This window comes from Methylobacterium sp. J-088, from assembly GCF_022829295.1.
In the GTDB taxonomy this organism is placed as follows: Bacteria; Pseudomonadota; Alphaproteobacteria; order Rhizobiales; family Beijerinckiaceae; genus Methylobacterium.
On sequence record NZ_JAKSYH010000057.1, the window covers coordinates 1 to 200491 of the forward strand.

A 200491-nucleotide genomic window follows, 5' to 3' on the forward strand; every position below is an offset into this window, starting at 1 on the left:
ATTAGCCGCCACCTGTCCACGGCGCTTCCGGGGTGACCCAGCGGCGTCCTTTACGGGGCCCGCCCGGTGGCTGACCGGGCGGGTCCGTGGACGGGGCGGCGCCCGCGTCGGTGGCTCTCAGCCGCCATCGCCCCGGGCGACGGACCGGTGCGGGGCGTGCCTCGGCTGCGGGCGTGAGACCGGGCGGCAGGTTGCCCGGCGGGGGGAGGATAGGACCCCCGCGCCGACCCGATGTTTGTCCGACCCTGAGCGACCTGCGGACCCGCCGACAACGAGGGAGGGGACGGCTGGAAGGCCCCGGCGCCGATGCGGGTTCCGGGGGTGCGTGCACCCTGCCCGGGACCGCTAACGGGGAGTCGCAGGACCGGGACGTCGACAAGACGCCGCGACGAGAAAGACGGCACCGGCCGGGGACCACGCCCGATCGATGCCGCGGGCGCCGCGGGGACCGGATCCCGCGCGTACTTGGCCGACACCTGGGTTCCCGCGGCGTCCCGCGTCCCGCGTGTTGTCTTTCTTGGGCCATGCCCCCGGCGCGACGAGCGCGCGGGGACGATGACGCGCGACCTGCCGGACTCACGTATGCCGCGTTCGGAGACAGTCGTCATGGCCAGACGCGACACCCCCTTCGAGCGGAGGCTGCGCGTATTTCCGCCGCGCCTCTCAGTCCGAGGCGCGCGAAGCGGACCTCGCCGGAGAGCACCGGAACGCGCCGCGCTGTCCGAGGATCGCCGCCGTTCAACGACACTGCCGCCTGAGGGGCCGGCTGAGGGGCTGGTTGGAGAACGGAGCGGACGGCAACGCCGGCGACGACAAACGAAAAACGGGACGGCTCTCGCCGTCCCGTCAGGGGCCTACTTATCGGCCGAGGAAGATCGAAGCCAGTCGCTGGAGCAGGCCCCGCGGTGCGGGCGGAGGCTCACTCTGCCCAGGACCGTCTCCGATCTAAGCGTTGGCGGCGAAGGGGTGCTGCGCGGAGTTGCGCTGCTCGGTGACCGTCGAAGCCTTCGGCTCGCCGTTGACGGCGCGCTGGATCGACAGCTTGGTCGCCTCGTAATTGTACTTCTGGATCTTGGCGTCGTCGGCCGCCTCCCAGTGGATGAACACGCCGACCAGGATGAACAGGTCGTCGGCCTCGTCCGCCGGGATGATGCCCTCGGCCACCGCGTCCTGCACGGCCTTGGCAACGCCGTGCTGGGCCGGGCCGAACATCTGGACGGCCTGACGGGCGTCGTTGATGGTGACCTTGTTGAACATCAGGGTGTTCGGCTTGCAGGGCAGGTTCGGCGCGATGACCGCGAGCAGGCTGGTGAAGCCGTGCTTGTTGTTCACGAGGCCGTTGCAGAAAGCCGTCTCGGCCGGCGAACCGCGCGGTCCGATGATGAGATCGATGTGGGCGACCTCGTTGCCGTCGCCGACGAGCGCTTCGCCGACCTGAACCTTGGTGATCTTCGCCATTCGGTGTCTCTCCCTGGATTCCGAAATAGAGCCGCGCGCCGGGGGCGGTGCCGCGGCCGGGAAGCCATCCTTGTTATCGGCGCCCGACCACCGGCCGAGCCGGAAGGGTCGAGCCGGTTGGGCCGGACAGCGCGGCGGACCCTACAGCGGGCACCTGCGGCTCACAACCCGCGCAAGGCTCTGCCGCGAAGGAATTTTTTTAGCCTTCGCCCTTGGAAACACGGGAACTTGCACGGTTCAGGCCAGCGTGGCGCCCGCGCTCGCCAGCGCGTCCCAGAACACGGTCGCGACCGTGAAATCCGCGCTCGTGCCCGGGTTGAGGCCGCGTGCCTTCAGCGACGCGTCGAGGGCCAGCAGCGGCTCGACCGGCTGCGCGGCGAGGTCAAGGCCGACCACGATTTTCTCGACCTCCCGGCGAAGGTCCTCGGCGGCGGCGCGGCCGCGCTTTCGGGCGATGTGGCTATCCGGGACCGACCGGAGATAGGCGAGATGCACGGCGGTGGTGCACCAGGACGGATCGAGCCCCCGCGTCCTTGCCTCCATGAGGGCCGGGAGGCCGATCGCCGTCACGTCGGCGAACCCGGTCCCGTAGGCACGGGCGATGCGGTCCCGGTCGGCGGCCTCCGCCATCGCGTCGTGGAGGGAGGCGGGCGCGTCCGCGGCGACATCGTGCCGTTCCGCCCGGCCGAGGCCGCCGGGATTGGCGAGGCGGATCGCCGCGAAGACCGCCTCCGCGTCCGAACGGTCGAGGGTGTCGAGCAGGGCCGCGATGCCCGTCCCGCGCTCGGCTGCGGCAGCGAGCGGCGCGCAGAGGAGCAGGATACCGAGATTGGTGTTCTGACCCACCGCCGCCATCGTGGCGGCGACCCCGCCGTGGACCCGTTCGCCGATCCCGGCGCCTTGCCGCGCCAGGGGCGGCGCCGAAACCTCGGCGCTGGTGACGAAATCGGCCACCACCATGCGATGACCGGCGGCGAAGGCATGGACGTTGCCGGGCTTGAGGGCATCGAGCTCCGCGAGGCAGGCCGCCTTGTACAGCGTGCCGATCAGCGCCGGGTCGAGCATGCCGCTCATGCCACCACGAGCCGCGGCCGGCTCGCGCCGCGGACGGCGGCGAGGAAGCCGCGGACAACCGCCCCGGCGATATCGGTCTCGCACACCGTCTGGAGGCCCGACCAGGCCGGCATCGAATTGACCTCCAGGATGGAGAAGCCGCCCTCCCCGTCCTCGACCAGATCGACGCCGGAATAGTCGACGCCGACCGCGGCGGCGGCGGCCTCGGCGAGGTCCGCGGCGGCGCGCGGCATGGCCCAAGGCAGCGGACGGCCGCCCCTGTGGACGTTGGTGATCCAGCCGTCGCCCTCGCGGATCATGCCGGCGATCGCCCGCCCGTCGCAGACGAACACCCGATAGTCGCGCCAGAGCCCATCGCGCCGCGGGACGTAGCGCTGCAGGTAGTAGACCCGGGCCACGGCCTCCTCGTCGGGCAGGTCCTCCGGCCGCTCGATCAGGACGAGCCCCTCCCCCTGGGAGCCGAACAGCGGCTTGAGCACCAGCGGTGCCCCGGGCCGGGCCTCGACCGCCACGAGGGCGGCGGCGGCCTCGCGCTTGGAGAAAACCCAGGTTGCCGGCGTCGGCAGGCCGGCCCGGGCGATGAGCAGCGAGGTGGCGGCCTTGTCGACCGACCGTTCGGTGGCGGTCGGGCTGTTCCACACGGTGACGCCCGCCGCCACCAGGGCGTGCAACACCCCGAGGCGCATCGTGGTGGCCTCGAACGTGCCGCCCGCGATGGTGCGCATCAGGACCCCATCCGGCAGGGTGTCCGGGAAGCCCGGGACACGCAGGGGCTCGCCGCCGCCGGTGACCACGGCCACGTCGGCCAGGGAGAACAGCACCGGCTCGACGCCCTGCGCCCGGAGGGCTGTCAGCAGGCGGTTCCTGTGCCAATTGCCGTTATCGGCGGCGAGCCCGATATGCATGGAAGTCCTGTTTCGTCACGGTCAAGAGCTGATCCGCGGGTTTCGCCTTGGGGTGACGGTGCTGGCCCTTTCACCATCGGAACGCAACGCTTGGGACGGAACGCGACCGGCTCCCTCTCCCGAGCGGGAGAGGGCTGGGGTGAGGGAGGAGAAGCTTCAGGATCGAGCACGCCATCCCCGCGCAGTCCGGTCGCGGCTCGTCCGGACAGGTCTCGCCCTGTCCCTCTCCCGCTCGGGAGAGGGGACCCGCGCACGATCCTGCACCGGTATCATCGGGCCGGATCCCGCAAAGATCAGAGGGCGAGCGCGTTGGTGGCCTCAGGCGAAGGACGCCTCCACCAGCGTCGGCTCCAGGCGGCCGCCGCGGTAGGTGGCGCCCGAACGCACCGACGTGACGATCGCCTCCGCCGGGGAGAACAGCGCCCCGTCGATCTTGTAGAAGTCGCCGTTCACCCGGGAAAAAATCTCGGCGAAGGGCGCGCCGTGATCGCTCGAGGTGGTGGAGGGCAGCTGCTCGGCGAGGCTCTTGGCGTCCGCATCGTCGGCGTCCACGAAGAGCTGGACCCGGCCACCATAGATGATCGCGTCGTTGGTCCGGCCCATCGCCTTGATGAAGTCGGGATGGGGCGGCGAGAGCGGGGCCGAGCCGATCCCGTCCACGATGGCGTGCAGGTCGAAACCCACCGTGTGGGCCTTGTGAAGGGCGACCTCCAGCACGCGGGCCACCACCTGGGTCGAGCCGGCGAGGCTCTGGGTCGGCGCGAAGATGAAGGTCAGATCTTCCGGCCGCAGACCGGTGGCCTCGGCCACCTTGGCCACGACGCTGTCGGGCGGTCCGCCGGCGGCTTCGAGCACCAGGGCGGTGCTGGTCGCCGAGTCGCGGTAGCCCAGTTCCTGGTACAGATCTTCGACGACCGCGACAGCGCGGCCCGGACCCGAACCGAGGGCGAAGAAGCCGGAATCACCGGTCTCATCCGCGAGGCTCCAGCCCGCATACTGGCTGCCCAGGCAGGCGAGCACCGGATCGGCGGCGTGAACCGTCACCGAGTAGGGCCAGGATGCGATCGGACCGCTCGGCGCGATGGAGACGGTGCCGAGGCCGCCCAGGCAGATCTCCGCGATGCGCCGCCCGGCCTCGATCGAGCCCCGCGCCTGCGCCCCGGCATCGATCATCCGGGCGCCGCCCGCCGCCTGCGACACGGAGAGCCGCAGGGTCGCGGCCTCGGCCACGAGCCGCTCGACCAGCGGGCCTGAGAGCGCGTTGACGCTGGGATAGGATGGGCTGGCACTCATCACGGGGCTTCCTCGAACTTATGTTTTCTGCGCTGCGAGGGCCGCCCGCAGGCGGGCCGTTCGCGATTCCAACAGGTCGAGCGCCTCTGCCCGGTCCGCGCCTTCGGCCAGCACCGTGCAGAGCGGCGCGTCGCGGCGGACCACCGAGCCGGGGCGCGGGCGGTCACGCACGCAGTCCGGCCAATCATGGTCCGGCACAGGCGCAAGCTCCCGGTCGGCGTAACAGATCTGCGCGGCCGCCGCACCCACCGGAGGCGCACCGAGTTCCGGCATCGCGCCCAGGCAGGCGGCGATGTGGGCTTCGAGCAGCGGTACCGCGCGCCGGTCGAGGATATCCAGCGTCGCGCCGGGGCGCGGATTGATCTCCATCATCCACCAGTCGGACCCGTCGACCAGGATGTCGGCGCTGGCGAGGCCCCGCAGCCCGGTCGCGGCAACGATCCGTGCGGTGGCGTCCGCGATCGCGACGACGAGTGCCCCGCACAGAGCCGGCGGCTCGGCGCCGCCGCGGACCAGCGCTCCGGCATAGCGATAGGGCCATATCGGAGTCGGAGCGCACCATTGCTCGGTCACCGCCAGGATCCGGATCGTGCGGCCATCGGCCAGGACGTTGAGGGCGTGCGCCTGCCCGGGGACGTGCGCCTGGAGATAATGGCCCGGCGGCGGCGTCGACTGAGTCGCCGCGCGGATATGGGAGCCGCCGCTGCCGCCAACCCGCTTGAGCAGCCACCGGGACGGATCGTCCGGCGCACGCATCGAGACCGCAGGGTGCGGCACGTCGAGGCTCGCACACAGGGCGGCGAAGGCGGCCGGATCCTTGAGGCGCGCGATGGTTTCGGCGGAGGCGCCGAGCAGCCGGTGCCGGCGCGCGAATTCGGCCACCAGACCGGGGGCGTCCTCGAAGCCGCTGCCGAGGATCAGACCCATCGAGCCTCCGGCCGCCGCCGCAAGGTCGTCGAGTGCCACCAACGTCTCGGCCGCAGAGGGCGCCATGCCGAAGCGGCCCGGCAGCGGGCGGTAGGCCTCGGCGGCGGCCAGGGTATCGGAATCGCCGAACAGGTCGGCCACGTAGGGCCGCAAGCCAGCACGCCGCGCTGCCTCTGCGAGGGCTCGCCCGGCCTGCGCGGCGATCAGGATCGCGCCCGCCATCCCGATCGGGCTCGTCAGATCGGGCCCGAATGATTTCAGCCGGCGATCTCGACCGCGAGGGTGTAGGCGTCGCGGAAGTCGAGGCAGAGTGGGGTATCGGACGCCAGCATCCGGTCGAACAGGCGGCGCTGCGTCTGGTACTTCACGTTTCCGACCGCCAGCGCGCCGATGCCGACGCCCTTGCCGGTGGGCAGGGGCACGTCCACGGCATTCACGTCGATCCCCGCGATGCCGGCGGGCGGCACGGCGTTGACGTCCGAGGCCACGAGGAGCTTCGGTGCCGATTCGAGATCCTGCGCCGTCAGGATCGGGATGCCGGCGGGCCCGGCCGACAGGATCACGTCGGCGTCCCGGATGGCGACGCGGCGATCCTCCGGCGTTGTCCCGTCGACGGCGCCAACGTCGATGCCGAAGCGCCATTTCATGGTGAAGGCGATCTTCGAGACGCGCTCCTCGCCGTCATGGCCGACCAGCACTGTGGTGGCGCCCTGGAGCGCGCCGATCACCGCCGCCACGTAGGCCACCACGCCGGCACCGCCGAAGATCACGATGCGCTTGCCCTGAAGATCCGTGTTGAACGTCTGCCGGAGCGCCCGGGAGACCTGCGCCACCATCGCGGCCCCTGTCGTGAACGAGCCCGCCGGATCGGCGAAGACGTGGTTCACGAAGGGCGGCACGAAGGCCTTCTTGGCCCGGTCGACCATGTCGAGGGCGTCCTCGGCGTTCTTGCCGCCGATGAAGATGCCCGTCCGCGTCCCGTCGGCCGGAGACCGCGAGAAAATCGAATCCTGGGTCAGCGAGACCACGTCGGCGAGGCTGACCTCGGTATAGGTCACCACCGTCTCGTAGCCGGCATCCACGGCCATGTTCACGTCGAACGGGCTCATGTGCCGGAGTGGCGTCAGCATATGGAGGATCGAGCGGGCCATGGATTCCCCGTGCGGTGTGCGACCGATGCGTTTTGCCATCGTCCAAACCCGGAGCGGCGTTCCGGGTCAAGCCCGTGAGCGTTCGCTCAAGCCGGACCGGTTACCGAAGCGCCACTGTTTCGGCCGCGGGCGATCACGAACCGGAGGGAGCCTCCGCGGTCGAGATCGGCCACGAGGGCGCGGGCGGCGGCGTCCGAGGGCATGAGCACGAATCCGGTCGGTCCCCAAGAGGACTGGCCGTAGCCCGGTATGCCCTGCGCGGCGACGTTCGCCAGCACCTGTGCCACCGCTGCGCTGGCGTATCGGCCACCCTGGTGGGGCGCGAAATGATCGCCGATCAGGTCCTGAATCCGGGTGATCCCGGCGCCGAAGCCCTGCGGCTCGGCAAGGGCGACGGCGGGCAGAACCTGCATCAGCGTAATTCGGCAGATCTCCGCGGCCTGCGCTTCCGGGAAGCGCGGCAGATCGCGAAACGCTTCGACTTCGCGCACGCCGTGAACGCCGGCCATCTCGGGATCGATGATCAGCACGATCCGCCAGGCATTGGGATAGGGCAGGCGCGCAATGACCGGCGGCGGTCCCCCGTCCGATCCGCGTCCGCCATCGACGATCAGGCCGCCCTCCGTGAACGCGCAGAGGCCGACACCGGATCGGTTGCCGCGGTCGAGCGTGGCGGCGAACGAATCTGCGGCGAAGGGCGCCCCGATCAGGCGCGCCATTGCGGAGGCCACCGCCAAACCGAGCTGCGTGCCGGAACCGAAGCCAGCATGGGCCGGGATCGCGCGTTCCACCGCGATGGCGACATCCTCGCCGCCACCGAGATGCGCCGCGGCGGCCCGGACGTAGCCGCGCACGCGTTCAGCTTCCGGTCCCGTGATGGAGGGGTGCAGCGAGCGCCGTGCGGTCAGTGCCAGGGAGGGCTCGTCGATGGCGAGGCCGATGCTTCCGAATCGCCGGCCGAGCCCGCCATGCAGGTCGAGGAAGCCGAAATGCAGCCGCGCCGGTGCTTCAACCCGCACGGCGCCATCTGCGGTGTCTTCGTTCCGCTCGGGGGCGTCGCCCACTGCCAGTTCCTCGCATGCCGCCGGTGCGGCGCGCTTTTCACACGCGGCCTGGGGTAGGGCAACGGTGCCGACCGATCAGAGTTCGGATCGTCGCTTACGGTTTGCCGCGAGACCCTGGAAGGCGGCTGCTGGTGGGGGAGATCCGGGATCAAAGGGCGCAGGATCGGCCGAACGATTCGTTTCGCCGTGCAGGCGCCGTCGCGGAATGCACCTGGAAACCTGTCCCCGGCCGTGACGCGGAAGGGCGATAACCGACCATTTCAGCCCAGATCGCCGTCCGTATCCCAGCCATACCCCCTTGCCGCGGTGGGCGGATGAATGCAAACCTAGGCCTCGCGACGGCGTGCCGAGTTTGCCGTCTGCCCGGAACTTGCCGGGCGGGCGCGCCATTCCGACTCTGTGGGCCCCCTGTTTTGGGGTGTGCCCGCTTCGTCCGGTCTTACGGCCGTCGCCCGCTCCGAAGCCAAGCAAGAACGTTGCGAGAGGGAGCATGGCAGCCTGGGTGAAGGGTGGCGCGACGGACGCGGGCACCGCCATCGAGGCGGCCGCGTCCCTCCTCGCCAAGGCGCGCGCGCCGGTGATCGCCGGCCTCAGCGCCGACGTCGCCGCGATCCGTGCGGCCTATGATCTTGCGGGGCGCATCGGTGCCTCTGTCGACACCGCCGGGTCGATCGGGACCTATGCCGAACTCGGCGCGCTGAGCCGGGTCGGGGCCCTGACCTCGACGCCCGCCGAAGCCGTCGGGCGCGCCGATGTGGTGCTGGTGGTGGGTGCTGCGCCCTGGCAGACCCCGCTGATGAAGCGCCTGATCGATACGAAGCCGACCCGCGGTCGCGCTGCGGGATCGGATCGCGCGCTCTTGGCCGTGGGAGCGAACGCCACCGCGTCGCTGGCTTGGCCCGCCGCGGGCGGCCTGACCGAGGCCGTCGGCGTGCTGCGTGCCTTTGCCCGCGGCCACCTCGCCGGCGATGCCCTCCCGGGGCAGATCGCTGCCCGGCTCGCATCCGCTCAGTATGGCGTCCTCCTCTACGATCCCGCCGAACTCGGCGAGGCCGGCATCGAGATGCTTCAGGGGCTCGCCATGGAGCTGAGCGAGACGACACGCTGCTTCACCCTCGCCACCGGCGGCATCGGGCAGGACCGGGCCGTGGTGCCGGTCTCGGCCTGGCTGACCGGACAGGCACCGCGCAGCGGCTTCGGCCGCCACGTGCCCGAGCACGACCCCTGGCGCTTCGACGCCGCTCGGCAGGTCGCCGCCGGCGAGGCCGACGCGGTGCTCTGGCTCGCCTCCATGCCGGTGGCGTGCCCCGATTGGCTGTCCGCGGTCCCCTCCGTGGCCGTCGTCGCAGATGGCGCGGCGAAGGCTGCCGAAATCGTCATCGCGGTCGGCCAGCCCGGCCGCGATCATGGCGGCGTCCTCTGGAACGAGCCGCGCGCCGCGCTGACCTACTGGCCGGCTTCGGCGCCCACGGATCTGCCGTCGGCCGCGTCGATCCTCGGCGCCCTCACGGAGCGCCTGATCACCGGCCAGCCCGCGTCGAGGAGTGAACCCGCATGCTGAGCGTGATTCGGGGCGGGCGCGTCGTCGATCCGACCGCGTCCCGCGATTCGGTCGGGGATGTCTGGATCGAGGACGGTCAGGTCATCGATCCGCCGGGCCGCGAGGCCGACCACGTCATCGACGCGGCGGGATGTGTGGTGATGGCCGGCGGCGTCGAGGTGCATTCGCACATCGCCGGCGGCAACGTGATCACCTCGCGGCTGCTCCTACCCGACCTCTATGTGAGCGAGGCTGCGCCTGAGGGTCATCCCTTCGCGCATGCCGGCGGGGCAGCGGCCTGGATCGGCTCGACCTATGCGCGGATGGGCTACACCACCGCGGTCGAGCCTGCGATGCCGCCGACCCACGCGCTGGCTACACAGCTCGAACTCGCCGATATCCCGCTGCTCGACCGCGGGGCCCTGACCGTGATGGGCAACGACGACCAGCTCTTGCAGTTGCTGCGGGAACGCCAGGGCGGCAACGCGGTGCGCGACCTCGTCAGTCTGTCAGTGGCGCAGTCGCGCGGCCTCGGCGTGAAATGCATCAATGCGGGCGGCGCCTCGGCGTTCAAGGACGGTGCCCTGCGCCTGTCGCTCGACGACGAGATCCCCTGCTACGGGCTCTCGACCCGGCAGATCATGGGCTCGCTTCTCGACGCGGTCGAGGAGATCGGCGTCCCGCATCCCCTGCACGTCCATTGCAACAACCTCGGCCTGCCGGGCGCCGACGACAGCTTCATGGCGACGCTCGACGCAGCTGAGGGGCGGCGTATCCACTTCGCCCACGCCCAGTTCTACGCCTACGGCGCGGTCGATCCGGCCAATCCCGGGACCGGCGGTTTCCGCTCGGCCGCCGAACGGATCGCACAGGCGATCACCGACAATCCGAATGCCACCCTCGACATCGGGCAGGTGGTGTTCGGCCAGACCGTAACGGTCTCCCTCGACATCCTGCGCCAGTTCGCGGGGCGGAAGGGCGCCAATCCCAAGAAGTGGGTGCTGAACGCGGGTGATGCCGAGGGCGGCGGCGTGGTGCCGTTCCTGTACCGGCCGCGCGGCCCGACCAGCTCCCTGCAATGGGCTATCGGCTTGGAAATAATGCTGCTCTCAACCGATCCCGAGCGGACGATCCTGACCACGGATCACCCGAACGGCGGTCCGTTCACCCAGTACCCACGCATCATCCACCTGCTGATGGACAAGTCCGAGCGCGACCGCGAGATCGCGACGCTGCCCAAGATCGTGGGCGAGCGCTCGGGGCTGCCGGGGCTGGAGCGCGAATACACGCTCTTGGAGATCGCGCAGCTCACGCGGTCCGGGCCGGCCAAGCTACTCGGCCTCGCGGATCGCGGTCACCTGCGGGCCGGCGCTCGGGCGGACGTTGCAATTTACCGGGACGAGTCGAACCGCACCGCCATGTTCACCGCCGCCAAGCTCGTCCTCAAGGATGGCGTGCCGATCGTCGAGGATGGCGAGGTGGTGGAGTGGCGCGTCGGGCGCACGCTGTCCCTCACCCTCGAGTCCGACAAGGCCATGGCGAAGCGCGCCGATACCTACCTGACGGAGCGGTTCGGCGAGGGCCTCGACAGCTTCGCGGTGCCCGATGCCGCGTTCGGTGAGGACACGGAGAATTTCGAGGCGGTGCCATGTCGGGCGTGATCAGCGGGGCGAGCCGCGGGAACTACGATGTCTGACCTTTCCCTCAACGGTATCCCGGTCATCGACACCTTCGCGGAGGCGTTCGACGTGGCCGGGACCGCCATCGTCGTCACGAACGACACCGCCAAGTGGGCGATGATCGCCGCGACCACGATGACGGGCTTCGCCACCTCGGTGATCGGCTGCGGCGCCGAGGCCGGGATCGACGCCGAGCTGTCGCCGGAGGAGACTCCGGACGGGCGGCCGGGCGTCCGCATCCTGCTGTTCGGCTTCGAACCGAACGGACTCAAGGAGCAGCTGATCAAGCGGGTCGGCCAGTGCATCCTCACCTGTCCGGGCACGGCCTGCTACGCGGGTGTCGATGGGCCGACCAAGATCAAGCTCGGCGGCGCGATCCGCTATTTCGGCGACGGCTTCGCAATCGCCAAGCGCCTGCCCGACGCCTCCGGCAAGGCGCGGCGCTACTGGCGTATCCCGGTGATGGACGGCGAGTTCCTGTGCGAGGATACGGTCCGGGCGGTCGACGGTGCGGTTGGCGGCGGCAATTTGCTCTTCCTCGGGCGGACCCATGCGGAGACGCTGAAGGTCGCCGAGGTAGCCGTGGAGGCCGCCAAGGCGGTTCCGGGCGCGATCCTGCCGTTCCCAGGCGGGATCGTCCGCTCCGGTTCAAAGGTCGGCGGACGGACCAAGGGCATGATGGCCTCCACCAACGACGCCTACTGCCCGACGCTCAAGGGCCGGGCTGGCTCGGCGCTCCCGGCGGATTGCGGTGTGGTGCTGGAGATCGTGATCGACGCCCTCACTTCGCAGGGCGTGTCCGACTCGATGCGCGCCGGCTTGCACGCGGCGACCGAGATCGGCGGAAAACACGGGCTTATCGCAGTGACGGCCGGCAATTACGGCGGCAATCTGGGACGCCACCACTACCATCTGCGCGACCTGATCGCGCGCGACGACGCCAAGTCGGAGGGCTGAGCCGTGAGCACCCTCACCCTGCGCGCGGCCCCGCCCGAGCGGCTGGACTTTCTGGACATTAACCCCCGGGCGCTCTCGGGTCTGTCCCAAGGCGAGGCCGAGCGCCTGGAGATCGGTACGACCCGGACAGGCGTACGCCTCGGCGACTGCTTCTCCGTTTCCCTCGACGGGTCCGACAGCCTGACCATCGAGGGCGGTCACGAGCGCCTGGATCGGGTCGGGGCGTCCCTGTCCGCGGGCACGATCCGGGTGACCGGCGATGTCGGCCAGCGCCTCGGTGCCGGCATGGCGGGCGGTAGCCTGACGGTCACCGGAAACGCAGGTCCCTACGCGGCTTCCGGTGCGACCGGCGGCACGATCACCATTGAGGGCGATGCCGGCGACTACGCGGGCGGCGCGGTCTATGCCGCCAAGACGGGGCTCGACGGGGCGACGCTGATCATCCGCGGAACCGCGGGCGCGCATCTCGGCGACCGGATGCGGCGGGGGATGATCGTCGCCGGGCGCGCGGGTGCCTTCGCGGGCTCGCGCATGATCGCCGGCACTCTGGCGGCCCTCGCGGCCGGCGACCAGCCGGGGCTCGGCATGCGCCGTGGAACCCTCGTCCTCGGCGCGCACGGGCGTATGGCCGAGACCTTCGTGGAGACCGGCGCGCACGATCTGGTGTTCCTGCGCCTGCTGGCGACGGCCCTGCGCGGCCTCAGCCCGGAGCATGCAGCCCTGCTGGACAAGCCGCTCCGACGCTATTCGGGCGACCTCGCCACCATCGCGAAGGGCGAGATCTGGGTCGCGGCCTGACGCCGCCTGGGCAAGGGGCGTGAAGGCGTCCTATCCTCCCGTTCAAGCCGGCCCGCACGAGGCCGGCAGCCCGGGAACGCGCCCATGCTGCTTCTGCTGTCGATCTGCCTCGTCGCCCAGCCCTCGACCTGCCGCGAGGACCGGATCGAGATGTCGTTCGAGACATCGAGTCCGTTCGTCTGCCTACGCAATTCGCAGAGCGCGTTGGCAACCTGGCAGGCCTCCCACCCGGAATGGCACGTCGAGCGCTGGCGTTGCGCCGCCAAGGGAAGCACGCCGAAGGACCTGTGACGGCGCCTTGGCGCGCCGGCCGGGCAGTGTCATGCTGAGCCCTGCTTCGAGGGCGGCCCCATGCGCTCGTTGAAGACCCGCTTCGCGCTGCTCCTGGGCAGCACCGCCATCGTGGTGATCCTGGCTGCTGCGGCGGCGCTGGCGGCGATCGGCGCCGCGGAGCGGACCGTAGACCGAACGCTCGAAGCGCAGCGGCGCCTGGAATTGTTGGCCGAGCTGTCCGGCCGCCTCACGCAGTTCGGTCTCGCCGCCGTCGAGACCGTCGGCAATCCCGACGGACAGCCCGAGGCGATGGCGATCGCCCGCGACAATGCCGATCGCGCCCTGCGGACCGTCGACGAGGCCTTGGCCAAGAGCTTCCCGCCGAGCGACGACCCCACCGACCGGATGCAATATGCCGCGCGAACCCGCCCGATGGCCGCTTTGCGTGCCGCCCGCGCGGTCCTCGACCGGCAGGTGGCTCAGATCAATCGCCAGACCGAGCCTGAGCGGCGGCAGGACGCGATCAAGGGCGCGCTCAACGGCTTCGGCGCCATGACGGGCCAGCCGCTCTCATTCCTCATCGAAGTGGAACGGCGGAGCATGGCACTCGGCTCCGAGCAGGCCCGGGCGCTTTCGGAGCGCCTACGTCTCGCCGCGGCTGCGGCGGTGACGGCGGCCCTCGTGCTGCTGGCGATCCTGTACCGTGGCGTCACCCGGCCGACGCTGGCGCGGATCGAGGAGGTCCGCCGGGCCGCGAGCGCCATCGGACACGGTGCCCTGGACACCCGCCTGTCCGTCGCAACCCGCGACGAGCTCGGCCTCCTGATGACCAACGTCAACCGCATGGCGGCGCGCCTCGCCCGGCGGGAATTGCGGGTCGTGGCCGACCGGGCGGCGCTGGAGGACACGGTCGCGGCCCGGACGGCGGATCTGCGCGCCGCCAATGTCCGTCTCGAATCCATCGATCAGTCCCGGCGGCGCTTCTTCGCCGATGTCAGCCACGAGCTGCGCACGCCGCTCACCGTGATCCTGGGCGAGTGCGATCTCGCGTTGCGGGGGGCCACCCGCGGCGCCGATCCCGGGCCGGTCTTCGCCACGATCAAGAAGCGCGCGCAGCGGCTGAAGCTGCGGGTCGAGGATCTGCTGCGCGTCGCCCGGTCGGAAACCGGCGAGATCGCGTTCGACAAGCGGCCCCTCGGGCTCGCCCTGGTTTTGTCGGAGGCGGTGGACAACATGACCTCCGAGGCCGCCCGGCGTCGCGTCGCGCTGTCCCTTGATCCGGGGACCCGGGATGTCGAGAGCCTCGCGGATCGCGAGTGGATCCGGCAGACGGTGGAGAGCCTCGTTGATAACGCCCTGCGCCACGCCGCCGGGCTCACCCGGGTCGAGGTCGCGCTGTCTGCCGGCCCGGGCCCGGTCGGGCGGATCACCGTGACGGATGACGGGCCGGGATTTGGCACCTCCGAAGCCGACCTGTTCGAGCGCTTCAAGCGCGGCGCCGGCGCGGGGCCCGATGAGACGGGCTTCGGCATCGGCCTCGCCCTCGCGCGCTGGATCGTCGAGCAGCATGGCGGGACCATCCGGCTGGGCGCGGGACCGGACGGGTGCGGCGCCCGCGTCAGCCTGGACATCCCGGCGCTCGATCCGGCATGGGAGTCGGGCACGGCCGGGGACGCGGCCGGCGCCGCACAGGTGAGGGAGCCGACCGCATGACGCGGATCCTGATCGTCGAGGACGATATCGATATCCGCGGCCTCCTGGCCCGGGGTCTGGAGGCGGAGGGGTTCGAGGTCGGCACGGCGGCCTGCGTCGACGAGGCGCTCAAGGCGGCGCACGATCCGGCACCCGGGGCGGTGCTGCTCGACATCGGTCTGCCGGACGGGTCGGGCCACGATGTCTGCCGCTCCCTGCGGGAAGGCGGGTTCTCCGGCGCCATCCTGTTCCTGTCCGCCCGCGACGAGATCCGCGACCGGGCCGAGGGTCTGGCGCTCGGAGCCGACGACTACATCGTCAAGCCGTTCGAGTTCGACGAGCTGGTTGCGCGCCTGCGCACGCACCTGATGCGGCGCGAGCAGGCCGAGGCGCCCCGCTCAAGGATCACGGCAGGCCGACTGAGTCTTGACCTCGACACCCGTCAGGCGAGCTGCGGCGAGGCCAGTGCCCGACTCACTCCCCGCGAAGCCGATTTGCTCGCCATGCTGATGGAGAGCATCGGCAAGCCCGTCTCGCGCGCGGACATCTTCGACCGGCTCTGGGCCAGCCAGGGCGGTCTGTCGCTCAACGTGGTCGACGTCTACATCGGCTATCTGCGTTCGAAGATGGCCGATTTCGTACGTTATGGCGGCCCGGCTTTGACCACCGTGCGCGGCAAGGGCTTCATGCTGGAGCTGCGCGGCCCGGACTTTCGACAATGACCAACTGTACTTAAGTCCTACCGACCGACGTTTCCCGTAGGTTTCCGGAACTTTAGGAAGTGTCACACGAAAATTTTGGGAGGATCAGGCAACTTAGTGCTTGAAGCCTGCCCTTGAATCGTCGATACCGGTGCCGCGCCTAAAAACGAGAGCGCCATCAGTGTCTTAGGGTCTTCTTAAGATCCATGCGACGCTCGGTGAGGATACCGCCAAGGAGAAACACCATGAAGTGGGCTGCCCCGATCGTGTCCGAGATCTGCGTCGGCATGGAAGTGACGAGCTACGAGTCGGCCGAGATCGACACCTTCAACTGAGTTTTTACGGGCCGGGGATCTCGGGAGCCGCACCATGCGCGTCGTGATCCTCGGTTCCGCGGCCGGCGGCGGCCTTCCCCAGTGGAATTGCCGCTGCCCCATCTGCACGCTGGCGCGGTCCGACCCGGACCGGGTGCGACCCCGGACCCAGTCGAGCATCGCAGTGTCCGCGAACGGGTCGGATTGGCTGCTGATCAACGCCTCTCCGGATATCCGCCAACAACTCTTCGACAATCGAGCGATGCATCCGCGTGAGGGCCTGCGCCATTCGCCGATCCGCGCCGTGCTGTTGACCAACGGCGACGTCGATCATGTCGCGGGCTTGCTGACGCTGCGCGAAGGTCAGCCGTATACGCTCTACGCCACGGGCGGGATTCTCGACTCGGTGAACGCCAATCGCGTCTTCGACGTAATGGCTGCCGGCGTCGTAGCCCGCGAGGCCGTCGGCATGGATGCGCGATTCGAGCCCTTGACCGGCTTGTCGGTTACACTCTTCCCCGTCCCCGGCAAGGTGCCGCTCTGGCTGGAGGACGAGACCATGGAGATCGGCGCCGAGACCGAGACGACGGTCGGCGCCTTGATCGAAGCCGGCGGCCGGCGCCTCGCCTATATTCCTGGATGCGCGCGGGTGACGGACGGGTTGCGGGCGCGCATCGCCGGTGTGGATGCACTGCTGTTCGACGGCACGGTTCTGCACGACGACGACATGATCCGGGCCGGCGTCGGGACGAAGACCGGCTGGCGCATGGGGCACGTGCCGATGCGCGGCGCGAACGGTTCGATCGACGCCCTTGCGGCGACCGAGATCGGGCAGCGCATCTTCGTGCACATCAACAACACCAATCCCGTGTTGGTCGAGGGATCCCCGGAGCGCGGGGATGTCGAGGCGGCCGGGTGGACGGTGGCGCATGACGGTCTGAGCCTGTCGCTGTAGCCAGACGCGTCGAATCCACACCCTTCTCCTGACGTGCGGCGAAGCCGCATCGAAGGATGACCCCAGGGATCGCGCGGTGGGCCGGTGGCCTCCTTCGAGACCTGCGCTTCGCTCCGGCAGCTCAGGATGCCTGTGTGGATCGGGAACGCTAGCCGAGGGTCGAACGACGCGACAGAATATCTCGGCCGACGTGGACTGTTGGGCCGACCGGTTGTCGGCACTATATCGTCTCCGAGTTCAGGAACACGCCCCGTGCGCCGAGGGCTGGACGACACAGGAAACGCGACCCGAGAACGGACGCCGGACACGCCATGAACGCAGTTTTCCCGACCCCCGATACCGCCGAGAGCCAGCGTCTCCTCAGCCCCGAGGAATTGGAGGCCGCGCTACGCGATATCGGTGCGCGCCGCTACCACATCCTGCACCCGTTCCATCGTCTGCTCCATGATGGAAAGCTGTCGAAAGATCAGGTCCGGGCTTGGGCGCTCAATCGCTACTACTACCAAGCCATGATTCCGGTGAAGGACGCTGCCGTCCTGGCCCGGATGACCGACGCGTCGCTCCGGCGGATCTGGCGCCAGCGTATCGTCGATCACGATGGCGATCACGAGGGTGACGGCGGGATCGAGCGCTGGCTCAAGCTCGCGGAGGGCGTCGGATTCGAACGGGACTACGTGCTCTCGACCCGCGGGATCCTCTCGGCGACGAAGTTCTCGGTGGAGGCCTACGTCCATTTCGTCTCGGAAAAGAGCTTGCTGGAGGCGATCGCCTCGTCGCTGACCGAGATGTTCTCGCCGACTATCATCTCCGAGCGTGTCGCCGGGATGCTGAAGAACTACGACTTCATCACCAAGGACACGTTGGCCTATTTCGATAAGCGGCTCACCCAGGCGCCGCGAGATGCCGATTTCGCCCTCGACTACGTGAAACGGCACGCGACCACGCCGGAGTTGCAGCGTCAGGCGATGGCCGCGCTGACCTTCAAATGCAACGTCCTCTGGACCCAGCTCGACGCCCTGTACTTCGCCTACGTCGCCCCCGGCATGATCCCGCCAGATGCGTGGCGCCCGGGCGAAGGCCTCGTCGCCGAGCAGCTGCAGGTTCAGGCCGCCGGTGCCGGCCGCAAGATGCTGGCCGAAGATCGTCCGCGACTGCCCCGGGGTGTTCGGCTGCGGAATGACGAGACCCGGGGCAAGTGGGTCCTCCTCGCCCCCGAGCGCACCTTCGACCTGGACGACAATGCCGTGGCGGTTCTGAAGCTCGTCGATGGCAATCGGAGCGTGGCGGCGATCGCCGACGAGCTGGGCCAGACCTATGCGGCCGACCCGCGCGCCATCGAAACCGATATCCTGGTGATGCTCGACGGGCTGGCCGAGAAACGGGTCCTGGAGCGATGAACGCTGTCACACGGAATCGCCCCGAGGCGCCGGCCCCGGTGGGTCTGCTCGCCGAGCTGACCCACCGCTGCCCGCTGCGTTGCCCCTACTGCTCCAACCCGCTCGAGCTCGACCGCCGCTCCGGAGAGCTCGACACGGCGACGTGGCAGCGTGTTCTCACGGAGGCAGCGGGCCTCGGCGTGCTGCACGTCCATCTCTCAGGCGGCGAGCCGACGGCGCGCAACGACATCGTCGAGATCACCAAGACCTGCGCGGATCTCGGCCTCTACTCGAACCTGATCACGTCGGGCGTCGGTGGGGCGTTGGGCAAGCTCCAGGCACTCTACGATGTCGGGCTCGACCACGTGCAGCTCTCGGTGCAGGGCGTTGACGCACAGAATGCCGAGCGGATCGGCGGCCTGAAGAACGCGCAGCCCCAGAAGTTCGAATTCGCCGCCAAGGTGGTGGAACTCGGCCTACCGTTGACGCTGAATTCGGTGATCCACCGCGGCAACATTCACGAGGTGCCGGGCTTCATCGACCTCGCTGTCAAGATGGGCGCCAAACGGCTCGAAGTGGCCCACACGCAGTATTACGGCTGGGCCTACGTCAACCGCGCCGCGCTGATGCCCAATAAGGCGCAGGTGGACGAGTCGATCCGGATCGTCGAGGCCGCCCGGGAGCGGCTGAAGGGCCAGCTCGTCATCGATCTCGTGGTGCCGGATTATTACGCCAAATATCCGAAGGCCTGTGCGGGTGGCTGGGGCCGCAAGCTCATGAACGTCACGCCACAGGGCAAGGTCCTCCCTTGCCACGCTGCCGAGACGATTCCCGGCTTGGAGTTCTGGCACGTTGGCGATCATTCGCTGGGTGAGATCTGGCGCGACTCGCCGGCCTTCACGGCCTATCGCGGCACCGACTGGATGAAGGAGCCCTGCCGCTCTTGCGACCGGCGCGAGAAGGATTGGGGCGGTTGCCGCTGCCAGGCCCTGGCTTTGGCCGGGGACGCTGCCGCCACCGACCCGGCCTGCTCGCTCTCCCCGCTTCACGACAAGGTGCGGGCGCTCGCCGTCGAGGAAGCGGCCGAGAACCCGCCCGATTATGTCTATCGGACGATCGGCAGCAACGTCCGGTCGCCGTTCAAGGAGGAAGTTCACTCGTGAGAGTTGTTGCCACGACTGCTTTCGTGCTGGTGCTGGCCGCGCTGTCTGCCGCGGCCGAAGACGCACCGAAGCCTGCCGCCGTAACCCAGGCCAACGCCGCGGCTCCGCCCTCAGCGTCCGATCTGCTGTTCGATCAGCCCCAGATGAAGAACGCGGCGCCGGGCTCCACGATCACCTACGATTACTTGCGCCGATCCGGCATTGCGGGTGGACCGTTCGGCGCGCCGCTGCAGGATACGCTGGTCCTTAAGGTCGAGCCCGGAAAGAGCTCGGACGCCCGGGACATCAGCGTCACGATGTTCTCTGGCTTGAACCGCGTGCCGGCCGGCCCGTTCGAGGATATGGCGGGCAACCCGGTCGTGTCGCTCTTCCTGGAGAACCATTTGAAGGGGTTGGCCAAGGTGCTTGAGGCCAACCCGCGCTACCTGAAGCTCGCGATCCGCAAGGGTCTGCGCGAGAAGGCCGTCGTGACGCCCACGAAAGTGAATTTCGGCGGTAAGGACATCGACGCCTGGCAGGTCGTGACCAAGCCGTTCGCAGGCGACGCGTTGGCGCAGCGCATGCGCGGCATGGACGACATGACCTATACCTTCGTCACGGCCCCGTCGGTCCCCGGCGAGATCGTCTCGATCGAGGCGTCCTCGAAGAACCAGGACGGTGGCGAGTTGCTGGAGGAGAAGCTGAACTATGATCAGAAGGCTGGCTGAACGCGGCGCGCTGGCCGTCCTCGCCCTGACGCTGTCGGGGCTGGCCGGCTGGGCGGCGGAAGAAAATGATTACCCGACCGATGCGCGGGTCGATTATGTGTTCGGCTGCATGGCGGCCAACGGCCAGACCCGGGACAGCTTGCAGAAATGCTCCTGCTCGCTCGACCAGCTCGCTGCGATCCTGCCCTACGACAAGTACGTGCAGGCCAGCACGGTCCTGTCGATGCGGCAGGGCATCGGCAACCGCGCCAACGAGTTCAAGTCGACCAAGATCTTCGACGACAAGGTCGCCGAACTTCGGCGTGCTCAGGCCGAGGCCGAGATCCGCTGCTACCACGGGTAGGCAAGTGAGGCCGGCGTTGCGCCGGCCTCGCGATTGACGCACACCGGGCCCCCAAAGCGCGCACGTGAACGGGACCCGCACCGTGACCCCCTCTCCCGGCTTGTCCGACCTGCTCCCCAATCTCGGCGGACGCACGCTGGTGATGGGCATCCTCAACGTCACACCCGATTCCTTCTCCGACGGGGGCCTGTTCACCGGAACAGACGCGGCGATCGCCCAAGCCGAGCGGCTGGTGGCGGAGGGGGCCGCGATCCTCGATATCGGGGGTGAATCGACCCGCCCCGGCCATGTCCCGGTGCCGGCCCAGGAAGAGCAGGCCCGCGTCCTGCCGGTGATCCGTGCCGTGGCGCCGCGATTGGCCGTGCCAATCTCAATCGACACCTACAAGGCGTCGACAGCCCGCGTCGCCCTGGAGGCCGGCGCGCGGATCGTCAACGACGTCTGGGGCCTGCAGCGCGAACCCGATATCGCCACGGTCGCGGCCGCGCACGGAGCGCCGGTCATCATCATGCACAACCGCGCGACGATCGAGCCGGATATCGATATCGTCGCCGACATGTTGGCCTTCTTCGAGCGCTCGCTCGATATCGCGCATCGCGCCGGCATCGACGACGCCAACATCATGCTCGACCCCGGGGTCGGGTTCGGCAAGACCTGGGCGCAGCATCTCGACGCGCTGCGCCGTCTGCCCGAGATCCGGGCACTGGGCTTCCCGGTCCTGGTTGGGGTCTCACGCAAATCCCTGCTCGGCCGGTTGCACGACCGAGAGAGCCGTCCGGCCGACCGCCTGACCGGGTCGCTTGCCGCCCATGCCGTCGCGGCGACGCTCGGTGCCGACATCGTGCGGGTGCATGATGTGGCGGCCCATGTCGACGCCATGCGAGTGGTCGATGCCGTGATGCGGCCGGAGATACAGTGACGATGGCGGGCGACCTTATCCGGGTGACGCGGATCGCCGTGTTCGGCCGGCACGGGCTGTTGCCCGAGGAGGCGGTTCTCGGCCAGCGCTTCTATATCTCGCTCGAAGCGCAACTGGATCTCGGCGAGGCGGGACGAACCGACGACGTTGCCGGCACGGTGAGTTACGCGGACCTCACGCAGATCGCCGTGGAGATCGCCACGGAGCGCCGCTTCAATCTAATCGAGGCGCTTGCCGAGACGATCGCAGCAACGATCCTGGACAAGTTCGCGCGGGTGGCGGCGATCGCGGTGCGGGTCGACAAGCCGAGCGCACCAGTCCCAGCGATTCTGGACGGCGTCAGCATCGAGATTCTGCGGCGCCGTGGAGTCCGCGCATGAAGGCGTACCTCGGCATCGGCAGCAACATCGGCGACATGGCCGCGATGCTCGACAGGGCCGTGGCGGGTCTCGCGGCGACGCCAGGCATCCGTGTCGTTGCGCGCTCAGCTGATTACCGCACGCCGCCCTGGGGCAATACCGATCAGCCCTGGTTTCTCAACGGCGCGCTTGCGGTGGACACCGATCTCGATCCGCATCGCCTGCTGGATGCCTGTCTGTCGATCGAGCACGATCTGGGACGCGTGCGCGAGGAGCGCTGGGGACCGCGGGTCATCGACATCGACGTCCTGGCCTACGAAGGCGCCGCCGTGGACGATGCCCGTCTCGTCCTGCCGCATCGTTATGTGCGCGAACGGGCCTTCGTTCTGGTCCCGCTGGCCGAGATCGCGCCGAGCCTCGTCATCGGCGGCGAGCGGGTTGAGGATGCGCTGGCAAAGCTCGATCGGAGCGGCATCGAGCGGGCCTGAACCGGTTCAGCGCTCGCCTGGCTGGGCCAGCTTATTCTCTTCCTCGTCGAGAAGCGGAACGTTGTAGTCGCGAAGCACGGCGTCGATATCGGCCTTGCGCTTGCGCAGCACGCCGTTCAGCGTCCGCTTCCAATCGTTCTCGCCGATCCGTACGCCCATGGCGATCCGATAGGCCATAGGCGGCCGCTCCGGCTCCTTCAGCAAGGGCACGACGTTCATCGCCGTCCCGGATTGCTTGGCGAGCCAACCCGCTGCGGGTCCCCACAACACCGCGGCATCGATCTCCTTCGCAGCCAGCGCCGCAATGATCTCGGCCGCCACAGTCTGGTGCTTGCGCGCCGGGTCCAGCTGATAGGGTGCGTAGGCCTTCATATTCGAGACCAGCCCGAGATCGCCCATCCGATTGACCGGCGGCGTGCCGGCGATCACGCCGATGCTTTTTCCCTTCAGGCGCGCATCGTCGAGGCCTGTAATGCCGTCGAACTCGCCGGCCCGTGTCACCAACGTGTAGGCGGAGCGGTAATAGGGATTGGACGTCTGGACGAGGTCGCCGCCGAAGGCTGTACCCATGATGACATCACAAAGGCCGGTCCCGAGCGTGTTGCGCACGAAACCGGGCCCTTGCGTCAGCCAGTAATAGCGGATCTTGACCTTGAGCTCGTCGGCAATAATCGCCGCGATCTTGTTCTCGAAGCCGTCATCCTTGCGTTCGGAGAACGGCATGTTGCCCGGGTCCCCACAGACGCGCAGCACGTCCGTCGTCACCGTATCCGGCAGATGCTGGGCGAGCGCCCCCTGCGCCGTCGTCACAAACAGGGCGCAGAGGGCGAGGATCCGGGCAAAAAGCGCCATCAGAAGCCCATACACTCCTTCTCGGCCTTCTTCGCCGCGTCGGGCTTATCTTCGTGCTCGGAGGGACGGATACGTCCGATCGCCCCGGCGGCGCGCGCCTTCAGATAAACGTACAAGTCGTCAGAGTAACACATGACGTTCTTGTTGTCGCCGAAGGCCGGCATGACCTTCTGCTCGGAAGCATTCACGTCTTGCTTGCCGCCAACTAGGATGCCGATGAACTCCTCGTAGGAGAGGTGCTTCAGCGAGTCTTTCAGGGCCGGGGCGTAGGTCGAGCCCATGCCGTCGGGACCGTGGCAGACGTGGCATTCGGCGTGATAGCGGCGGTAACCCGAGTAGGTATACCAATCGAGCATCTTGCCGTCCTGGGTCACGTGGAACGTGGGGTGACCTTCGGCGTCCATGTACTTGCCGTCTTCGATCTTCACGGCGGCATCCCGCTTGAGCAACGCGGGATCCTGCTCTGCCGTCTTGTCGTTCGCGTTCAAGGAGTCGGCGAGCTTGGGGTCGGCAGCGGGCTTGGCATCCTCAGCATGTACGGCAACCGCGGAAACGGTCGCTAGGGCGAGGGCGGCGATAACCGGCCGCGTTACGATCTTGCTGAGGTTGAGCAACGCATCTGTCTCCCAGTTCCGAGGCTTTGCGTCTTTGTACGAACGACAGCCTCTTACGAGTAAGTCTAATCAAAAGAGTGCCGGCGCGGAAGCCCGCGCCGGCACCGATTTCACCTTGTACCCTGCGGCCGATTAGTTCGGCAGGGCGAAGACGGTCAGCTGGCCGCCCAGGTTGGTATACTGCGACAGGGCCGCATAGCCACCCACCGCGCCGAGGCCGGCGTTCGGGTCGGTCAGGCCGGCCGCGAGGCCGATGCCGGCCCAGCCACCGACGCCCGACAGGACGCCGACGTACTGCTTGCCCTTGTGCTGGTAGGTCATCACGTTGCCGATGATGCCCGACGGGGTCTTGAACTTGAACAGCTCCTTGCCGGTCTTATCGTCGACCGCCTTCAGGTAACCCTCAAGCGTTCCGTAGAACACCACGTCGCCAGCGGTGGCCAGAGCACCGGACCACACCGAGAACTGCTCGGCGTCGGACCACTTGATCTTGCCGTTGACGCCATCCCAAGCGATGAAGTTGCCCATGCCGCCGTGCGAGTTCGGGGCCGGGTACATCGAGAGGGTCGCACCGACGTAGGGCTGGCCCGGGGTGTAGGTCACCCGGAACGGCTCGTAGTCCATGCAGACGTGGTTGGTGGGCACGTAGAACAGCTGGGTCTTCGGCGAGTAGGCCGCAGGCTGCTGATCCTTGGTACCAAGCGCCGCCGGGCAGATGCCCTTGGAGTTGGTGTCTTCACCGTTCTGCTCGGTCGAGTACTTCGACACGACCAGCGGACGGCCGTAGGTCTTCGACCCCTTGTCCATGTCGACTTTGGTCGCCCAGTTGACGGCCGGATCGAACTTCTCGGCGACCAGCAAGCTGCCGTCCGCGCGGTTCAGCGTGTAGCCGAAGCCGTTACGGTCGAAGTGGGTCAGGAGCGGCTGCTCCTTGCCGTCGATCTTCTGATCCGTGAGGATCATCTCGTTGATGCCGTCGTAATCCCACTCGTCGTGGGGAGTCATCTGGTAGACCCACTTGGCGACGCCGGTATCCGGGTTACGCGCCCAGATGGTCATCGACCACTTGTTGTCGCCCGGACGCTGCTTGGGGTTCCAGGTCGAGGGGTTGCCCGAGCCGTAGTACATCAGGTCGAGCTTGGGATCGTAGGAGAACCAGCCCCAGGTGCAACCGCCGCCGGTCTTCCACTGATCGCCTTCCCAGGTCTTCAGCGAAGAATCCTTGCCGACAGGCTTGCCGAGGTAGGTCGTCTTCTCCGGGTCGATCAGCATCTGATCGTCCGGGCCCTCGGAGTAGCCGCGCCACACCTTCTTGCCGGTCTTCAGGTCGTAGGCGGTGACGTGGCACTGCACGCCGAACTCGCCGCCCGAGATGCCGACGATGACCTTGTCCTTGACCGGCAGAACCGTCGCGGTGTTGGTCTCGCCCTTCTTCGGGTCGCCGTTCACGACAGACCAGTTGACCTTGCCGGTCTTGGCGTCGAGCGACACGACCGTGGTGTCGGCCTGGTGCAGGATGATGGTGCCGTCGGCGTAGGCCAGACCACGGTTGACCGTGTCACAGCACATGACCGGGATCACGGACGGATCCTGCTTGGGCTCGTACTTCCAAACGATCTTCGCCTCGTGGTCGAGATCGAGGGCGTACACGATGTTCGGGAACGGCGTGTGCACGTACATCATGTTGCCGACGACGAGCGGCGAGCCCTCGTGGCCACGCAGAACGCCGGTTGAGAAGGTCCAGGCGACCTGGAGGTTCTTCACGTTCGACGCGTTGATCTGGTCGAGCTTCGAATAGCGGGTGTTGGCGTAATCGACCGTCTGAAGTGCCTGCTCCGCCGGGTTGGCGATGCTCTTCAGAACGCTTTCGTTGGCCAGCGCCGGCGCGGCAACCGCCGCAACGCCCGCGCCGAGCGCAAGGAGATGCACTGCTCTCATGGGTTCCTCCGACAAGTCTTTGAGAATACTCGCGACACACCAAGAGTGCGGTGTCGCGCGGACTCCGACCTGACTATTTGCGACAGGGATGGACGCCTCGGTAGCGGGCTTCATCGACTTTAAGAGATCTTCAGATCCCTTAGCCAGGAACCACCATCCCTGAGGCGGTCCCCTCGAAACCGAGGCTTGCCCGGACCTTAAGAGATTTTTGAGCGCCGTCAACTCGCTGTTCCACCGATGTCGACACAGGATGAAGGCTTATTCCGAGGTTACAGAAGGCCATTGATCGTCATCATTCCGCGTTAGGAATGGTGCGCTGCACAATCGATTTATTGTTTGGTGTCGGCGTTCTCACGGCGATGTGACAGCGTCCTATGCAGGACTTGCATCTGGGAAAGCGTTGCTGTGCAGGCTCATGCGCTGGCTGCGCTGATAGTGGTTAGATAGCCTACGGCCTCCACGACGCCGCGTCAGTCGTCAACGGCGATGCGGTATCGGATTGCTCTGTCAAAGGGGGCTATTGAGGCTGTGAAGACCTGTGCGCCCAGTCGCCGCATCCTCAGAGGAGCTGGTCTCTTTCCCCATTAGAAGTGTAGGGCGCGACAAATTGCCGAATCTTCCCGGCCAGCTGGGCTTTGATCGCGCCCGGTTTTCGGTCCCGGGGATCGTGGCGAGCCGAAGCGGCGTCATCGGTCAGAGCGTTCCGACCGGGCCGGTGCTCTCGAACTCGGCGGTGTCACCGACGAGGTCGGTCATCGAGATGTCGAGCCGTCGCCCGTTCGCAAGCCGAAGCTGCGCGTCCGGCTCGAGCCAAATCGGCTTCAGGTTGGTGTGGCTGCCGTGAAGCGTGCCGTGGGCGACGACACCGACCTCCCGCCGTTCGACGATCACGCGGTAGCGGACCCGCACCGAACCGCATCCCTCCGCCGTAACGAGACCGCGGCCGGTCAGTGTCTTCAGGACTTCGTTCGGCTCGAACATACGCGGGACGCACGGGCGGGAAGGAACGGCAACCAGGTTGCCATTTAATCCCGCCCACCGGCCAAGTCACGCCTTCACGGCTCGGTTATTGAGAGCCCGGCATCGGCCGGTCAGTCCACAGCGGGCGAAGCCGGTTCGAGATCCCGCACCACGATCCGGCCGGCCTCGACGGACAGCGCCAGCCGGCCCTGCTTCAATGCGAGCGCCTTCTCACCGAACAGCATGCGCCGCCAGCCTTCGAGGGCGGGGACGTTGGCGCGATCATCGTCGGCGATCGCTTCGAGATCATCGACGGTGCCGATGATCTTCGGCGCCACGCCTTCGGCTTCGCAGACCGCCTTAAGCAGCACCTTCAGGAGTTCGACGATGGCGCCGTTGCCACCGCCCCGGCGTAGCCGCTCCGGCATGCGAATGTCGGCCGTATCCCGCGACAGCCCGCGCTCCACCGCCGCAAGGATGTCGGTGCCCGTGCGGGATCGCTCGAAGCCGGCCGGAATCGTTCGCAGGCGGCCCAGGGCTTCGACGCTCCGGGGCGCCGCGGAAGCGATGTCGATCACCGCTTCATCCTTGAGCACCCGCCCACGTGGGACGTTGCGGGTCTGCGCTTCGCTCTCTCGCCACGCGGCGACTTCCATCAGCACAGCGATTTCGCGCGGCTTGCGCATGCGGCCGGAAAGCCGCCGCCACGCCTGGGACGGATCGGCCCGGTAGGTCTCGGGCGAAGTCAGGACCGCCATCTCCTCGTCGAGCCACGCGCCACGGTCGGTGCGCAGCAGTTCGGCGACAAGGACCTCGTAGACTGTGACGAGGTGGGTGACGTCCGACAGGGCGTAGGTTAGCTGCGCCTCGGATAGGGGCCGCCGGGACCAGTCGGTGAACCGGGACGACTTGTCGATCTTGGCCTTGGCGACGTCGTTGACGAGCTGCTCGTACGAAACGGAATCGCCGTAGCCGCACACCATGGCGGCGACCTGCGTGTCGAAGAACGGGTGCGGCAGGATTCCGCCCATCATCCAGACGATCTCGAGGTCCTGGCGAGCGGAATGGAAGACCTTCACGGTCCGCGTATCCGCCATTAAGTCAATGAACGGCTGCAGATCGATCCCCGGCGCCAGGGGATCGACCAGGACGGCAGTGCCGTCCGGGGCCGCCATCTGGATCAGGCAAAGCTTGGGGTAGTAGGTCGTCTCGCGCATGAACTCCGTGTCGACGGTCACGAAGGGTTGCGCGGCCAGACGCGTACAGATGTCCCGCAGGGTGTCGGTCGAAGAAATCAGATCCATGAAACGGCTATACGCAACCGACGCGGCGGTGGGGAGCGAAACCCGCGCCGCGTCCCTGTTTTTCCCGCATTCCCCATCATGAACCCCGTGTTGAGGAAACCGTCAGGGGTCGCGAGGCGGCCCTCCGGCGCGCTTGTCCCTGTCGCTTGATCCGAAGGGTATCGGCCCGGCGCTGCGCCTCGGCGCGCCCGAGCAACCGATCGAGAATACCGGTCTCGATGCGTTCGCCGGTGGCGCCATCCATGAGGCGGCGGATCCGGTCGACCCGGAAACCGCGATAGCCGCCCCGCCGGGCGTCAATGCCGCCGAGAAGGGTCCGGCCCTGTCCGAGCCTGAGTTCGCGCGCGTCGAGGGAACGGTTGCTCCAGGCACCGGACGCGTCCTCGTAGACGAAGTCGAAATGCCCACCGAGCGGCAGCGTCCGCCACGCGCCCGGACGCGCGTCGACGGGGGTAGCTCGGCCGACCCCGGATGGGAGAAAAGCGTTGTTGATCATGGACATGATATGGGGATTGCCGGGCCCGTCCGGTAGTGTGACGGGCGTCGCCGAAGCCGTTTCCCGAGGCGTCGGGTGCGGACCGCGCTTGACTTGGGGGGGCTCGCGTGAATGGTGCCGGCCTTCCCACAGAAGAAGCCCGTCATGCATCGTTACCGTTCCCACACCTGCGGGGCGCTCCGCCCGTCCGATGTCGGGCAGGCCGTCCGCCTTTCAGGCTGGTGCCACCGCATCCGCGACCACGGCGGTGTGCTCTTCATCGATCTGCGCGATCATTACGGGCTGACGCAGTGCGTGATCGATTCCGATTCCCCGGCATTCAAAGCGGCTGATGCCGTGCGCTCGGAATGGGTTGTGCGGATCGATGGCCGCGTGCGGACCCGCCCGGCCGGCACCGAGAACCCCGAGCTGCCGACCGGCGTCGTAGAAGTCTATATCGATGACCTGGAGGTGCTGGGCCCGGCGGGCGAGCTGCCGCTGCCGGTCTTCGGCGATCTGGAATACCCGGAAGAGACGCGGCTGCGCTACCGCTTCCTCGACCTGCGCCGGGAGAAACTCCACGCGAACATCATGAAGCGCGGCGCGATCATCGATTCGCTCCGCCGCCGGATGCGCGACGGTGGCTTCTTCGAGTTTCAGACACCCATTCTCACGGCGTCGAGCCCGGAGGGCGCCCGCGACTATCTGGTGCCGTCGCGGGTCCATCCCGGCAAGTTTTACGCGCTGCCGCAGGCGCCGCAGCAGTTCAAACAGCTGACGATGATCGCGGGCTTCGACCGCTACTTCCAGATCGCGCCGTGCTTCCGCGACGAGGATGCCCGGGCCGACCGCTCGCCGGGTGAGTTCTACCAGCTCGATATCGAGATGAGCTTCGTCACCCAGGAGGATGTGTTCCAGGCGGTGGAGCCGGTTCTGCGCGGGGTGTTCGACGAATTCGCTGAAGGCAGGCGCGTCACGCAGGAATTTCCGCGGATCACCTATGCGGATTCGATGCTGAAATTCGGTGTCGATAAGCCGGATCTGCGCAATCCGCTGATCATCGCCGACGTGACGGACTTGTTTGCCCGCGGAGACGTGGCCTTCAAGGCGTTCAAGGGTGTGATCGCCGGCGGCGGCGTGGTCCGGGCGATCCCGGCGACCGGGGCGGCGGCACAGTCGCGCTCGTTCTTCGACAGGCTGAACGACTGGGCGCGCTCCGAGGGTGCCCCTGGGCTCGGCTACGTCGTGTTCGAGGAGGAGAACGGGCAGCTCACCGGCAAGGGGCCGATCGCCAAGTTCATCCCGGCCGAGGTCCAGGCTCTGATCGCCGAGCGGGCCGGGGCCAAGGCGGGCGATGCGGTGTTCTTCTCCGCCGGCGTCGAGGGCAAGGCGGCCGGGCTCGCCGGCAAGGCGCGCATCCGCATCGGCGACGAGCTGGGCCTCTGCGACAAGGACCAGTACGCCTTCTGCTGGATCACCGACTTCCCGATGTACGAGTGGAGCGAGGAGGAGAAGCGGATCGATTTTTCGCACAATCCGTTCTCCATGCCGAACATCGATCGCGAAGAGTTCCTCGCGCTCGATCTCGAAGCACTGGCCTCAGAGGACGAGACCGGCGCCAACACCAAGAAAATCCTCGGCATCAAGGCGTTCCAGTACGACATCGTCTGCAACGGGATCGAGCTGTCGTCCGGTGCGATCCGGAACCACCGTCCCGACGTGATGGAGAAGGCGTTCGCCATCGCGGGCTACGGCCGCGAGGTGCTTGAGGAGAAGTTCGGCGGCATGCTGAATGCGCTCCGCATGGGCGCCCCGCCGCACGGTGGCATCGCGCCGGGTGTCGACCGCATCGTCATGCTCCTGTGCGACGAGCCGAACATCCGCGAGGTGGTGCTGTTCCCGATGAACCAGCGCGCCGAGGATCTGATGATGGGCGCGCCCGCCGAGGCGACGCCCAAGCAGCTCCGTGAGCTGCATATCCGGCTCAACCTGCCCGAGAAGAAGGCCTAGTCCGGCCGCGGTGCCGCGCCTCGTCGCCATCGTGGTTGCGCACGACAGCGCCGAGGTGCTGCCCGCCTGCCTTGCCGCGCTCGCCGGGCAGCATGTGCCGGCGATCGTGGTCGACAATGCCAGCCGGGATGCCTCCGCTGCCGTCGCGGAGGAAGCCGGCGCGCAGGTGATCCGCAACGCCCGCAACGAGGGCTACGGCCGCGCCAACAACCGGGGCGTCCGGGCCGCGGTGACGGCGGAGCATGTCCTGATCGTCAACCCGGACGTGATCCTGCGTCCGGGGGCCGTCGATGCCCTGCTGGCGGCGGCCCGGGCCTGGCCGGATGCCGGCCTGCTGGCGCCGCGGCTGGTCGAGCCCGACGGGCGTTTCTTCTTCCAGGCGCGCTCGCTGCTCGCGCCCTATCTCACCAATCCGGGCGGTCGCCGCGCGCTGCCGCAGGGCGATGCCTGCGCGCCATTCCTGTCCGGGGCCTGCCTGCTGATGCCGCGCCGCCTGTTCCTCGACCTCGGCGGCTTCGACGAGCGCATCTTCCTGTTCTACGAGGATGACGACCTGTGCCGGCGCGTCGCCGAGGCCGGTCATGCCCTCATCCACGTCCACGCCGCCGAGGCGCTGCACGGCCGCGGCCGTTCTTCGGCGCCCGAGCGGGGCCGCGTGTTCCGCACACGCTGGCATCAGGCATGGTCGCGGGCCTATGTCAGCCGGAAATACGGCCTGCCCGATCCGAGCCTCGGGACCCTGCTGGCCAACCTGCCGAAGGCGCTGCTCTCGGCCCTGGTCCTGCGCCGGAGCGGGCTGGAACGCTATGGCGGCTCGGCGGCCGGCGCCTTCGCCGTCCTGCGCGGCCGCACCGCCCTGGCCCGCGAGGGCCTGCCCGAATGAGCGCGCGGACCATCGCCGAGGTGCTCGGTGCCGGGCGCAACGGCTTCACCGGCCTGCGGCTGGCCCTGGCGGTCGCCGTGGTCGTATCCCACGCCTACAGCGTCGCGACCGGAGCCGCTGGGGACGAGCCCCTGGCCCGGTTCACCGGCTACACGTTGGGCGAGCACGCGGTGAACGGCTTCTTCGCCGTGTCGGGCTTCCTCGTGACGATGAGCTGCGACCGGCGCGGGATCCGGGACTATGCGCTGGCCCGGAGCTTACGGATCCTGCCCGGGCTGGTGGCCGCGACCCTGGTCGTCTCCTTGGGCCTCGGCGCGGCGCTGACCCGCCTGCCCGTCTCCGAGTATTGGCGCGATCCGGGCCTGTGGGCGTTCGTCCGCGGGACGTTGACGACCTTCAAGAGCAACGCCGCCCTCCCCGGCGTGTTCGAGGCCAGCCCGTACCGGGCGCCGTTGGGCACGGTCTGGACGCTGAAATACGAGGTGCTGTGCTATCTCGGCGTTCTCGTTGCCGCCCTGGGCGGTCTGCTCCGACGGCGCTGGTCGGCCCTGGTGGTCGTCGCGGCGCTCGCGCTGGCGCTGACCATCGTGGGCGGCCTGCGGGGTTCCGACCTGCCCAAGGGCACCGAGACCGCCCTGCGCCTGCCCCTGATCTTCGCGGCTGGCGCGTGCCTCTATCTCTGGCGCGAGCGCCTGCGGATCCCCGGGGCCGCCCTCGGCTGCCTCGCCTTCGGGGCCTGCATCCTCGTTCGAACGCCGGCCTATCCGGCCCTGCTGTTCCTGGCGGAAGCCTACGGCGTGGTCTGGCTCGCCCTCGGTCCCCTGGCGCGGGGCGTGTTCGATCCACCGGCGGACCTGTCCTACGGGGTCTATCTCTACGGCTGGCCGATCCAGCAGACCCTGCACGCGCTCTGGCCGGAGATTTCGGGACCCGCGCTGCTGGCCCCTGCCCTCGCGGCGACGCTGCCGGTGGCGGCCCTGTCCTGGTACGGGATCGAGCGGCCCGCCCTGGCGCTCAAGGCGCGGGCGCTGGGGCGACGACGCCTCGGCACGATCGAACCGGCGGGGCCGTGACGGATCCCGACAGGCTGCTCCCGCCCGCCGAAGCCTTGACGTTGGCGGCAACGCTGCTGGAGGCCCAGGGCTTCACGATCGTCGCCCGGAACGAGCGCGGCGACAGCTTTTACCTCGCGCGTCCGGACCAGGACGCGACCCTTCGCCTGTCCAATCATGCGCGTCGGCCGCGGCAGCGGCGGAACCATCCCGAGGTCGTGACGAGTCTTGTGGTGGCGACTCCGAAGCGGCCGAGCCAGCTCAGAGTGATGATCACCGCGGCGCTGCGAGATTTCGCGGCTTGCACATTCAGAGCTGCGGCCAGGAAGCTGCCAGCGCAAAAATAGGAAAATCTTGACAAAACATGCCGCCGCGGATAGGTTTTTTTGTCCAAGCGGAGGTGGGGCGGATGTCACGACTGACCAATGATCGTCACGCTCAGGACGTCGCGGCCCTCCGCACCGAGCTCGCTGGCCTCGCCGTCGGCGTCAAGCTGATCCGGCTTGAGTGCGTTTTGAGCCGCAAATACCGAGCTGATCAGCCGCGCGCGCCAGCTGGCCAGTCCGATGGCGGCCGTTGGCTTCCGGAGGGCACCGGGGGTGGATCCCAGGCCCAGTCGCAAACGGAAGACGCTGTCCTCGAAGATGGATCGCGGGTTCTTTCGATCCGGATTCGGGCCCAACCGCATACGGACTGGGACGAGCAACACACGGTCACCGGACCGGATGGGACGCGAACGGTCTTCGAGACCTCAGGTCTTACGCAGACGATCCGTGATGGTGATAGCAACGAGATCCTGGCTCGAAATCTCCTCACACAGGATGGAGCGGAACCGGAAGCCTTCGTCCAACTGGCCCGGGGTCGGCCACGCCCGTCAGACGAACTGGCGCGGCGATTCCCGAAGACACTCGAGGCAGCGGAATCACTCTTCTCGGTTCTGTCTGGGCGGAATACCAGCGATCGAAAGGCTATCTTCGCTGCTCCCGCGAGCGAGTATATCCCGGGGGATGCTTACAACGATCCAGCCATGTGGGTTGGGGCAGTAGGGCAGACTGAGTTGGACCAGTTGTGCCCTCGTAACAGGGAGGTGCAGGCTATAGCGGACGCGGTCGCTGCAGGTGTCAAAGCCTCTGGTAATTACTTCGGTGGGCAGGATTTCGGCAACAAAGTGCATGCTGGCATTGCGGGCGTCATAAATGCCCGGAAAGACCCGAATCTCGTTGCCGAGACATCTTTCGATGCCACGACCGGCACGGATGCGAAATATGGCGCGCGGGGATCGATTCGGCTTGACGTGCTTGAGCGCTCGCAGCCATCAACTGTCTGTGTCTATGATCACAAGGCCGGGAATGCGTATCTTAGAGGGCCACGGTCAGTCGATATTGCTACTGTTGTGCAAAGACGTTATCCGGGCGCCCTACGTTATATTCTTATTCAGATCGAGCCGATGGTATGACCAGCGCTCGTCAAGTTCGACCGATCTTCGACGCTTTGAAAACCAAGCACCCGTATCTCGTGCAGATCGGGAATCGTTTCGCAATTAAAAATCCAGTTCATCATATTGCGCTTGGCATATTCATCGAGCGGACTTCTGATCCAAATTGTTGCTCGCCGAGATTGTTTATGACTGCGCTATATTTTGCGGGCTTGCCCGGGGCTATTGCTATTGGTACATACTTCGAATATTTAAGTAGATCCCCAACATCAGCGGAGAAGTTCTGGCTCTGGTCCGACCCCACGATGATACCGGAGGCCATCGCGGTCTTGGACTCCGTGGCACTTCCGAAGCTGGCGCTCTATGGGACGCCAGAAAGCTACGCGACTCTGCCGTCGCGGCCACATTGGGTCTACGACGAGCCGTACGAGGACCGTATGATCGTCCATATCGCGGCCGGCAAGCTCGACGCCGCGCGAGCGATCAGGCACGAACGACAGCCGTGGCATGCCGGCAAGTCGTTCCCGCCGGGATCGCGCGCGCATCGCTGGCAGACGCAGCTTGCCGCCGTGGAAGAACCCCTCATGGCCGGCGACCGCCCGGCGCTGGCCAAGATCCTGCACGATTGGGAGGCGGCCAACGTTCGCGGGACGGAGCTGGAGCCCTACTGGGAACCCACCCCATTCCCGCTGGAGCGATGAGCCCGGTAGAATCTCATTCTGCGTCCGCTGCATCACGCAGATAGGGCTCCACCGGGCCCTTCAGCTTCACCGTCATCGGGTTGCCGGCGCGGTCGAGGGTCTTGCCGGCCGAGAGGCGCACCCAGCCCTCGCTCACGCAGTACTCCTCGACATTGGTCTTCTCGACGCCCTTGAACCGGATGCCGATGCCGCGCTCCAGCAGGGCCGCGTCGTAATACGGACTGTCCGGGTTGACCGAGAGACGGTCAGGCAGCGCGGGATCGGACATGGGCGAGCTCCAGGTTGGGCGTCAGCGGCGAAGAGGACCGCGGATTACGAAATCCCCCGCCCCGCCGCAACGCTGCCCGCGTCCGCCCCGAGGGTTGCCAGGAGGGCGGCCACGTCGCCGCTCTGCAGCAGCGGCACGAGCCGCGTCACCGCCGCGTGCGGCAGGTCCCACCACGCCGCCGCCAGCAGGGCCTCGACGGTCGCCGCGTCGAACCGATGCCGCACGACCCGCGCCGGGTTGCCCGCCACCACCGCGTAGGCGGGCACATCGCGGGTCACCACGGCGCGGGCGGCCACCACGGCGCCGGGCCCGAGGGTGACGCCCGACAGGATCATGCAGCCCGAGCCCAGCCAGACATCGTGGCCGATCACCACGTCGCCCCGGGAGGCGTGGAAATCCTCCGGCGCCCGCGCGTCCGGAAACAGCCCGCGCATCGCGGCGAACGGATAGGTGGACGCCCAGTCGAGCCGATGGTCGCCGCCGAGCAGGATCTCGACCTTGTCGGCAATGGAACAATAGCGGCCGATCGTCAGCCGCCGGCCGCTTTCCGGAAAGCGGACCTTTGGACGCCCATACGAGTAGGCGCCTATGGAGAAGCCGTAGGCCCTCGCCAGCTTGGCGAGGTGGATCCGCGTCTCGTTGTGCGGGTTGCGCCCCCTGCGCAGCCGGTGCAACAGACCGGTCAAGACGCGAGCCTGCGCGATGCGCGACCGCGTCGTCCTCGGTGAAAAAGGTGAGCGGGAGCGTGGGCGATGGCCGATAACATGTCCGAGGACCTCAAGGCCGGGGCGCTCGTCTACCACCGCCTGCCCAAGCCCGGGAAGCTCGAGATCCAGGCGACGAAGCCGCTGGGCAACCAGCGCGACCTCGCGCTGGCCTATTCGCCCGGCGTCGCGGCCGCCTGCATGGCGATCCACGACGACCCGCAGCAGGCCGCCGACCTCACGATCCGCCAGAACCTCGTGGCGGTGCTCACCAACGGCACGGCCGTGCTGGGTCTCGGCGACATCGGACCGCTGGCCTCCAAGCCCGTGATGGAGGGCAAGGCGGTCCTGTTCAAGAAGTTCGCCGGCATCGACGTGTTCGACATCGAGGTCGACCAGAAGGACGTGTCCAAGCTCGTCGACGTGGTCTGCGCCCTGGAGCCGACCTTCGGTGGCATCAACCTGGAGGACATCAAGGCGCCGGAATGCTTCGAGGTCGAGGAGCAGTGCCGCGCCCGGATGAACATCCCGGTCTTCCACGACGACCAGCACGGCACCGCGATCATCGTGGCGGCGGCGGTCCTCAACGGGCTGGAACTCGCCGGCAAGAAGCTGTCCGACGTCCGGATCGTCACGTCGGGCGCGGGCGCTGCGGCGCTCGCCTGCCTCAACCTGCTCGTGTCGCTCGGCGCGACCCGTGAGAACATCACGATCACCGACATCAAGGGCGTGGTCTACAAGGGCCGCCCCGAGCTGATGGATCGCTGGAAGGACGTCTTCGCCCAGGAGACCGAGAAGCGGACCCTGGCCGAGGTGATCCCGGGGGCTGACGTGTTCATCGGCCTCTCGGCCGGCGGCGTCCTGAAGCCGGAATATCTCCGGGAGATGGCCGAGAAGCCGCTCATCATGGCGCTGGCCAACCCCTATCCCGAGATCATGCCGGAGCTCGCCGAGCAGGAGCGGCCGGACGCGATGATCTGCACCGGCCGGTCGGATTTCCCGAACCAGGTCAACAACGTCCTGTGCTTCCCCTACATCTTCCGCGGCGCGCTGGATGTCGGCGCCCACAAGATCAACGAGGAGATGAAGAAGGCGGCCGTGAAGGCGATCGCCGGCCTCGCCCACGAGACCACCTCGGACGTGGTCGCCCGGGCCTATGGCGGCGAGGCGCGGCCGTTCGGGCCGAAATCGCTGATCCCGAGCCCGTTCGACCCGCGGCTGATCCTGCGCATTGCCCCCGCGGTCGCCAAGGCGGCGATGGATTCGGGCGTGGCCGGCCGGCCGCTCGCGGATCTCGACGCCTATACCGACAGCCTCGACCGGTTCGTCCACCGGTCCGGCCTGATCATGAAGCCGCTGTTCTCCAAGGCGAAGGCCGAGCGCAAGCGGGTGATCTACGCCGAAGGCGAAGACGAGCGCGTGCTCCGCGCCGTCCAGGCGATCGTCGAGGACAAGGTCGCGTTCCCGATCCTGGTCGGCCGGCCGCGGGTGGTGGAGACCCGTCTGAAGCGGTTCGGACTGTCGATCGAGCACGGCCGCGACTTCGAGCTGATCGACCCCGAAGACGATCCCCGCTACCGCGCCTACGTGCAGACTTACCTCGATGTCGCGGGCCGGCGCGGCATCACGCCGGATGCGGCGCGCACGCTGGTGCGCACCAACAACACGGTGATCGGTGCCATCGCGGTCCGCCGCGGCGAGGCGGATGCGCTGATCTGCGGCCTGGAGGGCCGGTTCGAGACGCGGTTGCGCATCATCCGCGACGTGATCGGACTCGCGCCCGGCGTGAAGCAATGCGCAGCCATGAGCTTGGTGGTCACCCATACGGGCGCCTACTTCCTGGCCGACACCCATGTCCGCCCGAACCCGACCGCCGAGGAGATCGCCGACGTGGCGCAGGCCTGTGCGAACCACGTGAGCCGGTTCGGGCTGACGCCGAAGATCGCGCTGCTCAGCCACTCGGATTTCGGCCAGTCGGATTCGGACTCCGCCATCAAGATGCGTGACGCCCTGGCGCTCCTGCAGACGCGCGATCCGGACCTGATCGTCGATGGTGAGATGCAGGCGGATTCGGCGCTCTCCGAGATGGTCCGGGACCGGGTGCTGCCGGGCTCGCGCCTGAAGGGTGCGGCGAATGTCCTGATCTTCCCGAACCTCGATGCGGCCAACATCGCGTTCCAGTTCGCTAAGGTGATGGCGGACGCCCTGCCGGTCGGCCCCCTGCTGATCGGACCGGCCAAGCCCGCCCACATCCTCACCCCCTCGGTGACCGCCCGCGGCATCGTCAACGTCACGGCCGCCGCGGTGGTCGAGGCACAGTCGGACGAGGCTCCGCCCAAGCCCGAGGAGGCCGGGGTCGGGATGATCTCCGCGTAAGGATCTCCGGCGGCGGCCACCAGCGTGGCCGTCGAATTGCTTGACCGCTTCCGGGAATCGACACCACCGGAAGCGGACATCATGTGCCTGGGCGACGACCCGAATTGCCACGCCTTCGAAGCGCATCGCCGCCAGTTCCGGCGTGACCTCGAGCCGGAGCGGCGCGCCTTCCTGAAGAGCGGCTTCGCGGCGACGGGCGCTGCAGCGGCGGCCTTCGCGGCCGGCGGCCCCTCGCTGGTGAGCCCGGCTTTGGCGCAGGCCTCGGGCGCCAAGTTCGCCGCGACCGGCCATTACCATCTGCCCGCCAACGCCGAGACGGTGCATTGGGGCTTCTTCAGCCGCAGCCTCAAGCCGCAGGTCGAGATCGGCTCTGGCGATTTCGTGACGATCGAGACGCTGACCCATCAGGCCAGCGACGATGCCGAGCGGATGATCCAGGGCGATCCGGGCGCCGAGAGCGTCTACCTCTGGACCAAGGACAAGATGGGCGTCTCGCCCCGCGGTGCGGGCGCAATGGACGCCAAGATCGGCCCCGGCGGCGGTCTCGGCGTGCATATCTGCACCGGCCCGGTGGCGATCCGCGGCGCAGGGCCCGGCGACGTGCTGGAGGTCCGCATCCTCGACGTGGCGCCCCGCCCCAGCGCCAACCCGAAATACAAGGGGCTCGCCTTCGGCAGCAACGCGGCCGCGTGGTGGGGCTTCCACTACAAGGACCTGATCACCGGCGACAAACCCCGGGAGGTGGTGACCATCTACGAGGTCGACGCCACAGGCGCGCGCGACTGGGCGCGGGCGGTCTACAGCTTCCGCTGGCCCGGCGTCACCGACCCGTTCGGGGTCGCGCATCCGACCATCGACTATCCCGGCCTGCCGGTCGACCATGCCAAGACGCAGAAGACCTTCGATGTGCTGAAGGGGATCCGCGTGCCGATCCGCCCGCATTTCGGCACGCTGGGCGTCGCGCCCGCCGAGGCCGACCGGGTCAACACCATCCCGCCGAGCTATACCGGCGGCAACATCGACAATTGGCGGATCGGCAAGGGCGCGACGCTCTACTTCCCCGTCGCGGTGCCGGGGGCGCTGTTCTCGGTGGGCGATCCCCATGCCAGCCAGGGCGATTCCGAATTGTGCGGGACCGCGATCGAGTGCTCGCTCACCGGCACCTTCCAGTTCGTCCTGCACAAGAAGGCCGACCTGCTCGGCTCGCCGCTGGAAGCCCTCGACTTCCCGATGATCGAGACGAAGGACGATTGGGTCCTGTCCGGGTTCAGCTACCCGAACTACCTGCGCGACCTCGGTCCGGATGCCCAGGCGGCGATTTTCGAGAAGTCGTCGATCGACCTCGCCATGCGCGACGCGTTCCGCAAGATGCGCCAGTTCCTGATGCACGCGAAGGGACTGACCGAGGACGAGGCGATCTCGCTGATGTCGGTGGCGGTCGATTTCGGGATCACGCAGGTCGTGGACGGCAATTGGGGCGTCCACGCGGTGGTCAAAAAGGCAATATTTCCCGATCGGGTCGCCTAGCCGATCTCGACCCGACCTTCGAGGCCAGTGACGCGCCCGAGGCCGCGGACCCGGTTCAGCAGGCGGTCACCGTTCAGGGCTGCCCAGTCCCGCGGCAGCCGCAGGACGACCCGCCCGTCCTCGACGGTCAGCGGCGCTTGGCCGAGGGCGCCACCCATCCCGGCCGAGATCGGGAACGCGACCCGCAACAGCGCCCCGAGCAGGCGCGCCCGCTCGAACAGGCGCGGCCCGGCGACAGTGCGCAGGATCGGATTGGCCTTCTCCGGCGCGAGCCCGGTATGCCGGAGCGAGACTGCCAGCGCCAGATAGGCCCGACCCGGGTGGTCGACGCCCACGAAGGCGGCGTTCTGGATCGCCGCGATGCTCTGCTGGTCTCGGTAATCGGGGTGGGCGCGCCAGCCGACATCCGAGAGCAGGCAGGCCGCGTGCCTCAGGCGGCGCTCGTCCGCGGTCTCGTGGCCGTCGAGGGTCGTCACGAACCGGTCGGTCCAGGCGATCAGTTCCTCGCCGTGCTGGGGCGCGCGGGAGCGCAGGGTGTTGAACTCCGCCGCCGAGGCCAGGAGCGGATCGATCAGCCGGGCGTCGCGGTCGAGCTGCTCGAACAGCAGGCCCTCGCGGACACCGGAAGCCGAGATCGCGACCTCCCGTGGGCGGCCGACCCGGATGATCTCCTCCAGCACCACCGCACCGTAGGCGAGGAGCGGGCGCCGCGCCTCGGAGATCGCATCGACATCCTGGAGCAGGGCGACGTCGGTCTGCTCGACGAGCTGCAGGAAGGTCAATTCGTCGCTCGGCTCCACGGTGTAGCCGTGCATCACGTGGACCGGGTAGCCGCGGGCGGCCATGTGCAGTCGCGCCAGCGCGCGCCACGTGCCGCCGACCGCGTAGAAGGTCCGCCCGCGCAGGGTTTCGAGCTGCGGCACCGCCTTGCGCATGTGTTCGCGCGCGATCTTGGCGGCCTTCTTCACTGAGCCGCCGGAGAGATCCTGAAGGGCGAGGCCGCCGAGCGGCATGGTCACGCCCTGCCCGACCACGGTGCCGCGGACATCCACGAGTTCGAGCGAGCCGCCGCCCATGTCGCCCACAACCCCGTCGGGGGCGTGAAAGCCGGAGATGACGCCCATCGCCGAGAGTTCCGCCTCGCGCCGGCCGGACAGGAGCTGGATGTCCTGGCCGCAGGCCACCTCCGCGGCGCGCAGGAAGTCGGGGCCGTTCTCCGCATCGCGGGCCGCCGCGGTCGCCAGCACGAAGACCCGAGACACCCGCATGGTCTCGCACAGCACCCGGAACCGGGCCAGCGCGGCGAGCGCCCGCGCGACCGCCTCGTCATTCAGCCGGCCCGTGGTCAGGACGTTGCGCCCGAGGCCGCACAGGACCTTCTCGTTGTAGAGCGGGGTCGGCGCCCGGGTTAGGCCGTCATAGGCGACGAGCCGGACCGAGTTCGATCCGATGTCGATGATGGCCACCGGAGCGTGCGCGGCGACCACGGACCGCTCCGTCGGATGCGCGAGGATGAGATTGGCGCGAGAGCTGCCCAAACGTCCATGTCCTTGAGTGAGCGCGGCGGGCTCGCTGGACGCACCGCCGGTGCGATCCGGGGCCGTGGCCGGTCGCGCTGCGACCGATGTCGGCTCCGGACCCATGATGTCACGGCCCGGCGGCCGGTCGGGAAACCATGTCGGCGGCGGGGAAACCACATGGCCTTGCGTCGACGGGCGGGTACGTCCTTTGCGCAAATCTTGGATCGTCCGCAAGTTCCTCGCGCAGAAGCGCAGGGCGTCCGCGCGAAACCTGTCGAGCTTCCGGCGCATGCGGGGGACGTCTAGGCGCGCTGCGCCCGCCGGCTCAACGCACGGGGGCTCGACTTCTTCGACGCCTTGCCGCGTCCGGAGAGACTGGGATTCGTCATGAAGTACTTGTGCGCGTTGAAGGGTTCCTCGCCATCCGCCGGCTGGATCCGCTCACACCCGCCGGAGGCGAGCAGCCGCCAGCTCTGACGGTTGTCCAGGAGGTTCGCCAGCATGATCTGGTCGAGCACCTGCTGATGCACCGTGGGATTCGTGATCGGCAGCAGCGCCTCGACACGCCGGTCGAGGTTCCGACTCATCAGGTCGGCCGACGAGATGTAGACCGTCGCCTTTGGATGAGGCAGCCCGACGCCGTTTCCGAAGGCGTAGATGCGCCCGTGCTCCAGGAAGCGCCCGACGATCGATTTGACCCGGATCGTCTCCGACAGGCCCGGGATGCCAGGCCGCAGGCAGCAGATGCCGCGCACCACGCAGTCGATCTGCACTCCGGCCTCCGAGGCGTCGTAGAGCGCGTCGATGATCTGGGCATCCACCAGGGAGTTGCACTTGATCCAGATCGCCGCCGGGCGGCCCGCCTTCGCGTGGGCGACCTCGGCCTCGATGTGCTCCAGTAGCTTGTTCTTCGCCGTCAGCGGCGAGACCGCCATGCGCTCCAGCTCGGCGGGCTCCGCGTAGCCGGTGATGAAGTTGAAGATCCGCGACACGTCCCGGGCGATCGCCGGATCCGCCGTGAAGAACGACAGGTCCGTGTAGATGCGCGCCGTGATCGGGTGGTAATTGCCGGTGCCGACATGGCAGTAGGTGACGAGCTTGTCGCCCTCGCGCCGGACCACCAGCGACAGCTTGGCGTGGGTCTTCAGCTCCACGAAGCCGAACACCACCTGCGCGCCTGCCTTCTCCAGGTTGCGCGCCCAGCGGATATTTGCCTCCTCGTCGAAGCGGGCCTTCAGCTCGACGAGCGCGGTCACCGACTTGCCGAGCTCGGCCGCCTCGGCCAGCGCCGCCACGATCGGCGAGTTCGACGAGGTGCGGTACAGCGTCTGCTTGATCGCCACCACGTTCGGGTCGCGGGCCGCCTGGGCCAGGAACTGCACCACCGAGTCGAAGGACTCGTAGGGGTGGTGGACAATGAAGTCCTTCTGCCGGATCGCCGCGAACACGTCGCCGCCGCTTTCGCGGATGCGCTCCGGGAAGCGTGGGTTGTAGGGCTTGAACTTCAGATCCGGCCGGTCGATCCCGACCACTTGGCTCAGTTCGTTGAGGGCCAGCATGCCCTCGACCAGGAACACCGCATCGGGGGCGATCTCGAGTTCGTCGACCACGAAGCCGCGCAGATCCTCCGCCATCCCGGCTTCGACTTCGAGGCGGATCACCACGCCACGGCGGCGCTGCTTCAACGCGGTCTCGAAGTGGAGAACGAGATCCTCCGCCTCCTCCTCGATCTCGAGGTCGGAGTCGCGCACCACCCGGAAGGCGCCGCTGCTCCTCACGAGGTAGCCGGGGAACAGGCGGCCGGTGAACATCCCGATCACCTGCTCGATCGGGATCAGGCGTGCCGCGGTCTCGCTGTCGCTCACCGGCAGGCGCACGAAACGGTCGATGACGCCCGGCAGGCGGATCAGGGCGCGCAGGGTCCGCCCGTCCTTGGGCCGCACCAGCGTCAGCGCGATCGTGGTGCCGAGATTCGGAATGAACGGGAACGGGTGGGCCGGGTCGATCGCCAGCGGCGTCAGCACCGGGAAGACATGGGTCAGGAAGTAGTCTTCGAGCCACGTGGTCTGCTCGGCGGTGAGCGCGGCAGGCTCGACGATGTCGATGTCCGAGGCGTGCAGCTCCTCGCGCAGCTCGCGCCAGCGCGCCTGCTGGTCCGCCCCCAGCCGCGCGGTTTCCGTGCCGATCCGTACCAGCTGCTCGGAGGGCGACAGGCCGTCCTGGGACGGAACCGTGAGGCCGGCGCGCACCTGATCGATCAGGCCCGCCACACGGACCATGAAGAACTCGTCGAGGTTGTTCGCCGAGATCGACAGGAAGCGCAGGCGCTCCAGCAGCGGATGATTGGGGTTCGAGGCCTCTTCCAGCACGCGCCTGTTGAATTGCAGCCAGGACAATTCACGGTTCACGAACCGCTCCGGCGAGTGCCGCAGCCCGCGCCCGGCTTCGAGCACCGACTCGCGCGCCGCGTCCGCCTGGGGCTCCTCGGGCTGGGCGACGACGGCCGGCCATTCATCGGTCGTGTCCGAGATCGCGGCGGCCGTGGCTGCCGGAGCACTGGCCGTCGGCGCAGTGTTCTGTGGCCCGGTTGCCGCCCGCGGCGCGGCCGTTGCGGTCTGGGCTGCCGTCGCTGTCCGGGGCCGTGTCGCGGCCGGCTTCGGTTGCGCGGCGGGTTTCGGCTGCGCGATGGGCTTGGGCTGCGCGGTCGGTTCGGGCTGCGCGGCAGGCGCAGAGGCTAGACTCGTCGCGGCGGTGGCACCCGCCGGCATTCGCCGGACGGCCGGAGCGCGCCGGGTGGTCGGATGGGACGCGGGATGCCGACGGGGTTCCGCGGCCTCGTCGGCGGCTTCGCGTTCCGTGGGCTTCTGCGTCGAATCCATTCCTGTTCCCTGTCCCTCATCACGGCTTTGCGCGAAGGCGCGCGTTCTACAACGTCCACCCCGAGCCATCACGACAGTTTCGTGACGAACCCGGGATTCCAGGATCAGCCGTCCGGATCGGACTCGTCGTCGAAGCCCATCCGCCGCAGCACGGCGAGGGCGAGCGGGCGGCTGATCCGCCGTTGGCGGCCCAGGGCATCCCGGTCGAGTTCGGCGACGACATCACGGGCGCGCCCGAGGGACCGGTCGATCCGCAGGGCCAGCGAATCGATAACGCTCAGATCGACCACGAGTTGGCGGTCCACGAACAGTTTCACCAGCACGGCCCGCAGCAGGGCGTCGTCGGGCTCTCGAATCGCGATTCCCGGCGCGAGGCGCAGGCGCGAGCGCAGGTCGGGCGTGGCGAGATTGAGCGCATCGATCCCGGTGCCGCTGGTCAGCAGCAACGGGCATCCGCGTTCACGGGCGCGGTTCAGGAGGTGGAACAGCGCCGCCTCGTCCCGGTCCTGCGCCCGGTCGATATCCTCGATCACGAGCGCCCCGTTGGACACGAGGTGCTGGACCGCATCCGCATTGATGTCGCCGGCCTGAACGGTCCAGGCATGGGCGCGCTCGGCCCAGATCGCCGCCAGGTGACTCTTGCCGCTGCCGGATGGGCCGGTCAGCACCAGCACGCTGTCGGGCCAGTTGGGCCAGGCCTCGATCAGTGCGTAGGCGGCCTCGTTGGCCGGACCCACGAGGAAATCCTCACGGCCGTAGCGCGGATCGAGCGGCAGGTCGAAGGCGAGCTGCCGCGGTGGTACGTTCTCAGGCATGCCCACTCAGGATCACCCCGCACTGGCGCAGGTCAAGGGCCGTTCTTCCAAGCGGATCGATGGTCGGGCGGCCCGGCGCCGACTCGCGCAACGCGCGGTTAGCCGCTAGAGCGGGCCGATCAATCACCGAGGTGGCGCGGGCATGACGGCCAGGGACGGCAAAGAGCCGACGACGAGGCTGACCTATGCGGCGGCGGGCGTCGATATCGACGCCGGCAACGCCATGGTCGAGACGATCAAGCCGCTGGTGCGCTCGACCCGGCGCCCCGGGGCCGATGCCGAGATCGGCGGCTTCGGCGGCCTGTTCGACCTGAAGGCCGCGGGTTTCCGCGATCCGATCCTGGTGGCGGCCAACGACGGCGTCGGCACCAAGGTCAAGATCGCGATCGAGACCGGGCGTCACGCTACGATCGGCATCGACCTCGTGGCGATGTGCGTCAACGACATCATCGTGCAGGGCGCTGAGCCGCTGTTCTTCCTCGACTATTATGCCACCGGCAAGCTGGTGCCGGGGGTCGGCGCCGACATCGTGCGCGGTATCGCCGAGGGGTGCCGTCAGGCCGGGTGCGCGCTGATCGGCGGCGAGACCGCCGAAATGCCGGGCCTCTATGACGGTTCGGATTACGACCTCGCGGGGTTCTCGGTCGGCGCCGCCGAGCGGGGCAGCCTGCTGCCGCGTCCGGGCATCCGCCCCGGCGACGTGGTGCTCGGCCTGCCCTCCTCCGGGGTGCATTCCAATGGCTTTTCGCTGGTCCGCCGGATCGTCGCCAAGACCGGTCTCGGCTGGGACGCGTCCGCGCCCTTCGCGCCGGAGATGAGCCTCGGCGAGGCGCTGCTGACGCCGACCCGGATCTACGTGAAGCCCCTGCTCGCGGCGCTCGGCGCCACCGACGGCATCCGCGCGCTCGCGCACATCACCGGCGGCGGCTTCCCCGACAACCTGCCCCGGGTCCTGCCGGACGATGTCGGCATCAGCGTCGACCTCGACGCCGTGACCCCGCCGCCGGTGTTCGGCTGGCTCGCCCGGGAGGGCGACGTCGCCGAAGCCGAGATGCTGCGCACGTTCAATTGCGGGATCGGCATGGTGGTGATCGCCGCTGCCGACGCGGTGGACGATGTCGACGAGGCCCTGACCCGGGCCGGCGAGACCCCGGTGCGCCTCGGCCGCATCACGCCGCGGGGACCCGAGGCGGTGACCTTCAGCGGGCGCCTCGCTCTCTGATGGCGACCACGGGGAAGATGCGGGTCGCGGTCCTGATCTCGGGGCGCGGCTCGAACATGGTGGCGCTGCTCGAAGCGGCGCGGGACCCGGCCTATCCGGCCGAGATCGTCCTGGTCCTGTCGAACCGGCCCGATGCGGCGGGCCTCGCCCGGGCCGCCGAGGCCGGCATCCCGACGGGGATCATCGACCACACGGCCTTTCCGGATCGCGCCCGCTTCGATGCCGCGCTCGATGCCGAACTCCGGGCCGCGTCCGTCGAGCTGGTCTGCCTCGCGGGCTTCATGCGGATCCTGACGCCGGGCTTCGTCGCCGGCTGGGCGGGGCGGATGATCAACATTCATCCGTCGCTGCTGCCCCTGTTCAAGGGCACGCACACGCACCGTCAGGCGCTCGACGCGGGCGTGCGCCTGCACGGCTGCACCGTCCATTTCGTGGTGCCGGAACTCGATGCCGGTCCGATCCTGGCCCAGGCCGCGATCCCGGTCCGTCAGGACGACGATCCCGACAGTCTCGCCGACCGCGTGATCGTGCAGGAGCGGCGGCTTTATCCGGCGGTGCTCGCCCTGGTGGCGGGCGGGCGGGCCCGCCTGGAGGGGGATCGCGTGATCGTCGCCGAGGAGGCCCCGGAGGGCGTCCTGTTCAGCGTATAAGGGGATTCCGAAGGGACGAGTCCCTTCGGCAGGGTCCGGGGCGGCGCCCCGGTGATCCTCAGACCGGCCGCTGCAGCTTGCAGCTGTCCAGTGCCGAGAGCGCCTTGGCGCGTGCGGTATCGTTGAAATAGCCGGTCGCCCGATAGGCTTCGATCTCGGAGGCGTCGAGGCTGCGCAGGGTCTGCCGGGCGTAGCAGCTGCAGGGACGCTCCAGGGATGCCTCGGGGGCGCTGGTCAGGCGGGCCTGGACGATCGTGCAGGCGTGGCGCACGCGCCCTTCGAGGTTCGCCTTGGTGGCGGTCTTGAGCGCGGGGTCCGGCTCGTATTGCTGGAACGGGGCCGAGGATCCGCCCGCGAGGGCGGCGGTCGCGCCGAGGGCGATGAGACCGGTCGCGATCAGCAGGGGCAGGCGGCGCATCGTCATGGGGGTCCTAGTCCAGGGCTGAAATTGATCAAGCTCGGCCGTTGGACGCCTCCAGGCTCCCGTCCGTCAATGGCGGGCCGGACACACAGGGCGGCATTCACTGCACCCCGAAGCGCGCGGGGGAACGATGGCGGCCCGGTGTGCCCGGCCCGCCACCGCCTTGAGGATCAGCCGACGATGTCGGAATCCTGGAAGAACTGCGCGATCTCGAGCTTGGCGTTCTCGGCGCTGTCCGAACCGTGGACGGTGTTCTCACCGACCGATTCCGCGAACTTCTTGCGGATCGTGCCATCGGCGGCCTGGGCGGGGTTCGTCGCGCCCATGACCTCACGGTACTTCGCCACGGCGTTCTCGCCTTCCAGAACCTGGACCACCACCGGGCCGGAGGTCATGAAGCTGGTGAGCTCACCGAAGAACGGGCGCTCCTTGTGCACCTCGTAGAATGTCTCGGCCTGGGCCTGGCTCATGCGAATGCGGCGCTGGCCGACGATGCGCAGGCCGGCCTCCTCGATCACCGCGTTGACGGCGCCCGTGAGGTTCCGCCGCGTGGCGTCGGGCTTGAGGATCGAGAAGGTGCGCTCGGTGGCCATGATGCGTCCGGTCCGTCTGTGGAAAAGGCGTACGGCGCGTCGGGATGCCGGCCGCGCCGCATGAGCGAAAATTTCGCTTCGGCGCCGGGCTTATAGCGGTGGGTCCGCAGGGTCTCAAGCGGCGCCGGGTGAACCCGACCCGCAAGCGTGGCCGTGGCTCCGCCGCAACACCGCCGAAAATTCGCCTGATTGCGACGGCTCACTCCCGCTCCATCGACTTCGTCCATCCCCCGGGCGTCTGCGACGCCCCCTTCACGGAGACGAACCATGCGCATCGCTCTCAGCGCCGCCCTGCTCCTCACCGGCCTCTCGGCCGCCACCGCAGACACCGGCAAGGATCCCTCCGGCACGTGGCTGACCGGCGATGGCCGCGCCAAGATCCGGATCGACCGGTGCGGCCCAGGCCAGAAGCTGGTCTGCGGCAAGGTCGTGTGGCTCAAGCTGCCGACCACCGAGTCCGGCGCGCCGCGCACCGACCTCAAGAACCCCGATCCGAAGAAGCGCAGCCGCCCGGTCATGGGCCTACAGCTGATCGACGGGTTGAAGCCCGACGAGGAAAAATTCTCCGGCGAGATCTACAATATTGAGGAGGGCAAGATCTACACTGTCAGCCTCGAGCGGGAGAGCGAGGCCGAGCTCAGCGTCTCCGGCTGCATGCTCAAGATCCTGTGCGGCTCCCAGACCTGGACGCGGGTGCCGGACGTCAATCAGCAGGCCGCCAACAAGAACTGACGGCTGAAACGGTTCGTCAGATCGCCGCGAGGCCGCGCTGGACCGCCGGCCTCGCCAGCATGCTCTCCAGCCAGCGCCCCACGTTCGGCAGGGTTTCGATGGCGACACCCTGCTTGAAGTTGAGCTTGGCCCAGGTGAACGTCGCGATGTCGGCGATCGAGTAATCGTCGGCCAGATAGGCCCGACCCTCGAGGCGGCGCTCCAGCACGCCGTACAGGCGCTTCGCCTCGGCGGTGAAGCGTTCGATCGCGTACGGCACTTTCTCGGGCGCGTAAATCTTGAAATGGTGGGTCTGCCCGAGCATCGGCCCGAAGCCCGCGACCTGCCAGAACAGCCATTCGTCCACGAGAACGCGGGCGCGCTCGTCGGTAGGATAGAGCTGACCGGTCTTGCGCCCGAGATACTGCAGGATGGCGCCCGATTCGAACACAGAGATCGGCTCGCCGCCCGGTCCGTCGGGATCGACGATCGCCGGAATCTTATTGTTGGGCGAGAGCGCCAGGAAATCCGGCGCGAACTGCTCGTTCTTGCCGATGTCGACCGGGACGATCCTGTACGGGAGCCCGCACTCCTCCAGCATGATCGGAATCTTCCAGCCGTTCGGCGTGCTCCAGGTATGGACGTCGATCGGCCGCCCGGAAACCGCTGCCATGCTCTGCCTGCTCCTCGACCGTATCGCCGCGGCGCGGCGCCCCCACTGCCGGGTTCGGACAATCCCGGCAATGAAGACGATTTCCCCGTCGCGCTCAAGGGCTCAACGGCAGGAGCGGCTGGCGGTTCAAGATCCGCGCTGTGATGCACTGCCTGTTGGCAGCGTCCGGTCGACCCTTGCCGACCCCACGCGGGCGCGGCGAGATAGGCGACCGGGGCGTCGCCATGGCGCCGTGGGGGACCGAGACGATGATCAGCCGATTCGTGACGATCGTGGGGCTTGCCGTGCCGCTGCTCGCCGCCCAGACGCTGCTGGCGAAGGATGCGCCCGCAAAACCTCCGGCCGCCGCCGAGGCGCCGGCCACCGCACCGGGCACCCCGGCTACCAAGGAGCTGACGCCCGGCCAGACCGCCGCGCGCACCCGCCAGAAGACGTGTGGCTCCGAGTGGCGCGCGCTCACCGACGCGCAGAAGGCCGCGCAGGGTCCGAAGTGGCCCCAATACTGGAGCAAGTGCAATAAGCGCCTGAAGGGCGGCGATAAGGCCTAAGGCGCGCGAACTGCGACGCGTCTCATTCGTTCCTAACGCCGGAGCTGCGGACCACCGGGGTACGAATTGTGACGCACGAAGGCCTGCCCCGGTGGATGCCGCGCGCCGTTTCCGTCGAAGCGGAGGCTGGATCGGCGCGCGCCGTTCTGTCGAACCGAAGCCGCGGGGCTGTGCCGGGCCGGCCCCGGCATGGCTGAGTCGTCGGCCACCGGCGTGGGTCCGGTCTCGCCGATCGATCGGGTGATCGGGTTTCTCGACGCCTGGGTGCCCAAGCCCGCGGCCTGGGCCTTCGCCCTGCGCGTCTGGATCGCCATGATGCTGGCGCTGGCGGCGGCCTTCTGGCTGCAGCTCGACAGCGCCTCCTCGGCCGCCACCTGCGTGGCGATCCTGGCCCAGCCGAAGCGCGGGCAGGCCATCTCCAAGGCCGTTTATCGCCTGCTCGGCACGCTGATCGGTGCGGTGGTGTCGATCGTCGTCGTCGCGCTGTTCGGGCAGGACCGGGTCCTGCTGTTCACCAGCGTCACGGTCTGGCTCGGCCTGTGCGTGTTCGTGGCGCAGTATCTCCAGGATACCCGCGCCTATGGGGCGATGCTGTCGGGCTACACGGTTGCGATCATTGCGCTGGGACAGATCGACGATCCTCAGGGGGCCTTCGATGCCGCCGTCTCGCGCGTCGCCGTGATCGTCCTCGGTATCGTGGCGATCACCTTCATCAACGATGCCCTCGCCTCCCCGAGCACGTGGCGGACCCTGCTGCCGCAGCTCCGCAAGGCCTGGGACGGGACGCGCGCCTACGCCCGTGAATCCCTGGCGCAAGGCGATCTCGGTGCCGCGCGCACCGCCGCGCTGATCCGGACGATCGCGCCGATGCGGGCCGATGCCAGCGCCATCGCGGGGGAACTCGACGACGGCCCCTTCCGGGCTGCCGGCGCGCGCAGCTGCATCGCCGCGCTGTACGTGATGGCGGCCTCGATCCGGACTGTGGCGGCGGCCAGCGCGAATCTGCGGAACCCGAGCCCAGCGGTCGCCGAGGCGCTGGCGATCTGCCGCCGAGTCGCCGATGCGCCCGATCCCGATAGCCTCGACCGCGACGATGAGCGCCTGCGCGATCTCGTAGATGAGGCCGTCCGGGACGGTCAAAGACCCCTCGACGAGGTGGTAATGCTTCAGCGCGCCCTGGATTTCGTCTGCGCGGCGACCTTCGCGCAGGACGGCATCGGGGCCGTGGCGGATGGCCACCAGCCTCTGCGCGATGCCAGCCTGCCGACCCACCGGGATTTTCCCGTCGCCCTGCGCGGCGCGCTCCGGGTCGCCTTGGGCTTCGCCGCCACCGCCGCAACCTTCGTGGCGCTCGGCCTGCCGCAGGCTTCCTTCGCGCTCGTCCAAGTGGCGGCGACCGCTTCCCTGTCCTCGGTGACGCCGGACCCGAAAAAGTTCGCCACCGGTGTCGTGATCGGGATGATTCTCGCGGCGACCTTCGCGGGCATCGCGCGCTTCGTCTTCCTCACCGGCGTCCAGGGCTTTCCGATGCTCGCCATGGTGATGGCGCCGGTGATCTTCTTCGGCTGCTTCCTGTCACTGAACCCGAAGACCTTCGGCATCGGCTTCATCGTGATCGTGTTCTTCCCGGTCCTGCTTGGACCCGCGAACCCCCAGACCTATGACGCGGAGACCTTTCTGCTGAACGCGTTCCTGGTCGTGGTCGCTGCAACCATCCTGTCGATCGTCGTCCGCCTTATCATCCCGGTGACGTCGGCGCAGAAGCGGGTCTTCGCGCTCGAATCCGCCCGCCGCGCGCTGGCGAACGCCCTCCTCGGCGAGGGCGGCGATGCCACGACGCGGACCAGCCTGAATGCCGACCGCCTGTTCCAGTTCGCCGCCTACAGCTCGGGGAGCGGCGCCGTGCGGCAGGCGAGCCTCTCGCACGCCTTCGCCGTGGCCCGGCTGGAGGCGGCGGCCGCCCGCGGCCATGCCGAGTTGCGACGGCTCTGGTCGACGACGGCCCTGCGCGACGCGATCCTGCGCGCCCGGGCCGGGCTGGCCACCGCGGACGATCGCGCTTTGGAAGCCTCCGCTGGCGATCTGATCCGCGCGGCCTCGCGGCAGGACCGGCGCGTGCGCCTCACGACGGCGCGGGCCGCCAGCGATCTCCTCACCGCGGCGCGTACCATCGCCCGACACCGCAGGTTCCTTCGGCGCATCGGCGTCGGAGCCGTGTCGCCCCTCAAGCGGACAGGTTGATCGCGCGCGAACATGATTGAAGACATTCACATCGGTGGGGTGCTGATCTCCTCATTCGTCGCCTACGCCCTGGCGGCCTTCGTCATCCTCCTGATTCTGCGCTGGGTCTTCGCCCGCATCCGCTTCAGCCGCTATGTTGCCAATGCCCCGCTCGCCGAGGCCGGCATCTACGTCTGTGTCCTCGCCCTGCTCATCGCGTTGATCTGATGCCCGAAACGACCGCCGACGAGGACGATCCCAAGCCCGCCGCCCGCGCGGGTACGACGGATCACAACGATCTTTTGCCGATTGTTCCGCGCCGGGGCCGGGCCGCCAAGGTCTTCCGCTTGGCCGCCACGGGCGTGATCCTGCTCGTCGCCTTCGTGGCGGCCGCCTATGTCTGGGAATTCTACGTCGCTGCACCCTGGACGCGCGACGGGACGGTGCGGGTGCAGGTCGCCAACATCGCCCCGCAGGTTGCCGGGCAAATCGTGGATGTGCGCGTCCATGACAACCAGAACGTACACAAGGGCGACGTGCTCTACGTGATCGACCCGGTCGATTTCGAGGTCAACGTGACCTCGGCCGATGCCGAGGTGAAGAACCGCGAGGCCGATCTACAGGTCAAGAACGCCCAGTCGGCCCGGCGGCAGGCCCTCACCACGGTTTCGACCTCGGTCGAGGAGAAGCAGCAATTTGCCGGTCAGGCCAAGATCGCCGAGGCCGCCCTGGAGAGCGCGCAGGCGCAGCTCCGGCAGGCCAAGATCAACCTCGAACGCACGCAGGTGAAATCCACCGTCAACGGCCGCGTCACCAACCTGCTGATGCGCGTGGGCGATTATGCCCGGACCGGAACGTCGAACATCAATGTGGTCGACACCGATTCCTACTGGATCGACGGCTACTTCGAAGAGACGAAGATGCCCAACATTCATGTCGGCGACCGGGCCGACGTCAAACTGATGGGCTTCGACCCGCGCCTCACCGGCACGGTGTCCAGCATCACCCTCGGCATCTCGACGGCGAACGCCGCTTCCAGCACGCAGGGCCTGCCGGACGTGAACCCGGTCTACACCTGGGTGCGGCTGGCGCAGCGCGTGCCGGTCCGGATCCGCATCGAGCACGTTCCGCCGGAGATCCCGCTGATCGCCGGCATGACGGCGACCGTCGTGGTCAATGGCGGCCGCGCGCCGGCGCCGACGTGGTTCATGGATCTGCGCGAGCGCGTTTCCGCCCTGACGCAGACGCCCACCGTCGAGGCCGACCGGCGCTGACGATACGTCGGATGTGACTTGATTTCAGTTCGCTGTGTCGTCTCAGCGGAAGTAAGAATGCGGGGCGTGTCCCTGACCGTTTGAGTGGAGTCGCTGACTGGCAAGCCGCCGGAAGGCCTATAGCGTCGACCCACACGCGATACGAACGCATCCTCCGATCGGGGCACCGGCTTGCCGGTCAGTCCAATTTAAAAGTCGCCGATTAGTTGGGGCACCATTGAAGTTTCTGCGCTGCCGTAAGATCGATCTAAGTGGTTGCGCCGCTTCGCGATGCATTGCGGCATGGCGCTGGCGGTCGGGAAAAAGCATTCCATCGGCATATTTGCAGTTGACCGACTGCAATGACGGGCGCAGTCTCACTGTGTGCTTCGCGATTGCAGGCACGGATCGGCCGGAAACCTTGAGGAGATCGGGTTTCGAAACGGTTGCGATTGGCTGAAACTGGAGGAGACAGGGATGACTCCACCGCAGCGGAACGCCGCATAGACGGTTTCGGGACAGGTTCGGCCCGGGCCTAGCGGCACCAGACGAACAGCCGGACGGAAGCGGCTCCAGGGGCGCAGAAGCGGCCGATACGGCACGCCTTCGAATGCGCGAAAAGCCCCAACTCGAGCCGTACCGCCGCGGTTTCTCTAGAGGATCGGAACACCCTCACCTGCCCGGCAGCGCCGCGGCGGGAATTTGTCGTGGCGGAGGACGAGACGGGCTCCCGCCCGGACCATGGCCTGCCGCTCGATTTACGGAGGCCGACGCGCTCCATCGGCGCGACCTGCCCCCTCTCCCGTGCGGGAGAGGGCTGGGGTGAGGGTCGAGAACTCTCAGGATAGGGCGCGTCATCGATGCGCCGACAGGATGTCCCTCTTTCGGGCAGTTCTCATCCCTCACCCTGTCCCTCTCCCGTGCGGGAGAGGGGACCCGCGCCGCGTTCATCAAAGGCGGTCTTACGCGCGTGCGGCGTTGCCGGCGGTTACGCCGGCCGATCCGCGTGCTCCACGATCCCACCTGCCCCCTTCTCTTGAGCCGCGCGTGCAGTAGCCGGGGATGAGGTCATGGGTGAGATGGTCGCTCGCTGCGAACCGTTCACGCGATCCCGAGCTTGGCCTTCAGGAGCGCGTTCACCGCGGCCGGATTGGCCTTGCCGCCCGTGGCCTTCATGGTCTGGCCGACGAACCAGCCGAGCAGCGTCGGCTTCTCCTTGGCCTGGGCGACCTTGTCGGGATTGGCCGCGATGATCTGGTCGATCGCCGCCTCGATGGCGCCGGTGTCGGTCACCTGCTTCATCCCGCGGCTCTCAACCAAAGCGCGCGGGTCGCCGCCCTCGGTCCAGACGATCTCGAACAGATCCTTGGCGATCTTGCCCGAGATCACGTCCTCGCCGATCAGGTCGACGATCGCACCGAGCTGGGCGGCCGAGACCGGGCTCGCCTCGATCGACAGGCCCTCCTTGTTGAGGCGGCCGAACAGCTCGTTGATCACCCAGTTGGCCGCGGCCTTGCCGTCCCGGCCTTTGGCGACCGCCTCGTAATAATCGGCCGAGGCCCGCTCGGCGACCAGCACGCCGGCATCGTAGGGCGAGAGGCCGTAATCCGCGACGAACCGCGCCTTCTTCGCGTCCGGCAGCTCGGGCAACCCCTCCGCCAGGCCGTCGACGAAGGCTTGGTCGAATTCGAGCGGCAGCAGGTCCGGATCGGGGAAGTAGCGGTAATCGTGCGCCTCCTCCTTGGAGCGCATGGAGCGCGTCTCGCCCTTGCCGGGATCGAACAGGCGGGTCTCCTGATCGATCGTGCCGCCATCCTCCAGGATCGCGATCTGGCGGCGCGCCTCGGTCTCGATCGCCTGCCCGATGAAGCGGATCGAGTTGACGTTCTTGATCTCGCAGCGGGTGCCCAAAGGCGCACCGGGAAGGCGCACCGAGACGTTCACGTCGGCGCGGAGCGAGCCCTTCTCCATGTCGCCGTCGCAGGTGCCGAGATAGCGCAGGATCGTGCGCAGCTTGGTGACGTAGGCCTTCGCCTCTTCGGACGAGCGCAGGTCCGGCCGGGAGACGATCTCCATCAGCGCCACGCCCGAGCGGTTGAGATCGACGAAGCTGCGGGTCGGGTCCTGATCGTGCAGCGACTTGCCGGCATCCTGCTCCAGGTGCAGGCGCTCGATGCCGACGGTGATCGAGGAGCCGTCGGCCATGTCGACCAGCACTTCGCCCTCGCCGACGATCGGGTCCTTGTACTGCGAGATCTGGTAGCCCTGCGGCAGATCCGGGTAGAAGTAGTTCTTCCGGTCGAACACCGAGCGCAGATTGATCTGGGCCTTGAGGCCGAGACCGGTGCGCACCGCCTGGGCGATGCATTCGGCGTTGATCACCGGCAGCATGCCGGGCATCGCGGCATCGACCAGCGAGACGTGGTCGTTCGGTTCGGCCCCGAACTCGGTGGAGGCGCCGGAGAACAGCTTCGCCCGGCTGGAGACCTGGGCATGAACCTCCATGCCGACGATCACCTCCCAATCGTGGAGGCCGCCCTTGATCAGCTTCTTGGGGTCGACGGGTGCGTTCATGGTCGTCCGGGCCGAGAGAGGTGCGTGGTGGGGGCCTCCCACCCGCGACCTCATCCCGAGGTGGTGCGCAGCAGCCTCGAAGGAGGGCTCCACGGATCGCGCGGCTGGCTGAAGGGCTCCTTCGAGGCCTCCGCTGCGCTCCGGCACCTCAGGATGAGGTCGCGAACGGGGTCAATGTCGTGCGGTTACTTACGGGCGGCGGCGCGAAAAGATCAAGCGCGGCGTCCGAACGCCCGGCGTGCGCCGTAGCCCACCACTGCCCAGAGCAAAGCCGCTACGGCCCGGACCGGGAAGAAGGTCGGCCCGTCATGGGTGACGGGCGCCGGCCATGGGATCCCGGCCGCGCTCACCGCGTAGGAGAACAGCACCGAGAATCCGAGCGCCGCGATCGCCGCGATGAACACCTTGCCGAACTGGCTGGCGGTCCAGCCGAGATAGACCGCCACCACGATCAGCGCCGGATCGAACCCGGCCCAGATCCAGACCGTCCAGGGGTAATACGGGACGGTCATACCCACCACGGCTCAGGCAATTGGGTCCGCCCGGCCGAATCCTCGATGACCTGAGCCACCGCGAACAGCGTCTCTTCATCGAAGGGCCGCCCGATGAGCTGGAGACCCAGCGGCAGCCCCTGTCCGTCGAGACCCGCCGGCACGGCGATGCCCGGAAGCCCGGCCATGTTTACCGTCACGGTGAACACGTCGTTGAGGTACATCTCCACCGGGTCCGCCGAGGCCTTCTCGCCGATGCCGAAGGCGGCGGACGGTGTCGCGGGGGTGAGGATCGCATCGACGCCGTCGGCGTAAGCCTGCTCGAAGTCGCGCTTGATCAGCGTGCGGATCTTCTGCGCGCGGACGTAATAGGCGTCGTAGTAGCCGGCCGAGAGCACGTAGGTGCCGATCATGATCCGGCGCTTCACCTCGCGGCCGAAGCCGGCGGCGCGGGTGTTCTCGTACATCCCGGCGATGTCCTTGCCGGGGACCCGCAGGCCGTAGCGGACGCCGTCGTAGCGGGCGAGGTTCGAGGAAGCCTCGGCCGGCGCGACGATGTAATAGGCCGGTAGCGCGTAGGAGGTGTGCGGCAGCGAGATCTCTTTGATCGTTGCGCCGGCGGCCTTCAGCCACGCCGCGCCCTCGTCCCAGAGCTTCTGGATCTCGGCCGGCATGCCGTCGACCCGGTACTCCTTGGGGATGCCGATGGTCAGGCCCTTCACGCCGCGGGTGACCGCCGCCTCGAAGTCGGGCACCGCGATGTCGGCACAGGTCGTGTCCCGGGCATCCGCGCCGGACATCGAGCCGAGCAGGATCGCGCAGTCGCGCACCGTTCGGGCGATCGGGCCGGCCTGATCCAGCGACGAGGCGAACGCCACCGTGCCCCAGCGCGAGCAACGGCCGTAAGTCGGCTTGATCCCGACCGTGCCGGTGAAGGCCGCGGGCTGGCGGATCGAACCGCCTGTGTCGGTGGCGGTGGCGCCGAGGCAGAGTCGCGCCGCGACCGCGGCGGCCGAGCCGCCCGAGGAGCCGCCGGGCACGATCTGCGCGTCCGAGCCCGTGCGCCGCCAGGGCGAGACGACGTTGCCGTAGGCGCTGGTCTCGTTCGACGAGCCCATGGCGAATTCGTCGAGGTTCAGCTTGCCGAGCATCACGGCGCCGTCGCGCCAGAGATTGGCCGAGACCGCCGATTCGTAATGCGGATCGAAGGTCTGCAGGATCTTGGAGCCCGCCGTCGTGGTCACGCCGTCGGTGCAGAACAGGTCCTTGATGCCGAGCGGGATGCCCTCCAGCGGCCGGCCCTCGCCCGCGGCGAGCTTCTGGTCCGACGCATCGGCCATCGCCAGGGCGCGGTCCGGCGTCTCGAGGAGATAGGCGTTCAGCGCGCGGGCCTTGCCCATGGCGTCGAGATGCGCCTGCGTCAGCTCGCGGGCCGAGAGCCGCTTCGCCTTGAGGGCGTCGCGCGCCTCGGCCAGGGTGAGTTCGTTCGGATTCACGCTGTTCCCGTCCCCGCGCGCCGCGGCGCGCCCATCAGAAATCCGGTCCGCTCGGTTGGCGCCGAGACCAGCCTACTCGACCACCTTCGGGACCAGGAAGTAATTGTCCTCGGTCTCGGGCGCGTTGGCGACCACGTCGGCGGCGCGGCCACCCTCGGTGACCACGTCCTCGCGCTTCTTCATCGCCATCGGCGTCACGGAGGTCATGGGCTCGACGCCGGACACGTCGACGGTCCCGAGTTGCTCCACGAAAGCGAGGATCGCGTTCAGCTCACCCTGCAGCGGCCCGACCTCTTCGTCGGTGACCGCGATGCGCGCCAGATGCGCGATCCGCCGAACCGTCCTCTCGTCGACCGACATGCCGTCCCGTTCGTCCCTGTCCGGGAGCAGCCTCCCGCGATCGGCCGGGCTATAGCATCGGCGTTCGACGCGCCGCAACGCGCGGTGTGGAAAGTCGGGCGTCTGACCGCCTTCAGGATCGGGTCGGCATGCCTGGGGTCAGGTCACCACGTGGTGCGGCGTAACCGACATCTCGATGGTGATTCCGGTCTGCCGAACCGGCTGGACCATGGCTTGGGCAAAGCCCAAGACCAGGATCTCGAAGGCCAGCAGCAGCATCAGGCGATGCCGCCGCGGCATCGCCAGCGGCGAGCCGAGAGGCTCAAAACGGGTGGGCTGGCCAAGTGTCGACACGGCAGGAACACGCATGATGGTTTAACGAAGTGTTTACCTACCTAATCGTGAACCGCTCCGTGTGCATCCGGGGCGATCTACGGAGAGCGGCAAGCCTGTGGATGAGAGACCGGGATCGATGTGGGAGCGGATCTTCACCAGCCTGTCCCCGGGCTTCACGCCGGGTGAGACGGAGCTCGACCGTGCCGCGGCGGAACTCGGCTTCGCCTTACCGGCCTCCTACCGCAGCTTCTGCCGGACGTGCGGCGTCGGCCTCGGAGGTGACCAGTTCAGGATCGCGGTTCCGGGCCCCTACGAAGCCGTTGATCTGATCACGCAGGCCGGCATCATCGCCCACAGCGTCGGGGCCACCATCGGGATGCTGGAGGACGGGGCCGAATCGCACCGGTTCGACGTCGAGGGCGGCGATCCGGCCATCGTCGAACGGGCCTGTTTCTTCGGCCGGGGCGAGGATGGCGGGCTTCTGTTTTGGGACGTGTCCGGAAGCGGCCCGGAATACGATATCTGGCTGCTCGCCCCCGATCTCGAGACGATCCGGTTCGGCGGGGAGAGCCTGGACGACTTCTTCACGCAAGTCACCGCGCCCTCAGCCGCCCTGGTGCTCGGGCCGGGCTTCGAGCCGCTGCCCGCGCGATTCGAGGGCGTTGCTGAGGCCACGCTGGCACGCAGCACACAGGCGGACCCATGAATCACGACGCGATCCGCGCCTTCGCGAGCGCTTCACGCGGCGGGGCGCGGCTGATCGGCATCGATCTCGGCACCAAGACGATTGGTCTCGCGCTGTCCGATCTCGGCCGCCAGATCGCGACGCCGCTGGAGACGATCCGCCGGGTGAAGTTCACGCCGGACGCGCAGCGCCTCGCGGCCCTGTGCCGCCAGCACGCGGTCGGCGGCCTCGTGGTCGGCCTGCCGCTCAACATGGACGGCAGCGAAGGCCCGCGGGTGCAATCGACCCGAGCGTTCGTGCGCAACCTCGCGCCGATCCTGCCCCTGCCCCACGTGTTTTTCGACGAGCGCCTGTCGACCGCGGTGGTGACCCGGGCGCTGATCGAGGCGGACGCCTCCCGGGCCCGGCGCGGCGAACTCGTGGACAAGCTTGCCGCTGCCTACATCCTCCAGGGCTGCCTCGATGTGATGCGCCACCTCGCCGACGTCGACGCCGACGCGGAGGCCGACGCGGACCCGTTCAGCGGCTGAGCAGCGAGACCGCGCCGCTGCCGTGGCGCTCGATCCGCCCGTCGAGTTCCAGCTCCAGCAGGACGGTCTGGACGACCCGGATCCCGATGCCGGCGCTGCGCGCCAGCTCGTCGGTGCCGATGGGGCTCGGTCCGAGCAACGCGACGATGCGGGCTCGGTCGTCGTCCGGCCCGGGCTCCTCGTCCATTTCGTCCGAAACGGCTCTCTCCGGCGGGTTGCCTATGTCCGCAGCGCCAAAATCCTGCGGGATCGACCCGTCGAGGTCGATCTCATCCCAGAAGTCCGGCTGCTCGCGGAGATCCGGCCGGTCCCGCGCCGGGGCGGCGTCCGCATCCGGGCCGCGCTCGATGATCGGTCCGAGCACCTCAAGGACATGCGACGCCTCGGAGACGAGCGCCGCTCCCTGGCGGATCAGATCGTTGGTGCCCTCCGCCCGCGGATCCAGCGGCGAGCCGGGGACCGCAAAGACCTCGCGGTTCTGCTCAAGCGCGTAGCGCGCGGTGATCAGCGAGCCGGAGCGGCGCGCCGCCTCGACCACCACGGTGCCGTACGACAGGCCCGAGATGATGCGGTTGCGCCGCGGAAAGTCGCGCCCGCGCGGAACCCAGCCCATCGGCATCTCGGCGAGCACCGCGCCGCCCTCCCCCAGGATCGCGTCGACCAGGGCGCCGTGATTGGCGGGATAGATCCGGTCCTGACCGCCGGCCATCACCGCGACGGTGCCGGTCGAGAGGCTCGCCTTGTGGGCCCGTGCGTCGATGCCCCGGGCCAGCCCCGAGACCACGGTCAGGCCGGCCTCGCCGAGGCCCCGGGCCAGTCGCTCCGTGAAGGCGAGCCCGGCCGTCGAGGCATTGCGCGAGCCGACCAGCGCTACCGCCGGACGGTTCAGGATCGCGGCGCCCCGGAGCGCGAGGAGCGGCGGCGCCGCGTCGGTTTGCTGGAGGAGACGCGGAAAATCCGCCTCGCCGGTGGCGATCAGCCTGCCGTTAAGGCGGGCCAGCGCCGCGATCTCGTCCTCGGCCTGCGCCCGGGTCGGCGGCTCCAGCCTCTTGCCCTGCCGCCGGCCGAGATCAGAGATCGCCTCAAGGGCGGCGGCCGCCCCGCCGAAGCGGTTGATCAGGGTGCGAAAGGTGCGCGGCCCGACGCCCTCGGTGCGGATCAGGCGCAGCCAATCGAGACGCTGGGCATCGGTGAGCTGCATGCGATCCCCCGAGGACCGCGCATCCCGTCCGTGCGCTCAGCCCTTCTGGCCGATGCGCCCCTCGGTGCCGGAGGCCAGCCGGCGGATGTTGGGCGCGTGCTTCCACCATAGCAGCACGCCCAGCAGCAGGAACAGCACAGCTTGCGCCGGCGCGCCGAGGGCCCACAACGCCAGGGGCGTCGCGGCCGAGGCGACGAGCGCCGCAAGCGACGAATACTTCAGCGCGAAGGCGAGACCGAGCCAGATCAACGCGAAGATTCCGAGGGCCGGCAGGGAGAAAGCGAGGAGCACGCCGATGAAGACGGCGACGCCCTTGCCGCCCTTGAAGCCGAGCCAGACGGGGAAACAATGGCCGAGGAACGCCCCAAGACCTGCGGCGAGCGCGGGCCCCTCCCCCAACTGCCCGGCGATCAGGACCGCCGCGGTCCCCTTCAGGGCGTCACCCACCAGGGTCGCGGCCGCCAGCCCCTTTCGGCCGGTGCGCAGGACGTTGGTGGCGCCGATATTGCCCGATCCGATCGACCGCACGTCGCCGAGTCCGGCGAAGCGCGTCAGGATCAGGCCGAACGGGATCGAGCCCAGCGCGTATCCGATGACGAGCCCGCCCAGCGCGGCCCAGGTCGTAAGATCCGGGGGCATCAGGCCGCCGCTGCCAAATCGTCGGCCGCGTGGACGATCGCTCCGCCGACCAGCGTGAGCACCGCAGCACCCTGGAGGCGCGCCTCGTCGAACGGCGAGTTCTTCGAACGCGACTTCAACCGCCGTTTGTCGAGAACATAGGGCAGATCGGGGTCGATCAGCACAAGATCGGCCGGCGCACCAACTGCGAGCCGGCCGGCTTCGCGCCCGAGGATCCGGGCCGGGTTCACCGTCAGCGCGGCGACGAGCTTGGCCAGATCGAGGTCGCCGGTGTGAACGAGGCGCAGGGCCGCACCCAGCAGGGTCTCGATCCCGAGGGCGCCGTCCGCGGCTTCCGCGAAGGGCAGGCGCTTGGTCTCCACGTCCTGCGGGTTGTGATCGGACACGACCACGTCGATCACGCCCTCGCCCAAAGCCTGGACGATCGCGTGCCGGTCGGCCTCGTCGCGCAGCGGCGGCGAGAGTCGGCAAAAGGTGCGGTAATGGCCGATGTCGTTCTCGTTCAGCACGAGGTTATTCACCGACACCCCGCAGGTCACCGGCAAGCCATCCTGCTTGGCCCGGCGGACGATCTCCACCGAATCGGCACAGGAGATCATGGCGGCGTGGTAGCGGGCGCCGGTCAGCCGCACGAGGCGGATGTCGCGCTCCAGCATAACGGTCTCGGCCTCGCGGGGGATGCCCATCAGCCCGAGGCGGGAGGCCAGTTCGCCCTCGTTCATCACGCCTTCGGCGACGAGATCCGCATCCTCGACATGCTGCATCACCAGGGCGTCGAAGTCCCGGGCGTAGGTCAAGGCGCGCCGCATCACCTGGGCGTTGGCGACCGCATGCAGGCCGTCCGTGAACGCCACGGCGCCGGCCTCCTTGAGGAGGCCGAACTCGGTCATCTCGCGGCCGGCGAGCCCCTTGGTGATCGCGGCGGCCGGCAGGACGTTGACGCTCGCCGTGTCGCGGGCCCTGCGCAGCACGAAATCGACGATGGCCGGCCCGTCGATCACCGGGTTGGTGTCCGGCATGCAGACCAGGGTGGTCACGCCCCCCGCGGCAGCGGCGGCGCTCGCCGAGGCCAGGGTCTCGCGATGCTCGGCCCCGGGTTCGCCCACGAAGGCGCGCATGTCGATAAGGCCGGGTGTCAGGACTCGGCCGGCGCAGTCGATGCGCTTTGCGCAGTCCGGCGTGCCCGGAGCTGCGCCGCCGACGATGTCGGCGATCCGGCCGTCCCGCACCAGGACCGCACCGGGGGTCTTCCGTCCCGTCGCCGGGTCGAGGAGGTTGGCGTTCGCCAGAAGGTAGCTGCTCACAGGGGCGTCCTCGCGGATGAGGCCGGACCATCGAGACGCATGGCAAGGCCGGCCGCCGCCATATGGGCCTTGGCCTCGGCGACGCTCGCCTGTCCGAAATGGAAGATGGAGGCCGCCAGCACCGCGCTCGCCCCGCCCTCGGCCACGCCGGCCACGAGATCGTCGAGGCCGCCGACGCCGCCGGAGGCGATGACCGGCACAGAGACCGCGTCGCTGATCGCCCGTGTGAGGGCGAGATCGTAGCCGGAGCGTGTCCCGTCCTTGTCCATGGAGGTGACCAGCAATTCACCCGCGCCCTTCCCGGCGACCAATCGGGCGAAGGCGACGGCATCGATCCCCGTCGGATCGCGGCCGCCATGGGTAAAGATTTCCCAGGACGCGGGCGCCCCGGGCGGCGAGACGCGCTTGGCGTCGATCGCCACCACGATGCACTGGGCGCCGAACTTCTCCGCCGCGCGGGCGACGAGGTCCGGATCCTTCACGGCCGCGGTGTTGATCGCGACCTTGTCGGCCCCGGCGAGCAGGAGCGCACGAACATCCTCGACGGTGCGCACCCCGCCACCCACGGTCAGCGGCATGAAGCAGGCCTCTGCGGTTCGGCTGACGATGCCGAGCAGCGTGCCGCGGGCTTCGCGGCTCGCGGTGATGTCGAGGAAGCACAGCTCGTCGGCGCCGGCCGCGTCGTAGACCTTGGCGGCCTCGACCGGGTCGCCGGCATCGCGCAGGCCCTCAAAGCGCACGCCCTTCACGACGCGCCCGTCCTTCACATCGAGGCAGGGGATGATGCGGGTCTTGAGCAAAAGGGGCTCGTCCGTTCGCTTCAGGATTCGGGATCGATCGCAAAGGGGCGATCCGTGATGTCCTGATAGGTGTAAGGGCAGGTCTCTGGGAAGCTCCCGACCGCGAGCCCCATCTCCTGCGCCGCCGCGAGGCGCGCGAGGCGATAAGCCTTGCCGATTGCTTCGACGAGGCGGCTCTTCAACCCAGGGCTATCGTCTAACTCGTCCGCGATATGGATGCGATGCGTCGCAACCGAGATCAACCAGCTTCGTGTCCGTTTGGAAGGCTGATGATCGACCTTCAGCATATGCAGCAGCACCACGCGCAAGGCGCTCACCAAGCTGGCGAACTGGCTCCTGCCCAAGCTCTCGATCTCCTCGGCAAGATTTTCGCGGTCGAACTCTGAGACATCCCCGGCCCGCAAACGCGCGCCCTGCTCCTGGGTCCAGGTGTAGAAATCGTCCGCGTAGGCCGTTCCGGCCGGCGCGGGCCAGGTCTTCAATGCAGTCATCGAAGCCTCCGGTATCGGCGCCCTCGCTGTGCTTCCTCTATCACGAAGCCGGACCGCGTGCCGCAGCGATCGCCGCCAGCGCCGCTTGCGGATCGATCCGCCCGTCATAGAGCGCCCGCCCCGTGATGGCGCCGGCGATCAGCGCGCAATCCGGCTGGAGAAGGCGATGCACGTCGTCGATCGACGCGAGGCCGCCGGAGGCGATCACCGGGATGCGCACGGCCTGCGCCAGCGCCAGGGTCATCTCGACGTTGAGGCCCTTCAGGATCCCGTCCCGGGCGATGTCCGTGTAGATGAGCGCCGCGACGCCCGCGTCTTCGAAGCGGCGGCCGAGTTCTTCGGCGGTCATGCTGGAGGTCTGCGCCCAGCCCTCGACGGCGACGCGCCCGTCCTTGGCATCAATGCCGACCGCGATCTTCCCCGGATGTTGGCGGGCGGCCTCACGGACGAATTCAGGATCGCGCACCGCCGCGGTGCCGATGATCACCCGCGACACGCCCTTGGCGAGCCAGCCCTCCAGAGTCTTCATCTCGCGGATGCCGCCGCCGAGCTGCACCGGGATGGTGACGCGTTCCAGAATCGCGTCCACCGCCGCCGCGTTGCGCGGAGCGCCCGCGAATGCCCCGTCGAGATCGACCACGTGGAGCCAGGGAAAGCCCTGCCCTTCGAAGATCGCGGCCTGCGCAGCTGGATCGTCGCCGAACACCTTGGCCTGGGCCATGTCGCCCTGGATGAGGCGGACGCAGCGTCCCTCTTTGAGGTCGATCGCCGGGTAGAGGATCACGGGTACATCTATCCTTGTTGCCGGGGCGGAGCCGCCGTCAGGGCCGCCAGTTCAAGAAATTCGCGATGAGCGCGAGGCCCAGCCGCTGGCTCTTCTCGGGGTGGAATTGCGTGCCGGCGACGTTGTTGCGGGCGACGAAGGCGGTGATCGGTCCGCCATAATCCGCGCGGGCAACCACGTCGTCGGGACTTTCGGGTGACAGCGCATAGCTGTGCACGAAATAGGCGTGCAGGCCGTCCTCGCCGGTGGGAATGCCGGCAAGCAGCGCGTGCTCGCGGGCCGGCTGCAGGGTGTTCCAGCCCATGTGGGGGACCTTCAACGCCGGATCCGACGGCCTGATCGGGCCAACATCGCCGGGGATCCAGCCGAGACCCGGCGTCGTGGTGTATTCCAGCCCGCGGGTCGCCAGGAGCTGCATCCCGACGCAGATGCCGAGGAACGGCCGCGCGTCCCGGTGAGCCACCTGAGTCATCGCTTCGACCATGCCGGGCACGGCGTCGAGCCCGCGGCGGCAATCGGCGTAAGCGCCCACGCCGGGCAGGACGACGCGATCGGCTGTGGCTACCACCTCCGGGTCCGCCGTCAGGCGGATCCGTGCATCGCGCCCGGACTCACGGGCGGCACGCTCGAACGCCTTGGCGGCGGAGTGGAGGTTGCCCGATCCGTAATCGATGATCGCGACGGTCTCGGTACTCATGCGCGTGTCGTCCGCCGTATCACCGGGCGCCCTCTTGAGCAGGGAACAGGCCGATCACGGGCTCGCCCCGGCGGCTCGGGCCGCTTGGGAAGGGGGCGCGCGCCACCGCCGGGCTTGCGCCCAGCCACCGATTGAGCGCGCGCGCTTCGGCGTCTTCGGACGTGGCGGCGATCAGGGCATCGCGCGCCGGCCAGCCCCGCCGGGCGAGGGTCCAGCGGCGCAGGCTCGACGCTTCGAGCCCGACCAGCCATCCGGCGAGCAGCGTGACGATCAGGCCGCCGCCGGTCGGCAGCCCGAGCAGGATCCCCCCGCCGGCGAGCGCGATCAGGCCGATCAGCACGATCAGCGCCGCGATCCACAGCCGGTGGTAGAGGAACCACAGCACCGTGAACGCAAAGGCGGACCACGAGAAGCCGTCCGGCACCAGAACGGCCCGATCGAGGCCAATCGATTCGCCCGGGCGCGCATCGGGGGGCAGGTGGAGCGTGTAGCTGCACATCCGCATCGCGGGACTCCGACAACGGCGCTCTCGAACCGCCATCGAGGCGGCCGGGAAGCGCGACGACAAGATGCTCTACAGGGAGCCCTTCGTGGAGGGAACGCGCCCCTCCTCCCGCGGATCGATCGCCACCGCCTTCCGCAAGGCTCGAGCCAGCCCCTTGAAGCAACTCTCCGCGATGTGGTGGGCGTTGTCGCCGTACAGCGTCTCAACGTGAAGGGTCAGGCCGGCATTCATCGCGAAGGCCTGGAACCATTCGCGCACCAGTTCGGTGTCGAACTGCCCAATCTTCTCGACCTTGAAGGCGGTGCGGAACACCAGGAACGGGCGACCCGAAATGTCGACGCAAACGCGGGTCAGCGCCTCGTCCATGGGCAGGTGGATGTCGGCATAGCGCGTCACCCCACGCTTGTCCCCGAGCGCCTTCGAGAAGGCCTGACCGAGCGCGATGCCGCAATCCTCGGCGGAATGGTGCTGATCGATGTGCAGGTCGCCGTCCACCTTCACGTCGAGGTCGAACAGGGCGTGCCGCGCCAGCAGATCGAGCATGTGGTCGAGGAAGCCGATCCCGGTGGCGATCGTCGATCGGCCGGTCCCATCGAGGGCGACGGTGACCGCGATGTCGGTCTCCGCGGTCTTCCGGGTGATGGTGGCGCTACGCATTTGTCTTCGTATTTCGCGTCCAGGGCGGCCGTTGCCGCCCGCGCCTTCTAGAGGGAGTCCCGCTGAAATGGAAAGGGCCGCTGCCTATCCATTCAGCACCCGCCCTGCGACGGCGTCGAGTTTGGCGAGCAGCGCGGGGTCGCGGACGGCCGGCGCCGTCATGATCGCCCCGTCCAGTGCCCGGTGCGAGCCCGCCGGACAGGGCTCGCGTTCGGCCGGGAAATCGCGCGCCAGCCGGGCGACGAGCCGCGCTGCCTTATCGGCGTTGGCGCGCGCCACCGCCACCACGGCGGCCACGTCCACGGCGTCGTGGCCGGGGTGCCAGCAATCGAAATCGGTCACCATGGCGATCGTCGCGTAGGTGATCTCGGCCTCGCGGGCGAGCTTGGCTTCGGGCATGTTGGTCATGCCGATCACGTCGAAGCCCTGCGCCTTGTAGGCCCGGGATTCGGCGAGCGAGGAGAATTGCGGCCCGTCCATGCAGACGTAGGTACCGCCGCGATGGACGGCGATCTCCTCTGTTTTGGCGGCTGACGCAATGCGTGACTGGAGGCTGGGCCCGACCGGATGGGCCAGCGAGACGTGGGCGACGCAGCCGTCGCCGAAGAACGAGCTGGCACGGCCATGGGTGCGGTCGACGAACTGATCGACCAGCACGAACAGGCCCGGCGGCAGCTCCTCGCGGAACGAGCCGCAGGCGGAAAGCGAGACGAGATCGGTGACCCCGGCGCGCTTCATCGCGTCGATGTTGGCGCGGTAGTTGATCCCGGCGGGCGAGAAGCGATGGCCGCGGCCGTGGCGGGCCAGGAACACGATCTTGGTGTCGCCGATCCGCCCAATGCGCAGCGCGTCCGAAGGCTCGCCCCAGGGGGAGGCCACACGTTCCTCGCGGACATCTTCGAGCCCAGGCAGGTCGTAGACGCCGGAGCCGCCCATAACCCCGAGTACCGCTGCCGTCATGCCTAAATCCCTGTCATGGCGCGGCGCATCGACGAACCGCTCGTCTCAACCACCACCTCATTCTGAGGCGCCGGAGCGGACAGGCGTCGTCGAAGGGCCGGTCATCGCGGTGGCCGAGCGGTAGCATGGAGCCCCGGCCCAAAAAAGATGGGCCCCCACAAGGGAGGCCCACCGGTATCATCGATCAGGTGCGTCGGCTCAATACGCCTTGTGCAGCTCCGGCTGGAGGCCGTGGACCTCGCCGCCGACATCAGCCCAGATCTTTTTCTTCACGTAGTAGAGCAGCCCCGACAGGATGATCAGGAACAGGATCACCCGGAAGCCCAGGGCCTTGCGGTCCATCATGTGGGGCTCGGCCGACCACATCAGGAAGGCCGCGACGTCCTTGCCGTACTGATCGACGGTCTCGGGCGCCACCGGCTGGCCCTTGTCGTCCTTCGGGTAGGTGACCTGCCCGTCGGTAATGGGCGGCGGCATCGCGATGATGTGGCCGGGATAGTACTTGTTGTAGTGGCCGCCGTCCGGAACCGTGAAATCCTTCGGCGCTTCTTCGTAGCCGTTGAGCAGCGCGTGGATGTAGTCGGGGCCCTGCTCCGAGTAGCCGATCAGCGGCAGCCAGTCGGTGAGGAAGTAGAGCGAGCCGCGGGAGAAGGTCCGCGCCTTGGCGATCACCGAAAAGTCCGGGGGCGCTTTGCCACCGTTTGCCGCCGCCGCGGCCTGATCGTTCGGGAAGGGCGGCGGGAACGTGTCGGCCGGGCGACCGGGGCGGTCGAACATGTCGCCGGCATCGTTCGGCCCGTCCTTGACCTGATAGGTCGCGGCGAGCGCCTGGACCTGGCCGGCGGTGAAGTCGGGTCCGCCCTCCTGCGCAAGGTTCCTGAAGGAAACCAGCTTCATCGAATGGCAGGCCGAGCAGACTTCCTTGTAGACTTGGAAGCCGCGCTGCAGCTGCGCGGCGTCGAAGCGGCCGAACGTGCCGGCGAAGCTCCATTTCACGCGGGCCGGGATCGGGCCGCCATGGCCTTCCTCGGCGGAGGACGGCACGGCGCCGATCAGGAAGGCCGCAAGGGCGGCCGCGGCGGTCATCGGGAGGACGCGGGTCATGTTCATGGTCCTGTCGTCAGCCCGTCAGCCCTTGGTGGTCGGAGCGGCTGCGGCGCCTGCTGGCATGCCGGATCCGCTGACCTGCTTGCCCGGTCCGGTCACGCTCTCGAGGATCGAGCCCGGCAGTTTCTTCGGTGTCTCGAACAGGCCGCAGAGCGGCATGACGATCAGAAAATGGGCGAAGTAGTAGGCCGTGCAGACCTGCGACGCGATCACGTAGCCGCCCTCCGGAGGCTGCGAGCCGAGCCAGCCGAGCAGGAGGGTCGTTCCGATGAACACCCAGAAGAACTGGCGGTAGATCGGCCGATAGTTGCACGAGCGGATGCGCGACGTGTCGAGCCAGGGCGCGAAAGCCAGGATGAGCACCGCCGAGAACATCAGGATGACGCCGCCGAGCTTGCTCGGGACTGCGCGCAGGATCGCGTAGAACGGCAGGAAGTACCATTCCGGCACGATGTGCGCGGGCGTCACGGCGGGGTTCGCCGGGATGTAGTTGTCGGCGTGGCCGAGGAAGTTCGGCTGGAAGAACAGGAACCACGCGAACAGGATCATGAACACGCAGGTCGCGAACACATCCTTGACCGTCGCGTAGGGGGTGAACGGCACCGTGTCCTTGCCCGATTTGATCGGGATCCCGGCCGGGTTGTTCTGACCAGTGACGTGCAGCGCCCAGACGTGGAGCACGACGACGCCGGCGATCATCCAGGGCAGGAGATAATGCAGCGAGAAGAAGCGGTTCACCGTCGGGTTGCCGACCGAGTAGCCGCCCCAGAGCAGGGTCTGGATCGTGTCGCCGACCACCGGGATCGCCGCCAGGATGTTGGTGATGACGGTGGCACCCCAGAAGCTCATCTGGCCCCAGGGCAGCGTGTAGCCCAGGAAGGCCGTGGCCATCATCAGCAGGTAGATGACGACGCCGAGGATGTAGAGCACCTCGCGGGGGGCCTTGTAGGACCCGTAATACAGCGCCCGGAACATGTGGACGTAGACCGCGACGAAGAACATCGACGCGCCGTTGGCGTGCGCGTAGCGCAGCAGCCACCCGTAGTTCACGTCGCGCATGATCTTCTCGACGGAGTTGAAGGCGCCCGTCGCGGAAGGCTCATAGTGCATCGCCAGCCAGACGCCGGTGATGATCTGGATCCCTAGGAAGGCGGCGAGAATCGCGCCGAAGGTCCAGAAGTAGTTGAGGTTCCGCGGAACCGGGTAGGCGATGAAGGACGAGTGCACCAGCCCGGCGATGGGCAGACGCGCCTCGAACCATTTGGCTACGCGGCTCTTCGGGACGTAGGTGCTGGCCGTACCGCTCATGCTTCCGTCCTCCTCAGGCCGCTTCCTTGCCGCCTTCGCCGATCCGGATCTTGGCATCCGTCTGGAAGGCGTAGGGCGGGATGGGCAGGTTGATCGGCGCCGGTCCATGGCGCACGCGACCCACCGCGTCGAACTGCGAACCGTGGCAGGGGCAAGCCCAGCCCTCGAAATTACCCTGGTGGCCGATCGGCACGCAGCCGAGATGCGTGCAATTGCCGTACACGACCAACCATTGGTCGTGCCCGTTCTTGACACGGGTCGTGAAGGCGGCCGGGTCGATCATCGCCGAGAGCGGGACCGCCTTCATATCGGTCAATTCCTTCGCGGTCAGCTTGCGCACGAAGATCAGCTTGCCGCGCCAGAAGACGTTGACGATCTGCCCGTCCTGAATCGGCGTCAGGTCGACCTCGATCGGTGCGCCGGCCGCGATGGTGTCGGCGTCGGGCGCCATCGACGAGATCAGCGGCCAGACGACGGAGCCGGCCCCGACGGCGAGCGCGGCGCCCGTTGCCAGGAACAGGAAGTCGCGCCGGCTACCCTCCGGCCCGTGCGTGCCCTGCCCGTGTGTATCCTGCCCGTGGGCCACGGGCGCGGCGGCTGATGTGTTCGCCAAGTTCATGAACTCCGTGCGTCGGCGTGAGGGCCGCAGGCGCCCTGCCCTGGTCTCCCGGCTGTAGCCAGGATCAAAGCATTATCGTTCTAATCGGGGCAATGAGACCGTCTGCCGCCCCTGAGTCAAGCGACGGTTTGCGGCGCAGCGATACGGATCGGACGTGTCTGTCCAGATATCGTGCCGATTGCCGGGAAGCGCCCGCCTCGGAGCCTGTCCGCGCTTGTCGGCCGTCCTGTGCGGTCGACCCAGGCGACGGGGCGCTGTTCACATCCGGCGTCCGAACGCCGCCGGATCGGGTTCTCACGCGCGTACGCTCGGTGTGGCGTTCCCTCCGCCATCCCGGCTGCCACGAATGTCCCAAGCCGGGCGATACCTGATGGTGATGCGGACCCCCGGTTTGCATCGCATCGCGACCGACGGGGATATGAGCGGTGTCTCAAGACGACGCTTGGATCGATTCCCGAATCAGGAGGCGACGGTGAGGCATCGCCACCGCAGAACCAGCAAGCTCGCCACCGCAAAGAGGCCGGCGCAGAAGCCAAGCCAGATGCCGTAGCCTTGAAGCCCCGCGCCCCAGGCCAAGGCGGCGCCCAACGGCACGCCGAGTCCCCAATAACCGCCGATTGCGATCCACATCGGAACGGTGGCGTCCTGCAGGCCGCGCAGCATCCCGAGCGCCACCGACTGGATGCCGTCCGCAACCGCGAAGAGGGCCGCGAAACCGATGAAGGCGACGGCGATCGGTAGAACCGCTGCGTTGGCCGGATCGCCGAGGTCGAGGAACAGGCCGGTCAGTCGGTCCGGGGCGGCGAGCTGCGTGAGCGCGCAGAGGGCCATGAAGGCGGATGCGAGCCCGAGGGCAACCGCGCCGGACCGGCGCACACCGCTTCCATCCCGTCTTCCGAAGGCCAGGCCGACGCGGACGGTCGTGGCCTGCGCGACGCCGTTCGGCACCATGAAGCAGACGGCCGCGATCTGGATCGCCACGGCGTGGGCTGCGAGCTGGCTGGCCCCAAACAGGCCCATGCCGAGGGCGGCCGCCTCGAACAATCCGGCCTCGGCGAGGCCGGTGGCCGTCATCGGCAGGCCGAGGCGGAACACGGCGGCGAGCCGCGCGCCGTCGAAGCGCCAGAACCCCTGGAGCAACCGGTGGCGCCGGAGACGCGGATCGCACAACACCACAACGACCAGAAGGGTTAGGCTGAACACGGCCGAGCAGAGCGTGGCGGCGCCGATGCCCGTCATGCCGAGGGCAAGACCCGCCGGAAAGGCGAGCCAGAGTCCCAGGGCGACGTTCACCGGGAGCGCCGCCAGGCTCGCAGCCATCGCCCAGCCCGGCCGTTGCAGGGCGGCAAGCGCTCCCCGCAGGGCCATGAATAGCAGGGCCGGCCACATCGCCCATTGCAGGACACGCATGTAGGCGCCGGCGGCCTCGGCCAGGGGCAGCGGTTCGCCGATCGCGGCGAGGAGCGCGCTGGTTTGCCAGAGGATCGCCATCAGGGGCGCAGCGACCAGCGTAGCAGCCCAGAAGCCCGCCCGCAGGGTCCGGCGCGCGGCGTCGGTCGCGCCTGGGTCGTGCCCGAGCGCCGCCGCGATCAGCGGCGCTACCGTCCCGGTCAAACCCAGGCCACCGATGAACAGGATGAAGTAGAGTCCATGCGCCAGGGTCGCTGCCGCCAGGGCTTCGGAGCCGAGACGGCCGAGCATGACGACATCGGCCATGATGAGGCCGTGCTGGGCGAGGTTGATGAGCACGAGCGGCCCGGCTAGCGCGAGTGTCGCGTGCAGTTCGCGGAGCCAGGGGCGGTGTGACGGGGCCCCTTCCCGCGCGGGAAGACCCGCGAGGTCGAGTGCCGGCATGAAAAACTCTCGGTCTGTTCGGGATCAGGACGGATCGGCTGCCGTTGCGTGTCGGCGCTCGTCCTTCAGGGTTGGGTTCTATCCGCGTAATGCGTCTGAAACCTGTCGCGCGCGCCGGTCCGGCGTAGGCTCGGCCTCGGGCGCCCCCAGCTTCGATTGGTCGGCCAGGAAGCCGCCCGATTGCCGCGACCACAGGCCGGCATAGACGCCGCCGCGGGCGACGAGTTCCGCATGCGTCCCTTCCTCCACGATGCGCCCGCGCTCAATCACGACGAGCCGGTCGAGGGCCGCGATGGTCGAGAGCCGATGAGCGATTGCCAGCACGGTCTTGCCGGCCATCAGCGTGTCGAGGGATTCCTGAATCGCCGCCTCGACCTGGCTGTCGAGAGCCGAGGTCGCCTCGTCCAAGATCAGGATCGGCGCATCCTTGAGAATCACCCGCGCGATAGCGATCCGCTGACGCTGGCCGCCCGAGAGTTTGACGCCACGCTCGCCGACCTGAGCGTCGTATCCACGCCGCCCCTTGTGGTCGACGAGATCGGCGATGAAGCCGTCCGCATGGGCCAGTTGCGCGGCCCGCGCGATCGCCTCATCGGAGGCCTCCGGCCGACCGTAGGCGATGTTGTCGCGGATCGAGCGGTGCAGGAGCGACGTGTCCTGGCTGACCATCGCGATCGCCTCGCGCAGGGATTGCTGCGTCACCGTGGCGATATCTTGCCCATCGACGCGGATGCAGCCGCTCTCGACGTCGTAGAGGCGCAGCAGCAGGCTCGCGAGCGTCGACTTTCCTGCGCCGCTGACACCGACGAGGCCGACCTTTTCGCCGGGGCGAATCGTCAGGGAGAAGTCCTCGATCACCGTCGCGTCGCCGCGACCGTAGTGGAAGCCGACCGTCTCGAACCGGACCTCGCCGCCGGTGACCGCGAGTTCCCGCGCGTCCGGTGCATCGAGGAGCCCGTGAGGACGCGCCATCGTCTGCATGCTCTCTTGGACCACGCCGACATTCTCGAACACGCCGCGCACCGTCTGCATCACCCAGCCCGACATCGCGATGAGCCGGAGCACCAAGGCGAGCCCCGCCGATGCTTCGCCGGTCGTCATGCCGCCCCCGCGCCACAGGACAATGCAGGCCGCGCCCGTGGCGATCAGCAAGGCGCTGTTGAGGACACCCAGCAGGCTGGTGGTGAGCGTCACCAGCCGGAACTGGTGCAGGTACGCCTCGGTATGAACGTCGACGGCGTCGCGCACGGCGGCCCGCTCCTCCCGATCCCGGGCAAAGAGCTTCACGGTCAGGATGTTGGTGTAGCTGTCGACGATGCGGCCGATCAGCGTCGAACGCGTATCGGCGGTCTTGTGCGAGCGAGCCCGGGCGCGGGGCACGAACCATGCGGTCAGCCACGCGTAGGCGCCGATCCAGATCAGGACCGGCAGGGCGAGCCATGGGGAGATCGAGCCGAACAGGCCGACCGCCGTCACCGCATAGATCGCCACGTAGAGCAGCGTGTCGATGAACACAACCGCGAGTTCGCGCACCGCCGGCCCGACCTGCACGACGCGGTTCGCCAGTCGTCCCGAGAAGTCGCCTTGGAAATACGAGAGCGCGTGACCGAGGGTGTAGAGATGCGCCCGCCAACGGATCTGGCTCGTCGATTGCGGCACGATGAGCTGGTTGGACAGCACCTCGTGGGCCCAGATCGACACCGGCCTGACCCCCGCGATCAGCAGCACCGCCAAGCCGAGGCCGGTGGCGTGATCCGACAGCACGGTGGCGCGATCGGCTGTGCCGAGCAGGTCGATGAACCACCGCATGACCAAATAGAGCGAGGCCTCGACCGTTCCGGCGAGCACCGCGATGACGAACAGGGCCGCCAGCGCAGCGCGGATCGGGCGCAGGTAGAACCACGCGAAGCCGAGCACCGTGCGCGGCGGCATCTGGGATTCGTCAAAGGGCGCGAACGGATCGACGCGGCGCTCGAGCCAATCGAGGAACATGCTGCCTGGGGCGTGACGCTACGGGAGCCCCTCATGTAAGCGCGGGGCGCGCCGCGCCAACCGCGCGCGGAGGTCGCGCCAACCGCCTCAGCGGTTCAGCGCGAGGGCGGCCCCCGACTTGGTCAGCGCGCCTTCCAGGCCGCCTCCGCCCCCGCCCTGGCGCAGGCGGGCCGCCACGGTGCCGCCGGGCTGGTAGAGGTAGACCTCCCCGTCTCGGAAATCCCAGGCCGAGACCTTGGCCAGATCCTTGTTCGGGCAGGCCGAGGCCGAGGCCTTGTAGAGGTCGAGAGCGGGGGCGCTGGAGAGCGTGACCTTGCAGTTCGCCCCGGTCGCGTCCCGGGCATCCCAGCTTCCGACCACAGCGGCGCGCCCGGTGGCGACCACCGGTGGCGGCGGTGCCGGCGGGGTGACCGGCTCGGCGATCACCGTCGGCGTGGCGGGCGACAGGGCCGCTTGCGGGCCGGGAGGGGGCAGCGAAGCGTCGGGGCTCGCCGCCACGCCCGGCGGCGGGGCGAGCGGCGCCGCCGTCACCGTTCCCGACGGAACGGCCGGGACGGCCTCGAGACCGGCCTGCGGCGCCCGGGTGCGCGGTGCGTCGAGCCGGCTGGATGCGCAGGCCCCGAGGCTGGCGGCCAAGCAGAGAACGGCGAACGTCGACAAACTCGGGCGCAGCATCGATCCACTTGGGTCAGGCTTGAACGGGCACGCTTTCGCGCGTCGCTCCTGACTCGGCGGCAAATGCGCTGACTGCAAGGCGGCCCCGGCGATGCCCGGTGAGTCCGTCGCGGAAGGCGCGCCTTTTCGAAGAAGTGTGGCGTTCAGGCCGCAAACTCAGAGCTGGTCCCGATCGCGACCGACTCTGAGTTTCTGCGGTGACGCGTTTTTCGGCGCCGAACCGGAATCCATTTCGGAAGAGATCGCGCCGTTTAATCAGAGCGCGCGCTCGACCATCATCTTCTTGATCTCGGCGATTGCCTTTGCGGGATTCAGGTTCTTCGGGCAGGTATTGGCGCAGTTCATGATGGTATGGCAGCGATAGAGCCGAAACGGATCGTGCAGGTTGTCGAGCCGATCGCCGGTATTCTCGTCACGGGAGTCGATGAGCCAGCGATAGGCCTGGAGCAGGGCCGCCGGGCCCAGGAACTTGTCGCCGTTCCACCAGTAGCTTGGGCAGGAGGTGCTGCAGCACGCGCACAGGATGCACTCGTAAAGGCCGTCGAGCCGCGAACGATCCTCGGGGGTCTGGCGCCACTCCTTCTCGGGGGCCGGCGTCTCGGTCTGCAGCCACGGCTCGATCGCCGCGTGCTGGGCGTAGAAGTTGGTGAGGTCCGGCACGAGGTCCTTCAGCACCGGCATGTGCGGCAGCGGATAGATGCGGATCGCCCCATCCTTGTCCTTGCGGGTCATGACCGGCAGGGCGTTGTCGGGGCTCTTGCACTCGTCGATGCCCATCGTGCAGGCGAGCGCGTTCTGGCCCTCGATGTTCATCGCGCAGGAGCCGCAGATGCCCTCGCGGCAGGACCGGCGGAAGACCAGAGTGGAATCGACCGTGTTCTTGATCCACAGCAAAGCGTCGAGGACCATCGGGCCGCAATCCTCGCGATCGACCTGATAGGTGTCGATGCGCGGATTGGCCCCGTCATCCGGGTTCCAGCGATAGATCTTGAAAGTCTGCAGGCTCTTGGCGCCCGGAGGGGCCGGCCATGACTTGCCCTGCGTGATCTGGGAGTTTTTTGGAAGGTTGAACTGAGCCATGAGTCCTATCCGTCGATGGCGATCGTGCCCAAACCGGGCCGGAGGCGGGTTTGACCAGGTTCGATCGTGAGGATGGCGCCGCCGACCACGGCTTCACCGGCCGCGGCGATGGATTGGACAACCGAAGTGCCGACCACCAATGGGTCGAGGTTGTCGAGCAGGAGCTGGACCACACTTGGCGCCTTCAGCCCGCGGGCCGCGACGCCGAAGTCCAGATCGGGCGTGAGGACGATCCGATCATCCTCGGCCGCCCAGATGAGGATGTCGTCGTCGAGGGCGTCGACGGCTCCGACAGCCCGCCAATGTATGGTGACGTGACCCTGCTCGGCCAGGGGGTGTACCCATTCTGGCGACAGGTTCATGTCGACGACGAAGCTCACGCCGCCGCCTCCGCGGTCACCGCCGAGGTCGTGATCGCGCGTTCCGAGGCGAGCCAAGCTGCGTAACGGATTGCCTCGAGCACGTCCTCGCGCTCGATATACGGGTACATCTCGAGGAGCCGTTCCATCGTGACGCCGGCACCGAGGTTGCCGAGGATCATGGAAGCGGTGACGCGCATCCCACGGATGCAGGCTTTCCCACCCATCACTCGTGGATCGACGGTGATGCGGGAGAAGCCGTTGATGCGCCGCGCTGTGTCGCTCATGACGATGGCTCCTCGTTCGGGCGTCAGTACACCCGCGCCTTCGGCTCGATGTACTGAATCTCGTTCGACATCGTGTAGGTGTGGACCGGGCGATAATCGATGTTCACCTGATGCCGGCTCTCGTCGAGCCAGGACAGGGTGTGCTTCATCCAGTCCTTGTCGTCGCGGTCCGGGAAGTCCTCACGGGCATGGGCGCCGCGGGATTCCTTGCGGTTGGCCGCTGATTCCATCGTCACCACCGCCTGGCCGATCAGGTTGTCAAACTCCAGGGTCTCCAGGAGGTCGGTGTTCCAGATCAGCGACCGGTCGGTGATCTTCACGTCGGCGGCGGCGTTCCAGACCTTGTGGATCAGGCCCTTGCCCTCCTCCAGAACCTCGCCGGTGCGGAACACCGCGCAGTTGTTCTGCATGGTCTTCTGCATCTCGGCGCGCAGCTCCGCGGTCGGCGTCGCGCCGTTGGCGTGGCGGAAGCGGTCGAGGCGATCGAGCGCCTTATCGGTGGCGCCCTTGGGCAACTCCATCGCCCGACCGTTCGGCTCGACGATCTCGGCGCAGCGCTTCCCGGCGGCGCGGCCGAACACCACGAGGTCGATCAGCGAGTTCGAGCCGAGGCGGTTGGCGCCGTGGACGGACACGCAGGCCGCCTCGCCGATCGCCATCAGGCCGGGCACCACCGTGTCGGGGTTGCCATCGCGCAGCGTCAGCACCTCGCCGTGGTAGTTCGTGGGGATGCCGCCCATGTTGTAGTGGACGGTCGGGAGGACCGGGATCGGCTCCTTGGTCACGTCGACGCCTGCGAAGATCTTCGCCGATTCCGAGATGCCCGGCAGGCGCTCGTGCAGGATCTTCGGATCCAGATGATCGAGGTGCAGGTAGATGTGATCCTTGTTCTTGCCGACGCCGCGGCCGTCGCGGATCTCCATGGTCATGGAGCGCGAGACCACGTCGCGCGAGGCGAGATCCTTGGCCGACGGCGCGTAGCGCTCCATGAAGCGCTCGCCCTCGGAATTGGTCAGGTAACCGCCCTCGCCGCGCGAACCCTCGGTGATCAGGCAGCCCGCGCCGTAGATGCCGGTCGGGTGGAACTGCACGAACTCCATGTCCTGCAGCGGCAGGCCGGCGCGCAGCACCATGGCGTTGCCGTCGCCCGTGCAGGTGTGAGCCGAGGTCGCTGAGAAATACGCGCGGCCGTAGCCGCCGGTCGCCAGGATGGTGGTCTGGGCACGGAAGCGGTGGATCTCTCCCGTGGCTTGATCGAGGGCGATGACGCCGCGGCAGCGACCCTCCTCGTCCATGATCAGGTCGAGGGCGAAGTACTCGATGAAGAAGTCGGTCTGGTTCTTCACCGCCTGCCCGTAGAGGGTGTGCAGCATGGCGTGGCCGGTGCGGTCGGCCGCCGCACAGGTGCGCTGGGCGGTGCCCTTGCCGTAATCGGTGGTCATGCCGCCGAACGGGCGCTGGTAGATCTTGCCTTCCTCCGTGCGGGAGAACGGCACGCCCCAGTGCTCCAGCTCGTAGACGGCGGCCGGCGCATTGCGCACGAGGTACTCAATCGCATCCTGATCGCCGAGCCAGTCCGACCCCTTCACGGTGTCGTACATGTGCCAGCGCCAGTCATCCGGGCCCATGTTGCCGAGCGAGGCCGAGATGCCACCCTGCGCGGCCACGGTGTGCGAGCGGGTCGGGAACACCTTGGTGATGCAGGCGGTGCGCAGGCCGGCCTCCGAGCAGCCGACCGTGGCCCGCAGGCCCGCGCCGCCTGCGCCGACGATCACCACGTCGAAGGCGTGATCGTGGATGGTGTAGGCAGGCCCGCTGCCGTTGGTGCCGTTGGCGGCCATGTTCGGCTCCTCGAATGTCGTGATGGCGGGGTTCAGGCCGGCTGTCCGAAGCCGATGCGCAGGACCGCGTAGAGGCAGGCGACAGCCACGAGGACCGCGTAGACGTTGTTGGCAAGCACCGCGGCGATCTTGGTCGCCTGCGCGTGGACGTAATCCTCAATGATCACCTGCATGCCGATGCGCATGTGGAGCGTCACCGACAGAAGTGCCAGGATGAGGATGATCGCGACGAAGGGGTTTGCGACGATATGGACTGCACCCGCGTAATCGCGGCCGGCCATGTTCGCGATGATGACCACGAACGCCAGCATCAGCACCGTGTTGGTCAGCGCGGTGACGCGCTGCAACCACCAATGGCTGACGCCGTGATGGGCGACGCCCAGGCCCCGGACGCGGGCCCGCGGGGTGCGGATCGAGACGCTCGTGTCCTGGCGGATCTTTTCCTTGGCCATGACGACCTCCTCAGCGGACCAGAAGGGCGACCGCCCAGATGACGAGCGTGAGCGCCACCGACCCGATCAGGGTCAGACGGGACATCGCCAGCCGCTTCTCCCGATCGAAGCCGATCCCAAAGTCCCAGGCGAAATGGCGCAGGCCGCCGAGCATGTGGTGCATCAGGATCCACGTGTAGACGAACAGGATCAGGCGCCCGATCACGGAGCCGAAAAATCCGGCGACGTAAGAATAGGCCACCGGCCCGGAAGCCAGCGCCAGCAGCCAGATCGCGACGAGTGCAGTCCCTCCGTAAAGCGCCGTGCCGGTGATGCGGTGAAACACCGACATCGCCATGGTCCAGGTCCAGCGATAGATCTGGAGATGCGGCGAAAGCGGCTGTGCCACTGTCGGGCGTGCGGTGGGTGCCATCGGGATGAAGCCTCGCAGCTGCGAACTGGACCGTCTCTAATCTGGTAGCGCTAGTGCCTGCGCGGGCAAGCCGCAATCCGTCATGGTGCGACGCAATGTGCCCACGCGGGCAACACAAATCGAATTCTGTCACTTCAGGAGGCCGAGCAGCCGCCACCAAGCATAATCGAGGGGGGCCGCCACGATGAGGCTGACCAATCCGAAGCTCAGGGTGAGTCGCGTCGCATCCCTGAGGCGGACGCCGCCGAGTTCGCTGGCGAACACGATCGGAGGCGCTTGGTACGGGAAGAAGACCGTCGAGTAGCCGATGACCTGCAGCGAGACGACCGCGTAGGGTGACATTCCGCTGGCCGCCGTCATCTCGCCCGCCAGAGCCGTGTAAAGCGCCGGTGCGCCGTTGGCGGTGAGAAGCAGCGTCAGCCCCGTCCCGAGACCCGTCAGCACGGTGAAGTTCTGCACCGGGGCGCCAGGCTCGAGCGGCGCCACCGACAACACGAGGTGCCCGAGGCGTTCGCCGAGCCCGGTTTCGTTGACGAGGGCAACGAGCCCCAGCAGGGCCGCGATGTAGAAGCAGATCCGCAGATTGATCTGCTGGAAGCTCTCGGATGGAAGCACGCCGATCCGTGGCAGCAGGCAGACGACGGCGGCGGCGAGGCCGACCCAGGCCGGGGCGAGCCCATGAAGGCTGTCGGTCATCCAAAGCGCGAGCGTGCAGGCCAGGATCGCGGCGAGGCGCCGCTCGCCGGCGGAGATCGGCGGCAGTGCCGGCAAGGCCGGAGCACCGTGCGCCAGCCGATCCGGGAACAGCCGCACGACCAACAGCACCAGGATGACGCCCTTGACCCCGGCCAGGACGGGCGCATGCAGCAGGAAATACGACAGGTAGGAGAAGTGGACACCGAGCAGATGTTCGGCCGAGCCGGCCATCACGAGGTTCGGCACATTGGCGGGCAGGATCGCCGCCGAGAGGATCGGCGTAGCCAAGCCCACGGCCAGAACCGCCCCGGTCCGCCCCGGGCGGCCCTGGACGAGCCCGAATGCGTCGCAGAGCGCCAGCGTCACCGGAATCATCAGGGCGATCCGCCCGAGATTCGACGGCATGACGAAGGCGATCAGGAAGCTGAGACCGACCAAGCCAGCGATCAGCTGCGGGTAGGAGCCGGAGAGGCGAAGCGCCAGCGCGCGGGCCACACGGCTGCCCAGCCCCGTACGAGTCATGGCCTGTCCAACCACCATGCCGGACAGGACGAGCCAAAAGGCCGAAGCCGAGAAGCCGGAAAAGACCGTGGTGGCGCTTCCCAGGCGGAAGAGCATCGCCAGTCCGAAGAAGGCAAGCGCCGTCACAACCTCTGGCAACAGCGCAGTCGCCCACAGGCTCATGCACAGCACGAGCAGAGCGGCGGTCGCCGGCACAGCTGCAACCCCGCTCACGCGATCCTCCCCTCTTCACACCCCCGACAATGCGAACATCCTGGCCGGTTTGGAAAGGTTCGCAATTCGGCAGTGATGGACCGAGCCTTCTTCAACGGCGAAGGCCCGCACGCCGGGACCGACGGAGTGCAAAAGGCAATCCGAAACGCGCTGAGGGATCTCGACACGCGGAGGACCGGCCGTACACCGGCCGGGCCTCCCGAATTCGAGTCCGGATGCGTGATTCCGAGGGGGTCAGTAGCCGGAGCCGTACGTGCCGCAAGAAGCCGAATCGTAGGCGCCATAGCCATGCTCGGTGTTGAAGCTGTCATCGCCGAAGCCACCGAGTCCGTATTCGACGCCGAGGCCGAGCCCCACACCCGCGAGGCCATACCCGAGACCGTGCCCGTAGCCGCGGCCAGCGTGACGGCCCCCGAAGCCCCGCCCAGCCGGCCCGGAGCTTCCGATAACACCCCGATTTCCGATGACTCCACGGGTCTCGACCCCGCCGACGCGGCCGGAATTACCGAATCCCGCGGTCCGAAGGCCGCCGGTGCCGGTCACGCCGGTTCCGCCCAACCCTGCGCCGCCCAAGCCAGCGGGTGGAAGCCGCCGAGTCCGCCCGCGCGGGCACCGCCGAAGCCTGCGCCCCCGTGAAACCCGCCGCTGCCAGAGCCACGCGCATCCGCGCCGAGCGGGTTGAAAGCCACGGCCGCAAGCAATGCAGTCGACACCAATGCCGGATACTTCGTCGAACAACCCAACGTATCGTGTGATCGTTGCTTGTCCAACAGTGCTGAACCCGCGTGTATCCGAGCATCATTCGACGCGTGCGTGTCGTTCCGTCGCTGCACCGGGCCGACAGCATGGTCGCTCGAGAGCTCGGCTAAGCGAATCGGACCGGTCGTTTACCGGAAGGGCGGTTCGTCGAAGCTCCGCAGCTTGCGCGAGTGCAGCCCGTGCCGGTCGGCGCGTAGGGCGTCGAGCGCGGCGAGCCCGACCTTGAGATGCTCGGAGACCGCCCGATCGTAGAACGCGTTGGCGGCGCCCGGCAGCTTGATCTCGCCGTGCAGGGGCTTGTCCGACACGCAGAGCAACGCTCCGTAAGGCACGCGCAGGCGGAAGCCCTGGGCGGCAACGGTGCCGCTTTCCATGTCGACCGCCACGGCTCGCGACTGGTTGATCCGCCGCCGCTCTTGGCTGAACCGCAACTCCCAATTGCGGTCGTCGTAGGTGACGACCGTGCCGGTGCGCAGGCGACGCTTGAGGGCTTCGGCCTGCTCGCCCGTCACGGCGGCCGCGGCGTTCTGGAGCGCGACCTGCACCTCGGCGAGCGCCGGGACCGGTACGTCCGGGGGCACAAGCTCGTCGAGGATCCGGTCGCGACGGAGATAGGCGTGCGCCAGCACGTAATCGCCGATGGTCTGCGATTGCCGCAGGCCGCCGCAATGGCCGACCATCAGCCAGCAATCCGGGCGCAGCACCGCGAGGTGATCGGTGATCGTCTTCGCGTTCGAGGGACCGACACCGATATTCACCAAGGTCGTGCCCTGATGCGTCCCGTCTTCGCCCCGGGCAACGAGGTGATAGGCTGGCATCTGGTGGCGGTGCCAGGGCGAGGCGGCGATCACCGCCGCCGGGTCGGCTTGCGCGGCCTCGGCCCGCGAGACCGAGATCCCGCCCGGCAGGACCAGACGTTCGAACCCTTCCGTACCCGAGGCCAGCCGATCCAGCCCGTGGCGGACGAACTGATCGACGTAACGGTGATAGTTGGTCAGCAGGATCCAGGGCTGGACCTCGCGCCAGTCGCAGCCCGTATAGTGGACGAGCCGTCGCAGCGAGTAGTCGACCCGGACAGCATCGAACAAGGCGAGCGGTAGCGGCTCACCCTCGGCGCGGTCGAAGATGCCATCGGCAATCTCGTCGCCCACCAGCGACAGCAGCGGCACCGGGAAATAGGTGGCGAGGTCCGCGCCGTCGACGGCGCGTCCGCGCGCGTCGAGTCCTGCCTCGAGTACGTAGGGATAGGGAATTTCCTGCGCGCTCAGACCGACTTCGAGGGTGATCCCATAATCGGCGATCAGCGGCTCCAGCTGGCGGGTCAGGTAGTGGCGGAAGAAGGCGGGATGCGTGACCGTGGTCGCGTAGGTGCCGGCTGCTTGGAGCTTCGCGGTAGCGCGCCGCACCCGCGGCAGCGGACCGTCCGGACGGTAGCTGATCCGCAATTCGGGGTAGCGGAAGGCAAGGCGCTCGGTGGCGTCCGGGGGCGGCCCCCCGGCGAGGTAGCGCTCCAGGGCCTGTCGCAATGCGCCGACGGCCCCGTCGTAGAGCTCGATCAAGCGATCGATCGCAGTCCCGGCATCCGCCACGGCCTGCATCGGCCGCAATTCTCGCTCGATCATGTCGCCTCCGATCCGGGGGCCGGCTCTACACCGCCGGACGCGGGCGCGCGAGATCCCGGGCTTGCGGGCGGCGGGGGCTTGGCCGAGAAGCCCCGGAGACAGAGCGAGGTCGCATGAGCGCGGACGAGTTCGGGATCCGTCCCGGGGAGGAGATGGCGAACCTGCCCGCGACCTTCGATGCGGGCCTCCATTTCATCGGCCGGCTTCGCACGCCCTGGCGGACGCGCTCCGAGTGCCCGAAGAATGGGCTTCAGACCGATGCCGTCTGCACCGTCGAGGTCGATGCCGCTTATGCGCCCGGCCTGCGCAACATCACGGGCTGCACGCACCTGATCCTCCTCTACTGGATGGATCGGGCGACCCGTGGCCTGCTGATCCAGCACCCGCGTCATGCTAATGGCCCGCGCGGTACCTTCGCGCTGCGCTCGCCCGCGCGCCCCAACCCGATCGCCCTGTCGGTCGTGGCGTTGCTAGGCCGACACGGCGACACTCTTCGCGTGCGTGGCCTGGATTGCCTCGACGGCACGCCGCTCGTCGACATCAAACCCTATTACGCCACTACGGATTCCCGCCCCGACGCCGCCGTCGATCGTGCCGGAGCCGAGCCGTGAGGCGCGTCGCGCTGTTCATCGTCGGTGGACTCGGACTCATGGGGCTCGGAGGTCTCGCCGGCTGGCGCTTCCACCGACCCGCTGCCGATGCCCGGGCCTACGCGGAGATGCGCCGGATCGCCGTCCAGGTCAGCCTCGACGAGGCGCCGCCCGATTACATGTTCTATGCCGGTGATTCCCAGGTGGAACTGCAACCCGGCGGCCAACGGCCGTGCGGCCATGACTTCGTCAACGGCGGGATCAGCGGCGCCACTGCGGCCAGCTACGCGGAATACCTCGCGCGCACGACCTTCACGGTTCTGCCAAGCGTCGCCGCCCTCACGATCGGCACCAACGACATCCTGACGAAGAACAATCCCCAATCGCCGCAGCAGGGCCAGCACTTCGAGGCCGCCGCGGAGGCGATCATCACGCGGCTCAAGGCCGTGAGCCCGCGCGTCGTCGTGACCGCCCTCCCCCCGGTCGGTCGCGAGATCAGCAAGCTCGTCGATGCCGCCGCCGTGGCGGTGTATTCACAGCGGCTCCAAACTCTGTGCGGACGTCTCGGCTGCGTCTACGCAGACCCGTTCGCAGCCCTGCGCGACGGTGACAGCGGCTACGCGAAACCCGGTTCCCTGCGCGACGGGCTTCATCTGGCGGCGTTTCGGCCGGCCCTGCAAGCGCTCGAGCCTGTCCTCTGCCGCCCCTGAGGTGACGCGGTTTTGTCCATCGCGCGGTATCCGCGCATGAGCCCGAGGCGAAATGTTGCAGGTCGGTCGACGATCGGCTCCGCAGCCATGGTCCGGCACCCTTGAACGGCGCAACCGCCGGTATGCCGCGCATATCCAACAGATTCGGTGTGGACAGGATCGCCGGCCCCTGATCCAGTGAAGCTCGCCAGGCTTCAAGCTTTTTAGAGATGCCGTATTGCATTCGCTCGTATCGCTGCTATCAGCGCATCAGCGTGTTTCGTCCTGCGTCTACGGGAGATCAATCTAATTCTTATATGAATATCGATATAGGAACACGTATGGGGTGATTTTAAACACGATAGATAGTTTTAATTGATTTCATAAGTCGGTGAATAGTACGTCAATAAGAGTCGAGTGGGCGATGCGGGTGCTATATTCGACCGATCCGGTTGCGGAAAAAGAGCGCTTCCGGCGTTGGCGTGAGACCATCATCGAGCGCGTCATGCCGCTCGAGATCTCCGAGGTCGGTCCCGGACCGTTCTCCGGTCGCATCGAGGCGGCCCAGGTCGGCGCACTGACCGTCAACCGGATTACGACGTCCGGCATCCGTACGGAGCTGACCAGCGCTGCGATCCGCCGGTCGGAGATCGGCAGCACCATCACCGTCGCGCTGCAGATATCCGGGGCCATGACCTTCAGTCAGGCCGATCGCGAGGCCACGACGGCGCGGGGCGATCTGGTCGTGCTCGATCGCCAGCCATCTTCGATTTTGACGCCAGAGGGTGGGCAGGGCCTCTTCATCGAGATCCCGCAGGAGCGGCTGGAGCGCGTCATCGGGCCGGCCAAGCTCTATTCCCGGACGCGCATCCCCGCCGAGCAGGCCACGACGCAGCTGGCCGTGCGATACTTCCATCAATTGTTGGAGGTGCATCGAAGGATGGAGGCCCGGCAGGCTGAGAGGATGGGCTCGATCGGCGTCGACATGCTCATCGCCAGCATCGCCGAGCGCTTGACGCAGGACGTCCCACGCGCCCTTCACGGCACCGTCGTCGTCCAGCGGGCGAAGGCGCAGATCGAGGACACGCTCCACGACCCCGCCTTGAGTCCGTCCGACCTCGCGGCAGCCGTGGGCGTCTCCCTGCGCCGCCTGCAGGAACTTTTCCACGAACGCGGGCAGAACATCTCGGATTACATCTGGGAGCGCCGCCTCACGGTCGCGGCGCAGCGTCTTCGGGAGCCGCACGCGGCCCAGATGCCGATCGGGCTCCTCGCCTACGCCTGCGGCTTTACCAGCCAGGCGCATTTCTCCCGACGCTTCAAGGACCGCTACGGCGCGAGCCCGCGGGAATTCCGGATGGACGCGTTCCAGCGCACGCTACGCTCCGCAACCGGCTAGCGCGCTCTCCCACGACAGGGACACCGGTTCGGCGCAAGGGAGTGCATCACAACAACGACCGAAGGAACCACGCGACGGCTCATTCCCACTCGATCGTCCCGGGCGGCTTCGAGGTGATGTCGTAGGTCACCCGATTGATGCCCTTCACCTCGTTGATGATACGGGTCGCGACCCGGCCGAGGAAGGCCATGTCGAAGGGGTAGAAGTCGGCCGTCATGCCGTCCACCGACGTGACGGCGCGCAGCGCGCAGACATGATCGTAAGTGCGCCCATCGCCCATCACACCCACGGTCTTCACCGGCAGGATCACCGCGAAGGCTTGCCAGATCGTGTCGTAGAGCCCGGCCTGCCGGATCTCGTCGAGGTAGATCGCGTCGGCCTTGCGCAGGGCCTCCAGCTTCTCGCCAGTGATCGTGCCGGGGCAGCGGATCGCCAGACCCGGGCCGGGGAATGGATGGCGGCCGACGAAGGCCTCGGGCAGGCCGAGTTCCTTGCCGAGCACCCGGACCTCGTCCTTGAACAGCTCGCGCAGCGGCTCCACGAGCTTCATGTCCATGCGCTCGGGCAGGCCGCCGACATTGTGGTGGCTCTTGATCGTCACCGACGGGCCGCCGGTGAACGACACGCTCTCGATCACGTCCGGGTAGAGCGTGCCCTGCGCCAGGAACTTCGCACCGCCGATCTTCTTCGATTCGGCCTCGAACACGTCGATGAACAGGCGGCCAATGGTCTTCCGCTTCACCTCCGGATCGGAAACACCTTCGAGCGCGGAGAGGAACATCCCCGACGCCTCAACGTGGACCAGCGGGATGTTGTAGTGGTCGCGGAACAAAGCCACGACCTGCTCGGCCTCGCCCAGGCGCAGCAAACCGTGATCGACGAACACGCAGGTCAGCTGATCGCCGATCGCCTCGTGAATCAGCACCGCCGCGACGGCGGAATCGACGCCGCCCGAAAGGCCGCAGATCACCTTCTCGGTGCCGACCTGTTCGCGGATCTTGGCGATCGCCTCCTCGCGGTAGGCACCCATGGTCCAGTCGCCCGAGCAGCCCGCAATGTCCCGCACGAAGTTGCGGATGAGCAGAGCGCCGTGGGGCGTGTGGGCCACCTCCGGGTGGAACTGGACCGCGTAATAGTTGCGCGCCGCGTCAGCCACCGCTGCAAACGGGGCGTTCTTCGAGATCGCCACCGTGGTGAAGCCGTCCGGCAGCTTGGTGACCCGGTCGCCGTGACTCATCCAGACCGGATAGGTCTCGCCCTTATGCCAAACGCCCTCGAACAGGGGGCAATCAGCCAGGATCTCGACCTCGGCCCGCCCGAACTCGGCGTGATGCCCACCTTCGACCGCACCGCCGAGCTGGGCCGCCATCGTCTGCTGACCGTAGCAGATGCCGAAGACTGGGACGCCCGAATCGAACACCGACTGCGGTGCGCGGGGCGAGGCCTCGACGGTCACTGATTCGGGGCCGCCGGAGAGGATCACGCCCTTCGGCTTCTGCTCGCGGAACGCCGCTTCGGCCTTCGTGAAGGGCACGATCTCGCAGTACACACCCTCCTCCCGCACCCGGCGGGCGATGAGCTGCGTCACCTGGGAGCCGAAATCGACGATCAGGATCTTGTCGTGGTCGGTGTTCATCGCGGGCGATTATCCGAAGCCCGGGGCGCGCGCAACGCGCACCCCCCATGCGGGCTGGGGATCGCGGCGCAAGGCGCGCGCCAGGATAGTCGCGCCTTCAGTCGAAGTTGCGGACCTTGGCCGAGCCGCCCAGGCTGATGGCAGGCTTCGCCGGCGCGCCCGCGAGGCTGACCTTCTTCTGGCCCGGCATGGTCTTGGCGCGCAGCTCGGGTGCAGCGACCGGTGCCGGCTTGGACGGCTTCAGATGCGCCTGGCCGTGAATGACCGAGCCGATCTCGCCGGCAACGCGAATCAGGTCGTCCCGGTCGCAGGAGCGGGCGACCTTCAAGCCGAGCTTGTGCATGTGGCTCTTGCCGTAAAGGTAGGTGGCGAGCTGAGCGCGCTTGAGGGGCTCGATCTGCTCGAGGATCAGCGGCAGGTCGAAATCGTCGGCACGGTACACGGAGCCCAGGACTTCGAGGCTCACGGGACAATCGACTTCGGGCTCGGCGCCGCTCGTCGGGTGCGATTGTGTCATGGTTGCCTCTCGGGGATCGGTGGATCGGGGTCGTCGGATGCAACGGGGCCGGGGTCGGTTTCAACCCCTATTCGGACCGTGAGGTTCGCCACTGCCCCCACGGGTGGCGCGGCCGGCGCGATGGGGACCGGCTCGCCCGTGGGCTTCCAAGCGGTGAGGCATCCGGTGCAGACAGATCCGATCACCGCTCGGGCATGAGCCTGCCGGCGTAGCCACAAAGCTTCCCGGGCTGCGCGTGCGGCCTCGGCGTCCGCGATGGGACGGATGCGGAGGAAGAGCGGCTCCTGCGCCATCGTGGGGGCCGGAACCAGCATGAGCAGTCCGAGCACGGCCAGGATGAGGCGACCCAGCCTGTACGACCGTGTCGATGCCGGCGCAGCAAGACTGGCCATGCGTCCCTCTCGGCCGAACCAAGCGCGAAACGTCGCCCCGTAAGGTAAACCAGTGCTTAACGAAGCCGCGGCTCAGGCGCGGCCGCAACGGGTATGTCGCGGCCGGAACTTCGGCCGCCGGCGTCGGTAGAACCAGGGGCGGACCGAACGAAGGACTGCCCCATGCCTCAGATGTTCGATTGGATCTTCGTCGCCATGATGATCCCCGTCCCGGCCTATCTGGTCTGGGATTGGATGCAGCACCGGTAGGTTGCGGATCCCCGTCATGACCCTTGGCTGCTCGCTGGTTTTGATCGCAAAACCGGCGGCCGTTGTTTCGAACCTGCTCAGGCTGACGGAGCCGCGCGCGCTAACGGCGCCGAAGATTCGACCGTCTCGCCGCTCTCCGTCTCACGGGCGGTCCGGCGCCGATCCTGCGCGTGGCCGAGCCAGAGGCTGTTCAGGAGCCACGCAGCGGAGAGCGGGATCGCCGCCCCGGCGATGCCGGTGCTGCCCAAGCCCAGCCCCTGAATCCCCGTGAAGGACCACGCCCCGATCTGGTCGCCCAGGCGATAGACCACCGTGTCGATGAAGCTCTTCGCCTTGTAGCGGTCCTCCCGCGGAACGACCGTGAACAGCACCTCCCGGATCGGCCGGGCGATGGCGTAGTTTCCCGCCCGCCGAAGCACCTGAAACGCGACGATGACGCCGATCGTCGGCCAGATCGCGAGCGCCGCGAAGCCGAGGATGCTGAAGGCCGGCAGGATGGCAAGCGTCAGGGCCACGCCGAGCCGGTTCACGATCCGGCCGGTGAGAAACAGCTGCACGCCGAGCGTCAGGACGTTCACCGCGAGATCGACGCTCGCGAAGAAGGCCGTCTGCGCGCCGCGATCCGGGAAGCTGCGCTTCGCGATGCCGGCCTGCTCGAAATACAGGAAGGTCGAGGTCACTGAGAACAGCAGCAGAAACAGCGAGATGTTGAGGAGATAGGGGGACGCGAAGGTTCGGGTCACACCCGCCAGCACGCTGCCGCCGATCGTCCAATCCTGATCGCCCTTCTGGGTCGTGCTGCTGCCTGGCACCTCGTGGAGCTGGCTCGATAGAGCCGCCAAGCCGCGCATGCAGAACACGGCGACTTCGAGGAGCGCCACGGCGCAGAGCATCAGGCCCCAGGTCGGGACATTCTTGGCGAGGACCGCCGTGGTGGCCGAACCCGCGATGGCGCCGAGCGTCGCCCCCGCCGCGATGAAGCCGAACAGGCGCCGACCCTGCTCGTTCGAGAAGACGTCGACGATGGTTGCCCAGAAGATCGAGACGACGAAGAGATTGAAGATCGACAGCCAGACGAAGAAGACGCGGCCGATCCAGATATTCCATTCCGGCGGGGCGAGGTACAGGACCAGCGCGAAGGCCAGGATGTTGGCTGCGAAGAACCGGTAGGTGATCGGCACGAACCGCGCCCGCGGCATCTGCTTCACCAGATAGGCAAAGGGCAGGTTCAGGCAGAGCATGCCCAACAGGGTCGCGGTGAACAGCCAGGGCAGGTTCTCGATGCCGCCCGCCACGCCCATCTGGTCGCGGATCGGGCGCAGCACGTAGTAGGCGGCCAGGATCGAGAAGATATAGGCCCAGGCCCAGCCGAGCGCCCGGCCTTCGCCGGGCTTCACGTCGATCAGGCGCGCGAGCGGACCGCGGTGTAGATCCGGATCAGGCATGAACGCGCCCCGCCTGGACGATGGCTTTGTACCCGCATCGGTTCACTGAGTGAGCCCGAGCTTCTCACGCAGTTCCGGTGCGGTGACGTCGTGGCCGAAGCCGGGCGACCCCATTGCGAACTTGTCGGCATCCTTGAGCGGACCGACCACGACCGGATCGAAGCCGGCATCGCGAACTAGACTCGCAGCGACCTTCAGGGCGTCCGGATCGTCCCCTGCGATCGGGATCGCCATGCGGCCGCCGGCGCGGCCCTTGCCGCCATCGGCGCCCTCCTTGGCGAAGACCTTATAGTTGGCCGCGTTGAACGCGCGCACCAGCTTCGCGCCGGGAAAATACTTGGCCGAGGTCGCCCCGATGCCGCCGGCCTGGACTTCGTCGTACAGCGCCCCGTCCCGCTTCTGGGTGGCATTGCCGGCGTCGAGCACGAACTTGCCGTTGAGCGCCGGACCGATCTCCTTCGCGAGATCCGGATAGGCCTTGTACGGAACGGCGATGAACACGGCGTCGCCGAACTTGATTGCCTCCTCCGGGGTGCCGGCCTTCGCCTTCGGACCCAGCTCCGACACCAGGGGGGCGAGCGTTTCCGGATGGCGGGAGGCGAACATCACCTCATGGCCATCCTTGACCCAGAGGCTCCCGATCGTGCCGCCGATATTGCCGGCCCCGATCACGCCGATCCGGATTTTCTTGGTCCCGTCCTGCGCGAGGGCCGGAACCGCAGCCGATAAGGATAGTCCGGCCGCGAGGGCGAGCGCCGTCCGGCGCGTGAAACGATCAGACCGCATCGATGAAAGCCTCCATCTGCTTGCGCTGGGCCGCATCGGGGAGTTTCCCGCGGGCGGCGGCGAGGTTGTCCTCGACATAGGCGGCCTTCGCCATGCCGGGGATCGGACAGGTCACGGCCGGGTTGCCGAGCACGTATTTGAGGAAAACCTGCGGCCAGCTCGTGCAGCCGAGATCCTTCGCGACGGGCGGCAGCTCCTTGCCCTGGACCGCCTTGAACAGGCGGTCGCGGCCGAAGGGCACGTTGGTCATCACCGCCATGCCCCGCTCGGCAGCCAACGGGATCACCCGCTCGGCGGCGGCGCGGTTGTCGATGGCGTAATTCACCTGGATAAAATCGAGGGACTCGCGTTTCATCACGGCTTCGAGGGCGTCGAGCTGGTTGTCGCGCCAGATCGTGACGCCGACGTAGCGGATCCGCTTGGCGGCCTTCAGGTCGCGCAGCACAGCTAGATTATCGGTCACGTCGATCAGATTATGGACCGCGACGAGGTCCAGCGTCTCGACCTTCAGCCGCTTCAGCGACCGCTCGAACTCCTTAAGGGTTTCGTCTCGGCCGGTCGAGTCGACCTTGCTGGCGAGGAAGATCTTCTGGCGCAGGCCGGTCTCCGCCAAGATCGCGCCGAGCACGTCCTCGGCCGTGCCGTAGCTCGGCGCGGTGTCGATCACCGTCCCGCCAAAAGACACGAAAGTCTGCACCGCCTCTTTCAGGGGAGCGATCCTGTCGGGGGTCGGCTCCACCTCATACCGGCGGGAGGTGCCGATCCCGATCGCCGGCAGCATCTCGCCGCTCGACGGGATGGGCCGGCGGATCAGTGGCTCAGCCGCGAAGGCCGCGCGGCGGGCGAGCGGCGCAAGCGCCGCGGCGGCGATGACGGCGCGGCGGGAAACGGGCATGGCCGAGTTCCGGAGAGTTCTGGACGCTGATCCGAGATAGGGCGCTGCGTCCGATTTTGTATTCCTTATTCTCACGCTTGCGCGATCGGATGTCCGGGGTCAGCCAGCGCAGGGTATGCGCCCGGCTAATCTTCCTCGGGCGGGTCCTCGAATTCGGCGCCCTCGGTATCGGGCGCGATGCGGAACCGATACTCGTCGATGGCCAGAAAGGCGCGGTGGGCGACCTGCGGATCGATACCGTCGCGTACGACGAGCGTCTGGAAATCGATGAACAGCCGGGCGATGCGCGCCTCTTCCGAGAGCCCGGCCAGCGCGGACGAACTGGCGCCCGCGCGCATGACGTAGCGCTTCGCCACCCCGGCCTCGTCGGGCGCGGGCAGGACGACAACCTGCCCGGCCGTCTCAGGCTTGAGCTCGGACCAACGGGCGGGCGTCCAAGCGATGATGGCTTCGGTCTGCTTCATGGCACCTCCGGCAGGGAGATATCGGCCTACCGGCACTGCCGCCGCGCGTCGAGATGGCGATTCCAGGCCATCAGTGTGTCCGTGTCATCAGCGTGCGCGCAGAACCTGTCCGCGGATCTCACCCTTCGGATTCGCCGCCGTGTGAATGTTGAAATAGACGCGGCCGGCTTCGAGATCCGCAGCCTTGGCATCATCCAGGGTCGCCTCGCCGGTGAACGGGCTGGCCGTGACGGTCGCCGGCACGAGGACCCCGGCATTTTCCCCTGGCTTGGCTGGCCCGTGGAAATGGGCTGCCGTCACAGGGCCGGTGAGGTTGCTGTAGCTCCCGTTCCAGCTGAGGCGTTTGGTGACCGGATCGAACGTCGCGGTGAGTTCGCCAGTCCCCTTCGACTGGGTGGACGGCACCTCGCCGGCTGCGTCCAGGGTCGCCCGGTAGGTGGCTCCCTCCCCGGCCGCCTGGGCGGCGGGCGCCGCCGCCAAGGCCAGCACAACAGCGAGATATCTGCAGGCGTGACGCGTCATCGAACGCTCCAGGTGTTGAGTCGGGTCTCAGCGAGCCCGACTTACATCCTAGCGCGACGCGTCGGCCGGCACAGTGCCCGACCGCTTGCGGGGCGGGACGGTGGTATCGTTTGGTCTCACGTCCGCACCGCGCGCTCGCGCGATTTGCCCGCGTGAGACCGTTGACACCAGACGCCGGCCCTCCCTATACCGCCCACGTCGACCGTGCGCAGCGCGGTTTCGGCGCGTGGCGGGGTAGCTCAGTTGGTTAGAGCAGAGGAATCATAATCCTTGTGTCGGCGGTTCAAATCCGTCCCTCGCTACCATCAAGTTCAATAGCTTCGACCGAATACGTGATGCGACCGGTGAGCTGAACAGCCGTTGTGTCGCTGGATCAGGATCGGTCGATCGTTCTCTCCAATCATATTGGTTCGGCGCAGGTGGGCTCGCAGCCTCTGACGCGTGTGTCGCGGTCAGTACATCGCGGGTTTGCGCGCGTCGGCAGCGCGAGGGCGCATCGCCCGCAACTGCCCTCGACCTGCTGCAACGCAACTGTACCGCTCTCGAGGTTCGGGACTTCGTTCAACGAACCCGGCCCCACGATCAGGCGGGGATGGGTGCTCGACCCAGAGCATCGCCCACCCAGCGACGCAGACCTTCGACGATACGCCCCATCACGCGGGCGAGTGGCGAGCGCCACAGACCATGTCCGTCATCGCACAGCGGATCGTTCACCACGGGGTTGCCGTCGAGGCACATCAGGACATTGCCGATGTTCGGATCGAGTCCCTGCGGTGACACACTCCGAAGGGCCGCGACATAGGCCTCGTATCCCGGCCAAGTGGCCCTGAACCGCTCTCGGATGCCGTCGTAGCTGGCATGATCGATCCTGGGTTCGTGCGCGGGCCATTCGACCTTGAACCGGTCGCGAACCCCGTCATCCATCGCGCTGCCCGGGTGGTCCGCGATGACGGCATGAGCGTAGGCCAGCCACCAGACATCCCGCGCGGGCTCGCTCAGGCGCGAGCCCACCGTCATCAACGCACCGCAGCGGCTGATATGCATGTCATGGACGCGCGGTGCATGCGGTCCGTTCGAGCCTGCGAACCCCCTTGCGAAGCAGCGCGGCGTAATCACCGAACCCGTCGGCCTTGCGTGCGAAGCGCACGACAACGTCCGGATGATCCGGATGTGCATGAACCGAGCCGTGATACCCAAAACCGATCTCGGACCACCCCATGGCGATCAGCGTGGCATGGGCCTGCGCAGCGGAACGTTCGATGATGCCCAGCGCCGACAGCGAGGGACTGGACGTCGTTTCCTGAGTCTTGAACCCGAACATCGCAGCCACTCCTTCCTGCCACTCAACGATCCGACGCGACGCGTCCCCGGCTGCCGCACAGAGGCGGCGTCGAGGAGGAGCCGGACGGGCGGGTCCGGCGCGGGTCCAGGTGACCCTGTCGATGTCGGGAGTAGCGTGACGCGCGTGTCACTCCACTGTCATGGAATGACCGGTGTGCTCGGAAAGTTCAATCCCTACCGGATCGTAAATCCGCAGCCGAAGAGCCGGCACCAGTGTTATCGGTCCCGCGCTGCGCCTCGACCATCGCGGTCAGCAGCCTACGGGCCAGGATTGCGTGCGTTTCGCACAGGCCGATCTCGGCCTCCGGGCGAACGTGCCATTCCGCATGCGCCGCTCCAACCTCGACGTCGTCGAGGACGAGGTAGTGCATTATCCGATTTCGGGTCGCGTGCTCGGCGATCTCGTCGCCGCGCCCGGCTTGCTCGGCTGGCCGCATGCCCCCCGTCTCCGGGTCCCGGCTCGTCGGCAGGATGGCGGTCCGCCAGTCGGGGTGAAAGCAGCGCTCGGGCAAGCCGGCTTCGACCAGGGTAGGACGGCAATCATCGACACGCCAGGTCGACGAGACGACCACCTTGGCGTCGAAATCCCGCACAAGGGCGGCGACGCGGGCCACCTGTGCCGGATCGAGCCTGTCCTTGCCGGCTTGCCGCTGATAGCCGACCGTCGTCACGACACCGTCGATGTCGAGATAGATCGTCAGTGGTCCAACCCCGCTTTGCTCACTCAAGGGGCTGTTCCCGTTCCGCGCAGCCAATCGGCTGCCGTCGTGAGCGCCTACAACGCGCTCCCCGGATCGTCCAGCTTCGGGGGCGCATCCCGATTCTGTCGATCGGCACCTAGATCACGAGCCGCGCTTCGATCAGATCGATCTCACGGACGAGGCGACGCAGGAGCACGTCATCGATGACCTGCGAGCGTCGCAGGCGGTAGAGCGCCTGGCGCTCGGCCTCGATGCCGGCGAGGCGCAAACGCTTCTCGGTGTTCGCTAGCTGCCGGGCGCGGCTGAGATCCTTCCGCCGCTCCGAGGTCGGCGCCTCGACACCCTCGTACCGGTCCATGGCTCTGGCGCCGGCCTCGACGGCGATCGATGCATCCTCCTGCTCTTCCACGAGGCGATGCTGCAGCGCCTCGATGGCCTTCACCGCATCGTCGCGCGCAGCGGCGCGGGCCGCATCCTCCTCGGCATCGTGGCTGGGCTCGGGCGGGAGACGAAGCCCGCGGAGCAGCGGCGGCAGAACCGTGCTCGCCAGGACGAGGGAGGTCAGGATCACGCCCATCGCCAGCAGGATCGCGAGGTCCCGGGCGGGGAACGGGGTGCCATCCTTGAGGGTCAGCGGCAGCGTGAGGATGCCCGCCAGGGTGATGGCCCCCTTGACGCCGGCCAAGGTGGTGGCGGCCACGAGGCGCCAGGTCGGTCCTTCGCGCTTGTCGCCACGCCGGCGCGCCTTCGCGAGCATGAACTGGAGGGAGATCCAGACCCAGACGAACCGGATCGTCATAAGGCCCGCGGTGATTATCAGGATCCAGGCGACGAGCCGGCCCGCCCCCTGCACGTTGGCCTGCTTCACGGCATGGCCGAACACCTCCGGCAACTGCTCGCCGAGCAGGACAAAGATCGCGCCGTTGGCCGCGAGCGCGACGGTGTCCCATACGGCGGTCCGGCGGACGCGGGTGGTGCCGAGGCTGCGTCCCTGGATCTCGACATACGTCATGGCGATGCCCGCGGCGACGGCGGCCAGGATGCCGGAGGCATGCACGTGCTCGGCCGCGAGATAGGCACCGAACGGCGTGAGCAGGCTGAACAGGATCTGCAGGCCCGGATCCTCGCCCGTGCGCCGCCGCAGGAGGTCCTGGGCCCCCATCAGCACGAAGGTCGTCAGGGCACCGACGCTGACGCCTCCGAGGGCCAGCCAGACGAAGGTTGTCGCGGCTTCGGGGAGTGAGAAGGTGCCGGTGAGCGCGGCGGCGATGGCGAAGCGCAGGCAGACGAGGCCGGTGGCGTCGTTCAGGAGTGCCTCGCCCTCGAGGATGTGCATCAGCCGCCGCGGTACGGGTGCCTGCGCCGCGACCGATGAGACGGCGATCGGATCGGTCGGAGACAGGACTGCTGCCAGCGCGAACGCAACGGCCAGCGGGATACCGGGGATCATGCCGTGGATGAGAGTCCCGATGCCGAGCACCGTCAGGACGACGAGACCAAGTGCCAGCGCCAGCACGGCCTTGCCGTCCCGGAACAGGTCGCGTTTCGGGATGCGCCATCCGTCGAGGAACAGGAGCGGTGGCAGGAAGACGAGGAAGAAGATTTCCGGATCCAGCGACGTGCTGGGCAGCGGCCCGAGGGCAAGCGCCACGCCGATGACGATCTGAATCAAGGGGAGCGGCAGAGGCAGCAGGCGACCGAGGGCACCACTCACCAGAACGGACAGCAGCAAGGCCAGAACGACGGTTACGCTTTCCATCTCTCTCTTTCGCTTGGGCCGTATCAAAAAAGCGGGGCCCAACGGCACCGCGCCGCACGCCTCGATGCGCCAGCGGGGCGACCTATGCCAGCCGCCGAGGCTCGACGCGGGGTGTCCATCGCCGGGGCGCTGCTCGCAAGCCACCACAGATGCTGCGACGCCTGGCAAGCTGTATCGGTTCTCAGGAGCGGTGGCGCATTCCATCGGTTCTTACCCGAGACGATGGCGCCACCCGCGAGGCCGCTGAGCCGAAGAGGCTCAAGCAGGACGCGGCTGATCAAACATCGGCTGCGGCGTCGCACCGGCGGTATCCAGCACGGCGATCATCCGGGCCAAGACGACCTGCCGGCCGCCCGGGCTGGCCGCACGTCGATGGGCGCCGTCCGAGACGCGCACCATCCAGGCCGAGGCGCGCGTCTCGGCTCCGGTATCCCATCCGCGACGCTTGGCTTCGATGATGCATTGCGGCGTCACCGGACCGCTGTCGGCTTGGACCTCCATGACCTACGATCAACTGCATCGCATCGTTGTTCGGCCAAGCCCTGTTCATCGTCCTGCCCCGGCGGCTGACCCGCGAAAGGGGCGAGCGTGAGCGACGCGATCGATTGGGCGGAACGCCGTCGGATCACCGAGCAGGCGCGTGGCGAGCGGCCCTGGTCGCTCTGGGGGCCGTATCTCAGCGAGCGGCAATGGGGCACCGTGCGCGAGGATTACAGCCGTGACGGCAATGCTTGGCGCTCGCTGACCCACGAGGATGCCCGCTCGCGCGCCTACCGATGGGGCGAGGATGGGCTTGCCGGGATCTGCGACGAGCGCGGCCTGCTCTGTCTCGCCCTCGGCCTTTGGAACGGTCGCGACCGCATCCTGAAAGAGCGCCTGTTCGGCCTGACCAACGAGCAGGGCAACCACGGCGAGGACGTCAAGGAGCACTACCACTACCTCGACGCGGTTCCGAGCCACGCCTACCTCAAGTTCCTCTACCGCTATCCGCAGGCCGCCTACCCGTACGAAGATCTCGTGCGCGAGGGCCTGCAACGCAGTCGCGAGGTCCCGGAATACGAGATCGATGACACGGGGATCTTCGAAGGCAATCGCTTCTTCGACGTAACTGTCGAATACGCGAAGGCGGATGTCGACGACATCCACGTCGTCGTTTCCGCGACGAACCGCGGCTTGGAGGCCGCCGATCTCCACCTCGTCCCGCAGCTCTGGTTCCGCAACACATGGTCGTGGCGGGAGAATGGCCCGCGCCCGCGTCTGGAGCGCCATCCCGAGGGCGGCATCGCCTGCGAGCATCCCCGCCTCGGCCGCTATCGGCTGGCTTTCGAGGGGCAACCGGAGGTGCTGTTCTGCGAGAACGACACGAACTTGCAGCGCCACGCCGGACGGCCCGACGCCGAAGGACCGTTCAAGGACGGTCTCCACACGGCGATCGTGGACGGTGATGCCTCCGCGATCCGGCACGATACCGGCACCAAGCTCGGCCTCCACTACGCGAACCGCTTGGAACCGGGGGAAACGACGCGAATCCGCCTGCGGCTCTCGGCGGGCACGCGGACGCGCCCGCTCGATCTCGACGGCGGCGTGCGCGACCTGCGCGTCGCCGAGGCCGATGCCTTCTACACCGACCTTCAGGATGGGATCGCTGATCCCGATGCTCGCACGATCTTCCGGCAGGCCGCCGCGGGGCTAATCTGGTCGAAACAGCTCTACGCCTACGACGTGCAGGTCTGGCTCAAGGGCGATCCGCTGCAGCCGGTGCCGCCCCGGGAGCGCGACGGGGGCCGCAATGCCCATTGGCGGCACTTCGCGGCCTCCGACGTGCTCTCGATGCCGGACAAGTGGGAATATCCGTGGTTCGCGGCGTGGGATCTCGCCTTCCACTGCCTGCCGCTGGCATTGCTCGATCCGGACTTCGCCAAGAAGCAGCTCCTGCTCCTGACGCGCGAATGGTACATGCACCCCAACGGCCAGCTCCCGGCCTACGAATGGGAGTTTTCCGACACCAACCCGCCGGTCCATGCCTGGGCGACCTACCGGGTGTTCGAGATCGACCGCAGCCGCCGCGGCGGGCGCGGTGATCTCGCCTTCCTTGAAGGCGTCTTTCACAAGCTGCTGATTAACTTCACATGGTGGGTGAACCGCAAGGATGCGGGGGGCCGCAACGTCTTCCAGGGCGGCTTCCTCGGCCTCGACAATGTCGGCGTGTTCGACCGGTCCCGGCCGCCGCCGGGCTTCGGCATGGTGCATCAGGCCGACGGCACCGCCTGGATGGCGCTGTATGCCCTCAACATGATGCGGATCGCCCTCGAACTCGCGCTCCACAACGACGTGTACGAGAGCACCGCCTCGAAATTCTTCGAGCACTTCCTCCTGATCGCAGAAGCCATGACCGACATGGGCGGCGAGGGTTTCGGGCTCTGGGACGAGGACGACGAATTCTACTACGACGAGGTCGATATTCCCGGCGCCGGGCTGCTGCCGTTGCGGGTCCGCTCCATGGTCGGTCTGGTGCCGCTCTTCGCCGTCGAGGTGATCGAGCCCTCCGTGCTTCAGCGCCTGCCGGATTTCGCCCGACGTCTGAACTGGCTGCTGGAGAACCGCCCGCACCTCGCCCGCCTCGTGTCGCGCTGGGACGAAGGCGGGGTCAAAGACCGCAAGCTGCTGTCGCTGCTGCGCGGTCATCGAATGAAGGCGCTGCTCCGGCGGATGCTCGACGAGGCGGAGTTCCTCTCGCCGTTCGGCATTCGCTCACTGTCGAAGGCACATCGCGACCAGCCCTATGCCCTGAACGAGTTCGGCGCCTCCTTCTCGGTCCGCTACGATCCGGCGGACTCCACATCGAACATGTTCGGCGGCAACTCCAACTGGCGTGGGCCGGTGTGGATGCCGATGAACTACCTGATCATCGAGGCCTTGCGGCGCTTCTACACCTATTACGGCGACGACTTCCTGGTGGAATTTCCAACCGGCTCGGGGGAGATGCGTACGCTCGCCGCGATCGCGGACGCGCTCCAAGATCGGCTGATCGCCCTCTTCACCAAGGACGAGGCTGGCGGCCGGCCGTACCTCGGCAAAAGGGTCTCGATCCCGCCCACCCCAGAGGCTGAGGAGGCTCTCCTGTTCCACGAATTCTTCGACGGCGACACCGGTCGGGGACTCGGCGCCTCTCATCAGACAGGTTGGACGGCTTTGATCCTCAACCTTCTGCACAATCGGGCGAAGGTGCATCCATAGGCACGGTGTCGATCTGGAGATCGCCAAGATCAACCGGGCATCCCATCGTCTGAGTCTGTTGGCGATGGGGCCTGCCACCTTGCAAACGAGCTGGGCGCCGCGTTTGGGCCAACGCCCGTCCAAACGGTTCACCCCCGGTGTTTATGCCGGCCGCTGTACCTCCGGGTATCGAAGCACGCACGGCTGCTTATTGCTGCAAGCGTTGTACGATTGACCGCCAAGCGCGCCGTTGCCCCTTCTGGCATGCCACCTGCACAATGGACGCCACCCAAGCGGTTGGAGACGCTCGATGAGGCGACGCGATGTACTTGCTGGCGTCACCGCCTCCCTTATCGCCGCGCCGAGCCTCGCGCGTGCGCAGATCGCCACGACCCTCAAGTTCGTCCCCTACGCCGACCTCGCCCTGCTCGATCCGCTGGTTAGCGCCTTCGTCACCCGCAACCACGTGATGATGGTGTTCGACACCCTTTATGCCCTCGATGCCGCCGGTGTGCCCCGGCCGCAGATGGTCGGGGGCGAGAGCGTCGAAGACGGTGGCCGGCGCGTGCGCCTGACCCTACGCGACGGGTTGAGGTTCCACGATGGCAACCCGGTTCTGGGACGGGACGTCGTCGCCAGCCTCAAGCGATGGGCGAGCACGGATCCCTTCGGCCAGGCGCTGATGGCGGCCGCCGACGAACTCTCGGCGCCCTCTGACACGGTGGTCGAGTTCCGCCTCAAGCGTGCATTCCCGCTCCTGCCGAACGCCCTGGCCAAGCCAACGAACCTCATGGCGGCCATCATGCCGGAGCGGCTGGCCGCGACACCGCCCACCACCCGGCTGACCGAGATGGTCGGCTCGGGCCCGTTTCGCTTCGTCGCCGACGAGCGCGTGTCGGGCGCGCGCAATGTGTACCGCCGCTTCGAGGGCTATGTACCCCGGACCGACGGACCGCCGAGTTTTTGCGCCGGCCCCCGCATCGCCCATTTCGACCGCGTCGAGTGGCTGACCAACCCGGACCCGGGCACGCAGGTCGCCGCCCTCCAAGCCGGCGAGGTCGATTGGGTCGAGCAACCGCTCATGGATCTCGTGCCGAGCCTGCGCACGAACAGGGCGATCAAGTTGCAGGTCGTGGAGGATAAGGGCCTGATCGGCGTCCTGCGCTTTAACTTCCTCTATCCACCCTTCGACAACCCGGCGATCCGCCGCGCCGTACTCCGCGCCGTCAATCAGGCCGAGTTCATGCAGGCTGTCGCGGGTGACAACGCCGCCGTGGATACCCGGGTTGGGGTGTTCGGACCCGCTGGCCTGCCCATGGCCAACGACGCCGGCATGGAGGACCTGAACGGGACGCACGATCTCGCTCAACTCAAGCGCGACATCGCCGCGGCTGGCTACAAGGGCGAACGGGTCGTGTTCCTGTCGGCGACGGACGTCCCGCGCATCAACGCGATCTGCAGCGTCGGCGTCGCGATGATGCGACAGCTCGGCCTGAACGTCGACGAGGTCGCCACCGATTGGGGGACCGTGGTGCAGCGCGCCACGCGCCAGCAGCCGATCGACGCGGGCGGCTGGAATGTGTTCGGCTCGTTCTGGGGCGGCTATGACATGCTGAACCCGGCGGGCCACCTGCTGCTGCGCGGTACCGGGCTGAAGGGCTGGAACGGCTGGCCGACCGATGTGCAGCTGGAGCAGCAGCGTCAAGCCTGGATCGACACGGCAGACCAAGCCCAGCGGCTCGACATCGCGCGGCAGATGCAGATCCAGGCTTTCGAGGACGTCCCGTTCCTGCCTTTGGGGTCCTATCTTCAGCCCACGGCCTACCGGGCCGACCTCGACGGGATGCAGGTTGGCCTGCCGCTGTTCACCAATATCCGGCGGATTTAATTCGCATATCACCGCGGTGGAACAAGCATCTTCGTTGAGCCAGCCTGAGCCGGCACGTCACCGGCCGGATTTGTTGTCCGAAGCTTAATGTGGAGACCGGCGCGAAAATTGCCCTCAGTTACGCACCCGCTGCCGTGCCGAATGGGCGCGGACGCGATGTCCGCTCCCGAACCGCCCGGAAGCGCGGCTCCCTGTGTGGCTGGAGGACCGTCGTGTCGCACAAGTCCTGGCTGATCCTGTCGACGATCCTCTTCCTCGGTTCTCACCCCGCCAAGGCCGAAGAACTTACCGGTACGCTGAAGAAGGTGAAGGACAATGGCGAGATCGCCATCGGCTATCGGGATGCGTCGATACCGTTTTCTTATCTCGACGGCGATCAGAAGCCGATCGGGTTCGCGATGGACATCTGTTACGCGATTACGGACGCGGTCAAAACCGAACTCAAGATTCCGAAGCTGGCGGTCAAGCTGGTTCCCGTGACTGCCTCCACGCGGATCCCGCTGATGGCCAACGGTACGATCGACCTCGAGTGCGGCTCGACCACGAATAACGCGGATCGACAGAAGCAAGTCTGGTTCACGAACACCCACTTCCTCACCGCAACGCGGTTCGCCTCGAAGAAATCGGCGCATATCGACAAGATCGACGATCTCAAAGGCAAGACCGTCGTGTCGATCCCAGGTTCGACCAACATCGTACAGACCCTCGAAATCAACACCGCGAGAAACCTCGGGATGACGGTTCTGCAGGCCAAGGATCATGGCGAGGCGTGGTTGATGGTGGAGAACGGCCGCGCCGCGGCCTACGTCATGGACGACGTCCTGCTCGCCTCGTTGATCGCGTCCTCGAAGGAGCCGGTTGCCTATCGGATCTCGTCGGACGCCCTCTCCCGTCCGGAGCCCTATGGGATCATGGTGCGCAAGGACGATCCGGCGTTCAAGAAGGTTGCGGACGCCGCCACCGCCAAGCTGTACGCCAGCCCGGACGGCAAGGTGCTCTACGACAAGTGGTTCACCAAGCCGATCCCGCCGCGCGGGATCAATCTCAACTTCCCGATGAACGCGTCCATGAGCAAGACCATGATGCATCCGAGCGATAGTCCGGACCCAGCGATGTACTGAAGAGCCGGACAAGACGAAGCGCTGCCGTGCGCGCGAGCCGCTGGTGCCACCGTCAGGGGGCCATCCAACCGATCACCTGGGGTCATCGGTGCCGACCATCGGTGCGGGACAATGCGGGGTAGGTCGCGTTGTCCCCGCCCTTGCCGGTCCGATGGCGGCAGCCTGGCCGTTTCGGGAGCGTCCCGCCGGACCAAGCGTACGTGGAACGGCATAGCTCGGGAATCAGGACTGGCATGGGCCGTGCAATCACCCGGGGCGATCAATTGACCGAGACCTGCTGTGAGCCCTGAACCCCCTGCCTCCGCTACCGAGCCGCTCGGTCTCGGGCTTTTCCTATTGGGCCTGCTCGCCGCTGCGTTCTTCGGCTTCATCGGGCTCTGCGCCTTCGCGCCGGCCTGGAGCGCCGCGCCTCTCGTCCCGGGTGGCAGCGTCAACGCGGCTTTCGTCCTGGGGCTTGGCGTGATCGGCCTCGGGGTCGTCCTCACCGGCCTATACGTCGTGGTCGCGAACCGTGCCGAGGCGCGGGTCTTCCGCGCCCGCTCCTGACCCGGGACGCACGGCATGAACCTCGTGGCGATCGGCCTGTTCCTCGTCTTCGTGGCGCTCACCCTCTGGATAACGTGGTGGGCCGCGCGGCGCACCCACTCGGCGCAGGATTTCTACGCCGCCGGCGGACGCATCACTGGTTTCCAGAACGGCCTTGCCATCGCGGGCGACTTCATGTCGGCCGGCGCTTTCCTGGGTCTGACAGGCCTCGTCGTCGCCAACGGCTTCGACGGCCTGATCTACGCGGTGGGCTACACCACCGGCATGCCGATCGTGGTGTTCCTGCTGGCTGAGAAGCTGCGGCGGCTTGGACGCTTCACTTTCACCGACGTGGTCTGCACCCGCCTCGCCGAGCGTCCGATTCGTGTGTTCGCGGCCTGCGCCTCCCTCGTCGTGGTGGCGTTCTATCTCATCGCCCAGATGGTCGGCGCCGGTCAGCTGATCCAGCTGCTGTTCGGCCTCGACTATCTCTACGCCGAGTTCGTCGTCGGCGTGCTGATGGTCTGCTACGTCATGTTCGGCGGCATGGTGGCGACGACCTGGGTTCAGATCGTCAAGGCAGTGCTTCTTCTGATTGCCGGCTTCACCATCGCCGGCCTGCTGCTCGCCCGGTTCGGCTTCGACCTCAATGCCCTTTTGGCGCGGGCGGCGACCGTTCATCCGAAAGGCGCGGCGATCCTCGCGCCGCAGTTTCCGGCCAAGGATCCGCTCTCGGCCTTCTCCCTGGGTCTCGCGCTGATGCTGGGCACGGCGGGTCTGCCGCACATCCTGATGCGGTTCTTCACCGTGCCGGATGCCCGCGCCGCGCGCCTTTCGGTGTTCTGGGCGGCGACCTTTATGAACGCCTTCTTCGCCCTGATCTTCCTGCTCGGCTTCGGTGCCGTGGCGCTGACGGCCGGCAATCCCGCCTATGTCGACGCGGCCGGGATGCTGCGGGGCGGCGGCAACATGGCGGCGATTCATCTCAGCCACGCCGTGGGAGGGGACGCCATGATGGGCTTCGTCTCGGCTGTGGCCTTTGCCACCATCCTGGCCGTCGTGGCCGGGCTGACGCTCGCCGGAGCCAGCGCGGTCAGCCACGATCTGTACGCCAGCGTGTTCCGGCGTGGGCGCGTCGACGAGCGCCGGGAGGTCCAGGTCTCGCGCATCGCAACCTTGGTCCTGGGCCTCGTGGCGATCGGCCTGGGTATCGCCTTCAAGGGCCAGAACGTCGCCTACATGGTCAGCCTCGCCTTCGCGGTCGCCTGCTCGTCGACCTTCCCGGTTCTGATCCTGGCGCTGTACTGGCGCGGCCTGACCACGCTCGGCGCCGTCGCCGGCGGCACAGCCGGCTTGGTGAGCGCGCTGGTCCTCACGGTGCTTGGACCGGCGGTCTGGGTGAAGGTCCTGGGGCACGCTGCCCCGCTCTTTCCGCTCGATCCGCCGGCCCTTGTGACCTTGCCGCTCGCCTTCGTGACCTGCTGGCTGGTCTCGCGCCTCGACCGCAGCCATCAGGGCGCCACCGATCGCGCGCGTTTCGAAACCGTGCCGGCCGAATAGGTTTCAGGGACTCGACGATGTTCAAGCTGATCAGCGCGACCCCGAGCCCCTACGCCCGAAAGGTACGAATCGCCCTCGCCGAGAAGGGACTGCCGTTCGAATTGCTGACCGAGGTGCCGTGGGATTCCACGACCAGCCTGCCGCTCCACAATCCGCTGGAGAAGCTACCTGTGCTGCTGCTGCCCAATGGCGGCAGCGTCTACGAATCGAGCTACATCCTGCAATACCTCGACCTCATGCACCCCGAGACGCCGATGCTGCCTGACGATGTTGCTGGCTCGCTCGCGGCGCGCAAGCTCGAGGTTTTGTGCGACGGTATCTGCGACGCCTTGGTGCTCACCTTCTTCGAGCGCCAGCGCGGCGAGCACGCGAGTGCCCCCTGGTTGGCGCGCCAACGCCGCAAGATCGAGGGCGGCCTGGCCGAGATCGCGCGCCTTGTCGGCGACCGCGAATGGGCGGTGGGTGACCGCTTCGGCCTCGGCGACATCGCGGCCGGCACAGTGGTCGGCTATCTGTCGGTTCGCTTTGCCGAATTGCCCTGGCGGGATCTCTACCCGAACCTTGTTGCGCTCAGCGATCGCCTAGAGCAGCGGCCCTCGTTCCGGAACTCGGTGCCCTATGCTCAGACCATCACCGACCGTGTGATGTAGGCCGGCCCGTTGCTCGCGCCCCCTATCGCGAGCGGGCCAAAAGGCGCTTCCCCCTCCCGAGGAGGCGGCGATCTGGCTGGCGCCAAGCTGGCGACCGATTGCCTTTGCGATGTCCCGATAGGGCACGCTTTCCTCGGCCGCAGCATGGCCGGCCTCTCCGCGCGCCCCGCGTTCCAGGGCGGAGCGGTAGATGTGCGCTGCAATCGATACCGTGGAGCGAGGGCTACAGGGTCGCGCAGTCACCCACCGAACCGGAAAAGCCGTTCGCGCATGATACAGCGGCTCAGGGTCGGATTTCGATTTGATAACATAAGATAGTATCCATTCGATCGTCACCGCGCCGCGTGTCAAAGCCGATGTATGTTCCGGAAAGAATGGGCAGCGTGGCGGTCGGGGAGGCGGTCGCCCTCGCCGAACAGCTTCCGCCGGAGTGATCCGGGCGCGTAGGCACTCTTGTAGAGGTCGCGATCCTGAAGCTCGGGGATCACGAGGTCGATGAAGTCGGAAAAGCTCTCCGGCACGACGATCCGGCTGAGGTTGAACCCGTCCACTTCGCCTTCTTCAACCCAAGATTGCAACTCATCGGCGACGGACACGGCGTCGCCGGTCAGTACAGCGTAGCGCCCGCCAAGGCCGAGTTCCCCCAGGAGATCGCGCTTGGTCAGACCGCGTTTGGCAGCCGCCGCCGTCGCCGACTGGATCGCGTTGCCGGGTGCATAGGGGATCGGCTCGTCGAGGCCGTAGCGGGCGAAGTCGATGCCGGTGGAGTCCGAGAAATGCGCGAGCCCGGCCTCGGCGCTGGCGTGGCGCATGTACTCGGCGCGCTTATCCTCGGCCTCCGCCCGGGTGCGGCCGGGGATGACGGCGATGCCAATGAACACCTTCACGTCCTGCGGATCGCGCCCGGCCGCGGCGGCCTCCGTGCGGATTGCACGCACGTCGTCGCGGGCGGATGGCTTGTCCCGGGCCGAAATGAACACGCATTCGGCGTGTCGACCCGCGAAGGTGCGGCCGAGGCCGGAGGCGCCCGCCTGGTAGAGAACCGGCGTCCGTTGGGGCGAAGGCTCGCAGAGATGGGTGCCCTCGACCGCCAGGAATTCGCCGCGATGGGAGACCGGCCGGATCTTCGTCGGATCGCTGAAGACGCGCGCCGCGCGGTCCCGGCGCGCCGCGTCATCGTCCCAGCTTCCTTCCCAGAGCGCGTAGAGCACCTCCAGATACTCGTCGGCGTAATCGTAGCGGCGATCATGGACCGGCAGCGCTTCGCCCCGGCCGCGATGGGCGCTTTCGAGATAGCCCGTGACGATGTTCCAGCCGACCCGGCCGCCGGTGAGGTGGTCGAGCGTCGAGAACCGCCGGGCGAAGGTGTAGGGCGCCTCCGCGAAGACGTTGACGGTGACGCCGAAGCCCAGATGCTCCGTCACCGCCGCCATGGCCGGGACGATCAGCGTCGGGTCGTTCACCGGCAATTGCACGGCCTCCCGCGCGGTCACGTCGATGCCGCCGCCGTAGATGTCGTGCACGCCAAGGATATCGGCGATGAACATCCCGTCGAACAGGCCGCGCTCAAGAAGCTTTGCTTGATCGGTCCAGTAGCGCAGCGTGTTGTAGGCGCTGGATTGGTCGCGCGGGTGGGTCCACAGGCCGTAATTGATGTGGCCGACGCAGTTCATGTTGAACGCGTGGAGACGGAGCTCCTTGCGGAGGGGGCGTCATCGCGTCCGGAGCCTGCGCACCACGCTGTCGCCACCGACCTGCACAAGACACACGAGGACGATCAGCATCGCGATCACCACGGACATCACTGTCGTGTCGAAGCGCTGGTAGCCGTAGCGGATGGCGACGTCGCCGAGTCCGCCCGCACCGACCGCGCCGGCCACCGCCGAGGCGCCGATCATCGACACGACCGTAATGGTGAAGCCGCCGACGATCCCCGGCAGGGCCTCGGGCAGAAGCACGTGGAGCAGGATGTGGCGACGACGGCAGCCGATGGATTGCGCCGCCTCGATCAGCCCGGGATCAACCTCCCGCAGCGAGACTTCGGCGATCCGCGCGAAGAACGGCGTCGCGCTCACGGCGAGCGGGACGATCGCGGCCCAGACCCCGATGGTGGTGCCGACAACGAACCGGGTGAATGGGATCAGCGCCACGAGCAGCACGATGAAGGGCACGGCGCGGAAACCGTTCACCACCATGCCGACAAGGCGGTTCGCCCGCGGCACCGAAAAGATCCCGCCGGGCTCGGAGGTGACGAGGAACAGCGCGAGGGGAATGCCGGCGAGCACGGCGATCCCGGCGGAGACTCCGACCATGAACAGCGTGTCGAACGCCGCCTGCCAAAGGCGGTCAATCATCTGCGGCGACATAGCCGATCCCTGCGACGGTTTCCCCGATGGCCCGGAGGCGGGCCTCTGCCTCCGGGCCGGCGGCGATCAGCAGATGGCCGATCGCATGCCCCTGGATCCGCTCGATGCCGGCCTGCAGCAATTGCACCGGTCCGCCCGCGGCCGCGACGAGGGCCGACAGGTCGGGCGGCGTCCGCCCGGAATAGGTGATCCGCAACACGGCCTTCCTGCCGGGTGTCGGGTAGGGCGTGAGCCGCCCCGCCAGATCCTCCGGCAGGTCGCGGGTCAGGGGGGCGAGCAGCGCCCGCGTCGCCGGGTGCTCCGGCATGCCGAAGACCCGCCAGACCGGCCCGGACTCGGCGATCCGGCCCGCCTCCAGCACCACGACGTCGGTGCAGATCTCGCGTATCACGCTCATCTCGTGGGTGATGAGGATGATGGTTAGACCGAGCCGCCAGTTGATATCGCGCAGCAGGCTCAGGATCGACAAGGTGGTTTCGGGGTCCAGGGCCGAGGTCGCCTCGTCGCAGAGCAGGATCTCGGGGTCGCTCACCAGGGCGCGGGCGATGCCGATGCGCTGCTTCTGCCCACCCGACAGGCGGGACGGATAGGTCTCCGCCTTGCCCGCCAGGCTGACGAGGCGCAGCACCTCCTCCACCCGGCGGGCGATTTCCGCCTTGCCGACCCCCGCCACCGTGAGCGGCAGGGCCACGTTCTGGCGGACGGTCTTGGCCGACAGCAGGTTGAAGTGCTGGAAGATCATACCGATGCGGCGCCGCAGGTCCACGAGCCCGTCGATGCCCAAAGCGGCAATCGGTTCGCCATCGACCAGCACACGGCCCGACGTCGGCTGCTCCAGCCGGTTGACCGTGCGCAGCAGGGTCGATTTCCCGGCGCCGGAGCGGCCGATGATGCCGAAGATCGCGCCGGACGAAACGTCGAGGCTGACGTCGTCGAGCGCGAAGACCTCGCCGGACGCGGAGCGGAACGTCTTCGAAACATTCTCGAATCGCACGGTGCCGCGCGCACCCGCATCCACCCGGGTGAGCGGGATCGCATCGGGAGCCGCCACCCGCGGTGTGGCCGCGCGTGCCGTCCCGAGACTGTCCAGGGCCAGAACCGCCATGGTCAGTTCTGCCACGCGAGCAGATACAGCTTGTCGCTGCCGGCGAAGGAGGTGTGGATCTGATTTTTCACGGCTTTGGAGTTCTCGAAAAGCGCCACGAATTTCTTGATGGTCGGATCGTCCTTGCGCGATGCCTTGGTGACGAAGCTCACCGCAAACAGCTTGTCCTCGATGCCGGAATAGATCAGCCCGCTCGTCGGATCGAAGGTGCCGGCGGCGACGATGAAATGCGGATAGCCCTGCGCGAGATCGACATCACCGGTGATCCGCACCAGCTGCGGTCCTTCGACCTCGGTGAATCTCAACTTCTTCGGGTTCTCGGTGATGTCATCGACGGTGCAGAGGAAGCCGACGCCGTCCTTCAGCTTGATCAGGTTGGCTTTCTGGGAGAGCAAAAGGGCGCGGCCCTGGTTCACCGGATCGTTGGCGATGGCGACCTTCCCGCCTGCTGGAATCCGATCCAGGCTCTTATGCTTGAGGGAAAACAGCCCGATATTCTGTAGAATGCCGAGCCCGACGATGTCGAACCGGTAGCCCTTCTGCTTCGCGGCGTTCTCCATGAAGGGCCGATGCTGGAAGAAGTTCAGGTCGATATCGCCGGCATCGAGGGCGACGTTCGGCGTCGTCCAGTCGCTGAACTCGATCACCTTCAGCTCGATGCCCTGCGCCTTGGCTTCCGGGGCGGCCGCGTTGAGCGCATCGCTGTAGGCGCCCGGCACGGTTCCGATCCTCAGGGTCTCGGCCTGTGCCGCTATTGTGCCCAGGCAGAACAAGGCGAGGGCGACAGTCTTCAGAAAGCGCATCGGTCGTGGACTCCGGTCTGCCGGCTCAGGTGAGACCCGGCAAGTTGTCGAGGTTTCGAGCTCTGTGCGGGAGCTGCGCTGGTCAGGACGGGCGGACAGGCAGGACCGAGCCGCGGTAGCGGGTGCGGATGAACGCTGCGACCTCGGCCGAGGTCAGCAGCGTGCCGAGGCGCAGCACGCGGGCATCCTTCACCAGGCCCTCGGTCGTGACGAGGACGTTCGCATACGGGTTGCCCTCGGCGCGTTCGAGCGCGAGCGCATCCCGCGCGGGCTCCAGCCCCGCTTCCAACGCGTAATTGCCGTTGATCACCGCGAGGGCGACGTCATCGAGGGAGCGCGGTAATTGCGGCGGCGCGATCTCGACGAAGCGAAGGTTTTTCGGATTCGCGATGATGTCATCCAGGGTTGCGAGCGCACCCGCGTCCTTCGCGCGCAGCCGGATCAACCCGTTGGCCTGCAACAGCAACAGCCCGCGATTGGTGTTCGAGACGGTGTTCGACAGGGAGACGACACCGCCTGCCGGCAAGGCATCGAGCGCTTTGACGCGACGGCTGTACAACCCGAGCGGTTCGATATGCACCGCCGCGACGACGGCGAAGCGTACCCCCATGGCGGCCTGCTCCGTGCGGAGGAAGGGCACGTGCTGGAAGTAGTTGGCGTCGGCGTCGCCATCCCGCAGCAGGGCGTTCGGGCGAAGATCGCCCGAGATCTCAATGATCTTCAGAGGGAGGTCGGCGGCGAGCTTGCCCGCGACAAAGTCGAGGATTTCTACGTGTGGAACGGCCGACGCTACGACCCGCAGCGGCCCCGCTGCTGCACGGGTCGGTCCGAGGGTCATGGCCAGGGCGCCGGACAGGAAAACACGACGGGTCGCTGCAGGCGCGGTACGCACTTTTCACAGTCATCTTGTAGATGAACGTTCTTCTTCATGTCCCAAAACACAACAAATCGTGCAAGAGTAGCGACTATCGAATTTTGACCCGTTTGAGAAGCATTGTTTCGGAGTTCTGCGGTCCGAGACTATCGATGTTCTCCCCGCTCGCCGTCGTCATGGATTTCGGCCATTCGACATGAGTCGGTTCCGGGCTGCGGGCAGGTCGGAGCCGTCTGTCGCCGTCCGCTTCGACGCCTGCCAAGCTGGCGACGGGAAGATCGGTTTTCCGCCAGCTCGGGCGCGGCTGCCGACGACACCCGACCGTTGAAGGGTGACGGCCTTGGCGGGGATTTGCGGCCTGATCGGTGGGACGCCGTTCGTAGCCTCCCCGAGAAAGCCGCGCCCCCCCCATCGGGGTCCGGATGATCCAACGAAAAGGTCTTCCATATATTTTGGTTCATGCAGAAGGACGATGCAAATTGAGCCTTTGCGGGAGCAAAATATTTTTTCGCAATCAATCTTCGGGCTCATTTGTCGACGGATCGCTCGGCGACAGTTGGGAGGGCGGCAACAAGAAAATTCTTCATCCCGAGATGAAGACGCGTTTGAAATTGCCGAGATGGCGTTGAATTGGCGCAATTATCATTTTGATTTAAATCGTTTTCCAGAAAATACTTTGGGTCTCTTGCGCGTGGCCGATCGACCGGGGGTGATGGGAAAAGCATCTCCGGCGATTGCGATCCGGGCGGCCCGCCACGCCGCAATTTCCTATCCGCGTCGCGACAACACTTGGATCGCGCGGTTGAGGCGCGCGATCTTTAGGACTGGCCCCTGCTTGACTTGACCGCGCGATTCTTTCCTGAGCTCTCCACGATCCGCCATTTCCGCAGGGCGACGCTTCTCAAGGTATCGTTGATGTCCGCAACCCGCAGACTCGTCCTGGCCGCCGGCCTCGCCCTGGCGATCCTGCCGGGATCGTTCGGGCAGATGGCCCACGCCGAGGATCCGACGGAGATCCGCCTCGATTGGGCGACCTACAATCCGGTCGGCCTTCTGCTGAAGGAGAAGGGCTTTCTGGAGGAAGCGCTGGCGCCGAAGGGTATCAAGGTCCGCTGGGTCCAATCGCTCGGATCGAACAAGGCGCTTGAGTACCTGAGTGCCGGCGCGATCGATGTCGGCTCGGCGGCGGGCGCCGCCGCCCTCGTGGCGCGGATCAACGGCAATCCAATCCGCGCGGTCTACGCCTTCTCGCGCCCGGAATGGACGGCCCTTGTCACCCGCAAGGACGCCGGCATCGCCAAGCCCGCCGACCTGAAGGGGAAACGCGTCGCGGTAACCCGGGGTACCGATCCGCACATCTTCCTGATCCGCGCGCTCCAGGGTGCAGGCCTGACCGAGAAGGACGCCAAGCTCGTCCTACTCCAGCATGCGGATGGGCGTACCGCCCTCGACCGCGGGGACGTCGACGCCTGGGCGGGGCTCGACCCGATGATGGCCGCGGCCGAGATCGAGAACGGCGACGTGCTGTTTTACCGCGACGCAGCGGCCAACACCTGGGGCCTGCTCGATGTCCGCGAGGCGTTCGCGCAGGCCCATCCCGATCTCGTTCAGGCGGTCATAGCGGCCTACGAGCGCGCCCGGGCCTACGCGCTGGCCAACCCGCAGGCGCTCAGCGCGTCCCTGGTCGCCGCCACCAAGCTGCCCGAACCGGTGATCGCCCGCCAACTGGAGCGCACCGACCTGTCGCAGCCGACGATCGGACCTGCGCAAGCGGAAGCGATCAAAGCGGCTGGCATTGCCCTTCAGCAGGCCGGGGTGATCCCGGCCGGCACGGATGTCGCCGCCGCGGTCGATGCTCTGCTCGATACGCGCTTCAATAATCCTGTCGCCGGCCGTTGAGGCGGGGATGCCAGTGTTGCGACAGGGTGGCCGCGTCGGCCTCGGGGTCGGTCTCGCGCTCGCGCTTCCGATGGCCCTTGCGGTCGGATGGGAGATCGCGGTCGATACCGGTGCGGCATCCGGGCGCCTCTTGCCGCCGCCGAGCCGGATCGGCGCCACGCTTTTCGAACTCGCCGCGTCGGGCGATCTCCTGTCCCACGTCGAAGCGACGCTGATCCGCGTCGGCCTCGGTTTCCTCGGGGGCGCCGCCGCCGGGATTCTGATGGGTACCGCGGTCGCGATGTTGCCGCTGGTGCGCCGGATCTGCGATCCGAGCCTGCAGGCGCTGCGCGCGGTTCCGTCGCTCGCCTGGGTCCCACTCTTTATCCTCTGGTTCGGTATCTTGGAGACGCCGAAGATCCTGCTGATCGCCGTCGGGGTCTTCTTTCCCGTCTATGTCGGCGTGTCCGGAGCGATCGCATCGGTCGATCGCAAGCTCGTCGAGGTCGGACGGATCTATCGGTTGTCGCGCCTCGCCATGGCCCGGCGCATCCTGCTGCCCGCAGTGCTGCCGGCGACCCTGGTCGGGCTGCGCACCGGCCTCGGTCTCGGCTTCCTTTTCGTGGTCGCGGCCGAACTCATGGGGGCCTCCGAGGGCCTCGGCTACCTGCTCGTCGATGGCCAGCAACTCGGCAAGCCCGATCAGATCCTCGCCGCGATCATCGCCTTCGCGCTGGCCGGGAAGCTGGCCGATACGCTCTTCGTCGTGCTGACCCGCCCCTTGACGCGCTGGCAGGATACGGCGCGGGAAAGCCTGTAATGGCCGAACGCCAAGGTGGTGGGGTTCTGGTCTCGTCTCGCACTCTGTAATGTTTCGCTCGTTCCAGGATTGCCTGTGCTGATCGTCGATGCCCTCTCAAAGACTTATGCGGACGGCACGCAGGCGCTTTCCGACATCGGCCTGTCGGCCGCGCCCGGCGAGATCGTTGCGCTCATCGGCGGATCCGGCTGCGGCAAGACGACGTTGCTTCGGCTGATCGCGGGACTCGATCGCGCCAGCGCGGGGGCCGTGGAGGTCGCTGGCGAGACGATCCTTGAGCCGCATCCCCGTGTCGGCGTCGTTTTCCAGGAACCGCGGCTGCTGCCCTGGTTGACCGTCGCCGATAATGTCGGCTTCGGTCTTGGCGGTCTCGGGCGATCGGAGAACCGGGCACGTGTCGCCGAAGCCCTGGAGCGGGTCGGTCTGGCCGAGCATGGCCGCCGCTGGCCACGGGAGCTGTCCGGCGGTCAGCAGCAACGCGTGGCCATCGCCCGGGCGTTCGTCCCGCGGCCGCGGGTGCTGCTGCTCGATGAACCCTTCTCCGCGCTCGATGCCTTCACGCGCCGCGGCCTGCATGAGCAGCTGCTCGATCTCTGGGCCGCGTCGAAACCCACGATCCTGATCGTCACGCATGACGTGGGTGAGGCCGTGACGCTGGCCGACCGGGTCGTGGTGATGCGGCCGAAGCCGGGCCGGCTCGAAGAGACCGTCGCGATCGATCTGCCGCGCCCGCGCGATCCGGTCTCGGCGCGCTACGAGGAGGCGGTGCGCCGGGTCATGGCCGCCCTCGATCGCTCATTGCATCCTCCGACCACCCGCCGTGACCCGGCACCCGAGATGCGCGCCGGCTGGTGGTAGAACCGTTCGCTGCCATGCCGAGGGTCGGACGGCGATCGCAGGTCGAGCAATCGGGACGGGATCGCGGCGATCGGCCATCCGATCCGTCCCGTCACGCGGTTCTGATCGTCTCCTCGGCGCGCAGGCGTAGGGCCGTGCGGTCGATCTTGTTGGTCGAGGCCAGCGGCAGCGCGTCGACGAACCAGACCCGGCGAGGATGCTGATAGGCCGGCGCGTGGGCAAGCGCGTGTGCCTTGAGGGCGGCCTCGTCGACAAGGGCCCCGGGCCGGCGGACGACGAAGGCGACGGGCTTGGTGCCCTTGATGGCGTCGTCCACGGGCACCACGCAGGCCTGGAGCACCGCGGGGTGGCGCTCCAACACGATCTCGACCTCGCCGGGAAAAATGTTCTCGCCGCCGGAGACGAACATGTCGTCGGTCCGGCCGACGAAATAGTAGAATCCGTCCGCGTCGCGGCGAAAAACGTCGCCGGTGTCGTAGAAGCCGTCCGCCGTGATCGGCACCGGCACGTCCGGCCGGTTGTGGTAACCGAGCATGATCGCGGGGCTGCGCACCTGCAGGATGCCGATCTCCGGTCCATTGGGCCCGACAAGGCGCAATACGACCTGGGGATGCGGCGCGCCGACTGACGCGACTGGCGTCGGCAGGCCGTCCGGATGGTTGCCGAACACGACCGGGCCGCCCTCGGTGGTGCCGTAGGCATTGAGGATGCGGGCGTTCGGCAGAAGGGTGCGGATCTGCCGGGCCAGGGCGTCGTTGACCGGCGCCGATCCCATTCGCACCGTGTGCACGCCGGTGAGGTCGGCCTCCGCGAGGAGATCAGGCTCCCGCAGCATCATGGCGATCATCGGCGGCACGGCGGTGAGCCACGTGCAGCTGTGTCGGTCGATCGCCGCGATGTAGGCCCGGGCCTCGAATTGCGGCAGCAGCACCATCGTGGCGCCGGCCGCACAGACGAGGAGCGCCAGGGCCAGAGCGTTCATGTGGTAGAGCGGTGCCGCCACGAGCAACCGGTCGTCGCGCAGGTCCGTCTCCGCGGCGCGCGTCCGGGCCACCCAGAGATGGCTGGCATGGCTCAGCCGCACGCCCTTCGGTCGCCCCGTGGAGCCGGACGTATAGAGGAACAGGGCTGCTTCGTCGGGCTCGGGCACGATCGGCACGAAGGGGCCGGGATCGAGCCAGGCCGCAAAGCCGTCCCGCCCCCCATCGTCGAACACGGCGACCCGAACGTCGAGATCGAGCTCCGCCAGCATCGCCCGACGCGGGCCGTCGCAGAGCACGAGCTGTGCGCCGCAATCGTCAAGCACGGCGGCGATCGTGGCCGGCGGAAACTTGTGATTGACCGGGATCGGAACCACGCCGGCCCGCATCGCGCCGAGAAGCGCCGCGATGGTGTCGGGCCGGTTGGCCGCGAGGATCGCGATCCGCGTCCCGCGGGCGATCCCGCCACGCGCGAGGCCTCGCGCGAAGGCGTCGGCTCGGGCGTCGAGGTCGGCGCGAGTCATCACCTCGGGCTCGCCATCGGGGGCGACGCCGATGATCAGCGGCTTGTCCGGCGGTCCGGACCGATCGACGAGGTCGCCGAGATTGGTCACATCGGTGGCCGGGCGCATCATGGGGCTGCCCTGCACGGGAGACGGAGGCCGAAGGCCGGCAGCGTCAGCTCGGCCGTGTCCGGCCCGTGCCGGACCCACGTCGCCGCCGGAAGGGCAGCCGCGCGGGCCTCAAGGGCGTCGAGGCCGCGGAAGCGCAACGCCAGGGCGGCGAAGCGGGCCGCCAGTCCCGGCACAATCGCGATCCGCGTCTCTCCGAGCCGGAGGGTCCAGACGCCACCCGCCGCCTCGGCCGGCGCGCCGCTCGCGGCCGCGTAGAGAGGGGCGTCGGCCTCGGGTGCGGGGCTCTCGATCGTCAGCGTGTCGATCCCCGAAAAGCCGTTCGGATGGTCGAGCCATTCTGTGCGCCAGACGAGATCCGGGGTCAGGTGCTCGCAATGGTAGAGACGACCCGCCAGAAATAAGTGTGCCGGGACCCGCACCGTACGGAACCGGGCCGCTTCCTCGCGTCCATCGACAATCACCGGACGCGTAAAAGCGACGGGCTGGCCGGCCGCGAGTCCTACAGCGGCGAGGCGGGCTTGGGTCGCGTCGGCGTCCCGGCTTGCCACCACGAGGCCGTTCAGGCCGAAGGGGCTGTCCAGAACGTCCTGTCGCTGCGCGCCGTTCTCGGGCACGCCGACGAGTTCCAGGTAGGGGCCCGGCGTCATCATAAGGTGGTTGATCGAGCCAAGCGAGTGGTGGCCGCGGGGCGTTAGCCGGAATCCGAGGGCGGCGAACAGGTCCGCCGCCTCGTCCATCCGCCGCAACACGTTGATCACCACGTGGTCGAGGGCCCCGTCCGCCGGGGCGGCGGGGTGGCCCCCGGTCATTTGGCCGGCGCCGTCATGTAGACGCCGCGGCCGCTCGCGAGCAGGCGGCCTGAATCGTCGAGAATCTGCGCCTCGGCCACCGAGAGCTGGTTGCCGAACTTCACCACCGTGCCGCGGCAGGTGAGATCGCCCTGCATCGCCGCGCGATGGTAGTCGACGCGCAGGTCGACAGTGGGAACGCCCCGCCCGGTCTTGGAGACCAGCGCCCAGTCGGCGGTGAGATCGACGAGCGTTGCCAGGATGCCGCCGTGGACGTAGCCGCGCTCGGCGTTGACGACCCATTCCGGCCGCCACGTTGCTTTCAGCTCGATCGTGCCCTCGCCGACGGCGACCACCGAGAGGCCGAGCCACTGGTGGAATGGGCCGCGCAGCAGCAGCGCCTCGACCTGCTCCTTGCTGAGGGGGGTGTCGGACATGGCTTCGGGATCTCCTCGGGCAGGACTCTCCTCCCCCTTGTGGGGAGGAGTTGGAGGTGGGGGTGGCTCAGGATGGGGCGCTGCGGTGCCTTCTGCGCCACCCCCACCCCTGACCCCTCCCCGCAAGGGGCAGGGGGAAAGCCCCTCGGTGCAAGGCGGCGGTAACGCAGCCGAAGGCGCGACCTCGGGCTGGCGTCAGGGGGTGACGACGATCTTGCCCATGACCTCGCGGTCGCGGATCATCCGCAGGCCCTCGGCTGCCTCTTCGAGGGGCAGGAGCTTGTCGATGGTCGGCTTCAGCGTGCCGGCTTGGATCATCTCCATCAGAGCCGACAGGTCGTCGTCGTAGAAGCTGTTGGAGCCGATCACCTTGAGCTCGAAGCTCCAGATATAGCGGAGATCCTCCTTCGGATCGTGCCCTGCGGTCGCTCCGCAGACGAGCAGCGTGCCACCGCGCTTCAGACACTTGAGCGAGGGCACCCAGGTGTCGCCGCCGGTGAAGTTGATCACCACGTCGACGCCGCCCTCGTAGGTCCGGCGCTGGGGCTTGCCGTACTGCTGGATCGCCCACTTGGAGAAGTCGGTTTCGCGGTAATTGACGACGTGGTCGGCGCCTAGTGCCTTAAGCGCCGCCATCTTCTCTTCGCTGCCTGCGCACGCGATCACCTCGGCGCCGAGCTGCTTGGCCAGCATCACGCAGCCCGTCCCGACGCCGCCGCTCGCGCCGAGGATCAGGACCGTGTCGCCGGCCTTCACCGTGTTGTGGGTGATCAGCATGCGGTGGGCCGTGCCGTAGGCCACCGGCAGCGAGGCGGCATCTGCGTAGCTCACGTCCGGTGGCATCGCGATCAGCTGGCTCGTCGAGACCCGGCAATATTCGGCCATGCCGCCGTCGAGCATCTCGCCCATCAGGCCCTTGGCCTTGTTGAGCGGGTTGACCAGCACTCGGTCGCCGACGCGCCACTCCGCGACGCCGTCGCCGAGCTCGACGATCTGTCCGGCCATGTCGAGGCCGATCACCACCGGCATCGGCACCTTGATGCCAGGCATGCCCTTCACGGTGAACACGTCATGGTAGTTGAACGAGGACGCGCCGACCCGGATCACGACTTCGCCCGCGCCGGGGGACGGCTTCGGATAGTCGTTCACCACCTTCAGCGTGTCGATATCACCGTGCGCCTCCAGCACGAGCGCCTTCATGGTTTCAGCCATCGTGAAAACCCTCTTCTGTAGGTCGGGAAGGCTACGGGATCGTCTTCGACCGCTCGTAGGGTCCGGGAGCCAGGGCCGCGTCGGGCAGGCTGCCCTGGACGACGCCGACCGCCTTGAACACGTCGAACTCCCGCTTCAGCGAGGCGATGTCGGCGGGCTCCAGGCTGACCGTGTAGATGCCGTCCCAGAGGCCCGCGTAGGCCGCGGCGTCGACATCGCTCAGGTTCGCGGCAGCCTTCAGGATCCCAGCCACGGCCGCCTTGTCGGCCTTGCCGAAGGCGTAGGCCTTGCGCATCGCTGCCACCACCTTAGCGGGCGCGTCCGGGTTCTGCGCCATCCAGGCGTTGCGCATCAAGCCGACACCGAGGACCGGCGGCGCGTCCTGCCGGGTGAGCTGCTTCCACTCCGCGCGAAAGCTGCCGAGCCGGCGCAGCTTCATGTCCGGCAGGAGCGCCAGCGTCACGGTGCGCAGGGCCGCCGCGTCGATGTCCTTCTGGACGAGAAATTGCGCCAGCCGGGAATCGTTGCCGGGTACGGCCTGATAATCCGTGAGCTTGAGGCCGTGATTGGTCTCCAGAATCGCCGCCGCGATGGCGGCGGTGCCGCTGCCCGCCGGCGACGTGCCGATCTTCTTGCCCTTGAGGTCGGCCATCGTCCGAATCGGCGAGTCCGCCGGGACGACGAAGTCGAGATCGGCCACCTGCGTCGCCAGAACGATGCTCATCGGCAGCCCGTCGGCGGTGACGCTCAGCGCCGTTCCAGCGCTCGCCGCGATCGCGAAATCGATTGCCCCGGCCGCCATGGCTTTGGTCGGCGCGTTTACGTCCGGGAACTTGATGTACTCGGCCGTCAGGCCTTCCTTCTCCATGAACTTGCCGGCCTCCAGCACGGCGCCGAAGCCGAGGCTGATGCCGGAGCTCCAGTAGCCGATGCGCACCGTCTCGGCGCGCGCGAGGCCGGGCAGGCCGAGTGCGCACAGTGCGGCGGCGGCGGCGAGGACGCGGATCCGTTTCAAGGTGTTCTCCAGAACCTGCGATGGTGGCCCATGCGACGGGCGTGTCCCTGCGGGGCGCCGGCCGTCATGGCTGCGCCACCTTCTTCCAGGCGAACAGGCGCTGTTCCGCCGGCTTCAGGACAAGCGTCTCGAGCCCGATCATCAGGGCGACGAGGGTGAGGGTCCAGGCGAAGACCTGATCGGTCTGGACGAGGTCCGCCGCCTGTCGCAGGCGATAGCCAATGCCGCTGCTCGCTCCCAGCGACTCCGCCACGAGCACGACCCGCGCCCCGAAGCCGATGGCGAGGCGCGCGCCCGAGAAGAAGGCCGGCAGGATCGTCGGCAGGTAGATCTTGGTCAGCACCTTGTGGCGCGGCATGCGGAAGGTGCGGGCGAGCTCAAGATGCTCGGTGCTGACCGTGCGCGTGCCCTGCCAGACGTTGGTCAGGATCAGCGGCATCGCGGTCATGAACACCACGAAGATCGTGGTCCAGTTCGAGAGACCGAACCAGATCAGTGCGAAGATCGCCCAGATCGCGGACGAGACCGTGTTGGTCACCGTCAGCACCGGCTCGAAGAAACGGCCGAGGCGGGGGCTCGCGCCGAGCAAAAGGCCGAGCGGCAGCCCGACCAGGGCCGCGAAGGCGAGACCGGCGCCGATCCGGCCCAGCGTGATGCCGAGATCGGCGGCGAACCCGGGCGTGGCCACCAGCCCGAGCCAAGTGTGCCAGACCCGCGCCGGGCTCGGCAGAACGAAGCTCGGCGCGTGCAGCGACCCGAGCTGCCACGCGACCAGCGCAAGGGCGAGCAGGGCCAGCCGCTGCAGGAGCACGCCCGCCCTTCGGCCGGCCCCGGAGGTCCGTGCCTGCCGGATCAGGCGTGGCGGGGTCTTTACGAGCATCGCGCGCTCGCGGCGGAGAGGCTGATGCGCAAGCGGCGGACCTCTTCGGCGACCTCCGCGGAAAGGGGGTCGCGGGGATAGGGCAGATCGATCGTCCGAATGGTGCCGATCCGGCCCGGCCGCGGGTGCAGGACGACCACTTGGCTGGCCAGCACGACCGCTTCCTCGACGTCGTGCGTGACGAAGACCAGGGTCATCGCCCGCAGACCGGCGATGCGCAGCAGTTCCGCGTGCATCTGCGCGCGAATCTCGGGATCGAGCTTCGAGAACGGCTCGTCGAGGAGCAGGATCCTGGGCTCGGTTACGAGGCTGCGCGCCAGAGCCACCCGGCTGCGCATGCCGCCGGACAATTCATGCGGGTAGGCGTCGCGGAAGGTATCGAGCTCGACGAGGCGGAGAGTCTCGTCGACCCGCCGCGCCCGCTCTGCCCGGCCCATGCGCCCGGCCTCGAGCCCGAAGGCGACGTTCTGCGCGGCCGTGCGCCACGGGAGCAGCCGATCCTCTTGGAACATGTAAGTCATGGCCCGCCAGTCGCGGAAGGCGTGCGACGGGATGCCGTCGAGGAGGACGGCGCCCTCATCCGGTTCGACCAGCCCGGCGATCATGTTCAGGAGGGTGCTCTTGCCGCAGCCCGATGCGCCAAGGATCGCGACGATTGCGTGCTGCGGGATCGCGATGTCGATCGTGTCGAGGACGTGGAGCGGGCCGCCCTCGCGCCGGTCGAACCACTTGCTGACATGGTTGAGTTCGACGGCGTTCACGGCTCGCCTCCCGCGGCCAGGGGCCGGCTGGATGAGGGGACCACGGCGGTGTCTCGCAGGCTTGCGATGACCTTCTCCATCGTCATGGCCCGGAAGGTCTCGACGTGGCGGCGCGCGACGAGCGCGGCACTGTCGGCGTCCCCGGCCACGAGATGCTCGATCAGCGCGGTGTGGTCGTTCTCGATGTTCGGCCGCACCCCCTGGACGCCGAAGCCGAGGGCGACGAGGCGGGTCATCTCGTCCAGCAGGCCCGACAGGGTTCGATACAGGCGGCCGTTCCCCGCCGCTGCCGCAATCGCGAGGTGGAAGCCCCGGTTGGCTTCGAGGAAGAAATCGATCTGGTTGCCCATCTCCACCGTGATCCGGCGGCGGCAGGCCTGCTCCAGGCGTTCCAGATGTGCCCGGTTCACCCGGCCGGCGGCGGCCCGGGCCGCCAGCGGTTCGAGCTCCATCCGCAGCGCGAACACCTCGTCGACATCCTTCACGGTGACCGGGCTGACCCGATAGCCGTGGCGGGGTATCGAGCTGACGAAACCCTCCTGGGCCAGACGCTGGAGGGCGATCCGGCAGCTCGCCTTTCCGATCGCGAAGCGCTCCATCACCTCTGCCTCGGTGAAGCGGATCCCCGGAAGCAACCGGCAGGCGACGATCTCGCGCCGCAACAGGTCGTACGCTTGATTGCCCTTGCGCGTCGCGTCGGGGACGGCGAGCACTCCGACCGCCGGGCGCGTCGACCGGGATGCAGAAGCGCTCGTCATCCTGTCACCTCGTCAGCGTACTATTGGGTCTCTCACAGCAAGCTGTGAGCTGCCCACACCTCGCACGACATGTGCCAACCAGGCCCGTGCCAGCCCTGCCCGCGCCAGCCCACTGGGTGGACTGGCCGTCATTCGCCGCGATCCAAGCCGGCCGAGGGGCATGCGACCGGCTCTGTGATCAGCTCAGCATGCCTTGTGAGCATCCCATGCCGTATTTATGCGCATTCGCTGCCGGTTGTGTAAATGAAATGCGCATCCAATTGCTGCGACGTCTCTAGGAGATCGCATCTCTCGGTTTGCCGCATTAGAAAATAATCAGTTTCTTATTCGCGTGATCGAGGCACATATCCCGCGGTCTCTCGGAGAGTCGTCCGATTCGAGCTGGTGGTCGGTCCCCGGTTCACTCGGTCTGGATTGCAGAGGGCCGGCAGATTTGCGTTGGCGAGCCCACGGTCCACGACAGCGCGCGACGGCGAGGCGATCGGGTGGTTGGGATGCCCGGTCCTCGGCTACGGTCTCTGCGCGCCCGGCGGTACAATTTTTCTGACGTTGGGTCGAAGAGTTTTTAAAAGGCGACGTGGCTCTATAATAGATTATCATGTTGGCGGAGACGACGGTCCTGCCGCAACGCCGCATGTATTGATGCGATGCAATAGAATGCGAATGAAAAACTCAGCTGGTCTGATGCCTGGATCCGTCCCGGCCGTACGCAGTCGGCAGGTGATGATGTCAGGAACGGTCCGTCCTGCGAGCGGCGCCGCGATCGGAAGTCTGGAAGGATCACGGGCCCCATGAAGAAGAACAAGGTGATCTCGGCGCAGGAGGCGATCGCGCTGATTCGCGAGAACGACGTTCTCACCACCACGGGATTCGTTCAGAGCTGCATTCCGGAGGCGCTGCACGCCGCCCTCGAGACACGGTTCGTCGAGACCGGCTCGCCCAGGGGCCTCACGCTGATCATGACGGCGGGTGCGGGTGACAGTAAAGGTCTCGGCACCGGTCGGCTGCACCATGACGGGTTGCTCACGCGGGTCATCGCGGCGAATTTCGGGCGCATGCCGAAGGTCGCGAAGGCCGCGCAGGACAACCTGATCCGCGGCTACAATCTGCCTCAAGGCGTGATCTCGCAGCTCTACCGGGCCTGCGCGGCCGGTCAGCCGGGCCTGTTCTCCAAGGTGGGCCTCAAAACCTACGTCGATCCGCGCCATGGCGGCGCCAAGGTCAACGAGCTGACGACTGAGGACATCGTCAAGCTCGTGGAGGTCGATGGCGAGGAGTGGCTGTTCTATACAGCCACCAAGATCGACGTCGCCTTCATCCGCGCCACCTCGGCGGATCCGTCGGGCAACCTCTCCTACGAGAAGGAGGCGCTGACCCTCGACTGCCTCGCGCAAGCCATGGCGGCCCGCAACAACGGCGGCATCGTCATCGCGCAGGTCGAGCGCATCGTCGATGACGGCTACCTGCTGCCGAAGGATGTGCGCGTACCCGGCATCCTGGTCGACTGCGTGGTGCTGGCCGAGCCCGAGATGCACCGGATGAACTACGGCGTGGTGTACGACGCCGCGCTGGCCGGGGAGATCCGCGTGCCGGTTACCGGCATCAAGCGGATGGCGCTCAACGAGCGCAAGATCATCGCCCGCCGCGCCGCATTCGAACTGCCGCCCAACGGCGTGGTCAATCTCGGTGTCGGCGCGCCGGAGGGCATCTCGTCGGTGGCCAACGAGGAGAAGATCACCCCCTACATCACCCTGACCACCGAGGCCGGGGCGGTGGGTGGCGTGTTGGCTTCGGGCTCAAGCTTCGGCGCGGCCACGAACGCCGATTGCATCATCGACCAGAACCAGATGTTCGATTTCTACGACGGCGGCGGCCTCGACATGACCTGTCTGGGCATGGCCGAGTGCGATGCCGCCGGCAACGTCAACACCTCGAAATTCGGCGGCAAGTTGAACGGCTGCGGCGGCTTCATCAACATCTCGCAGAACGCCCGCACCGTCGTGTTCGCCGGCACCTTCACGGCCGGCGGGCTGGAGATCGCCGTCAACGATGGGCGAATGCGCATCGTCACCGAGGGCAAGGCGCGGAAGTTCGTCACCCAGGTCCAGCAGAACACGTTCTCGGGTCCCTACGCGGTCGAGCGCTCGCAGCCCGTTCTCTACGTCACGGAGCGCTGCGTCTTTCAGCTGACGCCTGAAGGGCTTGAGCTGATTGAGGTGGCACCCGGCATCGACATTGAGCGTGACATCCTCGCCCACATGGATTTCTCCCCCGTGGTGCGAAACCCAGTACCGATGGATCCGCGCATCTTCCGCGAAGAGCCGATGGAGCTGATCTCGGACCTGCTCAACCTCGATCTGAAGTCCCGCGTCAGCTACGACGCCGAGCGCAACATCCTCTTCATCAACCTAGAAGGCTGGTACTGCCGGGTGAAGGGCGACATGGACGAGCTGCGCATGACCATCGTCGAGGCGTGCCGCAAGGCCGGCCAGCGGGTCAACGCCGTCATCAACCACGACGGCTTCCGGCTGAACGAGAACTTGGTCGATGATTACGCCGGCGTGCTCCAGTATCTCCAGGCGAACTACTACGCCACCACGACCCGCTACGCGACCAGCGCCTTCCTGCGCCTGAAGATGGAAGAGGCGCTGACCAAGCGCGGCGTCGCCCCCCACGTCTTCGAGCGCAAGGAGGAAGCTCAGGCCTTCCTGAGCAGCACCGAGGATTTGAAGGCCCGCAAGCGGATCTCGCCGGCGGTGGCCTCGGCGGCGTGAGGAAACCGGGCAAGCCCGGATACGGCGGGGCGGTGTTCCGGTATACAGTCGTGACCCGTCCCGTCACGGGCGACGCCGATGGGTGTCGCCGGGAGCCCCGACCCTGCGCCAGGATGACCGCTTCTCGATGCCGTCCGTCGAGGACCGAGGGCGCCACGACGGTTCCTGGGCTGCGCATGTCGCGGCGCGTGCGCACGCTGCGCTGATCGACGAGCTGGAGACCTTTCCGAAACCTGGCCTCGTCAGCCCGGTCGATTCGGGCAGCCACGACGATATGGATGCCGATACCCTGACGCGCAGCGCGGCGGCGCTGCGGCCGTTCTTCGCCGAACTGGTCGGGGCGGGCGCGAAGGGCGCCACGATGCCGGAACTCCGCGCGATCGGCATCCGGGCGGAAGCCGCGATGATGCGCGCCACCGGCGGGATCAACGCCCATCGCGGTGCGATCTTCTCGCTGGGCCTGATCTGCGCGGCCGCAGGTGTGATCGGCAGGACGTCCGTTTCCCCGGAGACTTACGCGGAGATGGTCGCGGCGCGCTGGGGCGCGGCAATCGCCTGCATGCCGGCATCCCCGGTGAGCCATGGAGGCCGGGTGATCCGGCGATACGGGGTCGGTGGCGCGAGCGCCGAGGCGGCGGCGGGTTTTCCCACGATCCGGGCGATCGGGTTGCCCGCGCTGCAGTTGGGCCGCGCCCGCGCACCTGGTGATCCGGAGGCCGCGCGCGTCGATTGCTTCTTCGCCCTGCTCGCCGTGGTCGACGATACGAATCTCCTCCACCGCGGCGGGGTGGACGGATTGACGGTTGCGCGGGCGGACGCCTCGGCTTTCACGGAAGCCGGCGGCGTCGGCACGCCTGGCTGGCGTGATCGGGCCATCGCAGTTCACCGCGACTTCGTGGCCGCGCGGCTCAGCCCCGGCGGATGCGCCGATCTCCTTGCGGTGACGCTCTTGCTCGATTCGCTCGGTGTGACCCGGCACGTCTGAACGGGCGCGCCGCTTGGGTCGCATTCTCGGCAGGCTCGGCCATACCCAGATAGGGTGTCTCGCCGCCCTGCTCTCCCCTGCCCCGGCCTCTTCGTGACCCTGATCCGGATCGCGCTTCTTGCGCTTGCAGCCCTCTTCATCGTGCCCGTCGCGATTTCCGCCACCCTCTACTGGCTGCGAGCCAGCGGAGATTGGCGGCTCGCCGACCGCTCCAGCGCGGGGCTGCTTCCGCCCGCCGAGCGTGAGCCGGGCGCGATCGTGCGAGTCTTTTCTGCACGCACGGTGAGCTGGCGTGGGATCGTGGCGACGCACAGCTGGATCGTCATCAAGGGACCGGGTGAGCGCGCCTATCGGCGATTCGACTACACGGCCTGGGGACAGCCGATCTGGATCGACCGCTTCGTCCCCGACGGGCGGTGGTTCGGCAACCCGCCCGAGACCGTCTTCGCGGCGGATGGCCCGGCGGCCGAGGCGATGCTGCCGCGAATCCGGAAAGCCGTGGCTGAGTACCGCTACGCCCGCCCAGGCGACTACGTGGTCTGGCCGGGCCCGAACTCGAATACCTTCGTGGCCGCCGTCATGGCGGCCGTGCCGGAGATCCAGGCCAGCTTGCCGACCACGGCGATCGGCAAGGATTTTCCCTATGACGGCCGATGGATCGGCCGAACGCCCTCTGGAACCGGCGTTCGGCTCAATCTCGGCGGCTATGCGGGGCTGACGATCGGCTGGGTCGAGGGAATCGAACTGAACCTGCTCGGCGGCGTCGCCGGCATCGACCTGCGCCGGCCCGGGATCAAGCTGCCGGCGCTGGGACGGGTCGGGATCTAGGGCATCGATCCAGACGGAGGCGTCAGCCGGGTCTGGAAAAATTGATGCAAAACCAAAGTACTCGTGCTCACTCGCATGAACGAAGTGAATGCGTCAGAGCAATAGGGTAGATCACGGCATCGGGCGTCCGGAGCCGCCAAGGGCCGCTCCGGACGCCGATCGCACCGCTCAGGGGGCGAGGTCGTGAACCGGCTCCTTCACCGTGCCGGGACTGCTGTTGAGCACCGTGCTGCCGGTGGAAACCGGCTTCACCACCGCACGGTCGATCTGCGGCGGTGCCGGCAGCTCGAGCGCGGCGCTCGTGGCGGCCCATTCCTGCGCGACGCGATCCGGATCGTCATTCAGCTTCGTGCCGTAGCTCGGGACGATCTCGCGGATCTTGGCCTGCCATTCCGGCGTCGCCACGTTCTTGGCGAAGACCTTCTCCAGCACCTGCAGCATGATCGGCGCCGCCGTTGAGGCGCCCGGCGAGGCCCCGAGCAGGGCCGCGATGCTGCCATCCTTGGCGTTGACGATCTCGGTGCCGAGCTTCAGCACGCCGCCCTTCTGCGGATCGCGCTTGATGATCTGCACGCGCTGGCCCGCCTGCCAGAGGCGCCACTCGTCCTTCTTGGCCTTCGGGAAGTATTCGCGCAGGGCCGCAATCCGGTCATCGTCCGACAGCATGAGCTGCTCGGCGAGGTACTCGACCAGCGGGAACTCATCCATGCCGACGCGCATCATCGGCCAGATGTTGCTGGTCGTGGTGGAACTCAGGAGGTCGAGATACGACCCTTCCTTGAGGAACTTCGTCGAGAAGGTCGCGAACGGCCCGAACAGGATCACGCGCTTGCCGCCCAGCACCCGTGTGTCGAGGTGCGGCACCGACATCGGCGGCGAGCCGACCGAGGCTTTGCCATAGGCCTTGGCCAGGTGCAGCGTGGCGACATCCGGGTTGTCGTTGATCAGGAACGAGCCACCCACCGGGAAGCCGGCGTAATCGTCGCCCTCGGGAATGCCGGATTTCTGCAGCAGGTGCAGGGCGCCGCCGCCCGCGCCGATGAACACGAACTTGGCGTCGACGCTTTGGCGGGAGCCGTCCTTGAGGTTCTTCGAGGTCACCCGCCAGGAGCCGTCCGCGTTCTTGACGATGCTCTCGACTTCCGTGGACAGGCGCAGCTTGAAGCTCGGCTGCTTCTGCAGATAGGCGACGTATTGCCGGGTCACCTCGCCCCACTCGCAATCGGTGCCGAGCGGCGACTACGTGGCGGCGACCTTCTGCTTCGGGTCGCGCCCCTCCATCATCAGCGGCACCCATTTGCGCAGCTGCTCGGGATCCTCCGAGTATTCCATGCCGGCGAAGAGCGGGCTCGCCTTGAGAGCTTCCCAGCGCTTCTTCAGATAGGCGATGTTGTCGTCGCCCCAGACGAAGCTCATGTGCGGCGTGTAATTGATGAAGGAGCGCGGATTCGTCATTACGCCGTTCTTGACCTGATAGGCCAGGAATTGACGTGTGACCTGAAAGGCCTCGTTGATCTCCACCGCCTTGGGGATCTCGACCTTGCCGTTCTTCTCAGGCGTGTAGTTCAGCTCTGCGAGGGCCGAGTGGCCCGTGCCGGCATTGTTCCAGCCGTTCGAGCTCTCCATCGCGACTTGATCCAAGCGCTCGACCATCTGGATCGACCAGTTGGGCTCAAGCTCGTTCAGCCACACGCCGAGCGTGGCGCTCATGATGCCGCCGCCGATCAGCAGAACATCGACCTTGCTGTCGGCCGCGTCGGCCAGCGCGAAGGAGGTCGGCAGCGCAGCCACTGCCAGCCCGACCGCGGCGGTCCCGAGGATCTGTCTGCGGTTCAGAGGCAGCGCGGCCTGCGGCTGACGGTGGCGGAAGGGCGCGGTCTCATCGTCGGCACGCATGGTCGGATCCCGATTGAAGGGCGGACGTGCTTGGCAAGCACGCCCGCGGACTGACACGGACGAAATGGGCGACAGGGAATGTCCTGTGCCGGCCTTCCGGATCGTTTCCTCTGGATCGTCGCGTCACACCGGAATACCGCCCGGAGTTGGCCTGCCGCGCGCATTGCTTTCGGGACTACGCGACACCGCCTTGAAAGGCGGATGGCCGCGTAATTCCGTTTCTCTGCGCGTTGGATCGCTTGCTTTGTTATTGTCTGTACCGGACCGCGGTCCGACCAACAGGAACGCTTCCAGGTTCAATCCATGGGCCGCACCGCAATTGACGACCATCGCGGGTGGCACGTTCTGGCCGGATCGGTACAGCCTCTGACGGGCGTCGTCTAGAGGATGAAGCGCGGCAGGACAATCACCGAAATTCCCCGTCCGTGGCCCGCCGATCGTTGCCCTGTTGAACGGCGATATCCGCCGATCCGGCAAGCTCGCCGCTGCAATGCGATTGCTTGGATCGACGCTGGACCACATGCTCATGGAGCGCACGGCTACAAACTCGACCGCCGCAGCCTTGCTTTAACTGCGGCTGCAGTCTCCGCGATGGATAGGAGGACTACGAGATTCGCTTGAATCGGATCAGGCTACGCGACGGGCGGCCCGAGTTCCAGTTGGGCATCACGCGCCATGGGGTGTTGACGTCTGCGTAATCACCGTCGAGCCGGACGTCCCGCCGTTGCTCCGTGCCGACCCATTCAGGCGCCCACGCCGTCTCGACGATCGTCACCCACTGGTCGCCTTCGATTCGGTAGCGACCGATATAGGCAACCAGACTCTTCATCAGTTCGGCACGCTCGGTATCCGTTGCGGCCGGTTTCCGGTCGCTGCCCTCCAGATTGAACGCCACCCAGCCGTCCGGGGTGAAGATGACGCGTCCTCGGGGCGTGCTGCCCATCGCGTCGATGCGCTTGCCCGTCTCCTTGTCTTCAACCTTGTAGGAAACGAGCTCCCAGGTGCCGACGATGCGTTCGGCGAGCGATGTGCCGGATCGATCGGCCTTACGATCCTGCGCGTCGACCCGTGGCGCCGCCAGGGGCAGTGCGAGGGCGGCGAGCGCCATCAGAGCGTAGCACAAGCCTATCCGTGATCTTCCAAAGCGCATGTTCGACGACCGGCCTATCGTAGGGACACGGCCACCGTGCGCTGCGCGGCGGTGTTGGCAAGCCCGGTGCGTGACCATCGCGCCGCGCCCGGAGCGGGTGATGCGAAAGACTGCACTTGCGCGCCGTCAACTTTCCTGAATCAACCGCCGTTGCGCGCCATGCGCGTGCGGCCACCGTCCGCCATCGTGGGCAGCGGATCCTGCGTGCCGGAGACCACGACGAGGCGCTGGACCTCGCCGCGGAGGAACGCCTGGAGGAAACGTTCGTAGTCGCGGAACGAGACGCAGCCGTTCGAATCACCGCGCGGTCCCAGCATGAACGTATGGGCCAGCAACCCGACCCGGCCGTAGATCGCCTCGCTGCCGCCCACGGGCGTCAGCCGGATGGCCCGCACGCCGTGAAACAATTGCTCGCGCTCGGTCAGGTCATAGGTCCCGGGCGGCGTCGGTCCGCGCATCCGCACATTGACCAGCCGCGGATCGTCCAGACCCTCGCCGAGTCCCGAATGGGCTTCGAGTCGCTCGCCGCTCGGCAGGGTCACGCTCCGGGCGGCAATGTTGTAGATGGCAACGCCCCCCGTCGGGCTCGGCTCGCGCGACAGGGCAAGCGGCGGTGAGATCCGCCGCTGCGGGGCCACCACGATCGGCTTGCTCTCGAGCGCAGCGTAGGCCAGGGCCGGTGTGGGTGCCGGGGACTGCTCGAGACCGAACAGTTTCTCCAGGAACGTACGCTCGTCCGTCGGCGGTGCCGCCGTCTGAGCAAGCGGAACGTCGCGCCGGGCCATGCGCCGGTCGGCCCGGCGCGCGAGGACGGGCGCCCCCGGGCTGCGAAATTCAGGGGGACGCGGAACCGGAAGCGGCACGGTCACGGCGATGCGCGGCGCTTCTTCCGGCCGGCTGTCCGATGGCACTTCCAGATTCGGTACGGCAGGAACCGGCACCATCGGCATCCAGGCCCAATGCGCCGGAGGGCCGTCGGCGATCTCCGGGTTTGCCTCAGCCGATGCAAGCGCGTCCGGCTCCGATGGGGACGTCCCGGGCTCCGATGCCGCGGCGGTATCGCGCGAACGGACCGGCTGGTCGGCTGCCCCGGGCGACGTGCTCCGGATTGCCGCCGCCATATCGGATGCGGATGGCCGCAGGTCATGATCTCGGATGCCGGATCCGACCAGGGCCATGGCGAGCGCGCCGGTGAAAACCGTCAGCGGCGCGAGACACGAACGTCGCGACCGTCTGCTGTCCTGGCCGTTCGGCGGCACGGTATCGATCGCCATGCAGATGCCCATGCTCCTCGTCGGGCGGGGGCAGGTCGGTCCGGAATCGTCACCCTTCGACGCGTGGGACGTGCAACCAGACAACCTGCTCCGCTCGGGCCGAAACAGCGGGTCTGAACGGGCTTTTCTGCGGCAAGTCCATGGTCGATCTGGGATCGATCGGGGCCATTTTCAGGCGCTATAGACCACTTCCGCAAGTATTCGTCGGATCATGCACGCTTCTGATAACTGCCTTCGCCGAGCATCTATTCCGGCACGTTGCGGCGATGGCATCGACGGTCGCTGTTAGGATGGACGCCTTGAGGTGCTCTCCGCCGACCGGGATCCCGGTTCGACGTTGGAGAGCGCATCAAGGTGACGTCCGGGTCAACAGGACCCGGACGTACGCCTACGAGCTTGGTTTCAGTCGTTGTCGATCTGGCGCCCCAGGAGCGCGATGGCGCGCTCATAGACCGGCGCAGCGTTCCAACCCTGGATCGCGGCGAAGTTCGGCTCACCGGGCTGATAACCCGCACCGGCACGCCACCCGTGCGCCTTCAGGAAGTTGGCTGTCGACGATAGGGCTGCGTTGACGTTGTTCAGGTCGCCGGTGCCGTAGGTCAGCACGTTCTTGGGCAGGAACTGCGTGTGGCCGACCTCCCCGTGCGCGGCCCCGCGGGTGCTCGGCGTCAGCAGGCCGCGGTCGACCAGGGTCAGCGCGGCGTAGAGCTGGTCCGTGAAATACTCGGAGCGGCGGCAATCGTAGGCGAGCGTCGCCACGGCCGAGAGAGTATTGACGTTGCCGCGCACGGCGCCGAACCCGGTCTCCATGCCCCAGATCGCCAGCAGCGGCCCCGGCGGGACGCCGTAGCGCTGCTCGATCGAATCGAACAACGCTGCGTTCTGCCGCTTCAGCACCCGCCCCTTGGAGACGATCGTCGGACCGCCGCGTTTGGCTAGGAACTGGTCGAGCGACAGCTTGAAGCTGTGCTGGCCACGATCGGCCGAGATCGTGGCGGTCGAATAGGTTGTGTTCTGCAGCGCTGCGAGGCTCGCCGCGCTGGCCCGGCCGCGCGCTTCCTCGGAGAATTCCCGCTTCCAGGTCTCGAAGCCCGCGGCACTGTTGCCGCATTGCGCGGCCTGCGCCTGCCCGGCGCTCAAGGCGATCCCGGCGATGGCCGCTACCGCGAGGGTCTGACGCCGTATCATGTCGATCACGAAACACTCCTTCGGCGCGTCCTCGCGCCTCATCCGTCTGGCGATACCCTGCCACATCTCGGCGATATCAGGGCGAGAAGATGTCGAAGACGCGAACTCCGAAATCCTGCCTTCACACTTGCGAATTCGCTTAACGACTGTTGCATGCCGCGGCCGGCCGGGCCGCTCCTCCGGCAGCGCGGGGACGCCCGCCGATCGGGCCGATCGGTTCGACGATCGCTTTGCCGGCAAGGTCTTTGCCGGACATGCGGCCCATCAATGCAATGTCCCGCCGCCATTCGTTCTCCATGGAACTGATTTGCCGGCGAAGAGAATTCGTTTCGAACGGTTCTTACTGGCGTCACAACGTTGTCAAATGTCGGTCATAGCTTTGCCGGCGGAAAAATGGTCTCCGGAGAAGCGGTTTGGGGCTCATCACGGACAGGGCAGCTCGACGCCTTACGCTGCACCGCATCTCCTGATTCGCGTTCAGCGTACCGCAATGTCGGCGATCTCAACGGCGGCGCACCGTTCTCCCCGGCATGCCGGCGCGGTGCCGTCGCGCTGTCGAGGGCAAGGATCCCTGCGATCGCGTCGGCGGGCCTGATCCGGAGCGAGGTCCGGACAGGTCGGCCGCGCGCAGGCGCCGAAACCTCGATCCATTCACTTTCATCTCACCAGCTTTCGATCTGGCAGACAGCGAGACTGAACACCAATGGCTATCGGAATGCACGGCACCGGCTCATCGCGCTCAGGCGCGCTCGGCCCCGATCTCGATCGCGACGGTGTCGCCAAGGCTTACGGTCGCTGGGCGCCGGTCTACGATCTGGTGTTCGGGCCGGTCTTCGCCCAGGGGCGGACCCTGGCGGCGGCCGCGGCGGAGCAGGTCGGCGGGCGGATCCTCGAAGTCGGGGTCGGGACCGGGTTGTCGTTGCCGGCTTATCGCCGAGCGCGCAGCATCGTGGGTATCGATATCTCGGCGCCGATGCTGGAGAAGGCGCGCCAGCGCGTGGCGCGGCTCGGCTTGCGCAATGTCGAGCGCCTCGCCGTCATGGATGCCGAGCACCTCGACTTCCCGGACGCGTCCTTCGACGTGATCGTGGCGCAATACGTCGTCACGGCGGTCCCGAACCCCGAGGCGGCGCTGGACGAATTCGCCCGGGTTCTCCGCCCCGGCGGCGAGATCGTCATCACCACCCGCATCGGTGCCGAGAACGGCCTGCGCCGCACCATCGAGCATGCCTTGGCGCCGATCACGAGCCGCCTCGGCTGGCGGACCGAATTCGCCTGGAACCGCTACGCCGCCTGGGCGGCGGGCGCTCCGGTCGAGATCGTCGAGCGCCGGGCGCTGCCGCCGCTTGGCCATTTCTCCCTCGTCCGCCTGCGCAAGCACGACGCCTGAGATCCCGCGACGCCACTCCCCCATCATCGTTTCACGAGGACGCACACCATGGCGAGCTTTCTGGAAGCTCTGCGCATCCAGCGCTGGGATGATCACCGGTACTACCACCACAATCGCGTCAATCAGAGCTTGCACGTCATCAGTGCGATCAGCTTCCTGGTGGCCTACGCCCTGGCGTTCAAGGACCCGGCGACGGCCGCGCTCATCGGCTGGCTGATCGCCATGACGTCTCGGCAGGCCGGTCACCTGTTCTTCGAGCCGAAGGGCTACGACCACGTCAACGACGCCAGCCACGAGCACAAGGAAGAGATCAAGGTCGGCTACAACCTGCAGCGTAAGATCGTGCTGCTCGCGATCTGGGCTCTGTCGCCGCTACCGCTCTACTTCGATCGGAGCTTGTTCGGCCTGATCTCGCCGCACCAGACGACGACGGACCTGATCCGCAACGTCGGCTGGATCTGGCTGTGGCTGGCGCTGGCGGGCCTGCTGTTCCGGATGGTGCAGCTGTTCGTCCTGCGCGACGTGCAGACCGGACTCGTCTGGGTCACCAAGATCCTCACGGACCCGTTCCACGACATCAAGCTCTACCACAAGGCGCCGCTCGCGCTGCTGCACGGTGAGTTGGTCGAGGAGCATGAGCCGCACGAGCACGGCGCCTGAGATCGCAGAGCGGACGCCGGGCGGGGATCCGCCCGGCGCTCTTGCGGCTGGATCAGGCTCGATCCGGTGCGCGCAGGCCGATCCGGGCGCCCAACGTGCCGAGGCGCACCGCCGCAACCTCCCGCAGGAGCGCGCGGCGGATCGCCTTGTCGCTCGGCGCACCCGCATCCCACCAGCCATCGGCCCGCATCGCCGTGGCCGCCGCGACGAACCGCGCCGCTACGGCCTCGAACGCCGCGTAGTCGTAGGCGAGACTGAAGATCAGGCGACCGGTCCCGACCCAGGACAGGGCCAGCCCCTCCGCGCGCAGGTAGAATTGCAGCATCCAGTTGTAGCGCGACGTCTTCGTGTACAGGACCGTCCAGACCGTGGACATGTTCGCGACCCGCACCGGCAGGCCTGCTTCCGCCAGCAGGGCGTTGAGGCGCGCCGCGCGCCGGTCCCAGGTCGCGTCGAGATCGGCGTAGAGGGTGGCGACCTCCGGCGTGTCGAGCCGGTCGAGGAACGCGCTCATGGCGCCCATTACATAGGGATGGGCGTTGAAGGTCCCGCGGGCGAAACAGATGTCGACCGGGCGGTCGTCCCGGTAGCGCCGCATCAGGTCGGCGCGCCCGCACAGAACGCCGACCGGAAGGCCGCCGCCCAGCGTCTTGCCATAGGTCACCATGTCGGCCTGGACGCCGAAATACTCCTGAGCGCCGCCCCGGGCGAGGCGGAAGCCGAGGAAGACCTCGTCGAGGATCAGCACGATGCCGCGGGCGCTGCATACCGCCCGCAGGTCGTGCAGCCACTTCGTGTAGGCGACCCGGTCGAAGGCGGTCTTGCGCGCGCTGTCGACCAGGGCCGAATCGGACGGCGCGCCCGCGTTGGGGTGCATGGCCTGGAGCGGGTTGACCAGCACGCAGGCGACATCCCGTCGGGACGCGAGGACCTGCAAGGTCCGCTCCGACATGTCGGCCAGGGTGAGCGTGTCGCGGGTCGGGACGGGGTTGCCGATGCCGGGCTGCACCTCGCCCCACCAACCGTGATAGGCGCCGCACAGGCGTACGATCCGGCGCCGTCCGGTGTGGTAGCGAGCGAGCCGCACGGCCTGCATCACCGCCTCGGTCCCGGACATATGGAACGAGACCTCGTCGAGGCCGGACTGCGCCTTCAACCGCGCGACGTTGCCGGTGACCACCGGGTGCAGCGGGCCGAGCACCGGGCCGAGCGCGGCGACGCGCGCGGCCCCCTCCTCCAGACAGGCCCGGTAGAAATCGACGCCGAACAGGTTCACCCCGTAGGAGCCGGCGAGATCGTAGGCGACGTTGCCGTCGAGATCCGTGACGGTCACGCCCTCGGAGGCGGTCGCGAAGGCGCCGGTGCCGAGATGTGCGCGCACGTGCCGGGCGTACTGGAACGGCACCCGGTACAGGCCGGTGAATTGCAGGTCCGACAGGCCGTCGCGCACGGCCTCGGTCTCGGCGCGGGTGCGCGCGTAGCGCGTCCGGAACAGGTCGGAGAGCCGCGCGAAGCCGGCCTCGCGCCGCTGCGCCACCGCTTCCTCCGGATCGTCAGAGCGGAAGAAGGCGCGCTCGGAATAGGCGTAATTTGGAATGAGCCCGGCGACGCGCCGGGCCATCCGGGCATGGCCCGTGAGCGAAGGATGTTTCGCCCGGGACAATCGCAGGCGCTCTGCGGCGCGCGGAAGAGCCAGAACCGCGGCGGCGGTGGTGGCGGACAGAGTGGCGAGGAGTGCGGACATCGCCCCGCGCCTTATCGGAGGCGGTTCACGGCATGATGACGGTTTCCGGATCGCCGCTGCGGCGGGCCCTGGCACGGGTCGGCGCCCAGGAGGACCTGAACTTCCTGCTGACCAACCGGCTGCCGCGCCGGCTCGCCACCCGGTTCATGGGCTGGTTCAGCCGCATCGAGCAGCCGCTGGTGCGCGACTTCTCGATCGCCACCTGGCGCCTGTTCTGCGACGTGGACCTCTCCGACGCCCGCGAGACGTGTTTTCCGAGCCTCCACGCGGCTTTCATCCGGACGCTCCGGCCCGGGGCCCGGCCAGTCGAGGCCGATCCCACCATCCTCACCAGCCCGAGCGACGCGATCCTCGGCGCCCACGGCCGGATCGAGGCGGGGCGCCTGTTTCAGATCAAGGGTCTGTCCTATCGCCTGGTGGACCTGCTCGGGGGCGATGCGCAGCTCGCCGACGCGCACGAGGGCGGCACCTACGCCACCCTACGCTTGACCGCCGGGATGTATCACCGCTTCCACGCGCCCCACGACGCGCGGGTCGAATCGGTCCGGCACATCTGGGGCGACACGTGGAACGTGAACCCGATCGCGCTGAAGCGCGTCGAAAACCTGTTCTGCCGCAATGAGCGTGCTGTCCTGCGGCTGCGCGTGACGGAGGCGGGGCACGCGGTCACGCTCGTGCCGGTCGCGGCGATCCTGGTGGCAGGCCTGCGCCTCGGCTTCCTGCCGGAGGGCAGGGTCCTGCGCGGGACGGGCGGCCGGACCTTGCCCTGCACGACCCGCCTCGCCAAGGGGGACGAGATGGGCTGGTTCGAGCACGGTTCGACCATCGTGGTGCTGGCACCGGAGGGCTTCACGCTCCTGCCCGGGTTGACCGAGGGCCGAAGCCTGCGCATGGGCGAGCCGCTGATGCGCCTGCCCGCGGCAGCGAGGCCCGAGTGACGGGCCCCGCTGTCGGTCAGGCCGCCTGGACGGTTGCGAGATAGTCCGCCACGGCGGCGCTCAGTGCATCCGACTGCCGCGACAGTTCGGTCGCGGCCGTCAGAACCTGGGTCGCGGCGGTGCCGGTCTCGGCGGCGGCGTGCGTGACCGCTCCGATGTTGACCGTCACCGCCTGCGTCCCACCGGCCGCTTCGCTGGCGCTGCGCACGATCTCCTGCGTAACGGCCCCCTGCTCTTCCATCGCGGCCGCCACGCCGACCGCGATGGTCCGCAGATCGAGGACCGTGGCGGTGATAGCCTAGATGGCGTCCACGGCGCGGGTCGTTTCGCCCTGAATGGCATTCACTTGGCCTGAGATCGTCTCGGTGGCCTTCGCTGTTTGGTTGGCGAGTTCCTTGACCTCCGCGGCGACCACGGCGAAACCCCGGCCGGCCTCGCCGGCCCGGGCCGCCTCGATCGTGGCGTTCAGTGCCAGCAGGTTCGTCTGCGCAGCGATACCCGAGATGAGGCCGATCACGGCTCCGATCCGCTCGGCGCCCTCGGCCAGACCCATGACCAGTGTGTTGGTCTCATTGGCGGTCGTTGCGGCGCGTTCGGCCATTTCGGAGGACCGCGTGATCTGACTGTTGATCTCGGCGATCGAGGTCGACAACTCCTCGCTCGCCGCGGCGACGGTCTGGACGTTGGCCGAGGTCTGTTCGGCCGCCGACGAGACCGTAGCGGATTGGGCGGCGGTCTGATCGGCATTGCGGCTCATTGATCGGGCCGTCGCCTGCATCTCGTCCGCTGCGCTCGTCAGCGTTTGCGTCATGCGTTCGACCTGAGACCGGAACGCCCGTGTCGCCCCATCCAGGACCTCCGCCCGGCGGGCTTTGTCCGCGAGATCCTGCACGGCCGCCTCATCGGCCACGCGCTTGGCGATCAGCGCCTCGCGGAAGATTTCGAGGGCCTTTGCCATGGCGCCGATCTCATCGGACCGTTCGGCGCCGATCACCTGCGTGTCGAGGTCGCCGGAGGCAAGGCGACCCATCGTCAACGTGGTCTCCTTGATGGGTCGTGTGACCTGACCGAGGATCACCCTGACTCCATATGCGACCGCGACCACGGCGATAAGCAGCGCCGCGAGTTGCAGGATGCGCAGGATGTCCGCCAAGGCTTCCGCGCGCTCGAACTCCGCGCGCGCCTCGCTGACTTGCAAGTCGCTGAGCTTCGTCACCCCCGCCATCGTCACTGTCATAGCCTGAAGCAACTCGGCCGTGGCGGATGCGGTCGCGGCGGTATCCTGCGCCTTCAGACTGCGGCTCAGATCGTGGAGGATGACCGCGTCCCGCTCAAGATGCGGCTTTAGGGCTTCGACGAGGCGCTCCTCTTCCGGTGTCAGGTAGGTGACCAAGTATTCGGACCAGACCTGCTTGGAGCGTGCAAGTTGCCGTTCCAGGATTGCGGCTGCCTCGGTCCTGTCCGTCGTTGCTTTATCGATGGACCGCAGGACGACGAGCATGGCGTCGTAGGCGTCCCGGAACGTGCTGAACTGGCTGAGCGGTAAAATTCGGTCCTCGACAATCGTATGAAGGCTTCTGTCGCTGCTGCGGAGCGCAAAATTGCCGAGCGCCGCGGAACCAAGAAGTAGAGTGCCAAGCATGACGAGGAGTGCGATGAGTCGCACTTTGATCGAAATTTTCATTTGAAGGGACAAGTCCTAGGGTGCGCAATTTCTCAAAATCTTTGACATCCTAGTGCTTTGCAAAAGAAACTCAAGTGTCATACTTCGATGTCGGTAATAATTCGATATCTCAGATGATGTACGGACTGATTTTAGGCAAAAGGAATTCAATTTGGTCGATCGCGCGCAACGATAGTCAATTGGAGATCTGGTTTTGCTGAAGATTTTTGATGCGAGCGAATCGGATATCGGATCCGATCAACGGCTCTCGAATTTTTGATCGGAGATCGTCTTTTCCGAAAGACGGGGACGCGCTTTTGGATGAGGTTCGATTACCGATTCGTCTGCCGCGACGGCCTCGTGCGTCACGCTGCCCGCGGACGAATGACGACTTCCGAAACGCAACGAGCCGCCGGCCCCGTTCAGGGGCCGGCGGCTCGCGTGCTCGGCGCGGTCGGCGCCGGTCTATACGTCGAGGTTGGCGACGCTCAGCGCATTCTCCTGAATGAACTCGCGCCGCGGTTCCACGACATCGCCCATCAGCTTGACGAACAGGTCGTCGGCATCGGTGACGTCCTTAACCTTGACCTGCAGCAACGAGCGGACTTCGCGGTCCAGCGTCGTCTCCCAGAGCTGCTGGGCGGTCATCTCGCCGAGGCCCTTGTAGCGCTGGAGCTGCAAGCCCTTGCGGCCGAAGGCCATCACCGCCTCGAACAGGGCGACCGGACCGTGCAGGACGGTCTCATCGGCCTTGCGCATCAGCGTGGCGGGCTCGCCGTAGATCTCGCGGAAGGCGTCCGCCCGCTCGGACAGGCGGCGAGCCTCTTGGGACGCGATGAGGCCGGCATCCAGCGTTGCCACCTGCCGGACGCCGCGCAGCGTCCGGCTCAAGCGGTAGCCGCCCTCGAAGGCTTCACCCTGCCAGCCGCGCTCGGTCTCGTCCGCGATGGCGTCGAGGCGGCGCGCGGTCACGTCGGCCAGCACCTCCGCTTCGCCCGGATTGTCTGCGACCTCGGCATCGAACGCACCGGCCAGCACCGCCTGCTCGACCACCGAACGATCGTAGCGCGTGTGCAGGCCCTGTAGGATGTTCCGGAAGGTGCGCGCCTCTTCGACGAGGCTCTTGAGCTGAGGTCCGGCGAATTCTGCGCCGGTGGAGAGCCGCAGGATCGCACCGTCGGTGCCCTGATCGATCAGGTAATCCTCAAGGGCACGCTCGTCCTTCAGGTAGATCGCCCGGCGCCCGCGCTCGGCTTTGTAGAGGGGCGGCTGCGCGATGTAGAGGTGGCCGCGATCGATCAGCTCCGGCATCTGCCGGAAGAAGAAGGTCAGCAGCAGGGTCCGGATGTGAGAGCCGTCCACATCCGCATCGGTCATGATGATGATGCGGTGGTAGCGCAGCTTCTCAGGATTGAAGCCTTCGCGATCCGTGGAGGAGCGCCCGATCCCGGCGCCGAGCGCCGTGATGAGCGTCCCGATCTCGGCCGAGGACAGCATCCGGTCGGCGCGCACACGCTCGACGTTCAGGATCTTGCCGCGGAGCGGCAGTACCGCCTGGAAGGTCCGGTCGCGGCCCTGCTTGGCCGAGCCGCCGGCGGAGTCACCCTCGACCAGCAGGATCTCGCACTTGGTTGGGTCGCGCTCCTGGCAATCGGCGAGCTTGCCGGGGAGCGAGGCGATATCGAGCGCGCCCTTGCGGGTCACGGTCTCGCGCGCCTTGCGGGCCGCCTCGCGGGCGGAGGCCGCCAGCACGACCTTGCCCATCACCGAGCGGGCCTGCTGCGGGTTCTCTTCGAGCCAGGTCGAGAGACCCTCGTTGAGCACGTTCTCCACCGCGGGCCGGACCTCGGAGGAGACAAGCTTGTCCTTGGTCTGCGACGAGAATTTCGGATCCGGCACCTGTACGGAGATGACCGCGGTCAGCCCCTCGCGGCAATCCTCGCCGGTGAGCGAGACCTTCTCCCGCTTGGACACGCCTGAGGAATCGGCGTAGCCGGTGATCTGGCGGGTCAGCGCGGCGCGGAAACCCGCCATGTGGGTGCCGCCATCCCGCTGCGGGATGTTGTTGGTGAAGGGCAGGACCGTCTCGTTGAACGAGTCGTTCCACCAGAACGCGACTTCGACGCGGATCCCATCGCGTTCTGAGCAGACGACCACGGGATTGCTGATCCCGTCGATCGGCTTGCGGGAGCGGTCGAGGTAGCGCACGAACGCCTCGATGCCGCCCTCGTAGTACAGTTCCTCGCGCTTCTTCTCGGCATGGCGACCGTCGGTCAGGACGATGCGCACCCCCGAATTGAGGAAGGCGAGTTCGCGCAGGCGCTTCTCCAGCGTCCCGTAATCGAACTCGATCATCGTGAAGGTGTTGGTCGAGGGCAGGAAGGTGACTTCCGTGCCGCGCCGGCCGTTGCCAGGCCCAACCACCCCGAGCGGTGCCACGGCATCGCCGTGGCGGAACTCCATCGCGTGCTCCTTGTCGTTGCGCCAGACGCGCAACTTGAGCCACGACGACAGAGCGTTCACCACCGAGACGCCGACGCCGTGCAGGCCGCCGGAGACCTTGTAAGAATTCTGGTCGAACTTCCCGCCCGCGTGCAGCTGGGTCATGATGACCTCGGCCGCCGAGACGCCCTCTTCCTTGTGGATGTCGACCGGGATGCCGCGGCCATTGTCGGAGACCGTCACAGACCCGTCCGCGTTGAGGGTGACGGTGACGAGATCGGCATGGCCCGCGAGCGCCTCGTCGATGGCGTTGTCCACCACCTCATAGACCATGTGGTGGAGACCCGAGCCGTCGTCGGTATCGCCAATGTACATGCCGGGGCGCTTGCGGACGGCGTCGAGGCCCTTCAGCACGCGGATCGATTCCGCGCCGTAATCGGCGTGCTCGGATTGGGGGGTGTCGGCCATGTACTTCCTCGGGCAGGCGGGCCTTGACGCGACGGAGGGTCTCGCGCCGTCAGGCGCCCACGCCTGAACTCTCACTCGGTCTACGCAATATAGGGGTTCCACCTTGAGTTTGCACGATTTTTGCGCGCTCGTGGTGGGACCGGTCCGTCTTTTCTGAGGCCCCCGGCTTAACGCCGCGTTAGCCCTCGATCCCGCCCGCACTGGCCGCGTCGAGCCGGGCAACGGACTCTGCCGACAGCGTCAGCCCGGCCGCACCCAACAACTCGTCGAGCTGCGCCACCGTGGTGGCACTGGCGATCGGCGCAGTGATGCCTGGCCGGGCGATGATCCAGGCCAGCGCCACCTGCGCCGGGCTCGCCCCGTGCGCGGCTGCAACCGAATCGAGCGCATCGAGCAACGCGAAGCCCCGCGGGTTGAGGTACTTGGCGACCCGGTTCTCCCGGGCCCGGCCGGCAGCGTCCTGAGCGGAGCGATACTTGCCGGTGAGGAAGCCCGCCGCCAACGAGAAATAGCCGATCACGCCGACCTGCTCGGCCCGGCACAGGGGCTCCAGCTCGGCTTCGTAGCCGCGCTCGGCGAGGCTATAATCGGGCTGGAGGCATTCGTAGCGTGGCAGGCCCGCCTTGGCCGAGAGCGTCAACGCCTCCTTGAGCCGCCCGGCGCCATAATTCGACGCCCCGATCGCCCGGACCTTGCCGGCCGCGATCAGACGCTCGCAGGCGCGCAAGGTTTCCTCCAGCGGAACCTCGGCATCGTCGAGATGGGACTGGTAGAGATCGATCCGGTCGGTTTGCAGCCGCCGCAGCGATGCCTCGCAAGCCTGCTCGATATGCTGCGCCGACAGGCCCTTCCCGGCCTCGCCCATATCCATGCCGACCTTGGTGGCCAGCACGACCCGGTCCCGCGCACCTGGGCGGGCCGCGAACCAACGCCCGATCACCGTCTCGGATTCGCCGCCGGCGTGGCCCGGAGCCCAGCGGGAATAGACGTTGGCGGTGTCGATGAAGTCGAAGCCGCGTTCGACGAACCGGTCGAGGATCGCGAAAGACGTCGCCTCGTCGGCGGTCCAGCCGAAGACGTTGCCACCAAGGCAGAAGGGCGCGACCGTGAGGTCGGAGCGGCCGATGCGGCGCTTGTCCATGGCGGTCAATCCTGCAGGAACGGGTTGGAAACGCGCTCCTCGCCGAGCGTGCTGGTCGGGCCGTGGCCCGGGATGAAGGCGATGTCGTCGCCGAGCGGCAGCACCTTCTCCTTGATCGCCCGGATGAGCTGATCGTGGTTGCCGCCCGGCAGGTCGGTGCGGCCGACCGAGCCCTTGAACACCACGTCGCCCACAAGGGCGAAGCGCGCGTCCCGGCTGACGAACACTACGCTGCCGGGGGAGTGGCCCGGGCAATGAAGGATGTCGAAATCGAGGCCGCCCACGGTCACGGCGTCGCCCTCGTCGAGCCAACGGTCCGGCGTTACGGCCCGAGCCTCACCGAGCCCGTAATTGGCCGCCGTCTCCGGCAGGGAATCGAGGAGGAACTTGTCTGCCAGATGCGGGCCCTCCACCGGCACGCCGAGGCGCTCGCGCAGCTCGTCGGCGCCGGCCGCGTGATCGACATGGCCGTGGGTCAGCAGGATTTTTTCCACCTGCACGCCCTGCTCACGGATCGCCGCCTCGATCCGGTCGAGGTCGCCGCCGGGATCGACCACGGCGCCGATCTTGGTGGCTTCGTCCCAGATCAGGGTGCAATTCTGCTGGAAGGGCGTGACCGGGATGATCCCGGCGCGGGGCGTACCTGGCATGGAGTTCCGCGGGTTGGCCGCGCCGGCTTCGGCGCTCGTGGAGGGGTTCTAGCGCAGAAGAGGCGCTGCGGCACCTCCGCACCTCTCCCTCCCCCCTCTGCGGGGGAGGGTGGCCCCCGAAGGGGGTCGGGAGAGGGGAGCGACGGGGCAGGATGTGGCTGTGCCCGTCTTGAAGGTCGCGTCTCTTTCGGAAGCCGCGCTCCCCTCTCCCGACCCATGCTGACGCAGGGGCCACCCTCCCCCGCAAAGGGGGGAGGGAGGGTGCATGTGCCAGCCGGGCCGCCCCATATGGCGACCGCGCGATGATCCCAAGCCGAATGTGTGAATCCGCGCATCTCCGGAGGTGGCGCTGTTCTCCCATCGGCGCTACACGGCCCCGTCCCAAGCCGACGCGCAGGTTTTCGCACGCGGATTGCGCGGGATCGAGGCCGGTCGCCCCCCTTACGAAGACCGGCCTTGCGGCAGCCGGTAGCCTACAACCGGGGCGTCAAGACCCGGAGCCGCCTTCGGCACCCGAGACCACGCGTGCGTCCGCCCCGCCCTGCGGCCGGCGGAAGCCGTCCTGAAGCTTCAGCATCTCGGCCATGCCCAGCGCCCGGCTGCTCCACCACGTCTCGGCGGTGTTCGTCTGCGTGAAGCGGTCGTGGGACTTGCCGCCATAGGCTCCGAACAGCACCCGTTCCACCCCATCGGAGGTCGGATCGGACCGGTCGATCCGATAGGAAGGCGGAGCGGCCTTGCCGGAGACGCCGATCCGGACCCAGGCGTCGCCGTAATGCTTCTGGCACATCCGCATCGTGACCAGCACCTGCCGAAGATAGGCTTCGCCGTCGGGGAGGTCGGGCAGGATGTCCGCGATCGTCGCGTCCGGGGGGTAAGGCTTCGTCCGGGCCATGGTTCACCTTGCTCCGGCGTGTCCTACCGGTTCGGCCGGCTGAGCGCGAGGCGTGATCGGACCTCCTTCATGCCGGACGCCGCTTCAGGAGCGCGTCGAGCCCGCCGACGCGGAACCAGTGATAGCCGTACCCCTCCAGGAACAGGCAATGCGTGCCGTCGTCCCGGACCTCGCTGCGTGACCCGGTGAGCACGTCGACCAGCACGTCGTGCTCCGGATCCGGGTTGCCTGATTCGAGCGCGATCTCCACCGGCTCCGCCGCGAGATTGTGGATGCAGAGGACCGCGTTGCCGCGCCATTCATAACGCAGGGCCAGCACCGAGCTTCGGCCCGTCGGCACCGCGACGACGTCGCCCCAGCCGATCTCCGGGGTCTCCTTGCGCTGGCGGATGATGCTCTGCATCCAGTTGAGCAGCGAATCCCGCTCGTGGCGCTGGTCGGCGACGTTGACATGGGCGTAGCCGTAAGGGCCGTGGTCGATCACCGGGAGCACGGTGGTGTCTGACTGCGAGAACCCACCCTGGTGCTCGCCGGTCCACTGCATCGGCGTGCGGGCGCAGTCGCGCTCCTTCAGGGTGAGGTCGTCGCCCATGCCTATCTCGTCACCGTAGCGCAGCACCGGTGTCCCGGGGAGGGTGAACATCAGCGAGTAGGCCATCCGGATGCGCCGTGGGTCGCCGGACAGCATCGGCGCAAAGCGGCGGCGGATGCCCCGATCGTAGAGCTGCATGCCCTTCTCGGGACCGAATTCCGCGAACACGGCCTCCCGCTGCGCCTCGCTGAGGCGGCCGAGGTCGAGCTCGTCGTGGTTGCGCAGGAAGATGCCCCACTGGCACGAGAGCGGGCGGGGCTTCGTCTTCTCGATCGCCTTGAGCAAGGGACGCGCGTCGTGCGCCGCGAGAGCGTAGAAGCTCGCCTGATTGACCTGGAAGTTGAACATCATGTGCATGCGGTCGGCGTCGTCGCCGAAATAGTCGAAATCCTGTTTCGGCAGGATGTTGGCCTCGGCCAGGATGATGGCGTCGCCCTGGCGCCATTGCAGGAATTCCCGGAAGTCGCGCAGCATGTCGAACTGCTCGCGCGGTTTGCCGCCGACTTCCGCGCCCTTCTCGGCGATGACGAAGGGCGCCGCGTCCATCCGAAAGCCCGACACACCGAGCTGGATCCAGAAGCCCATGATCTTCAGGATCTCGGCCAGCACCGCGGGGTTGGCGGTGTTCAGATCCGGCTGGAAGTTGAAGAACCGGTGGAAGTACCAGGCCTTGGCCTTCGAATCGTAGGTCCAGGTCGTGTCCTGTACGCCCGGGAAGACCATGCCCTCGTCGGCGGTGGCGGGCCGCTTGTCCGACCAGACGTACCAGTCTCGGAACGGCGAGTTCGGGTCGGATCGGGCCGCCTGGAACCAGGGATGCTGGTCCGAGGTGTGGTTGACCACGAGGTCGATCAGCACCCGCAGGCCACGCTGCTTGGCCGCGTGCGTGAAGGCCACGAAGTCGCCGAGCGAGCCGTAGGCGGGATCGACGCCGTAATAATCGGCGATGTCGTAGCCACCATCCTTCTTGGGCGAGGGCTGGAACGGCATCAGCCAGACCGCGGTGGCGCCCAGGCCCTGGATGTAGTCGAGGCGGCGTTCGAGCCCGGCGAAATCGCCGACACCGTCGCCGTTGGCATCCATAAAGGTTCCGACGGAGAGGCAGTAGATGACGGCGTTCTTGTACCACAGGTCGTTGATCATACTGCCCCCCGGCATCGTCGCGCCTTCAGAACGTGGGGCCGGCCCAAAGCGTTGCCGTTCGGCGCGTCCTTAAATCAGCCGCGTTGTGCACGCCCTGTTCAGACGCGTGCCCGGACGGTCCGGCGCACCCGTTGCGTCCCCGAACCCAGCCTGCATGAACGCCATCCTGATCAAGCTGTTCGCGACTGCCCTGACGCTCAGCCAGGTCACGACCCACCCGGATGCGGTCCGTACCCGCTTCGATCCGGCCACCGACGGACCGGAGGTCATACGGCTGCTGCGCGACGGCTGCGCCCACATGCGCAAGAGCTTCGACATCGAGGATATCAACCTCGACGACCTGATCTCCACCGCGATGGAGGATCCGACGACGGTCGCCGGCCCATCCGCGCCGAAGATCCTGCACGGGCTCGATATCAACGAGCTGAACGTCAGCTACAAGCAATTCTGCAAGGGTGAGAACCCGCCCAATTCCCCCTTCGATGCGAAGGCGGTGATCGAATTCTACGACAACGCCGTCAAAGACCTGCCCAGCGCCGAGACCCTGCGCGACAAGGCCCTGCCCGGCATGACCCGGATCCTCGACGGCGCGGGAAAACCCTTCGCCGAGGCGTCCGAGCCGAACGGGCGACGCGTCGTGGTACCGATCTCGGCGGTACCGCCGTTGGTACAGAAGGCCTTTATCGCCGCCGAGGACAAGCGCTTCGAGAGTCATCACGGCATCGACGAACGCGGCGTGATCCGCGCCTTTATCGGCAACCTCGCCTCGCCGGGCCGGCCCGCCGGCGGCTCGACCATCACCCAGCAGGTGGTCAAGAACTTCTCCGTGGGCGACGATGTCACCTACGAGCGCAAGATCCGCGAGATGATCGTCGCCTTGCGACTCGAGCGGATCCTCGCCAAGCCGCAGATCCTCGGCTTGTATCTCAACGGCATCTATCTCGGCCGCGGCGCCTACGGCATCGAAATGGCGGCGGAGAGCTATTTCGGAAAGCCGGTCGGCCAGCTCACCCTGCCGGAGGCAGCCCTGCTCGCCGGCATGCCCAAGGGCCCGAACTTCTACAGCCCCGACAAGTACCCCGAGCGGGCGCGGGAGCGCCGGGCCTACGTGCTGTCGCGCCTGAAGGAAGAGGGCACCATCACCGAGGCTGAGATGAATGCCGCGATCAAGTCGGATCTCGGCTTGAAGTCGATCGAGACCGCGCGACGCGATTCCGGGTTCTACGCGGTCGATTTCCTCAATCGCGAGGCCCGGACTTTCGCGGGCGTCGATTCCCTCACCACCGGCTCGTTCACAGTGCGCTCGACGATCAATGCCGGCCTGCAGCGCGCCGTCGAGGAGGCGCTGCAGGACGGTCTCGCCAATTACGAGCGTTCCACCGGCCGCCAAGCCTTTACCGGCCCTGAGCTCAACCTCGCCGACAGCGTCCGCCGCATCCAGGCCGCGACGCCGGCCCCTGAGGCATCGCCGCAATCGGCCCCCTCGGTCACCGGGGCCCGGGCGGATCCCGTCAAGCCGGACGCCAGGAGCCCGCGGACACCGAAGGTAGCGGTGACGCCGCAGCGGAAACCGGCTTGGCTGCTCGCGCTGGAGAGCGCGCGACCGGTGCTCTACGACGTGCGCTGGCCGATGGCCATCGTGCTGGAGACGGGGCGCGGCGGCCTCAAAGTCGGGCTCGCCGACGGCCGCACAGCCACCCTCGATGCCGGGATCGCCCGCGGCAAGCTGCAGCTCTACGACGTGGTGCGTGTGAAGGTCACGCAGGGCAAGGGCGGCGCGCATGCGCAGCTCCGCGTCCGGCCGACCGTCCAGGGGGCGGCTGTGGTCATCGAGAATCAGACCGGCCGGATCCTCGCCATGGCGGGGGGCTTCTCCTACCCGCTGAGCCAGCTCAACCGCGTCACGCAGACGGTGCGCCAGCCGGGTTCGACCCTCAAGCCGTTGACCTATCTCGCTGCCCTCAATGCCGGCCTGCAGCCGAACACGCTGGTGATGGATTCGCCCGTCACCCTTCCGCCGATCAACGGGACCGGCGATTCCTGGTCTCCGAAGAACTACGAGGGCGGCGGCTCTGGCCCCACGACGCTCCGGCGCGGGTTGGAATTCTCCAAGAATCTGGTGACTGCCCGCCTCCTACAGGGTGGTATCGCCCCGAAGGCGCCGGCAAGCCTCAAGCGCGTCTGCGACATCGCCCTCGAAGCGCAGATCTACGCCGAGTGCGAACCCTATTACCCCTTTGTCCTGGGCGCGCAGCCGGTACGGATGCTCGACCTTGCGGCCTTCTACGCGGCGGTGGCCAACGAGGGGGCGCGGCCGACACCTTATGCCCTCGAATCGGTCGAGCGGGACGGTAAGTCGCTGTACACGCATGCGGCGCGCGAACCAGTTCGGATCGGCTCGGCCGACCGGGTCTCATTCTACCAGCTCAAGACCATGCTCCAGGGCGTCACCCAGCACGGCACCGCTGCGGCGTTGTCGAAGGTCTCGGCCTACGTGGCCGGCAAGACCGGCACGTCGGAGAACGAGAACGATGCGTGGTTCGCGGGTCTGACCAACGAGATTTCGGTGGTGGTCTGGGTCGGCTACGACAATGCCGACGGCAGCCGTAAAACGCTTGGACGCGGCCAGACCGGTGGCCATGTCTCGGTTCCGATCGCCTCGGCGATCCTGCAGGCGGCCTGGGCCAACGGCGTGCCGAAGACGCCGCTGAAGGGGCCTACGTCCGAGGCGCGGCCGTTCATCGCCGATTTGGCGATCGATCCGCGCAGCGGTGTCCGGGTCGCGGGCGGCGGCTTTATCGAGCATTTCCGCACCAGCGGCGACGGCAGGATGGCCGATACCCAATACCGCCTCGTCCCGCGCGAGACGCTCTACGCGATGCGGCCGGACGCCGAGGATGGCGACCTGGGCGGTGCCGAGGACGGTGCGAGCGTGGCGGGCGACTATTACGGCACCATGACCGGCGAGCGTGCGCCCGCGGATCCGCTCGACCCGTTCGGAGACCGTCCGCCGCCGCGCAGCCGCCGTGCGCAGGGGGATCTGGATCCGTCCGGCCAGGACCCGTACAGGCCGTGGCCGGGCCAGGCCGCACGCTCGCCGTTCGGGGATGACGGCGTTCGCAGGCCCCGCCGCCGCGATCCGGACTACCTGTTCGGCGAAGAGTCCGGCTTCTGACCGCCCTCCCCCGTAAGATGAGACACCCGTTGCGAATGCAGCTTCCCGCCGCCCGAGTCCCCGCGGCTTTTGCCCTTGCGCTGCTGGCCGCGATCCCGGCCCGCGCGCAGACGCCCGCCGCCAACACCGCGCCGGCCCCCGCGGCCGACCGGATCAAGGAGGTGCCGTCGGTCACGGCCGTCGATCCGGCGACGATCAAGCCGGGCCAGATCCTGTTCACTGACCATCGCGACAAGCCGACGGCCCCGGAGAACGGGCTGATTCCGTATCTCGACTGGCAGAAGGCGCGTCCGGCCGAGGCGGCGGTGCTCGCTCCCTACCCCGGCTACAAGGAGCCCGACTACACCGTCACGGTGAACGGCGTGACCAAGCCGCGGCACGAGACCCTCAAGATCTACGTGGCCGAGGGCCGGTTCGTCGTTCCTCGGCCGCCCGAGTCGATCGACAGCGCATCCTACGCCAACCTCGCCTTCGTTCAGAAGATGGATCCGGCGATCAAGCACCGCGCCGTCTCCTCCGCCGAGGTGACGCCCAACAAGGATCCGGCCGCCGCCTTCGCCAAGCGGCCCGATCGGCCCTGGTGCGAGGGCGCCGGTGCCTGCATCGAGTCGCGTTACGATCTGGAGGGCAAGCTGCCGCTCGGCGTGAAGCTCGCCAACAAGCTGGAGGAAGGTTCGGCCAAGAAGATCGCCGAATATGTCTCGTTCCAGAGCGAGTTGCGGGTGCTCGGGCCCGACCAGGACGGGCCGCTCCGAGCCCTGACCAAGATCGATACGCCGGTGACTGGCGGGCTGGAGCAGACGATCTTCTGGGTCAACCAGATCCTGCGCTTCGGCAAGTTCCTGGCGGTGTTCCAGCCGATGCCGAATGACCCGGGCAAGACGGTCGTCACCACCTACATGGCGCTCGCCATCAAGGGCGACGTGCTCGACCGGAAGGCGGAATACGCCCGTGTGCCGGTGCTGAAGAACCTCCTGCCCGCCCAGGTGCTGATGGGCAATTCGAGCTTCAACACCGGCACGTCGATCAGTGCCGGGCTGCCGGTCTATGCCCGGAACCGGATCACCACCTTCGCGGACGCGCTGACGAAGCGCTGACGGGCTTCGATGGCCGGACGGTGAACGCGTCGCCTCCGCGTCCCAGCGGCAGCGACGCGTCACTTACATACCGCGGTTGCCGATCGTCGGCAGGGTCGGCTGCGTGTAGGCGCGGTTCACATCCCGCCGGGTCTGGGTGCCGTTGGTGTTGCTGGAGGCCCGGTAATTGTCGAGGTTGAAGCTCTCGGCGAGACCGCTGCGGGAGTCCGGCCCGTCGGTGGCGCAGGCGCACAGGCCGCCGATCGTGAGCGCGGAGAAGGCCAAAAGGACGAGGCGCATGGGAGGTCCTGACGGGTTCGGCCGATGATCGGCCTTGAATGCAGAAACGGCAGTGCCGCCATCGTCAGGCCCAGGTAGACCTCGTCAAGAGTGACCGCCAACCGTGAATCGGTTCTGCGGCCTCCGATGCGCAGCGGCCACGGAAAATCCACCACGCCGTTCGTTTGCAGCGGATAGGGCTTGGCACCCTCTGGCCAATCCGGGGCCTTTCGGGCGACAACCACCGGCGATGAGCAACGTCTTGCCCTTCCGTCCCCGCGCAAACGTCGCGCGCCTCGCCCGCTGTGAGGTCGTCACCGTAGCAGGCGACCTTCTCGAGCTGCTCGACCAGCTTGAGGACGTGAGCGCACGCGCCGCCGCTATGGGGCGTCCCGCGCGCGAGGTCGAACGCACCGTCCAGAACCTTCTGGATGCAGTAAGTGCGGTTGAACGGGCTTTGGATTGCATCGGCGAAGGTGAGCAGTCCGCTCCGGCCTGACCAACCGCACTGCGACGCCGGCCCGATCGGTCAAGCGTGTCTATAGCCTCGACCGAAGTCTCGAAGACCTCATATTTCAAACATCACGAAGTGAGTCTGCGGAGTGCGGCAATCTTGGAACTCAATCGCACAGCTTGCGGTTGAGGGTAAGATGCTCACGTCGAGGATCGGTTCCAGAGGGCGCTATGACGCTTCGCACGTGTTGCATGCTGGCTGTCGTCGCTGCCGCTGGACTGGTCGTCGGAAGCGGAACACAGGCCGAAGCCGCCGAAATGGGCTTCCTGGAAATGCTGTTCGGTGCACGCCCAGCGCCCCAAGCGGTGCAGCCGGCGCCGTCGTTTGAGCCCCAGACCACCGGGCACACCTACCAGCGCCTCGGCGCGGCCCGCCGCCACCTGCAGACTCGCTACAGCGCTTTGCCGGTGAGGATCCGCGTGAAAGAGGCGGATATCTCGCCGCGTCAGACCTCGATCGATATGAAGGCGGGAGCGACCGCGGCCTTGCTGAAGGACGAAACGCTCCGTCCCGGTGACATCGTCGTCCTCAACACCGGAGCCAAGGTCTTCGCCGGTGATCCCGACAAACGCCATACTGTCCGGGATTTTGAGCCGACGCAAAGCTCGCGCTTCGTCAGCAAGGGAACGCGCAAGGTTCTGGCTGGCCTGTTCACGCCCGTAGGCCTGCGTCCTGCCCAAGAGGCCGGGCGCATGGTGGCGCATGCCAACGTGCCGGTGACCGCGACGCCGATCCCGACCGAAAAGACCGCCATGCGGGTGATCAACCCATGGCGGGACGGACAGTGATCGGACGGTTCAGAAGAACCGCTCCTTGACCACGATCGTGTCGCCCGGCCTGACCGAGTAGGTCATCGGTACGATGCCGGAGACCAGCTTCCCGCCGCCCGTGTCGCGGGTCAAGACGGCGTAGTCCCGTGCCGCGCGCGGGCCGAATCCCGCCGCGATCGCCACCGCTGTCTCGACCGTCATCCCGTTCACGAACGGGTACTGGCCGGAGGTCGTGACCTCGCCCAGGATGTAGAACGGCCGGTAGGCGTCGACCTCCACGGTCACGTGCGGCTCTCGCACGAAGCCGGAGGCGAGCTTGGCCTCGACCGAGCGGGCCGCCTGCCCGGTCGTCTGCCCGCCGACCTGCACGACGCCGATCAGCGGCATCGCGATCCGACCGGCTCCATCGACCGCATAAATGTTCGACAGGTTGTCCTGGCCGAAGACGATTACCCGCAGCTTGTCGCCTGCAGCCAGGGTGTAGCGGGCGGCAATCGACCCGGTGCCGGTCGCATCGAGCTGATCGGTCCGGAAGGTCGGACGCAGGCATCCGCCGAGCGCCAGGGTCGTGCCGAGGGAGAGGAGAAGAGCACGCCGGTTCATCACCATCGCCGTCATGGATGCGGTAGAGGCCAGGACTAAGCTGTTAAGGTTAACGAAGTCTGATCAAACGTCACCGCTGAGCGTCTTGCCACGGACGGCCCGGCTTTAACTCTTGAGCAACCTTAATATCCGCTACTAGCCGGCGGGCGGCTTTACGTGCTGCCGGTCTGCCTCCGTGCCCAGAGCGTCCGCATGTCTCGTATTCGTCAACGCTCGACCGAAGCCCTGCCGAGCACGCTGTCCGGCGCCCAGGACGGTCTCGGTCTTGCGCAGGTGCCGCGCATCCTGGGCCGCTCGCTCGGCTGGATCGTCGGCCCGACGCTCGTCGTTGCCCTGGGTGCCACAGTCTTCGTCAACGTCGTAAGCCCCCGCTACACCGGCGAGTCGAAGCTCATCCTCGAGAGCCGCGACCCGGCCTTCGCCCGCACCGCGCAGGAGCGGGGCGATCAGCTCGCGCCGATCGACGAGCAGGCGGTGGCGAGCCAAGTGCAGGTCGTAATGTCGCGCGATCTCGCCCGGGAGGCGATCCGCCGGCTCAAGCTGGTCGGCAATCCTGAATTCGACCCCGGCGCAACCAGCATCGGTCCGGTGCAGCGCGTGCTGATGATGCTCGGCATCGGCGCCAACCCCCTCGACCGCCCGGCCGAGGATCGGGTGCTCGACGCCTATTTCGAGCACCTGCTCGTTTATCCTGCCGGTAAGTCGCGCATCCTCACGATTGAGTTCCGCGCGAAGGATGCGGCACTTGCCGCTGAAGCCGCCAATACCATCGCAAAGCTCTACATCGCGTCGCTCGAAGCCGACAAAGTCGACACAGCCCGCTACGCTTCCTCGTGGCTCGGCGGTAATATCGACGGACTGCGCAAGCGCGTCGCGGAGGCCGAGGCGAAGGTTGAGGTATTCCGGGCCAAGAACGGCCTCGTCGGAAGCGCCGCAGGCCGGCCGCTCAACGCACAGCAGCTCGGCGAGCTGTCTAGCCAGCTCTCCGCGGCCCGGATCCTCAAGGCGGATCTCACCGGCAAGGTGAAGGCCATCAAGGATCTGATCAAGGACGGGCGGTCCTTCGAGATCCCGGATGTCGCCAACAACGAGGTCATCCGGCGTATCGTCGAGAACCGCATCGCCGTGCGGGCGCAGCTCGCCCTTGAATCGCGGACGCTCCTGCCGGCCCACCCGCGCATTAAGGAGCTGAAGGCGCAGCTCGAAGATCTCGACGCTCAGATCAAGGCTTCGGCCGAACGCATCGTTCGCACGATGGAGAATGATTCCAAGATCGCGGAAGCCCGCGTCGAGAGCCTGCAGGCCGCGGTGGACGGCCAGCAGGACGTCGTGGTCCGCGGCAATTCCAGCGAGATCCAGCTGCGCGCCCTGGAGCGCGAGGCCAAGGCGCAGCGCGAGCAGCTCGAATCCTACCTGTCGCGCTACCGCGAGGCGTCGGCCCGCGACGGCGAAGCCGCGACCCCGGCGGATGCGCGCATCGTGTCGCGCGCGGTCACGCCGGAGGTGCCGTCCTTCCCGAAGAAGCTGCCGATCGTCGCGTTCGCGACCCTGATCACGCTACTGCTCTCAATCGGTGCCATCATCGCCCGCGCCCTGCTGACCGATGCCGCCCGGTCCGCGTCCGATCGGGACGAGGCTTTCGATCCCGCTGAGGCTCGCCAGCGCCGAGAGCCGGTTCTGGATCGGCCACGCTTCGCCTTCCCGGAGGCCATGTCGCCGACCGGTTGGTCCGATGCGTCCGACGCTGAAGCGGAGCCTACGGCGGCGGCTCCGGAAACGGCGCCCGCAGCCACCGCGGAGGCATTCGACCTCGCGCCGCTGATCGCCCGGATCTCGGCCGCTCCGCGCGCCGCCGACGCACCCTCCGGCCGGCGCGTCCTGATCTTGGAGACCAGCCGGACCAACGGTGTGGCAGGGCTCTCGACCGCCTTGACGCGGGCGCTCGGCGGCGCCGGAACCCTCGTCGCCGTCGCGCTGAACGGCGGACATGGAGACGGGAAGCTCGGCTTCACAGATCTGGTGGCCGGCGAGGCCGCCTTCCTCGACGTGATCCAGGCCGATCGCTCCAGCGGCCTGCATGTGATCGAGGCCGGGCGGCACACGAGCTCTGTGTTGTCCGAGGAGCCGGATGCCCTGACCCTGACCTTCGAGGCGATGGCGGAAGCCTACGACTGGGTGGTCTGCTGCCTCAAGGCCACCGCGGATGCCGACAACCTTCTCGATCTCGTCGCCGGCTACATGGATACGGTGGTGATCGCCTCGAACGCCTCGGCGGAGGATCCGGCTTTGGCCGATCTCTACGCCGCCGCGCAGGAAGCAGGTGCCAGGCAGATCCTCGTGGCCCAGGACCGGCCGACGGCCGGCGCTGCGATCGACGCCGATCTGCGCCTCAACGCCGCGTGATCGCTGAGAGCGTTCCCGGGCCGTCGGCGACCCCGGCGGTAGGGATCGCCGACGAGCCGGCCGCGGGATACTGTCGTGTACCGCGGGGCAGCCGACGCGAATCCGGTCAGGCCCGCCGCCACGTCCGCAGCCGCTGAAACGCAGCATACAGGCGCGGGTCACGCTTGATCCCGCGCTTGGCGCGCACGAGACCCTGCCGGACCGCCCCGTAGGTTCGGCCCGCCAGCGTCACCGGGATGATCTTCTCGACGAGTTCGATGGTCTCGTCGCAGATGCTGGCCTTGTACCGCGCTTCGCCGACCCCAAGATCGAAGCCGAGGCGACCACGGGTCGCCTGCTCGCGCACGAGATGTTGCAGCAGCAGATCCCCAGGGCTGTACCGGGCGATTTCGGAATCCGGATCGAACGCCGTCATCATCCCGCTGTAGCGTTGCGCATTGACCGCTCCGCCGAACGTCGCCAGCACCCGACCACTCTCGGCGATGCACAGCGCATGGATCTCCAGCGCCGAATTCGGGCCCGCCGCGGCCGCCGCCAGGAAGGCCTGGATCGACGGATCGGCGTAAGGGTCGGCGATGCCCATCGCGGCAAACCGGATGGCCTTGTGAGCGTAGAAGGCCGCCAGGAACCGGTTCGCCTCCTCGGCCGTCTCGGCGCGGCGATAGACGACGGGTCCATGCGCCTCGATCAGACGCTTCTCCTTCGAGCGCAGCTTCTTGCGGGCATCGGCACTGAAGACCCGTCGCATCGTGGCTTCGGGATCGGGTTCGAGGGTCAGCCCATAGCCATTGCTGGCCTCCGGCTCGCCGCCGGTCGCGAACGGGTTCGCCGTGCCGTCCCAGGACCGGGGTTGATGCTGCAGCGCGTAGACGTCGATCCCGGCCGAACGCGCGGCGCGCGTCAGAGCTGCTGATATGTCCTCGGCCCGGATCGACGTCGCGTCGCGGCTCGCGAACAGGGGCAGATGATAATTCGCGTGGGTGTCGCCCACAGTCCGGGCGACGCGCAGGCCGAGCCGTCGCTCGACAAGCAGCGGCAGGAGGATCTGGGGACGACCGTCCCGATCACGGAGGACCAGGATCCGCGCGGTGCCGACCTGACTGCGCGCGCGCAAGTAAGCCATGGTCCAGTCGAACCGCTGATAGGGGGTCTGAATGCTGTCGGGATCGCACTCGATCTGGCGCCAGACGGCTTCCGCGGCGGCCGGGTCCGCGATAATTTCCGCTGCGAGGGCTCCGACCGACGGAGCATCGACCCTATCCGCATCCGTGACCCGAAGGGCGACCGCCATTGCCTCTGACCTTTGCTGGACCGCGCCCGGTCGCCCGTCGCGTCCAGACCTTCGCCGCCTGCGGCTGAACAAGCAGTGGAATTCTCGGCCTGGTAAGACACTTCACGCGTCGGCAGGCGCTCAAAAACTTGATGTGGCTAACGCCCTGTTGCGTGCATATTGACCGTCGTACAGTCTTCGAACTTTGTTTACCGCGACGCGCGCAGGGTGCCGGGCGCGGGCCGATCGGCCTGATCGGTGTGAGATCATGCTGTCGTCGGATACAAAGCATCGGGTCTTCGCGACCGGGTTTCGCGCGATCCAGGCGATTGGGGCAGATCGCTGGATGGCTCCGGCCTCCCGTGGGCTCGGCGTGATCCTCACCTTCCACCATGTCAGCCCGGACGCGCCGCCAACCTTCGCCCCGAACCGCCTGCTGACCATCACCCCGGACTTCCTCGACCTGACCCTGCGCGAACTCGATGCCCGCGGTTTCGAGGTGATCGGCCTCGACGCCGTGCCGCAACGCCTGGCCGAACCCGACTACGGCCCACCCTTCGCTGTCCTGACCTTCGATGATGGCTATCGGGACAATGTCGCGCACGCGCGACCGGTTCTGGCCCGCCATAACGCCCCCTGGACGCTATTCGCCACCAGCGCCTTCGCGGATCAGACCGGACGGCTCTGGTGGACCGAATTGGAGCGCGCCATCGCACGGCTCGACCGCGTCCGCATCGACATCGGCGCGCGCAGCGTCGATCTGCCGGCGCGCAGCGCGGGCGAGAAGGCGCTCGCCTTCGACGCGATCTATCGCGACCTGCGCGGCGGCGGCGAGGCCGAACTCCTCGCCCGGATCGCGGCGCTGTGTCGTCAAGCTGGTTTCGAGCCGGGGCAGATCGCGTCCGAACTGTGCCTGTCCTGGGCGGACCTGCGCGATCTGGCCAAGGATCCCGCCGTCACGATCGGGGCGCACACGGTGAGCCACCCGATGCTGGCCAAGCACCCGGAGGCATTCGCCGCCCAGGAGATCGCCGAGGGGCGTGCGCGGATCGAGGCGGCGCTCGACCGGCCCGTGCGGCACTTGTCCTATCCGGTCGGCGATCCGGGTTCGGCCGGGCCGCGGGAATTTGCGCTGGCCCGGAGCCAGGGCTTCGCCACCGCGGTGACGACCCGGCCCGGCCACCTCTTCGCGGGCCACGCCGGGCATCTCCACGCGCTGCCCCGCGTGTCGATCAACGGCTGCCATCAAACGCGGGCAGCCCTGGGCGGTCTGCTCTCCGGCGTGCCGTTCCTGGCCTGGAACCGCGGTCGCCGCCTGAACGTGGCTTAACGGACGCTAGCGCCGCCGCCGGTGCCGATACCCGCTCGAGAACGAGGCGTATTGCCGACCGCGATGCCCGCGGTAGCGTCGCCGTCCGCTCGTCACGGGCTCCGCTGTCTCCTCCAACTGCGGGATGGCTTCCGCCATCGCGGCGGCGGGCGTCGGGGCCGAGTCGGAGGATGCGAAGCCACCGGCCACGTTCTTGGCGGCAGGACCAAACATCGCCAGGCACTGATTGTAGGCGAGATCGTTCTTCAGCCGCTCGCATTCGCCGATCGAACGCGGGGTTCCCTGGGCCAGGGCCGGCAGGGGCGCGAGCAGCGCGATCAGGGCTGCCAGAGGCATGAGGCGCATGGGGGGACGGAGCACGACGCAGCGATCTCGGAAGAGGACGCGTCGCTTCTGATCTCGGAGTGCGGCGAAATCGAGGGGTCGCGTCAGCGATCCGGCCGTTCCATCCAACGGATCAGCGGCATCAGCGGGAAGATCCAGGCGATTCCCAGGATCGAGTAGAGCACGGCCTGCATTGCTGCCGGCGTCTCCGCGATGCGGCTGTCCGCCAAGGTCATCGCCAAGGGTCCGTAGACGCAGACGAAGGCCAGGATCGCGAGGGTGCCGATCAGGGTCCGGGTTCGTCGTCGCATGGCGTCTCGTGGTGGTTCTGCTTGGAGCCTCTGCAAAGGGGCTAGCGCTCACGCAAGGGCTTGGCAACGCGCAGCCTGCCGCGGGCTGCGGCGCCGCCGACGTTGCTGCGGGCCCATGCATCTTTTAACCCGGCAACCGGGATCGGCACATCCCGGTTCTAGGCCGAAGGACTGCAGATGGTTGTCAACAATGCGGAGGAGCCGCGCTCCGGCGCCGTGCGGACCTGGCTCTACGTGGTCGCCGCACTGGTGGTCGCCATGGTGGCTGTCGGCGGTGCGACGCGTCTCACGGGATCGGGTCTGTCCATCACCGAATGGCGACCGGTCACCGGGATCATCCCGCCCCTCTCCGACGCCGATTGGGCGGCGGAGTTCGCCAAGTACAAGGACACGCCGCAATACAGCATCCTCAACCAGGGTATGGGGCTCTCTGCCTTCAAGGTCCTGTACGGTTGGGAATGGGGTCACCGAGTGCTAGGCCGGCTGATCGGTCTCGTGTTCTTCCTCCCGCTGATCGTGTTCTGGTGGCAGGGCCGGATCAGCCGCACTCTGGGACTCGGCCTGCTTGGTCTCGGCGTCCTTGGTGGGCTGCAGGGTGCCATTGGTTGGATCATGGTGGCCTCAGGCCTCCAACCCGGCATGACCGCGGTGGCCCCGCTCAAGCTCGCGCTTCATCTGACCACCGCAAGCCTCATCCTGGCGGGCTTGGTCTGGCTCGCGGCGGGTGAACGCGGCGGTGCGTTGGAGCCGGTGCCGACCCGCCTGCGCGCGATCGCGGCGCTGCTTCCGGTGCTGATCCTCGTGCAGATCTTCTTGGGCGGGCTCGTCGCGGGCTCGCATGCGGGTCTGGTCTACAACACGTGGCCGACGATGGACGGTACTCTCGTCCCGCCGGCCGATACCCTGTTCGCCATTCGGCCCTGGATCGAGAACTTCGTGGACAATCACGCGTTGGTTCAGCTCGACCACCGGATGACCGCCTACTTCGTGATCATCGTGGCGATCCTGCACGCGGTGGATGCCAAGATCACCGGACCGGCCGGTGCAGCGGGGCGCGCGGCCGGCGTGGCCGTTCTGGCATCGGCCCAGGCGGCGCTCGGGATCGCGACACTGTTGCTCGCGATCCCGCTCTGGGCAGCGCTGGCCCATCAGGTTCTGGCGATGGCGGTCCTGATCATGGCGACGGTCCATGCCCGCCTCAGCCGCGGGGTCGGATTGGGAATCGCCCGGGTTCGGTCGGTGCCGTCCGACCCACCGATCGGTTTTGAGGGGCTGGCGGGACGCGGCGTTTAGTCTTTCCTGCAATGCGGCGATGCTGCTGCCATTGCACGAGAGCTATAAGTGCTCATGTGAATCCTCGGGATAACTCCCGCTCAGCACTCTGCACATGGAACGATCAAGACGTTTTAAGCTTTAGACTGCAGGCGTGGCAGGAGGCTTGATGATGTCTCTCGCGGAGGATGGTCGCCCACTCTCTCTGACGTGGCATTACACGCCCCGCGAGATCGTGGCGGATGGCGTGATCCACGGTCTCGGGGTCGTCCTCGGATTGGCTGGCGCCGCCGCGATGGTGGCGACGGCGCTCACCGCGCATCTTGGTGTGGCCGAGCGTGTCGCCGTTGTCGTGTACGCGACCGCCCTCGTGCTGATGCTCGGCGTCTCAGCTCTGTACAATCTGTATCCGGTCAGCCCTCGCAAATGGCTGCTGCGCCGGGCCGATCACGCGCTGATCTACCTGATGATCGCCGGCACCTACACGCCGCTCGTCGCCCTCGTTGGATCGGGATCGCGTGCCTACCTGCTGCTTGCGATGATCTGGGCCGTCGCCCTCGTCGGTATCAGCGTCAAGCTATTCCTGCCCGGCCGGTTCGACCGGCTGTCCATCGGGCTTTACCTGATGCTCGGCTGGAGCGGTTTGTTCGCCTACGAGTCGGTGATCGCCAGTCTTCAGCCGACCGCGCTCTGGCTCCTGGCCATCGGAGGTGCGCTCTACTCAATCGGCGTGGTGTTCCACATCTGGCGGACATTGCCCTTCCAGAACGCGATCTGGCACGGCTTCGTGTTGGCCGCCACCGCCTGCCATTACGGCACCATCTGGGCCAGCCTGAACGGCTTACCAATGACATGACTTGTTTTCGGCGCAGTAAAACTCCGCTTACCGTGTCGATGAAAAGGATGCGCCGGATGAGCTGCGTTTAAGAGCCCCACGACCACCGGCGCACCATAAATCCCGGGACAGTTTTCACCGGGAGCGATACCGTGGTCGCCAAGTCGAACGACGCTCGAGCCACAGAGCGTTACCGGATCCTACACATCTTCCGGGCGCCCGTCGGCGGGCTCTTCCGGCACGTGATGGATCTGGCCTGCCTTCAGGCCGCTGCGGGACACGCGGTGGGGATCATCTGCGACTCAACGACCGGCGGCGAGCGCGGCGAGCGGGCGCTGTCCGACCTGCTGCCCTGCCTCGAACTCGGCCTCCTCCGGATCCCGATGCGGCGCAATCCGGATCGATCCGATTGGAGATGCCTGAAGGCGGTCGGCCGGCGGGCGACCATGGTGGGTGCCGATGTCCTTCACGGCCACGGCGCGAAGGGTGGCGCTTATGCCAGGCTCGCCCGCAGCGGCGCAGCGATCCGCAGCTACACGCCCCATGGCGGCAGCTACAATTACCGGCCCGGCACCGCGTTGCACCGCCTCTACATGAGCGCCGAAGCGGTCCTGGCCCGCCGGACCGACGCATTCTTGTTCGAAAGCGAGTACGTCGCCGGCCGGCACCGACGCTTCGTCGGCGGCCCGGAACAAGTGACACGCATCGTCCATAATGGCCTCGCCGACGCCGAGTTCGCACCCGTCGAGCGCGTCGAGGACCCCTTCGATCTGCTCTACGTCGGCGAGCTGCGGGAGGCCAAGGGCCTGCCATACCTGCTCGAGGCCCTCGTTCAGCTCCGAGCGGAAGGCCGGGCGTTGCGCCTGCTGATGGTCGGGTCCGGGCCGGACGCCGAGATCCTGCGGCAGAACGTCGACCGCCTTGGGCTCGGCGGCGCCGTCTCGTTCGAGCCGCCGCAGGCGATCCGCTCCGTCCTGGCGCGGGGCCGGATCCTGGTGGTTCCGTCCCTTGCGGAATCGCTGCCCTACGTGGTCCTGGAAGCCGCAGCCGCCGGGCAGCCGCTGGTCGCCACCCGGGTCGGTGGGATCCCCGAGATCTTCGGGCAGGCGGCGGGCGATCTCATTCCGCCCCGGGATCCGGTGGGCCTCGCCTCCGGCATCCGTCGGGTCCTCGATGAAGCGCCGGAAGCGCTCGACGCCCAGGTGCAGGCGCTCAGCACGTCGGTTCACCAGCGCTTCTCCCTGGAGCGCATGGGCACCGAGGTGATCTCTGGCTACGCCGCCGCATTCCAGGCCCGCGGTGACCGTCGCACCGTCAAGGTTCCGGAACTCGCGGCGCCGCGGACGGCCTGATCCGCGGACCGGATCTGAGTGACCAGCCACCCGCGCCCCGACGATCAATAACGTCGCGGGTGGCGTGGTCTTAAGTCTTCCGACAATGCCCCGTGCCACGCTGTGATTGACGAAACCGCCGGCTTGCGCGGAAGAGGGCCGTTCGATGAGTGCGTTCGACATCCGCGATCTTCTCGAGGCCGCCACTCCCCTTGAGGCACAACCCCACCATCGCGCCGACGCTGCGATGCCGCTGGCCGAGACGGCCGTTGCGGGCCGCACCGCGATCTCGCCGGTCGTGGTGGCGGGCCTGATCCGGGCGCTGGAAGGCGCCCTCATCTTCGCACTTGGTGCGTTGCTCCACCTTGTCATGCTGTATGGGCGGGTGGCCTTCGGCGTGACCTATGCCGGGGCGATCGGGTGCATCGCGGCGATCACGGTCGCCCTGCTCCAGACCGCGGGTTGTTACCGGATCGCCGCATTCCGCACCTTCTTCAAGAGCGCAATCCGGATCACCACCGCGTGGTCGCTGACCTTCCTGGTGGTCGCGGCGGGCTTGGTGCTCGCGAAGGTGGCCGACCATTACTCGCGCCTGTGGCTGGCGACCTTTTACGGCACGGGACTCGGCGCGCTGCTGATCGGGCGCTTCATCCTCTATCGGGTCATCGAGGCGCAGACCCGCGCGGGCCGATTCGACCGACGCACCGCGATCGTGGGCGGCGGCAAGCCTGCGGAAGATCTGATCGCCGCGCTGGAGGCACAGAGCGACACCGGTATCCGCATCGTCGGCGTCTTCGACGATCGCAACACGGACCGTTCGTCGGACGTTGTGGCGGGCCATCCGAAGCTCGGCAATGTCGATGACCTCGTAGCCTATGCGCGGCATGCGCGGCTCGACCTGATCGTCTTCACCATTCCCATCACCGCCGAAGCGCGCATTTTGCAGATGCTGGCCAAGCTCTGGGTGCTGCCGATCGACATCCGGCTTTCGGCCCATGCGGCCAAGCTGCGCCTGCGGCCGCGCAGCTACTCCTATCTCGGATCGGTGCCGGTGCTCGACGTGTTCGACAAGCCGATCGCGGATTGGGATGTCGTGGTCAAAGCGCTGTTCGACCGCTGCGTCGGCCTGTTGATGCTGCTCGCCCTGTCGCCGGTGATGATGAGCGTGGCGCTCGCCGTGCGCCTGAGTTCGCGCGGGCCGGTGCTGTTCCGGCAGAAGCGGCATGGCTTCAACAACGAGCTGATCGAGGTCTTCAAGTTCCGCTCGATGTATGTCGATCAGTGCGACGCGGGAGCCTCCAAGATGGTAACCCGTGGCGATCCGCGCGTCACGCCGGTGGGCCGCTTCATCCGCAAGACCTCGCTCGACGAGCTGCCGCAGCTGTTCAACGTTCTGAAGGGTGACCTCTCGCTCGTCGGCCCGCGGCCGCACGCGCTGCAAGCCAAGGCGGCCAACACCCTGTACGACCAAGTGGTCGATGGCTACTTCGCCCGCCACAAGGTGAAGCCCGGCATCACCGGCTGGGCACAGGTCAACGGTTGGCGCGGCGAGACCGATACGTCCGAGAAGCTACAGCGGCGCGTCGAGCACGACCTTTACTACATCGAGAACTGGTCGGTTCTCCTCGACCTCCAGATTCTGGCGACCACGCCCTTCGCGCTGCTCAAGACCGAGAACGCCTATTGAGCACGCCGACACGCGGCCCCGACCGGAATCCGGCGGGACCGCGTCATGCTTGCGACTACGGCAATGCGCCGGCCTTCTCCTTGGCCTTCATGATCGTGTCGCGGCAGCCCTGGGCGTCGCCGGCCTTGTCCTGCTCCCCCGCCTTGGCAACCAGCTTCTTGGCTTCCTCGACGCCTGCGGCGCTCGGCTTCACGGCCGCATCCGCCTTTGTTAGGGCCGGCGGCTTATCGAGCGCCTTCGGCGAATCCGAGGAGGTCACGCCGCCGGGCGGCGTCTTGCCCGTCACCATGGCCGCGCCGGCGCTGTCGAGCCGCCGCTGCAGGGTGCTGACCTCGTCGGCGCAGGGTGTCGCGAGGGCGGGCGTAGCTGCGGCGAGGGTGAGGGCTGCGACGGCAAAACGGAACATCATCGAGACAGGTCTCCAGGCATTGCGGTTCGTTCGGCGCGCGAACTCCGACAGGAGCTCAGCCGACTCACCGAGGAGACTCCGGGCGCACTGGCCCGTTCCCGAGACAGGAGGCCGCACGGCGACCTCTGAACGCAGACGGGCGCCTCGCGCGGCCCAAAGGCCGCGGAAGGCGCCCGCCCCTGTCGCCTGTGGCGTCAGTACTTGCGGATGATCGGCTCCGGCGCCATCGGTACAGGATCGGCACCGAACCGGTAGGTCAGACCCGCGTAGACCGAGAGCGGCTGGGCCAGGGTCGTGGTCCGCGGGTCGTTGATCGACAGGTTGCCGGCGATCGCTCCGGGCTCGGCGAAGGTGCCGAACGTCGCGTACCGGTTGTTGGTCAGGTTGGTGATCAACCCGAAGATCTCCAGGTTCTTGGTGACCTGATACTTCGTCGTCAGGTTCATCACATAGTAGGCTGGCAGCTTGCGGTTGAGGTTCGACTCGTCGCCGCGGAAATAGGACGACGAGAAGGCCGAGACGTTGAGGCCGAAGCGCCAGTTCGGCGTGATGTTGTACTCGAACCCGGCCTTGATCTGATGATCCGGGATCAGGGGCACCTTGTTGCCCTTGCGCACGTTGATCGCCCCGTCATCGGAGAACGGGTTGTTCGGCGAGGACAGCGTCTGGTTGAACTGGAAGGTGGCGTCGATCAGTGCGTAGTTGGCGTAAACCAGTAGGTCGGGGGTCACCACGTATTCGGCGCTGACCTCGATGCCTTGCCGCCGGGTCGACGGCACGTTCACGAAGTAGGCCCGCGCGGCGTTGCCCGCGACGGCGACCTGGATGATGTCGTTGGTCAGGTCGGTGCGGAACACACCGGCCTTGTAGGTCAGGGCGCCGCCCGAGAGGAAGCTCGGAATCACGCCGCGGAAGCCGACTTCGTAGGTTTGGCCGGTGACCTGCTTGAGCGGCGGGTCGGCCACCAGCGAGTTCGGCAACAGGCACGGTCGATCGGGATTGGCGCAGGCGAGTTCGAGCGGTGTCGGCGCCCGGTTCGATTCCGAGTAGCTGCCGTAGAGATTGAGCGCCGGGTCGAACTGGTAGGTCAGGCCCGCCAGCGGGTTGACCTTGGTGAACTCATGCGTGCCCGTGACATCCGGCGAGAAGCCGGTTTGATCGACCGAGCGGATATGCGCGTAGTTGAGCCGGAAGCCTGCGGTGAGCGAGAGCCGGTCGGTCAGGTCGAGCGTGTCGGTGGCGTAGAGGCCGAGATACAGGTTCGAGCCCTGCACCGAGCTGGGGGCGATGCCGAGTGCGCCGGCCGTCCGGATGTAAGGCGTGCCGAGCCCCGGGATTGTGCCGTAATACGGGTTGTTCGGGTCGGTCGTGATCGAGAGATTCGGGTTGATCACCCCGAGGGTGCTCGACGACTTGAACGAGTAGTCGGCCGCGTCGACGCTGCCGCCGATGACGAAGGTGTTCGGCAGGCCGAAGATCCGGTCGCGATTGGCCGCCTGCAGCGAGCCGCCATAGCCCTGCGATTCCGTCTGCGTGGTGTCGATCGTCCCGTAGGGGATGCGCGCGCGGTACGGGATCCGCTGGTTCTGCTGGCCCAGCAGCAGAAACTGGTTGCGGAACGCGTTCTGCGACTGGCCGGCGGAGGGGCTGAAGCCGTCATCCTGGTAGCAGAGTGAGCCGCGGAAGCTCGACCGCGAGCTGCATTGCTCGAAATTGCCGTCGTTGCCGTCGACGTAACGATCGCTGAAACGGCGGAAGTAGGCGTTTCCGGCGAGATCCCAGGTCGGCGAGATGTCGACCCGGCCGGTGAGCTGCAGCGAGCCGACCTGCGTGGTCTGCGTCTGGGGGTAGGTGAAGATCGCCCGCGGATCGACATGGGTGAAGTCCACCGGGGTCGCGGCCGCCGCGCCGTAGAAGCTGCGGGCGGCGAGCCCGATCAGGTGGAACTCCGAATCCTGCGAGCGATAGCCCAGATCCGCGTAGAGCCGCCCGATCGTGCTCGGGTTCTCGTAGCGCCAGCCGCGGTCGTTCAAGCCGTCGCCGGTGAAGTAGAAGCTCCAGTTGTCCGACACCTTGCCGTATTGCAGGTAACCGGCGGTGCGGGCGTCCGAGCCGCCCCAGGCCGAGATCTCGGTGCCCTGCCAGGTGAAGCCGTTCTTCATCTGGATGTTGACCGCGCCGCCGATGGCGTTGAGGCCGAAAACCGGGTTGCCGGTGACCACGTCGATGCGCTGGATCGCCTGCGGCGGGATCAAGCCGAAGTTGACGGTGTCGCCGAAGGCCTCGTTGATGCGGATGCCGTTCTGGTAGACGGCGAGCCCCTGCGGCACGCCCTGTACGGGGGAGGCGGTGAAGCCGCGGTAGTTGAGGTCAGCGCGGTTGCCGTTGCCCTGCGAGTCATTGAGGTTCACGCCGGGCGTCGCCCGGGCGAAGGTGGCGAGGATGTTGTCGGTGCCGCGGTCGACGTCGATCTGGCGGGGCGTTACCGATTGAACCGTGCTGGGGATCTTGTTGAGCGGTTGCTCGGAGCCGCGCAGGCGGATCGGGCCGGCGGGCGCGGTCGGCACGATCTGGCCCAGTGTGTCGAGGTTCTGAGCGCCGCTCGAATTGCCGCCGCCCGCCCCGACCGGTGATGTCGAGACGACGCTGATCTCGCCGAGGGTTACCGATTGCTGAGCCTGTACTGCACCCGGGGCGACCGATAGCGCCAATACTGAGGCAGACGCGAGCAAGCCGCTCCGAAGCGCCCGACGTGACATTGCATTTCCCCTGCCTTGAGACCAGCGTCCGGTTGTCCCGGGCTTGGCAATACTCATGGCGGGTCGATCGGACGTTCACAATCGGACCTGATGGTCCGCGACCACTTTTCGGATCCATTTTGGCGCCGGGATCGCGGAACGCCCCGGCCCGTGGCGGTGTCGCAACACTTTTTCGTGGTTTTTCAGCGACTTACGGACAATTTGGCAAGCTTGGCCGGGATCATTCGGCAAAGCCACCGAGCGTCTGATCAACCCGTCAAAGCTTCGCCTGAATCATCCGGGCAATCTCACCCAATCGCTGCTCAAGCAACTGCGGCACCTCGCAGACGTAGGTGAGCGACTGACTGCGCTCCTGGAAGATGCGGCGGTCCCAAGCGAACTTCGTCTCGAGATCCGATTGATCCTTAGGCAGTTCGGTGGCGTCCGTCGCGCTTGGCGCATCCTTGGTCTGGCTGATCTTATCGGCCTCGTCGCGAATCCGCTCGGCCATCCGGCGCTGGCCCTGGGCATAGCGTGCGATCCCGCCCACGACCTTGTCGCGCTCGCCGTTGAGCACCTCGAAGACGCCCGCGTAGACCCGGGTCAGGGCCTTGTCCTTAGCATCCTTGTCGGCGCCGAACGTGTTGGCGAAGTCATCCAGAAGCGGACCGACCTGCGACAGCTCGGTGCGGCGCGAGGCGATCTTCTGCGCCAGCACGGCGGCGTTGTTGTCGCTTCCCCAATCGCCGGCCGCCGCGATATCAGGCCCGGTCCAGAACTGGCCGGGGCTGAGCGAGGAAACCTTGCGCTGGACACAGGGCCAATCCGGATCGGTCTTGGGCTGGGCCAGCGCCGATCCGGTAAAGAGGGACAGCCCGAGGGCGGTGCCCAGAAGACGGCAGGCGATACGGTTCATCGAAACGGGCTCCATCAGGGGGTCTCGCCAGCCGGGCCGCCGCGCCGGGCCATGATGCCGCGGCCGGGGTCGTAGGCGACCACCGCCATGCCGAAAAACGCGAGCGTCACGCCCACAACGACGGCGCAGGCGACAGGTTCGAACTGGACGTAGAGAGCGAAACGAACGAGCTGGACCGCGTGGCTGAACGGGTTCAGCTCGCAGATCCAGTAGAGGGTCTCGGAGGATTCCCGGATCCGCCACAGGGGGTAGAGGGCCGAGGAGGCGAAAAACATCGGGAAGATCACGAAGTTCATCACGCTGGCGAAGTTCTCGAGCTGGCGCACCAGCGAGGACAGGAATAGGCCGATCGCCCCGAGCATCAGCCCCGAGGCCAGGAAGGCTGGAAGCGCTGTCAGGTAGCCGAGCGGCGGGATGTCGGTCTCCCAGAAATAGGCCACCGCCAGGAACGCATAGGCCTGCACGACCGAGACGGCGACGCCAGCGATCAGCTTGGCGAGCAGCAGCAGCCAGCGCGGATAGGGCGAGGTCAGCAGCACCTTCATGGAGCCGACCTCGCGGTCGTAGACCATCGAGAGCGACGATTGCATGCCGTTGAACAGCTGGATCATCACAGCGAGGCCTGGCACCACGTAGACTTCGTAGAGCACGTAGGTCTGGTAGGGCGGCTCGATCGAGACGCCGAGCGTATTGCGGAAGCCCGCCGCGAAGATGAACAGCCACACGAGCGGCCGGACCAGCGCCGAGAAGAACCGTTCCTTCTGATTGAAGAAGCGCAGCAGTTCCCGGCGGACGATGCCGCCGAGGCAAATCAGGTAGCCGATCGAATCGAGGCGGCCGATCCGGGCCGGCACGGCGCGGGCGGTCGTCGGCGCGACCGGCGTTGAGACGTGCGTCGGCGCCGTCATGAATGCCGTCCTCTATCCTGCGGCACGTCGCCCATCTGCATCCTCACGCCGCCACCCTCCCAGGCTCCGCCACGATGCGGCGGAACGCGTCGGCGAGTCCTTCCCCGGGGGCGCCGATATCGCCGGCCCGGCCCCGGGCGACGATCCGGCCGCGATGGAGAACGATCGCGTCGTCCTCGGGCGAGATCTCCTCGAAGATATGGGTCGCCCAAAGGACCGAGAGGCCCTCCTCGCGCACCAGAGCCCGCACGATCGCGACGATGTCGGCACGCGATTCGAGATCGAGGCCGACTGTCGGCTCGTCGAGCAGCAACAGGTCCGGCCGGTGGATCAGCGAGCGGGCGATCTCGATGCGGCGCGACTGCCCGCCCGAGAGTGTCCGAACCTTGTCGTGCCGCCGGTCGGCGAGCCCGACCCGATCGAGGAGCACGCCGACCCGCTCCTTCCCGGCGCTGCGGGCGATGCCGTGCAGGCTCGCATGGTAGAGGAGGTTCTGTTCGACGGTCAGATCGGTATCGAGGGTGCGCGCCTGGAACACCACGCCGAGCCGCGCGAGCGCCCGGGAGGGTTCCCGGTCGAGCGCGTGGCCGAAGATCGAGACCCGCCCGGTCTGATTGTTGTAGAGGCGGGTAATCACCGAGAACAGCGTGGTCTTGCCCGCGCCGTTCGGCCCGAGCAGGGCCGCGAAGCGCCCGTGCCCCACGTCGAGCGATACGTCGTCCAGGGCCGCCCGGGTGCCGAAGCGGTGGCCGACCTGCTCGACCCGAAGGGCCGCCTCAGTACTCATCGGCCGAGCACCTTCCGGGAGTCGGCGACGGCGTCGAGGCACTCGTCAAATTCGCCCTCCTTCTGCTCCCGCTCGGCGACGCGCAGCGCCTTGCGGAGCTTGGGCAATGCGGCTTCGGGCGGGTTCAGTGCCAGGGCGTCGCGGATCATCGTGATGCCTTCGGCGCAGGCCGCGGCATCGTCGGCGGCGAACGCGGGCCCGGCGAGGATCAGGGTCGAGGCAAGCAGCATCGCACGCATCACTTCACCGTCAACGTGCCGGTCATGCCCTTCGACTCGAGACCGTGCGCCGCCCAGGTGTAAGTGCCCGGCTTGATCGCTACGAACTCGATGGCGATCTCACCCGGATCGTCGAATTCCAAGTGGTCGGGCGGGCCACCGCCGTGGATCTCCTTATGCTCGATCACGATCTGGTTGAACCAAATGAACCGGAAGAATTCGGGCGCATAGAACTTGTATTCCTGATGCCCCTTGGCGACGATCCGCAGCCGGTAGGCCTTGCCCGATTCGAGGGTGATGTCCTTGTTCTCGACGACGAAGTCATTGCCCTGATCGTCGCCGAGGACGAGATCGGGCAGGTTCTCCCGCTTCTTGGTCAGATCCAGCGCCAGGGCCGGACCGGCCGCGAGCAGCCCGGCGCTGGCGAGAGCCGCCAATCGAAACATCCGCATCGTGTCGCTTCCCACCCTCTTGCAGAGCCGTGCCCGATTCCGTTGCAATCGTGCGCGGCTCTAAGCCCTTGTTGTGACGCGGTCTCCTGCGCCGAACCGGTGTCCATTTCCGCGGAGAGCGCTTTAGCCGGTCGAGCGGTCTCGATTGCTGTGGCCCCGGATCAGTTCGGCGAGATCGCCACGCCCCACGGCAGCAGGCCGACCGGGATGCTCTTGACCACCTTCTCGGAGGCCACGTCGATCACCGAGACATCGTTTGAGGTGCCGTTCGTGGTGAACAGCTGCTTCTGGTCCGGCGTGAAGGCGAGCTGCCAGACGCGCTGGCCCACGGGCAGATACTTCTCGACCGTGTAGGTCTTGGCGTCGATCACCGCGACCCGGTTGGCGGGTCCGAGCGCCACGAAGGCCTTGGTCCCGTCCTTGGTGATCCGGATGCCGACGGGCTGGATCGCCTCGTCATTCACGCTCGGGATCTTGAAGGTGATTTTCTTGATCACCCGGCGCTGGGCTACGTCGATCACGCTGACCGTGCCGCCGACCTCGGCTGAGACCCACAGGAACTTCCCGTCGGCCGTGAACTCGGCGAAGCGCGGCCGCGCATCCACCAGCACGTTGTCGATGACCTGGAAGGTCTTCGTGTCGATGAAGTGGGCCATGTTGGTCGTCTCGGAGGTGTTGACCAGGATCTTCCCGTCCGGCGACAGGCCCATCCCCTCCGGCTCGACGCCGACCGGCACCTCGGCCAGCACCTTGTTCTTCTCGATATCGATGATCGTGACCTGGCTGTCGTCCTCGTTGGCGACATAGAGCGGGTTGCCCGAGGCATCGAGGATGAACTGCTCCGGATCAGGCCCAGAGCGGAGCGAGCGGACCACCTTGCCGGTGCTGGTGTCGAGCACGTCGATCCGGTCGTCGTCGCTCGCGCAGACGAACAGCTCCTTGCCATCCTTGGACACGGTCACGCCGCGGGGGCGCCGGCCGACCTTCCACGTGGCGGTCACTGCCATGGTGTTGGCGTCGATGACGCTAACCGAGTTGCCCTTCTCGTTGGTGACATACGCGGTGAAGGCGGCGGCCGGCCCGCTTAGGGCGAACCAAGTACCGAGGGCGACAACGCTCAGTCCTGCCTCGATGCGGCGGCTCATGCCATTCCCTTCCCTTTTGTCGTCCCGGAGTCCCGTTCGGTCGCTCGACCCTGGGACATTCTCGCGGGCCAATAGTAGTGCGATATCCGCGCGTTGCGAGGGTCCGGGGCGCTCGTCAACGCCGCAGGCGCTCGGTCACTTGAACTTGCAGGTGGTCTCTGGAAGATCCACGCCCAGCGTATCAAGCGGCGTTCGCTGGTGCAGGAAACCCTGCTCGGGCGCCACCGAGACCAGCGCTTTCGGCTGCACCACGATGATCGCCTGCCGCAGCTGATGGTCCCAGGGGCGGAAGCTCAGCGGCACGCCCTTGTAGGCGGGCAGGGTGAACGCGGGCTCCGCGAGGTACGGCGCGATCACCGCCGGATCGTTCGTCTTTTTGGCGGTCACGGCCTCGCCCACCGTCCGCACCGCGGCCCAGACCTGATAGTCGAGCGGCCGCATCAGCCGCCCGGCGAGCCTGCGGAACCGATTTTGCGCCTGCGCGGCGCCCCAGGTTTCGAGGACCGGGGACCATGTGGTCGGAGTCAGGGCCTGCGTGCCGCCGACCGGCCGCGGGTCCACCGTCCGATAGGAGACGTAGTCGCCCCAATCGCCCTCTTCGTCGGCTACGATCGCCATGTCGTAGTCGAGGCCCCGGGTGAACACCATCGCCTCCGCACGGGTCGGGGTGTCGCCCCGTGCCTTGGCCAGAGGGCCAAAAGTCCAAGGTTTTTCCGCCGTGATCTTGAGGGCGAATTTTCGTGCCGAGTTGCGAACGGCGTCCGCGTAGGCCTTGTCGGCGTCGGTCGGGCCGACGATCAGAAAAACCTTCCGCCAGCGCATGACCGTTAGGTATTGCGCCAGGGCATCGGTGAACATCGCCCTAGACGGGAGGATGTGAAACACGTTGGCCCGGCAATCGGCGCCGCGCAGCCGGTCGTCGGCGGCGCCGGCGTTGAGCACCACGGCGCCCGTGTCCTTCACCGCGTCGGACACCGCCAACACCGCGTCGGCCGGCAGCGCCAGGACGAGGTAGCGGATGCCCTTCCCGACGAGGTCCTTGGCGGCGGCGACCGGATCCGGCTTGTCGTCCGTCAACGCCACATCGTCGAGGACGTAGGTCTGCTTGGTGAAGCGGCCGGTCGTGTTGTTGTCCGCGATACCCATCTTGGCGCCGGCGAGCCCCTCGTCCTCGGGCGCTGCTTCCGCGTCGTAGGAGGACGGGGCGGGCTGAGGCCGGTAGATCAGACCGATATGGGTGTCGATGGACTCCGTCGCAGGCTGCTGCGCCCGGGCCGCGAACGGCATCATCGCCAGCAGGGTGAGGCCGGCCCGGAGCCAGCGCCGCCGTGCCGCCCGACCGACGCGTCTTTCGGCTGCAGGATTGTGCATAGGCACGGCCTCTATCAGTTTCCATCCCCACCGCTCAATCGCGGCTCGCCGTTGCGCCGTTCACGTTCCCGACGACCGGATGACCGGTAGTGCGTAAGCCCCTCGTGGATCAGGCAGACGGGGAAGTACATTGCCAAAGTGTCCCGTCGCCCGACCTATGCTCCGAGAGAGGCCGTCCGAAGCGGCCGGATTGTCGAGAGGAACGCTTCGTCCATGCGTCACCTGTCCCTCCAAGCGACCACGGTCTGCGGTCTCCTCGCCGTCGGCGCCGTCCTGCCTGCCGCTGCGCTGGCCGCCGAGAAGGCTGCCGTGTTCCCGGTGGAGCTGTTCGAGCCAGGTGCCACCTACGGGGCCCGGGCGCGTCCCGCCGACACCAGGAAGCTGGCGCTCGTCACGGACGAGTTGCGCAAGGCGCTGCACGATCAGGCGGGGCTGGAGATCGTCGACACGGCACCGAAGGCCGACACCGTGGCCAAGGAAGGGCCGCTGTACAAGTGCAACGGGTGCGCGGCGGATATCGGCAAGAGCCTGGGTGCGGACCTCGTCGCGACGGGTTATGTGGAGAAGGGGTCGGGTCAGATCTTCAACCTGAACGTCACCATCGCCGAAGCCGAGACCGGCAAGGTGGTGCGCGGCGGGCTGGTCACGATCCGGGCCGACACCGACGATACCTGGGCCCACGCGATGCGCTGGCTGGTGAAGAACCGCCTGCTTGCCGAGCCGCTGCCCGGAAAATCCTGAGGCCTTTCACACTCTCCTCGAGTCAACCGTGCCTGCGTCCAACGTCCAGCTCAGCCCCCTGCCCCGACTGCTCGTCAGTGTCCGCGATCCGGCCGAGGCCGAGGTCGCACGGCTCGCCGGCGCCGACCTGATCGACGCCAAGAATCCTGATCGGGGAGCCCTCGGCGCCCTGGATCCGACCCAGGTCCGCGAGATCGTGGGCCGAGTGGCCGGCGGGGCGGTGACGAGCGCGGTGGCCGATCCGGAGCCCGCGGCGATCGCCGCCATGGCGGCCACCGGCGTCGATTGGGTGAAAACCGGGCTCGATTCTGACCGCCGGCGCGAACCCGCCGCATTCGCAGCCTTGGCCGCTGCGGCACCGAACCATCTGATCGCCGTGTTGTTCGCCGAGGACGGTCCCGCGGCCGACCTGATCCCGCATCTGGCGCGGGCGGGTTTCACGGGCGCCATGATCGACACCGCCGGCAAGCATGGGGCGCGGCTGCCCGATCTCGCTCCGCCCGGCGACCTCGCGGCCTTCACGCAGGCCTGCCGCGCCCACGGCTTGATGAGTGGCCTCGCGGGTTCGCTGCGCGTCATCGACATTCCGCCCCTGGCCGAACACGGGCCGGATTATCTTGGCTTCCGCGGTGGACTGTGCCGCGACTTCGACCGTTGCTCTGGGATCGATCCACTGCGAATCGCCGAGGCGCTGCGGGTGCTTCGCCCCAACCAGCGGGATGCCGCGTGATTTCGGTCGTCAAGATCGGCGGCAGCCTGGAGGCGGATCCGCACCGCCGGCGCGCGCTGCTGACCGAGATTGCGGATGGCGCGTGCGGACGCTGCATCGTCGTTCCGGGCGGGGGCACCTTCGCGGGCCTCGTGCGGGCCGCACAGGCGCGGGAGGGCTTCAGCGACGCCGAAGCGCATCGCCGGGCACTGGATGCCATGAGCGACGCAGCCGGGATCTTTCGCGGGATCGAGCCGCGCCTCGTCCACACTTTGGAGCCCTGGGCCGAGACTGCGACGGCGACGGCGCGCGTCTGGAACCCGCGCCTGCTGCGCGCCGGGCATCCCGATATCCCGGAGACCTGGGACGTGACCTCCGACAGTCTCGCCCTCTGGCTGGCCGGGCGGATCGCCGCCCGACGCTGCGTGCTGGTCAAATCCGTCGATGCGCCGTCGGGGCGGGACACCGACGCCCTCGCGTCCGGCGGCCTCGTGGACGCGGCCTTCCCGGCCTTCGCGGCCCGCTACGGCGGACCGATCGAGATCTGGGGACCGAACCGACGGGTCGCCGTCGCATTGAGGGATGCCGCGTGAGCGCGCCCGAACACATCGTCTTCATCACCGGCCGCCTCGCCCGGGCGCGGCTGGAAAAGGTCGCGGCTGGCCTCCCCGAAAAGTTTCGCTGGAGCATCGCGGATGCCGGCGTGAAGGTCGCGGCCCTGATGACCGAGGAGATCATCCGCCGCAGGATCGAGCTGCCCGAAGGCGCGACCCGGGTGATCCTGCCGGGCCGCTGCCGGGCCAACCTGGACCACTTGGCCGCTCATTTCGGCATGCCGGTGGAGCGGGGGCCCGACGAGGTGGTCGATCTGCCGGCCTGGCTCGGGCTCTCGGCCCGGAAAATCGATCTCTCCCGTCACGACCTTCGGATCTTCTCCGAAATCGTCGACGCCTCGAAGATGAGCGTCGAAGAAATCCTGGCCAAGGGTCAGGATCTGGCCCGGAGGGGCGCGGACGTGATCGATCTCGGCGGCCTGCCCGACACGCCGTTTCCCCATCTCGAAGACGCCGTGCGCGCGATGAAGGAGGCCGGACTCAAGGTCAGCGTCGATTCCTTCTCCCGCGAGGAACTCGCCCGGGGCGCCCAGGCCGGGGCCGACTTTCTGCTGAGCCTCAACGAGGACACCCTCGACCTCGCCTTTGAATGCGATGCGGTGCCCGTGCTGGTGCCGAAGCGCCCCGACGACCTGCCCTCCCTCGACCGGGCGATCGAGAGGATGCTCAAGGCCGGCCGGCCCTTCCTGGCCGATCCGATCCTGGAGCCGATCCATCACGGCTTCGTGGATTCGATCAGCCGCTATCGCGACACCCGTGCCCGCTGGCCCGACATCGCCATGATGATGGGCACCGGCAATCTTACCGAACTCACCGAGGCGGATTCGCTGGGTGTCACCGCCCTCCTCGTCGGCATGTGCTCGGAGCTGACGATCCAGAACGTGCTGATCGTGCAGGTCTCCAATCACACCCGCCGCACCGTCGAGGAGCACGACGCGGCCCGGCGGGTGATGTTCGCCGCCAAGGCCGATTCGGCGCTGCCCAAAGGCTACGGCAGGGCGCTGTTGGCGCTTCACGACAAACGGCCCTTCGTCCAGACGTCCGCGGATATCGTCCAGGCCGCCGCGGAGGTCCGCGATCCGAACTACCGGATCGCCGTCGCGGAGGACGGCATTCACGTCTACAACCGCGACATCCACAGGGTCGGCACCGACGCGATGGCCTTCTTCCCGGACCTGAACGTGGCGAGCGACGGCGCCCACGCCTTCTATCTCGGGGCTGAGTTGGCCAAGGCCGAGACCGCGTGGCGGCTCGGCAAGCGCTACGTGCAGGACGAGCCGCTGGATTGGGGCTGCGCCGCCGATGCCGAGGTCGAGGACGCCACCGCCTTCAAGAAGGCCGGCCACACCCGCCATTCCGGCCCCGACGCGCCGCCCCCCGGTACCCGGGACGCGCGGCTCGTGAAACCCGAGGCCGACGCGGAGCCGCCTGAGACGATTCCGGAAACGGCGGCCCGCGCCGAGGCGTCGCCGGAACGTCCGCAGGCGCCGAAAACCAAGCTGGTCTGCGGCCGGCTCGTGTCGGCCGATCAGGCGTAAGCCGATGCCGCTGATCCTGGAAACCATCGTCACCACGGTGTCCCCCGCGGGCGAACTGCACCTCGTGCCGTTCGGGCTGATCGGCGAGGATGACGGCTACGTGCTGGCGCCGTTCCGGCCCTCGCCGACCATCGTCAACCTGGAAGCAAATCCCTGCTTCGCGGCTTCGAGTCCCCGCGATATCCGGGTGATCGCCGGGGCTGTCACGGGGCGGCGCGACTGGCCGACCGTTCCCTGCGCGGTCATCGCGGGCCGGCGTCTCGCCGACAGCTTTGGCCATGCCGAGTTCGAGGTCGCGGTCGTCGAGGATCACGAAACCCGGCCGCGCTTCCGCGGCCGCATGGTTCACAGTGCCGCGCAGGCGCCGTTCATCGGCTATAACCGCGCGCAGGCGGCGGTGGTGGAAGCCGCTATTCTTTCCACCCGGCTCCACATGCTGGAACCCGAGAAAGTCTTGACGGAGATGGCCTACCTCGCCATCGCCGTGGGAAAGACCGCTGGACCCCGCGAACGCGAGGCCTGGGGTTGGATCGAGGACAAGGTCGCGGCGGCCATCGGCCCCGCGGCGCGGATCCTCGGTCGCGACGACCGCTGATCGCGGGAGGAGAAGGACAAGATGAAAAAAATAACCCTGGCCTTGGCGGCCACTGCGGCGCTGGTCGCCGCGACCGCGCAGGCCCATGGCCCGACCCGTCGCAAGATCAACGAGTCGATCGAGATCAACGCTCCGGCCGACAAGGTTTGGGCGGTGATCGGCGACGTGAAGAACGCCGATTGGATGCAGAACGTCACCAAGACCGAGCTGACCGGCGATCCGGCCGGCAAGTTCAAGCGGGTGCTGACACTGAAGAACGGCGACCAGATCTCCGAGACCAGCAACAAGTACAAGCCCGAGGACAAACTGTTCTCGTACTACATCGACAAGGTTGACGTGAAGGATCTGCCGGCCAACGACTATTCGGCCACGATCACGGTTGAGCCTGCCGGCGACGCCAAGTCAAAGGTCGAGTGGAAGGCCGCCTTCTATCGCGGCTACATGAACAACGATCCCCCGCCCGATCTCAACGACGAGGCCTCCGAGAAAGGCGTCGGCGACTGGATCAAGGCGAGCCTCGCCAACCTGAAGGCCAAGGTCGAGAAGGGCTCGTGAGCTCGGGCCGGGCGGCGCTCGTCGTCGCCCTCGCCCTCGCGGCCAGCATCGCCCGCGCCGAACCGGCGCTGGAGGCCATCATCACCGCGCAGCTCGGCGGTGCGGTCGAGGTGGTGGACCTCGCTGCCGGCAAGGTGGTGCGCCGGATACCGGTCGATGGGGCCCCGGCCGGGATCGCTCTGTCGGCCGATCACCGGCGTGCCTACGTGACCCGCCCGGAGGGGCACGGCATCGCCGTGATCGATCTCGATGCCGGCCAGCTTCTCGCCGAGGTGCCTTTGCCCGGCGGCCCGCTCGGCATCGCGGCTGATCCGCAAGGCGGCCGGGTCTACGTGGCCGATTGGTACGGGCGCCGCCTGTTCGTGCTGACCGAGCACGACGGCACCCTGATTCCGGATGGCGAGATCACGGTCGGGGCCTCCCCCTCGGGGATCGCCATAAGCCCGGACGGGCGGACGCTCTACGTAGCCAACCGCGAGGCCGATACCGTTTCGGTGGTGGACGCGTCGGCCCGTCGCGAGATCAAGACCATCCCGGTGGGCCAGCATCCGTTCGGCATCACCCTCGACGCCGCTTCGGGCCGCGCCTACACGGCGAATGTCACGAGTGACGACGTCTCGGTGATCGACGTTGCTGCGGGCCGCGAGATCGGCCGGATCGCCACTGGCCGACGCCCCTACGTGATCGCGCTCAGTCGCGGGCGCGGCTTCGTCACAGACCAGTATGCCGGCAGCGTCACCGTCTTCGACCTCACGACGCTCAAGCCGATCACCGATATCGACGTGGGCGATCACCCCGAGGGGATCGAGGCGGATTCGGAGGGCCGTCTCTACGTGGCCAACTGGGGCGACAACACGTTGAGCATCCTTGATGCCGCGACGCTCAAGGTGACGGCAACCATCCCGACCGGTAACGGCCCACGCGCGTTCGGGACGTTCCTGCGGTGACGATCCCTTGACCTGAGGCCTCTCAGAGCGATTGGCGCCCCGGACCCCGCCGATAGGCGACGCGGGCGGCTACCAGGGCGCCACCAACCTGCAGGAAACCGGTCTCGCCGAGATCGGGTGAGCCGAGATGGGCCTGGATCAGCAGGCGCGTGAGTGCGTTTAAGGCGAGCAAGGTCAGGCAAAAGGCTGCTGCGGCGAGCAGGCTGGCGACGAACTCGGGCATCGATGCGCTCCCGTTCCGAACGGGACCAACCTAGCAAGCGATGCGCCAAGGCCAAGCTGTCGTGAGAACCGGTCAGCGCCCGCGGGGAGCGGCAGCGGCCGGCTTGGCTTGCGCGGGCGGTTTGGCCTGAGCCGCCGGAGCCGCGCGCGGCGTTTCGACGAAGAGCCGCTTCACCGGCCAACCGTCGCTCCAGCGCTCCATATCGGCCAGGCGCGGGTTCGTCTTCAGCGCGGTGGCATCCGAGCCCGAGAAGGCCGCTGCGGCCGCAAGATCGAAGGTCTTCCAGAAGCCCAGGTAATCGATCGCATCCACCCGGGCGAGGTTGACTTGTGCGACGAGCGTCTGCTGCTCGCCCGTAAGGGCCATATCGGGGGACCACCGGAAGGGCGCCGGCTTCGCCCCGTCCTTCGGTGCATCTTTGGGCTCAGCCGCCGGCTTGATGGCGCCACCGTCGTAGACCGTATCCACGCCGGCCGGCGACGCCAGGGTCGCGGTGAGCGCCGGGAAGCCGTGATCGTCCGAAAGGACCCGCACGAACAGCTTGCGGTCCAGGGGCACCGCGCTCGCCTCACGCAATAGGCGTTTGGCGGCCATGTCGGCGGCCCGGGTATCCTTGTCGCCCACCATGGCGACGATGATCGTCGCCGGGTCGACCGTCGACAGATCGCCGAGCGTAATGCCCCGCGATTTCGGTCCGCTGGCAATGCCGCCGGGTGTCATGGCGAAGATCAGTTTCGGCACGGGCAGCCCCCGCGCCTTGGCATCGGCAGCGAGATCCATGGCCAGAGGCGCACCGGCCAGATGACCGACCATCGCGACGCGGGAGAGATCGGGCTTGGCCTCGGCGTCAGAGCCGAGGTCCGTCAGCGCGCTCTTGAGAAGCGTCTCGGCGATCATCGGCGCATCGGCGGGCCGCGTCCGGTTCACCTCCTGAAAGCGCGGCAGGACCACGAGCCAGCCCTGGCGGACCAAATGATCGATCCAGCCGCCGTAGCTCTGCGGATTCACGATCCCCCATCCATGCAGGAATATCGCGACGGGTCGCCCGGCCTCGGGCGCAGCCCCGGCGGCGAAGAAGGCGTAGCTGCTCGCAGTGCCGCGTCCGAGGAGTCGCTTCACCACGTTGACCTTTCGGTCACCGAAGCCGCCCGGCCCTTCGGCGGGCTGGGGTGGCGGCGTGGCTGCCTCGACCGCCGTGGAGCCGGCCAGGATCATGATCGCGACCGCGGCGAGCGACCCGCGAAGAGCGGTAGGACGCATGAAGGGCTCGATTGAGAAACGCCTGCGCTCGCAGGATTGGGGCCGCTGAATAGCAGATTCTTTCGTCTTGGCGACCCGATGCGGTTCAGCCAGCCGCTGCTGTGCACCGGACGTTGTGCATCGTCGAAGAGATTAGGCCGAGAGAATCCCCCGAACGCGATGAAATTACGTTTGGACCTGATGGGAGGCCGTCTGAAACTGGAGTTTTCACGAAGCTATGGCGGGTCCCGACGATCAATATCACCGGTTGGCTCTAAAGAGCACTTATGCAAAACCGGCCATATCAGGCCAGGATCGTCCGGTGCGCCATGCATCGATCGTTAGTTCGGCGTCTTCCGGTGCTCACGCAACGCAATCGCCGCTGCCCAAATGCGCAGAGTCGAGTTGACGGGCCAAAGCCGCCAATGAGAGCGGCACTGCAGTATCCGCCTCGCCATAGACGCTGCGCAACTCGTCCCGGACCGAATCCAGAACAACTGTTTCTACAGCTTCGTCAGACGCCCACCCGCCGGTGCGACTGAGGGAATCGGCGTGATTGGCAGCAACGATCTTCATGGCGACGCCTATGATCCCTAGTCGTGTGGAGAATCCCGGCGCCGGGTCCGGGTGTGGCATACAACGATGACCCTGCTTTAAGTTTCCAGGCCGGGACTGATAATTTTACCACCCGGGCCAATAATCGCCGGACCGGTGCCGCCGGAAGGACGGCCCGCCGCCTGCTCGACCCAGGCCAGGATGTCCTCGGCGCGCCAGGGCTTCGGGATGAAGGTGGCGGAAACTCTCAGGTCGCTGGGCTGATCGCCCGCATCTCCGGATGTCAGGAGAACGCGCACCCGCGGCCAGGTCACGCCGATGATCCGCGCCAGCTCGAACCCCCCGATCGGACCGGGCGTGCGGACATCCGAGAAAACGACGCTGACCTCGTCCCCGCGATCGTTCAGAATGGCGAGCGCGCGGTCGGCGGTTTCAGCCTCGATGACGGTGAACCCGGTATCCTCCAGCAGCGTAGCCGCGAGGAATCGCTCGTCGGGCTGGTCCTCCACGACGAGGATCACGGGCTTCCGGCCTGTCTGTACCGAGTCGTTCATAGGCCAGGACACTCTAGAGGGGCTGAACGGCGGCCGACGCAATCAGTTCAACGTTTTATCGCGACGATGGACCGGCGCCGCGCAGGCACCGAGCCTCCTGTGATCCTTGCACAATAGAGAAGTTGTTTTTGTGTCCTGAGTAACACAGCATTCCAGGAACGCCCGGATACGACCGCGGATTCGGCTTCCGGGCTCCAGGTACCGGTGTCAGCCGACGCCATGCGCCTTCAAGAAAGCCAGCGCCCGCGCCCATCCATCCTCTGCGGCCTCCCGGCGGTAGCTCGGACGGTAATCCGCGTGGAAGCCGTGCGGCGCGTCGGGATAAACGACCAGCTCGACGGTCTTTCCGGCAGCTTTTGCCCGATCGCGCGCCTCCTCGATCAAGGCGACGGGGATGCCCGTGTCGGCGCCACCATAGAGCCCGAGCAATGGCGCGTGGAGCTCCGCGGCGACATCGCCGGCCGTGCGCGGCTGGATATCCGTCCGCTCACCGCCGACGGGGCCGTACCAGGCCACGGCAGCCTTCAGGTCGCGCCGGTGCGCCGCGTAGAGCCATACGTCCCGTCCGCCCCGGCACCATCCCATGACCCCGAGACGCTGCGGATCGCCCTTGGCAGCCGAAGCGGCCCAGGCCGCCGCGGCGTCGAGATCGCCGATCCACTGCGCATCCGGCGTCTTGGAGATGACGTCACGGATAATGATCTTGGGATCCGTCATCGTCGAAAGGTCGCCCTGCCGGGCATACAGCTCGGGCGCGACCGCACAGTAACCGGCCTTGGCCAAGCGGCGGCAGATATCCTTGATGTAGTCGTGAACGCCGAAAATCTCTTCGATCACCAGCACGATCGGGAACGGGCCGGGCCCGTCCGGAACTGCGCGATAGGCCGGCATGGGCCCGTCGGCAGCCGGAATCTTCACCTCGCCCGCCTCGATGCCGGCCGCGTCGGTGTGAATGACCTGTGCCTCGACCCGGGTGGTTGCGAGCGTCAGACCGCTCATCAGGCTGGTCATGACGAAGCCGCGCCGAGACAGAGGCGACGTGATCAGCCCCTCAAGCCCTTCGATGCTGCCGGCCGTGTCCTGCTCCGCCATGCTGGTCTCTCCCTGATCGCTCCGGGAAGAGGTAACGCGTTTGGCAGCGATCGTCTCGTCGATGGAGGCTTACGCGTCCTCTTGTCCGAGGAGTGCGTCAATCGTCCGGATTGAGGCTGCCCGGAGCATCACGCGCTCGCGGCACTGAGCGCGCGGATCGTAGGCCTGGACGCGACCCGGCGCGTTGCCGGTGCTTCGCGCGGCTGCAGCATGTCGGCCAGGGTCACGAAGGTCTCCGCGGCCGGCGAGACGACCGCACGGATCCCATAGCCAAGGGCAAAGGAGAGGATCAGCTCAGCGTCGCGGGCGATACCGAAGCGGTCGAGGGCAGCGAGAAATGCCTCGCGGAACAAGCTGGGTCGGCACCAGCGCTTCTCGGCCATCTGGAGCGGCCAGTCCCAGAGTCCCTCGGCGCGCCGGGTCGCGAGCGCGTCGCGCGCGATGAAGTATCCGGTGTCCCGGTGCTCGATCCCGTCCGCCTGTACGGACCAATCATCGTTGCCGAACAGCTCGGCCTCGGCCACGTCGCTCATCGGGTTCTCCGCGCCGTCCCGGCGTTCCGAAGCATCGGAACAATGCTGGAACATTGACGCGGATCCCCGCGTTGGTCAAGACGTTTGTTCCCGGTGCGTTCGCGCTGCGCCCGGACTCTCAGCGTGTTCGGAACAGGGCGTGCTCGACGCGGTCTCCGGGCCGAATTCCGAGCTTGGCCGCCGCACCAGCGTTGAGTTCCAGCACGGCGACCACCGGGCCGCCAGAAGGGATGATGGCGGTGGACAGCGGCTCCGTGTCGGCCGCGATGTGGCTGATCGTGCCGTCCGGCCGGATGAAGACCATATCGAGCGGAAGATAGGTGTTCTTCATCCACATCGTGACCGGCTCGTCCCGCTCGAAGTCGAACAGCATTCCATGATCGGCCGCCATGTGCCGACGGAACATCAGGCCGCGCGACCGCCCGGCATCGTCGCGCATCACCTCGACGGCGAACCGCTTCGGCCCCGCCTTCGTGGTAATCGTGAGCGGCTCCGTCTTCGCCGTCGCAGCCTGGGCCGGCGCCTGCGCGCGGACCACCGGGACCGGCATGACGGCGATCAGACCGAGGCCGATTATGGCTGCGGCCGCCGCGAGGTGGGACGGGATTCTCACAGGCTGAAGCCTCTCGTGGAGCGATGCGTGGGGGATCTGCGGCTCGGCGCTCACATAGGCCAGGAATGCAGCCGAGGGAATCCGCGCTCGCGCAACGGGTGAAGGCGGAGTCTCGCGCGAGCGTTCTTCGCCGCATCGGACACCGGTTCAGCGTAGGAGCGCGCGTCAGAACAGAGACTGCGAGCCGGTCACCGCGCTAGTGCGACGCCGGAAGGGTCCCGTCGACCAGCCGGACCTCCGCAGCCATGACGCCCTTCGAGCCGTCTCCGTATCGGACCAGCACGGCCTCGCCCGGCTTCAGTTCGGCGATCCCGTACCGGCGCAATGTCTCCATGTGGACGAAGATGTCGGGCGTGCCGTCGCCCCGGGTCAGAAAGCCGAAGCCCCGAAGGCGGTTGAACCACTTCACCACGGCGGTCTCCAGCCCGCTGGTCGGCGTTACGGTCACGTGCGTCCGCGGCAGCGGCATCTCCGAGGGATGGACCGCCGTCGCCTGATCGAGGGAAATCACCCGAAAGGCCTGCCAGCCCCGGGGCCGCTCCACCGCCTCCACGACGATGCGCGCGCCCTCGCTCGCCGCCTGAAAACCGTCCCGCCGCAGGCAAGTGACGTGAAGCAGGATATCCGGGGTGCTGTCATCCGGCACGATGAATCCGAATCCTTTCGCGACGTCGAACCACTTGATGTGTCCGGCGACCTCGATGAGCTCCAGAGCCTCGTCCTCACGCAGGCCCATTTCGGCGCTGCGAGCACTCGTTCCATGATCAGGGGTTTCCGGCCCGGATCCGCGTTCGTCAGACATGGCCGAAAAACCTACCCTGAATCACGCCGCGCCGGTTCCCGGCAAGATTAACGAAGTCCTGACACGCGGGAAGCCCGTTTCAACGGCAAGCGAGCTATGCCGAGTTGCAATCTCGGCAGGTGTATGCGCGGCGGCAACAGTCGATCTGTCGCAGACGGCGTACGCAAACGCACCTCAGCGCCCGCGGAACGCCCGATCGAGCGGCGCCACCCGACTGTCCATGAACCAGTCTCGGCTGGCATCACGTTTCCGAGAGGTCGGCTTTCTCCCCGACGCCATTCTTAAGCCGAGCAGTAAGCCCTTTGCAGGTGCCGGGCCGTCATGATTTGGGTTCCTTGCCATGTCCGCCGACCCAACCCTCGCCGTTCGCCCGCCCGCCCCTCCGATCGAAGGCCGGGGGAATCGTCTGCCGGTCATCGATGGGGCGCGGGCTGCTGCGCTCGTCGCCATGGCGAGCTATCACACCCTGTGGGACCTCGGGTATCTGCGGCTGACCGCCGAGAATTACGCCGTCACGCCGGGCGGACATCTGGCCGCCGCGATGATCGCCGGCAGCTTCCTCGTGCTGGTCGGCGTCGGGCTCGTACTGATGAACGGTCGGGGTATCCGGCCCCGGCCCACGCTGCTGCGGCTCGCCCGCGTCGGGGGCGCCGCCCTCCTGGTGACCCTGGGGACGTGGATCACGTTTCCGGACGCCTATGTGTTCTTCGGCATCCTGCACTGCATCGCCGTGTCGAGCGTGCTGGGGCTCGCCTTCTTGTTCTTACCGGTCCCGATCACCGCGCTCGCGGCGGCGCTGGTGTTCGCGACACCGCATGTCGTGCATGCCGCGTTCCTCGATGCGCCCGTCTTGTTCTTCCTGGGGCTCGGCTCCGTGATGCCGCGGACCAACGATTACGTGCCGCTGTTTCCGTGGTTCGGGGTGGTGCTCGGCGGGATCGTGCTCGGCCGCATCGGGCTGCCGAGGCTCGCGCGGTCGCGCCTGGGTGCCTGGAGCCCACGCTCATCCCTCGCGCGGGCCGCGACCTTCGCAGGGCGCCACAGCCTCGTCGTCTACATGATCCACCAGCCGCTGTTGCTCGCAGCGCTCACCGGCTTGGTGACGGTCACCGGCGCCAATCCGCGCGCGGGCCTGCGGGCGTTCCGAGCCGATTACGCCACGATCTGCACCCGCACCGGCGGCGAGCCGCCGCTCTGCCGGATCGCCGCGCGCTGCACGTCGGACGCTTTGCTGCGCGAGGATCTGTTCCGCGAGGACGGACGGCCGTTCAGCCCACCGGAGCGGTTACGGGCCCAGGCGCTCTCGCAGGGCTGCTACGCAACCCTCGAGAATGCGGCGCACGCACCACGCTGACATCGGCCGCGGCGCTGCGCGACCGGCTAGGCTATCTCAGTCCTTCGCACGCTCGACGTAGGCCCCGTCGGCGGTCATGACGACGACGCGCGTTCCGGCCGCGATGTGCGGCGGCACGGTCGTGCGGACGCCGTTCGACAGCGTCGCCGGCTTGTAGGACGACGATGCGGTCTGTCCCTTCATGGCCGGCTCGGTCTCGGTGACCTCCAGGGTCACGCGCTGCGGCAGTTCGATCGTCAGCGGCACGTCGTTGTGGACCGAGAGCATGACGGCCATGCCCTCCTGCAGATAGGGGGCGGCGTCGCCGACCACGTCCGCCGGCACGGCGATCTGCTCGTAACTCTCAGGATTCATGAAATGGAACCCCTCGCCGTCGCTGTACAGGAAGGTGTGCTCGCGATCTTCCACGAAGGCGCGCTCGACCTGCTCGGTGGTCCGGTAACGCTCGGAGACCTTCACGCCGTCGGTGATCCGGCGCATGTCGAGCTGGGTCACCGGCGTGCCCTTGCCGGGATGGATGTTCTCGGCGAACAGGATCACGTAGAGCTTGCCGTCCTTGTCGACGACGTTGCCCTTGCGGAGCGTTGAGGCGATCACCTTCACGGAATTGCGTCCTGCATTGACATGGGGGGCGGCACGCGCCAAGCGCGGGCGCTGTATTGTCGGACCCCGCCACTATCGCATCTGCGTCCCGGTTGCCAGCGGGCGGCCGAATCGTCGTTGTGAGCCGCCGACAGGCCATGTCGTGTCCGCGCCGGGACCGGAAATGAGAATGGGCCGGATCGACCCGATCATGACAGGCGCCCCGTCTTCGCCCGCCCTCGAGAGTTCGTCGTGGTGACGGAACCCCCCTCCCCCTGGTGGGCCACCGATCGCCATGCCGATCGCCGGCCGGCGCTGATCCAGCGCAACCGCCTCACAGCGGCCTTCCGGTCTTGGTTCGCGGAGCGGGATTTCGTCGAGGTTGAGGCGGCCTGCCTGCAGGTCTCACCAGGCAACGAGGCGCATCTCTCGGCCTTCGCCACGGAAGCTGTCGGCATCAGCGGCGCGCGCACGCCCCTCTATCTGCATACCTCACCCGAATTTGCCTGCAAGAAGCTGCTGGCGGCCGGGGAGTCGCGGCTCTTCAGCCTCGCGCGGGTCTTCCGCAATCGCGAGCGGGGACCGCTGCACCACCCCGAATTCACGATGCTCGAATGGTACCGGGCCGGAGCGCCCTATACGGACCTGATGGCGGACTGCGCCGATCTGCTGAGGCTGGCCGCCGTGACGACGGGTTTGCGCCGCTTCGCGTATCGCGGCCGGGACGCGGATCCCTTCGCGGAGCCGGAGCGGCTGACCCTCGCCGAGGCCTTCGACCGCTTCGCCGGGATCGATCTGTTCGCCACGCTGTCGCGGACCGGCGAAACCGACCGGGAGGCCCTCGCCCGCGCCACCGCCGCCGCGGATCTGCGGGTCGCGCCGGACGACACCTGGGTCGATCTGTTCTCGCGGGTCCTGGTGGCCCGGATCGAGCCGCATCTCGGCATCGGCCGACCGACGATTCTGTGCGAGTATCCAGTGAGCGAGGCGGCGCTGGCCCGGCCGGCACCCCATGACGGCCGCGTCGCGGAGCGCTTCGAACTCTACGTCTGTGGCGTCGAGCTCGCCAACGCGTTCGGCGAGCTGACCGATCCGGCCGAGCAGCGCCGCCGCTTCGAGGACGAGATGGCAGAAAAGCTGCGCGTCTACGGCGAATGTTACCCGATCGACGCAGATTTCCTCGCGGCCCTCGCCATCATGCCGGACGCCTCCGGGATCGCCCTCGGCTTCGACCGCCTCGCGATGCTGGCCTGCGGCGCCGGCCGCATCGACGATGTCATCTGGACCCCCGTCGCGGAGACCCAGGCGTGACCCAGGCCCTGCGCAACACCGACGATCTCGCCGCTGCTGGCCTGATCTCCGGCGCGGAGGCCGACCTGCTGCGCGTCGTTCTCGCCCGCTACGCGGTCTCGGTGACGCCCGACATGGCCGAACTGATCGATCCGAGCGACCCGGACGATCCGATCGCCCGGCAGTTCGTGCCGTCCGTGGAGGAGTGCCGGGTCGAACCCGAGGAGCGGGCGGACCCGATCGGCGATGCCGCCCATGCGCCGATCACCGGCATCGTACACCGCTACCCCGACCGGGTGTTGCTCAAGCCGCTGCACATCTGCCCGGTTTATTGTCGCTTCTGCTTCCGCCGCGAGATGGTCGGGCCGAACGGGCTCGGAACGTTGAGCGAGACCGAACTGGAGGCCGCGTTCGCCTATATCGCGCAGGATCCTCGGATCTGGGAAGTCGTGCTCACCGGCGGCGATCCGTTCGCGCTCTCGGCCAGACGTCTTGGCGATATCGCGGAGCGGCTCGCGTCCATGGAGCATGTCCGCGTTCTGCGGATCCATACCCGCGTGCCGGTCGTCAAACCCGACAGCGTGTCGGACGATCTCGTGCAGGCGCTGCGCCGTTTCGGGCGCGCCGTCTTCGTCGCCCTGCACGCGAACCACCCGCGCGAATTCACGCCGAGCGCCCGCGCCGCCTGCGCTCGGCTGATCGATGCCGGGATCCCCATGGTCAGCCAGACCGTGCTGTTGCGCGGCGTGAACGACGATCCCGCGACGCTGGAAGCCCTGATGCGGAGCTTTGTCGAGAACCGAATCAAGCCCTATTACCTGCACCACGGCGATCTCGCTCCGGGGACGAGCCACCTGCGCACGGGCCTCGCCGAAGGGCAGGCCCTGATGCGGGCGCTCCGCGGGCGTCTCTCCGGCCTCGCACAGCCGACGTACGTGCTCGACATTCCCGGCGGCCACGGCAAGGTGCCGGTTGGACCGAACTACCTGACCGACACCATCGACGGGCAGCGGGTGACCGATCCGGACGGATGCGATCACGCTTATCCACCGAAGGCGGGAGACTGAAGGCGTGACGATGCGCAGGCTCTGGGGGCGGCTCACTTCGGTGAACGTGCAGAAGGCGATCTGGGGGCTCGACGAAGCCGGGCTCGCCTACGAGCGGATCGACGCGGGCGGTGCTTTCGGCGTCGTCTCCGATCCCGCCTACCGCGCCCTGAACCCGAACGGCCTCGTGCCAACCCTGGAGGAGGACGGCTTCGTCCTCTGGGAGTCGAACGCGATCCTCCGCTATGTGGCGATGAACGATCGGGCCCTGGCGCTGCCCGAGGATCCCCGGGCGCGTGCGCAGACCGATCAATGGCTCGACTGGCAGTCGACGAGCTTCACGCCGGCCATGCGCGACGCCTTCTGGCAGCTCTACCGTTCGCCGGAGCCCGACCGCGCCCTCATCGCCGCGTCGTTGAGGAAATCCGAGGCTCAGGCGGCGATTCTCGACGCCCATCTGGCGGATCGGGATTACGCGGTCGGCGACCGCTTCGGGATTGCCGACATCGCCCTCGGCTGCGCGGCCCATCGCTGGCTGAACCTTCCGGCCGAACGCATCGAGCGCCCGGCCCTGCGCCGGTGGTACGCGCGCATTGCCGCCCGGCCGGGGGCTGCGAACGCCCTGCGCGAGCCCATTGGCTGAGCGTTCCGACGGACTTGCCGTCGCGCGCGCCGGGTCCACCTTGGCAAGCGTGCGACGCGGATTGCACCCCTAAAGGAAGCCACGATGGCGATCGACCCGACCCTGCGCGACGCGCTCTCCGCCGTGACATCCGCAAGTCTCGCCCGCGCCCTGACGCGGGCCGGCGTCAAAGCGTTCAGCCCGCGGGGTCTGTTGGCTGGCAGCGGAACCGCGATCGGGACCGCGTACACCCTGCGCATGATCCCGGCCCGCGACGATGCCGCGGGCGATCTCGCCGCCGCGATCGAGGCCATCCCCGAGGGGGCTGTCGTGGTGATCGATGCTGCCGGATCGGGCTTGGCACTCCCCTTCGGTGCCATCCTGTCGGCCCGGCTTGCCCAGCGCGGCGCCGTCGGCCTCGTCACCGATGCCGCGTTGCCGGAGCCAGTCGGCCTGCCGCACTGGAGCGCGCCGCTGGGCGCGATCGGTGCACTGGCCCTGGTCGGCACGCAGCAGCCCGTCTCGTGCGGCGGTGCTGCGATCCATCCGGGGGACATCATCGTTTGCACCGAGGCCGGTATCGTCGCGCTACCCGTCGCCATCGCCGAGCGGATCGCGCTGGAAGCCGTCGAGCAGCAACGCCTCGATCTCTGGATTCAACGCGAGGTGGAGCGGGGTGAGAGCCTCGCCGGCCTCCTGCCCCCCGATGCGGCGGCGCTGGAGCGATTCCAGGCAGAGACGAAGACGGCGTGAGCACCGCCTTCTTCCCGCTTTCGAAGGTGATCTACTTTCTGATCACCCCTTCGAATGTCTTTATTTTCGCGGTCCTGATCGGCGTCCTGCTCCACGTGACGCGGCTTCGCCGGACCGGCACCGCCCTGGCGCTCCTGGGCGCCACCGGATTGGCCATCGGGGGATTGGCGCCCCTGTCCGAGGCGGTTTTGCTCCCGCTCGAACAACGCTTTCCCGCGTTCCCGGCGGACGGCCCGCCGCCCACGGGCATCATCGTCCTCGGCGGCGGGATCGAGTCCGGATTGTCTGAGGCGCGGGCGCAGGTCGTCGTCAACGATGCCGGCGAGCGGCCGATCTATCTGGCGGATCTGGCCCGACGCTTCCCAACGGCGCGGCTGGTCTTCTCGGGCGGAAGCGGCTTCATTGGGGGTGGCATCTCGGAGGCCGATATCGTCAGTCGGCAGGCCGACACCATCGGGGTTCCCCGCACGCGCCTGATCCTGGAGAACCGCTCGCGCAACACCCGCGAGAATGCGATCTTCACGGCGGCGCTCGTTCTGCCCAAGCCCGGCGAGCGCTGGCTCCTCGTGACCTCGGCCTGGCACATGCCCCGGGCGGTCGGCTGCTTCCGGCAGGCCGGGTTCACGGTCGATGCCTTCCCGGTCGACTACCGGACGCGCGGCTGGGGCGACCTGACTCGTTTCAACGGCTTCGCCTCGGACGGACTGCTCCAGCTCGACCTGGGCGTGAAGGAGTGGATCGGCCTCGTCGTCTATCGATGGGCGGGCTACACGCCGGATTGGTTGCCGGGGCCGGAGGCACCGGCGGGCAGCGACAGCCGATAGATTCCGCGAAAATCGTCCGGGTCCACGGGCTTGCCCTTGCGCAGGATCGCCACGCGGCCCGCATGGGCGAGGCGCACCGCAACGCGGCGCACCGGCTGCATCAGGGGGCCCCAGCCGTCCGGATGCGGGCCGCCCAAGGCCCGAGCGACTTCGGAGGGGCAGATGGTCTTGCCCGCGCCGCGCGCCGCCACGAGGTCCAGGATGGTCGTCTCGATCGCCGTGTCGTCCGGTCTCGCCTCGGTCATGTCCGTGCCTCTTGGAGGGGCGGCAGGAGCGAACCCTCGTGCGGGCCCTCGCCCGCTTCGAGGAGCGCCGTACGGATTTCGGACGCGAACTGCCGTCGCCACATGATGATCACAACCGCCGTTGTCGAGACGAGCAGCACGTAGGGGCTGATGAACCAGCCCAGATACGCCAGGGCGAAAAAGAAGGCGCGCTGCCCGCGCGCGAAGTGCCGCCCGGCGCTGACGTTCATCGCAGCGAGCCGGCGCACCGCCCGCAACATCTCGGTCTCGCTCGCCCCGGACCCCTTGGACGGCACCGCACCGAGCAGGATCGCCGCGTAGTTGAACAGGCGATAGGCCCAGGCGAATTTGAAAAAGGCGTAGACGAAGACCAGCGCGAGGCCGGCGACCTTCAACTCCCATGTCAGACGGCTGGCGACCATGCCGAACGGCAGGGTGGCGAACAGGTTCAAGACGTCGTCGCCGGACCGCGACAGCGTCAGGACCGATCCGAGCGCGATCAGCGAGGTCGACGCGAAGAAGGCGGTGCCGTTCTGCAGGGACGCGTTGATCTGCGTGTCGACCACGCGGTTGTCCCGGCCGATCACCTGCCGCGCCCAGTTCGAGCGATGGCCGTTCATGATCTGGCTGAGCGACACCATCCGGCCCCGCAGCCGCCCAACGGACAGACCGTACGCCACCCAAGCCAGGATGAAATACAGGAGCGCCCCAAGATCCAGGGGCGAGAACGCAGCCTGGCCAGCGGATAGATCGGTCATGCGTCTCGAAATGCGTGTTCGCGGCAGACCGCGACGCCATACCAGCCGAAGGGCCGGCGCAGAAGCCGCTCGAATGGCCGGGGTGACCGTCGGCTCAGCTGCGCAGGATCTCGAAGCCGCTCAGGCTGGGCGCATCCGCGTGCTCGCGGAGGGTGAGATCGGTGACGCGGGCGCTCGGCGGCCCGGACCGGCACAGCGTCAGCATCTCGGCCACGGCTTCTGGCGTGCCGCTGAAGACGGCTTCCACCGCGCCGTCGTCGCGATTGCGGACGGTGCCTGTCAGACCGCGGGCCCGTGCTTCGCTCTGGGTCCAGGCCCGATACGAGACCCCCTGAACCCGACCCTCGATGACGACGGAGACCGTCCGTGTCTCACCCATCCGGAACTACACCCACCCGGAGGACCCGCACGCAGGACGTGCGGGTCCGGATTGCCTTACTCGGCCGCGATGGGCCGACGCACGTTCGCGCCGACGGCCGCCGACCGGGTCGCGCCGGTCCGTACGTGGGTCGAGTAGAGCATCAGGCCGGTGAATGCGAGGCCGCCCACAATGTTGCCGACGAGCGTCGGGATCTCGTTCCACAGCAGGTAATCCATCACGGTCAGATGGCCGCCCATGAGGATCGCCGACGGGAACAGGAACATGTTCACCACCGAGTGCTCGAAGGTCATGAAGAAGAACACCGTGATCGGCATCCACATCGCGATCACCTTGCCGGGTACCGACGTGGACAGCATGGCGCCGATCACGCCCGTGGAAACCATCCAGTTGCACATCATGGCGCGGATGAAGAGCGTCAGCATGCCGGATGCGCCGTACTTCTCGTAGCCCAGCGTCCGGGCCTCGCCGATGCCGGCGATCAGCTTGCCGACGGCGTTCGGCTCTGTGGCGAAGCCGAAGGTGAACACGATCGACATCATGACGGCGGTCGTAAGCGCGCCCGCGAAGTTGCCGAAAAATACCAACACCCAGTTGCGCGCGACGCCGGCGACGGTCACGCCGGGACGCTTGTCGATCAGAGCCAGCGGGGTCAGCACGCAGACGCCGGTGAACAGGTCGTAGCCCAGCAGGTAGAGCATCGAGAAGCCGACCGGGAACAGCAGCGCGCCGATCAAAGGCTGGCCGGTGGCTTGGTTCACCGAGACCGCGAAGGCCGCAGCCAGCGCCAGGATCGCGCCGGCCATATAGCCCCGGATGAAAGTGTCCTTGGTGGCCATGAAGACCTTCGACTCACCGGCATCGACGGCCTTCTTCACGAAATCGGCGGGCGCCAGATACGACATGCAAAAACCCCCTCGCAGACGCGCGCCAATCGCCGTTGATCGACGGACGTGCTGCGCAATCACGGATGGCTGGCCGGGCGCGGTGAGACCCCTCGCCCGCCAGCTCGATCGTGGGCAAGCAGGTTGCGTACCAGTTGAGCTCCCATCAGATCGGAAGGCCGCGCGACCAGCTGCCGAGTTCTCGGAGATAGGCTGACGGCAGTTGCGCAGCACGTGCCGCCGCCAGGACGGCGTCGAGGTATCCGGACCGCGGGCGGCCGGGCGCGGTGGAGCAGCCGAGATAGATTAGAGCGCGCTTGACCCCCTCCGGGGTCCGGACCGGCAGGGTCGCCTTGGTGTAGAGGCCGCCCGCCACGCCCTCGTAGCGATCAAGGGCCGGGATGTCGTCGCCGGCCAATTCCCAAACCACGCCCCAGACAACGCGCGCCGGATCGCGCACCACCGAGGCGTAGCCCGCGCGCATGATGATGAATCGGTATCCCGGCAGATGCCCGCCGCCGATCAGCCGCGAGACCGGGCAGCGCAGGGCCATCGCGGCGGCATCCATGTTGGCGCCGTAGGCGAAGTAGAGGGGCATGCGGCAGACGTCAGGCGTCCCTCGGACCCGTCACTTGCCCGATTTGCGCTCGTCGCGCTGGATCGCCCATTCGTTCGCGCGCATCGCCGCATAGGCGACCGCCAAGGTCACAGCGGGTATGACGAAGGTGACAAAGATTTCACCCGAGCTCATGGCCTGATGCTCCGCAGCACGCGCCTCCCGACCCAATGTAAGCTGATCGCGGCGCAAAGCCAGATCGCCACGAAGAAGGCGGTTGCTCAGCGCAATGTCGATGCGTTGGCGATCCCGAAGCTCATCGCGGTGATCGGCATGACGAAGCCGATCACCGCGAAGGCGACTGCAACGTTGTTCGCCGCCATCGCCAGCAGCTTCGTCTGCTCATTGTGAACCGCACTCACGACGAAGGCGCACCGGCTCAGGCGAATTCGAGGATCACCGCGTCGACCGCGAGGCTTTCGCCCTCCTTGGCGTGGATCTTCCCGACGGTCGCGTCCCGCTCGGCGCGGAGCACGTTCTCCATCTTCATCGCCTCGACGACCGCGATCGGCTCGCCATTCTTCACCTCCTGGCCTTCCGCCACGAGGATCTGCTTCACGAGACCGGGCATCGGGCAGAGCACCTGCTTGCCCGAGCCCGCCTGCTCCTTGACCGGCATCAGCGCAGCGAGTTCGGCCTCGCGGCGGGTATAGACCCGGGCCTCGGCGGCGGCACCGGCATGCTGCAGGAACACGCCGTTCAGCAGGCCGCGCACCTGGATGGCCACCCGCTCGGACCCGATCGTGCCGATCCAGACCGGCTCGCCGGGACGCCACACGCTCGCAACCGAGAGCGACTTGCCGTCATCCTGGGTGACAAGCATATCCTCGCCCTCCGGCTCCACCGTAACGGCATAGGTTTGCCCGGCCAGAATCACCACCCGATCCCGCTCGAAGGCGAACAGCCCCGGCGCGCGCATCTGCCCGGAGATGCCACGCTTGCGCTGGTTGAGCTTGTGGTCGATCGCCGCCGCAGCGGCCATCATGCGGCGCGACACGTCGCCCGCGGGCTCCGGCGCGGTGAAGCCCTCTGGGAACTCCTCGGCAATGAAGCCGGTGGACAGACGGCCCTCCCGCCAACGCGGATGCGCCATCAGCGCCGACAGGAACGGGATGTTGTGGCGGATGCCGTCGATGGCGAAGGCGTCGAGCGCCTCGCCCTGGGCGGCGATCGCCTCGGCGCGGCTCGGCGCCCAGGTCACCAGCTTGGCGATCATCGGGTCGTAGTGGATAGCGATCTCACCGCCCTCCTCCACACCGGTATCGTTGCGCACGATCGCCTTGCCCCGTTGCCCCTCCTCCGGCGGCCGGTAGGTGGTCAGTCGGCCGATCGAGGGCAGGAAGTTGCGGGTTGGATCCTCGGCGTAGACGCGGCTCTCCACGGCCCAGCCGTTCAGCTTCACGTCGTCCTGGGTCATCGGCAGCTTTTCGCCAGCCGCGACGCGGATCATCAGCTCGACGAGATCGAGACCGGTGATCATCTCGGTCACCGGATGCTCAACCTGGAGCCGGGTATTCATCTCCAGGAAGTAGAAGGACTTGTCCTGCCCGGCCACGAACTCGACCGTACCGGCGGAATCGTAGTTCACCGCCTTCGCCAACGCGACGGCCTGCTCGCCCATCTTGCGGCGGGTCTTCTTGTCGAGAAGCGGCGACGGCGCCTCCTCGATCACTTTCTGGTTACGGCGCTGAATCGAGCATTCGCGCTCGCCGAGATACACGACGTTGCCGTGCTTATCGCCGATCAGCTGGATCTCGATGTGGCGCGGATCGGTGATGAACTTCTCGATGAAGACGCGGTCGTCGCCGAACGAGGAGGCGGCCTCCGATTTGGCACGGGCGAAGCCCTCCGCCACCTCGTCGCCCGAATGGGCGATGCGCATGCCCTTGCCGCCGCCGCCCGCGGAGGCCTTGATCATCACCGGATAGCCGATCTCGTCGGCGATCGTCTTGGCGTGTTCGGGCGATTCGATCACGCCGAGGAAGCCCGGAACGGTCGAGACCTCGGCGGCGGCGGCCGCCTTCTTCGACTCGATCTTGTCGCCCATGGCGGCGATGGCGGCGGGATTCGGGCCGATGAACACGATGCCCGCGGCTTCGAGCGCCTTGGGGAAGGCCTCGCGCTCGGACAGGAAGCCGTAGCCGGGATGGACGGCCTGCGCGCCGGTCTGCTTGCAGGCCTCGACGATCTTGTCGATCACGAGGTATGATTCGGACGCGCTCGCGGGGCCGATATGCACGGCCTCATCCGCCATGGCGACGTGCACGGCGTCGCGGTCGGCGTCCGAGTAGACCGCAACGGTCTTGATGCCCATTTTCCGGGCGGTCTTGATGACCCGGCAGGCGATCTCGCCCCGGTTGGCGATCAGGATCTTGTCGAACATCGCTGGCGCACTGCTTCCGAGATCGCCGGATTGAACACCGGCTTGACTGTCCCGATAGATCAGATGCGTCCCAGACGGAAGCTGCGCCTTGGTCTGAGGTTCAGGCGGCCAGCGCAAAGGTCATGCGGGCGGGCTGGACCGCGTCCCGGATCCGGCGATTGGCCTCCAGGGCGAAGGCCATCAATGATTCGGCGCTGCCCTGGGCCTCCTTGACGACTTCCATGGCGATCCGCGCCCCGACGACGCTGGGGCCTTCGCGGCCGCTGAGCGACGCGGCGAGCCAGGCGGCCACATCCGCGTTGATGTAACCGGTCGGCCGGCATCCCCACACGGCGAAGTCGACCACGGAGGCGACCAGGAAATCCGCGAACGCGTCGGAGCCGATCACCGCGCGCTCGAGGGCGATCAGCAGATCGGCATCGTCGCGGCTCATCAGGCCATCCGGGATAACCTCACGCTTGAGGACCAGCAGATCCTCGTCGCTGATCAGGCCCGTCGAAACGGCATGGTTGCAGAACTGTTGCACGGAAATCATGGTCATGGTCGCCTGCCTCCCCGACCTTTGCTGCGGTCGGCGCTAGTCCCTGTGTGTCTTCAACTTACGGGACAGCTTCCCTGCCAGGAGTTAATGGCCAGATCTGAATGGCAGTTCAGGTAAACACCTCACGAGCAAGCAGGCTTATTGGGACGTTGACCAGTTGCGTTATCGGACGATGACCGAGGCGCCCACGGGGACGCGATTGTAGAGGTCGACCACGTCGATGTTGCGCATCCGGATGCACCCCGACGAGACCGCCTGCCCGATCTTCTCGGGCTCGTTGGTGCCGTGGATCCGGTAGAGCGTGTCCCTGCCGTGGTCCGTCAGATAGAGGGCGCGGGCGCCGAGCGGGTTCATCGGGCCGCCCTGCATGGCGTGGACGTGCGGCCAGCGCTTGATCATCTCGGCCGGCGGGTTCCAGGCGGGCCATTCCGCCTTGCGGTCGACAACGGCTTTCCCCGTCCAGCCATAGGCCTCGTCGCCGACCGAGACGCCGTAGCGGAGCGCCTTCCCGCCCGGCTGAACGAGGTAGAGCTGCCGTTCCTTTGTCTCGACCACGATCGTGCCGGGTGGCTCGTGGGTCGGATCGCTCATTTCGTACCGGGCGAAATGCGGATCGAACTCCGCATCGGGCACCAGCGCCATGAATTCCGCGTCGCGGGCCGACAGCGTTGGATCGGGCACGGCCTTGAAGGTGCAGCCTGCCAGGAGGCCCACACAGACGATGATCGGGACGATGCGCAAGCCGCCAATGTTCATGCTGCCAGTCTCGAAGGAGCAGACCCGCACCGAACAGCGTTCGATAATCGGGAAAAGGTGAAGATGAGTCGGACAAGCCTAGTCGTGGCGCGCACGCGGCCGTAGTCCGCGCGTTACGACCGTGGCACATTGCCGGCTCCTGTTGCAGGCGCGCGACAGGATCGGACCCGGGAGCGACCGTCGTGACCACACTGTACGTGAGCCATCCCGCGAGCTTCGATCATGAGGTGCCGGAGGGCCACCCTGAGCGGCCCGCCCGGATGCGGGCCGTCGAGCGCGCGCTTGAGGACGAGCGCTTCGCCGGCCTCGTGCGAGCTTCTGCGCCGCGCGCCGAGCTGGAGACCGTGGCGCTCGCTCATCCCCGAAGCTATGTCGACGCGCTGGTCGCGGCCGTGCCGGAGCACGGCATGGTCGGGATCGATTCCGATACGGTCCTGTCCGCGGGAAGCCTGGAGGCGTCGCTGCGCGCCATCGGCGGCGCGGCGCACGCGATTGACGCCGTCGTAGCCGGCGAGTGCCGCAACGCCTTCGTGGCCATGCGACCGCCCGGCCACCATGCGGAGCGGACCCGGTCGATGGGATTCTGCCTGTTCAATCACGCGGCCATCGCGGCCCGCTACGTGCAGACGAAGCACGGCGCCGAACGCGTGGCCCTCGTCGATTGGGACGTTCATCACGGCAACGGCAGCCAGGATATCTTCTGGGACGACGGTTCGGTCCTGTATTGCTCCACCCATCAGATGCCGCTCTACCCCGGCTCCGGGGCCGCGTCGGAGCGCGGCGACAAGGACACGATCGTCAACGTGCCCCTGCGCCCGAATGACGACGGCGCGGTGTTCCGCGAGGCGTTCGAGACCGGCATCCTGTCGCGCCTGGAGACGTTCCGACCGGACGTCATCGTGATCTCGGCTGGATTCGACGCCCATCGCCTCGATCCCCTGGCCAATCTGCGGCTCGAGGCGGAGGACTTCGCTTGGGCGACGCGCCGTTTGATGGAACTCGCCGAACGCTGCGCGGGCGGGCGGATCGTTTCGGTGCTGGAGGGCGGCTACAGCCTCGAAGGTCTCGCCAAGTCGGCCGCCGCGCATGTCGACGCGCTGATGGGGCGATAGGCCCGATCAGGCGGTTGCGAACTGGCTGGATCCGGCCTTAGCCTGAGGCGTTCGGGAATTGGCATCGTGACGGGGCCATCGATCGCCGCAGATCGAGACGTGTGCAATGACGGCCTCCGGTTTCCTGGCGTATGTGCTGGCGCTCAGCATCGTGGCCGCCATTCCGGGCCCCGGCGTCGTAGCGCTCGTTGCGCGGGCGCTTGCTTCGGGGTTCAGGGCCGGCATGGCGTTCGCCGCGGGCCTGATCCTGGGCGACCTGACCTATCTCGCTGCCGCGGTCTTCGGGCTGAGCCGCATGGCCGAGGCGCTGGGCGACGTGTTCGTTGTCGTCCGGATCGGCGCGGCGCTCTATCTGGGCTACCTCGCGGTCCAGCTCTGGCGCAGCGCAGCGCGCACCCAGACCGTGACGGGCCGCCGGGGCGACCGTCCCTGCGCGAGCTTCCTCGCCGGGCTCACCGTGACGCTCGCCAACCCCAAGACGATCGTCTTCTATCTCGCGGTGCTGCCGACCTTGCTGGATCTGCGTGCGGTCACAGGGCGTGACTTCGCGACGCTCGTCGCCGTTACGGCCCTCGTCCTGATCGTCGTGATGACGCCCTACGCGGCTCTGGCTTCGCGGGCGCGGCACACCTTGCAAAATTCGGCGTTCCACCGACGGCTGAGTCGCAGCGCTGCTGCCATCATGGCGGGCGCCGCAATCTGGACGGTCGCGCGGCGCACCTGAGACGACGGTTAGGTTTCCAGGGGCTCGTCGCCCAGGTGCTCGATACCGAAGCCCGCCAAGCCAACATAGGCGCGCGACGAGGTCGCGAGGTTGCGGAACGAGGCCACGCCGAGATCGCGCAGGATTTGTGCCCCGAGACCGACTTCGCGCCATTGGCGGGCGCGCAGCGCTTCCGTCCCTTCGTCGGTGGCACTCATGACCGGCACGCCCGCCGTTCCATCCCGGAGATAGACCAGCACGCCGCGACCGGCCTCCGCGAAACGCCGCAGCACCGCGTCGATCTGCCTGCCGCCGCCGATCACATCGGCGGCGACATTGGAGCGGTGGAGACGCACGAGGATGTCACGTCCGTCGCCGATCTCACCCATCACGAAGGCGAATTGCTGGATCGTCTCGAAGGGCGTGGAGAACACGTAGGCGGTCATGTCACCGTGGTTCGACCGGACGGGGAAATGACCGACCCGCTCCACCAGCCGGTCCCGGGCCTGCCGGTAGGCGATGAGATCGGCCACCGAAACCTGCTTGAGCTTGTGCTGCTCGGCGAAGGCCTCGATCTGCGGCCCCTTCATCACGGTGCCGTCGTCGTTGGCGAGTTCGCAGATCACGCCGACGGGGGGCAGGTCCGCCAAGCGGCACAAGTCGACCGCGGCCTCGGTGTGGCCCGAGCGCATGAGCACGCCGCCATCGCGGGCGATCAGCGGGAAGACGTGCCCGGGGCGGACGAAGTCGCCCGCGCCCATGTTGCCGTTGGCGAGCGCCCGGACGGTGTTGCAGCGCTGCTCCGCCGAGATGCCCGTCGTCAGACCGTGCTTCGTGTCGACGGTGACCGTGAAGGCGGTCCCGAGCGGTGCGTCGTTCGAGGCGACCATCGGCGCGAGGTGCAGGCGCTTGGCCTCGCCCTGCGTGATCGGCGCGCAGACGATGCCGCAGGTGTTGCGGATGATGAACGCCATCTTCTCCGGCGTGCAAAGGGATGCCGCGACGACGAGGTCGCCCTCGTTCTCGCGGTCGTCGTCGTCGGTGACGACGACGATCTCGCCCTTGGCGAAGGCCGCGATGGCCTCGGTGACGGTGCAATGGGGCACGGGCATTCTCGAATCGTTGAAGGCGGGGCCGGGATCAGGGCTGCTGCCCGACCTGTCCACGATGGCGCAGATAATGATCGGCGAGCACGCAGGCCATCATGGCCTCCGCCACCGGCACGGCCCGGATGCCGACACAGGGATCGTGGCGGCCCTTCGTGATGAGGTCCACCTCGGCGCCGTCCCGGGTCACGGAGCGACGCGATGTGAGGATCGAGGATGTGGGCTTCACGGCGAAGCGCACCACCACCGGCTCGCCGCTGGAAATGCCGCCGAGGATCCCACCCGCGTGGTTGGCCAGGAAGCGGGGGCGCCCATCGTTGCCGGCGCGCATCTCGTCGGCATTGTCCTCGCCGCGGAGAGCTGCCGCCGCGAAACCGTCGCCGATCTCGACACCCTTCACGGCGTTGATCGACATCATCGCGGCGGCGAGATCCGCGTCGAGCTTGCCGTAGACCGGCGCGCCGAGGCCCGGCGGGACGCCTTCGGCCACGACCTCGATCACGGCGCCGACCGAGGAGCCGTCCTTCCGGATGCCGTCGAGATAGGTCTCGTAGAAAGCGGCGGTCTCGGCATCGGGGCAGAAGAACGGGTTGTTGCCGGTCTCGGCCCAGTCCCAGCGCGACCGGTCGATGGCGTGCGGGCCCATCTGGACCAGGGCCGCCCGGATGGTGATGCCGGGTACGACCTTGCGGGCCACGGCACCGGCGGCCACGCGGGCCGCGGTTTCGCGGGCGGAGGAGCGCCCGCCGCCGCGATAATCGCGGATGCCGTACTTGGCGTCGTAGGTGTAATCCGCGTGGCCGGGCCGGTAGCTGTCGCGGATCTCGGAATAATCCTTCGAGCGCTGATCCGTGTTCTCGATCATCAACGCGATCGGCGTGCCGGTGGTGAACTGGCGGCCGTCGGTTCGGTCGTCGGCGAACACGCCCGACAGGATCTTCACCTGATCGGGCTCACGGCGCTGGGTGGTGAAGCGCGACTGGCCGGGCTTGCGCCGGTCGAGCTCTGCCTGGATCTCCTCGGCCTCCAGCGGCAGGCCGGGCGGGCAGCCGTCGACCACGCAGCCGAGCGCGATCCCGTGGCTCTCGCCGAAGGTCGTGACGCGGAACAGGTGGCCGAAGGTGTTGTGCGACATGGCGCGGCTGCCTTAGCGCGGGAGCGGCGAGGGCACAAACCGGGGGAGACCGTCGGGTATAGGTCCCGCCTGTCAGCGTCCGTCGGCCCACCGCGCATAACGCAATGCGCCTAAGCCAAGGATCAGGGCGGCCGCAGGCACGCGTAGCAGTGTCAGGATGTCCGAAAGGCCCATCACTGCAACTCCTTCAAATAACGCCGCGCGGAGTACTGTAGCGTCGCGCTCGTCATCCAGCAAACGATAGCCACGCCGACGATAACCGGCAGCGGCAAAGTCGGTGGACCAGCTGTTAGACGTGTGGCCAAGATGGGCGCCAAGCCACCGACCGTGAAGATCGCATCCGCAATCGCATTCACATACGTCGCCGTCAGCTTCGTGCGGTCGTTTGCGACCAGCACGGACCGGGCTGTCGGCTTTGGCGGAAACAGAGAGCGATCCATTCTAAGCAGATTTGCGTTGGCAAGCCACACGGTACACGACAGTGACACCACCGTCGCCGAATAGGGCGCGGGTCCCCTCTCCCGTGCGGGAGAGGGACAGGGTGAGGGATGAGAACTTTCCGGAAGAGGCGCACCCTGTCAGCGCCTTGAAGGTGCGCGCGATCC

General features: G+C 67.6%; 199 protein-coding genes, 1 tRNA gene and 2 pseudogenes. 79 read left to right on the top strand and 123 right to left on the bottom strand.

Translation table 11 applies throughout. The features are described from left to right. Positions 1–945: 945 nt before the first annotated feature. The 7 genes from fae to MKK63_RS06740 form a co-directional block, all read right to left on the bottom strand. On the bottom strand, positions 946–1458 hold the full coding sequence (fae, locus tag MKK63_RS06710) for a 5,6,7,8-tetrahydromethanopterin hydro-lyase (RefSeq protein WP_091713492.1): 513 nt from the start codon (positions 1456–1458) through the stop codon (positions 946–948). A 237-nt stretch (positions 1459–1695) separates the two neighbouring features. Next, complete coding sequence (locus MKK63_RS06715; RefSeq protein ID WP_243999940.1) at positions 1696–2532, bottom strand: triphosphoribosyl-dephospho-CoA synthase; 837 nt, start codon at positions 2530–2532, stop codon at positions 1696–1698. Continuing rightward, positions 2529–3437 carry a RimK family alpha-L-glutamate ligase gene (locus MKK63_RS06720; protein ID WP_243999942.1) on the bottom strand — a complete coding sequence of 303 codons (909 nt, stop codon included), beginning with the start codon at positions 3435–3437 and terminating at the stop codon, positions 2529–2531. The genes MKK63_RS06715 and MKK63_RS06720 overlap by 4 nt, the downstream gene beginning before the upstream one ends. 318 nt (positions 3438–3755) lie before the next feature. Next, complete coding sequence (mch, locus tag MKK63_RS06725; RefSeq protein ID WP_243999944.1) at positions 3756–4730, bottom strand: methenyltetrahydromethanopterin cyclohydrolase; 975 nt, start codon at positions 4728–4730, stop codon at positions 3756–3758. Positions 4731–4748: 18 nt separating this feature from the next. Further along, entirely contained in the window at positions 4749–5879 is a 1131-nt protein-coding gene (locus MKK63_RS06730; RefSeq protein WP_243999946.1) for an ATP-grasp domain-containing protein, read from the bottom strand. A gap of 35 nt (positions 5880–5914) precedes the next feature. Then, a complete protein-coding gene (locus MKK63_RS06735; protein ID WP_243999948.1) occupies positions 5915–6808 on the bottom strand; it encodes an NAD(P)-dependent methylenetetrahydromethanopterin dehydrogenase in 894 nt (297 codons plus the stop codon). An 86-nt stretch (positions 6809–6894) separates the two neighbouring features. Next, entirely contained in the window at positions 6895–7872 is a 978-nt protein-coding gene (locus tag MKK63_RS06740) for a beta-ribofuranosylaminobenzene 5'-phosphate synthase family protein (protein ID WP_243999950.1), read from the bottom strand. Between the two features lie 490 nt (positions 7873–8362). Here MKK63_RS06740 and MKK63_RS06745 point away from each other — a divergent pair, with 490 nt between their 5' ends. The 16 genes from MKK63_RS06745 (at position 8363) to folK (ending at position 22136) form a co-directional block, all read left to right on the top strand. Continuing rightward, entirely contained in the window at positions 8363–9433 is a 1071-nt protein-coding gene (locus tag MKK63_RS06745; RefSeq protein WP_243999952.1) for a formyltransferase, read from the top strand. Next, on the top strand, positions 9427–11073 hold the full coding sequence (locus tag MKK63_RS06750; RefSeq protein ID WP_243999954.1) for a formylmethanofuran dehydrogenase subunit A: 1647 nt from the start codon (positions 9427–9429) through the stop codon (positions 11071–11073). The genes MKK63_RS06745 and MKK63_RS06750 overlap by 7 nt, the downstream gene beginning before the upstream one ends. A gap of 27 nt (positions 11074–11100) precedes the next feature. Next, a complete protein-coding gene (gene fhcD, locus MKK63_RS06755; protein ID WP_243999956.1) occupies positions 11101–12048 on the top strand; it encodes a formylmethanofuran--tetrahydromethanopterin N-formyltransferase in 948 nt (315 codons plus the stop codon). A gap of 3 nt (positions 12049–12051) precedes the next feature. Next, positions 12052–12846, top strand: coding sequence for a formylmethanofuran dehydrogenase subunit C (locus tag MKK63_RS06760; protein ID WP_243999958.1), 795 nt, complete (start codon positions 12052–12054; stop codon positions 12844–12846). An 84-nt stretch (positions 12847–12930) separates the two neighbouring features. Beyond that, positions 12931–13137: a hypothetical protein gene (locus MKK63_RS06765; RefSeq protein ID WP_243999960.1), complete on the top strand. Its 207-nt coding sequence runs from the start codon at positions 12931–12933 to the stop codon at positions 13135–13137. A gap of 60 nt (positions 13138–13197) precedes the next feature. Beyond that, complete coding sequence (locus MKK63_RS06770) at positions 13198–14832, top strand: sensor histidine kinase (protein ID WP_243999962.1); 1635 nt, start codon at positions 13198–13200, stop codon at positions 14830–14832. Then, entirely contained in the window at positions 14829–15533 is a 705-nt protein-coding gene (locus MKK63_RS06775) for a response regulator transcription factor (RefSeq protein WP_243999964.1), read from the top strand. The genes MKK63_RS06770 and MKK63_RS06775 overlap by 4 nt, the downstream gene beginning before the upstream one ends. 224 nt (positions 15534–15757) lie before the next feature. Beyond that, the gene (pqqA, locus tag MKK63_RS06780; protein ID WP_012317526.1) at positions 15758–15847 is read left to right on the top strand and encodes a pyrroloquinoline quinone precursor peptide PqqA; all 90 of its coding nucleotides are present in this window, start codon (positions 15758–15760) and stop codon (positions 15845–15847) included. A gap of 34 nt (positions 15848–15881) precedes the next feature. Then, positions 15882–16781 carry a pyrroloquinoline quinone biosynthesis protein PqqB gene (gene pqqB / locus MKK63_RS06785; protein WP_243999966.1) on the top strand — a complete coding sequence of 300 codons (900 nt, stop codon included), beginning with the start codon at positions 15882–15884 and terminating at the stop codon, positions 16779–16781. 311 nt (positions 16782–17092) lie between these two features. Then, positions 17093–18178 carry a pyrroloquinoline-quinone synthase PqqC gene (pqqC, locus tag MKK63_RS06790; RefSeq protein WP_243999969.1) on the top strand — a complete coding sequence of 362 codons (1086 nt, stop codon included), beginning with the start codon at positions 17093–17095 and terminating at the stop codon, positions 18176–18178. After that, entirely contained in the window at positions 18175–19320 is a 1146-nt protein-coding gene (gene pqqE, locus MKK63_RS06795; RefSeq protein ID WP_243999971.1) for a pyrroloquinoline quinone biosynthesis protein PqqE, read from the top strand. The genes pqqC and pqqE overlap by 4 nt, the downstream gene beginning before the upstream one ends. Next, a complete protein-coding gene (locus tag MKK63_RS06800) occupies positions 19317–20027 on the top strand; it encodes a hypothetical protein (protein WP_243999973.1) in 711 nt (236 codons plus the stop codon). Before pqqE ends, MKK63_RS06800 begins: the two co-directional genes overlap by 4 nt. Beyond that, positions 20008–20370: a hypothetical protein gene (locus MKK63_RS06805; protein ID WP_243926552.1), complete on the top strand. Its 363-nt coding sequence runs from the start codon at positions 20008–20010 to the stop codon at positions 20368–20370. The genes MKK63_RS06800 and MKK63_RS06805 overlap by 20 nt, the downstream gene beginning before the upstream one ends. Before the next feature lie 82 nt (positions 20371–20452). Continuing rightward, on the top strand, positions 20453–21289 hold the full coding sequence (folP, locus tag MKK63_RS06810) for a dihydropteroate synthase (protein WP_243999975.1): 837 nt from the start codon (positions 20453–20455) through the stop codon (positions 21287–21289). Between the two features lie 2 nt (positions 21290–21291). Further along, positions 21292–21669 (top strand): dihydroneopterin aldolase, encoded by a 378-nt coding sequence (gene folB, locus MKK63_RS06815; RefSeq protein ID WP_243999977.1) that lies wholly within the window; start codon positions 21292–21294, stop codon positions 21667–21669. Beyond that, positions 21666–22136: a 2-amino-4-hydroxy-6-hydroxymethyldihydropteridine diphosphokinase gene (folK, locus tag MKK63_RS06820; protein ID WP_243999979.1), complete on the top strand. Its 471-nt coding sequence runs from the start codon at positions 21666–21668 to the stop codon at positions 22134–22136. Before folB ends, folK begins: the two co-directional genes overlap by 4 nt. 6 nt (positions 22137–22142) lie before the next feature. Here folK and xoxJ read toward each other — a convergent pair whose 3' ends face one another. From xoxJ to MKK63_RS06850, 6 genes are all read right to left on the bottom strand, one after another. Further along, positions 22143–22988: a rare earth element methanol dehydrogenase accessory protein XoxJ gene (xoxJ, locus tag MKK63_RS06825; RefSeq protein ID WP_243999981.1), complete on the bottom strand. Its 846-nt coding sequence runs from the start codon at positions 22986–22988 to the stop codon at positions 22143–22145. Then, positions 22988–23602 (bottom strand): c-type cytochrome, methanol metabolism-related, encoded by a 615-nt coding sequence (locus MKK63_RS06830; protein ID WP_243999983.1) that lies wholly within the window; start codon positions 23600–23602, stop codon positions 22988–22990. The genes xoxJ and MKK63_RS06830 overlap by 1 nt, the downstream gene beginning before the upstream one ends. A 132-nt stretch (positions 23603–23734) precedes the next feature. After that, complete coding sequence (gene xoxF1 / locus MKK63_RS06835) at positions 23735–25540, bottom strand: lanthanide-dependent methanol dehydrogenase XoxF1 (RefSeq protein ID WP_243999985.1); 1806 nt, start codon at positions 25538–25540, stop codon at positions 23735–23737. A gap of 693 nt (positions 25541–26233) precedes the next feature. Beyond that, on the bottom strand, positions 26234–26521 hold the full coding sequence (locus tag MKK63_RS06840; protein WP_243999987.1) for a hypothetical protein: 288 nt from the start codon (positions 26519–26521) through the stop codon (positions 26234–26236). Between the two features lie 110 nt (positions 26522–26631). Then, the gene (rnd, locus tag MKK63_RS06845) at positions 26632–27804 is read right to left on the bottom strand and encodes a ribonuclease D (protein WP_243999989.1); all 1173 of its coding nucleotides are present in this window, start codon (positions 27802–27804) and stop codon (positions 26632–26634) included. Positions 27805–27880: 76 nt separating this feature from the next. Further along, positions 27881–28306, bottom strand: coding sequence for a WYL domain-containing protein (locus MKK63_RS06850; protein ID WP_243999991.1), 426 nt, complete (start codon positions 28304–28306; stop codon positions 27881–27883). Between the two features lie 138 nt (positions 28307–28444). On the opposite strand from MKK63_RS06850, the gene aspS reads away from it, so the two are divergent. The 6 genes from aspS (at position 28445) to MKK63_RS06880 (ending at position 34360) form a co-directional block, all read left to right on the top strand. Further along, positions 28445–30289 (top strand): aspartate--tRNA ligase, encoded by a 1845-nt coding sequence (gene aspS, locus MKK63_RS06855; protein WP_243999993.1) that lies wholly within the window; start codon positions 28445–28447, stop codon positions 30287–30289. Positions 30290–30299: 10 nt separating this feature from the next. Further along, the gene (locus tag MKK63_RS06860) at positions 30300–31172 is read left to right on the top strand and encodes a glycosyltransferase family 2 protein (RefSeq protein WP_243999995.1); all 873 of its coding nucleotides are present in this window, start codon (positions 30300–30302) and stop codon (positions 31170–31172) included. Further along, positions 31169–32245, top strand: coding sequence for an acyltransferase family protein (locus MKK63_RS06865; protein WP_243999997.1), 1077 nt, complete (start codon positions 31169–31171; stop codon positions 32243–32245). Before MKK63_RS06860 ends, MKK63_RS06865 begins: the two co-directional genes overlap by 4 nt. Further along, positions 32242–32571 carry a hypothetical protein gene (locus MKK63_RS06870; RefSeq protein ID WP_243999999.1) on the top strand — a complete coding sequence of 110 codons (330 nt, stop codon included), beginning with the start codon at positions 32242–32244 and terminating at the stop codon, positions 32569–32571. Before MKK63_RS06865 ends, MKK63_RS06870 begins: the two co-directional genes overlap by 4 nt. Positions 32572–32633: 62 nt before the next feature. Then, positions 32634–33680: a hypothetical protein gene (locus tag MKK63_RS06875; RefSeq protein WP_244000001.1), complete on the top strand. Its 1047-nt coding sequence runs from the start codon at positions 32634–32636 to the stop codon at positions 33678–33680. After that, positions 33677–34360, top strand: coding sequence for a hypothetical protein (locus tag MKK63_RS06880; protein WP_244000003.1), 684 nt, complete (start codon positions 33677–33679; stop codon positions 34358–34360). The genes MKK63_RS06875 and MKK63_RS06880 overlap by 4 nt, the downstream gene beginning before the upstream one ends. A gap of 13 nt (positions 34361–34373) precedes the next feature. On the opposite strand, the gene MKK63_RS06885 is transcribed toward MKK63_RS06880, so the two are convergent. Further along, complete coding sequence (locus MKK63_RS06885; RefSeq protein WP_244000005.1) at positions 34374–34628, bottom strand: DUF3297 family protein; 255 nt, start codon at positions 34626–34628, stop codon at positions 34374–34376. Positions 34629–34672: 44 nt separating this feature from the next. Continuing rightward, positions 34673–35302 carry a CatB-related O-acetyltransferase gene (locus MKK63_RS06890; RefSeq protein WP_244000292.1) on the bottom strand — a complete coding sequence of 210 codons (630 nt, stop codon included), beginning with the start codon at positions 35300–35302 and terminating at the stop codon, positions 34673–34675. Between the two features lie 78 nt (positions 35303–35380). Here MKK63_RS06890 and MKK63_RS06895 point away from each other — a divergent pair, with 78 nt between their 5' ends. Further along, on the top strand, positions 35381–37708 hold the full coding sequence (locus tag MKK63_RS06895; protein WP_276081891.1) for an NADP-dependent malic enzyme: 2328 nt from the start codon (positions 35381–35383) through the stop codon (positions 37706–37708). A gap of 81 nt (positions 37709–37789) precedes the next feature. Continuing rightward, positions 37790–39235, top strand: a complete 1446-nt coding sequence (locus MKK63_RS06900) for an acetamidase/formamidase family protein (RefSeq protein ID WP_244000007.1) — start codon at positions 37790–37792, stop codon at positions 39233–39235. Here MKK63_RS06900 and ppx read toward each other — a convergent pair. The 3 genes from ppx to MKK63_RS06915 all read right to left on the bottom strand — a co-directional run bounded on the left by ppx (position 39232) and on the right by MKK63_RS06915 (position 44449). Continuing rightward, complete coding sequence (gene ppx / locus MKK63_RS06905; protein ID WP_279574545.1) at positions 39232–40773, bottom strand: exopolyphosphatase; 1542 nt, start codon at positions 40771–40773, stop codon at positions 39232–39234. The genes MKK63_RS06900 and ppx overlap by 4 nt on opposite strands. A gap of 284 nt (positions 40774–41057) precedes the next feature. Then, the gene (locus tag MKK63_RS06910; RefSeq protein WP_244000011.1) at positions 41058–43634 is read right to left on the bottom strand and encodes an RNA degradosome polyphosphate kinase; all 2577 of its coding nucleotides are present in this window, start codon (positions 43632–43634) and stop codon (positions 41058–41060) included. Between the two features lie 104 nt (positions 43635–43738). Next, positions 43739–44449, bottom strand: a complete 711-nt coding sequence (locus MKK63_RS06915; protein ID WP_244000014.1) for a DnaA ATPase domain-containing protein — start codon at positions 44447–44449, stop codon at positions 43739–43741. Positions 44450–44591: 142 nt separating this feature from the next. On the opposite strand from MKK63_RS06915, the gene purM reads away from it, so the two are divergent. Both purM and purN read left to right on the top strand, forming a co-directional pair. Next, entirely contained in the window at positions 44592–45671 is a 1080-nt protein-coding gene (purM, locus tag MKK63_RS06920) for a phosphoribosylformylglycinamidine cyclo-ligase (protein WP_244000016.1), read from the top strand. Further along, on the top strand, positions 45671–46321 hold the full coding sequence (purN, locus tag MKK63_RS06925; protein ID WP_244000017.1) for a phosphoribosylglycinamide formyltransferase: 651 nt from the start codon (positions 45671–45673) through the stop codon (positions 46319–46321). The genes purM and purN overlap by 1 nt, the downstream gene beginning before the upstream one ends. Before the next feature lie 58 nt (positions 46322–46379). Here purN and MKK63_RS06930 read toward each other — a convergent pair whose 3' ends face one another. Next, a complete protein-coding gene (locus MKK63_RS06930; protein WP_244000019.1) occupies positions 46380–46745 on the bottom strand; it encodes a hypothetical protein in 366 nt (121 codons plus the stop codon). Positions 46746–46912: 167 nt separating this feature from the next. Next, positions 46913–47335: a nucleoside-diphosphate kinase gene (gene ndk, locus MKK63_RS06935; RefSeq protein ID WP_244000021.1), complete on the bottom strand. Its 423-nt coding sequence runs from the start codon at positions 47333–47335 to the stop codon at positions 46913–46915. 267 nt (positions 47336–47602) lie between these two features. Between ndk and MKK63_RS06940 the strand changes: the two genes are divergently transcribed. Then, positions 47603–48067, top strand: coding sequence for a DUF2147 domain-containing protein (locus MKK63_RS06940; protein ID WP_244000023.1), 465 nt, complete (start codon positions 47603–47605; stop codon positions 48065–48067). Between the two features lie 16 nt (positions 48068–48083). Here MKK63_RS06940 and MKK63_RS06945 read toward each other — a convergent pair whose 3' ends face one another. Continuing rightward, entirely contained in the window at positions 48084–48719 is a 636-nt protein-coding gene (locus tag MKK63_RS06945) for a glutathione S-transferase N-terminal domain-containing protein (protein WP_244000025.1), read from the bottom strand. Positions 48720–48967: 248 nt separating this feature from the next. On the opposite strand from MKK63_RS06945, the gene MKK63_RS06950 reads away from it, so the two are divergent. From MKK63_RS06950 to MKK63_RS06965, 4 genes are all read left to right on the top strand, one after another. After that, positions 48968–49267 (top strand): hypothetical protein, encoded by a 300-nt coding sequence (locus tag MKK63_RS06950; RefSeq protein WP_244000027.1) that lies wholly within the window; start codon positions 48968–48970, stop codon positions 49265–49267. Between the two features lie 189 nt (positions 49268–49456). After that, positions 49457–51508 carry an FUSC family protein gene (locus tag MKK63_RS06955; RefSeq protein WP_244000029.1) on the top strand — a complete coding sequence of 684 codons (2052 nt, stop codon included), beginning with the start codon at positions 49457–49459 and terminating at the stop codon, positions 51506–51508. A 12-nt stretch (positions 51509–51520) separates the two neighbouring features. Next, positions 51521–51715: a DUF1656 domain-containing protein gene (locus MKK63_RS06960; RefSeq protein WP_244000031.1), complete on the top strand. Its 195-nt coding sequence runs from the start codon at positions 51521–51523 to the stop codon at positions 51713–51715. Continuing rightward, positions 51715–52761, top strand: coding sequence for an HlyD family secretion protein (locus tag MKK63_RS06965; protein ID WP_244000034.1), 1047 nt, complete (start codon positions 51715–51717; stop codon positions 52759–52761). Before MKK63_RS06960 ends, MKK63_RS06965 begins: the two co-directional genes overlap by 1 nt. Before the next feature lie 1080 nt (positions 52762–53841). Here MKK63_RS06965 and gatB read toward each other — a convergent pair. The 5 genes from gatB to MKK63_RS06990 form a co-directional block, all read right to left on the bottom strand. Then, positions 53842–55314, bottom strand: a complete 1473-nt coding sequence (gene gatB, locus MKK63_RS06970) for an Asp-tRNA(Asn)/Glu-tRNA(Gln) amidotransferase subunit GatB (protein ID WP_244000036.1) — start codon at positions 55312–55314, stop codon at positions 53842–53844. Positions 55315–55526: 212 nt separating this feature from the next. Continuing rightward, positions 55527–55826: a hypothetical protein gene (locus MKK63_RS06975; protein WP_244000296.1), complete on the bottom strand. Its 300-nt coding sequence runs from the start codon at positions 55824–55826 to the stop codon at positions 55527–55529. Next, positions 55823–57301: an Asp-tRNA(Asn)/Glu-tRNA(Gln) amidotransferase subunit GatA gene (gene gatA / locus MKK63_RS06980; protein WP_244000038.1), complete on the bottom strand. Its 1479-nt coding sequence runs from the start codon at positions 57299–57301 to the stop codon at positions 55823–55825. Before gatA ends, MKK63_RS06975 begins: the two co-directional genes overlap by 4 nt. Positions 57302–57373: 72 nt before the next feature. Continuing rightward, a complete protein-coding gene (gene gatC, locus MKK63_RS06985) occupies positions 57374–57661 on the bottom strand; it encodes an Asp-tRNA(Asn)/Glu-tRNA(Gln) amidotransferase subunit GatC (RefSeq protein WP_244000040.1) in 288 nt (95 codons plus the stop codon). A gap of 138 nt (positions 57662–57799) precedes the next feature. Continuing rightward, entirely contained in the window at positions 57800–58009 is a 210-nt protein-coding gene (locus tag MKK63_RS06990; protein WP_244000042.1) for a hypothetical protein, read from the bottom strand. An 82-nt stretch (positions 58010–58091) separates the two neighbouring features. On the opposite strand from MKK63_RS06990, the gene MKK63_RS06995 reads away from it, so the two are divergent. After that, positions 58092–58682, top strand: a complete 591-nt coding sequence (locus MKK63_RS06995; protein ID WP_313901753.1) for an SMI1/KNR4 family protein — start codon at positions 58092–58094, stop codon at positions 58680–58682. Continuing rightward, complete coding sequence (gene ruvX, locus MKK63_RS07000) at positions 58679–59191, top strand: Holliday junction resolvase RuvX (protein WP_244000045.1); 513 nt, start codon at positions 58679–58681, stop codon at positions 59189–59191. Before MKK63_RS06995 ends, ruvX begins: the two co-directional genes overlap by 4 nt. On the opposite strand, the gene dprA is transcribed toward ruvX, so the two are convergent. From dprA to MKK63_RS07125, 25 genes are all read right to left on the bottom strand, one after another. Continuing rightward, the gene (gene dprA, locus MKK63_RS07005) at positions 59181–60392 is read right to left on the bottom strand and encodes a DNA-processing protein DprA (protein ID WP_244000047.1); all 1212 of its coding nucleotides are present in this window, start codon (positions 60390–60392) and stop codon (positions 59181–59183) included. The genes ruvX and dprA overlap by 11 nt on opposite strands. A 36-nt stretch (positions 60393–60428) precedes the next feature. Then, positions 60429–61031 carry a glycerol-3-phosphate 1-O-acyltransferase PlsY gene (gene plsY / locus MKK63_RS07010; RefSeq protein ID WP_244000049.1) on the bottom strand — a complete coding sequence of 201 codons (603 nt, stop codon included), beginning with the start codon at positions 61029–61031 and terminating at the stop codon, positions 60429–60431. Next, on the bottom strand, positions 61031–62335 hold the full coding sequence (locus MKK63_RS07015; RefSeq protein WP_244000051.1) for a dihydroorotase: 1305 nt from the start codon (positions 62333–62335) through the stop codon (positions 61031–61033). Before MKK63_RS07015 ends, plsY begins: the two co-directional genes overlap by 1 nt. Next, positions 62332–63135, bottom strand: coding sequence for an imidazole glycerol phosphate synthase subunit HisF (hisF, locus tag MKK63_RS07020; protein WP_244000053.1), 804 nt, complete (start codon positions 63133–63135; stop codon positions 62332–62334). Before hisF ends, MKK63_RS07015 begins: the two co-directional genes overlap by 4 nt. Before the next feature lie 20 nt (positions 63136–63155). Continuing rightward, on the bottom strand, positions 63156–63626 hold the full coding sequence (locus MKK63_RS07025; protein WP_244000055.1) for a DUF29 domain-containing protein: 471 nt from the start codon (positions 63624–63626) through the stop codon (positions 63156–63158). A gap of 40 nt (positions 63627–63666) precedes the next feature. After that, on the bottom strand, positions 63667–64410 hold the full coding sequence (hisA, locus tag MKK63_RS07030; RefSeq protein ID WP_244000057.1) for a 1-(5-phosphoribosyl)-5-[(5-phosphoribosylamino)methylideneamino]imidazole-4-carboxamide isomerase: 744 nt from the start codon (positions 64408–64410) through the stop codon (positions 63667–63669). A 37-nt stretch (positions 64411–64447) separates the two neighbouring features. Then, complete coding sequence (hisH, locus tag MKK63_RS07035; RefSeq protein ID WP_244000059.1) at positions 64448–65107, bottom strand: imidazole glycerol phosphate synthase subunit HisH; 660 nt, start codon at positions 65105–65107, stop codon at positions 64448–64450. Between the two features lie 19 nt (positions 65108–65126). Continuing rightward, a complete protein-coding gene (locus tag MKK63_RS07040) occupies positions 65127–65612 on the bottom strand; it encodes a DUF2628 domain-containing protein (protein ID WP_244000061.1) in 486 nt (161 codons plus the stop codon). 69 nt (positions 65613–65681) lie between these two features. Further along, positions 65682–66269: an imidazoleglycerol-phosphate dehydratase HisB gene (gene hisB / locus MKK63_RS07045; protein WP_244000063.1), complete on the bottom strand. Its 588-nt coding sequence runs from the start codon at positions 66267–66269 to the stop codon at positions 65682–65684. Between the two features lie 84 nt (positions 66270–66353). After that, the gene (locus MKK63_RS07050) at positions 66354–67229 is read right to left on the bottom strand and encodes an S-methyl-5'-thioadenosine phosphorylase (protein ID WP_244000065.1); all 876 of its coding nucleotides are present in this window, start codon (positions 67227–67229) and stop codon (positions 66354–66356) included. 198 nt (positions 67230–67427) lie between these two features. Continuing rightward, positions 67428–68333, bottom strand: a complete 906-nt coding sequence (locus tag MKK63_RS07055; protein ID WP_244000067.1) for a cytochrome c1 — start codon at positions 68331–68333, stop codon at positions 67428–67430. 24 nt (positions 68334–68357) lie between these two features. After that, positions 68358–69644, bottom strand: a complete 1287-nt coding sequence (locus MKK63_RS07060; RefSeq protein WP_243926638.1) for a cytochrome b — start codon at positions 69642–69644, stop codon at positions 68358–68360. Between the two features lie 13 nt (positions 69645–69657). Beyond that, positions 69658–70230 (bottom strand): ubiquinol-cytochrome c reductase iron-sulfur subunit, encoded by a 573-nt coding sequence (gene petA, locus MKK63_RS07065; RefSeq protein WP_244000300.1) that lies wholly within the window; start codon positions 70228–70230, stop codon positions 69658–69660. Positions 70231–70722: 492 nt separating this feature from the next. Next, positions 70723–72117, bottom strand: a complete 1395-nt coding sequence (locus MKK63_RS07070; RefSeq protein ID WP_244000069.1) for an MATE family efflux transporter — start codon at positions 72115–72117, stop codon at positions 70723–70725. Between the two features lie 78 nt (positions 72118–72195). Beyond that, positions 72196–74109 (bottom strand): ABC transporter ATP-binding protein, encoded by a 1914-nt coding sequence (locus MKK63_RS07075; RefSeq protein ID WP_244000071.1) that lies wholly within the window; start codon positions 74107–74109, stop codon positions 72196–72198. A gap of 87 nt (positions 74110–74196) precedes the next feature. Beyond that, positions 74197–74784, bottom strand: a complete 588-nt coding sequence (locus tag MKK63_RS07080; RefSeq protein WP_244000073.1) for an AprI/Inh family metalloprotease inhibitor — start codon at positions 74782–74784, stop codon at positions 74197–74199. Positions 74785–75039: 255 nt separating this feature from the next. Then, positions 75040–75864, bottom strand: coding sequence for a succinate dehydrogenase iron-sulfur subunit (locus MKK63_RS07085; RefSeq protein ID WP_244000075.1), 825 nt, complete (start codon positions 75862–75864; stop codon positions 75040–75042). 5 nt (positions 75865–75869) lie between these two features. Continuing rightward, positions 75870–76244 carry a DUF5615 family PIN-like protein gene (locus MKK63_RS07090; protein ID WP_244000077.1) on the bottom strand — a complete coding sequence of 125 codons (375 nt, stop codon included), beginning with the start codon at positions 76242–76244 and terminating at the stop codon, positions 75870–75872. After that, entirely contained in the window at positions 76241–76510 is a 270-nt protein-coding gene (locus MKK63_RS07095) for a DUF433 domain-containing protein (protein ID WP_244000079.1), read from the bottom strand. Before MKK63_RS07095 ends, MKK63_RS07090 begins: the two co-directional genes overlap by 4 nt. A gap of 23 nt (positions 76511–76533) precedes the next feature. Beyond that, positions 76534–78351: a succinate dehydrogenase flavoprotein subunit gene (sdhA, locus tag MKK63_RS07100; RefSeq protein ID WP_244000081.1), complete on the bottom strand. Its 1818-nt coding sequence runs from the start codon at positions 78349–78351 to the stop codon at positions 76534–76536. A 32-nt stretch (positions 78352–78383) separates the two neighbouring features. After that, positions 78384–78803, bottom strand: a complete 420-nt coding sequence (gene sdhD, locus MKK63_RS07105) for a succinate dehydrogenase, hydrophobic membrane anchor protein (RefSeq protein WP_244000083.1) — start codon at positions 78801–78803, stop codon at positions 78384–78386. Between the two features lie 10 nt (positions 78804–78813). Next, entirely contained in the window at positions 78814–79215 is a 402-nt protein-coding gene (gene sdhC / locus MKK63_RS07110) for a succinate dehydrogenase, cytochrome b556 subunit (protein ID WP_160533055.1), read from the bottom strand. Between the two features lie 129 nt (positions 79216–79344). Next, on the bottom strand, positions 79345–80646 hold the full coding sequence (locus tag MKK63_RS07115) for an SLC13 family permease (RefSeq protein ID WP_244000085.1): 1302 nt from the start codon (positions 80644–80646) through the stop codon (positions 79345–79347). 234 nt (positions 80647–80880) lie between these two features. Next, positions 80881–81189, bottom strand: a complete 309-nt coding sequence (locus tag MKK63_RS31940) for a hypothetical protein (protein ID WP_244000087.1) — start codon at positions 81187–81189, stop codon at positions 80881–80883. A 344-nt stretch (positions 81190–81533) separates the two neighbouring features. Next, positions 81534–83027: an AMP nucleosidase gene (locus tag MKK63_RS07125; RefSeq protein ID WP_244000089.1), complete on the bottom strand. Its 1494-nt coding sequence runs from the start codon at positions 83025–83027 to the stop codon at positions 81534–81536. Between the two features lie 113 nt (positions 83028–83140). Here MKK63_RS07125 and tsaA point away from each other — a divergent pair, with 113 nt between their 5' ends. From tsaA to MKK63_RS07140, 3 genes are all read left to right on the top strand, one after another. Beyond that, a complete protein-coding gene (gene tsaA, locus MKK63_RS07130) occupies positions 83141–83638 on the top strand; it encodes a tRNA (N6-threonylcarbamoyladenosine(37)-N6)-methyltransferase TrmO (RefSeq protein ID WP_244000091.1) in 498 nt (165 codons plus the stop codon). After that, positions 83635–84327 (top strand): SGNH/GDSL hydrolase family protein, encoded by a 693-nt coding sequence (locus MKK63_RS07135; protein ID WP_244000093.1) that lies wholly within the window; start codon positions 83635–83637, stop codon positions 84325–84327. The genes tsaA and MKK63_RS07135 overlap by 4 nt, the downstream gene beginning before the upstream one ends. A 403-nt stretch (positions 84328–84730) precedes the next feature. Next, positions 84731–85705 carry a helix-turn-helix domain-containing protein gene (locus MKK63_RS07140; protein ID WP_279574547.1) on the top strand — a complete coding sequence of 325 codons (975 nt, stop codon included), beginning with the start codon at positions 84731–84733 and terminating at the stop codon, positions 85703–85705. Positions 85706–85784: 79 nt separating this feature from the next. Here the strand turns inward: MKK63_RS07140 and guaA are convergent, their stop codons facing one another. The 7 genes from guaA to MKK63_RS07175 all read right to left on the bottom strand — a co-directional run bounded on the left by guaA (position 85785) and on the right by MKK63_RS07175 (position 92611). Next, positions 85785–87341, bottom strand: a complete 1557-nt coding sequence (gene guaA / locus MKK63_RS07145; protein ID WP_244000098.1) for a glutamine-hydrolyzing GMP synthase — start codon at positions 87339–87341, stop codon at positions 85785–85787. 97 nt (positions 87342–87438) lie between these two features. Next, positions 87439–87858, bottom strand: a complete 420-nt coding sequence (locus tag MKK63_RS07150) for a hypothetical protein (RefSeq protein ID WP_243926671.1) — start codon at positions 87856–87858, stop codon at positions 87439–87441. A 718-nt stretch (positions 87859–88576) separates the two neighbouring features. Next, a complete protein-coding gene (locus MKK63_RS07155; RefSeq protein WP_244000100.1) occupies positions 88577–89944 on the bottom strand; it encodes an NTP/NDP exchange transporter in 1368 nt (455 codons plus the stop codon). Between the two features lie 42 nt (positions 89945–89986). Further along, positions 89987–90730 carry an NADPH-dependent F420 reductase gene (locus MKK63_RS07160; protein ID WP_244000102.1) on the bottom strand — a complete coding sequence of 248 codons (744 nt, stop codon included), beginning with the start codon at positions 90728–90730 and terminating at the stop codon, positions 89987–89989. Beyond that, positions 90720–91625, bottom strand: coding sequence for an aldo/keto reductase (locus tag MKK63_RS07165; protein ID WP_244000104.1), 906 nt, complete (start codon positions 91623–91625; stop codon positions 90720–90722). The genes MKK63_RS07160 and MKK63_RS07165 overlap by 11 nt, the downstream gene beginning before the upstream one ends. 125 nt (positions 91626–91750) lie before the next feature. After that, positions 91751–92089 carry a hypothetical protein gene (locus tag MKK63_RS07170; RefSeq protein WP_243926679.1) on the bottom strand — a complete coding sequence of 113 codons (339 nt, stop codon included), beginning with the start codon at positions 92087–92089 and terminating at the stop codon, positions 91751–91753. A gap of 87 nt (positions 92090–92176) precedes the next feature. Next, entirely contained in the window at positions 92177–92611 is a 435-nt protein-coding gene (locus MKK63_RS07175; protein ID WP_244000106.1) for a CHRD domain-containing protein, read from the bottom strand. A gap of 228 nt (positions 92612–92839) precedes the next feature. On the opposite strand from MKK63_RS07175, the gene MKK63_RS07180 reads away from it, so the two are divergent. Then, positions 92840–92916: transfer RNA gene (locus MKK63_RS07180), tRNA-Met, on the top strand. 277 nt (positions 92917–93193) lie between these two features. On the opposite strand, the gene MKK63_RS07185 is transcribed toward MKK63_RS07180, so the two are convergent. The 5 genes from MKK63_RS07185 to MKK63_RS07205 all read right to left on the bottom strand — a co-directional run bounded on the left by MKK63_RS07185 (position 93194) and on the right by MKK63_RS07205 (position 96913). Further along, on the bottom strand, positions 93194–93655 hold the full coding sequence (locus MKK63_RS07185) for a hypothetical protein (protein WP_244000109.1): 462 nt from the start codon (positions 93653–93655) through the stop codon (positions 93194–93196). Between the two features lies 1 nt (position 93656). Next, positions 93657–93932, bottom strand: coding sequence for a hypothetical protein (locus MKK63_RS07190; RefSeq protein WP_244000111.1), 276 nt, complete (start codon positions 93930–93932; stop codon positions 93657–93659). Positions 93933–94119: 187 nt separating this feature from the next. Beyond that, on the bottom strand, positions 94120–94680 hold the full coding sequence (locus MKK63_RS07195; protein ID WP_244000113.1) for an HAD domain-containing protein: 561 nt from the start codon (positions 94678–94680) through the stop codon (positions 94120–94122). A gap of 109 nt (positions 94681–94789) precedes the next feature. Then, positions 94790–96412, bottom strand: coding sequence for a Na+/H+ antiporter (locus MKK63_RS07200; protein ID WP_244000115.1), 1623 nt, complete (start codon positions 96410–96412; stop codon positions 94790–94792). A gap of 258 nt (positions 96413–96670) precedes the next feature. Beyond that, positions 96671–96913, bottom strand: a complete 243-nt coding sequence (locus MKK63_RS07205) for a hypothetical protein (RefSeq protein WP_244000117.1) — start codon at positions 96911–96913, stop codon at positions 96671–96673. Between the two features lie 87 nt (positions 96914–97000). On the opposite strand from MKK63_RS07205, the gene MKK63_RS07210 reads away from it, so the two are divergent. The 6 genes from MKK63_RS07210 (at position 97001) to MKK63_RS07235 (ending at position 105372) form a co-directional block, all read left to right on the top strand. Beyond that, positions 97001–99649 carry an MGH1-like glycoside hydrolase domain-containing protein gene (locus MKK63_RS07210; protein WP_244000119.1) on the top strand — a complete coding sequence of 883 codons (2649 nt, stop codon included), beginning with the start codon at positions 97001–97003 and terminating at the stop codon, positions 99647–99649. A gap of 289 nt (positions 99650–99938) precedes the next feature. After that, positions 99939–101516 carry an ABC transporter substrate-binding protein gene (locus MKK63_RS07215; protein ID WP_244000121.1) on the top strand — a complete coding sequence of 526 codons (1578 nt, stop codon included), beginning with the start codon at positions 99939–99941 and terminating at the stop codon, positions 101514–101516. 212 nt (positions 101517–101728) lie between these two features. Next, on the top strand, positions 101729–102637 hold the full coding sequence (locus tag MKK63_RS07220) for an amino acid ABC transporter substrate-binding protein (protein WP_409564480.1): 909 nt from the start codon (positions 101729–101731) through the stop codon (positions 102635–102637). 279 nt (positions 102638–102916) lie between these two features. Next, a complete protein-coding gene (locus MKK63_RS07225) occupies positions 102917–103183 on the top strand; it encodes a DUF485 domain-containing protein (RefSeq protein WP_244000124.1) in 267 nt (88 codons plus the stop codon). 15 nt (positions 103184–103198) lie between these two features. Then, complete coding sequence (gene actP, locus MKK63_RS07230) at positions 103199–104722, top strand: cation/acetate symporter ActP (RefSeq protein WP_244000126.1); 1524 nt, start codon at positions 103199–103201, stop codon at positions 104720–104722. Positions 104723–104739: 17 nt separating this feature from the next. Continuing rightward, positions 104740–105372, top strand: a complete 633-nt coding sequence (locus MKK63_RS07235) for a glutathione S-transferase N-terminal domain-containing protein (RefSeq protein WP_244000128.1) — start codon at positions 104740–104742, stop codon at positions 105370–105372. A gap of 347 nt (positions 105373–105719) precedes the next feature. On the opposite strand, the pseudogene MKK63_RS07240 reads toward MKK63_RS07235, so the two are convergent. The 5 genes and pseudogenes from MKK63_RS07240 to MKK63_RS07260 form a co-directional block, all read right to left on the bottom strand. Further along, positions 105720–107075, bottom strand: a pseudogene (locus tag MKK63_RS07240) (LLM class flavin-dependent oxidoreductase); the annotation flags it as partial. 9 nt (positions 107076–107084) lie between these two features. After that, positions 107085–107738, bottom strand: coding sequence for a methionine ABC transporter permease (locus tag MKK63_RS07245; protein ID WP_244000132.1), 654 nt, complete (start codon positions 107736–107738; stop codon positions 107085–107087). After that, the gene (locus MKK63_RS07250; RefSeq protein WP_409564484.1) at positions 107719–108843 is read right to left on the bottom strand and encodes a methionine ABC transporter ATP-binding protein; all 1125 of its coding nucleotides are present in this window, start codon (positions 108841–108843) and stop codon (positions 107719–107721) included. The genes MKK63_RS07245 and MKK63_RS07250 overlap by 20 nt, the downstream gene beginning before the upstream one ends. A 2-nt stretch (positions 108844–108845) precedes the next feature. After that, positions 108846–109646 carry a MetQ/NlpA family ABC transporter substrate-binding protein gene (locus MKK63_RS07255; protein WP_244000136.1) on the bottom strand — a complete coding sequence of 267 codons (801 nt, stop codon included), beginning with the start codon at positions 109644–109646 and terminating at the stop codon, positions 108846–108848. An 82-nt stretch (positions 109647–109728) separates the two neighbouring features. Next, positions 109729–110484, bottom strand: coding sequence for a MetQ/NlpA family ABC transporter substrate-binding protein (locus tag MKK63_RS07260; RefSeq protein ID WP_244000138.1), 756 nt, complete (start codon positions 110482–110484; stop codon positions 109729–109731). A 508-nt stretch (positions 110485–110992) separates the two neighbouring features. Here MKK63_RS07260 and MKK63_RS07265 point away from each other — a divergent pair. The 4 genes from MKK63_RS07265 (at position 110993) to MKK63_RS07280 (ending at position 114076) form a co-directional block, all read left to right on the top strand. After that, positions 110993–111364: a hypothetical protein gene (locus MKK63_RS07265; protein ID WP_244000139.1), complete on the top strand. Its 372-nt coding sequence runs from the start codon at positions 110993–110995 to the stop codon at positions 111362–111364. A gap of 71 nt (positions 111365–111435) precedes the next feature. Beyond that, positions 111436–112419, top strand: a complete 984-nt coding sequence (locus MKK63_RS07270) for an aliphatic sulfonate ABC transporter substrate-binding protein (protein ID WP_244000141.1) — start codon at positions 111436–111438, stop codon at positions 112417–112419. A 7-nt stretch (positions 112420–112426) separates the two neighbouring features. Continuing rightward, positions 112427–113218, top strand: coding sequence for an ABC transporter permease (locus MKK63_RS07275; RefSeq protein WP_244000143.1), 792 nt, complete (start codon positions 112427–112429; stop codon positions 113216–113218). Between the two features lie 75 nt (positions 113219–113293). Further along, positions 113294–114076 (top strand): ABC transporter ATP-binding protein, encoded by a 783-nt coding sequence (locus MKK63_RS07280; protein ID WP_244000145.1) that lies wholly within the window; start codon positions 113294–113296, stop codon positions 114074–114076. Between the two features lie 91 nt (positions 114077–114167). Here the strand turns inward: MKK63_RS07280 and MKK63_RS07285 are convergent, their stop codons facing one another. From MKK63_RS07285 to MKK63_RS07320, 8 genes are all read right to left on the bottom strand, one after another. Then, entirely contained in the window at positions 114168–115691 is a 1524-nt protein-coding gene (locus MKK63_RS07285; RefSeq protein WP_244000146.1) for a class I adenylate-forming enzyme family protein, read from the bottom strand. Beyond that, positions 115688–116500, bottom strand: a complete 813-nt coding sequence (locus MKK63_RS07290) for a VOC family protein (RefSeq protein WP_244000148.1) — start codon at positions 116498–116500, stop codon at positions 115688–115690. Before MKK63_RS07290 ends, MKK63_RS07285 begins: the two co-directional genes overlap by 4 nt. Then, positions 116497–116916, bottom strand: a complete 420-nt coding sequence (locus MKK63_RS07295; RefSeq protein WP_267421040.1) for a PaaI family thioesterase — start codon at positions 116914–116916, stop codon at positions 116497–116499. The genes MKK63_RS07290 and MKK63_RS07295 overlap by 4 nt, the downstream gene beginning before the upstream one ends. A gap of 195 nt (positions 116917–117111) precedes the next feature. Further along, positions 117112–118128 carry an SDR family NAD(P)-dependent oxidoreductase gene (locus MKK63_RS07300; protein ID WP_244000153.1) on the bottom strand — a complete coding sequence of 339 codons (1017 nt, stop codon included), beginning with the start codon at positions 118126–118128 and terminating at the stop codon, positions 117112–117114. A 31-nt stretch (positions 118129–118159) separates the two neighbouring features. Further along, the gene (locus tag MKK63_RS07305) at positions 118160–119143 is read right to left on the bottom strand and encodes an ABC transporter substrate-binding protein (protein WP_244000155.1); all 984 of its coding nucleotides are present in this window, start codon (positions 119141–119143) and stop codon (positions 118160–118162) included. 64 nt (positions 119144–119207) lie between these two features. Then, entirely contained in the window at positions 119208–120023 is an 816-nt protein-coding gene (locus tag MKK63_RS07310) for an ABC transporter permease (protein WP_244000157.1), read from the bottom strand. Further along, on the bottom strand, positions 120014–120784 hold the full coding sequence (locus MKK63_RS07315) for an ABC transporter ATP-binding protein (protein WP_244000159.1): 771 nt from the start codon (positions 120782–120784) through the stop codon (positions 120014–120016). The genes MKK63_RS07310 and MKK63_RS07315 overlap by 10 nt, the downstream gene beginning before the upstream one ends. Further along, positions 120781–121542, bottom strand: a complete 762-nt coding sequence (locus tag MKK63_RS07320; protein WP_244000161.1) for a GntR family transcriptional regulator — start codon at positions 121540–121542, stop codon at positions 120781–120783. Before MKK63_RS07320 ends, MKK63_RS07315 begins: the two co-directional genes overlap by 4 nt. A gap of 791 nt (positions 121543–122333) precedes the next feature. Between MKK63_RS07320 and MKK63_RS07325 the strand changes: the two genes are divergently transcribed. From MKK63_RS07325 to MKK63_RS07335, 3 genes are all read left to right on the top strand, one after another. Then, a complete protein-coding gene (locus MKK63_RS07325; protein ID WP_244000163.1) occupies positions 122334–124316 on the top strand; it encodes an acyl CoA:acetate/3-ketoacid CoA transferase in 1983 nt (660 codons plus the stop codon). Positions 124317–124443: 127 nt separating this feature from the next. Further along, positions 124444–125301 (top strand): triphosphoribosyl-dephospho-CoA synthase MdcB, encoded by an 858-nt coding sequence (mdcB, locus tag MKK63_RS07330; protein ID WP_244000165.1) that lies wholly within the window; start codon positions 124444–124446, stop codon positions 125299–125301. A 93-nt stretch (positions 125302–125394) separates the two neighbouring features. Continuing rightward, complete coding sequence (locus tag MKK63_RS07335) at positions 125395–126129, top strand: DUF3750 domain-containing protein (protein WP_244000167.1); 735 nt, start codon at positions 125395–125397, stop codon at positions 126127–126129. 168 nt (positions 126130–126297) lie between these two features. On the opposite strand, the pseudogene mqo reads toward MKK63_RS07335, so the two are convergent. From mqo to MKK63_RS07355, 4 genes and pseudogenes are all read right to left on the bottom strand, one after another. Further along, a pseudogene (mqo, locus tag MKK63_RS07340) lies at positions 126298–128025 on the bottom strand (malate dehydrogenase (quinone)). A gap of 604 nt (positions 128026–128629) precedes the next feature. Then, positions 128630–129133 carry a lipocalin-like domain-containing protein gene (locus MKK63_RS07345; RefSeq protein WP_244000169.1) on the bottom strand — a complete coding sequence of 168 codons (504 nt, stop codon included), beginning with the start codon at positions 129131–129133 and terminating at the stop codon, positions 128630–128632. Between the two features lie 182 nt (positions 129134–129315). Beyond that, a complete protein-coding gene (locus MKK63_RS07350) occupies positions 129316–130449 on the bottom strand; it encodes a tlde1 domain-containing protein (RefSeq protein WP_244000171.1) in 1134 nt (377 codons plus the stop codon). A gap of 402 nt (positions 130450–130851) precedes the next feature. Next, positions 130852–131637 (bottom strand): lytic transglycosylase domain-containing protein, encoded by a 786-nt coding sequence (locus MKK63_RS07355; protein ID WP_244000303.1) that lies wholly within the window; start codon positions 131635–131637, stop codon positions 130852–130854. Between the two features lie 703 nt (positions 131638–132340). Between MKK63_RS07355 and MKK63_RS07360 the strand changes: the two genes are divergently transcribed. Continuing rightward, positions 132341–133027 carry a class I SAM-dependent methyltransferase gene (locus MKK63_RS07360; protein ID WP_244000173.1) on the top strand — a complete coding sequence of 229 codons (687 nt, stop codon included), beginning with the start codon at positions 132341–132343 and terminating at the stop codon, positions 133025–133027. A gap of 48 nt (positions 133028–133075) precedes the next feature. Next, positions 133076–133687, top strand: a complete 612-nt coding sequence (locus MKK63_RS07365; protein ID WP_244000175.1) for a hypothetical protein — start codon at positions 133076–133078, stop codon at positions 133685–133687. Positions 133688–133739: 52 nt separating this feature from the next. Here the strand turns inward: MKK63_RS07365 and MKK63_RS07370 are convergent, their stop codons facing one another. Then, positions 133740–135431: an aminotransferase class III-fold pyridoxal phosphate-dependent enzyme gene (locus MKK63_RS07370; protein WP_244000178.1), complete on the bottom strand. Its 1692-nt coding sequence runs from the start codon at positions 135429–135431 to the stop codon at positions 133740–133742. A gap of 32 nt (positions 135432–135463) precedes the next feature. Here MKK63_RS07370 and asd point away from each other — a divergent pair, with 32 nt between their 5' ends. Continuing rightward, positions 135464–136369, top strand: coding sequence for an archaetidylserine decarboxylase (gene asd / locus MKK63_RS07375; protein ID WP_244000180.1), 906 nt, complete (start codon positions 135464–135466; stop codon positions 136367–136369). Positions 136370–136385: 16 nt separating this feature from the next. On the opposite strand, the gene MKK63_RS07380 is transcribed toward asd, so the two are convergent. The 7 genes from MKK63_RS07380 to MKK63_RS07410 all read right to left on the bottom strand — a co-directional run bounded on the left by MKK63_RS07380 (position 136386) and on the right by MKK63_RS07410 (position 145363). Continuing rightward, positions 136386–136610: a hypothetical protein gene (locus MKK63_RS07380; RefSeq protein WP_244000182.1), complete on the bottom strand. Its 225-nt coding sequence runs from the start codon at positions 136608–136610 to the stop codon at positions 136386–136388. Positions 136611–136667: 57 nt separating this feature from the next. Continuing rightward, on the bottom strand, positions 136668–138053 hold the full coding sequence (locus tag MKK63_RS07385) for a methyl-accepting chemotaxis protein (RefSeq protein ID WP_279574549.1): 1386 nt from the start codon (positions 138051–138053) through the stop codon (positions 136668–136670). 444 nt (positions 138054–138497) lie between these two features. Continuing rightward, positions 138498–140942, bottom strand: coding sequence for a DNA topoisomerase (ATP-hydrolyzing) subunit B (gene gyrB / locus MKK63_RS07390; RefSeq protein WP_244000184.1), 2445 nt, complete (start codon positions 140940–140942; stop codon positions 138498–138500). A gap of 178 nt (positions 140943–141120) precedes the next feature. Then, positions 141121–142083 carry an aldo/keto reductase gene (locus tag MKK63_RS07395; protein WP_244000186.1) on the bottom strand — a complete coding sequence of 321 codons (963 nt, stop codon included), beginning with the start codon at positions 142081–142083 and terminating at the stop codon, positions 141121–141123. Positions 142084–142088: 5 nt separating this feature from the next. Beyond that, a complete protein-coding gene (locus tag MKK63_RS07400; protein ID WP_244000188.1) occupies positions 142089–142733 on the bottom strand; it encodes an MBL fold metallo-hydrolase in 645 nt (214 codons plus the stop codon). 487 nt (positions 142734–143220) lie between these two features. Further along, positions 143221–143628, bottom strand: coding sequence for a hypothetical protein (locus tag MKK63_RS07405; RefSeq protein ID WP_244000190.1), 408 nt, complete (start codon positions 143626–143628; stop codon positions 143221–143223). 67 nt (positions 143629–143695) lie between these two features. After that, complete coding sequence (locus MKK63_RS07410) at positions 143696–145363, bottom strand: alpha-amylase family protein (RefSeq protein ID WP_244000307.1); 1668 nt, start codon at positions 145361–145363, stop codon at positions 143696–143698. A 154-nt stretch (positions 145364–145517) separates the two neighbouring features. Between MKK63_RS07410 and MKK63_RS07415 the strand changes: the two genes are divergently transcribed. Together MKK63_RS07415 and MKK63_RS07420 are read left to right on the top strand one after the other, a co-directional pair. Further along, positions 145518–148538: a penicillin-binding protein 1A gene (locus tag MKK63_RS07415; RefSeq protein ID WP_244000192.1), complete on the top strand. Its 3021-nt coding sequence runs from the start codon at positions 145518–145520 to the stop codon at positions 148536–148538. Positions 148539–148555: 17 nt separating this feature from the next. After that, the gene (locus MKK63_RS07420; protein WP_244000194.1) at positions 148556–149635 is read left to right on the top strand and encodes a hypothetical protein; all 1080 of its coding nucleotides are present in this window, start codon (positions 148556–148558) and stop codon (positions 149633–149635) included. Between the two features lie 63 nt (positions 149636–149698). On the opposite strand, the gene MKK63_RS07425 is transcribed toward MKK63_RS07420, so the two are convergent. Continuing rightward, positions 149699–149914: a hypothetical protein gene (locus tag MKK63_RS07425; protein ID WP_243919415.1), complete on the bottom strand. Its 216-nt coding sequence runs from the start codon at positions 149912–149914 to the stop codon at positions 149699–149701. Positions 149915–150143: 229 nt separating this feature from the next. Between MKK63_RS07425 and MKK63_RS07430 the strand changes: the two genes are divergently transcribed. Together MKK63_RS07430 and MKK63_RS07435 are read left to right on the top strand one after the other, a co-directional pair. Then, on the top strand, positions 150144–150392 hold the full coding sequence (locus MKK63_RS07430; protein WP_244000196.1) for a hypothetical protein: 249 nt from the start codon (positions 150144–150146) through the stop codon (positions 150390–150392). A 206-nt stretch (positions 150393–150598) separates the two neighbouring features. After that, the gene (locus MKK63_RS07435) at positions 150599–151195 is read left to right on the top strand and encodes a hypothetical protein (RefSeq protein ID WP_244000198.1); all 597 of its coding nucleotides are present in this window, start codon (positions 150599–150601) and stop codon (positions 151193–151195) included. A 9-nt stretch (positions 151196–151204) separates the two neighbouring features. Here the strand turns inward: MKK63_RS07435 and MKK63_RS07440 are convergent, their stop codons facing one another. Continuing rightward, positions 151205–151786, bottom strand: coding sequence for a polysaccharide biosynthesis/export family protein (locus MKK63_RS07440; protein WP_243919665.1), 582 nt, complete (start codon positions 151784–151786; stop codon positions 151205–151207). 186 nt (positions 151787–151972) lie between these two features. Here MKK63_RS07440 and MKK63_RS07445 point away from each other — a divergent pair, with 186 nt between their 5' ends. After that, positions 151973–154183, top strand: coding sequence for a GumC family protein (locus MKK63_RS07445; protein WP_244000200.1), 2211 nt, complete (start codon positions 151973–151975; stop codon positions 154181–154183). 106 nt (positions 154184–154289) lie between these two features. Here MKK63_RS07445 and MKK63_RS07450 read toward each other — a convergent pair whose 3' ends face one another. After that, on the bottom strand, positions 154290–155474 hold the full coding sequence (locus MKK63_RS07450; protein WP_244000202.1) for a GNAT family N-acetyltransferase: 1185 nt from the start codon (positions 155472–155474) through the stop codon (positions 154290–154292). A gap of 247 nt (positions 155475–155721) precedes the next feature. Here MKK63_RS07450 and MKK63_RS07455 point away from each other — a divergent pair, with 247 nt between their 5' ends. Next, positions 155722–156783 carry a polysaccharide deacetylase family protein gene (locus tag MKK63_RS07455; RefSeq protein ID WP_244000204.1) on the top strand — a complete coding sequence of 354 codons (1062 nt, stop codon included), beginning with the start codon at positions 155722–155724 and terminating at the stop codon, positions 156781–156783. 6 nt (positions 156784–156789) lie between these two features. Here the strand turns inward: MKK63_RS07455 and MKK63_RS07460 are convergent, their stop codons facing one another. Further along, positions 156790–157128, bottom strand: a complete 339-nt coding sequence (locus MKK63_RS07460; protein ID WP_244000310.1) for a hypothetical protein — start codon at positions 157126–157128, stop codon at positions 156790–156792. Positions 157129–157211: 83 nt separating this feature from the next. Further along, positions 157212–157418, bottom strand: coding sequence for a DUF2842 domain-containing protein (locus MKK63_RS07465; RefSeq protein WP_244000207.1), 207 nt, complete (start codon positions 157416–157418; stop codon positions 157212–157214). A 177-nt stretch (positions 157419–157595) separates the two neighbouring features. On the opposite strand from MKK63_RS07465, the gene MKK63_RS07470 reads away from it, so the two are divergent. The 4 genes from MKK63_RS07470 (at position 157596) to MKK63_RS07485 (ending at position 162543) form a co-directional block, all read left to right on the top strand. Further along, positions 157596–158711, top strand: coding sequence for a COX15/CtaA family protein (locus tag MKK63_RS07470; RefSeq protein WP_244000209.1), 1116 nt, complete (start codon positions 157596–157598; stop codon positions 158709–158711). A gap of 151 nt (positions 158712–158862) precedes the next feature. Next, entirely contained in the window at positions 158863–159546 is a 684-nt protein-coding gene (trhA, locus tag MKK63_RS07475; protein WP_244000312.1) for a PAQR family membrane homeostasis protein TrhA, read from the top strand. A 131-nt stretch (positions 159547–159677) separates the two neighbouring features. Next, on the top strand, positions 159678–160877 hold the full coding sequence (locus MKK63_RS07480) for a glycosyltransferase family 4 protein (RefSeq protein WP_244000211.1): 1200 nt from the start codon (positions 159678–159680) through the stop codon (positions 160875–160877). 145 nt (positions 160878–161022) lie between these two features. Continuing rightward, a complete protein-coding gene (locus MKK63_RS07485) occupies positions 161023–162543 on the top strand; it encodes an undecaprenyl-phosphate glucose phosphotransferase (RefSeq protein ID WP_244000213.1) in 1521 nt (506 codons plus the stop codon). A 55-nt stretch (positions 162544–162598) separates the two neighbouring features. Here MKK63_RS07485 and MKK63_RS07490 read toward each other — a convergent pair whose 3' ends face one another. From MKK63_RS07490 to MKK63_RS07530, 9 genes are all read right to left on the bottom strand, one after another. Continuing rightward, positions 162599–162952 carry a hypothetical protein gene (locus tag MKK63_RS07490; RefSeq protein ID WP_244000215.1) on the bottom strand — a complete coding sequence of 118 codons (354 nt, stop codon included), beginning with the start codon at positions 162950–162952 and terminating at the stop codon, positions 162599–162601. 194 nt (positions 162953–163146) lie between these two features. Beyond that, positions 163147–165711 (bottom strand): TonB-dependent receptor, encoded by a 2565-nt coding sequence (locus tag MKK63_RS07495; protein WP_244000217.1) that lies wholly within the window; start codon positions 165709–165711, stop codon positions 163147–163149. 256 nt (positions 165712–165967) lie between these two features. Continuing rightward, positions 165968–166606 (bottom strand): hypothetical protein, encoded by a 639-nt coding sequence (locus tag MKK63_RS07500; RefSeq protein WP_244000219.1) that lies wholly within the window; start codon positions 166604–166606, stop codon positions 165968–165970. A 14-nt stretch (positions 166607–166620) separates the two neighbouring features. After that, positions 166621–167514: an ABC transporter permease gene (locus tag MKK63_RS07505; protein ID WP_244000221.1), complete on the bottom strand. Its 894-nt coding sequence runs from the start codon at positions 167512–167514 to the stop codon at positions 166621–166623. A gap of 43 nt (positions 167515–167557) precedes the next feature. Next, the gene (locus MKK63_RS07510) at positions 167558–168301 is read right to left on the bottom strand and encodes an ABC transporter ATP-binding protein (RefSeq protein ID WP_244000222.1); all 744 of its coding nucleotides are present in this window, start codon (positions 168299–168301) and stop codon (positions 167558–167560) included. After that, positions 168298–168540, bottom strand: a complete 243-nt coding sequence (locus MKK63_RS07515) for a hypothetical protein (protein ID WP_244000224.1) — start codon at positions 168538–168540, stop codon at positions 168298–168300. The genes MKK63_RS07510 and MKK63_RS07515 overlap by 4 nt, the downstream gene beginning before the upstream one ends. Then, on the bottom strand, positions 168540–168965 hold the full coding sequence (locus tag MKK63_RS07520) for a hypothetical protein (RefSeq protein WP_244000314.1): 426 nt from the start codon (positions 168963–168965) through the stop codon (positions 168540–168542). Before MKK63_RS07520 ends, MKK63_RS07515 begins: the two co-directional genes overlap by 1 nt. Positions 168966–169132: 167 nt before the next feature. Next, positions 169133–170116, bottom strand: coding sequence for a YVTN family beta-propeller repeat protein (locus MKK63_RS07525; protein WP_244000226.1), 984 nt, complete (start codon positions 170114–170116; stop codon positions 169133–169135). Between the two features lie 135 nt (positions 170117–170251). Further along, positions 170252–171487: an ABC transporter substrate-binding protein gene (locus MKK63_RS07530; protein ID WP_244000228.1), complete on the bottom strand. Its 1236-nt coding sequence runs from the start codon at positions 171485–171487 to the stop codon at positions 170252–170254. 213 nt (positions 171488–171700) lie between these two features. Here MKK63_RS07530 and MKK63_RS07535 point away from each other — a divergent pair, with 213 nt between their 5' ends. The 7 genes from MKK63_RS07535 to MKK63_RS07565 are packed head-to-tail and all read left to right on the top strand — an operon-like array spanning position 171701 to position 177186. After that, positions 171701–172228: a DUF3280 domain-containing protein gene (locus tag MKK63_RS07535; RefSeq protein ID WP_244000230.1), complete on the top strand. Its 528-nt coding sequence runs from the start codon at positions 171701–171703 to the stop codon at positions 172226–172228. Positions 172229–172256: 28 nt separating this feature from the next. Continuing rightward, positions 172257–172958 carry a (5-formylfuran-3-yl)methyl phosphate synthase gene (locus MKK63_RS07540; protein WP_244000232.1) on the top strand — a complete coding sequence of 234 codons (702 nt, stop codon included), beginning with the start codon at positions 172257–172259 and terminating at the stop codon, positions 172956–172958. Next, the gene (locus MKK63_RS07545; protein WP_244000234.1) at positions 172955–173530 is read left to right on the top strand and encodes a uridylate kinase; all 576 of its coding nucleotides are present in this window, start codon (positions 172955–172957) and stop codon (positions 173528–173530) included. Before MKK63_RS07540 ends, MKK63_RS07545 begins: the two co-directional genes overlap by 4 nt. Beyond that, the gene (locus MKK63_RS07550; protein WP_244000236.1) at positions 173527–175089 is read left to right on the top strand and encodes a DUF6513 domain-containing protein; all 1563 of its coding nucleotides are present in this window, start codon (positions 173527–173529) and stop codon (positions 175087–175089) included. The genes MKK63_RS07545 and MKK63_RS07550 overlap by 4 nt, the downstream gene beginning before the upstream one ends. Positions 175090–175093: 4 nt before the next feature. Next, positions 175094–175684: a DUF447 domain-containing protein gene (locus tag MKK63_RS07555; RefSeq protein WP_244000238.1), complete on the top strand. Its 591-nt coding sequence runs from the start codon at positions 175094–175096 to the stop codon at positions 175682–175684. Between the two features lie 21 nt (positions 175685–175705). Beyond that, complete coding sequence (locus tag MKK63_RS07560) at positions 175706–176239, top strand: SRPBCC family protein (RefSeq protein ID WP_244000240.1); 534 nt, start codon at positions 175706–175708, stop codon at positions 176237–176239. Next, a complete protein-coding gene (locus tag MKK63_RS07565) occupies positions 176236–177186 on the top strand; it encodes a YncE family protein (protein WP_409564481.1) in 951 nt (316 codons plus the stop codon). Before MKK63_RS07560 ends, MKK63_RS07565 begins: the two co-directional genes overlap by 4 nt. Positions 177187–177208: 22 nt before the next feature. Here the strand turns inward: MKK63_RS07565 and MKK63_RS07570 are convergent, their stop codons facing one another. The 8 genes from MKK63_RS07570 to MKK63_RS07605 form a co-directional block, all read right to left on the bottom strand. Further along, the gene (locus MKK63_RS07570) at positions 177209–177409 is read right to left on the bottom strand and encodes a hypothetical protein (protein WP_243919469.1); all 201 of its coding nucleotides are present in this window, start codon (positions 177407–177409) and stop codon (positions 177209–177211) included. Positions 177410–177481: 72 nt separating this feature from the next. Next, entirely contained in the window at positions 177482–178669 is a 1188-nt protein-coding gene (locus MKK63_RS07575) for a chlorophyllase/cutinase-like alpha/beta fold protein (RefSeq protein WP_244000242.1), read from the bottom strand. Positions 178670–179011: 342 nt separating this feature from the next. Continuing rightward, positions 179012–179224 carry a hypothetical protein gene (locus MKK63_RS07580; RefSeq protein ID WP_244000244.1) on the bottom strand — a complete coding sequence of 71 codons (213 nt, stop codon included), beginning with the start codon at positions 179222–179224 and terminating at the stop codon, positions 179012–179014. A 77-nt stretch (positions 179225–179301) separates the two neighbouring features. Beyond that, on the bottom strand, positions 179302–179757 hold the full coding sequence (locus MKK63_RS07585; protein ID WP_244000246.1) for a response regulator: 456 nt from the start codon (positions 179755–179757) through the stop codon (positions 179302–179304). Positions 179758–179964: 207 nt separating this feature from the next. Then, complete coding sequence (locus MKK63_RS07590; protein ID WP_244000248.1) at positions 179965–180849, bottom strand: dienelactone hydrolase family protein; 885 nt, start codon at positions 180847–180849, stop codon at positions 179965–179967. A gap of 128 nt (positions 180850–180977) precedes the next feature. After that, positions 180978–181382 carry a hypothetical protein gene (locus MKK63_RS07595; protein WP_244000250.1) on the bottom strand — a complete coding sequence of 135 codons (405 nt, stop codon included), beginning with the start codon at positions 181380–181382 and terminating at the stop codon, positions 180978–180980. Between the two features lie 118 nt (positions 181383–181500). After that, positions 181501–181932: a DUF192 domain-containing protein gene (locus MKK63_RS07600; protein WP_244000317.1), complete on the bottom strand. Its 432-nt coding sequence runs from the start codon at positions 181930–181932 to the stop codon at positions 181501–181503. Between the two features lie 259 nt (positions 181933–182191). Then, entirely contained in the window at positions 182192–182797 is a 606-nt protein-coding gene (locus MKK63_RS07605) for a cold-shock protein (protein ID WP_409564482.1), read from the bottom strand. Positions 182798–183137: 340 nt separating this feature from the next. Here MKK63_RS07605 and MKK63_RS07610 point away from each other — a divergent pair, with 340 nt between their 5' ends. Next, positions 183138–184151, top strand: coding sequence for a heparan-alpha-glucosaminide N-acetyltransferase (locus tag MKK63_RS07610; RefSeq protein ID WP_244000254.1), 1014 nt, complete (start codon positions 183138–183140; stop codon positions 184149–184151). A gap of 36 nt (positions 184152–184187) precedes the next feature. Here the strand turns inward: MKK63_RS07610 and efp are convergent, their stop codons facing one another. Continuing rightward, a complete protein-coding gene (gene efp / locus MKK63_RS07615) occupies positions 184188–184754 on the bottom strand; it encodes an elongation factor P (RefSeq protein ID WP_243919478.1) in 567 nt (188 codons plus the stop codon). Between the two features lie 234 nt (positions 184755–184988). Here efp and epmA point away from each other — a divergent pair, with 234 nt between their 5' ends. From epmA to MKK63_RS07640, 5 genes are all read left to right on the top strand, one after another. After that, positions 184989–186044 carry an EF-P lysine aminoacylase EpmA gene (gene epmA, locus MKK63_RS07620; RefSeq protein WP_244000257.1) on the top strand — a complete coding sequence of 352 codons (1056 nt, stop codon included), beginning with the start codon at positions 184989–184991 and terminating at the stop codon, positions 186042–186044. Next, the gene (locus MKK63_RS07625) at positions 186041–187090 is read left to right on the top strand and encodes a lysine-2,3-aminomutase-like protein (RefSeq protein WP_244000259.1); all 1050 of its coding nucleotides are present in this window, start codon (positions 186041–186043) and stop codon (positions 187088–187090) included. The genes epmA and MKK63_RS07625 overlap by 4 nt, the downstream gene beginning before the upstream one ends. 10 nt (positions 187091–187100) lie before the next feature. After that, positions 187101–187712: a glutathione S-transferase family protein gene (locus tag MKK63_RS07630; protein ID WP_244000319.1), complete on the top strand. Its 612-nt coding sequence runs from the start codon at positions 187101–187103 to the stop codon at positions 187710–187712. 84 nt (positions 187713–187796) lie between these two features. Next, complete coding sequence (locus MKK63_RS07635; RefSeq protein WP_244000262.1) at positions 187797–188444, top strand: dimethylmenaquinone methyltransferase; 648 nt, start codon at positions 187797–187799, stop codon at positions 188442–188444. Further along, complete coding sequence (locus MKK63_RS07640; protein WP_244000263.1) at positions 188441–189268, top strand: YdcF family protein; 828 nt, start codon at positions 188441–188443, stop codon at positions 189266–189268. Before MKK63_RS07635 ends, MKK63_RS07640 begins: the two co-directional genes overlap by 4 nt. Here MKK63_RS07640 and MKK63_RS07645 read toward each other — a convergent pair. From MKK63_RS07645 to MKK63_RS31665, 6 genes are all read right to left on the bottom strand, one after another. Continuing rightward, positions 189211–189513 carry a DUF3253 domain-containing protein gene (locus tag MKK63_RS07645; RefSeq protein ID WP_244000265.1) on the bottom strand — a complete coding sequence of 101 codons (303 nt, stop codon included), beginning with the start codon at positions 189511–189513 and terminating at the stop codon, positions 189211–189213. The genes MKK63_RS07640 and MKK63_RS07645 overlap by 58 nt on opposite strands. Continuing rightward, positions 189510–190271, bottom strand: a complete 762-nt coding sequence (locus tag MKK63_RS07650) for a DUF599 domain-containing protein (RefSeq protein WP_244000267.1) — start codon at positions 190269–190271, stop codon at positions 189510–189512. Before MKK63_RS07650 ends, MKK63_RS07645 begins: the two co-directional genes overlap by 4 nt. 94 nt (positions 190272–190365) lie before the next feature. Beyond that, complete coding sequence (locus tag MKK63_RS07655) at positions 190366–190650, bottom strand: acylphosphatase (RefSeq protein ID WP_244000270.1); 285 nt, start codon at positions 190648–190650, stop codon at positions 190366–190368. Between the two features lie 56 nt (positions 190651–190706). After that, the gene (locus MKK63_RS07660) at positions 190707–191555 is read right to left on the bottom strand and encodes a formate/nitrite transporter family protein (protein ID WP_244000272.1); all 849 of its coding nucleotides are present in this window, start codon (positions 191553–191555) and stop codon (positions 190707–190709) included. Between the two features lie 145 nt (positions 191556–191700). Then, entirely contained in the window at positions 191701–192132 is a 432-nt protein-coding gene (locus MKK63_RS07665) for a gamma-glutamylcyclotransferase family protein (RefSeq protein ID WP_244000273.1), read from the bottom strand. A gap of 30 nt (positions 192133–192162) precedes the next feature. After that, a complete protein-coding gene (locus tag MKK63_RS31665; protein ID WP_267421129.1) occupies positions 192163–192285 on the bottom strand; it encodes a hypothetical protein in 123 nt (40 codons plus the stop codon). A gap of 6 nt (positions 192286–192291) precedes the next feature. On the opposite strand from MKK63_RS31665, the gene MKK63_RS07670 reads away from it, so the two are divergent. Next, a complete protein-coding gene (locus MKK63_RS07670; RefSeq protein ID WP_244000275.1) occupies positions 192292–192501 on the top strand; it encodes a hypothetical protein in 210 nt (69 codons plus the stop codon). Between the two features lie 28 nt (positions 192502–192529). On the opposite strand, the gene MKK63_RS07675 is transcribed toward MKK63_RS07670, so the two are convergent. The 3 genes from MKK63_RS07675 to MKK63_RS07685 all read right to left on the bottom strand — a co-directional run bounded on the left by MKK63_RS07675 (position 192530) and on the right by MKK63_RS07685 (position 195830). Then, positions 192530–194533 carry an acetyl/propionyl/methylcrotonyl-CoA carboxylase subunit alpha gene (locus MKK63_RS07675; protein WP_244000278.1) on the bottom strand — a complete coding sequence of 668 codons (2004 nt, stop codon included), beginning with the start codon at positions 194531–194533 and terminating at the stop codon, positions 192530–192532. A gap of 100 nt (positions 194534–194633) precedes the next feature. Next, complete coding sequence (locus tag MKK63_RS07680; RefSeq protein ID WP_244000280.1) at positions 194634–195074, bottom strand: hypothetical protein; 441 nt, start codon at positions 195072–195074, stop codon at positions 194634–194636. Between the two features lie 162 nt (positions 195075–195236). Then, positions 195237–195830 carry a L,D-transpeptidase gene (locus MKK63_RS07685; RefSeq protein WP_409564483.1) on the bottom strand — a complete coding sequence of 198 codons (594 nt, stop codon included), beginning with the start codon at positions 195828–195830 and terminating at the stop codon, positions 195237–195239. A 182-nt stretch (positions 195831–196012) separates the two neighbouring features. Between MKK63_RS07685 and MKK63_RS07690 the strand changes: the two genes are divergently transcribed. Further along, positions 196013–196942 carry a histone deacetylase family protein gene (locus MKK63_RS07690; RefSeq protein ID WP_244000282.1) on the top strand — a complete coding sequence of 310 codons (930 nt, stop codon included), beginning with the start codon at positions 196013–196015 and terminating at the stop codon, positions 196940–196942. 106 nt (positions 196943–197048) lie between these two features. Further along, a complete protein-coding gene (locus tag MKK63_RS07695) occupies positions 197049–197666 on the top strand; it encodes a LysE family translocator (RefSeq protein WP_244000285.1) in 618 nt (205 codons plus the stop codon). An 8-nt stretch (positions 197667–197674) separates the two neighbouring features. Here the strand turns inward: MKK63_RS07695 and ribB are convergent, their stop codons facing one another. The 3 genes from ribB to MKK63_RS07710 form a co-directional block, all read right to left on the bottom strand. Continuing rightward, positions 197675–198751 carry a 3,4-dihydroxy-2-butanone-4-phosphate synthase gene (gene ribB / locus MKK63_RS07700; RefSeq protein WP_244000323.1) on the bottom strand — a complete coding sequence of 359 codons (1077 nt, stop codon included), beginning with the start codon at positions 198749–198751 and terminating at the stop codon, positions 197675–197677. Positions 198752–198785: 34 nt separating this feature from the next. Then, positions 198786–199886, bottom strand: coding sequence for a chorismate synthase (aroC, locus tag MKK63_RS07705; protein ID WP_244000288.1), 1101 nt, complete (start codon positions 199884–199886; stop codon positions 198786–198788). Between the two features lie 173 nt (positions 199887–200059). Next, positions 200060–200284 carry an amino acid transporter protein gene (locus MKK63_RS07710; RefSeq protein ID WP_244000290.1) on the bottom strand — a complete coding sequence of 75 codons (225 nt, stop codon included), beginning with the start codon at positions 200282–200284 and terminating at the stop codon, positions 200060–200062. Positions 200285–200491: the final 207 nt, after the last annotated feature.

Coding starts and splice junctions, on each gene's coding strand:
- MKK63_RS06720 (WP_243999942.1), bottom strand. CDS start 3,437: ATGCATATCGGGCTCGCCGCCGATAACGGCAATTGGCACAGGAACCGC.
- MKK63_RS07175 (WP_244000106.1), bottom strand. CDS start 92,611: ATGACGCGTCACGCCTGCAGATATCTCGCTGTTGTGCTGGCCTTGGCG.
- MKK63_RS06715 (WP_243999940.1), bottom strand. CDS start 2,532: ATGAGCGGCATGCTCGACCCGGCGCTGATCGGCACGCTGTACAAGGCG.
- MKK63_RS07420 (WP_244000194.1), top strand. CDS start 148,556: ATGAGACACCCGTTGCGAATGCAGCTTCCCGCCGCCCGAGTCCCCGCG.
- MKK63_RS07440 (WP_243919665.1), bottom strand. CDS start 151,786: ATGGTGATGAACCGGCGTGCTCTTCTCCTCTCCCTCGGCACGACCCTG.
- MKK63_RS06750 (WP_243999954.1), top strand. CDS start 9,427: ATGCTGAGCGTGATTCGGGGCGGGCGCGTCGTCGATCCGACCGCGTCC.
- dprA (WP_244000047.1), bottom strand. CDS start 60,392: ATGCAGCTCACCGATGCCCAGCGTCTCGATTGGCTGCGCCTGATCCGC.
- MKK63_RS06930 (WP_244000019.1), bottom strand. CDS start 46,745: ATGACGATGCGCCGCCTGCCCCTGCTGATCGCGACCGGTCTCATCGCC.
- MKK63_RS07165 (WP_244000104.1), bottom strand. CDS start 91,625: ATGCCCGTTTCCCGCCGCGCCGTCATCGCCGCCGCGGCGCTTGCGCCG.
- MKK63_RS07425 (WP_243919415.1), bottom strand. CDS start 149,914: ATGCGCCTCGTCCTTTTGGCCTTCTCCGCGCTCACGATCGGCGGCCTG.
- MKK63_RS07670 (WP_244000275.1), top strand. CDS start 192,292: ATGCTCCGCAGCACGCGCCTCCCGACCCAATGTAAGCTGATCGCGGCG.
- MKK63_RS07575 (WP_244000242.1), bottom strand. CDS start 178,669: ATGCGTCCTACCGCTCTTCGCGGGTCGCTCGCCGCGGTCGCGATCATG.
- MKK63_RS07290 (WP_244000148.1), bottom strand. CDS start 116,500: ATGACCGGGGGCCACCCCGCCGCCCCGGCGGACGGGGCCCTCGACCAC.
- MKK63_RS07265 (WP_244000139.1), top strand. CDS start 110,993: ATGCAAATTGAGCCTTTGCGGGAGCAAAATATTTTTTCGCAATCAATC.
- MKK63_RS07190 (WP_244000111.1), bottom strand. CDS start 93,932: ATGTTCGGGTTCAAGACTCAGGAAACGACGTCCAGTCCCTCGCTGTCG.
- MKK63_RS07380 (WP_244000182.1), bottom strand. CDS start 136,610: ATGGAAGAGCAGGGGGCCGTTACGCAGGAGATCGTGCGCAGCGCCAGC.
- MKK63_RS07170 (WP_243926679.1), bottom strand. CDS start 92,089: ATGAAGCAGACCGAAGCCATCATCGCTTGGACGCCCGCCCGTTGGTCC.
- tsaA (WP_244000091.1), top strand. CDS start 83,141: ATGAGCGCGGACGAGTTCGGGATCCGTCCCGGGGAGGAGATGGCGAAC.
- xoxF1 (WP_243999985.1), bottom strand. CDS start 25,540: ATGAGAGCAGTGCATCTCCTTGCGCTCGGCGCGGGCGTTGCGGCGGTT.
- MKK63_RS06915 (WP_244000014.1), bottom strand. CDS start 44,449: ATGCCTGAGAACGTACCACCGCGGCAGCTCGCCTTCGACCTGCCGCTC.
- MKK63_RS06735 (WP_243999948.1), bottom strand. CDS start 6,808: ATGGCCCGCTCGATCCTCCATATGCTGACGCCACTCCGGCACATGAGC.
- MKK63_RS07665 (WP_244000273.1), bottom strand. CDS start 192,132: ATGCCCCTCTACTTCGCCTACGGCGCCAACATGGATGCCGCCGCGATG.
- MKK63_RS07445 (WP_244000200.1), top strand. CDS start 151,973: ATGTCTCGTATTCGTCAACGCTCGACCGAAGCCCTGCCGAGCACGCTG.
- MKK63_RS07500 (WP_244000219.1), bottom strand. CDS start 166,606: ATGAACCGTATCGCCTGCCGTCTTCTGGGCACCGCCCTCGGGCTGTCC.
- MKK63_RS07580 (WP_244000244.1), bottom strand. CDS start 179,224: ATGAAGATCGTTGCTGCCAATCACGCCGATTCCCTCAGTCGCACCGGC.
- sdhA (WP_244000081.1), bottom strand. CDS start 78,351: ATGGCCGCCAACGGCACCAACGGCAGCGGGCCTGCCTACACCATCCAC.
- MKK63_RS06805 (WP_243926552.1), top strand. CDS start 20,008: ATGATCAGAAGGCTGGCTGAACGCGGCGCGCTGGCCGTCCTCGCCCTG.
- MKK63_RS07040 (WP_244000061.1), bottom strand. CDS start 65,612: ATGCGGATGTGCAGCTACACGCTCCACCTGCCCCCCGATGCGCGCCCG.
- MKK63_RS07245 (WP_244000132.1), bottom strand. CDS start 107,738: ATGTCGCCGCAGATGATTGACCGCCTTTGGCAGGCGGCGTTCGACACG.
- gatB (WP_244000036.1), bottom strand. CDS start 55,314: ATGAACGCACCCGTCGACCCCAAGAAGCTGATCAAGGGCGGCCTCCAC.
- MKK63_RS07275 (WP_244000143.1), top strand. CDS start 112,427: ATGCCAGTGTTGCGACAGGGTGGCCGCGTCGGCCTCGGGGTCGGTCTC.
- MKK63_RS06865 (WP_243999997.1), top strand. CDS start 31,169: ATGAGCGCGCGGACCATCGCCGAGGTGCTCGGTGCCGGGCGCAACGGC.
- MKK63_RS07205 (WP_244000117.1), bottom strand. CDS start 96,913: ATGGAGGTCCAAGCCGACAGCGGTCCGGTGACGCCGCAATGCATCATC.
- purN (WP_244000017.1), top strand. CDS start 45,671: ATGGCGACCACGGGGAAGATGCGGGTCGCGGTCCTGATCTCGGGGCGC.
- MKK63_RS07560 (WP_244000240.1), top strand. CDS start 175,706: ATGAAAAAAATAACCCTGGCCTTGGCGGCCACTGCGGCGCTGGTCGCC.
- MKK63_RS07085 (WP_244000075.1), bottom strand. CDS start 75,864: ATGGCTCAGTTCAACCTTCCAAAAAACTCCCAGATCACGCAGGGCAAG.
- ndk (WP_244000021.1), bottom strand. CDS start 47,335: ATGGCCACCGAGCGCACCTTCTCGATCCTCAAGCCCGACGCCACGCGG.
- MKK63_RS06945 (WP_244000025.1), bottom strand. CDS start 48,719: ATGGCAGCGGTTTCCGGGCGGCCGATCGACGTCCATACCTGGAGCACG.
- pqqE (WP_243999971.1), top strand. CDS start 18,175: ATGAACGCTGTCACACGGAATCGCCCCGAGGCGCCGGCCCCGGTGGGT.
- sdhC (WP_160533055.1), bottom strand. CDS start 79,215: ATGGCACCCACCGCACGCCCGACAGTGGCACAGCCGCTTTCGCCGCAT.
- MKK63_RS07680 (WP_244000280.1), bottom strand. CDS start 195,074: ATGACCATGATTTCCGTGCAACAGTTCTGCAACCATGCCGTTTCGACG.
- purM (WP_244000016.1), top strand. CDS start 44,592: ATGACGGCCAGGGACGGCAAAGAGCCGACGACGAGGCTGACCTATGCG.
- MKK63_RS07655 (WP_244000270.1), bottom strand. CDS start 190,650: ATGGGTGAGACACGGACGGTCTCCGTCGTCATCGAGGGTCGGGTTCAG.
- MKK63_RS07515 (WP_244000224.1), bottom strand. CDS start 168,540: ATGCGTGCGATGCTGCTTGCCTCGACCCTGATCCTCGCCGGGCCCGCG.
- actP (WP_244000126.1), top strand. CDS start 103,199: ATGAACCTCGTGGCGATCGGCCTGTTCCTCGTCTTCGTGGCGCTCACC.
- MKK63_RS07150 (WP_243926671.1), bottom strand. CDS start 87,858: ATGACACAATCGCACCCGACGAGCGGCGCCGAGCCCGAAGTCGATTGT.
- MKK63_RS07605 (WP_409564482.1), bottom strand. CDS start 182,797: ATGTCTGACGAACGCGGATCCGGGCCGGAAACCCCTGATCATGGAACG.
- MKK63_RS07070 (WP_244000069.1), bottom strand. CDS start 72,117: ATGCCGGCACTCGACCTCGCGGGTCTTCCCGCGCGGGAAGGGGCCCCG.
- MKK63_RS07490 (WP_244000215.1), bottom strand. CDS start 162,952: ATGATGTTCCGTTTTGCCGTCGCAGCCCTCACCCTCGCCGCAGCTACG.
- MKK63_RS07645 (WP_244000265.1), bottom strand. CDS start 189,513: ATGACCGAGGCGAGACCGGACGACACGGCGATCGAGACGACCATCCTG.
- MKK63_RS31665 (WP_267421129.1), bottom strand. CDS start 192,285: ATGAGCTCGGGTGAAATCTTTGTCACCTTCGTCATACCCGCTGTGACC.
- MKK63_RS06910 (WP_244000011.1), bottom strand. CDS start 43,634: ATGGATTCGACGCAGAAGCCCACGGAACGCGAAGCCGCCGACGAGGCC.
- MKK63_RS07285 (WP_244000146.1), bottom strand. CDS start 115,691: ATGATGCGCCCGGCCACCGATGTGACCAATCTCGGCGACCTCGTCGAT.
- MKK63_RS07025 (WP_244000055.1), bottom strand. CDS start 63,626: ATGACTGCATTGAAGACCTGGCCCGCGCCGGCCGGAACGGCCTACGCG.
- aspS (WP_243999993.1), top strand. CDS start 28,445: ATGCATCGTTACCGTTCCCACACCTGCGGGGCGCTCCGCCCGTCCGAT.
- MKK63_RS07405 (WP_244000190.1), bottom strand. CDS start 143,628: ATGGCCCGGACGAAGCCTTACCCCCCGGACGCGACGATCGCGGACATC.
- xoxJ (WP_243999981.1), bottom strand. CDS start 22,988: ATGGCGCTTTTTGCCCGGATCCTCGCCCTCTGCGCCCTGTTTGTGACG.
- MKK63_RS07060 (WP_243926638.1), bottom strand. CDS start 69,644: ATGAGCGGTACGGCCAGCACCTACGTCCCGAAGAGCCGCGTAGCCAAA.
- MKK63_RS07660 (WP_244000272.1), bottom strand. CDS start 191,555: ATGTCGTATCTGGCGCCCGCCGATTTCGTGAAGAAGGCCGTCGATGCC.
- MKK63_RS07530 (WP_244000228.1), bottom strand. CDS start 171,487: ATGCACAATCCTGCAGCCGAAAGACGCGTCGGTCGGGCGGCACGGCGG.
- MKK63_RS07650 (WP_244000267.1), bottom strand. CDS start 190,271: ATGACCGATCTATCCGCTGGCCAGGCTGCGTTCTCGCCCCTGGATCTT.
- MKK63_RS06960 (WP_244000031.1), top strand. CDS start 51,521: ATGATTGAAGACATTCACATCGGTGGGGTGCTGATCTCCTCATTCGTC.
- MKK63_RS07455 (WP_244000204.1), top strand. CDS start 155,722: ATGCTGTCGTCGGATACAAAGCATCGGGTCTTCGCGACCGGGTTTCGC.
- MKK63_RS07485 (WP_244000213.1), top strand. CDS start 161,023: ATGAGTGCGTTCGACATCCGCGATCTTCTCGAGGCCGCCACTCCCCTT.
- MKK63_RS06975 (WP_244000296.1), bottom strand. CDS start 55,826: ATGACCGTCCCGTATTACCCCTGGACGGTCTGGATCTGGGCCGGGTTC.
- MKK63_RS07385 (WP_279574549.1), bottom strand. CDS start 138,053: ATGAAAATTTCGATCAAAGTGCGACTCATCGCACTCCTCGTCATGCTT.
- MKK63_RS07585 (WP_244000246.1), bottom strand. CDS start 179,757: ATGAACGACTCGGTACAGACAGGCCGGAAGCCCGTGATCCTCGTCGTG.
- pqqC (WP_243999969.1), top strand. CDS start 17,093: ATGAACGCAGTTTTCCCGACCCCCGATACCGCCGAGAGCCAGCGTCTC.
- MKK63_RS07075 (WP_244000071.1), bottom strand. CDS start 74,109: ATGTTCCTCGATTGGCTCGAGCGCCGCGTCGATCCGTTCGCGCCCTTT.
- MKK63_RS06765 (WP_243999960.1), top strand. CDS start 12,931: ATGCTGCTTCTGCTGTCGATCTGCCTCGTCGCCCAGCCCTCGACCTGC.
- MKK63_RS07140 (WP_279574547.1), top strand. CDS start 84,731: ATGCGGGTGCTATATTCGACCGATCCGGTTGCGGAAAAAGAGCGCTTC.
- MKK63_RS07410 (WP_244000307.1), bottom strand. CDS start 145,363: ATGATCAACGACCTGTGGTACAAGAACGCCGTCATCTACTGCCTCTCC.
- MKK63_RS07635 (WP_244000262.1), top strand. CDS start 187,797: ATGGCGATCGACCCGACCCTGCGCGACGCGCTCTCCGCCGTGACATCC.
- MKK63_RS07250 (WP_409564484.1), bottom strand. CDS start 108,843: ATGGCGGTTCTGGCCCTGGACAGTCTCGGGACGGCACGCGCGGCCACA.
- MKK63_RS07080 (WP_244000073.1), bottom strand. CDS start 74,784: ATGCTGCGCCCGAGTTTGTCGACGTTCGCCGTTCTCTGCTTGGCCGCC.
- MKK63_RS06880 (WP_244000003.1), top strand. CDS start 33,677: ATGACCAGCGCTCGTCAAGTTCGACCGATCTTCGACGCTTTGAAAACC.
- MKK63_RS07535 (WP_244000230.1), top strand. CDS start 171,701: ATGCGTCACCTGTCCCTCCAAGCGACCACGGTCTGCGGTCTCCTCGCC.
- MKK63_RS06850 (WP_243999991.1), bottom strand. CDS start 28,306: ATGTCCATGATCAACAACGCTTTTCTCCCATCCGGGGTCGGCCGAGCT.
- MKK63_RS07095 (WP_244000079.1), bottom strand. CDS start 76,510: ATGAGCGACACAGCGCGGCGCATCAACGGCTTCTCCCGCATCACCGTC.
- asd (WP_244000180.1), top strand. CDS start 135,464: ATGATGACGGTTTCCGGATCGCCGCTGCGGCGGGCCCTGGCACGGGTC.
- fae (WP_091713492.1), bottom strand. CDS start 1,458: ATGGCGAAGATCACCAAGGTTCAGGTCGGCGAAGCGCTCGTCGGCGAC.
- MKK63_RS07050 (WP_244000065.1), bottom strand. CDS start 67,229: ATGACGGCAGCGGTACTCGGGGTTATGGGCGGCTCCGGCGTCTACGAC.
- MKK63_RS07520 (WP_244000314.1), bottom strand. CDS start 168,965: ATGTTTCGATTGGCGGCTCTCGCCAGCGCCGGGCTGCTCGCGGCCGGT.
- MKK63_RS07320 (WP_244000161.1), bottom strand. CDS start 121,542: ATGACGAGCGCTTCTGCATCCCGGTCGACGCGCCCGGCGGTCGGAGTG.
- pqqA (WP_012317526.1), top strand. CDS start 15,758: ATGAAGTGGGCTGCCCCGATCGTGTCCGAGATCTGCGTCGGCATGGAA.
- MKK63_RS07185 (WP_244000109.1), bottom strand. CDS start 93,655: ATGCATATCAGCCGCTGCGGTGCGTTGATGACGGTGGGCTCGCGCCTG.
- MKK63_RS07595 (WP_244000250.1), bottom strand. CDS start 181,382: ATGAGCGACGTGGCCGAGGCCGAGCTGTTCGGCAACGATGATTGGTCC.
- MKK63_RS07160 (WP_244000102.1), bottom strand. CDS start 90,730: ATGCGGTCTGATCGTTTCACGCGCCGGACGGCGCTCGCCCTCGCGGCC.
- MKK63_RS07260 (WP_244000138.1), bottom strand. CDS start 110,484: ATGACCCTCGGACCGACCCGTGCAGCAGCGGGGCCGCTGCGGGTCGTA.
- aroC (WP_244000288.1), bottom strand. CDS start 199,886: ATGTCGCACAACACCTTCGGCCACCTGTTCCGCGTCACGACCTTCGGC.
- MKK63_RS07255 (WP_244000136.1), bottom strand. CDS start 109,646: ATGCGCTTTCTGAAGACTGTCGCCCTCGCCTTGTTCTGCCTGGGCACA.
- MKK63_RS07570 (WP_243919469.1), bottom strand. CDS start 177,409: ATGCCCGAGTTCGTCGCCAGCCTGCTCGCCGCAGCAGCCTTTTGCCTG.
- MKK63_RS07200 (WP_244000115.1), bottom strand. CDS start 96,412: ATGGAAAGCGTAACCGTCGTTCTGGCCTTGCTGCTGTCCGTTCTGGTG.
- guaA (WP_244000098.1), bottom strand. CDS start 87,341: ATGAACACCGACCACGACAAGATCCTGATCGTCGATTTCGGCTCCCAG.
- folB (WP_243999977.1), top strand. CDS start 21,292: ATGGCGGGCGACCTTATCCGGGTGACGCGGATCGCCGTGTTCGGCCGG.
- MKK63_RS07370 (WP_244000178.1), bottom strand. CDS start 135,431: ATGTCCGCACTCCTCGCCACTCTGTCCGCCACCACCGCCGCCGCGGTT.
- MKK63_RS07505 (WP_244000221.1), bottom strand. CDS start 167,514: ATGACGGCGCCGACGCACGTCTCAACGCCGGTCGCGCCGACGACCGCC.
- MKK63_RS07675 (WP_244000278.1), bottom strand. CDS start 194,533: ATGTTCGACAAGATCCTGATCGCCAACCGGGGCGAGATCGCCTGCCGG.
- plsY (WP_244000049.1), bottom strand. CDS start 61,031: ATGCCCCCGGATCTTACGACCTGGGCCGCGCTGGGCGGGCTCGTCATC.
- hisH (WP_244000059.1), bottom strand. CDS start 65,107: ATGAGTACCGAGACCGTCGCGATCATCGATTACGGATCGGGCAACCTC.
- mch (WP_243999944.1), bottom strand. CDS start 4,730: ATGAGTGCCAGCCCATCCTATCCCAGCGTCAACGCGCTCTCAGGCCCG.
- MKK63_RS07630 (WP_244000319.1), top strand. CDS start 187,101: ATGCGCAGGCTCTGGGGGCGGCTCACTTCGGTGAACGTGCAGAAGGCG.
- MKK63_RS06900 (WP_244000007.1), top strand. CDS start 37,790: ATGTGCCTGGGCGACGACCCGAATTGCCACGCCTTCGAAGCGCATCGC.
- MKK63_RS07430 (WP_244000196.1), top strand. CDS start 150,144: ATGAGCAACGTCTTGCCCTTCCGTCCCCGCGCAAACGTCGCGCGCCTC.
- MKK63_RS07590 (WP_244000248.1), bottom strand. CDS start 180,849: ATGGCGGAGCAGGACACGGCCGGCAGCATCGAAGGGCTTGAGGGGCTG.
- pqqB (WP_243999966.1), top strand. CDS start 15,882: ATGCGCGTCGTGATCCTCGGTTCCGCGGCCGGCGGCGGCCTTCCCCAG.
- MKK63_RS07495 (WP_244000217.1), bottom strand. CDS start 165,711: ATGTCACGTCGGGCGCTTCGGAGCGGCTTGCTCGCGTCTGCCTCAGTA.
- MKK63_RS07415 (WP_244000192.1), top strand. CDS start 145,518: ATGAACGCCATCCTGATCAAGCTGTTCGCGACTGCCCTGACGCTCAGC.
- MKK63_RS07395 (WP_244000186.1), bottom strand. CDS start 142,083: ATGGACAAGCGCCGCATCGGCCGCTCCGACCTCACGGTCGCGCCCTTC.
- MKK63_RS07435 (WP_244000198.1), top strand. CDS start 150,599: ATGCTGGCTGTCGTCGCTGCCGCTGGACTGGTCGTCGGAAGCGGAACA.
- MKK63_RS07470 (WP_244000209.1), top strand. CDS start 157,596: ATGGTTGTCAACAATGCGGAGGAGCCGCGCTCCGGCGCCGTGCGGACC.
- MKK63_RS07695 (WP_244000285.1), top strand. CDS start 197,049: ATGACGGCCTCCGGTTTCCTGGCGTATGTGCTGGCGCTCAGCATCGTG.
- MKK63_RS07610 (WP_244000254.1), top strand. CDS start 183,138: ATGTCCGCCGACCCAACCCTCGCCGTTCGCCCGCCCGCCCCTCCGATC.
- gatC (WP_244000040.1), bottom strand. CDS start 57,661: ATGTCGGTCGACGAGAGGACGGTTCGGCGGATCGCGCATCTGGCGCGC.
- MKK63_RS07450 (WP_244000202.1), bottom strand. CDS start 155,474: ATGGCGGTCGCCCTTCGGGTCACGGATGCGGATAGGGTCGATGCTCCG.
- MKK63_RS07270 (WP_244000141.1), top strand. CDS start 111,436: ATGTCCGCAACCCGCAGACTCGTCCTGGCCGCCGGCCTCGCCCTGGCG.
- MKK63_RS07295 (WP_267421040.1), bottom strand. CDS start 116,916: ATGTCCGACACCCCCCTCAGCAAGGAGCAGGTCGAGGCGCTGCTGCTG.
- MKK63_RS07600 (WP_244000317.1), bottom strand. CDS start 181,932: ATGCCGGTCCCGGTGGTCCGCGCGCAGGCGCCGGCCCAGGCTGCGACG.
- MKK63_RS07235 (WP_244000128.1), top strand. CDS start 104,740: ATGTTCAAGCTGATCAGCGCGACCCCGAGCCCCTACGCCCGAAAGGTA.
- ruvX (WP_244000045.1), top strand. CDS start 58,679: ATGAATCACGACGCGATCCGCGCCTTCGCGAGCGCTTCACGCGGCGGG.
- folK (WP_243999979.1), top strand. CDS start 21,666: ATGAAGGCGTACCTCGGCATCGGCAGCAACATCGGCGACATGGCCGCG.
- MKK63_RS06840 (WP_243999987.1), bottom strand. CDS start 26,521: ATGTTCGAGCCGAACGAAGTCCTGAAGACACTGACCGGCCGCGGTCTC.
- fhcD (WP_243999956.1), top strand. CDS start 11,101: ATGTCTGACCTTTCCCTCAACGGTATCCCGGTCATCGACACCTTCGCG.
- MKK63_RS06770 (WP_243999962.1), top strand. CDS start 13,198: ATGCGCTCGTTGAAGACCCGCTTCGCGCTGCTCCTGGGCAGCACCGCC.
- MKK63_RS06940 (WP_244000023.1), top strand. CDS start 47,603: ATGCGCATCGCTCTCAGCGCCGCCCTGCTCCTCACCGGCCTCTCGGCC.
- MKK63_RS06745 (WP_243999952.1), top strand. CDS start 8,363: ATGGCAGCCTGGGTGAAGGGTGGCGCGACGGACGCGGGCACCGCCATC.
- MKK63_RS06875 (WP_244000001.1), top strand. CDS start 32,634: ATGTCACGACTGACCAATGATCGTCACGCTCAGGACGTCGCGGCCCTC.
- MKK63_RS06775 (WP_243999964.1), top strand. CDS start 14,829: ATGACGCGGATCCTGATCGTCGAGGACGATATCGATATCCGCGGCCTC.
- MKK63_RS07055 (WP_244000067.1), bottom strand. CDS start 68,333: ATGACCCGCGTCCTCCCGATGACCGCCGCGGCCGCCCTTGCGGCCTTC.
- MKK63_RS07300 (WP_244000153.1), bottom strand. CDS start 118,128: ATGGCTGAAACCATGAAGGCGCTCGTGCTGGAGGCGCACGGTGATATC.
- MKK63_RS07685 (WP_409564483.1), bottom strand. CDS start 195,830: ATGAACATTGGCGGCTTGCGCATCGTCCCGATCATCGTCTGTGTGGGC.
- MKK63_RS06990 (WP_244000042.1), bottom strand. CDS start 58,009: ATGCGTGTTCCTGCCGTGTCGACACTTGGCCAGCCCACCCGTTTTGAG.
- MKK63_RS06950 (WP_244000027.1), top strand. CDS start 48,968: ATGATCAGCCGATTCGTGACGATCGTGGGGCTTGCCGTGCCGCTGCTC.
- rnd (WP_243999989.1), bottom strand. CDS start 27,804: ATGGATCTGATTTCTTCGACCGACACCCTGCGGGACATCTGTACGCGT.
- mdcB (WP_244000165.1), top strand. CDS start 124,444: ATGCCGTCCGTCGAGGACCGAGGGCGCCACGACGGTTCCTGGGCTGCG.
- MKK63_RS07355 (WP_244000303.1), bottom strand. CDS start 131,637: ATGATACGGCGTCAGACCCTCGCGGTAGCGGCCATCGCCGGGATCGCC.
- MKK63_RS07155 (WP_244000100.1), bottom strand. CDS start 89,944: ATGCCTGATCCGGATCTACACCGCGGTCCGCTCGCGCGCCTGATCGAC.
- MKK63_RS07345 (WP_244000169.1), bottom strand. CDS start 129,133: ATGGCGCTCGCCGCCCTCGCACTGCCCCTGGCGGCGCCACGGGTCGAC.
- MKK63_RS07360 (WP_244000173.1), top strand. CDS start 132,341: ATGGCTATCGGAATGCACGGCACCGGCTCATCGCGCTCAGGCGCGCTC.
- MKK63_RS07460 (WP_244000310.1), bottom strand. CDS start 157,128: ATGCGCCTCATGCCTCTGGCAGCCCTGATCGCGCTGCTCGCGCCCCTG.
- MKK63_RS06885 (WP_244000005.1), bottom strand. CDS start 34,628: ATGTCCGATCCCGCGCTGCCTGACCGTCTCTCGGTCAACCCGGACAGT.
- gyrB (WP_244000184.1), bottom strand. CDS start 140,942: ATGGCCGACACCCCCCAATCCGAGCACGCCGATTACGGCGCGGAATCG.
- MKK63_RS06895 (WP_276081891.1), top strand. CDS start 35,381: ATGGCCGATAACATGTCCGAGGACCTCAAGGCCGGGGCGCTCGTCTAC.
- MKK63_RS07555 (WP_244000238.1), top strand. CDS start 175,094: ATGCCGCTGATCCTGGAAACCATCGTCACCACGGTGTCCCCCGCGGGC.
- MKK63_RS07465 (WP_244000207.1), bottom strand. CDS start 157,418: ATGCGACGACGAACCCGGACCCTGATCGGCACCCTCGCGATCCTGGCC.
- hisB (WP_244000063.1), bottom strand. CDS start 66,269: ATGCGTAGCGCCACCATCACCCGGAAGACCGCGGAGACCGACATCGCG.
- MKK63_RS07525 (WP_244000226.1), bottom strand. CDS start 170,116: ATGAGCCGCCGCATCGAGGCAGGACTGAGCGTTGTCGCCCTCGGTACT.
- MKK63_RS07125 (WP_244000089.1), bottom strand. CDS start 83,027: ATGATCGAGCGAGAATTGCGGCCGATGCAGGCCGTGGCGGATGCCGGG.
- MKK63_RS07325 (WP_244000163.1), top strand. CDS start 122,334: ATGAAGAAGAACAAGGTGATCTCGGCGCAGGAGGCGATCGCGCTGATT.
- MKK63_RS07310 (WP_244000157.1), bottom strand. CDS start 120,023: ATGCTCGTAAAGACCCCGCCACGCCTGATCCGGCAGGCACGGACCTCC.
- MKK63_RS07510 (WP_244000222.1), bottom strand. CDS start 168,301: ATGAGTACTGAGGCGGCCCTTCGGGTCGAGCAGGTCGGCCACCGCTTC.
- MKK63_RS07350 (WP_244000171.1), bottom strand. CDS start 130,449: ATGGCGATCGATACCGTGCCGCCGAACGGCCAGGACAGCAGACGGTCG.
- trhA (WP_244000312.1), top strand. CDS start 158,863: ATGTCTCTCGCGGAGGATGGTCGCCCACTCTCTCTGACGTGGCATTAC.
- MKK63_RS07365 (WP_244000175.1), top strand. CDS start 133,076: ATGGCGAGCTTTCTGGAAGCTCTGCGCATCCAGCGCTGGGATGATCAC.
- MKK63_RS06965 (WP_244000034.1), top strand. CDS start 51,715: ATGCCCGAAACGACCGCCGACGAGGACGATCCCAAGCCCGCCGCCCGC.
- MKK63_RS06730 (WP_243999946.1), bottom strand. CDS start 5,879: ATGGCGGGCGCGATCCTGATCGCCGCGCAGGCCGGGCGAGCCCTCGCA.
- MKK63_RS06955 (WP_244000029.1), top strand. CDS start 49,457: ATGGCTGAGTCGTCGGCCACCGGCGTGGGTCCGGTCTCGCCGATCGAT.
- MKK63_RS07400 (WP_244000188.1), bottom strand. CDS start 142,733: ATGCCAGGTACGCCCCGCGCCGGGATCATCCCGGTCACGCCCTTCCAG.
- sdhD (WP_244000083.1), bottom strand. CDS start 78,803: ATGGCCAAGGAAAAGATCCGCCAGGACACGAGCGTCTCGATCCGCACC.
- MKK63_RS07215 (WP_244000121.1), top strand. CDS start 99,939: ATGAGGCGACGCGATGTACTTGCTGGCGTCACCGCCTCCCTTATCGCC.